Origin of the sequence: uncultured Rossellomorea sp. (assembly GCF_947488365.1) — a bacterium.
Lineage (GTDB): Bacteria > Bacillota > Bacilli > Bacillales > Bacillaceae_B > Rossellomorea.
The window spans coordinates 1-208,324 of record NZ_CANKZT010000005.1 but is presented as its reverse complement, the minus strand read 5'-3'; the positions used below and the strand labels follow the sequence as shown (position 1 = coordinate 208,324).

At 42.7% G+C, this 208,324-nt stretch carries 180 protein-coding genes, 2 tRNA genes, 1 pseudogene and 1 riboswitch; of the genes and pseudogenes, 37 read left to right on the top strand and 146 right to left on the bottom strand.

Annotated features, from left to right (window positions below):
• Window positions 1-76, bottom strand: a tRNA-Val gene (locus tag Q1B03_RS17825).
• A 4-nt stretch (window positions 77-80) separates the two neighbouring features.
• A tRNA-Glu gene (locus Q1B03_RS17820) sits at window positions 81-155 on the bottom strand.
• A 514-nt stretch (window positions 156-669) separates the two neighbouring features.
• Between Q1B03_RS17820 and Q1B03_RS17815 the strand changes: the two genes are divergently transcribed.
• Window positions 670-2,712 carry a hypothetical protein gene (locus tag Q1B03_RS17815; RefSeq protein ID WP_299744538.1) on the top strand — a complete coding sequence of 681 codons (2,043 nt, stop codon included), beginning with the start codon at window positions 670-672 and terminating at the stop codon, window positions 2,710-2,712.
• 153 nt (window positions 2,713-2,865) lie between these two features.
• Here Q1B03_RS17815 and Q1B03_RS17810 read toward each other — a convergent pair whose 3' ends face one another.
• From Q1B03_RS17810 to Q1B03_RS17765, 10 genes are all read right to left on the bottom strand, one after another.
• Window positions 2,866-3,168, bottom strand: coding sequence for a DUF5658 family protein (locus tag Q1B03_RS17810; RefSeq protein ID WP_299744536.1), 303 nt, complete (start codon window positions 3,166-3,168; stop codon window positions 2,866-2,868).
• A gap of 381 nt (window positions 3,169-3,549) precedes the next feature.
• Window positions 3,550-9,135, bottom strand: a complete 5,586-nt coding sequence (locus Q1B03_RS17805) for a pullulanase (RefSeq protein WP_299744533.1) — start codon at window positions 9,133-9,135, stop codon at window positions 3,550-3,552.
• 647 nt (window positions 9,136-9,782) lie between these two features.
• Entirely contained in the window at window positions 9,783-11,891 is a 2,109-nt protein-coding gene (locus tag Q1B03_RS17800; protein ID WP_299744530.1) for an SA1320 family protein, read from the bottom strand.
• Between the two features lie 14 nt (window positions 11,892-11,905).
• Complete coding sequence (locus Q1B03_RS17795; RefSeq protein ID WP_299744527.1) at window positions 11,906-12,832, bottom strand: DUF1672 family protein; 927 nt, start codon at window positions 12,830-12,832, stop codon at window positions 11,906-11,908.
• 338 nt (window positions 12,833-13,170) lie between these two features.
• Window positions 13,171-14,037 (bottom strand): DUF1672 family protein, encoded by an 867-nt coding sequence (locus tag Q1B03_RS17790; RefSeq protein ID WP_299744525.1) that lies wholly within the window; start codon window positions 14,035-14,037, stop codon window positions 13,171-13,173.
• Window positions 14,038-14,144: 107 nt separating this feature from the next.
• Entirely contained in the window at window positions 14,145-15,068 is a 924-nt protein-coding gene (locus Q1B03_RS17785) for a DUF1672 family protein (RefSeq protein ID WP_299744522.1), read from the bottom strand.
• Window positions 15,069-15,984: 916 nt separating this feature from the next.
• Window positions 15,985-16,557 carry a signal peptidase I SipW gene (gene sipW, locus Q1B03_RS17780; RefSeq protein WP_299744519.1) on the bottom strand — a complete coding sequence of 191 codons (573 nt, stop codon included), beginning with the start codon at window positions 16,555-16,557 and terminating at the stop codon, window positions 15,985-15,987.
• Window positions 16,558-16,580: 23 nt separating this feature from the next.
• Entirely contained in the window at window positions 16,581-17,456 is an 876-nt protein-coding gene (gene tapA, locus Q1B03_RS17775) for an amyloid fiber anchoring/assembly protein TapA (RefSeq protein ID WP_299744516.1), read from the bottom strand.
• A gap of 131 nt (window positions 17,457-17,587) precedes the next feature.
• Window positions 17,588-18,184 (bottom strand): CalY family protein, encoded by a 597-nt coding sequence (locus Q1B03_RS17770; RefSeq protein ID WP_299744513.1) that lies wholly within the window; start codon window positions 18,182-18,184, stop codon window positions 17,588-17,590.
• Between the two features lie 630 nt (window positions 18,185-18,814).
• Window positions 18,815-22,891 carry an Ig-like domain-containing protein gene (locus tag Q1B03_RS17765; protein WP_299744511.1) on the bottom strand — a complete coding sequence of 1,359 codons (4,077 nt, stop codon included), beginning with the start codon at window positions 22,889-22,891 and terminating at the stop codon, window positions 18,815-18,817.
• A gap of 433 nt (window positions 22,892-23,324) precedes the next feature.
• Between Q1B03_RS17765 and Q1B03_RS17760 the strand changes: the two genes are divergently transcribed.
• The 3 genes from Q1B03_RS17760 to Q1B03_RS17750 all read left to right on the top strand — a co-directional run bounded on the left by Q1B03_RS17760 (window position 23,325) and on the right by Q1B03_RS17750 (window position 26,314).
• Window positions 23,325-23,648: a DUF2628 domain-containing protein gene (locus Q1B03_RS17760; RefSeq protein WP_299744508.1), complete on the top strand. Its 324-nt coding sequence runs from the start codon at window positions 23,325-23,327 to the stop codon at window positions 23,646-23,648.
• A 114-nt stretch (window positions 23,649-23,762) separates the two neighbouring features.
• Window positions 23,763-24,029: a hypothetical protein gene (locus tag Q1B03_RS17755; RefSeq protein WP_299744505.1), complete on the top strand. Its 267-nt coding sequence runs from the start codon at window positions 23,763-23,765 to the stop codon at window positions 24,027-24,029.
• A 182-nt stretch (window positions 24,030-24,211) separates the two neighbouring features.
• Window positions 24,212-26,314 carry a GDYXXLXY domain-containing protein gene (locus tag Q1B03_RS17750; RefSeq protein ID WP_299744502.1) on the top strand — a complete coding sequence of 701 codons (2,103 nt, stop codon included), beginning with the start codon at window positions 24,212-24,214 and terminating at the stop codon, window positions 26,312-26,314.
• A 152-nt stretch (window positions 26,315-26,466) separates the two neighbouring features.
• On the opposite strand, the gene Q1B03_RS17745 is transcribed toward Q1B03_RS17750, so the two are convergent.
• The 4 genes from Q1B03_RS17745 to Q1B03_RS17730 form a co-directional block, all read right to left on the bottom strand.
• Window positions 26,467-26,694, bottom strand: a complete 228-nt coding sequence (locus Q1B03_RS17745; RefSeq protein WP_299744499.1) for a ferredoxin — start codon at window positions 26,692-26,694, stop codon at window positions 26,467-26,469.
• Between the two features lie 12 nt (window positions 26,695-26,706).
• Window positions 26,707-27,729, bottom strand: a complete 1,023-nt coding sequence (locus Q1B03_RS17740) for an NAD(P)/FAD-dependent oxidoreductase (protein ID WP_299744496.1) — start codon at window positions 27,727-27,729, stop codon at window positions 26,707-26,709.
• Window positions 27,730-27,763: 34 nt separating this feature from the next.
• On the bottom strand, window positions 27,764-28,243 hold the full coding sequence (locus Q1B03_RS17735) for a RidA family protein (protein ID WP_299744493.1): 480 nt from the start codon (window positions 28,241-28,243) through the stop codon (window positions 27,764-27,766).
• A gap of 263 nt (window positions 28,244-28,506) precedes the next feature.
• Entirely contained in the window at window positions 28,507-28,854 is a 348-nt protein-coding gene (locus Q1B03_RS17730) for a 2Fe-2S iron-sulfur cluster-binding protein (protein WP_044339899.1), read from the bottom strand.
• Window positions 28,855-29,028: 174 nt separating this feature from the next.
• Between Q1B03_RS17730 and Q1B03_RS17725 the strand changes: the two genes are divergently transcribed.
• Window positions 29,029-29,835 (top strand): aspartate dehydrogenase, encoded by an 807-nt coding sequence (locus Q1B03_RS17725; RefSeq protein ID WP_299744488.1) that lies wholly within the window; start codon window positions 29,029-29,031, stop codon window positions 29,833-29,835.
• A gap of 52 nt (window positions 29,836-29,887) precedes the next feature.
• Here the strand turns inward: Q1B03_RS17725 and Q1B03_RS17720 are convergent, their stop codons facing one another.
• The 9 genes from Q1B03_RS17720 to Q1B03_RS17680 form a co-directional block, all read right to left on the bottom strand.
• A complete protein-coding gene (locus Q1B03_RS17720; RefSeq protein WP_044339901.1) occupies window positions 29,888-30,565 on the bottom strand; it encodes a GntR family transcriptional regulator in 678 nt (225 codons plus the stop codon).
• A gap of 422 nt (window positions 30,566-30,987) precedes the next feature.
• Entirely contained in the window at window positions 30,988-31,521 is a 534-nt protein-coding gene (locus Q1B03_RS17715; RefSeq protein ID WP_044339902.1) for a chromate transporter, read from the bottom strand.
• The gene (locus Q1B03_RS17710) at window positions 31,518-32,114 is read right to left on the bottom strand and encodes a chromate transporter (protein ID WP_299744481.1); all 597 of its coding nucleotides are present in this window, start codon (window positions 32,112-32,114) and stop codon (window positions 31,518-31,520) included. Before Q1B03_RS17710 ends, Q1B03_RS17715 begins: the two co-directional genes overlap by 4 nt.
• Window positions 32,115-32,164: 50 nt before the next feature.
• Window positions 32,165-32,638, bottom strand: coding sequence for a heme-binding protein (locus Q1B03_RS17705; RefSeq protein WP_299744478.1), 474 nt, complete (start codon window positions 32,636-32,638; stop codon window positions 32,165-32,167).
• A 23-nt stretch (window positions 32,639-32,661) separates the two neighbouring features.
• Window positions 32,662-34,134 (bottom strand): aldehyde dehydrogenase family protein, encoded by a 1,473-nt coding sequence (locus Q1B03_RS17700; protein ID WP_299744475.1) that lies wholly within the window; start codon window positions 34,132-34,134, stop codon window positions 32,662-32,664.
• Window positions 34,135-34,228: 94 nt separating this feature from the next.
• Window positions 34,229-34,957 carry a TenA family transcriptional regulator gene (locus tag Q1B03_RS17695; RefSeq protein WP_299744472.1) on the bottom strand — a complete coding sequence of 243 codons (729 nt, stop codon included), beginning with the start codon at window positions 34,955-34,957 and terminating at the stop codon, window positions 34,229-34,231.
• A 253-nt stretch (window positions 34,958-35,210) separates the two neighbouring features.
• Window positions 35,211-36,677 carry a hypothetical protein gene (locus Q1B03_RS17690; RefSeq protein WP_299744469.1) on the bottom strand — a complete coding sequence of 489 codons (1,467 nt, stop codon included), beginning with the start codon at window positions 36,675-36,677 and terminating at the stop codon, window positions 35,211-35,213.
• Between the two features lie 32 nt (window positions 36,678-36,709).
• A complete protein-coding gene (locus Q1B03_RS17685) occupies window positions 36,710-37,489 on the bottom strand; it encodes a creatininase family protein (protein WP_366141306.1) in 780 nt (259 codons plus the stop codon).
• Between the two features lie 50 nt (window positions 37,490-37,539).
• Window positions 37,540-37,869 carry a 2Fe-2S iron-sulfur cluster-binding protein gene (locus Q1B03_RS17680; protein WP_299744463.1) on the bottom strand — a complete coding sequence of 110 codons (330 nt, stop codon included), beginning with the start codon at window positions 37,867-37,869 and terminating at the stop codon, window positions 37,540-37,542.
• Between the two features lie 294 nt (window positions 37,870-38,163).
• On the opposite strand from Q1B03_RS17680, the gene Q1B03_RS17675 reads away from it, so the two are divergent.
• Window positions 38,164-38,499 carry a hypothetical protein gene (locus Q1B03_RS17675; protein WP_299744461.1) on the top strand — a complete coding sequence of 112 codons (336 nt, stop codon included), beginning with the start codon at window positions 38,164-38,166 and terminating at the stop codon, window positions 38,497-38,499.
• 484 nt (window positions 38,500-38,983) lie between these two features.
• On the opposite strand, the gene Q1B03_RS17670 is transcribed toward Q1B03_RS17675, so the two are convergent.
• From Q1B03_RS17670 to Q1B03_RS17660, 3 genes are all read right to left on the bottom strand, one after another.
• Window positions 38,984-40,369 (bottom strand): hypothetical protein, encoded by a 1,386-nt coding sequence (locus tag Q1B03_RS17670; protein WP_299744458.1) that lies wholly within the window; start codon window positions 40,367-40,369, stop codon window positions 38,984-38,986.
• 575 nt (window positions 40,370-40,944) lie between these two features.
• The gene (locus Q1B03_RS17665; RefSeq protein ID WP_299744455.1) at window positions 40,945-41,886 is read right to left on the bottom strand and encodes an ABC transporter ATP-binding protein; all 942 of its coding nucleotides are present in this window, start codon (window positions 41,884-41,886) and stop codon (window positions 40,945-40,947) included.
• On the bottom strand, window positions 41,886-42,569 hold the full coding sequence (locus tag Q1B03_RS17660; protein ID WP_299744452.1) for an ABC transporter permease subunit: 684 nt from the start codon (window positions 42,567-42,569) through the stop codon (window positions 41,886-41,888). Before Q1B03_RS17660 ends, Q1B03_RS17665 begins: the two co-directional genes overlap by 1 nt.
• A 92-nt stretch (window positions 42,570-42,661) precedes the next feature.
• Here Q1B03_RS17660 and Q1B03_RS17655 point away from each other — a divergent pair, with 92 nt between their 5' ends.
• The 3 genes from Q1B03_RS17655 to Q1B03_RS17645 all read left to right on the top strand — a co-directional run bounded on the left by Q1B03_RS17655 (window position 42,662) and on the right by Q1B03_RS17645 (window position 46,208).
• Window positions 42,662-43,375 carry a response regulator transcription factor gene (locus Q1B03_RS17655; RefSeq protein ID WP_299744449.1) on the top strand — a complete coding sequence of 238 codons (714 nt, stop codon included), beginning with the start codon at window positions 42,662-42,664 and terminating at the stop codon, window positions 43,373-43,375.
• Entirely contained in the window at window positions 43,372-45,099 is a 1,728-nt protein-coding gene (locus Q1B03_RS17650) for a sensor histidine kinase KdpD (protein WP_299744447.1), read from the top strand. The genes Q1B03_RS17655 and Q1B03_RS17650 overlap by 4 nt, the downstream gene beginning before the upstream one ends.
• A gap of 566 nt (window positions 45,100-45,665) precedes the next feature.
• Entirely contained in the window at window positions 45,666-46,208 is a 543-nt protein-coding gene (locus Q1B03_RS17645) for a hypothetical protein (RefSeq protein ID WP_299744444.1), read from the top strand.
• 182 nt (window positions 46,209-46,390) lie between these two features.
• Here the strand turns inward: Q1B03_RS17645 and Q1B03_RS17640 are convergent, their stop codons facing one another.
• From Q1B03_RS17640 to Q1B03_RS17590, 11 genes are all read right to left on the bottom strand, one after another.
• Complete coding sequence (locus Q1B03_RS17640; RefSeq protein ID WP_299744441.1) at window positions 46,391-49,810, bottom strand: S8 family serine peptidase; 3,420 nt, start codon at window positions 49,808-49,810, stop codon at window positions 46,391-46,393.
• 334 nt (window positions 49,811-50,144) lie between these two features.
• On the bottom strand, window positions 50,145-51,314 hold the full coding sequence (nagA, locus tag Q1B03_RS17635) for an N-acetylglucosamine-6-phosphate deacetylase (RefSeq protein ID WP_299744438.1): 1,170 nt from the start codon (window positions 51,312-51,314) through the stop codon (window positions 50,145-50,147).
• A 61-nt stretch (window positions 51,315-51,375) separates the two neighbouring features.
• On the bottom strand, window positions 51,376-52,302 hold the full coding sequence (locus tag Q1B03_RS17630) for an ROK family protein (RefSeq protein WP_299744435.1): 927 nt from the start codon (window positions 52,300-52,302) through the stop codon (window positions 51,376-51,378).
• The gene (gene pfkB / locus Q1B03_RS17625) at window positions 52,280-53,251 is read right to left on the bottom strand and encodes a 1-phosphofructokinase (RefSeq protein ID WP_299744433.1); all 972 of its coding nucleotides are present in this window, start codon (window positions 53,249-53,251) and stop codon (window positions 52,280-52,282) included. The genes Q1B03_RS17630 and pfkB overlap by 23 nt, the downstream gene beginning before the upstream one ends.
• Window positions 53,244-54,095 carry a tagatose-bisphosphate aldolase subunit GatY gene (gene gatY / locus Q1B03_RS17620; protein ID WP_299744430.1) on the bottom strand — a complete coding sequence of 284 codons (852 nt, stop codon included), beginning with the start codon at window positions 54,093-54,095 and terminating at the stop codon, window positions 53,244-53,246. Before gatY ends, pfkB begins: the two co-directional genes overlap by 8 nt.
• Entirely contained in the window at window positions 54,092-55,291 is a 1,200-nt protein-coding gene (locus Q1B03_RS17615) for an SIS domain-containing protein (RefSeq protein WP_299744426.1), read from the bottom strand. The genes gatY and Q1B03_RS17615 overlap by 4 nt, the downstream gene beginning before the upstream one ends.
• Before the next feature lie 65 nt (window positions 55,292-55,356).
• Window positions 55,357-56,076 carry a GntR family transcriptional regulator gene (locus Q1B03_RS17610; RefSeq protein ID WP_299744423.1) on the bottom strand — a complete coding sequence of 240 codons (720 nt, stop codon included), beginning with the start codon at window positions 56,074-56,076 and terminating at the stop codon, window positions 55,357-55,359.
• Between the two features lie 100 nt (window positions 56,077-56,176).
• Complete coding sequence (locus tag Q1B03_RS17605; protein WP_299744420.1) at window positions 56,177-57,436, bottom strand: Gfo/Idh/MocA family protein; 1,260 nt, start codon at window positions 57,434-57,436, stop codon at window positions 56,177-56,179.
• A 29-nt stretch (window positions 57,437-57,465) separates the two neighbouring features.
• A complete protein-coding gene (locus Q1B03_RS17600; RefSeq protein WP_299744417.1) occupies window positions 57,466-58,299 on the bottom strand; it encodes a carbohydrate ABC transporter permease in 834 nt (277 codons plus the stop codon).
• A 14-nt stretch (window positions 58,300-58,313) separates the two neighbouring features.
• Complete coding sequence (locus tag Q1B03_RS17595) at window positions 58,314-59,255, bottom strand: carbohydrate ABC transporter permease (protein ID WP_299744414.1); 942 nt, start codon at window positions 59,253-59,255, stop codon at window positions 58,314-58,316.
• A 59-nt stretch (window positions 59,256-59,314) separates the two neighbouring features.
• Window positions 59,315-60,562 (bottom strand): sugar ABC transporter substrate-binding protein, encoded by a 1,248-nt coding sequence (locus Q1B03_RS17590; protein WP_299744561.1) that lies wholly within the window; start codon window positions 60,560-60,562, stop codon window positions 59,315-59,317.
• A 345-nt stretch (window positions 60,563-60,907) separates the two neighbouring features.
• Here Q1B03_RS17590 and Q1B03_RS22195 point away from each other — a divergent pair, with 345 nt between their 5' ends.
• Window positions 60,908-61,018, top strand: coding sequence for a helix-turn-helix transcriptional regulator (locus tag Q1B03_RS22195; RefSeq protein WP_366141309.1), 111 nt, complete (start codon window positions 60,908-60,910; stop codon window positions 61,016-61,018).
• The gene (locus Q1B03_RS17585; RefSeq protein ID WP_366141308.1) at window positions 60,993-61,613 is read left to right on the top strand and encodes a hypothetical protein; all 621 of its coding nucleotides are present in this window, start codon (window positions 60,993-60,995) and stop codon (window positions 61,611-61,613) included. The genes Q1B03_RS22195 and Q1B03_RS17585 overlap by 26 nt, the downstream gene beginning before the upstream one ends.
• A gap of 162 nt (window positions 61,614-61,775) precedes the next feature.
• On the opposite strand, the gene Q1B03_RS17580 is transcribed toward Q1B03_RS17585, so the two are convergent.
• From Q1B03_RS17580 to Q1B03_RS17565, 4 genes are all read right to left on the bottom strand, one after another.
• Window positions 61,776-63,431 carry a cell wall-binding repeat-containing protein gene (locus tag Q1B03_RS17580; RefSeq protein WP_299744410.1) on the bottom strand — a complete coding sequence of 552 codons (1,656 nt, stop codon included), beginning with the start codon at window positions 63,429-63,431 and terminating at the stop codon, window positions 61,776-61,778.
• 347 nt (window positions 63,432-63,778) lie between these two features.
• Entirely contained in the window at window positions 63,779-64,411 is a 633-nt protein-coding gene (locus Q1B03_RS17575; RefSeq protein WP_299744407.1) for a TasA family protein, read from the bottom strand.
• An 82-nt stretch (window positions 64,412-64,493) separates the two neighbouring features.
• A complete protein-coding gene (gene sipW / locus Q1B03_RS17570) occupies window positions 64,494-65,039 on the bottom strand; it encodes a signal peptidase I SipW (protein ID WP_299744404.1) in 546 nt (181 codons plus the stop codon).
• Window positions 65,008-65,787 (bottom strand): DUF4047 domain-containing protein, encoded by a 780-nt coding sequence (locus Q1B03_RS17565; protein WP_299744401.1) that lies wholly within the window; start codon window positions 65,785-65,787, stop codon window positions 65,008-65,010. Before Q1B03_RS17565 ends, sipW (Q1B03_RS17570) begins: the two co-directional genes overlap by 32 nt.
• 233 nt (window positions 65,788-66,020) lie before the next feature.
• Here Q1B03_RS17565 and Q1B03_RS17560 point away from each other — a divergent pair, with 233 nt between their 5' ends.
• A complete protein-coding gene (locus Q1B03_RS17560; protein ID WP_299744398.1) occupies window positions 66,021-67,769 on the top strand; it encodes a M4 family metallopeptidase in 1,749 nt (582 codons plus the stop codon).
• Between the two features lie 545 nt (window positions 67,770-68,314).
• Here the strand turns inward: Q1B03_RS17560 and Q1B03_RS17555 are convergent.
• The gene (locus tag Q1B03_RS17555; protein ID WP_299744558.1) at window positions 68,315-68,947 is read right to left on the bottom strand and encodes a plasmid pRiA4b ORF-3 family protein; all 633 of its coding nucleotides are present in this window, start codon (window positions 68,945-68,947) and stop codon (window positions 68,315-68,317) included.
• A 289-nt stretch (window positions 68,948-69,236) separates the two neighbouring features.
• On the opposite strand from Q1B03_RS17555, the gene Q1B03_RS17550 reads away from it, so the two are divergent.
• The gene (locus tag Q1B03_RS17550; RefSeq protein ID WP_299744395.1) at window positions 69,237-69,599 is read left to right on the top strand and encodes a DUF948 domain-containing protein; all 363 of its coding nucleotides are present in this window, start codon (window positions 69,237-69,239) and stop codon (window positions 69,597-69,599) included.
• Between the two features lie 125 nt (window positions 69,600-69,724).
• On the opposite strand, the gene Q1B03_RS17545 is transcribed toward Q1B03_RS17550, so the two are convergent.
• From Q1B03_RS17545 to Q1B03_RS17415, 27 genes are all read right to left on the bottom strand, one after another.
• Window positions 69,725-72,085 (bottom strand): glycoside hydrolase family 10 protein, encoded by a 2,361-nt coding sequence (locus Q1B03_RS17545; RefSeq protein WP_299744392.1) that lies wholly within the window; start codon window positions 72,083-72,085, stop codon window positions 69,725-69,727.
• Window positions 72,086-72,320: 235 nt separating this feature from the next.
• Entirely contained in the window at window positions 72,321-73,892 is a 1,572-nt protein-coding gene (locus tag Q1B03_RS17540) for an FAD-dependent oxidoreductase (protein WP_299744389.1), read from the bottom strand.
• A 62-nt stretch (window positions 73,893-73,954) separates the two neighbouring features.
• Window positions 73,955-74,839, bottom strand: coding sequence for an ROK family protein (locus Q1B03_RS17535; protein WP_299744386.1), 885 nt, complete (start codon window positions 74,837-74,839; stop codon window positions 73,955-73,957).
• Entirely contained in the window at window positions 74,836-76,356 is a 1,521-nt protein-coding gene (locus Q1B03_RS17530) for a DUF4127 family protein (RefSeq protein WP_299744383.1), read from the bottom strand. Before Q1B03_RS17530 ends, Q1B03_RS17535 begins: the two co-directional genes overlap by 4 nt.
• On the bottom strand, window positions 76,353-78,914 hold the full coding sequence (locus Q1B03_RS17525) for a glycoside hydrolase family 38 C-terminal domain-containing protein (protein ID WP_299744380.1): 2,562 nt from the start codon (window positions 78,912-78,914) through the stop codon (window positions 76,353-76,355). Before Q1B03_RS17525 ends, Q1B03_RS17530 begins: the two co-directional genes overlap by 4 nt.
• Complete coding sequence (locus tag Q1B03_RS17520; protein WP_299744377.1) at window positions 78,914-79,807, bottom strand: carbohydrate ABC transporter permease; 894 nt, start codon at window positions 79,805-79,807, stop codon at window positions 78,914-78,916. The genes Q1B03_RS17525 and Q1B03_RS17520 overlap by 1 nt, the downstream gene beginning before the upstream one ends.
• A 6-nt stretch (window positions 79,808-79,813) precedes the next feature.
• A complete protein-coding gene (locus tag Q1B03_RS17515) occupies window positions 79,814-80,689 on the bottom strand; it encodes a carbohydrate ABC transporter permease (RefSeq protein WP_299744374.1) in 876 nt (291 codons plus the stop codon).
• On the bottom strand, window positions 80,686-81,594 hold the full coding sequence (locus tag Q1B03_RS17510; protein WP_299744371.1) for an ROK family protein: 909 nt from the start codon (window positions 81,592-81,594) through the stop codon (window positions 80,686-80,688). Before Q1B03_RS17510 ends, Q1B03_RS17515 begins: the two co-directional genes overlap by 4 nt.
• A gap of 27 nt (window positions 81,595-81,621) precedes the next feature.
• Window positions 81,622-82,476 (bottom strand): MurR/RpiR family transcriptional regulator, encoded by an 855-nt coding sequence (locus Q1B03_RS17505; protein WP_299744368.1) that lies wholly within the window; start codon window positions 82,474-82,476, stop codon window positions 81,622-81,624.
• The gene (locus Q1B03_RS17500) at window positions 82,430-83,176 is read right to left on the bottom strand and encodes an N-acetylmannosamine-6-phosphate 2-epimerase (protein ID WP_299744365.1); all 747 of its coding nucleotides are present in this window, start codon (window positions 83,174-83,176) and stop codon (window positions 82,430-82,432) included. Before Q1B03_RS17500 ends, Q1B03_RS17505 begins: the two co-directional genes overlap by 47 nt.
• A gap of 64 nt (window positions 83,177-83,240) precedes the next feature.
• Entirely contained in the window at window positions 83,241-84,557 is a 1,317-nt protein-coding gene (locus Q1B03_RS17495; protein WP_299744362.1) for a sugar ABC transporter substrate-binding protein, read from the bottom strand.
• Between the two features lie 25 nt (window positions 84,558-84,582).
• Window positions 84,583-85,323, bottom strand: coding sequence for an esterase family protein (locus Q1B03_RS17490; RefSeq protein WP_299744360.1), 741 nt, complete (start codon window positions 85,321-85,323; stop codon window positions 84,583-84,585).
• Between the two features lie 164 nt (window positions 85,324-85,487).
• Window positions 85,488-86,435 carry a mannose-6-phosphate isomerase, class I gene (manA, locus tag Q1B03_RS17485; protein ID WP_299744357.1) on the bottom strand — a complete coding sequence of 316 codons (948 nt, stop codon included), beginning with the start codon at window positions 86,433-86,435 and terminating at the stop codon, window positions 85,488-85,490.
• A gap of 222 nt (window positions 86,436-86,657) precedes the next feature.
• Complete coding sequence (locus Q1B03_RS17480; protein ID WP_299744355.1) at window positions 86,658-87,539, bottom strand: ROK family protein; 882 nt, start codon at window positions 87,537-87,539, stop codon at window positions 86,658-86,660.
• Window positions 87,540-87,663: 124 nt separating this feature from the next.
• The gene (locus Q1B03_RS17475; protein WP_299744352.1) at window positions 87,664-89,124 is read right to left on the bottom strand and encodes an ABC transporter substrate-binding protein; all 1,461 of its coding nucleotides are present in this window, start codon (window positions 89,122-89,124) and stop codon (window positions 87,664-87,666) included.
• A 64-nt stretch (window positions 89,125-89,188) separates the two neighbouring features.
• On the bottom strand, window positions 89,189-90,043 hold the full coding sequence (locus Q1B03_RS17470) for a carbohydrate ABC transporter permease (RefSeq protein ID WP_299744555.1): 855 nt from the start codon (window positions 90,041-90,043) through the stop codon (window positions 89,189-89,191).
• 143 nt (window positions 90,044-90,186) lie between these two features.
• Window positions 90,187-91,125 (bottom strand): sugar ABC transporter permease, encoded by a 939-nt coding sequence (locus Q1B03_RS17465; RefSeq protein WP_299744349.1) that lies wholly within the window; start codon window positions 91,123-91,125, stop codon window positions 90,187-90,189.
• A 163-nt stretch (window positions 91,126-91,288) separates the two neighbouring features.
• Window positions 91,289-92,776 (bottom strand): response regulator transcription factor, encoded by a 1,488-nt coding sequence (locus Q1B03_RS17460; RefSeq protein WP_299744346.1) that lies wholly within the window; start codon window positions 92,774-92,776, stop codon window positions 91,289-91,291.
• 3 nt (window positions 92,777-92,779) lie between these two features.
• Entirely contained in the window at window positions 92,780-94,549 is a 1,770-nt protein-coding gene (locus tag Q1B03_RS17455; protein WP_299744343.1) for a sensor histidine kinase, read from the bottom strand.
• A gap of 152 nt (window positions 94,550-94,701) precedes the next feature.
• The gene (locus Q1B03_RS17450) at window positions 94,702-97,851 is read right to left on the bottom strand and encodes an alpha-mannosidase (RefSeq protein ID WP_299744340.1); all 3,150 of its coding nucleotides are present in this window, start codon (window positions 97,849-97,851) and stop codon (window positions 94,702-94,704) included.
• 13 nt (window positions 97,852-97,864) lie between these two features.
• Complete coding sequence (locus tag Q1B03_RS17445; protein ID WP_299744338.1) at window positions 97,865-99,184, bottom strand: glycoside hydrolase family 125 protein; 1,320 nt, start codon at window positions 99,182-99,184, stop codon at window positions 97,865-97,867.
• A 6-nt stretch (window positions 99,185-99,190) separates the two neighbouring features.
• Window positions 99,191-101,887 carry an alpha-mannosidase gene (locus tag Q1B03_RS17440; RefSeq protein WP_299744335.1) on the bottom strand — a complete coding sequence of 899 codons (2,697 nt, stop codon included), beginning with the start codon at window positions 101,885-101,887 and terminating at the stop codon, window positions 99,191-99,193.
• On the bottom strand, window positions 101,884-102,513 hold the full coding sequence (locus Q1B03_RS17435; protein WP_299744332.1) for a YesL family protein: 630 nt from the start codon (window positions 102,511-102,513) through the stop codon (window positions 101,884-101,886). The genes Q1B03_RS17440 and Q1B03_RS17435 overlap by 4 nt, the downstream gene beginning before the upstream one ends.
• Entirely contained in the window at window positions 102,506-103,414 is a 909-nt protein-coding gene (locus Q1B03_RS17430; RefSeq protein ID WP_299744329.1) for an ROK family protein, read from the bottom strand. The genes Q1B03_RS17435 and Q1B03_RS17430 overlap by 8 nt, the downstream gene beginning before the upstream one ends.
• Window positions 103,415-103,423: 9 nt before the next feature.
• Window positions 103,424-104,791, bottom strand: coding sequence for a glycoside hydrolase family 1 protein (locus tag Q1B03_RS17425; RefSeq protein ID WP_299744326.1), 1,368 nt, complete (start codon window positions 104,789-104,791; stop codon window positions 103,424-103,426).
• Window positions 104,792-105,061: 270 nt separating this feature from the next.
• Window positions 105,062-106,009 carry a mannose-6-phosphate isomerase, class I gene (gene manA, locus Q1B03_RS17420; RefSeq protein ID WP_299744323.1) on the bottom strand — a complete coding sequence of 316 codons (948 nt, stop codon included), beginning with the start codon at window positions 106,007-106,009 and terminating at the stop codon, window positions 105,062-105,064.
• Window positions 106,010-106,326: 317 nt separating this feature from the next.
• Window positions 106,327-108,945, bottom strand: a complete 2,619-nt coding sequence (locus Q1B03_RS17415) for an endo-beta-N-acetylglucosaminidase (RefSeq protein ID WP_299744320.1) — start codon at window positions 108,943-108,945, stop codon at window positions 106,327-106,329.
• Between the two features lie 795 nt (window positions 108,946-109,740).
• Here Q1B03_RS17415 and Q1B03_RS17410 point away from each other — a divergent pair.
• A complete protein-coding gene (locus Q1B03_RS17410; protein WP_299744317.1) occupies window positions 109,741-113,796 on the top strand; it encodes a S8 family serine peptidase in 4,056 nt (1,351 codons plus the stop codon).
• A 178-nt stretch (window positions 113,797-113,974) separates the two neighbouring features.
• On the opposite strand, the gene tatC is transcribed toward Q1B03_RS17410, so the two are convergent.
• The 3 genes from tatC to Q1B03_RS17395 all read right to left on the bottom strand — a co-directional run bounded on the left by tatC (window position 113,975) and on the right by Q1B03_RS17395 (window position 116,328).
• The gene (gene tatC / locus Q1B03_RS17405; RefSeq protein WP_299744314.1) at window positions 113,975-114,709 is read right to left on the bottom strand and encodes a twin-arginine translocase subunit TatC; all 735 of its coding nucleotides are present in this window, start codon (window positions 114,707-114,709) and stop codon (window positions 113,975-113,977) included.
• A 122-nt stretch (window positions 114,710-114,831) separates the two neighbouring features.
• Entirely contained in the window at window positions 114,832-115,026 is a 195-nt protein-coding gene (locus tag Q1B03_RS17400; protein ID WP_299744311.1) for a twin-arginine translocase TatA/TatE family subunit, read from the bottom strand.
• A 51-nt stretch (window positions 115,027-115,077) separates the two neighbouring features.
• Window positions 115,078-116,328 (bottom strand): amidohydrolase, encoded by a 1,251-nt coding sequence (locus tag Q1B03_RS17395; RefSeq protein ID WP_299744553.1) that lies wholly within the window; start codon window positions 116,326-116,328, stop codon window positions 115,078-115,080.
• A gap of 447 nt (window positions 116,329-116,775) precedes the next feature.
• Between Q1B03_RS17395 and Q1B03_RS17390 the strand changes: the two genes are divergently transcribed.
• Complete coding sequence (locus tag Q1B03_RS17390) at window positions 116,776-117,387, top strand: helix-turn-helix domain-containing protein (RefSeq protein ID WP_299744308.1); 612 nt, start codon at window positions 116,776-116,778, stop codon at window positions 117,385-117,387.
• 5 nt (window positions 117,388-117,392) lie between these two features.
• Complete coding sequence (locus tag Q1B03_RS17385; protein WP_299744306.1) at window positions 117,393-117,656, top strand: hypothetical protein; 264 nt, start codon at window positions 117,393-117,395, stop codon at window positions 117,654-117,656.
• Between the two features lie 176 nt (window positions 117,657-117,832).
• Here Q1B03_RS17385 and Q1B03_RS17380 read toward each other — a convergent pair whose 3' ends face one another.
• From Q1B03_RS17380 to Q1B03_RS17360, 5 genes are all read right to left on the bottom strand, one after another.
• Window positions 117,833-117,979: a hypothetical protein gene (locus Q1B03_RS17380; RefSeq protein ID WP_299744303.1), complete on the bottom strand. Its 147-nt coding sequence runs from the start codon at window positions 117,977-117,979 to the stop codon at window positions 117,833-117,835.
• 38 nt (window positions 117,980-118,017) lie between these two features.
• Entirely contained in the window at window positions 118,018-118,233 is a 216-nt protein-coding gene (locus tag Q1B03_RS17375) for a hypothetical protein (RefSeq protein WP_299744301.1), read from the bottom strand.
• Window positions 118,234-118,295: 62 nt separating this feature from the next.
• Window positions 118,296-118,718, bottom strand: a complete 423-nt coding sequence (locus tag Q1B03_RS17370; protein ID WP_299744298.1) for an alpha/beta hydrolase — start codon at window positions 118,716-118,718, stop codon at window positions 118,296-118,298.
• Window positions 118,719-118,787: 69 nt separating this feature from the next.
• Complete coding sequence (locus Q1B03_RS17365) at window positions 118,788-118,937, bottom strand: hypothetical protein (RefSeq protein ID WP_299744295.1); 150 nt, start codon at window positions 118,935-118,937, stop codon at window positions 118,788-118,790.
• A 229-nt stretch (window positions 118,938-119,166) separates the two neighbouring features.
• Entirely contained in the window at window positions 119,167-119,310 is a 144-nt protein-coding gene (locus tag Q1B03_RS17360) for a hypothetical protein (RefSeq protein WP_299744292.1), read from the bottom strand.
• A gap of 166 nt (window positions 119,311-119,476) precedes the next feature.
• Between Q1B03_RS17360 and Q1B03_RS17355 the strand changes: the two genes are divergently transcribed.
• The 3 genes from Q1B03_RS17355 (at window position 119,477) to Q1B03_RS17345 (ending at window position 122,393) form a co-directional block, all read left to right on the top strand.
• Complete coding sequence (locus tag Q1B03_RS17355; RefSeq protein WP_299744289.1) at window positions 119,477-120,358, top strand: helix-turn-helix domain-containing protein; 882 nt, start codon at window positions 119,477-119,479, stop codon at window positions 120,356-120,358.
• 526 nt (window positions 120,359-120,884) lie between these two features.
• Window positions 120,885-121,508: a hypothetical protein gene (locus tag Q1B03_RS17350; protein WP_299744286.1), complete on the top strand. Its 624-nt coding sequence runs from the start codon at window positions 120,885-120,887 to the stop codon at window positions 121,506-121,508.
• Between the two features lie 24 nt (window positions 121,509-121,532).
• Window positions 121,533-122,393, top strand: coding sequence for a hypothetical protein (locus Q1B03_RS17345; RefSeq protein WP_299744283.1), 861 nt, complete (start codon window positions 121,533-121,535; stop codon window positions 122,391-122,393).
• A gap of 399 nt (window positions 122,394-122,792) precedes the next feature.
• Here the strand turns inward: Q1B03_RS17345 and Q1B03_RS22190 are convergent.
• Both Q1B03_RS22190 and Q1B03_RS17340 read right to left on the bottom strand, forming a co-directional pair.
• A pseudogene (locus tag Q1B03_RS22190) lies at window positions 122,793-122,882 on the bottom strand (topoisomerase DNA-binding C4 zinc finger domain-containing protein); the annotation flags it as partial.
• A 278-nt stretch (window positions 122,883-123,160) separates the two neighbouring features.
• The gene (locus Q1B03_RS17340; protein WP_299744550.1) at window positions 123,161-127,177 is read right to left on the bottom strand and encodes a S8 family serine peptidase; all 4,017 of its coding nucleotides are present in this window, start codon (window positions 127,175-127,177) and stop codon (window positions 123,161-123,163) included.
• Window positions 127,178-127,582: 405 nt separating this feature from the next.
• Here Q1B03_RS17340 and Q1B03_RS17335 point away from each other — a divergent pair, with 405 nt between their 5' ends.
• Entirely contained in the window at window positions 127,583-128,413 is an 831-nt protein-coding gene (locus Q1B03_RS17335) for an alpha/beta fold hydrolase (protein WP_299744280.1), read from the top strand.
• Between the two features lie 188 nt (window positions 128,414-128,601).
• Here the strand turns inward: Q1B03_RS17335 and Q1B03_RS17330 are convergent, their stop codons facing one another.
• The 18 genes from Q1B03_RS17330 to Q1B03_RS17245 form a co-directional block, all read right to left on the bottom strand.
• Window positions 128,602-129,768 (bottom strand): nucleotide sugar dehydrogenase, encoded by a 1,167-nt coding sequence (locus Q1B03_RS17330; protein ID WP_299744275.1) that lies wholly within the window; start codon window positions 129,766-129,768, stop codon window positions 128,602-128,604.
• A 79-nt stretch (window positions 129,769-129,847) separates the two neighbouring features.
• Entirely contained in the window at window positions 129,848-131,266 is a 1,419-nt protein-coding gene (locus Q1B03_RS17325) for an oligosaccharide flippase family protein (RefSeq protein ID WP_299744272.1), read from the bottom strand.
• The gene (locus Q1B03_RS17320; protein ID WP_299744269.1) at window positions 131,256-132,647 is read right to left on the bottom strand and encodes a hypothetical protein; all 1,392 of its coding nucleotides are present in this window, start codon (window positions 132,645-132,647) and stop codon (window positions 131,256-131,258) included. Before Q1B03_RS17320 ends, Q1B03_RS17325 begins: the two co-directional genes overlap by 11 nt.
• Before the next feature lie 92 nt (window positions 132,648-132,739).
• Window positions 132,740-133,828 carry a capsular biosynthesis protein gene (locus Q1B03_RS17315; protein ID WP_299744267.1) on the bottom strand — a complete coding sequence of 363 codons (1,089 nt, stop codon included), beginning with the start codon at window positions 133,826-133,828 and terminating at the stop codon, window positions 132,740-132,742.
• Window positions 133,829-133,859: 31 nt separating this feature from the next.
• Window positions 133,860-135,122 carry a glycosyltransferase gene (locus Q1B03_RS17310; RefSeq protein WP_299744264.1) on the bottom strand — a complete coding sequence of 421 codons (1,263 nt, stop codon included), beginning with the start codon at window positions 135,120-135,122 and terminating at the stop codon, window positions 133,860-133,862.
• A gap of 229 nt (window positions 135,123-135,351) precedes the next feature.
• Complete coding sequence (gene wecB / locus Q1B03_RS17305; RefSeq protein ID WP_299744261.1) at window positions 135,352-136,476, bottom strand: non-hydrolyzing UDP-N-acetylglucosamine 2-epimerase; 1,125 nt, start codon at window positions 136,474-136,476, stop codon at window positions 135,352-135,354.
• Between the two features lie 3 nt (window positions 136,477-136,479).
• The gene (locus Q1B03_RS17300; protein WP_299744547.1) at window positions 136,480-137,589 is read right to left on the bottom strand and encodes a capsular polysaccharide biosynthesis protein CapF; all 1,110 of its coding nucleotides are present in this window, start codon (window positions 137,587-137,589) and stop codon (window positions 136,480-136,482) included.
• A gap of 16 nt (window positions 137,590-137,605) precedes the next feature.
• A complete protein-coding gene (locus tag Q1B03_RS17295; RefSeq protein ID WP_299744544.1) occupies window positions 137,606-138,643 on the bottom strand; it encodes a polysaccharide biosynthesis protein in 1,038 nt (345 codons plus the stop codon).
• A gap of 38 nt (window positions 138,644-138,681) precedes the next feature.
• Window positions 138,682-139,905 (bottom strand): glycosyltransferase family 4 protein, encoded by a 1,224-nt coding sequence (locus Q1B03_RS17290; RefSeq protein ID WP_299744258.1) that lies wholly within the window; start codon window positions 139,903-139,905, stop codon window positions 138,682-138,684.
• 15 nt (window positions 139,906-139,920) lie between these two features.
• Entirely contained in the window at window positions 139,921-140,610 is a 690-nt protein-coding gene (locus Q1B03_RS17285; protein WP_299744255.1) for a GNAT family N-acetyltransferase, read from the bottom strand.
• A 41-nt stretch (window positions 140,611-140,651) separates the two neighbouring features.
• A complete protein-coding gene (locus Q1B03_RS17280) occupies window positions 140,652-141,572 on the bottom strand; it encodes a branched-chain amino acid transaminase (protein ID WP_299744252.1) in 921 nt (306 codons plus the stop codon).
• Window positions 141,573-141,589: 17 nt separating this feature from the next.
• Entirely contained in the window at window positions 141,590-142,198 is a 609-nt protein-coding gene (locus tag Q1B03_RS17275) for a sugar transferase (protein WP_299744249.1), read from the bottom strand.
• Between the two features lie 18 nt (window positions 142,199-142,216).
• On the bottom strand, window positions 142,217-143,056 hold the full coding sequence (locus Q1B03_RS17270; RefSeq protein ID WP_299744246.1) for an aldolase/citrate lyase family protein: 840 nt from the start codon (window positions 143,054-143,056) through the stop codon (window positions 142,217-142,219).
• A gap of 927 nt (window positions 143,057-143,983) precedes the next feature.
• A complete protein-coding gene (galU, locus tag Q1B03_RS17265) occupies window positions 143,984-144,877 on the bottom strand; it encodes a UTP--glucose-1-phosphate uridylyltransferase GalU (protein ID WP_299744243.1) in 894 nt (297 codons plus the stop codon).
• A 12-nt stretch (window positions 144,878-144,889) separates the two neighbouring features.
• Window positions 144,890-146,710 (bottom strand): nucleoside-diphosphate sugar epimerase/dehydratase, encoded by a 1,821-nt coding sequence (locus Q1B03_RS17260; RefSeq protein WP_299744239.1) that lies wholly within the window; start codon window positions 146,708-146,710, stop codon window positions 144,890-144,892.
• A gap of 542 nt (window positions 146,711-147,252) precedes the next feature.
• Window positions 147,253-148,020 (bottom strand): tyrosine-protein phosphatase, encoded by a 768-nt coding sequence (locus Q1B03_RS17255; protein ID WP_299744236.1) that lies wholly within the window; start codon window positions 148,018-148,020, stop codon window positions 147,253-147,255.
• A gap of 104 nt (window positions 148,021-148,124) precedes the next feature.
• Window positions 148,125-148,796 carry a CpsD/CapB family tyrosine-protein kinase gene (locus Q1B03_RS17250; RefSeq protein ID WP_299744541.1) on the bottom strand — a complete coding sequence of 224 codons (672 nt, stop codon included), beginning with the start codon at window positions 148,794-148,796 and terminating at the stop codon, window positions 148,125-148,127.
• A 16-nt stretch (window positions 148,797-148,812) separates the two neighbouring features.
• Window positions 148,813-149,562, bottom strand: coding sequence for a YveK family protein (locus Q1B03_RS17245; RefSeq protein ID WP_299744233.1), 750 nt, complete (start codon window positions 149,560-149,562; stop codon window positions 148,813-148,815).
• A gap of 204 nt (window positions 149,563-149,766) precedes the next feature.
• Between Q1B03_RS17245 and Q1B03_RS17240 the strand changes: the two genes are divergently transcribed.
• Together Q1B03_RS17240 and Q1B03_RS17235 are read left to right on the top strand one after the other, a co-directional pair.
• Window positions 149,767-150,564 carry an SGNH/GDSL hydrolase family protein gene (locus tag Q1B03_RS17240; RefSeq protein ID WP_299744231.1) on the top strand — a complete coding sequence of 266 codons (798 nt, stop codon included), beginning with the start codon at window positions 149,767-149,769 and terminating at the stop codon, window positions 150,562-150,564.
• Window positions 150,565-150,663: 99 nt separating this feature from the next.
• A complete protein-coding gene (locus tag Q1B03_RS17235) occupies window positions 150,664-151,908 on the top strand; it encodes a LysM peptidoglycan-binding domain-containing protein (protein WP_299744228.1) in 1,245 nt (414 codons plus the stop codon).
• 44 nt (window positions 151,909-151,952) lie between these two features.
• Here Q1B03_RS17235 and Q1B03_RS17230 read toward each other — a convergent pair whose 3' ends face one another.
• The gene (locus Q1B03_RS17230; protein WP_299744225.1) at window positions 151,953-153,692 is read right to left on the bottom strand and encodes a cell wall-binding repeat-containing protein; all 1,740 of its coding nucleotides are present in this window, start codon (window positions 153,690-153,692) and stop codon (window positions 151,953-151,955) included.
• 200 nt (window positions 153,693-153,892) lie between these two features.
• Here Q1B03_RS17230 and Q1B03_RS17225 point away from each other — a divergent pair, with 200 nt between their 5' ends.
• Window positions 153,893-154,822 (top strand): LytR family transcriptional regulator, encoded by a 930-nt coding sequence (locus tag Q1B03_RS17225; RefSeq protein WP_299744222.1) that lies wholly within the window; start codon window positions 153,893-153,895, stop codon window positions 154,820-154,822.
• 69 nt (window positions 154,823-154,891) lie between these two features.
• Here the strand turns inward: Q1B03_RS17225 and Q1B03_RS17220 are convergent, their stop codons facing one another.
• Window positions 154,892-155,584, bottom strand: a complete 693-nt coding sequence (locus tag Q1B03_RS17220) for a hypothetical protein (protein WP_299744219.1) — start codon at window positions 155,582-155,584, stop codon at window positions 154,892-154,894.
• Between the two features lie 42 nt (window positions 155,585-155,626).
• Complete coding sequence (locus Q1B03_RS17215) at window positions 155,627-156,514, bottom strand: helix-turn-helix domain-containing protein (protein WP_299744216.1); 888 nt, start codon at window positions 156,512-156,514, stop codon at window positions 155,627-155,629.
• A gap of 201 nt (window positions 156,515-156,715) precedes the next feature.
• Between Q1B03_RS17215 and Q1B03_RS17210 the strand changes: the two genes are divergently transcribed.
• Window positions 156,716-156,943: a hypothetical protein gene (locus Q1B03_RS17210; protein ID WP_299744213.1), complete on the top strand. Its 228-nt coding sequence runs from the start codon at window positions 156,716-156,718 to the stop codon at window positions 156,941-156,943.
• A gap of 302 nt (window positions 156,944-157,245) precedes the next feature.
• Window positions 157,246-157,572 carry a hypothetical protein gene (locus Q1B03_RS17205; RefSeq protein WP_299744210.1) on the top strand — a complete coding sequence of 109 codons (327 nt, stop codon included), beginning with the start codon at window positions 157,246-157,248 and terminating at the stop codon, window positions 157,570-157,572.
• Between the two features lie 64 nt (window positions 157,573-157,636).
• On the opposite strand, the gene Q1B03_RS17200 is transcribed toward Q1B03_RS17205, so the two are convergent.
• From Q1B03_RS17200 to Q1B03_RS17150, 11 genes are all read right to left on the bottom strand, one after another.
• The gene (locus tag Q1B03_RS17200; RefSeq protein ID WP_299744207.1) at window positions 157,637-157,957 is read right to left on the bottom strand and encodes a hypothetical protein; all 321 of its coding nucleotides are present in this window, start codon (window positions 157,955-157,957) and stop codon (window positions 157,637-157,639) included.
• A 298-nt stretch (window positions 157,958-158,255) separates the two neighbouring features.
• Window positions 158,256-159,575, bottom strand: a complete 1,320-nt coding sequence (locus Q1B03_RS17195) for a hypothetical protein (RefSeq protein ID WP_299744204.1) — start codon at window positions 159,573-159,575, stop codon at window positions 158,256-158,258.
• Entirely contained in the window at window positions 159,568-160,134 is a 567-nt protein-coding gene (locus Q1B03_RS17190; RefSeq protein ID WP_299744201.1) for a sigma-70 family RNA polymerase sigma factor, read from the bottom strand. Before Q1B03_RS17190 ends, Q1B03_RS17195 begins: the two co-directional genes overlap by 8 nt.
• 297 nt (window positions 160,135-160,431) lie before the next feature.
• On the bottom strand, window positions 160,432-161,382 hold the full coding sequence (gene hutG / locus Q1B03_RS17185; protein WP_299744197.1) for a formimidoylglutamase: 951 nt from the start codon (window positions 161,380-161,382) through the stop codon (window positions 160,432-160,434).
• The gene (gene hutI / locus Q1B03_RS17180; RefSeq protein ID WP_299744194.1) at window positions 161,360-162,646 is read right to left on the bottom strand and encodes an imidazolonepropionase; all 1,287 of its coding nucleotides are present in this window, start codon (window positions 162,644-162,646) and stop codon (window positions 161,360-161,362) included. Before hutI ends, hutG begins: the two co-directional genes overlap by 23 nt.
• A gap of 1 nt (window position 162,647) precedes the next feature.
• Window positions 162,648-164,318: a urocanate hydratase gene (hutU, locus tag Q1B03_RS17175; RefSeq protein WP_299744191.1), complete on the bottom strand. Its 1,671-nt coding sequence runs from the start codon at window positions 164,316-164,318 to the stop codon at window positions 162,648-162,650.
• Window positions 164,311-165,843, bottom strand: coding sequence for a histidine ammonia-lyase (hutH, locus tag Q1B03_RS17170; protein ID WP_299744188.1), 1,533 nt, complete (start codon window positions 165,841-165,843; stop codon window positions 164,311-164,313). The genes hutU and hutH overlap by 8 nt, the downstream gene beginning before the upstream one ends.
• A 271-nt stretch (window positions 165,844-166,114) precedes the next feature.
• Window positions 166,115-166,561: a hut operon transcriptional regulator HutP gene (hutP, locus tag Q1B03_RS17165; protein WP_299744185.1), complete on the bottom strand. Its 447-nt coding sequence runs from the start codon at window positions 166,559-166,561 to the stop codon at window positions 166,115-166,117.
• Between the two features lie 256 nt (window positions 166,562-166,817).
• Window positions 166,818-167,300 (bottom strand): hypothetical protein, encoded by a 483-nt coding sequence (locus tag Q1B03_RS17160; protein ID WP_299744183.1) that lies wholly within the window; start codon window positions 167,298-167,300, stop codon window positions 166,818-166,820.
• Window positions 167,301-167,390: 90 nt separating this feature from the next.
• The gene (locus Q1B03_RS17155) at window positions 167,391-167,984 is read right to left on the bottom strand and encodes a transposase (RefSeq protein WP_299744181.1); all 594 of its coding nucleotides are present in this window, start codon (window positions 167,982-167,984) and stop codon (window positions 167,391-167,393) included.
• 156 nt (window positions 167,985-168,140) lie between these two features.
• Window positions 168,141-168,359, bottom strand: a complete 219-nt coding sequence (locus Q1B03_RS17150; protein WP_299744179.1) for a hypothetical protein — start codon at window positions 168,357-168,359, stop codon at window positions 168,141-168,143.
• Between the two features lie 196 nt (window positions 168,360-168,555).
• On the opposite strand from Q1B03_RS17150, the gene Q1B03_RS17145 reads away from it, so the two are divergent.
• Window positions 168,556-168,969, top strand: a complete 414-nt coding sequence (locus tag Q1B03_RS17145) for a helix-turn-helix transcriptional regulator (RefSeq protein ID WP_299744177.1) — start codon at window positions 168,556-168,558, stop codon at window positions 168,967-168,969.
• 144 nt (window positions 168,970-169,113) lie between these two features.
• On the opposite strand, the gene Q1B03_RS17140 is transcribed toward Q1B03_RS17145, so the two are convergent.
• The gene (locus Q1B03_RS17140; protein ID WP_299744175.1) at window positions 169,114-169,269 is read right to left on the bottom strand and encodes a hypothetical protein; all 156 of its coding nucleotides are present in this window, start codon (window positions 169,267-169,269) and stop codon (window positions 169,114-169,116) included.
• Between the two features lie 282 nt (window positions 169,270-169,551).
• Here Q1B03_RS17140 and Q1B03_RS17135 point away from each other — a divergent pair, with 282 nt between their 5' ends.
• The 6 genes from Q1B03_RS17135 (at window position 169,552) to Q1B03_RS17110 (ending at window position 178,518) form a co-directional block, all read left to right on the top strand.
• Complete coding sequence (locus Q1B03_RS17135) at window positions 169,552-169,680, top strand: hypothetical protein (RefSeq protein ID WP_299744173.1); 129 nt, start codon at window positions 169,552-169,554, stop codon at window positions 169,678-169,680.
• A gap of 129 nt (window positions 169,681-169,809) precedes the next feature.
• Window positions 169,810-170,475, top strand: coding sequence for a hypothetical protein (locus Q1B03_RS17130; RefSeq protein ID WP_299744171.1), 666 nt, complete (start codon window positions 169,810-169,812; stop codon window positions 170,473-170,475).
• 19 nt (window positions 170,476-170,494) lie between these two features.
• The gene (locus Q1B03_RS17125) at window positions 170,495-171,733 is read left to right on the top strand and encodes an efflux RND transporter periplasmic adaptor subunit (protein ID WP_299744169.1); all 1,239 of its coding nucleotides are present in this window, start codon (window positions 170,495-170,497) and stop codon (window positions 171,731-171,733) included.
• Between the two features lie 148 nt (window positions 171,734-171,881).
• On the top strand, window positions 171,882-173,501 hold the full coding sequence (locus Q1B03_RS17120; RefSeq protein ID WP_299744167.1) for an alkaline phosphatase: 1,620 nt from the start codon (window positions 171,882-171,884) through the stop codon (window positions 173,499-173,501).
• Between the two features lie 555 nt (window positions 173,502-174,056).
• Window positions 174,057-175,700: an SWIM zinc finger domain-containing protein gene (locus tag Q1B03_RS17115; RefSeq protein WP_299744165.1), complete on the top strand. Its 1,644-nt coding sequence runs from the start codon at window positions 174,057-174,059 to the stop codon at window positions 175,698-175,700.
• Complete coding sequence (locus tag Q1B03_RS17110; RefSeq protein WP_299744163.1) at window positions 175,693-178,518, top strand: DEAD/DEAH box helicase; 2,826 nt, start codon at window positions 175,693-175,695, stop codon at window positions 178,516-178,518. Before Q1B03_RS17115 ends, Q1B03_RS17110 begins: the two co-directional genes overlap by 8 nt.
• Before the next feature lie 102 nt (window positions 178,519-178,620).
• On the opposite strand, the gene Q1B03_RS17105 is transcribed toward Q1B03_RS17110, so the two are convergent.
• The 3 genes from Q1B03_RS17105 to ssb all read right to left on the bottom strand — a co-directional run bounded on the left by Q1B03_RS17105 (window position 178,621) and on the right by ssb (window position 179,645).
• A complete protein-coding gene (locus Q1B03_RS17105) occupies window positions 178,621-178,815 on the bottom strand; it encodes a hypothetical protein (protein WP_299744161.1) in 195 nt (64 codons plus the stop codon).
• A 253-nt stretch (window positions 178,816-179,068) separates the two neighbouring features.
• Window positions 179,069-179,242: a hypothetical protein gene (locus Q1B03_RS17100; RefSeq protein WP_299744159.1), complete on the bottom strand. Its 174-nt coding sequence runs from the start codon at window positions 179,240-179,242 to the stop codon at window positions 179,069-179,071.
• 25 nt (window positions 179,243-179,267) lie between these two features.
• Complete coding sequence (ssb, locus tag Q1B03_RS17095; RefSeq protein ID WP_299744157.1) at window positions 179,268-179,645, bottom strand: single-stranded DNA-binding protein; 378 nt, start codon at window positions 179,643-179,645, stop codon at window positions 179,268-179,270.
• A gap of 267 nt (window positions 179,646-179,912) precedes the next feature.
• Between ssb and Q1B03_RS17090 the strand changes: the two genes are divergently transcribed.
• Together Q1B03_RS17090 and Q1B03_RS17085 are read left to right on the top strand one after the other, a co-directional pair.
• Window positions 179,913-180,353 (top strand): YwpF-like family protein, encoded by a 441-nt coding sequence (locus tag Q1B03_RS17090; RefSeq protein ID WP_299744155.1) that lies wholly within the window; start codon window positions 179,913-179,915, stop codon window positions 180,351-180,353.
• A gap of 95 nt (window positions 180,354-180,448) precedes the next feature.
• Window positions 180,449-180,769 (top strand): helix-turn-helix domain-containing protein, encoded by a 321-nt coding sequence (locus Q1B03_RS17085; RefSeq protein WP_299744153.1) that lies wholly within the window; start codon window positions 180,449-180,451, stop codon window positions 180,767-180,769.
• A 34-nt stretch (window positions 180,770-180,803) separates the two neighbouring features.
• On the opposite strand, the gene Q1B03_RS17080 is transcribed toward Q1B03_RS17085, so the two are convergent.
• Both Q1B03_RS17080 and Q1B03_RS17075 read right to left on the bottom strand, forming a co-directional pair.
• Window positions 180,804-180,941, bottom strand: coding sequence for an anti-repressor SinI family protein (locus Q1B03_RS17080; RefSeq protein ID WP_299744151.1), 138 nt, complete (start codon window positions 180,939-180,941; stop codon window positions 180,804-180,806).
• A gap of 33 nt (window positions 180,942-180,974) precedes the next feature.
• Window positions 180,975-181,119: riboswitch (cyclic di-GMP riboswitch) on the bottom strand.
• Between the two features lie 386 nt (window positions 181,120-181,505).
• Window positions 181,506-182,195 (bottom strand): TasA family protein, encoded by a 690-nt coding sequence (locus Q1B03_RS17075; protein ID WP_299744149.1) that lies wholly within the window; start codon window positions 182,193-182,195, stop codon window positions 181,506-181,508.
• A 260-nt stretch (window positions 182,196-182,455) separates the two neighbouring features.
• Here Q1B03_RS17075 and Q1B03_RS17070 point away from each other — a divergent pair, with 260 nt between their 5' ends.
• Together Q1B03_RS17070 and Q1B03_RS17065 are read left to right on the top strand one after the other, a co-directional pair.
• Window positions 182,456-182,785 carry an XRE family transcriptional regulator gene (locus tag Q1B03_RS17070; protein ID WP_299744147.1) on the top strand — a complete coding sequence of 110 codons (330 nt, stop codon included), beginning with the start codon at window positions 182,456-182,458 and terminating at the stop codon, window positions 182,783-182,785.
• Window positions 182,778-183,371, top strand: a complete 594-nt coding sequence (locus Q1B03_RS17065; RefSeq protein ID WP_299744145.1) for a class D sortase — start codon at window positions 182,778-182,780, stop codon at window positions 183,369-183,371. The genes Q1B03_RS17070 and Q1B03_RS17065 overlap by 8 nt, the downstream gene beginning before the upstream one ends.
• 34 nt (window positions 183,372-183,405) lie before the next feature.
• Here the strand turns inward: Q1B03_RS17065 and Q1B03_RS17060 are convergent, their stop codons facing one another.
• From Q1B03_RS17060 to Q1B03_RS17000, 13 genes are all read right to left on the bottom strand, one after another.
• Window positions 183,406-183,699: a hypothetical protein gene (locus Q1B03_RS17060; RefSeq protein WP_299744140.1), complete on the bottom strand. Its 294-nt coding sequence runs from the start codon at window positions 183,697-183,699 to the stop codon at window positions 183,406-183,408.
• 203 nt (window positions 183,700-183,902) lie between these two features.
• Entirely contained in the window at window positions 183,903-184,337 is a 435-nt protein-coding gene (gene fabZ / locus Q1B03_RS17055; RefSeq protein ID WP_299744138.1) for a 3-hydroxyacyl-ACP dehydratase FabZ, read from the bottom strand.
• Between the two features lie 401 nt (window positions 184,338-184,738).
• A complete protein-coding gene (locus Q1B03_RS17050; protein WP_299744135.1) occupies window positions 184,739-185,017 on the bottom strand; it encodes a DNA-directed RNA polymerase subunit beta in 279 nt (92 codons plus the stop codon).
• A gap of 15 nt (window positions 185,018-185,032) precedes the next feature.
• Entirely contained in the window at window positions 185,033-185,875 is an 843-nt protein-coding gene (locus tag Q1B03_RS17045; RefSeq protein WP_299744132.1) for a flagellar hook-basal body protein, read from the bottom strand.
• Between the two features lie 61 nt (window positions 185,876-185,936).
• Window positions 185,937-186,776 (bottom strand): flagellar hook-basal body protein, encoded by an 840-nt coding sequence (locus tag Q1B03_RS17040; RefSeq protein WP_299744129.1) that lies wholly within the window; start codon window positions 186,774-186,776, stop codon window positions 185,937-185,939.
• A 69-nt stretch (window positions 186,777-186,845) separates the two neighbouring features.
• Window positions 186,846-187,856 carry a rod shape-determining protein gene (locus Q1B03_RS17035; protein ID WP_299744126.1) on the bottom strand — a complete coding sequence of 337 codons (1,011 nt, stop codon included), beginning with the start codon at window positions 187,854-187,856 and terminating at the stop codon, window positions 186,846-186,848.
• Between the two features lie 508 nt (window positions 187,857-188,364).
• The gene (gene spoIIID, locus Q1B03_RS17030) at window positions 188,365-188,625 is read right to left on the bottom strand and encodes a sporulation transcriptional regulator SpoIIID (protein ID WP_032086905.1); all 261 of its coding nucleotides are present in this window, start codon (window positions 188,623-188,625) and stop codon (window positions 188,365-188,367) included.
• 365 nt (window positions 188,626-188,990) lie between these two features.
• Window positions 188,991-189,650, bottom strand: coding sequence for a PolC-type DNA polymerase III (locus Q1B03_RS17025; protein ID WP_299744115.1), 660 nt, complete (start codon window positions 189,648-189,650; stop codon window positions 188,991-188,993).
• Window positions 189,651-189,657: 7 nt separating this feature from the next.
• A complete protein-coding gene (locus Q1B03_RS17020; RefSeq protein WP_299744112.1) occupies window positions 189,658-191,550 on the bottom strand; it encodes a DUF294 nucleotidyltransferase-like domain-containing protein in 1,893 nt (630 codons plus the stop codon).
• Entirely contained in the window at window positions 191,531-193,198 is a 1,668-nt protein-coding gene (locus Q1B03_RS17015) for a sodium:solute symporter family protein (protein ID WP_044339976.1), read from the bottom strand. The genes Q1B03_RS17020 and Q1B03_RS17015 overlap by 20 nt, the downstream gene beginning before the upstream one ends.
• Window positions 193,199-193,243: 45 nt before the next feature.
• A complete protein-coding gene (locus Q1B03_RS17010; protein ID WP_299744107.1) occupies window positions 193,244-193,546 on the bottom strand; it encodes a DUF4212 domain-containing protein in 303 nt (100 codons plus the stop codon).
• Window positions 193,547-193,570: 24 nt separating this feature from the next.
• Entirely contained in the window at window positions 193,571-193,753 is a 183-nt protein-coding gene (locus Q1B03_RS17005; protein WP_299744105.1) for a hypothetical protein, read from the bottom strand.
• Between the two features lie 378 nt (window positions 193,754-194,131).
• Window positions 194,132-195,046, bottom strand: a complete 915-nt coding sequence (locus tag Q1B03_RS17000) for a M23 family metallopeptidase (RefSeq protein ID WP_299744102.1) — start codon at window positions 195,044-195,046, stop codon at window positions 194,132-194,134.
• A 551-nt stretch (window positions 195,047-195,597) separates the two neighbouring features.
• On the opposite strand from Q1B03_RS17000, the gene Q1B03_RS16995 reads away from it, so the two are divergent.
• Complete coding sequence (locus Q1B03_RS16995; protein WP_299744100.1) at window positions 195,598-196,035, top strand: VanZ family protein; 438 nt, start codon at window positions 195,598-195,600, stop codon at window positions 196,033-196,035.
• Window positions 196,036-196,077: 42 nt separating this feature from the next.
• Here Q1B03_RS16995 and spoIID read toward each other — a convergent pair whose 3' ends face one another.
• The 14 genes from spoIID to Q1B03_RS16925 form a co-directional block, all read right to left on the bottom strand.
• Window positions 196,078-197,091, bottom strand: a complete 1,014-nt coding sequence (gene spoIID / locus Q1B03_RS16990) for a stage II sporulation protein D (RefSeq protein ID WP_299744097.1) — start codon at window positions 197,089-197,091, stop codon at window positions 196,078-196,080.
• A gap of 596 nt (window positions 197,092-197,687) precedes the next feature.
• Window positions 197,688-198,992: a UDP-N-acetylglucosamine 1-carboxyvinyltransferase gene (gene murA, locus Q1B03_RS16985; protein ID WP_299744094.1), complete on the bottom strand. Its 1,305-nt coding sequence runs from the start codon at window positions 198,990-198,992 to the stop codon at window positions 197,688-197,690.
• A 32-nt stretch (window positions 198,993-199,024) separates the two neighbouring features.
• Window positions 199,025-199,774: a YwmB family TATA-box binding protein gene (locus tag Q1B03_RS16980; protein WP_299744091.1), complete on the bottom strand. Its 750-nt coding sequence runs from the start codon at window positions 199,772-199,774 to the stop codon at window positions 199,025-199,027.
• A gap of 221 nt (window positions 199,775-199,995) precedes the next feature.
• Window positions 199,996-200,232, bottom strand: coding sequence for a DUF1146 family protein (locus Q1B03_RS16975; protein WP_044339983.1), 237 nt, complete (start codon window positions 200,230-200,232; stop codon window positions 199,996-199,998).
• Window positions 200,233-200,493: 261 nt separating this feature from the next.
• Window positions 200,494-200,898: a F0F1 ATP synthase subunit epsilon gene (locus tag Q1B03_RS16970; protein ID WP_044339984.1), complete on the bottom strand. Its 405-nt coding sequence runs from the start codon at window positions 200,896-200,898 to the stop codon at window positions 200,494-200,496.
• A 22-nt stretch (window positions 200,899-200,920) separates the two neighbouring features.
• On the bottom strand, window positions 200,921-202,324 hold the full coding sequence (gene atpD / locus Q1B03_RS16965) for a F0F1 ATP synthase subunit beta (RefSeq protein WP_113969230.1): 1,404 nt from the start codon (window positions 202,322-202,324) through the stop codon (window positions 200,921-200,923).
• 71 nt (window positions 202,325-202,395) lie between these two features.
• Window positions 202,396-203,256 carry a F0F1 ATP synthase subunit gamma gene (locus tag Q1B03_RS16960; RefSeq protein ID WP_148971185.1) on the bottom strand — a complete coding sequence of 287 codons (861 nt, stop codon included), beginning with the start codon at window positions 203,254-203,256 and terminating at the stop codon, window positions 202,396-202,398.
• Between the two features lie 105 nt (window positions 203,257-203,361).
• Window positions 203,362-204,870 carry a F0F1 ATP synthase subunit alpha gene (gene atpA, locus Q1B03_RS16955; protein WP_044339987.1) on the bottom strand — a complete coding sequence of 503 codons (1,509 nt, stop codon included), beginning with the start codon at window positions 204,868-204,870 and terminating at the stop codon, window positions 203,362-203,364.
• Between the two features lie 27 nt (window positions 204,871-204,897).
• Window positions 204,898-205,434 carry a F0F1 ATP synthase subunit delta gene (locus Q1B03_RS16950; protein ID WP_299744071.1) on the bottom strand — a complete coding sequence of 179 codons (537 nt, stop codon included), beginning with the start codon at window positions 205,432-205,434 and terminating at the stop codon, window positions 204,898-204,900.
• Window positions 205,431-205,949, bottom strand: coding sequence for a F0F1 ATP synthase subunit B (locus tag Q1B03_RS16945; protein ID WP_299744068.1), 519 nt, complete (start codon window positions 205,947-205,949; stop codon window positions 205,431-205,433). The genes Q1B03_RS16950 and Q1B03_RS16945 overlap by 4 nt, the downstream gene beginning before the upstream one ends.
• A 161-nt stretch (window positions 205,950-206,110) precedes the next feature.
• On the bottom strand, window positions 206,111-206,323 hold the full coding sequence (gene atpE, locus Q1B03_RS16940) for a F0F1 ATP synthase subunit C (RefSeq protein ID WP_044339990.1): 213 nt from the start codon (window positions 206,321-206,323) through the stop codon (window positions 206,111-206,113).
• A gap of 72 nt (window positions 206,324-206,395) precedes the next feature.
• On the bottom strand, window positions 206,396-207,109 hold the full coding sequence (gene atpB / locus Q1B03_RS16935; protein ID WP_299744062.1) for a F0F1 ATP synthase subunit A: 714 nt from the start codon (window positions 207,107-207,109) through the stop codon (window positions 206,396-206,398).
• Window positions 207,110-207,131: 22 nt separating this feature from the next.
• On the bottom strand, window positions 207,132-207,506 hold the full coding sequence (locus Q1B03_RS16930) for an ATP synthase subunit I (RefSeq protein WP_299744059.1): 375 nt from the start codon (window positions 207,504-207,506) through the stop codon (window positions 207,132-207,134).
• A 5-nt stretch (window positions 207,507-207,511) separates the two neighbouring features.
• Window positions 207,512-207,733, bottom strand: a complete 222-nt coding sequence (locus Q1B03_RS16925) for an AtpZ/AtpI family protein (protein ID WP_044339993.1) — start codon at window positions 207,731-207,733, stop codon at window positions 207,512-207,514.
• Between the last annotated feature and the right edge of the window lie 591 nt (window positions 207,734-208,324).

The following is a 208,324-nucleotide window of genomic DNA, read 5'->3' as shown; positions in this document are numbered from 1 at the left end:
TGGTGGAGGATGACGGGATCGAACCGCCGACCCTCTGCTTGTAAGGCAGATGCTCTCCCAGCTGAGCTAATCCTCCAAATTGGTGACCCATACGGGATTCGAACCCGTGTTACCGCCGTGAAAGGGCGGTGTCTTAACCGCTTGACCAATGGGCCATATTTTCTTAACGTCCCGCTTAAGGACATGTATAACTATATCAGCTAATTTCGTAGAAGTCAACTTCTAGTTAACAAAAAACGAGAACTTTTTTTGCCATACTAAGCTTACCATTTTTGTAAGCCGAAAAAGAATATACCACATTTTTAAATCTTATATCAATAGGAAATTCATTAATCCTTCCAAAATGGTGTTTTTTTAATTCTTTTAATAACTACAAGGCCCTCCTGCTCTCCCATATTGAAGAATTCAGTAAAGTATCACTACATCGTCATATTTAAACTATTAGCAACTAAGATTCCCCTTCAATTCTTCTTCCTCATTAAATTGTAGTATCAATTCCGGTTTTCAAATTTAATTTTGCACGCACCCAATAATTTCATAAAAGAGGTCCGTCCCTCATCGCTTTAAAGCGATGTGGGACGGACCTCTTTTTCAGGCTTAAGCTTGTTTACACACTATCTTTATGAGTTGAATACGATAGTAGTAGATTATGAATGAGGTGATGGATTCATGGAGCTTCCAACGATTTTGTGCGGTCCGATTGTTCGTCGGGTAGAACCTGAACAAGCTTTTATTTGGATTGCATTGAGCAAACCATATGGTATTAAAGCGGAGTTATTTAAGATAAAACAGGGTAACGAATCTCAATGTTTCGACTATACGAGCATAGCCTGTGAAACTGAGACGAAAACGGTACAAGCCGGAAAGAACTTATATATAAGTTTAATAAACGTTTTTCCACAAACCGGATCTTTTCCTACAAATAAGTTATTAGGATACAATTTATTGTTTGATAATAGTAATGGAACACTGGACCTGGGCAGCTTCGACTTACTCTCCCCTACTCATCCACACTCGATTGTCTACGAAAATCTCGCTTACCCTACCTTTTATATTAACGAAGGAACTCCATCGAATATTCTATACGGTTCATGTCGAAAGCTCCACGGGGAGGGTGCGGATGTGTTGTCAGCAGCAGATCATGTCATTGCATCGTCTTATATTCGTACTGACAGACCTTCCTCTCTATTTTTAATGGGAGATCAAATATATGCTGATGATGTGGCAGATCCCATTTTTAAAATCATAACAAGGTTCGGAAAAGAGCTGGTGGGACAAGAGGAAGACCTATGTGCCGTCGACCCTCGCTTAGAAGAAGAGCCTTTTAGACAGGGACTTCAACAAATCAATGGCAGGCAATATATGACGGAACACTTTTGCAAATTCACTTCCAGAAAAGCGGCAAATCATCTGTTAAGCTTGAGTGACTATGCAGCCATGTATATTTTGTCGTGGAGTCCCTCATTATGGGGGCTCGCACATAAGGAAGAGATGTTCGATACCTTTCAAGAAGCAGTTGATAAGAATGAAGTCTATTTCGCTTTTAAGGATTGTCAAAGCAAAGAGCATAAAACGGAATATCGGCGGCTTCAAGACCGCTACCAAAAGCAGATGAAAGAACTGGCTCATCTGGAGGAAGCCTTGTATTCTGTCAGAAGAGTACTGGCCAATACCCCGACCTATATGATGTTTGATGACCACGATATGACAGATGATTGGAACCTGACACAGGATTGGAAAACGAGCGTTTGGAACGCTCCTTTAGGAAGACATGTCATTAGTAACGGCTTGGCATCCTATTGGCTTTTTCAAGGCTGGGGAAATGAGCCCGATACGTTTACCCATTTCGGTCAAACCATGCAAACCTACTTTGACTCTTTTCATCCCGGTTCACTCCCCCACTCCAACTGGGTACAGGCTCTATGGAACTATGAATCTTGGCATTTCACCGCCCCCACTGCACCAAAGGCTGTATTTCTTGATACAAGGACCCAGCGCGGTTATGTGAATAAACCAAAGCCTGTGAAGGTAGGAAGACGAATAGATGAAGAAAGATATAGTCCAAACCTTATTAATCAGGAGGGATGGTACAGGATTTCCACTAAACTGACCGCGTCTGGTTGGAATGAAGGTGAGCCCTTAATCCTTGTATCCCCTGCTCCCCTTTACGGAATCGGATTAATTGAAAACTTTCTACATGACTATATGCTTCCACTGAGGACGTTTGGTTTACCTGTCCAAAGCGACTTTGATTTAGAAGCATGGAAATACAACGGGAAAGGCTTTAGCGACTTCCTTCATCAGGTATTAGCCTGGAACCCAAGTGACTGCATCATCTTATCAGGCGATGTGCATTCGGCTTCGTCCGTTACATCTGATATTACCTTTCGTGATGGCCGGACCCTTACGATTCATCAGTTCACAAGCAGCCCGATCAAGAATATGAGCTATACAGGGATTTGGGGTGCCATCATGAAATTCATCATTGCCTTAAATGCCAGAAAAAGGACCGACCGGACGATCTACCGGTACTGTGATCATCAGTTTGATCTATTTCAGGAGGAACAGGAAAGTAGCACTCCTTCTGACTATGTATGGAAGGAAAGCATTCGTTACAGGCATATAAACGATTCTTCGATTATTGAAACCAATAATAACATTGGGTTGTTAAGGGACGGAGGGACAGGTCCGGTGTCCCGGATCATTGTTTAGGGACAACAAGCCTCTCCTATTGTCCGGAAAACTAATTCGCTCTCTTCTTTTTGGCTATCAAGCGACTCCAAATAGAAGAGAAAGTACATAGTCATTCGCCCCTATGTGAATGAGACGTTATAGCTGTCCCGGGTCTCGTCTCCGCCCTTCAGTTCAGATAACCTCCATTAGCCAATAACCATGCATCATACAGGTAAAACTATAAGAGGCTGCCGCAATGACTGAGACACTGAGTAAGACATTAGAAAACTTTTTATCCGGATGGAGTTTGTAAAGAAGAATAAATAAGGAGAGAGAAAGCCCACCTTTCAATAGGAGAAATAACCAGGGACTGGCGGAGTAAAGATTATTCATTAAAGGATTGGCTTCTGTCATGTAATCGAAATGTAGCCCATACATGGTCAGAAATGCATCTAAGAGGTTTATAATTGCGATGTAAAGAAGAAGTTGCCTCATGGAATGGACCTCCCTGTTCATTATACAAGATATTTCTTGTTCTTTTTAAAGAACATATAAGTCTATTATATTACAGATGACCGATTTATACGAGATAATAAATCCGTTAAAAAGAACTTCAAAGGTTTGGTTTTTAAAATAACCATCGTGTCGATGTTTCCTTCCGTTGCTAAGATGTTTTCAATATTAAACAAACGTTTATTAAGTTGATTTTGTGCCATTACTTATAGAGATTCAGCAATCAATCATACGTTTGTTTAAAAATGACACTGGCTGGATTCTTCTTTCTGCAACACTTTTTTAAATAGTCTCAATCCTAAACAAAACCCCAACCCTTTCTCTCAGGGTTGAGGTTGTTTGTTTTTATCCATTTCTATCATACTATTGCTTCTTTTTCTTCCCCTTCTCATCCACCTTGATCACAACAGTGGTCAAAGGATCCAAAGTCAAAGTATCTTTGGTCAATGTAAAGCCAGACTTCTTAGAAACCGGCTTAGTTCCCGCTTCGTCGTTGTCTACTACAACCTTACCTTTAGAGAAGTCATAGTCACCCACCGATAGGGTACGCGCTTCGCTATCCGCATTGACGAATACGTAGTACTCACCCGTACCATCTGTAGATGCATTCTTGTAAGCTAGCAACAAGTCTGTATCCTGGATTTCAGGCAAGTCAAGCAGTGATACATTCTGATCAACCAGCTCTTTCTCACCCAATCGGAAAGCATTGGTCGATCTTCTTAGCTTGATCAAACCTTCTGTATACTCTCTGGTTGTTGTATTGATTTCGTATTTCTTTTTATTCGTTGCTTTTTCCCAGTCAAACTTATTGATGGCGTCCGATGAATCATATGAGTCGTGGATGAAGTAACCGAATGGGTTGCCCTCTTCGTCTTCCAACTCATGATATTTCTGTTCCGGTACGCCTTCCCCTAGCCATTGCTTGGTTCTTCCGTATTCCTGGCCAGCGTGGATAAAGGCCGTTCCTTGTGATGTTAAAATCATGGAGTTACCAAGGCGGATTCGCTTGTGGATCTCCAGATTGTTTTCCGCGATTGCCGGGTCCTTTTTGATCGATTGGGCAATGACATCGTATAGAGGCAAATTGTCATGTGCAGCAATGTATTGGACCATGTCGCCCGGGTCGTCGTCTGCCGTATTTCCAGGCTGTCCTTTGATGTTGTTAAAAATCGTGTTAATGTCGCGTGCCCCACCTGTCAGGAATCGCGGCTCCCCTTCTGAACCAAATCCGGATTTCAGTTCATTACGGATTTCGTCTGAGAAGACTCCTACGTCGTCGGTTTTGTCCATCCAATCTTGATCCGCTCCCATTCCTTCTAATGAAGGATCGGATAAGTGACCGGCGAATGTTCTCCAGCCTTCACCGATGAACAATGCATCCGGGTTGATTTCAGCCGCTGCGTCATAGGCTTTTTGAATGGATGGGTAGGTTGCGTCGCCCATCATATCGAATCGCATACCATCGATTTTGTATTCGTCAAACCAGTATTTCACTGAGTCGACCATCAGCTTTTCAGCCATGGTATGGTTGGTTGCCAGGTTGTTTCCGAAACCTCCAAGGAAGTTTCCTTTGTCGTCCTGGAACGCATAGTAGTTTGGAACGATATCGTTCAGTGTGCTTGTTTTAGCCATATGCGTGTAGACCACGTCGAGGACGACACCCATACCCTTGTCATGAATCGCGTCGATCAATCGCTTCGTTTCTTCGATTCGTAATTGTGGATCAGTGGCATCCTGTGAATACGCACCATCCGGGGAAAAATAACTGTGAGGGTCATAGCCCCAGTTGTATTCATTTCCTCCCGCTGAATACTCAAGCTCCCGTTCGCCCATATTCGTTTCATCGCCGTAGTACCAGGCCATGATGGGAAGCAGTTGAACGTGTGTCACACCCATTGACTTGATATAATCAAGCTTTTTGATGAAGGCGTCATAGGTGCCCCATCTTTCCTTCTTCAAATCTTTTTCAATTGAAGGGTCGGACGTAAAGTCACGGACGTGGACTTCGTAAATGACCGCATCTTCACGTTTTTCATAGCCATCAATGGAAGCATGACTGAATTTCTTAGGATCGGTTCCTGTTAAATCGACGATCGCTGCCTTCCCGACATTATCGCCGTCAGGCCCAGCTTTACCCTCTGTATTTACTGTAAAAGCAGCCATTGATTTCGCGTAAGGATCCAATACTTTTTTCGTTATGCCGTCATTGGTTACTTCATATTGATAGTAGTAACCTTTCAAATCTTTCACCTTTAAGTCATTCGCTTTTACGTCTGTTGACCAGACACCTTTTTCACCAAGGGTCAGTTCCACACTGCCGATTGGTTTTGCGGCATCTTTATTATCAAAGAAGTTCGCGACTACCTTGCTTGCTTTCGGTGCCCATAGTTTTAAGGTCGCGTTTCCTTTATTATATGTGGCACCGAAGTCGTCACCATCATAGGCATACTTGTTATCGATCAGTCTCCAGCCAGCTGCCGCTTTAACGGTTCTGCCTGAGTAGGTGATGGATAACGGCAGTTTTTCCAGGTCAAAATCAGCTTTTACTTCCACTGTTTTGTCTCCGGTGATTTCAGCACTTTCCACTGTCACATCGGATCCGGCACTGTCTTTCATGGCTAAACCGGACAATAACGCTTCCTCTGTCAAACCATCTGTCATCGTGAAGTTCAGACGGATCGTATCGTCAGAAATGACCTCGGAAGAAATCAGTCCCGTTGCTACGTCGCCATGTGGGGAAATGTAGACATTGTCTTCACCCTGCTTCACCCACAGATGATCATATTTATCCAGTAAGTTGAAGGACTTGTCTCCGCCATCTTTCTCTCCCGTAGCTTCATTCACTACCAGGAATCCAAGGCTTTTAGCACCTTCATTAAGTTCAACATCTACGTAAGCACCATAACGGTCCTTTTTCGTAAAATCAATGGCATCTGCCGGCCACGTGGCAGGGGCATTCTTCACGTCTCCCCACGTCCATAAACCGAAGTTTTCATAATTCCCGTCTTCACGCTCATAATGAATACGCACCGTGTTTTCCGGCAGATCAACCGGCTCATACGTATACACTTTATCCGATCCTTGTTGGATCCAAATCTCGTTTACCTCAGGTGAAGGGATCGTAAATCCTTTATCTCCACCATCTTTACCGGCATCGCCTTTTGTAATATCCATTACAAGGAAGCCGATGTTTTTCGCACCCTCAGCAAGTGGTACGTCAATGTACGCGCCGTAGCTGTCGGTCTTTTCAAACATGGTAGCACCTGTCGGCCAGTTTGCCGATGGTGATTCCACGTCATTCCATAGCCATGCACCGTAGTTTTCGTAATTTCCATCGGTACGGTTATAGTGGATGCGGATGTTGTTTTCCGGAACCGGCTCTACTTCAGGATCTTCTCCCCCTGAACCTGATCCAGCTTCAGCACCTGTAATCTTACCGCCTTCAACGGTCAGCAATGCGGTACCGCCGTCTGCTTTGGAAGGTAGAGTCATCGTAATCTCATTTCCTCCGTCAGCATTGAATGTCTCACCGGAATACGCATTCGTCACGACTGCATCCGGAGAATCCACTGTCAACGTGATCTCTTTCGCTTCGTCCGCCACGTTCAACCCAACGTAGACAGAGTCCTCTTTATAGTCACGGGAGAATACGAGGAATTTATCGCTATTCGAACCACCGACAGTCTTTCTCTCCCCTTTAGCAAACACATCGGAATGTGCCCCTCTAAAGTTTAAAATCTTCGTATAGTGCTCTAACACGTCATTATTTTCTACATCATCCCAGGCAAAATCATAACGGTTATCATACTGAGGATAATTGTTTGCACCGCTTTGCCCTAGTTCTTCACCATAATAAATGACCGGCTGCCCCTTCGACGTTGCCTGAAGTGAAGCGGCCACTTTCAGCTTGCCTTCATCTCCGCCTAACGAATACAAGAAGCCGTCTTCGTCATGACTTCCTAAAAATTGACCGAGTGTTGCCGTGTTATCAATCTTTCCGTTTCGTGCCGTCAGCTTATCATTGGCTGCTTTCAGGTCGCCGTTTACAAAATCTTTAGCTATACCTTTGAAACCGAAGTCCAGAAGGGAGTCCATCATTCCGGTATCAAGATATCCCAGCTGATTGTCTGAACTTGCTCCCCAAGCTTCACCAATCATCTTGTGCTGAGGCATTTTTTCCGTGATGGCGTTTTTAAAGGCCATCCACGTAGCATCTTCCACGTGTTTCACAGTGTCGACGCGGAAATAATCGATCGTATTCCCTTTTGCCGTTGTCGCTTTCTCGATCCAATCCGTTTGCCAATCGATGATTTGCTGGCGGACTTCTGGATTTTCCGTGATGACGTCTGGTAATCCTGCTAGTTCTCCGACAACTTCATCCGTGCCAACATTGCCTTGGCGTACGATGTCGCTGTACTTGTTGCGTTCTGCATCCGTCGGGTAACCTGGTGGACGCTGATCGGTGGCTAAGTCACCATCGATCTCTTTTAACCCATACCCCGTATGATTCAAGACCACATCGACCATGATTTTAATGCCGCGGTCATGTGCCTCATCGATTAAGGTATGGAACTCCTCCATTGATCCAAAGTGAGGATTCAGCTCACCGAAGTTACTCGCCCAGTAGCCGTGGTAACCAAAATAAGGCTGATCCGATTCCCCGTTTGTTTCAACGGAACGGACATCATACTTAATATTTTCAACGACCGGACTGATCCAGATCGTATTCACGCCAAGGTTATCAAGGTAATCAAGTTTCTCCGTGATTCCCTTGAAATCTCCACCCTGGTACGTACCGCGTTTGCTTTGATCATAATTCAAATTGTAAGGATCATCATTCGACGTATCCCCATTGAAGAATCGATCTGTCAGCATAAAATAAATAATAGATTCATCCCAATCAAGATCCGAATCGCCGACAGACTGTCTTGCATTTACTTCGATTTCAGTCGTTCCCTCATAATAGTTCCCGTATGAATCCACTACGGTCAGAGGAATCGTTTTCGTCCCTGCCGTAATGTCATCATCGACGGCTAATGTCACTTCTTTTAATGAAGGATCGATTTCAAGTTTCTCTGATCCGCCAAGTGAAGAAACATCTGCCGTGATCTTTTGGATTTTCACATCCTCTGTCAGTCCAGCTACATCAACCGTCAAGACAGCGTTCTCATTATAGTCCACAGCAGTTGGAGCCACTGAACCAGTAACCGTCAGATCAGCTTTTTGGAAATCAAGAAATGATTGCCCGTCCATTGAATTGTAAGGGTCACTTACTTCTGTCGTTTCACCGTCTTTTGTGACCAGGAATGAGTACGGGTTCTTTCCATTCGGAATGTTCTCGTATGATAGAACGAATCTCTCATTCTCTGGTTCATACGTCATTTCCTTTGTTTCCCCGTTGTACTTCAACTCTACCTTTTCGATTGAATCCATCGTATCGTTTGCGAACAATTCTTTATCACGATAATAGAACGTCGCATTCCCCTGATCGATGACCGGGGCCGATCCATCAGGCACAATGCGGATTTCCTCGACACCGCTTGTTATGTACGCCTTGGTGAGGGTGTCGTTTTTGTTCACTTTTATAAAACGATCGCCAAACTCCTTCTCCGCCGTATTCCAGTCCTCGGTACTGCGAAGAACGAAACCGAATTGCTCTGTTTCAGGTGCAACGGCAATGTTCGCTACCGCCACTCCGTTTTCATAGGAGTCAAAGTTGATTTGATCATTCTTTACTCCTGTGTTCCAGGCCCATATATTCCAGCCGTCATACGTTTGGTCTTCACGCTCATATGTGAAGCGTACTGTGCGTTCACCCGTATCAGCTGCGTCAGTCGTGGTATTTCCATCCGCGACAGCAGAAGCTGCCGGTGCAAACGGTGACCACAGACTGATGAGTATCATCAAAGTCATAAAAATCGAGAATCGACGCTTTGTCTTATTTCCCATTCATGTTTTCCCCCTCTTAAATTGGATTAATAGAATAATAGAAGTGCTCTTGATGATTGTGGAAACGTTTGCACAAAGAGTTAAAAAAATGTGAGATCAATATTAATGTAGTTATTTCGAACTAGTGCAAACGCTTGCAATTTTCTGTCTTTTTTATTTTACAATAAATTCAAAGGAGTGGCTATATGACAAAAGGGGGATTTTTTACCTATTATTAACGTAAACATAGCGACCGCTTTATCGTAGTAGATAATTTCACTGCAGGTTCACTCTCTTGGTTGAGACTTTGCTCAATTGAAGGTCCAACGGCTATATTTTATATGCTTATGGACGGAAAATGACTTAAGATTGTCTTTTTTTCAGCTGGAGGGGGAAGCTGAACGGATTGGCGGGGGCCGGTATGGCTTTTTGCCCCTGATACGGAACCCTCTCGCAGATAAATCGATCCGGATTGGGCAATTTTCAATCCTGTTTTGAGATTATTAATCCTGATTTTGATTTATTGATCCTCATTACGATTAATTGATCCTTCGTGTCAAATTTTCTTTGTCGGGGCGCCCGGAAGCAGCAATCATTCAAGTCGACGTTTCTCATCTACCGATTGCAAAAGAGCCAAAAAAAAATAGGAACAAGCGGATGCCTTGTTCCTACAATGTCACACGATCCACTTGTTGACGAAGTTGGATCATGTTATCTTTCACTCGTTGTGAAATTTCACATAATGCTTCAATCGAATTTCCTTTATGTTGACTGAGCTGGTGGACGATGTCGTCAAAGAGCATTTCCATTTCTTCATGGATGGCCATGGCCGATACATTGTAAATATGGATATTGGAGTAGCTCGTCAAATCAAAAATCGCCGAGTCGATATAAGGTCTGAAGCTGTCCAGTAACGCCGGGAATCCAATCGTCAATCGGGTCAATCCGTCTCGGAGTCCTTCAATGGTCGCAGCCAACTCATCGATCGGCTCCAGTGCGGAAGAAACGTACGAGCGGATTTTGTCATCGAAATCAGAGAAGATGCTGATGAGCTTTCCAGGAACCGTCCCACTTAGGGCAATATTCATGGCACCATTGATTTGAGCGGAGATGACCTCCAATGTGTTTTCGATGGCAAAAGCAAGCCCAGTCAAACCTCCCAATAGCGGCAATAGAAAACGGTGTGAAACTCCCTTGAAAGCTTCAAAGGATCCATCCAGGTAGATCTCTTTCACCTTCATACCGATAAGCATGTGATGAGACGTTTCCAGCACGTAGTCGTTCTTCTTCGGCATCACTACTTCATGTTGAACCGAGGCCCCCCCTGAAATGCTTGCACTTAAAGAAGAATCACGTTCTCCAAAGTTTTTTGCAAGGTCCCCAACCTGACTCTGAAATTCCGCTATGTGACTATTCATCTGCGCACTATTGAAGTTGATAATCTTATAGTGTGCCAGCATCTCGTTCACAAGAAGATCCTCCAAGGTTTCTTTCCCCCCGCTAAATAGCTCAGGAATTTCTTTATGAAGGATGTTCTGCAGGAATCCTGTCAAACTGGTAATCTCCTGTTTGAATTCAAGCAGCTGATTCCGGGCCTGACCGAAAATACTTTCGACACTGACGCTTCGGTTGAATAAGTGCTCCACGAGTTCGACAGGTGGGGAATTCAAAACACCATTGAGAGATTTACTGGCGTTTTCAGCCATATTCAAAAGAGAAATAAGATGGTCGATCTCCGAGGTCAAACGATGTCCCGTCGTCGTGATGCCTATGAATAAAGGGTTCCCGATCAAATTTTCGAAGGAATCCTCAAAGATCATCTGCAGGCGGCTCAACCGCTCGGAGTACCGGTCTCCCTCATGCTGGGCGATTTCCTGTGAATGGATCAAGTAATCCCTGGCATACCCCAACCTTGTGGTGACATCACCTGCCAGGGCCTCAGCCAACAGGTTAAGATTCTCACGATTGATTTCGATCCTTTCCGAATGACCGCCATAGAGGGGTTCCCCCGTCCAGATGCTAGTCATGATGTGGGCATCGGCTTCAACATGGATTTCACCGTAACCAGGTTCCCCATCTAGACCAATTACGTATTTCCCACCATCGGTATACCCCGTATGATTGTTTGTCAGGATACTGAACTTCTCGCCGATCACCGGTATCCCTGTCGAAATATCGTATCTCTTTCCTGGAATTCGCGAATCAAGATTCAGGGCAATGAGAGTTCCGGTTAAGACGTCATAGTTGGTGAAGTAATTGGTGATGTTGTCGTAGCTTTTGTTAGGATCGATCACCCCTTTTGGAAGAAGTGCCGGGTTTAGGGTAACTGCTTTAATATCTGGGCGATTTCTGACGGCGTAGGTTGCTAATGGACCACCAAGAGAGTTTCCCGTGGCGTATTTCACTCCGCCTTTATTTTTACTTTCCTTATCTACTTTTGCGAGATAACTTTCCGCTGCCTCCAGTTGGGGGAGTGTCAAATCGCTTAAAAGTTGGACATCTGTTAATAAATCTTGATTCCCGTTTACAGCACCTGCATCTGTACCAACATAAATTACTGAAATTTCTTTTGTCTTAAAGTTCTCGACTGTTAGAGCATCAAGTCCTGATGGGTGTTCATACATTGTGTCTATGACCTTATAGTCATGACCATTAACGGTTACTTTGTCAGTAACTTTTGGATGCTCATAAGCAACTAACCCAGCTAATTCAACTAAATCTTTATCCATATTAATTTTATTTACTTCTTGTATAAGTGGTTTTTGTAATTTAGTCATATCCCAAATCACCTTTATTTAGATTTAATTAATTCAGTTTTTATTGAATTATCCTTATATCCCTCAGATGATTCTTTGTGTACACCATTATCATTGATTATGATTTGATAAGTCCCATTAGGAATTGAATTCAGTTTTTCTAAATCATTTGATACTTTATCTAGAATACTTTTACTCGGAGATACTTTATCCTCTTTCATAAATAGAATAATATTAATGTTTATATATTGTTCATCAAATGATTTTTTATCGAATGCATTTTTCAGGTCTTCTATGTTGGTATTCGAATTTTCCATATATAAATCATACACTGGCTGTATTGCCTCATCACCATTAAATGAAGTAATCGAATAATAGGGAGTCATGAAACCTGATCCGCCAACATTCTGAAGTGATTCAACAGTTCTACCCACTACCTCTTTTTCGGATACAACTCCATCAAGATAATTATCCAGATTAATAAACTCATCTTCGAAAATCAGTCTATACAAACCTTCTCGAATTCCTTCTTCAACAACATCTTCCTGGGACCTTACTTCTTCGGAAATGATTTCTTTAGTTTTCTGGTTGATTGGAACAATGGCATAAGAATAAAAATGGACAGGTCCTGTCGACTCTACAAATACCGTCACTCCATCTACATTTCCTACTAGATTATGAACTTTTACCTCAGTCTTATATTTTTCTAAGAAAAATTCCTTGACCGCTTTTTCTACTTCTTCTCTTTTAGCTTCAGCAATTTTACCGTTTTCTTCACCATTATTTAATGTGTACCCTTCACCTTTATAATCTTGCACTCTTTCATACTGAGCTGCCACTTCATTTTGTGCACTTTCCTTTTCATCCACACCATTACCATTCGCATTATCCATATTCATACATCCTCCAAGTAATAATGAAAGTCCGATTCCATATATAATCCACTTATTTTTTCTGTTCATGAATGTCTGATCCTCCTAATTGGATGGGTTCATTAAAGAATTACCTTTATATTGTATAAAAGTCTGTAAAGTATTAACAGTTCAATCGGGTAATACTTAGAGCAATCCAGTAAAACAGGAAAAAAGTAGGGGAGCAGACTTCTTCGTTACGTTTCTTTCATCCTATTCATTTCACATATTCAACTTATGTCTTCAGACTCATATATTTGTATAATTACCCCAATTATTCAAATGATAACCTATAAGTTCTGAAAATAAATCTCCTGAAATTTAAGCTTATCACCAGGTCGGGAGTAGCTAGATAATCATAGTGGGTCACACAGCTCACCACTTTAACATTACTTCTTTACAATGGAATCCGGAAACGTTAATTGCAAAGAATTATCTTTAATCCCATCGTCTACTTTTTCGTTAATTAAATTATCATTAATGATTACACTGTAATTTCCTTTAGGTATCAAGCTCATAGACCTAATATCCTGCTGAACTTTATTAAATATTTCTTTATTAGGTTCTACATTTTCACTCTCCATATATAACTGAATGGTAATATTATAATCTTCTGCTACGAAATCAGCTTTCGAAAATAGCGATTTAAGTTCACTGATGGGTATGCCAGGATTTTTCAGATATGCCTCATACACAGGTTGGATGGCTTTATCGTCCGGTGGAGTGGATAGATAATAATAGGGGGTCATATAACCTGCCCCTCCGACATTTTCCAGTGATTCTTTCCTTTTCCCAACCACTTCATTTTCGGACACTATCTTACTTAGATACTGGTCCAGGTTATTAAATTCATCTTCAAATATAAGGTGATATAGACCTCCTTGAATGGCGCTCTCGCTTTCACCGTCCAAAGACGTAACGTCATCCTCTAATACCCTTTTGCGACTCAAATCGATTGGCACTATAGCGGTTGTAAAAAAGTGCACGGGTCCTTTCGACTCAACAAATACTGTCGCACCATCCACATTTCCGACTATGTTATGGACTTTGACATCTGTTTTATACTTTTCCATAAAGAAATCCTTAGCTGCTTTTTTTACTTCATCACTTTTTCCCTCTGCAATCTCATCTGCTTCTTCTCCATTTCTGAGGACATATCCATCACCTTTGTAATCTTGCACTCTCACAAAAGTATCTTTATATACTCCGTTAGCCTCTTTTGAATCAACATTGTTTTTTTCATTATCCTGATACATACATCCACCAAGGAATAATAAAAGTCCGATTCCGCATATAACCCATTTATGTTTAGCATTCATATTTGTCTTATCCCTCTCTCTTCATAACCTCTATGTATGAGTACCTACTCCTTAAAAATCTCATCCGGAGTCGTCTTTTCGAGGGAATTTTCTTTCACCCCTTCAAACGACTGTTTGAGGACTGTATTGTCATTGACGAAAATACTGTATGTTCCTTTTGGTATATCATCCATACTTTCAATATCGTTTACAACTCTATTAAATACCTTCTCATCAGGGTCAGTTTCTTTATCTTTCATAAATAAATTAATGACTACCTCAAAATAAGTAGGAATAAACGCTTGTTCATTGTAAGCAGCCCTTAATTTTTCTCTACTAACCCGGGGATCTTCCATATATAGCTCATAAACTGGTTTAATTGCTTCATCATTTGAAACGGAGGAAGATAAAAAGTAATAAGGTGTCATATATCCTGATCCACCAACATTCTGAAGGGATTCAATCGTTCTTCCAGTAACGGGTTCTTCCTTTACAATTTTCTCTAAATACTCCTCCAAACGATCAAACTCGTCTTTAAATATTTTTCTGTATAAACCTTCTGTTATGGCACCCTCCACCTGTCCTTCTTGAGAAAACACATCGTCTGACAGAATTTTTTTATTTGATTGATCGATTGGAACAACTGCATACGTGTAAAAATGAAGAGGATTAGTTGATTCCACAAATACTGTAGCTCCGTCTATATTGCCTACAATATTATGGACATGTACCTCTGTCTTATATTCTTTCAAGAAAAAATCTTTTACCGCTTTCTCTACTTCTTCACGTTTGCCTTCGGCAATCTTGTCTGTTTCTTCCCCATTTTTCAGGGTGTATCCTTCTCCAATATACTCCTGGACACTTACAAATTGATTCTTCACCTGTTTTTTAGGATATTCTTTTTCATTCACACCATTCCCATTCGCACATCCGCCTAGCAACAATGGAAAGGCGATTCCGCATATAAACCATTTATTTTTAGTGACCATGAACGTATACACCTCCACTATTGAACTTAAAACATTCTTAATCCATCAGAAAAACATCCTCTTCTATCGAATTATCTTTAAACCCCTCAAAGGATTCTTTATGGACTCCATTATCATTTACCGCTACCCTGTAGGTCCCCCGGGGAATCGATCCAGCTTATTAAATTCATTTTCAAAAATGAGACGATATGATCCCCCCTTGATCCTGTCCTCTACTTGTCCCTCTTCCGTAAACACGCGATCCGTCAGCACCTTTTCCTACTTCCCCACGATTGGATTCTGCAATTTTGTCGGTTTCTTTTCTATTTGGGAGGGTGTATCCTTGTCCATTATAGTCCTGGACGCTTACATATCCACCTTCCTCTACCCCTTCCTGAGAAGAAATGCCACCTCCGAGCAGCAAGAAAATAAAAGAAATACAAATGATCCATGCTCCGGTTTTGTTAATACCTATGTAACTCGCCCTGAATAACTTTTGTAGTACTTCTTTATTGTAAAAGATAGTGTAAAATATTAACAGTTTGAGGATTTTAAGTTATTGTTCCAAAGAGGTTTTAAATAGCAGAGAAATAAGGAATATCACTAACGTGGGAATGAGAGGAATAGTGAAGTGTTACCGAAAAGGGTCCCGTAATCTATTAAGGATTGATGAAACTCTATTGAATCAGAAGTTCTTTCAGATCATCTTCCTTCACCATGGTCAATATTTCAAGTGGCAAGAAAACAGGAAAAAGCTGATTACATTACATAATCAGCCTTTACACGAGCTTCTTAAGTACAGAGATAATTCCTTTGGACTGAGGTTCATTTTGAGTGGCTTTAACTGCGGAACGATAGCTTTTTTCAAGTGAATCTTGTTATAAACAAATGAAAAAAGAGAAGCAAAAGGTCCGTCCCTCGCTTCTCTTAAAACAAATTAAGATACATTCTTCTCTATCGCATCTTCCTTTTTTGCTGAAAGATCGATGGTCGAGATGGCTTTCCAGATCGTAAAACCTGAATATAAAAGGAGTAAAACTCCCGGGATGATGAACATCAATGCACCGTTTTTCGAATTCATGAAATTCATGAAGTATCCTATATAGGGAATCGTGAACCCATTGTATTCTGCCACTACATTTTCAGATAGCACAGGTTCAAGGTCCGGAGCGTCGTTATTGTCCCCTTTTGTTTTATACATTACATGTTCTCCGCTCTTTATCACTTCCAAAACCCGGTGAGTGATGAGAATGTTCTCTTTCTCTTTAAATGTAATAACATCGCCTTCTTTAAAACGGGTCATATCTCCCCCGGGCTTCACCGCAATGATTGATCCCGTTTGGATATCAGGTTCCATCGACCCTGATAATACTGTCTTTATTTGATAGCCCATGAATTGGGGTTCCCCACCGGCTGCCTTGGATGAAACGACAACAAATATCATTATGAACAATACAGCATACAGAACGACCGTAATACTCGTACTTAGTATTCTTTTTGCTAGCTTCATTTTTTATCAACCTTACCTTTCTTTTACTCTTGATTACTAGTTTTATCAGGTGAAGCTGGAGATGGTTCTACCTGTTCTTCTTCCTTGGATGGGGGCGCTTCTGAATTTTGGACACTTGCTCCTGTAACTTCGGGTTGTTCTTCCACTTCTGGTTCTGTTTCTGGCTCAGCAGGGGCTGAAGGTTGTTCAGGTTCTTGCTTTTCCTCTACCCGTGGTGGAGCTTCTTCCTTATTGTTCTCTTTCTTTTGATCATTAGCTGTGTCAGGTTCGGTTACTTCCTGCTCTTCTTTTTTATCTATTTTCTCTGGTGGCTCAGGTATACTTTCATCTCCGCCCTTATCAGGGGCATTTGGTTTTGCTTGTTCGCACTTTATAGTAATCGTTTCACTCCATAATTCATGTCTGGTACCTTCTTTATTTCCGTGCCCTGGGCGTTGGAGGGCTTTGAATTTATATGCTCCTGGCTGAGTTGTGTTAAAGATGATCTTGTCAGTTCCACCTTCAGGTATAGGTTGAATCATCCCACTCCTTATCTTTTCACCGGCTTTCATAGGATTTTTTCCACCACGTTCATAGAATACTTCATATTCCGTTGTACCTTGCATTTCACTTCCTGTATTTATTATTTGGGCAGAAATGTCTAACGGAGCACATGCTTCAACTGTTCTATCTTGGTTAGCAGGAAATTTCAATGAACTCTTATCCCAAATACTCCAAGACCCTGCAGTGATTACACCTGTTACTTGGTCTTGATCGTTAAAGTAGGCACCTGTACTGCCGTCCACAAAAGAAGTCGTAATGGTAGTGGCATACCAGATGGCCATTAGCTGACATAGAAGCCTCCACTTCTTTGTTTGGGTTTTGTGTTTTCTTGTTCTTGAGTATCTTATGGAGATCACATCCTTTGGATATGTGATAGTTTAATTTCTTGAAGAAGCCAGAAGCTAGATTTTCCTGGCTTCTTCAGAAAATTAAATTGATAATTAATAGAAGAAAGGTGGGTGGGGACCCACCTTTCCATTATTCTATCTTAACGTTCTACACCTGCGCCTTGCTTACCTTCGAATGTCCATTTAAGTTGTAACTTATCGCCTTGGAATTTGTTTTGATCTGCACCGCTTTCAACAAATTCATATTGTACATAAAGAGTATCTGTTGTTCCAGCTGCTAATTTACCCCCTCTTTCTTCTAACCAAGGAATAAAGATATTATTTTCGATTGCATCTGGAGTCATGTTTTTAAGTTGATCTAGAGTGGTATAGAAGATAACTCCATCCCCCTTATCAGCATTGAGCAAGAAGTTTACGCGGATATGTTTTCCAAAATCCTCTCCTGCATTGTTACCATTCGCATCAGTAACTGTATAATCCGTTTTCAATAAAACTTTAGCAATATCAAGGGATCCATCATTCTTTAATTGGAATGAGCGATTCATCCAATCTCCTGGCTTAATATTTTTTACATCAATAATTGTAGTTGGAGCTGCATTAATATCCAATGTCCCTGCTGCAAATGTAGAATTTGTTTCTACACTGTCACTAAAGTACGCATATGTACCTCCCCCAACCAATGCCAATCCTAGTGCCGCCGACGCTACGCCTAAACCTAATTTTTGCTTAATACTCATTTCTAAATTCCTCCTCGTTTTCATCCTATTATTTGGTTCGTTCAAAAGTTTGTTTTGTTCTTTTTAACGAACCCTACACTTGAAGTATAAGACAATTGTCATAGATTGAAAAACTTCAAATCCGTTCGTTTATTCGTTAAAAAGAACAAAAATCGTTGTTTTTCTCTATTTATCTCTACATATCTTATCTTTTTATTTATTATTGAGAACAATTTGTTCTTTATAGTGTACTTACGATTCACACGAGAGCCTAATGAGACTAGGAGACAGGTTCCTATACTCACTATAATCAACCTCTTTGAATCACCTTCCTGGATACTCACGTCACCCTTGATATTTGTTTTTCCGATACACCTTTTAACGTATTCAACTTTGCTAAGACTTCATTTCTCTGTTCCTTATTCATTATCTGAAACATTCTGTTGTTAGAAACCCCCAGCTTTCTCATATATAGTCGTACTTAAACTTAACTTGGTTAAGGGCAAGTTAAGTTTAAGTACGACTATAAAATAAATTTTTTACGAATCCTGCTTTTAGGACGGATATGATTAGGTGTCCTTAATAATCATTTATAAGGAAAAAAAAAGGAGCCACGGGACCTATCCCCTTTGGCTCCTTTACTATTCCACATCAATCCATATACTTCAATACCTCTCCAACCACTGCTTCATTAATCCCCCCACCAATCTGATGAACTTCTGAAGAAGTCTTACCTTCAATAGTATCAATCTGAGATCTTTCCAGTCCTTTTTGTGAAACGAGCAGAACCGGAACCCCAAGTTTAGACGCAAGCGGACCCGCTGATAAAGCGTCAACCAGTTTGGCTGTTTCGGATTTGGCGATTAAAATGGTTGGATAGTGATTTTCTGTGTAGAATTTTTCTATCACTTTCGCATTGGTATCATGTCGGGAAAGGCCGCTGATACGGTTGCCCTCCACATTCTTCGTTGTGATGCTATTCATTTCTTTCAAGATGGCTGAATCAAGTACCGCCACTCCCCCGATAAAGTGAGCGTTCGATAAACCCTCTGATTTCAACCAGTCATACGTGGCTTTCGGAACAGACTTTTTCTCTGAAAGAATGATCGGTTGTTTCACCTTTCCAGATTGGGCCGCAATCGACAGTGCATCCGGTTCCCCTCTTCCATAAGCAAGATACGCTTCCGTCACATCGACTGATTTATCGAGCTGTTTTGCAATGAGTAAAGAGGTTTCATAACGATCGCTACCTCCAATACGAGACACACTGTAACCCAGCTTCACAAGAGCTCCTTTTACCTCATCGGAGATAACCCCGCTACCACCGATTAATACAATTTCCTTCGTGCCAAGTCGTTTTAATTCTGCTTCTGTTTCTGCTGGTAACGTCCCCTTTGTTGTCAGTAGAATAGGTGCGTCGTGTGCAGAAGCTAATGGCGTAGCGGTTAAACCATCTGCAATCGCACCTCCGTTAACTAAAAATACTGTTGAGGATGTTTCCCACCCTTGCTTCGATACTTCACCAGCTGTTGAATACCTCGTTGTGCCGATCAGGGTTTTCAGTTGAGGTTTTCCTTTCTCAACTTGTACTTTAGCAATGGCACTCTTGTTACCTGCTTGGTCTTCTGCATGCACACTGAGTTCGGTGCCTGCTTTTTGTTTACTGATTGCAATCGTGAATTCACCATTATTATTCGCAGATGTTTTCCCGATTTCCGTTGAATCTATACTCGCATAGACTGTGGAATTCGCTTCTGCTTTTCCTGTAATCGACGTTGACTGGTCTCCTACAGGATTTACAGTCGGCTTTGATGGTGCCGTTTTATCTTTGACAGTAACTTTTACTGTTTCACTGTGATTTCCTGATGCATCCACTGAATATACACTTACTTCTGTACCCGCTTTTTGCTTACTGATTGTAATGGTAAAATCACCATTACTGTTCGCAGTGGCTCTGCCAAGCTCAGTTGAACCAACTTTAGCAAGCACATTAGTGTTCGCTTCTGCTTTTCCAGTGATAGAAAGCGAATTATCTCCTACTGGATTTACGGTTGGTTTTGCTGGAGCTGTCTTATCTTCAACCTTTACAGTTGTCGCTTCACCTTTGTTACCGCCAGCATCTACTGCATACACACTAATCTCCGTGCCTGCTTTTTGCTTGCTGATCGCCAAAGTAAAATCACCGGTGCTGTTTGCAGATGTCTTTCCAATCTCTGCTGATCCTACTTTCGCATACACAGTTGCATTTGCTTCCGCTTTTCCCTTAATCGAAGTGGACTGGTCCCCTACTGGGTTAACAGTCGGCTTCGCTGGTGACGTTTTGTCTTCGACTGTAACTTTCACAGTTTCACTCTGATTCCCAGCATAATCTACTGCATACACACTTATTTCGGTACCTGCTTTTTGTTTACTGATTGTAATACTGTAAACATCATTACTGTTTGTCGTGGCTTTTCCCAACTCTGTTGAACCAATTCTTGCAACCACAGTAGAGTTCGCTTCTGCTTTTCCAGTGATAGCAGTCAAGTTGTCTCCTATCGGGTTCACAATTGGTTTCGCCGGAGCTGTTTTGTCTTCAACGGTCACCTTTATTCCTTCACCTTGGTTACCAGCTGCATCTACTGCATACACACTGATCTCCGTGCCTGCTTTTTGCTTGCTGATCGCCAAAGTAAAATCACCTGTGCCGTTTGCAGATGTCTTTCCAATCTCTGTTGATCCGACTTTTGCATACACAGTTGCGTTTGCTTCCGTTTTTCCTGTAATCGAAGTGGACTGATCTCCTACTGGATTTACAGTCGGATTCGCTGGTGCTGTTTTGTCTTCGACAGTAACTTTTACTGTTTCACTCTGATTTCCTGCAGCATCTGCTGCATATACACTTATTTCGGTACCTACTTTTTGTTTACTGATTGTAATGGTATAAGCACCACTACTGTTAGTCGTTGCTCGACCCAGCTCTGTTGAACCCACTTTTGCATACACAGTTGAGTTCGCTTCTGCTTTTCCAGTGATGGTAGTCGAGTTGTTTCCTACTGGATTCACGGTTGGTTTCACTGGCGCTGTTTTGTCCTTTACCGTCACCACTGCTGATCCACTTTGGTTTCCAGCTCCGTCGATGGCATAAACGCTTAATTCCGTTCCCGCTTTTTGTTTAGCGATTCCGACTGTGAATGATCCATCACTCGTCGAAGATCCGATAATTTGCGATCCGGCTTTAACCTCTACCGTTGCCCCTGCTTCCGCTTTCCCAATCACGGAGGTGTGGCGGTCGGTTACTTCGTTCACGGTTGGAACATCAGGGCTTGTTCCGTCCATTACCGTAATGGCCGTTGCTTCACTTGTGGTATCACCGTCTGTCACGGTTACCCATAGAGTCGTCCCTGCCGGTTGTTTTGGAATATCGATATCAAAACTTCCCCAATAGGGATATCCGTTCCCAATGACTTCTTGTCCATTGCTCACTTCAATGTAACTGTCATCATCTGTTTCTACGGTTCCACTTACATATGTAGAGTAGTCATATACTTGTGAAACTTGAGCCGGAGCTACATACCTTGCCACTCCGACTGCTTTTCTCGCATTCACCCTGCCATGTCCGTAGAAATAATCCTTCCCGGATGCTCCAAGGTCATCAGCCGAAGTATACAATCGGTCTGCTACCTGATCATTTGTCAAATCAGGTTCATTGGCTAAAATAAGTGCGGCCACTCCTGCCACTACCGGAGAAGCCATGGAAGTTCCGTCCATCCATCCGTATTCAGAATCCGGCAATGTCGATAAGATGGAAGACCCTGGTGCCGCGATATCTATGTCATATCCATAGTTAGAAAAACCCGATTTAGTATCATACTCAGTAGTCGACGCGACTGAGATGACATTAGGATAAGAAGAAGGATAATGTGAAGCACTTGTATTGTCATTGCCTGCCGCTGCAATGACAACTACTCCATTATCATAAGCATATTGAATCGCATCATTATAGACATTGCTATAATAATAATTTCCTAAACTCATATTAATGATGTCAGCACCGTTATTCACGGCATAATAAATACCCTCGATGACATCGGAAGAATAGGCAGATTCTTCATTAAAAAAAGCATCGATAGGCATAATGCTCGTCTCTGGTGCAACACCAGCCAATCCCATCCAGTTATCCATGGAACTTCCTATTATGCCTGCTACATGGGTACCATGATCACCTTTAGTCATGGTTGTTGTGTTGTAAACGGTATCATATGGAGCGACAATCCGCCCCGCAAATTCCGGATGATCCACATCCACACCATTATCAATTACAGCTACCACTACATCAGAAGAACCCTTTGTTCGATCCCACGTTCTCTCTGATTCGATGTTTTGGTGATGCCATTGAAGACTGTAATAAGAGTCATTCGGTACGTGGTTCAATTTAATCAAGTGATCAGGTTCCGCATACTCTACATCACTATCATTCTCTAAATCCTTTATAAAAGATTCCACATCCTGCCCGTCAGGGACATCTACTGTCACAATCGGAGCGGCATCATTTTCTTGATTTGCCAACACCTCATACCCCTCAATAGCTGCTTTCTCCACTGGCTTTTTCAACTTCACAATCACTCGTTCTGCTAATTTATCACCTGAAGCAGCAGCAGTATCTCCATTTGCCTTTGCTACTTCAGTAGAATAAAAAGGCATACAAAATAAACCTAAAACCACCATCAAAATCAAAACTTTTTTCATACATAATCCCCTTTTAAAATAGTGTATAGTCAACCCAATGTCACAAAGAAAAAAGTACAGTACCGCAACTGTAACCTTTTATAAAAATAGGAATTTTTTGGTCGTGAATATATAATACTTTTATCCTATAAAATTAGCAATACGTGATTGTGATGATAACTTCATAATCATCCTCTAATACATAAAACGGGACCAATAATAGTTAAAGGTGTTAACACCTGACCACGAAAAGGCTGGTTCTGCTAGAAAGTCATTATGGTTTTAACCAATTTTTATTAGATGGAACTTTGACCAGTTTCTTGCTTTCTTTAAGCAATACCAATAGATTTTCCAAAATATAAATAAATTAATATTTTTTCTTGTAATATTTTGAAATACTTACAAAATTTTATTGTATAATCTAAAAGAACTATTACAAAAGGGGGATTTATTTATGAAAGCAAAATTACGAAACGAAGCAGGTGTCACAAAGGAGGTTAAAATTGGATTCAGCTGGACTACATTCTTTTTTGGATTTTTCCCAGCACTTATTAGAGGAGATTTAAAATGGGCAGCGATTATGTTTATCACTGCTGCAATAGTTGGAGCGTTTACTTTTGGGTTTGGAGCTTGGATTCCTGGAATAATATTTTCTTTTGTATATAATAAGATTTTCATTAAAGATCTACTTGAAAAAGGCTACCGCCCTGCAGATGAACAAACCCAAACAGAACTCCAATCCAGAGGAATTATTTCACCACTTTCTAAAGCCGTATAAAAGATTAAAAGCTGATTATTTTGTAATCAGCTTTTTTATTTTAAATATAATTGAATAAATTTACGCGGCTTTGTAAAAAGTTGAAAATGATTTAATAGGCTAAGGAATCTGCAATTGAAGCACTTACCCCTAGCAAGAAATCAGAAGGTCTTTTTTCAAAATCTTATTACTATAGGAGAAGATGTCGTACAACAAAGAATCATTTATCTCTCATTTCTTATATTAATTATATTGAGCGCTTGTTCTAATTACGAAGAAGTTTCTACAAATAAAGTACAAGAAAAACCACAACTAGAGGAACGCCCAAAACAAATAGTCAAAGAAGTAAAAATAATTAATTCAGAAGAGAAAGAAGAAGAAACAACTAAACTATGCAACTAACTATAACATAAAATGGTAATTCATTTTAAGAGCACTTATTCCCCCACACATATGCCAACTCCATTAAATATTGTAAATTGTCCAAGAAGCTGTTTTCTTATTATTCCCTCCCCGTCCCATATGCCTATATTATCTTTCTCTCTCATATAGTAGAGTAATCAACTGAAAAAGGGGTGAACCATATGAAAAAAGTGATTTCACTGACGTATTTATTCGGGGTTGTGTTTTTATTGGCAAGTGCACTTTATTTTTTCGCTTCTAACTGGCAGGTGTTTTCACGGCTTGAGAAAGTGGCTTTGGCAGGGTCTTTGATTGTATTGTTCTATGGGGCGGCTTTTCTGTTGGACCGTGTTTTGAAGGGTGCCTATTTCCTTTCAAACTGGCTGATGGTCAGCGGGGTAATTTCCTTTGGCTTGTCCGTTGCTTTACTCGGTCAGCTGTACAATTCCCATGCTGACAGTTACTTGCTGTTTCTTGTTTGGTCCATTCCAGCCATACTATTCAGCTTGCACACAAGGTACAGCGGTTTTTACGTATTAACCCATATCCTCATCCATTTTACTATTTACTTTTATCTTTTCCCTGCGTCTCCATTCGGGCACTGGACACTCGCCCATACATGGATCGCGTTTGGAGTCGGAATTCTGAACACTCTCTTATTTTTGATCATAAAAAGAGGCTACCTTGCATCAAAGCCGCTTCTATATCTGAGCCTGATCTCAGCAAACCTCCTTTTCATGGTCACTGCATTCGCTAACGAGTTCTCCGTTTTCTTTACCCTGTTTTATATTTTCATCCTGGCCGTTGGCGTGTACAGGTACTTTCATAAAGAAACATCCATCTTCATCATCCTTTCGATGTTTGGAACAGGCTTTATCATCATCAAAATGTTCGAGTTGATGGCAAGGTATGTATCCAGCCTTTTCTTTGTCGGTCTCTTATTTGCCGCCGTTCTGTTACTAACGGGAAGTGTTTTCCTTGTGAACTATTTACGGAAGCATTCCTCTTCCCGTCATTGGACAAAGACAATCTTCATTGCAAGTGTCACGACCATCGCCTCTGTTTTCATCGTGGCGTCTGTTTTCGGACTGCTTTCATTGCTCATGGTGGATGTCTCAATGGTTACTCTATTTGTATTCGCGACGGTATTTCTCGTCATCCCAAGCACGTTGACCAGCTGGCCGTCTCCTGTAAAGTATTCACTCATGATGACCGGTATCCTTATCGGGATGACAGCAAGTGTGTTTGATGAATTTACGTTTGTGATGTTTCTCGTTCTGGCCTATGTATTTTATGTTGAGAAACGGTCCGCTGCGAGGTTTGCATTCTATCTCCTCTTTCAATTGAACACAGCGATCTTCTTAGGACAAACGCTCGACCTGGGCACTCATCCCCTCCTTGTCGTGATGATGCTCTTGAATGTTGCCGTGTACCTTGCCACTTATAAAAAATATATCCTACAATATGGAGCGTTTCTCATTGGATTCTTTACCTTTTTCTCGTTAACTACAATCGATCTTTCATTGACGCTTCACATTATCTATACCGCTCTGTTTTTTCTGACCGCAACAGGCTGCGTCTATTTGTTCAAAAAACAGGATCGAACCTTCTATTGGGTTTCTTCCCTTGTATTCTGGTTCATGCTCATCGTCCAGCTATATTACGACCTGGCCTGGAAGCTCATTCATAAATCCCTGCTCTTAGCCGCATTGGGAATCCTCTTCTTACTGATGGCTGTTTACCTGGATAGGAAGGTTGGATCAGATCAGCAATCATACTCAATGCTTGTCGGTAAAAGACTCGGAATCATTCTGATCATATTCCTTCAAGCTGGATGGATCGGGTACCAAGTTTATTCCAACGAAACCCTTTTACAAAACGGAGAAACGATCATACTGGAGCTTCAACCTGTCGATCCGAGATCTCTCCTGCAGGGTGACTATATGGAATTGAACTACACGATTTCTCAGCTTGAAGACACCTCCATTCATGACAACGGACCCGTCACTATCGTGTTACGCAAAAATGCACAAGGCATCCATGAATATACAGGTGTTTATAGCTTTAACGAAAAATGGAATGCTCCTTACGAAAAGAAACCCGGCGATGTCCTACTCAACGGAAAGGTTACAAGCTCATGGGACAACAACGCCCAGATCACGTATGGAATCGAACACTTCTTCATCCCGGAAGGAACCGGGCTTGAGGTGGAAGGGAAAGTGAAGGCTGCAGTGGTGAAGGTAAGTGATAAGGGGAATGGGATTTTGGTGCGGTTAAGGGACTAGGCTGCGGTGGGACTAAGGGGCCTGTCCCTTGTCTCTTCCATGAATCAAAAAGGTGGACTAATAAGGAGAATGCTGCTTATTAGCCCACCTTTATTTCATTAAGCTCGGTTGCGGGGACCGAGGGACAAGGTGCCTGTCCCCCCGTCCCACCATCACCCAAACGGCGTATCCGATAGTTTAATAGATTCCGTCGGACAGTCTTCATATGCTTCTTCCACGTCTTCCATGAATTCTTCTGGAATGGGTGTTGTCCCTTTGTTATCATCCAACAAGACAAATGCCAGTCCTTCTTCGTCGTAGTCGTATACTTCAGGGGAGGATACTCCGCATGATCCGCAGGCAATACAGGTTTCCTGGTCTATGATCGTGTATTTACCCATATTCAATCTCCTTTACGCTTTGATGGTTTCTTTCTTATCCGTTTGCCCCATCACGCTTGTACTATGTAATGGCTGCACGCGTGCACTGGGATCGACATATTGTTTGGCATGGCTTACGGCTACAGGTGCCTCGCCGAACCCGGTGGCGATCAGTTTGATTTTCCCTTGATAGGTGGCGATATCGCCGACGGCAAAGATCCCTTTTATATCCGTCTCCATTTTATAATCGACGACAATTGAATTCTTCTCGATTTGAAGCTCCCAGTCTTTTATGGGACCAAGTGAAGAAATGAAACCGTAATTGACAAGAACATCATCCACATCAACAATTTCAGTCCGCTCCTCCTTCGCGTGGTGAAGGATGACGCTGCGAATCGTGGAGCTCTCTGTATTCATTTCAGCTACATTGTAGGGGGTCATGATTCTGACACTTGAATTCATTAGCTGCTGAACGCTGTGTTCATGGGCTCTGAACTTATCCCGTCTATGAACGAGTGTTACCTCGCTGGCAATCGGCTCAAGCATATTCGCCCAATCGACCGCTGAATCCCCGCCTCCGCAGACCATCACTTTCCTGTCTTTGAAGCGTTGTAGATCATTAACGAAATAATGAAGGTTCTGATATTCCTCGTCTAACCCTTCGATTCCCAGCGGGCGTGGCTTGAATGCCCCCGCACCTGCTGTGACGATGATGGTTTTGGTCTGGTGGACTTCCCCATTATTCGCCGTTAATAAAAAAGACCCATCAGGAAGCCTTTCCACTTTTTCCACAGTCTGACCCAGACTTACAGAAGGATTGAACTGAAAGGCTTGCTCCTTTAAGCCGTCAACTAAATCCTTCGCAAGCACTTTAGGGAACCCCGCTACATCATAAATATATTTTTCCGGGTACAGAGCCGACAGCTGGCCTCCTAATTGAGGCATACTTTCTATGATCTTCACGCTCATCTGACGCATCCCTGCGTAAAAAGCCGTAAATAATCCTGTCGGTCCTCCCCCGATGATTGTGACATCAAAAACTGGACCTTTTTCCATACACTCAAACCCCTTTTCTTCAATGTTGTTTGACCTATAACTTCTTTAACAAAAGAAGCAAGTCCGTCTCTACCGCTGCATTGCCTGGCAGGGAACTGACTCCCACTGCACATCTGGCATGCTTCCCATTTTCCCCGAACAATTCAACCAGCAGATCGGATGAACCATTGATCACCTTCGGAACATCTGGAAAACCTGCTTCACAACTGACATATCCTGTGACTTTCACGACACGTTCGATAAGGCTGAAGCATCCCAATACATCCTTCACGATTGCGAGCTGATTAAGTGTCGTCAACCGCGCGGCCTCATATCCTTCCTCTATCGATACATCCACTCCAACCCTTCCTTTGTAGGGGAGATCTCCATTCCACTTACAGGTCACCCCGCTGACGAATAAAAATGGATCCGCTCGTACCGACCCTAAGTAATGCCCCGACGGTTTAGGCTTTTCGGGCAGGATCAGTCCCATTTCTTCAAGCCTGTCTTCAACCTTTATCAATTGTTTCTCCACATCGATCTTCCTTCCTGGCGAGTGCCATTAAATCAAGAAGCAGCAGATTATGATGTTTGCAAAAGCGTTTCCCTTCTATTTTTGAATGTACTTGGTTGATGGGAATAGAACACATTGAGGTTTGCCTGTTTATCGCAAAAAGAACATTTCACACCCTCCGGAGCCTTGCGGATATGAGGGACATCCAATATTTCAATTGCCTTCGTCACATGTTTTTTACACGTCCACATTTGCTACACCTCTTTCATTTAATGTGTTTCGTCTTATTTATTGACTACTTGTTTTTGGATTTTATCCGGTTTTCTTTTCTTCACAACCTTTGTTGTTTCTTCATCCCAGGAAATCGTGACATCCCCATCCGTGACAAATGTTTGGCACCCTAAGCGATATCCTTTTTCAAGCCATTCTTCGCCGAGCTTTCTCCGTTCCTGAACCTTCACGTTGTCCAGGTTCTCAGCTCCCTCTTCGATCTTGCAAAGGCAGCTTCCGCAAATCCCCCCACCGCATTTGTTAGGAAGATCGCCATCGTATCGTAAGGACATTCGTAATATATTTGAGTTTTCAGGTACATCCAGAACTTTTCCACTTGTAGAATAATTGATTTTAGGCATCGAGTATTCCTCCCTTGATCCTTCTTGGTATACAATATACCACAAACGAAATATTCTGACAATATATTTTTAGTCATTTCTCACTTTTCTGAATTTTAATTTGAATAACGAATGCTCTACTGCTATACTTCTTGGTATACAAAATTCCATCAAAACGAAAGGAAGGATTCCATCATGTTAAAAGTAGGATTAATCGGGTACGGCGCGATCGGGAAAGATGTTGTCTCCTATATAAAGGAAGATAAGGTAGAGGGGACAGAGGTGCACGCGATTCTCGTAAGGAACTCAGAGCAATATGAAGAATTAAAGACTGAGAGTTTCATGGTGATGGACAGCGAGGAAACCTTCTTCTCTTCCGGACTGGACGTAATCATCGAATGTGCGGGCCATGATGCTGTCTATCAATATGCAGTGAAATCCCTATCAACGGGCAGTCACTTTATAACGGTATCTGTAGGAGCGTTCTCTGATGTGGAGCTATATGAGGAAGTCGTCGAAGCAGCAAGGAAGTATGGCCGTAAATTGATTCTTCCTTCCGCTGCCATAGGGGGGTTGGACCGCATCGCTGCGTCCTCCATCAACGAGCTGGAGGAAGTGAAACTCATTACCCGAAAGCCCCCTGCGGCATGGAGGGGGACCGTCGCTGAAGAAAAAGTAGATTTAGATACTATAGAAGAAGAGTTTACAATCTATGAAGGTACGGCCCGTGAATCTGCTAAACTCTTTCCGCAGAGTACGAATGTTTCTGCTGCCCTCAGCATTGCCGGGGTCGGGTTTGATCAAACGAAGGTACAGGTACTGGTAGACCCGGGAGTGAAGAATAATACCCATCAGATCGTAGCAAAGGGATACTTCGGCGAGGTGGAACTGACCATCCAGAATACCCCGTCGGCAGACAATCCTAAATCGGGCTACATTGTAGCCATGAGCATTTGCAAAGCCTTGAATAACCTTACTTCCCCTGTTGTCATTGGGATTTGAGTCCACTTCCACAAAAAAAGACTGTGTCTCATCATTCAGACACAGTCCCTCTTTATTTTTTCTTTACTTTTTCTTTTTGCTTTTCGATGAAATGGATATAAGCTTTTTTGGAATTTTCGATGTGGATCTTCGTTAAGAATTCGGCCATATCCGCTTCTTTATCCCTTACCGCTTTCATGATTTGGATATGCTCCTTTAAGGATTCCTTCCTGCGTCCCGGGGTTTCGTATCCCATACTGGCAGACATCTGAATATAATCGGTCAACCCGGAAAGGATTTGGAAAAGCTTCGGGCTTTTGGCGGCTTTATAGAGGAGGAGGTTCATCTCGATATGTTCCGTATCGATCCCTTCTCCCTCACCTTTTTCCAACGCTTCCAGCTTTTCGATCTTCTCATTGAACTCTTGTTGTATGTCATCATCCATTTTCTGCGCGGCAAGCTTTGCAGCCAAGACCTCGAGTGAAGAAAGAATCGTAAACACTTCGATGACTTCCTCTTCAGAGATATTGGAAACAATGACGCCTTTTCTAGGGACTGTCTTGACGAAGCCTTGAGATTCAAGCCGGAACAGTGCTTCACGAATCGGGGTCCGGCTGATATTCAGTTTACTTGCCACTTCCCTCTCGATCAGGCGGTCACCTGGCTTGTATTCTCCGCCCAGAATCAAATCTTTTAAATAAATATATGCACGCTCACGGATTGAAAGTAATTCCTCTTCTTCCCACTTCATTTCATTATCCCCTTCTCCGATATAAAATCACTTGTTTATCTATTTTATCAAAGACTCTGTCATTTTTATATTATTAAGATACTTTTTGGGTTACTTAAGACGGGGTGGACGTTTGTAACGTAAAACTAAGATCCATAGAGAAGAAAATTTTAGCTTTTATCCATCTCAAACTTCTTTTCTTGAATTTTCCCTGCCAAGTTTGCACATTTTCCTTAAAAACCTTCACTTCCTGCTGATTATCCTATGAAATGTAGACCATTTTAGTTGTTGTTGTGCCTCTTTCCACTAAACTCGTGCCAAAATGTGAACGACAATAATCATAATCGTTTACAAGCACCATCCCCAACCAGCCACATCAAAAAATGTAAAAATCACTTTCTACAAATGCAAAAACGATCAAGCTGAACTTGATCGCCCTTCCATTAATTCGATAAAAAGATTCCTCCATAAAATAGTGCACACACGATCACAAGTGCCGGATGGATCTTCAGCTTTTTCATGACTAGAAACCCTGCAGCAGTCAGGATCACGAGATGCAATACTCCGCTTTTTTCAAAGGCAGAGAGGAAGAATTGATAAGCCAGTACCCCGAGTAAAATGGCAATGACAGGCTGTACGGATAGTGTCATCAGCTTTACCTGCGGGGAATCCTTGAAAAGGTTCACGAATTTGAAAAGGATGATGACGGCGATCGCTGATGGAAGAATGGTTGCTGCAAGGGCAATCACCATCCCTAATACGCCTCCCATTTCATAGCCGATGAACCCTGCCATCTTGGTTGCGATCGGCCCGGGCAGGACGTTTGCAATCGCGAACAGATCCCCGAACTCGCCCAGGGTCATCCATTCATAGCGGTTGACCACTTCGTTCTGAATCAATGGAATCGTTGATGGCCCGCCGCCATACCCAAGGAGATTCGAGATGAAAAACGCCCAGAAAATATCCCAATAGATCATACGCTCTTTTCCTTTCTTGGCTCATACATGTCTTCAGACACTTCTTTCCTCCGGTTCTTATATGCGGCCACGATAAAGGCTCCAAGTAGGCAAGCCCCGATCATGATTCCCGGATGTAGATTCAGGAACTGGATCAGTACAAGGGAAACGCCACCCAGCCCAAATGCGATGGGCAGCCCGAGACCTTTACGTGCCTTGTCTGCGAACTTGTACGCCATCTCAAGCAGCATGATCCCGATGATCGGCGTCACTCCCTGCACCATTCCCCCTACAATCGGGGACGTCCGGTACTTGTAAAGGAGGCCGAGCATGAATAACATTCCAAACAAAGAAGGAAGGATATGGGCCAGGATCGCTACTGCCGCTCCCAGGTTACCATTCACTTTGTATCCGATATACGCAGCCATCTTCGTAGCGATCGGACCCGGCAGCGTGTTGGCAAGTGCCAGGGTCTGGCCGAACTCATCCTCTGTCATCCATTCGTATTTCTTCACTGCTTCATATTCGATCAATGGTATGGTGGAGGGTCCTCCCCCATATCCGGTCACTCCCGTTCTGGCAAAACCAACCGTAAGGTCCAAATAAGATTTCATGCCTACTCCTTCTTTCATTATTTTATCGTCAGGACCTCGGCTGCAATGACTTATTTCTTAATATCTGCATCTGTTACGACGTCATGATCCTTTAAGTGGGACTGCAATGCTTTCAGCGCAGCTGTTCCGACAGCCGTATCCTGTTCACCGTTACCGCCGCTGACCCCGATGCCGCCGATGACTTCACCATCCACTACGATCGGAAATCCTCCGACAAATACCGCAAACTTCCCTGGGAGCATCTGCTGGATACCAAATGCTTCATTCCCCGGCAATACAGGCCCGTTCGGTTCCTTGTTAAATAAATGAGTGGAACGCTTATGCCCCGCTGCCGTAAACGCTTTGGCAATCGCGATGTCGGGACCGGTGATCCGGGCGCCGTTCATACGTTCAAGGGCAATCACATGTCCTCCGTCATCGACAACTGCGATGGTTTCAAGTACATTGATTTCTTCTGATTTTCTTTTTGCCTCTTCTATGATTACTTTTGCTTCTTCGAGTTGGAGTCTTAGTACAGTTTTCATATCGTCGTTACCCCCAGAGAATTTTAGTATCCTATATATACGGTCTTGATTTGAGTGAAGAAATCGAGTCCTGCTCTTCCAGATTCACGGAAGGTGGACGTACTTGACCTCTTGATGCCGCCAAATGGAGCGTTCATCAGGTTACCGGTCGTTGGCCGATTCACTTTCACGGTGCCGGCTTTGATATCTTTCGTGAACTGTTGGGCCGTTTTTAAGTTATTGGTCACAATCGATGCGGACAGACCGTATTCAACGTCGTTGGCCACTTTGATCGCTTCAGCATAATCAGAAACCTCGATCACCGCGATGACAGGACCGAAGATTTCTTCTTTCGCAATCCTCATGGAAGGATCGACCTCCGTAAAGATCGCCGGACGAACGTAATAGCCCTTTGCATAATCGCCTTCCGTTACATGCTCTCCCCCGTACAGTAAGTCGGCTCCCTCTTCTTTACCGATTTCAATGTATTTCAACACATTCGTCAATTGCTTCTCACTCGCCAACGGACAAACCGTGATCCCTTCTTCAAATCCGTTACCGATCTTTAGGTTCTTTGTTTTTTCCACCAAAGCACTGAGGAATTTCTCTTTGACCTCTTTCATCACGATGACACGACTGGTTCCCGTACAGGCCTGACCACTTAGATTGTAGCCGCCATTCACTGTCAATTTAGCTGCAAGCTCGATATCGGCATCTTCCATCACAATCAATGGATTCTTCCCGCCAAGCTCCATCTGTGTTCTCGTATCGAAGGAAACATTACGATGAATGCGTTCCCCGGCGCCAGTAGATCCTGTAAACGTCACAGCCTTCACTGCTGGATGGTCGACCAGGCTGTCACCTATTTCACGGGAGTTCCCCGTTACAAAATTAAGTACCCCATCCGGAAGTCCGGCGTGTACCAAAGCTTCCACTAATCGATAAGCAACCAATGGCGTTTCAGAGGATGGCTTGAATACAACCGTATTTCCTGTGATCAATGCAGGCGCTATTTTACGGGCAGGTATCGATAATGGAAAGTTCCAAGGAGTGATGACGGTGATGACACCAAGCGGCTCAAGCTTCGATGATACATCCATGTTGGGATCATCCTGGGGAAAGGTCTCTCCGCTTTGGCTTTGACCTTCGACCGCATAATATTTCAGGGTTTCAGCAGATCTCAGCACTTCCCCACGGGCAGCCCCGATCGGCTTCCCTTCTTCCTGAGTCAATTCCTTTGCAAATTGATCTACATGGTCGATCAAATATTGAGCTGCCTTGTTAAGGATCGCTGCCCTCTTGGAAGGCGCCGTATCAGACCAGGAAGGAAAAGCGGCATCCGCAGATTCAATGGCCCTTTTCACGTCCTCTTGTGTCGACGCCTGGAAGACACCGACCACTTCTTCTTTATTGGCCGGGTTAAGGCTGACAAACGTTTTTTCACTGGAGGAATCCTCCCATTGACCATTAATGTAGTTTTTGTATAATTCGGCTTTTGCTACTAGCACTCGAAACATCCTTTCCTATTCATTTCTCGGATATGATGAACAAATGGCAGTTCCCATACCAGGAAACTGCCACTTATGCATTTTTTACAATGTTCTAAGTATCTTAAGCCTGTACAAGAGCACCTAAATCTTTTTCAAGATACTCTTTCCATAATCCGTCCATGTACATGCGGCGCATTTTCGCTCCTACGCGCACAATCTCCAGGCATTCCTGCTGAAGTTCCGGCGTATCAGCATGCTCCAACACGATTTTGTATCCACGCTCTCCATGGATTTCATCCGATACGATGTGCAGGTCGAAGAATTCGATTTCTTCATCTGTGAATCCGTATTTTTCACGAAGGACCGGCGTTTGTTTACGATAAATATCAGGTACTTGTGATTCCAAACCTACTACTAATGCTGCCGTTGCCACTACGAAGTTTTCACGTGCCGCCACTGAATAGCACCAGCTTTGCAGTCCAAGAGTCGTTGCAGCCATATTCTTCGGATCTCTTACTCGATCGCCTGTCGTTCCACACGCTTCAGCAAAACGGATCAACAAGTCGGTATGGCGATCTGCGGCGATTTCTTCTTCATACATATTTTGAAGGGTGAAATCTTTCGCGTCTTCGAATTTTGGATGATCAGGCGTATTGTGATAGATATAAGAAAGATAGTTCGCGAAAGGCCCAACATAGTGGTAATGGTTTTCAGCCCATTTTGCAAAGTGCTTTCTCTCGAGCTTTCCTTCTGCCCAAGCAGTTGTAAAAGGAGCCTTTTGACTATGATTTCCCTTGATTGCCTCTTCCAGCTCTTTACGGAATTCATCTTTAGATAATAGTTTTGTCATGATCATTCTCCTCCTAAAAGTATGCTGCAGTTGATCTGCACATTGTATTGTGTATTTTGTATACCAAATAGTGTTGAAAAAACAACCATATCTTCCTTTTCGACTGAAGTGACAGCATCTAAAGAGATACAGTTCGTGAAAACAACTACTTAGCTTGTTCATTTGGTATACCATTGACTTTATACTAACCTATGAATCGTACTTTGTAAATATACTTTTCTGATTTTTTTAAAAATTATAATTTTAATACTGGCTACATGAACAATATGGCCGCAAGGGTTGCCACCACAAGCCCTGTCATGACGGGAATGAAGTTCTTTCTGGCGAGCTCCAGTACGGATACCCCGCAAAAGCCTGCCACCGCCACTAGGGATGACCATGCGATCAGTGTCCCGCCGCCTGTCCAAACAGATCCCATCTGACCGATCGCCGCCAGTGTACCAGGGTCAATCCCGGCTGAACCTGACATGGCACCTGATAATGCTCCCACTAAAGGTAGTCCTGAGAAGCCTGAACCATCCAAACCAGTGATGATACCAACTAAAAGGATACCAAAGGCACTAAAGAAAGCGTTTTCAGGAATAGATGCTTGTGCAGACTGAACGAGATCGAATAGAAAGGCAGGCTTGGCCGCTTCTTCCCCAAGTGATAGAATCGACCCGGTAAAATCCGAGCTCCCCAGGAAGAAGAATCCGGCTATCGGGATAACAGGACCCATGGCACGAAACGCGAAAACAAAACCGTCTGTGATGTGATCCCCGATTTTATCCAGGGCATGGATTCTTCCAAATGCAATGGAAGCCAAAATCAGCAGTACGGCTGCGACTCCACCGATAAAGGCAGCACCGTCCCCACCTGCAAATCTCCCCGCCTCTGCATCACTAAACTTGGTAGAAAACATAAAAATCATGACGGCAAGCATGGACAATGGAACGAGAACAGCAAATACTTTCCCCCATATTTCTTTTCTGCCTCTGTAAACCTCAAGCTCAGACGCCGCGGATACTTCAGCTTCCACAACACTTTTGTCCGCAGTCATGGCATTCAATAGGTTGACCGCATTCTCTGCTTCTTCGCTATTCGGCTTGGCAATCGACTTATACATCATTGCATAAGCAACCCCGACAGCTGTCACTCCTGTTATAATCGATAAAATCATCGCTTTATCCGCAACCTGCACCGTTTCCATCCCCCCGGATGTTGCCGTCAGCATCGGCGCGATCTGCATGATATAGTCAGACGATAACGCCATCCCCTGTCCGGCAATCGCCACGATCATCGCGGCCCCCATCGCCGGCAGGCCGGCACGCATGGCAGCAGGAACGAGCAGAGCACAAATAAGTGGAACAGCCGGTGTCGGCCAGAAGAACAATGAAATGACATACGTCACTACCATTAATACGAAAAAAGCAATATGACCGTTGACCATGACTTTCTGTATGGGCACGATCATCCGTTGATCGGCTCCGATATCTTTCAGTGAGTTTAATAGAGCGACCATCAGGGTAATGATTAAAAAGATACTGAATAATTCTCTGGCTGCAACCAGATTGGCGTTGAAGACCGCCATAAAACCGCCGACGAGGGACCCTTTATATAACCAGGCTACCAAAAAGGTCCCGACGATCGTCGGCAGTACAACCCCTTTCCGAAACAACATCGTAACGATGACAAGTGCAGTAACCAATGCATACAACCAATGAGCAGCAGATAAATCCAAAGCATTCACCCTTCCCACTTTTTTGTAGCGATTTAATTAAGCATTTCGACTTCGACTTTCAATAATTCCCTTAATGCTTGTGCGATATTCTCTGTTGCTTCAGTAACAATCCGTTCCCCTATCTCTCTCGTTGCCTTCGTTGCGTCCCCAATACATCCATTTTTCGTCATTTCTTCATACTGATAAAATCCTTGAATCGCTTTTCCCGGTCTTAATTGTTTATATCTCCCCCCTTCACAGAAATCTCCCGACGTCAATTTGTCCGGTCTAATCAAGTAAGGTGCTAAATAAAGCGCTTCTGATACTTCGCGTTCACAGCTGTGCCCAAAAATGGGAGAGTCAATGAAATGCCCGATGGACTCTTTGGCTGATGCCGTTGTTTTGGCATAATAGATCTCTACCTTTTCCTCCTCTGACAACACAGTGCTTGCCACACTTAAGGTCGATTGATTCCCCCCATGGGCATTCAGAAACAAAAACTTGTTGATCCCGTGATGCTTTAAAGATCGAACCATATCCCTTAAGATCGCAATCAATGTATCCGGCTTCAAGGAGATGGTCCCTGGGAAGTTCATGTGATGGGGAGACACGCCCATATTGACCGTCGGCGTAACGATCAGGTGCGGGTGCATCCGCTCGGCGATTTTTTTCGCCATCTCGGTTGCAAGTACCGCATCACAGCTTTCGATCATGTGAGGACCGTGCTGTTCATGGGCCCCAATCGGTATGACCGCCATCTTGACGGTTTTTAATGCATCCTCTACCTCTTCCCAGGTCATATTTGTCAGTACATACGAATTCAATGCAACCACCCTTTACACTTTTACGGTATTTTGTATACCTAATTTAACTACAAAAAAAATTAACCCTTTGCCTCTGCTGCCGCCTTTCTCTTCTTGACGTCCACCCCTTCCTGAGTCAGTTCGATATCTGCTTTAATATATAACTGACACGTAAGACGGTAGTTTTCATTTACCAATTCCCCCAGCATTTTATCCTCTTTCCAATTTGGTGGATCAAGGTTTTCACCGCCGCTCAGCACTTTACATGTACACTTCGTACATTTCCCCATCCCGCATCCATATTTCAGTTTCGGAAACTGCTTAATTCCTGCCAGTACAACCAAATTAGCGCCATCTTTCACTTCCTGTTCAACGATTCCACCTTCAACATACAGCCTGACATTTGGCATACAAAACACTCCTTCACTGTGACATTTATCACAATTTTTAGAATTTTCTTAAGTATACATATGAATCTATAAAAATGTAAACCCTTTCGTAAGGTTTTCTTACAAAAACGAGATTGGAAATGACTGTAAGTTTTGAAAATGAAAAAGGATAAATTAGCGACGAATCAACAAATAAATAAAAATTCTGAAAACTATATTGATTTCATCCGGCTCTTCCTTTACACTGTAGACAAGAAGATTTGGTATACAAAATACAAAGTGTACTGAATCCATCATGAAGGAGTGGGTTTTATTATGGAAAAGTATATTGTACTGACCAACAAGGATACCTTTCAGACGATACTAGAAAATGACGGATTCCAGCCTGTAGAAACGTATCACTTTTATTTCTTCGATAAATTGAAATCTTCCTATACCATTGCCAGAGTCCTGGATGACGATGCGAAGATTCAATTGTATGAGAAGTATGAGGGGAAAGAGTATGTCAATCATATCCGGGTGAAGTTCTTCGAATCCTTCGAGACGATCGAAGGCGCACGCGAGGAGTTATATGAAATTGTGAAGGCGAATGGAAACAGCGAGGACTCGAAACATTCCAAGCTGGTTAAGTCTGATGAATTAGCTATCTAGTAAAGTAATAACCTCAATCTGTTATTATACAGGCTTACTCGATCCTTTGGAATGTGGAGGGTTAGGTAAGTCTGCTTTTTTGTGGGAGTGATGGTTGATTTCCGTTCCGAATGACCTTTTTCCGCGGGGCTTGCGGTGAGACTCCTCTAAGTTAAGTACCTATGTTGTCTTAGCCCCTGGCTTTATATAACTTCCAGAATTGATGAATGATAGTTTGAAAACAGGGACCGTCCCTTTCCGCTCCAGGCACTTGCCTTCCGCTGCAATCCACTCTTTTCTGCTACATTTTGACGGACAAATTACGTGTTAAAAAAATATAAAAAACAGACCTTATTTTAGATTGAGGATTCTCCAAGACAAACTATCTAAATCTCCGCACCAATCAGCTCTTTTTGTATTCTATTTATATTTAAAAGAGATCCCAACCAAAAACACCTTTGATTCTAGTATCTACAAACATACAAAAATCGAAGGTGTTTTTTTCCTATATAAGAATCTGCAAAATGATGAGGTACGTCACGGTCAATGCCAGAAAAGAAATCGTAAATGTAAAATTCCAATTCGATACTTTGAAGGAGCTTGTCTTTACAATGGTAGACATTAGACCGATCGTTGCGTTATAGGGTCCCATGAGAAACGCAGATACTGCCCCTGCGAGCATGGAAACCGTCAGGATATAGGGTGAAACATCCAAGCTGTGAGGGTCAAGTGTTCCTGCCAGTAAGGCAAGTGCCACCGCTGGATGAAGTCCGATAAACGCCAGGGTCAAAGGTATCAGAGGGATTAATAGGACAAAGATTTCAATCCCGATTGTATCCTTGAAAGCGGTAATCCATTCATTCACCAGATGATCCGTATGGGAGAATTCAATCGCCGATATAAAGAATCCTGCAGACAGAAAGATGAAGAACTGATCTTTCATTTTTAGTAAATGGTGCTGATAGTGATCCACCAGCCCATTTTTAAAACCACCTGCTCTTCCCAATAATAGACACCATATGAAAGCGAAGGGAATGACGAGCAGTGAGACGACGATTAAGAACGAAAGGGACAACCAATGCTCCAGGAATGAGATGACGATATTGAAGGCAAGTATCGCCAGCAAAATGTGTGACAGTTTTCCTGCCCCCGCCTTTCCGTCCATCCCCTCAATGGCTGCAGCCGTTTCATTAGCGGCAGGGCTTGTACGATATGAAGGACGCTTTCTCCTCTTTCTAAATCCACCTGTATACCAATCAAGCAGCAGCCCCATCACACTTAAAGGAAGGACATAAGGAAGCAGCCCGCCCCACTTTACCCCCGTCATATCAATCACAATCCCGACAATCGGGGTCACTGGAGCCCACATCAAAGGCATGGAGAATCCATGAGTGATGGCTCTGCTCATGAACCTTTCTTTATCTTGGAGCGGAAAAGCATCCGCCGCCGGCCTGACAGAGAAATACGTCATCGGCAGCGTGGCCAGATTCATGAAAATACTAAAGAAATATGAAATCCCTGATGTGAGACTATATAAGCTTGTTGAGGATTTCACCCTCCTGGATATGAAGCCTTGAATATTCTCAGAGTAGTTTCCGAGCTTGATAGGAAGCGCTAACAAAGGGACCAAAGCAAACAACGTCAGAAGATTGAGCATCGGGCCGAATGAAAACAGAATATCTTTCAAACCGGCGTCACCCTTCAACAACATGATGAATCCCAATACAAGAAACGTCCCCCCTATCACCCTTACAAACTTGTTTACTCTGAATAAAGTGATCATGACAATCAGGAAACAAATCACAGAAATGATGGGAGAAATATCGATACCACTGAAAAGTTCGTTGATCAAATAAAACAGGATGGAAACACCGGATAAGAGTTTTATCATCTAATCACCAATTCTTTTTTCTGATTATTCTATATATTAAACCTCTTGAGAATGAAAATCAATTGTATGGTATACATTATTTCAGAAAAAACAAGGTTTTTTGATTGTATTTACTCTTTCCTATTACAACATAAGTATCGGTTCCTTGCTGATAATTGGCTTATAACAGGGATTTAATGCGGTTTTAGGAAATCCTCCTCTTCATTATGGTATACCATAATGCTTTTTTAATCTACTTTTTACGTTAATTACATTTAAAATAAGGCATTTGGTATACAATAATTATTGACTTCGTTTCATATCCCTCTTATACTAAAGATATTAAGAAAAATATAAAAATCTTCGGGAGGGGTCCATATGTTCCAACTATTATTTGGATCTAGACACGCTTTAGAAAAAGCAAACCGCAAATTTGCCAGACTAAAACGAACGTTAAAGTTTTAATGATATAACATTTTATCCTATGTATTTCTCAATTGGAAGGCAGTTCAGTTCCAGATCCAAGAGGTGGTCCAAGCAATAGGACTACCTCTTTTTTGGGGACATGGGGACAGGTACCGCGTCCCTGCACTTCTTTATAGCGGGACAGGGTGCCTGTCCCCTTGTCCCAAAGATCCATTCTGCAAAAAAATATCCTCTAAAGACGGTTCATCAACATTAATCCTGTATAAATCAATATTATGTCCGGTGAATGCCCGGACGATTTGCGGGATTTTCTTTTCTGATTCGATTACAAGAGATGTGACATTTCCTCTTGTCTCGATCTCTTTTCCCACGGTTTCAAGGTACTGGTTGATGAGATGAGGGTTTCCGTTTTCCAGGGAAGAATGCTTGATCTCCACCTGGATGGAGGAAGAATAATGGGCCCTTAATTCCTCTAATGTTCCTTCATTGATAATTATGCCATCTTTCATGATAGCCATGCGGGTACAGATTTTTTCGACCTCATTTAAGTTGTGGGAGGTCATGAAAATGGTTTTTCCTTCTCTTTTCAAATCCAGGATCAGCTGCTGGATGCTAAGTCCTGATTCAGCATCGACACCTGAAGTAGGTTCATCCAAAAAGACCAGATCGGGATCATGGACGATCGCCTGGGCAATCCCTAATTTTTTCTTCATACCGAAAGAAAATTTTCCTGCCTTTACATTTGCATGTTCTAAAATCCCCACTCGATCCAGAACTTCTTTTCCTTGTGCCGTTGATATTTTTTTGCCGTTAATGCTGGCAAAATATTTTATATGACCAAGGGCGGTTAAGGAATCATAAAAGGTTGAATAATCGGGTAAAACCCCGATTCGGCTGTATACGTTCTCAAGCTTTGTTTCACCCAGCAGTTTGAATTCTCCTGAAGTGGGTTTTATCACCCCGGTAATCATATTGATGAAGGTGGATTTTCCGGCGCCATTCCTTCCCAGGAACCCGTATATCTCCCCTTTTTCCACATGTAAACTTACATCACTGACGACCTTTTTGGAACCAAATTGTTTCGTGAGTCCGTTTGCCTCTATCACATTCATTATAAATCTCTCCTCTTGAAGATCTCTCTTGCAACGATGAATAGTAATACCGCATAAATGAGATTGATTAAGATATAGTAACTTCCAAGCGTTGAATAATAATAGGGGGTTAAATACTTAAACCAGTTCGTATAAATGCTATCGGCATAGATCGCCCAAAAACTGAGCGCAGGGAACACAAGAGCGAATACGATGCCGAAAAACATCGAGACGGCAGGCTTCGGCATCACAATGGAAAAGATAAGATTCAATGCCAGGGCGACCGAAAGAAACAACATGCAATCCACAACACCAAGCCATAGGAATTCTTTCGAAACAAATGTTACCAACAGATAAGAAACCGTTATGCAAAAGAACCAGAAAAACCAAACCCCCAGATATTTTCCTAATAAAATCTTCGTTCGGGTGGTCTTCGTCACTAAAAATCTCATCGTGCGGCTGCTGATTTCCCGGTTCATTAAATCATGAGACAGGCCTGCTATAAATAAAAACCCTAATCCAAATACGATCATCAGGGTTCCAATCGCAAATCCATCCTTACTCCCACCTAAATCCAACTGATCTGCAACCGTAGTCATGAAATCTGCCAATACATAACTTATCCCAAAGATGATTGCGATGACGATGATCGATTTAACACTTTTAAAATGTCCTTTAAATTCATTCATGCATATTGCCCACATTCATTACCACTCCTTTCTAAAAATAGTATACTATTGGTAAATTAAGATAAATTTAACTCATCCTTAACATTACCTTAAAAAGGAGCCGAGAAATGGAAAAAGGAAAAATACTGATTGTAGACGATGAAGTGGAAATTCTAAAAATGATAAAGCTGGTGTTAAACAAAGAAGGATTCCAGTCGGTGGAAACATGCACAACCGGGGAGGAGGCAATCAAATTAATGGAAGGCAATCGATATGATTTGATCCTTCTGGATGTGATGCTCCCCGATATGCATGGATATGAGATTTGTTCAACGATCAGGAAGAAATCCAACGCTCCGATCTTCTTTATTTCGGCCCGGAATTCTGATCTGGATAAATTGACCGGGTTCACCCATGGCGGTGATGACTATATCACCAAACCGTTCAATCCTCTTGAAGTGGCCGCAAGAGTAAAGGTCCAAATGAAGCGGTATCTTGCCTCTCAAGGAGAGAAGGAAGAAGGAGAAATCCTGGACTTCGGTCATTTTAAGCTGAATACGAAATCGGCAGAGTTATGGGTTGAGGATCGCCTGGTCCCTTGTTCCGCTCAAGTATACAATCTCCTGCTTTTTTTCTGTAAAAATTCTGACAGGATCTTTTCAAAAGAACAACTCTATCATCAAGTATGGAAAGAGCATGTACTGATGGACGATAACACCGTCATGGTCCATATAAGAAAAATCCGCGAAAAAATCGAGAAAAACCCCAGTAAGCCAACTTTTTTACAAACTGTCAGGGGGCTGGGATATAAGCTGGTAAGCGGAAAGAGCCGGACACTATGAATCTACGAAAAAAACTGACTATGCACTTTTTATCGCACTTTATTTTCTTGTTAGTTGTCATCATTGGGCTGATCATCATAGCTCTTGTCTCACTGTCTTTCATTATCTCTCAATCTGAGATGAAATCAGACTTCTCAAGAACGTCCAAAGAGTATATTGAACACGCCATAGAGATTAAAGGACAAGAGGTGAACATCAATCAAGACGTGAAAGAATCTGTCAAAAAGAATGAAGGATGGCTGCAAGTCGTTAATCGGGATGGCCGCGTAATCGGTCAATACAATACTCCATCAGAATTGCCCGCTTCCTATACCTTCATGGATATACTCTCCTTAGAGAACCGAATGTACAGAATGAACTATTGGAAAATCCCAGACGGCCACACCGTCATCTATGGGGAAAAAGTAAGAAGCATTAAAATCAAAAATGAACTGACCACATTGGACGACTTTCCCGAAATCAGCAAGGAAGTTCAAGATTATTTAGTTCAAAACGATGCCTGGATACAGATCTATAACTCTGAGGGAGATATGATCAAGGATTACGGAGCACCTAAGACGTTACACTACTCGTTTAACGAACTATTGGGAGTCAAGGAAGAACCGTGGAATTCAAAGTATGACCTTTCGTTATACCGTCCTGACAACAGCACTCTTTTATATGTAATTGGTACGGAGAATACATACTACAGCCCCGATGCGATCACGGATGGCATGATCGACCGTTCGTTTATCAAAGGCTTCTTGATCGTTTCTACCATTCTTGGCCTAATGATCATATTACTGGGGCTATGGTACGGAAAGAAATTCGGGGTTCCTTTGTTGTATATGATGAAGTGGATCAACGATATGTCTGAAGGAAAATATGTCATCCCTCTAAATAAAAAAGGAGTAAGCCCTTTACTAAATAAAGCAGGAATGCTGCATAAACGATACGCTTTCTTTAAGGATGTCGTTCATTCTTTGGAAAAGCTCACATCCACCTTGAAGAAAAATGAACAAATCCAGAAAAAAATGGACAAAACAAGAGAAGAATGGATTACGGGTCTTTCCCATGATTTAAAGACTCCCATCAGCTCAATCTATGGATACTCCACCCTCCTCGTTTCTGATTCTTATACGTGGAGTCAAAACGAGATGAATGAATTCGGGCAAATCATACAAGACAAATCCCATTATATGAGTGAATTAATTGAAGATCTGAACCTGACGTATCGACTGAAGAATGATGCCCTCCCCCTCCATAAAGAGAGAATCGACGTCATTTCATTCTTGCAAAAATGGATGACCCAGCATCAATCCTCTGATAAACCGATTCTTCTCGAGACAGCCCATCAGGTGGTGTTCCTCGATGTGGATCCAAAATGGTTTACGAGAATTATGAATAATTTAGTGGTCAATGCCATCAAACACAACCCTATCGGGACCATCATTAACATTAGGGTACTGAAGTCAGAGGACTCCATCATCATAAGTGTGGAAGACAACGGGACAGGGATCGATTCTGAAAGCATACAAAACCTATTTAATCAATATTACCGCGGCGGAAATACCAAAGACAGTGATAACGGCTCAGGATTAGGGATGGCCATTGCTCATCAGCTGGTGTCAGCACATGACGGAAAAGTCGAAGTAACGAGTAAGCTGAACACCGGAACAACCATCCGATTGATCTTTCCTCATAAGGGACGGAGGGACAGGTCCCTTGTCCCGAAATCTAAGTAGAGACTGGGGTTATACTCCCCTCCTCTTTTTCACTCTTGGGACAGAGTGCCTGTCCCCCCAACATACATAGATAAGGGAATATCAGAGAAAATGATTCTTTCGTCTGGTATTCTCTTTCTTGTTGAAAGAGAATGTACAATGCTATGATTAACTTCAAATACTAATATATTACATTTTTACATATAAAAGGGTATCGTGAATGTAACAGCTATAATTATTATGAAGAATTCTAACAATCGTGATCATTATTCGAATGTTATACAAAAGCAATAAAACAACAATCAAACAAGAGGTGAACAAGTTATGGCAAGCGTAGAAAAGAAAGAAAACAAATCATTTTTCCAACGATTAAGTTTCGGATTCACCATTTTTTGCGTTATATTTCTCATCATGAGATTCACGGGGTTATTGGATCCTGTTATTGAGTTTTTTAAAGGATAAAGGGACGGGTCACTTGTTCCAGAGTCTAAATAAAGACGAGGGGATTAGTCCCTTCGTCTTTTTCAGTTGTGGGACGGGGTGCCTGTCCCCACGTCCCTGCCAAAGAATCTTTAGGAGGAATTCTGATGAGAACTTATAAGTTCCGACCACCAATGATGAACCGATCAACAAAGACTTTCGCTATTACTGATGATTCGGGCAAAAAGGTTGGAGAAATCGAGAGATATTTCAATTTTAAAGGACAAAATGTACTTAGTACATTTATCAATATGTCAAATGTGAAGGTCAGAAGCGTGTTGGGGGAAACTTCCCTGGACTTTAAAGAAAAAAGTCTTCTTAAAAATTTATTGTTTAATAAATGGGACGTGAACTATAAGAAGGATGGGAGACTTCATCACTTTGAAATTAGAGATAAAACTAAAATTAAGACACACCAATTATTTTTATATACTTTTCTGGGGAGAAATATGCAAGTGAAATCAAAGGTAATGGATCGTACAACTCGTTTTTACAAAGAGCAAAGCGGACACTTAAAAATTGTAGCTGAAGTATCTTATGATACCTTAATACCTCCCTATACTTACACCATCAATCTACACGACGATTCCATCCATTATTGTGAAATTGCCGGAGTCTATTACTTAATGCATATCAACAGTAGTGACTAGTTTAAGAAATGTTTGGACAAAAGTTTTTTGAGCTGATAAATAGCAGTTACTACGTCAGCGGGGGAATCGGGACGAAGGGACAGGTCCCTCGTCCCAAAACCAAAATAAAGACGAGGGAATAAATCCCCTCGTCTCTATTAATTTCGGCGGGACACGGTGCCTGTCCCCCCCCGTCCCACATTCTATCGCTTAACCGTGAATTTTCTCGGAACAGATGATAGCGTCAATCCACTCTCATCCTTCACCGTTACCTTCACATAGTAGTCCCCATCCGGATAATCACTGTCAGGAGCCCATGGCAGGTTATAGATGGAATGTTCGTCATGGATGTCTGCTTCTTCAAGTGTGTTCCCCTGTGCATCGGTAATTTCCAAATGCCAATCAAGGCGTTTGTATCCGAAGAGCGTCAGGCGCAGTGGCTTGGTTTCACTTACGCTTGAAGCGTTGTTGATGCCTAAATAGTTAATAAGGGGTTCGGCGTTTAAATGCGTTTCATTCCCCTGGTACGCAACTCCCACATTTCGGGCATTGTCGATGGCAGAGATGGTGACCAGTTCCGGTTTCACTTTTGAGATGTACTCTGATCCCCCGTTTTGAATCCGTTGGGACTTTCCGTTCACCCAAAGCAGGCTGCCAAGAGGACCGGTACCCGTGTCTGTTATATCCCAGCTGATATGATAGTTTCCATCCGGCATTTCTTCTACCTTGATGTCTTCCACTTTAGGAGCTTCGGAATCTACTTTTATCGGAATCTTGGTCTCTTGAGGTTCAGCACCCTCATAGTTTAACGTGCTCGTATAGACGTAATAATACTGTCCATCCTTTATCGTTTTCCCATCGTCGTCAGTAGAATTCCAGAATAATCCTTCCATGTTATATGAGTAATTTCTGTAGCTCATGATGTTCTTTCTGAATTTAAACGGACTTCCATCCTCTGTGAATTCACTAAAGTTGCTTATCTCTTTAATGGTATTCCCTTCCTCATCCTGAATGCTCAGGGACAGTTCTTTCAGGTTGCGCAGCGCGGTAAAAGAAGGATAAGCCCCCTCACTTATGGATCGTGGTGACACGCCTATCTTTTCTTTATTGAAGGTTCCAGTGGCCGGATCATATCCGATTGGCAACGAATCAATTTCATTGAATAGGACCGTATACCCCAAGAATGCATCCCCTGTCACCGGGCTTTCATCCACATTCGCCATGGAGTTCCAGTCTCCGTAGTACCCCATAAGCGGTACGGAAAGTGTCGTCAGTTCTTTTACGGAGCTTCCTTTTGGTACAAAACGGACAAACCCTTCAATGAAGCGCCCTTCACTCAGCTCTTCAGGCAATTCAACTGAAATCTTTACTTCGCCGCCATGGTGTGGTTTGTATTGGATAGGTTCTTCCGGATCGTACGTCTTGCCGTTGATCTTGATGTCTGCACCTTTAACCGGTACAGAATGAAGCGTTAAGTACTCTCTTTCCACTCCATCATGTGTTTGTTTGGTTGTTTCGTCTGTGATCAGATCGATCATAATCTCATATTGGTGCTGAGGCTTCACAAGATTTTTCTTTAAAGGCTCCACATTCAAAGTGAAGTCAAAGCTGCGTCCCACTTCTTTCAGGGCAACAGAAGCAGCCTGCTCTAATGGAACACCCGAACGTTCAAGGAGATATGGCGTCTCCATCGCACGGTCGATCTTCATGATCCCGGAACCTTGTCTTCTTGGTGAATAAACCGAGTGATCATTGGTTGGATTCTTCAGTGTTTCAGACGTATTCATCAATGCGTTTTTCGCTTTTAATACCGTTTCCTTATCTTTCGGAAGACCCAGCTCCTGATAATAGTGCTGTAAAAGCAGTGCGGCTCCGCCTGCTACCTGCGGGCTGGCCATGGACGTTCCGCTCATGGTTTCATACTCGTTATTGATCACCGTCGAGAAAATCTTCCCGCCTGGTGCCGTGATCTCCGGTTTGAAGCTTAAGTCCGTTGGAGATCCAAAGGATGAGAACGTGGACATCGGCTCGGTTGCCGTATTTTGAACCTTCAGTACTTCGTCAGTCAGTTGAACCGTTACTTGTTCACCCGACTTCAATCGCTCTGCGAGTTCATTTCCGTTCACTTGATCCGTTGTGACCGCCGGAATGAAGTACGGGCTGAAGTAAAGACTCGCATACGATGTCACCTGGGGAGGTGGGATCACCATCACGGCTACCGCACCTTTCCCCGCGGCGGCAGTCTGCATATACGTAGACGGGGCATAATATTGGGACGGTTGTGCGACCGCGATCTTCCCTTTTAAGTCAAGGTCCTTAACCGCTCCCGAATTCCCCTCACCAACATAAACCAGTTCGTATTCCTTGGATGGATCCAGCGTCCCGATCAATTTCTTGATCCCCGGCTGAATTTGATAGCCGAATAGAGTTCCATCTGACAAACGCAGCCCGTCCACTGTCATCATGTCGTTCTCTGAAGAAGCGACCTGTAGGGCATACGGTGTCACACCAGGGTCTCCCACGAGCCCGATGTCAGGGTTTTTCGCTAAAGGCAATTGAGACCTTTCCAGCAAATTGTTCTTGGTGCTATAAGCCGCATTCCCTGCCGCCGCAACAACCAGGACGCCTTGTTCTGTGGCATATTGAATCGAGCGCTGGACGGGATCGTTCGGATCGACGTTCCCTGCTTCCGAACCGAGGCTTAGGTTGATGACATCCGCCCCCATTTCAACGGCATGATAGATCCCTGCTGCGATATCATCGTCATAAGCGCCGCCACCCTTATCGGAGAAAACTTTTTCCGCTAATAGCTGTACATCGGGAGCGACACCCTCTGCTTTTTTCTTGGTTTCTTCATAAGCTCCTACGATCCCCGCTACGTGGGTCCCGTGAGAATTGGAGGATGGAATGACGTTGGTATCATTGTCTGCCCAGTCGTAGCCTGTAGGGACTTTATCTGTGTACCAGGTGTCGTCTACTTCGGTTTGTTGAAACTCATCTTGAAGGTTTTGTTCCGTTAACTTCGCCGCTTTCTTTCCTTCTTCCGAAAGCTGCATCGCTTCGTGACGGTGGTCCACACCTGAATCAACGACCGCTACGACCATACCTTCCCCGCGCGTGTTATACTTCGTCCATGTATCCATCGCCTCAACGAGCTCTTTGCTGTCTACAACGGTATGCTCATATTGTTTGGAAATGCGAACATCCTTTACGCCATCCAGCTTAGCGATTTTTTGAACCTCACCAAGTGTTGTATCCACGCTGAAGCCACTGAAACCTTTTGAAAATGTGTGTCTCACTTTTGACTTTGAGTTCTTTTTACCCGAAATGATATTCTTCACTTTTTCAACTTGAGCGTGCGGAGACGACTTCGCATGCTTATTCACCTCAACCTCAACGACAATCCTTACATTCTCGTTCGGATCGAAGGAAGACTGATCCACTCCGTACAATGGGTCACTGTTCTGTTCAAGTGCTTCCGCAAACGGATTCGATTTCTCCGCCAGAACAGAATGGGGGACCTTTTCCTGTTTGGAAAACTGAAACTCCGCACCTGCTGATGCCCCGAACGCACTTGCCGTCATCACACATGCCAATAAAGATGGTACGACCTTTTTCTTCATGCCTCTACTTCCCCTCTACTATCTAGTTTTCTAACTATTCTTATTTTTAATAGTAGATAGAGAGATCGCTTGCGTAAATGGGGGTTTTCAAGCACTTTTCTTTTTAATTTTAAAGGTATTTAATACCGGTATGGTGAAGAGAGAATTCCATTTAATAGTCTATTAGTCTGATTATTTAAACATAAAATCCCTTATTTGTATAAATATATATTTAAAAAAACCCCAAGTGGATAAAACATAGGGAAAGTACCCTAACCTACGCCTTGATTGGGACGGGGGGACAGGTCCCTTGTCCCAGAACCAAATAGAGACAAGGGGTTGAAACCCCTTGTCTCTATAATTCTTGGGACAGGGTGCCTGTCCCCATGTCCCACACCACTTCCCCATTGACGAATGTGGCTTGGACGTTCCAGTTTTGGTCTATGAATGCGATATTGGCTTTTTTGCCGATTTCCAGGGTCCCGATTTCGTGATCGATGTTTAGTAGCTTTGCCTGGTTCAGACCAACCATTGGCAAAATGTCCTCAAGGGGGAGTTCCAGCACCTCTGTCATATTCTTAAGGCAGTCCAATAGATTCGTTGTACTACCCGCCAAGGAGTTGGTTTCTACGGTCCTGGCAATCCGGTCCTTGACTTTCACGTTCATTGTTCCCAGAGTGTAATCACCGTCAGGTAAATCGGCGGCCGCCATGGAATCGCTAATCAATAGGATGTTGTCGCTTCCTTTTGCTTTATGTAAGAGTTTGACCGCCCCCGGATGGACATGATGGAGGTCTGAGATGCATTCACACAGGCAGTCATCATTGGTCAGGACCGCGCCGAGGCATCCCGGGTCACGGTGCTTGAAGCCCCGCATTCCGTTGAATGTATGGACTGCGATTTTTGCTCCATGGGAGACAGCAAGATTCGTGGTTTCATAGTCTGCATTGGTATGACCAATTGAAACATGGATCCCCTTACCCGCTAGGTGACGAATGACCTCCATGGCATGAGCTTTTTCCGGAGCAATTGTGAGGACTTTTATGGTATTATGCGAAACATCAATCAGTTCTTCTATCTCTTCAATGGAAAGCTCCCGCATGTACTCCACAGGGTGTGCCCCTTTATGTTCGGGTGTGATATATGGACCTTCCACATAGGAGCCGAGGATTTCAGCTCCGGTCGTTTGACCGATGGCACTGCTTACTGCTCCAACCGCCTTGCGGATACTTTCGGGATCGTGGGTGAGTGTGGTTGGCAGGAACCCTGTTACGCCGTATTTCGCAAGGGATTTAGACATCTCGTTTAGGGAAGAGACGCTTCCATCCATCGTATCGTGCCCCGCGATTCCATGAATATGGAGATCAATCATTCCCGGTATGGCAGAACAACCGGGTAAAGCGATGATGGGACATGGTGGAGGTTCCGTTGTTATCCCTGAAATCCGTCCATCTTCAATGAGGAGGTACCCGTATTCAACTATTCCTTCCGGTGTATATATGTGGTCCGCCTTCACGGCTTTCATATTCTTCATCCCCTTTAATATAAATAAACAGAACAAGCAACACCATCAGAGGTGCTGCTTTCTAGACTGATTCTTTCATGTTCAACCGGTTTAAGGCAAGGTAACATGCTCCGAATAATCCAGCATCATTTCCCAAGGCGGAAGCAATAACCTTGTCCTCACACGAGTATACATCCATCACTTCATTTCGTACTTGCTTATTGATATCTCGAAAAAAAGGGCTGGTACCCTCTGTGATCCCCCCGCCAATGATGATCTTCTCCGGGTTGAGAAGATGAATCACGTTGGATACTCCTATACTAATATAATGGATGAACCGTTGATAGACGCCAATGGCTACTGGATTCCCCGCCATGACAAGCTCCATGATCGTTTCACCTGAAACGTTTTCTACTCCCATGCCATTTCGTATGGCTTCATCCTTATAGTCCTGGACAAAAGCGGAGGTGGATGCATACCGTTCAAAGCAGCCTTTTCTACCGCAACTGCACGGTTTCCCCCCTGCAACAATGACGGTATGGCCAAGCTCCCCCGCAAGTCCCCCAGAGCCATGCATGACTTGACCATCCACCACGATGCTGCTGCCGATTCCAGTACCGAGGGTCAGAAACACAGCGTCACGCTCCCCTTTGACGGCACCTTGCCACATCTCTCCAAGACATGCACTTTTCACATCGTTTTCAACGGATACAGGCAAGTGGGTCAAATAAGACAACTTTTCTCCAAGCTGCGTCCCACTATAACCTTCTATATTATTTGAAAATAATATCATCCCCCTTTTATGATCAACCAATCCACAAGATGATATCCCGATGGCAGAAATGGGGTGTTCAAGCTGAAACGTTTTGACTTTTTCATGTAGAACATCAACGATTTCATTGCTTATGGGAGTCGTAGTTTTTCCTTTCGAAAGCAGGTGTCCATTCCCATCAAAAACACCATATTTAATAAAGGTTCCCCCGATGTCAAAACATGCGATATGACTCATCTTCCATCCCCCCAATCATTTCAATGACGTCAATCCGTTTCACAAATCGTCTGACATGGACCGGATTTATGGAACCTGTCTTTTCCAACATCGCATTTGACATCCCACATGCGCAAGCCCATTTTAGCACTTCCTCTATGGGGTAACCATGGGAATAAGCGTGGGTGAACCCCGCCAGCATGCTGTCGCCGGATCCGACAGGATTGACCACGTTCACGTTCGGTATCCTTGCAAATAGGACCCTGTTCTCACTCACCAGGAAGGCTCCCTCCGCCCCGAGGGAAAGCAGCACGTATGGAACTCCTTTCTGACATATGGATTGTGCCTGCTGAAGCATATCACTTTTGGAGTTTGTCTTTCTCCCTATCAAGGCATTGAATTCTTCCTTATTCGGTTTAATCAAGAAAGGTTTCCCGTCCATACTTTCAAAGAGGGCCGGTCCGCTTGTGTCCAATAGCATTCGGACTCCGCTTTGATTGGCTATATTTGAAAGCCCTTTGTAAAAGTCGTTCGGTATTCCTTCCGGCAAGCTTCCGGACACCACGACATAATCCACGGTACCCATGAGGTAAGCGAACACTCGATGAAAACGCTCGATTTCATCTGTGCCAATGACCGGTCCCGGTTCAAGGATCTCGGTCTGGCCCTCCTTTGAGAGAACAGCGAGGCAAGACCTTGTTTCCCCTTTTATTGAGATAAAATGCTCATGAAGATCCATATGCGATAACTGGTTCTGGATCCACGCCCCGCTATTGCCACCAAGGAACCCCGTACATGTGACCCGGTTTCCTAAACCTGATAGCACCCTGGTGACATTAAGACCTTTACCTCCTGGTGTTTTTTCAATAGAAGAAACTCGATTGACCCCTCCGATTTGAAACTGTGACAGAGTATAACGGACATCTATCGCGGGGTTTAACGTGACGGTTGCTATCACGGATCTACCCACGATTGAAACTGCCGCAAAGCTTTATTTTCTCCGCTACCACCTGTTTCATTTGAACAACCGCATCTTTAAAGTAATAGCGTGGATCATTGGCTTCAGGGTTCTCCTGAAGATAACTGCGAAGCCCTTTGACAAACGCCATCTTCAATTCCGTTGCCACATTCACTTTGCATATGCCCCGCTCAATGGTCTCGCGGACAAGCTCATCAGGAAGCCCCGATGCACCGTGAAGGACAAGAGGGACATCCACTTCCTGCTGGATGGCCGCCAGCCGGTCTATATCAAGCTTGGGCTCTCCCTTATATAAACCATGTGCTGTACCGATCGCAACGGCCAGCGAATCGATGCCGGTCCTCCTGACAAACTCCTCGGCTTGTTTTGGGTTGGTATAAATCTGATCCTTCTCGTCTACTTCTATGTCATCCTCCATGCCGCTTAATCGACCCAGCTCAGCCTCGACCGCCACGCCAAATGGCGCGGCATATTCCACGATCTCCCTGACGATCCGTATGTTCTCTTCAAAGGAATGGTGGGAGGCATCGATCATGACGGATGGAACGCCCATATGGACCAAATTTTTGATGTCATCCAGGTTTTCGTGGTGATCAAGGTGGAAGCAGACAGGAATATCATAGCTTTTCACCGCCGCTTCCATCATCTTGATCAGAAAGTTCTTCCCCATATATCGGACGGTACTGGGTGTCGCGGCGATCATGACAGGAGAACGAAGATCTTGGGCGGTTTCAAGGACTGCCTTGAGCGTTTCCAAATTATGAACATTAAAAGCAGGGACTGCATATCCTTTTGACTGAGCATCGGCCAGAATCAACCGCTTTGAACGAATCATACGTTGCCTCCCCCATTCTCATAAGGATAAATCTTGACACCTTTCACGACTCGATTCACGAGCCCCGATGGAGAGGGATTATCAGGGGAGAATCCCAGATGCATTGATTTATACATGGCAAACAATTGGGCATACATTACATAAGGGAACGCCAGCAAGATATCCTCTCTGAGATTGTTTAACCCTGAATGAAGAAAAACATCGCAATGACTCACGGCATCATCATCCTTAATGGAGGAGACCGCCACGACTTTCCCCCGACTCCGTTCTCCGTAAAGTTCTTTCAGGATATCCAGGTCATACTTCCTTGTGTGAGGGTCGCTCGACAGGTATACAAACACCATTGTCCCCTGGTCCAATATCGACTTGGGACCATGCCGGAAGCCCAGTGAAGAATCAAAGAAAGATGAAATGGTTCCCCCTGTCAGTTCCAGTAGTTTAAGAGAGGACTCCCTCGCCAGTCCCTGAAATACGCCGGATCCTAAATAAACGACTTTTGAAAAGGAGGTAGCAGCCAATTTTTCTACCTCTTGTGCCGCACCTTTGATAATCTCTTCACCAGACTGACTGATTTTCTCTATAAGATCCTTCATGGCAAGAATACGTTCATTTTCAAATAGAAGCAACGAGGAAAGTAGCATTGTCGTAAAGCTGCTGGTCATGGCAAATCCCTGATCATTCGCTTCCTCCGGCATATAGATGACGAGGTGATTGGATTTCTCCTTTGTTTTCTTCGCCAATAATCCATTTTTATTGCAAGTAAAAGCGACCCCGTAAAAATCATCGACAAGTTGTTCGCCTAATTGAACGGCAGCCAGGCTCTCTGGACTATTTCCCGATCGGGCAAACGAAATCATCATGGTCGGCACATCCCTATCTAAATATAGATGGGGGTTGGAAACCACATCCGTCGTGGCAATACACTCCAGGGCCATGTCTTGGCTTTTCGCAAGCTTTCTCATATGGGGGAGTAAAGTTTCCCCCACAAAAGCGGATGTGCCCGCACCTGTCAATATGACTCGGATGTGAGGATGCTTCTCTTTGATTCTCTTAAAAAATGGATTCAGTTCGTCTTGATTTTTCAGCATGATTTCGATGGTTTGTTTCCAAAGTCTTGGCTGTTGGGTGATTTCTCTTGATGTATGGACTGCACCGGAATGCTGATGTTCCCACTTGTTTGAATGTAAAAGTTCCATACGTTTTCCTCCTGTACTGATAATGTTGTCATTACCAGTTAGAATGAATAGATACCTTTAAGTACCTATTTTAGTTCCACCGTATACGTAAACTTATCCCCTCTTGCGATAGAGATGGTATATTCAATGACGTCATTTTCTTCAAAGGTTATACGCTCAAGCCTCAGGCAGGGGGAATACTCCTCAATCGTCAGCATGTCTGCCTCGACTGCCTGGGCACTGACGGCATTAAAGCTTTCCAGTGCTCGTGTGATATTCACATCATACTTCGACCGGAAAACTTCATACATTGGGGTGATCTCCAACTCTTCCTTGGTGAGGTGTTGAAAACGCCCCACTGGTACGAAGGATGTTTCATAAATCATTGGATCTCTGTCGGCGAGTCTTAATCGGGTGATCTTGTAGACCTCATCTTCCGCTGTCAGATTCATCTTTTTTCCTATGGTACTTTCACAAGGTACTTTTTCGAAGGAAACGACCTTCGTCGATGGCTGCTTTCCGATTTTTTTCATTTCTTCTGTAAAGCTGTAGAATTCCACAAGACTCTGCTTATACGTTTTCGGGGACACATAGGATCCCTTACCGTGAACCTTGTAGATGTATCCTCCCTTTTCGAGCTCCTGCATGGTCTGCCTAACGGTGGTCCGACTTACTTTATATGATTCACATAGCTCCCGTTCAGAGGGTAACTGCTCCTGCTCAGCAAGCTCCCCGCTTTCAATTTTACCCAACAGCTCATCCATAAGTTGGTAATACAAGGGTAGGCGATTATCTTTTTCTATCATGTTAAACTCCTTTTAGTGGTATCTTTGTCATAACCATTTGTATACCCATTATACATAAAATTGCGACAATTATCACTCGATGGCATGATAGATATTTCCATTAGGCATTTTCTTTTGCTTTCTCCAATTCATCCTGAAACTTTTTTAATTCGATGGTCGCACCTTTCAGTCTTGATTCTTCCGCTGCGAAAGCGATCAAGTGACTTTGGGAAGACGTTCTGGCTGAGGTCAGTGTCCCTTTATCCTTCGTGCGAACCCGGTTGATGAAATCCTGCATGATGCTCGTATCGGCACCCATATGTCCGCCATCTACCGTTGGAGGATGAATCACTTCCTTCTTCCCGGCAAAATGCTTGATGATTATTTCATTGTCAGCGTCATGGCCGCTGATTTCCCCATTTGTACCCATGATTTTGAAATGGCGGTACGTTTCCTTCGTAAAGGCCGTCATCGTGAACGAAACCGTGACATCCCCATCAAACAGTAAATTAACAACTTGATGGTCCACCACATTATTATCACAGCGGTACACACAACGTCCATAGGGGCCTTCCTGGATCGCCTTCAAACGGCTTTCGATGCTCGGATTCGGGGACACCACATTCGCAGGCCACACATCCCGGTCATGAAGATACCATTTCGCTGCGGAATACGGACATTCTTTCTCCACTTTACACCCATCGAGACATCGATGGGTGGATCCCTCGGGAGCATTCTCTTCTTTAAAATAGGAAAGACTCCCATAGGAAGAAACACTTCTGCAGTCCGTGCCTATCAGCCAGGCAAGCATATCCATGTCATGGCAGCTCTTCTGTAGAATCATCGGACTCGATTCCTTGGAATTGCGCCAGTTCCCACGGACGAAGCTGTGGGCTTGATGGAAATAGCCGACATTTTCATTCCATTGAATGGAAACGATATCCCCTATTACCTTCCGATCAATCACGTCTTTAAGAGACTGATAGAATGGGGCATACCTCATCACGTGGCATACGCTCAGCAGTGTATCATGCTTTTCAGCTGCTTCAGCAATCTCCAATGTTTCAAGGGGACTTGGTGACATCGGTTTCTCCAATAAAATACTATAACCCTTTTCAATGGCTCGCATGGCAGGTTTATAGTGGTCCCGGTCCGGACTGCAGATCAACAGTGCTTCACAAAGCCTATCTTGATCCAACAGATCGGGCCAGTCTTCGAATCTCATATTCTCAGGGATGCCATGTGCTTCCGCAAATTTCTCCCGCTTCTCTTGATCTGGTTCCGCCACAGCGATAAACTCGATTTCATGAGGATACTGGAGTGCATAGGATCCGTATGCGTAGAAACCTCTGCTCCCGGCCCCGATTAATGCTGCTTTCATTGTCATTCCTCCCTTAGTTGCCTATCAACTTATTTTCCACCCGTAATCGCAATTCCTTCTATAAATTGCTTCTGTAATATGATAAACAAAATCAACATCGGTAAAACAGCCAAGAATGAGCCTGCCATCAAGATTGGATAGTTGGTGCCATACTGCCCCTGTAAAGAGGATAATCCTACGGCCAATGTCATGGCATCCGGTGAACTATTCACGATCATCGGCCACATCAGTTCATTCCACGACCATAGAATCGTGAAGATACCAAGGGCGATCAAACCCGGCTTGGCGAGTGGCAGCATGATGCGCCAATAGATTTGAAAATGATTGCACCCGTCAAGTCTGGCCGCCTCCTCCAGCTCCTTCGGTAATCCCATGAAGAATTGTCTTAAGAGAAATGTTCCAAAGGCACTAAATAACCCAGGCACCACAACGGCTTGAAGCGTATTGAGCCAGCCAAGCTTCACCATGATCATATATTGGGGAAGCAGGAACACCTGACCCGGCACCATCAATACGGATAACGCCAGGACAAACAGGAGATTCCTTCCTGGAAACACAATCCGTGCAAAGGCATAGGCAGCAAGGGAGCATAGAAATAACTGCCCCGCCGTCCGAAGCACCGTAATGATAAAGGTATTTAACATAAACTTAAAGAATGGAAGCAGCGTGAAAACCTCTTCATAATTCTTCCACTGAAAGTCTTCCGGTATCATCACAGGGGGAACCTGAATGGACTCTGCATAGGTTTTCAATGACGTGAGAATCATCCACACAAAGGGAAACAACATCACAATCGAGCCCATGATAAGGATGAAATGGATGAGAAAAGACTTACTCCTAATAAACTGTATCGACTTCTGCATATGCCATCCCCTCCTCAATCATAATGAACCCACTTCTTCTGCAGTGCCATCTGGATAACGGTAATGATGAGAATCATCGCTAATAGCAGGACTGCAATCGCAGCTGCATATCCTTTGTCGTTCAATACAAAGGCATGCTGATAAAAGAGATAGACGATGGACTGCGTGTTCTCCAATGCCGTACTGCTTTTACTGATCATCATAAAGATCAGGTCGAAGAATTGAAAGGCTCCGATCAACGACATGATCGACACGAAGAAAATGACCGGAGACAGTAATGGCAAAGTGATTTTGAAAAACATCGTCACGGGCCCTGCCCCATCGATTTCAGCCGCTTCGTAATAGGTTTTCGGGATCCCCTGCAGTCCCGATAAGAAAATGACCATGTTGTAGCCGATCCCGCTCCAAATCGCCACCGCGATAATCGAATACAGGGCGATATCCGGATTCGTCAACCACTGAGGTCCATCTATTCCTATAAAGGACAACAAGTAATTCAACAATCCAAAATCGGAATTATAAAGCCACTTCCACACCATAGCGATCGCTGCAGGCATAGTAATGACAGGCAGAAAGTACAAAGTCCGATAAACCGTTGTCCCCTTAATCTTTTGATTGAGCAAAACAGCGACAAGAATCGAAAGAAATATCCCCAATGGTACGGTACAAAGGATATAGATCCCTGTATTCTTGAATGATTGCAGAAGATTCACATCCGAAAGCATCCGTGAGTAATTCTTTAACCCGATCCATTTGTATGTGCCAAATGCCCCCCACTCGGTAAAACTGAAGTAAAACGTTTGAAGCATCGGCCATAAATAGAAGACAAAGAGTCCGAGCATCGTTGGAGCGATCATGATATAAGCCCAAAGATAATCTGAGCGTTTCTTGGTACTGGCATACGAAAGCACGTGAAGCTTTCGCTTCGTTTCAACCTGGAGAGGAAGCGGTTCCATTTTATTCTCCTCCTTTGTTAGAAAATGAAGAGAAGATCCCTCTTCCCTTCATCGCATCCCTACTCTTCCAGTTCTTTATTTGCTTTCTCAGTCAGCTCTTTTACCACTTTCTCTACACTCTCTTCACCCGCCCAGGCCTTCTTGAGGATATCTGTTTCATACTGCCAGATTGCCCCTGTGTTCTTCACACTTGGAAGTGGATTCGAATACTCAGCTCCATCGATATACGCTTGAAGATTCAACTCCGGAACAGAATTCAACCAGGCATCCTGAGTACCGTTAAAGGCAGGTATGACCGTACCTGTTTCTGCAAACACTTCGGCTGCCTCTTTGGAACCCAGGAACTTCACAAACTCCCACGAAGCTTCTTTATGCTTGGTATTGGCTGCGATGACATTGGACAATCCATGAATCGAAACAGCCCTTTGCTTTCCTTTAGGCAGAACCGCTACGTCCAAATCAGGATTCTTCTTATATTCCGGTACCATCCAAGGACCATCGAACATCATGGCAATCTTCCCGGATGAAAACAGATCCGAAGCTGCCGTTTCATTCATCTGGGCCTGAGTCGGAGATAATCCCTCTTCTATGAAACTAATATTGTATTTTAATGCCTCGATCGCCTCTGGCTGATCAAATCCAACCGACTTTCCACTCTCTGAAATCACGTGGCCTCCGTTTTGCCAAATCAGATCATAATAACCACCTTGATTCCCCATCACAGCAGCGAAGCCCCATACCCCTTTATCCTTGTTCGTCAGTTTCTTTGCCGCTTCCTTTAACATATCCCAATCCCATGTATCATCAGGATAAGAGACACCGGCCTCGTCGAAAATTTTCTTGTTATACCATAACCCTGTCGTATCATAATCCTTAGGAATTCCATATACCTCATCATTTACGGTATACAGATCAATGAGCGACTCGGGATAATTATCCAGACTGTAATCATCTTTTTCGGCAAGATCGCTCAGTGGCAGAAGTACCTTCCCTTCCGCATATTGAACAATATGAGGACCGTTCATCCATAACACGTCCGGCAATGCGCCCCCGGTTGCGGCAGTCTCAAGCTTCTGAAAATACTGCCCGTAGGGAATCAGCTCCGTCTTCACTTTAATGTCCGGATGCTCTTCATTAAATTGCTTAATGATTTCTTCAATCGCTGGTACTTGCTTCTTATCCCAGAACCCATAACTGATCTCGACCTTTCCGTCCTTCGATTCCCCTGAAGAACTGTCACTGCATCCTGCCAGTAATCCAAACACTCCAAGCACTAACGATAGTAAAACCATAAGACCCTTTCTCACCATGTTTCCCCCTCTTTCTTCGAGTGATATTCACAAACAAGTACTACCCTACGTGTTGTCATGATGTTATTACCAGTTAAAGTATAAGGGTTGTATTACCTGGCATAAAACTCAGGATGCTCAGATTCGTAATGATGTCATTACCAGTTAAACAAAGTATAACACCTCCATTCCGGAAGATGAACACTTTAATTTAAATTTTCTAAAAATTATATCGACAGAATTCTACATCGGGACGGGGGGACAAGTTCCTTGTCCCAAATGCCCCTATATTTAGGAACCTGCCCGAATATAAAGGAAATGAGAAAGATCGTCGAGATCACACAAGGGGAACTTGCTGAGTAGATCTGCACCCAGCCACTCATCAGCCGGATCGAAAAAGGAGACATCTATACCAGTGCCACGGTTTTGTATCAGATCGCTGTCAAACTTGGCGTCGACGTTAACTTTCTTTGAAATCGGAACCACCCCGCGGCTGGATTATGTTGAGGAAGTAGAGAAACAGTTAAGATATCTGAGGGTCAACCGACACTACGAGGAAATGATGGATTTGGTCAAGACAGAGGAAAAGAATCCACTTTTCTATAGAGATAACGAAAACCTCCAGCTTCTTTACTGGCATAAAGGGATCTATCAATATGAAGTAGAAAAAGATCCAGTGACCTCCTTTGAACTATTAGATCACGCTTTTCAGATGAGCGCCAATGGCAAAAAAGCGATGTCCGAAAGAGAAATGCAGATCCTTTCCAGCGTCGGCACCATCCACTTTTCACTGTGCCTCTACGAAGAAGCACTCTATTATTTCAAGCAAGTTGAAACGGCCATACAAACAACTGATCTATTACAGGATAAATCCATTAAAAGCCGATTATTTTATAACATGGCCAGAGTACTGACCGGCATAGGACAACTCGAGGATTCGACGGCCTATTGTCTCGACGCCATCAAATGGTGTTTCGAAGAAGAGCTTCTATGGGGATTAGACCAATTGCATTATCAGGTAGGCTACAACTATGAGCTGTTGGGTGACTATGAAAAAGCCCTACCGTAATAAACAGGCATTGCATATGTTTGAAATACGGAAGGATAAGGTGTATATAAAGTTCCTTACACCTAAAATTGAGGAGACTTCAGATCGATTGCAGATGGGATGAAATAACCAAAGGCAGAGATATAAAAGAAGCACAGGATATCCCTATGCTTCCTTTATCACTTATTTGATTTGTATCAAATTAGCATCCAATTCCTTCACAACGTTATCGGTAACCGCACCCGGTCCACCCCATACCATGTAATAAGAATAACCCATCAAGAGGGATTTGGTCGGACTTGGTATAGAGTTATCGCTGACCAACAAAATAGGCGAGTTATTTTTTGCTGCCAATACAGATCCTGCAAGGGCATCAGGGAAGTTCTTTCCTGTCGCAACATATCCCGTGTTTTTCCCCAGTGCCAGGTTTTCAACAATCAACTTAGCTGTTTCATAGCGATTTATTCCACCGTAGCGAACCGGGCTTGGGAGTTGATTCTCTATTGACTCACTGACTGCACCTGCCGCACCTACAATAATGGTATTTGCCTTCCCTGCAAGTGCTTTTTTTGTCGCATCCGGTAACGAAGCTTTTTCAGTCAATAGAATCGGGATGCTATTCTTTGAAGCGTATGGTGCTACAGCCAGGGCATCAGGAAAGTTTTTACCGTTTGCGACCACAGCTTTTGTGGATGGAATTTCTTTCGCGACATACGCAGCTGTCTCGTAACGGTTATCCCCACCGATTCGTTTCACAGAAATATCAAGGTACTCCAATTCATCCACAACCTGATTGGAAACGGCTCCCTCACCACCGAGGATGATCACGTTCTTCGCTTTGAGTCGTTGAACCTCTCTCCAGGTAGCAATCGGAAGTTTTTCCTTATCCGTCAACAGAATCGGGGCATTGTGATAATAAGCCAGTGGTCCACCTGCAAGGGCATCTGGGAAGTCATTCCCTGAGACCAACACAACCGTGTCAGAGGTTTTGAAGCCCTGCTTTGAAATCTCCACTGCTGTGTCGTAGCGCTTCGCTCCCTGTATCCTGTCTGTTAACTCCTGTACTTTAAACGCATACGGCATATTCGGGGTACCCCAATTGTTTTCCAACCTCACATAGTACGTCCCAGCAGGCAGCTCCAGCCGTTCTACATCAGGACCATACTCGGCAAAATGGACGTCTGTGTCCAGATTGACATATTCCTTCCCATTTTCATCCACAAGGAGGGCATTCCATGATCCTTCATTATCTCTTTCTATACTGAAAGCAATCCTCTCGGTACGATCTAAGGTAAATGTAAAATAATCTTTGTCATCATATGTTTGTATGTGACCTTTGTAGGTTTTGTTCAATTGCATAGAAGATGCTGCTTCCATTTTGTCATTGAATTCTTTTTCATAATAATCGTTTTGGGTTTGTTGGACCATGAACGTATATGGGACCCCTGGGGATTTGTGATAGTCAGTGCTCACCTTGATAAAATATTCTCCCGCAGGCAAGCCGATATTCACCTCTTCAGCACCCGTGACCCCTGAATGATATCTAGTACTAAAATGCGTATAAGGGTCACCATTTTCATCGGTGATTTCCACATCCCATGTAGCGCCTTCCACTCGATTAAATTGAATAACCGTATTTCCGGTCTTATCGAGTGTAAAACGGTAAAAGTCTACATCTTCAGTCGATTCCAGTGTTCCTTCATACTCATGGTCAAGATTGATTGGTTCCGCATTCTCCAAAGTATCTCCCTGTACAGTAGAAGCTTTCACCGTTCCCCCTGTACATACAGATACTAACAACATCGTAATCATACCTAGAATGCTTAGAATTTTCCTCACATTTTGCCTCCTTAGAATTTGGGTTATTTTTACAACAAGTCTATTATACTATGTATTTGGGTTAATATTACTTTTTATCTATAAACATAACTTTTGACCCACTCTATTGGGTGCCAGGGGGCAGGACCCCACGAAAAATCTATTTTTAATAAGAAGCTTATGGATGGAATCTTTGCTATTTTTATTGTTAGGATCATGGTGAACCCTTTCCTTTAGCTTACTATTTGCCACTCCTTCATGATATAAGTGGTCTCGATCCAGCCCTTCTCGACCCAAAATAAAGACGAGGGGATGAATCCCCTCGTCTCTATCCATTTTTAGGACAGGGTGCCTGTCCCCATGTCCCATTAATTATTATCCGGGTCTGTGTCGTCGTGGTAGGTTGAACTTCCTGTCTTGGCGTCAAATGTCCAGTCAACTTTTAGTGTGTCACCTTGGAATTGGTTTTGATCTTCGCCATTATCTACAAACTCGAATAGTACAAAGATTTTTTCTTCTTCTCCTGCAGGAATTCCATCTGGTACTGGCAGGGCACCAGTCTCGTTGTTACTTCCAAGAAACGAACCGATTGCCGTTACATCCGGTGTTTCTCCTACTAATTCAGCTAATGTTGTTTCAACCGCAATGTTGGTCGCACTGCTTGTATTGTACATGATCGTTACTTTAATATGTTCTGCCATGTCCCCTGTATTATCACCTTTTACATCTTCCACTTGATACTTTGTGTCTAATAAAACTTGGTAAATATCAAGTGTTCCATTGTTTTTCAGAGTGAATTCCCTGTAAATTTCGTCACCCGGCTTGATGTTATCGATGTTAACAACGGTGCTTGGATTCATCGCTAAATCCAGTGTACCTGCAGCAAAGGTGTTCTGTGTTGCCTCTGCATCACTAAAGTATGAAAATGTTCCTCCCCCAATCAATGATAAACCTAACGCTGCACTCATGATTCCTTTACTTACATTCTTTGTAAAACTCATCAATAAATCCTCCTCTATGAATAGAAAAATATAGTAAACTCTTATGTATTTTTGTTGATACATAGGAGATGAAACCAAGACATCATGCTTTGCTTCCTTCAAGCTCGTTCTTCGCAACGATAATGGAACGGAATGCAGAAATCAGCAATAAGATCCCTGGAACAATTAACAATAGAGCTGAGCCGGCTTTTGAATTGGCATAATTAAGTGCATATCCTATATATGGAATCGTAAAGTTTGTGTACTTTCCGATGATATTTTGTGCGGGAACCGTCCATAGATCAGGCCCGTTGTTGTTATCCCCTTGGGTTTTATACACTGCTTGTCCATTCTCTTGTATGACATCGGTGATTCTGTGTGTAATGAGCTTATCTTCCATGCGAAAGGTAATGATATCGCCTGTTTTATAAGAAGTACGCTGATCCCCCAGCTTGATGGAAATAATGGACCCTGTTTTGAATGTCGGTTCCATGGATCCTGATAATACTGCTTTTACCTGGTATCCCATAAAGGTCGGTTCCCCTCCTGATAGTCTAGAAGAAAGAACAATAAATGCTGCCAAACATATCATCACAAGGAGGATTGTTCCTATTACACTACTGACTATACTCCACAGTTTCTTCTTCATGTGCTGTCACCTGCTTATCATTCGTTATTTCCGTAGATGTTTCTTCATTAATTTCCGTTTTTTCACCATCAGTTATTTCCGTTGGTGCTTCATCAGTTATCTCCGTTGGTGCTTCATCCTGAGATTCAGAGCTCTCTGGATCTGGATTCGTCTGAGGTTGTTCTATAGAAGGGGTTTCTGGGTCTGGATTAGTCTGGGTTGATTCTATAGAAGGTTTCTCTTGATCTTCCAGGTTCTGTATCTGCAATAGGATAGAAGTACGAATGGCCTCTATATGTGAAAAATCGACTGTTGCTTGTACCACTTCCAGCATTCCAGCAACATGCTGAAAACCCTCACGTACATAATCATATGTATGGACGTTCGTTACTCCCTGGTTTTGAATGTCCATATGATACGCGGACACTTCATCATACAGATTTTGCAGAGTGCCAAGTTGGCGAGTCAGCTCCTCTTTCATGGCTGTCACCTCATCCAGTTGCCTATGTAATTCTTCCATTGATGCCTCGGGTGAAGGAGCAACGACGGTATGAAAAGTGTGCTCCATGCTTTTTGACACCTTCTGTGCTCGTTCCTCAAGCTCGTGAATGGTTGCCGGAAAAACAAACGCCGCACTCATGGTGATCGGATCTGTTGAAACCCGGCTTGAAAATGCCGCTTCTGTTTCTCCTACCAGCTGAGTCCCGGCATAAAAGGCCATACAACATAAAGAAGACAGTAGAATGGTTTTATGGATTCGGCCCCTCAAATGATCACTCCCCTTTGCTGAACCACTCATTTGACTCTAAGTATACAGAATGTTTAAACAAATGAAATTGGGTTATTCTCATTGAAAAACAGGATGAGATTTTGTCGAATTCAGCCGTGAATCGAAAAAACCGCATGAAATCAGACAAGAAATAACCCAATTGATTTAACGGTTCATTTTCTCAATAATTTAAATTGTTAGTTATCTTAATCTCGACGAGAGGGTGAAAGTGTTTGAAAAAGAAAAAGCAGAAGAAAATGAGTAAAAAAGCAGCCATTCCTGCAGTACTGGCATTATCAGTAACATTAGGAGGACTAGTACCATCTGTACCTGGATTTGCAGGATCATCAAGCGTCGTTTCAGTACAAGCTGAGGGACTGAGTAAACAAGAGGTTGTGAAGGCGTTCCTTCAATCAAAAGTACTCGAGAAAACAAAATCCCTGACTGCAGGAGAGCAATTCAAAATTATCAGCGAGGAAGCGGATAGCGAAACAGGTACATACCATGTGCGTACTGTCGAGCAGTATAAAGGGATTCCGATTTACGGTTCCGGCCAAACCGTTGCGTTAGATAAAAATAACAATGTATACGCATCGTTTGGTAACGTTACACAAAAGCTTGCCCGTACCATCATCCCAACGGAAGCAGAACTTGATAAGGAAGAAGCAGAGAACATCGCTAAAGCAGCTGTAGCATCCGAAATAGGACTAAATGAACTAAAAACGTACGATGGCATCGACACAGAGTTAACGATTTATCCGTATGAAGGGAAATACTACTTAACCTATTTAGTGAAAGTATCTACTTCCACCCCGACTCCAGGCTATTTCCATTACTTCGTGGATGCAACAAACGGAGAGGTAGTAAACAACTTCAACGCTATGCATGAAGTGGACCCAACAAGTCTTTCTGTAGCGGTAGGAAGAGGATTAAACGTATTTGGAAAAATGCAGTCATTCCCTGTAGGAAAGGATATGGCAACTGGAACCAGCTATTTATATGGCGGTTCTATCGCGGGGGGATCATTTGGTCAGCCTAATATTGTCCCTATTGCGACGTTTGATGCCCGCCGTATGCCTGAAACACCATTCATCCTGCTTTCAGCACTTCTGGGATTCACTGGATTTGAAATCAATACAAAAAGTTCTACTAATTTCTTCTATGACCCGGCAGCTGTTTCAGCCCATACAAATGCTGATAAAATAAACAAATACTTTCAAGGCGCCCACAAGCGTAACGGTATAGACAATAAGGGTATGCCATACATCAGTACGGTTCATATCGGTTCTAAGTGGAATAACGCTGCCTGGAACGGAAAGCAAATGCTGTACGGAGATGGTGATGGGATCCGTCTAGGTTCATTAGCCGGTGGATTGGACGTGGCAGGTCACGAAATTACACACGGTGTCATTCAAAATACAGCAAACTTGACGTATGAAAATGAATCAGGTGCCATCAATGAATCGTTAGCGGATATCTTTGGAGAAATATCTGAAATGTACTCTTCCGGTTCTTATACAAATCCTTCAGAGTGGGAAATGGGTGAGGATATTTATACCCCAAATACAGCAGGAGATGGTGGTCTTCGTTCAATGAAAGATCCGCGTTCCAAAACACTCCCTGCAGCATACGAAATGAGGGATAACCGCTATCCGGATCACTATGAAGACCGCTATGTAGGAGAACTAGATAAAGGCGGCGTGCATATTAACAGCAGTATCAACAATAAAGCTGCCTACCTGATTTCCGAAGGTGGTACACACAACGGCGTAACCGTCACTGGACTTGGTGCCAGTCAAACAGGCGCTATCTACTACAGCGCATTAACAAAGTATCTGACACCTTCTTCTGGATTTAAAGAAATGCGCGAAGCTGCCATCCAGGCTACTCGCGATAAGTTTCCGGATAAGAATGGACAACCGTCAGCGCAGACACAAACAGTCATCGATGCTTATGATGCTGTTGGGGTGCCGGCAGAATAATTAGACTGAAGGCTGATGGTGGGACATAGGGACAGGTTCCTTGTCCCAGAAACCATATAGAAACGAGGGGGTTAAACCCCCTCGTTTTTTTCATTTTAGATTCTTTACTATAGATAGAAGTCTTTTTCCTTAGATGGTCGTTTTAGAGCACAGGCTCCTTATAGACTCTTCCATTATTCTAGACAGATAACATCTAAGTTTCAGAGGAATCACGTTTACCTAACCAACTAAAGAAAATTCGAGAAGTAGGATTAATTATTTAAAAAGAGGATTAATAAATCGAATACAGGATCAATAAATTCAAGAAAGGATCAATTATGCGAATACAGGATTGAATATAGTCCAATCAGGATCAATTATTCAGCAAAGAGGCCCTCCATCATCATTTCCGGCCCCAATATGTACCCCTTAGAACTCTCAAAATCCCATCTCAGCTAAAAAATCCGCAACTTACCGTCAGTTTTCGGACAAAAAAAGACAGAATAGAATCCTATGAGCATTAATTCAATCACAAAACCCCGTCCCGTCCCATCCCATCCAAAAACCTAGCTCTTCCGATATTTATCCTCAATGATTTTGTAGTTTTCATGGTTAATCTTTTCCCACTCAGTCTTCTTATAATTAAGCCCTTTGAGTATCTGATTGATCCACTCAAGATCAAACTCCCTGAAATATACTGATTTAGCCCATGCCTTCATGCCCTCATGCTCAGGATGCTTCTCATCACGGTAAGCTTTAAGAAATTCATAGAACCCAGGTATACCGCCAACATCTTCAGGTGGTGCTGTCTCTTCTCCATCCAGGAGGGTTGGATAGCCAAAATAGTAATCGTCAACCACTTGCTCAAGCTTTATAGTGAACTGCCAACCATCACCAAAATCATAGGCATACAGGATTTCTTTATGCTTTTCCAGATACTCATCGATCTTTAGACCAGTGGGTTTACGCACTTCAATCTTTAGTCTTTCCTGGTAATTCTTTTCGAACTCCCGCATTTCAGATGGTACCGATTTCAAACGTTCTTCATACGCGGCCTTGTTTTTCTTATAATGCTGATGCTCAAGATAAGCTTCCTCATGATCCGTGACAATCCTTTGATCCTTCATCAGGTCGAATTCATAAAGGTGATAACCTTCATGAGGATAACCACTCCGGAAATTGGTCACGGTCTGGATGATGGCATGAAGCCTTCTTTATGTCGCTCCTGCCGGCAGAACGACTCTTCTCCATATTAGCGGATAAGACTCTTCTAATTTGATGTTGACAATGTAGGATTTCAATTTGAATTCACCACTATTTACTAGTTGAAAAGAACGATAACAGATTCCTTGTCCCATGACAATCTAGAAACGAAACGCCCTCCCTTTTTCAGGGAAAGGTAAGAACGGTTCCCCGACCTGCGCAGGAAATGGAATAACTATCCCCCCATTTCCATAGATTTAGAGTAAACGAAGGGAGCTGGTCTCAATGCTTGAATGGAGTGCTGTCATTGCAGCCGTCGCCTTTACCATTCTCGTCATCTACTTAATTATGACATTAAGAAAAGTAATGACTACACTTGCTGAAACGGAGAAGACACTGTCTGACGCACGGAAAGCCGCGAACGGAGTGACAGAGGAAGCAGAAGAACTGATTCACACGGCCAATCAGATTTCGGATGATGTAAAAGGAAAAATGAAAGCCGTCGACCCTTTACTAGAGTCCGTTCACGATGTGGGTGACATGTTACAAAATGTGACCAGCTCGGTGAAAAGGACCGCTTTGCAAAAGAGGACTCCCAAAACCATTCAGGCGCAGGAGAGGAATTCGGTACAGATTAAATTGAAGTGAGAAGTGGGACACAGGGACAGGTCCCTTGTCCCAGAATCTAACCAAAATAAAGACGAGGGGATCAACTCCCCTCGTCTTTTTTACTTTCCGGGACGAGGTTCCTGCCCCCCCGTCCCACTACTTACCTATTGTTGCTTCTCAAAGTGATAGTTCAACCATTTATGCACTTTGTTCATCTTCTCTACTACTCGTTCTTTTACTACTTCATTCAACGTTTCCATTGAATTCACCAATTCTATCGACTTCTCAAACTCTTCTTCTACTTTTTCCATCTCCAATGATTGATCAGGACGCTCCATCATCTTTTCCCATTTACGAAGGTTGTTTTCTAGTTCCTTACCTTCTTCTTTGTTTACGGCTCCCTTTGGAATATAGATGGAGGCTGTCTGTTCCTTCAGTTGCTTGACCGTAGCAAGGACGGCTTCTTTCGGTGTCTCTCCAGGATTGACGGCCTGGTGTCTCCATGGTCCTTTACCCAAAGCGTCCACGGAAGGAGCGCTTGCCTGCCCGAAAGCAAACATATTCACTCCTGAAGTTCCGTATGCTGCTGCCAATACATCATTGACGGCTGCTTTTTCTCCCAGATGATGATAGAACGAATAGATTCCTGTGTAGTACATCATCGATGGCGGCGTCAGTTTCTTACTCGCGATCACCGTGGACTGGATACTATTGAAATCATGCCCATATGCCTGCGGGATGACGCCGTCGATATCGTCCACCCAGTCACTGATCAATACAGCTTCAGGACCCGGCTCCGGAGTCGCGGTCATCATGAAGGATGGGTCGATTCCTTTACTCTGATCATGAAGCTTCTCCACGAACACATTCTCCTGTTCGCGCAACCAAAGCTCCCACTCTTCCCATATCTCATCGGATTCTTGCAGATTCAAAGGATCTACCCCGAACTCTTCTTCAAAGCGCTCCCGGTTCGATGCACTGAACCCATAGCTCTTATCAAAAGAATGATGTGGATAGCGCATATAGTCAATGTTGACCCCGGTGATTTCGTAGTCCTCCTGCTGTTCTTTATAGATTTCCAGCATAAAGTCCTGAACCTCAGGATTGGCTATGTCCAACCAATAATAATTGCTGCTTGAGTCACTACCTGGTGTTCCCGGCTCATCATTTCGCTGAACGGCACTCCACTCAGGATACTTCTTGAACTGTGATGGAAGTCCAAGGCTGCTGTGGCCGATCATGAAGCCATCCGTCCATGATTGAACCGTGATGCCGCGCTCTTTTCCTTCTTCGATGAAGGCTTTCAGAATGTCAGATCCGTACTTTCCGTAATCCTGATCGGCGAAGTTAGGGTGCTGCTTCGGTAATCCGTACGCTTCCATGATGTCACTTGGGAAGATGGTATATCCCCAGAAGGTGGTTTCAAGGTAAAGGGAATTGAATCCCGCTTCCTCCATGCGGTCCAATGTCGTGATGACATCGTCAAGGTCCTTCTCTTCAGGACGGTACCAGATCGCTCTCTGTTCACCCACTTCTGATGGAAGGGAATAATAATAGGCGTCATAAGCGGCCTGAGTGGCTTGCTCTGTATATTCCAATGCCTTTTGCGGATTTTCGTTTTGGATGTCGTCCGCTTTTTTCAGGAGTTCTTCCGCAAGCTTCACAGAAGCGTTCGCCTCTTCAAAGGCTGCATCGATGAAGTTTTCTTCAGCACGGGCGATGCTTTGCTTCGCTTCTTGTAAATTTTGCTGACTCTTAAATATATAGGTAGACGCATCCCGGATCAATTCGATATTCCCTTCGGCATCATACTCGACCTTCATGCCGATTTCAGCTTTTTTCAAGTATTCCGCTTCCGTCCCGTGACCACTCACGACAAACCCGTCATCAGGAATCGCACTGTCCCCTCCGCCGACTTTCGTGACCACTCCACCGGTTACCGTGATTTCATACCCGTAAGGATTGGTGCCGGTGCTTGCCCCGAATGCCGGAGTGTAGACAAGAAGTTGATTCGCTCCACGGTTACCCGGGAACGGAGCACCATCCGGATTAGATTCATCTGTTGGATCCACGTCATCGAGGACTGCGGAATACGTTCTTTCAACCGGTTCATTGATCCAAACCGTTTCCCCCTCATCCAAGCTCTTTAAGAACGTCATGATCTCATCTGTCGTCTGGGGACCCGTGGATAGGACGACACCATCTTCAGGAATGGCGCTGTCTCCTTTACCTGACTTCACCACCTGATAACTCGAGCCTTCTTCATGCTCCAAGATCACCTCATACGATGATCCATTGGTTTCCGTAAAATAACTGAACGTAGGATCAAATACCACCAGCTTGTTTGTATTGTTGCGATTGTTTTCGGCATCGACTGTGATGCTGATGCCATCTTCATCCACTACCTTCGTCGCTTCACTTTCATCTGCTTCCACTTCCAGTGCCGGGGCTTGAAATGCAGGGACGACCAATGCCATTGCCATAGCTGGCACCACCATTTTCTTTCCTACCAACCACTTCTTCATACAATACCTCCATATAGTCGTTTTTGTATGTATGCGCTATCATGATGTGGCAATTCAATACTATCATAATTTTCAGAATAAAAGGAATAATTCTTCACAAAATTTAGATAAGTTGGATTAATTCACCCAAAATAGATAAATGGTCACGAATGAATCTAGAACTTAATCATTACCATTGATGCTGAATCGGACTCCCCATTAGATACACCCAATCCATTCTAATGGGGCCTTCCAATCAAATCGGCCCTACCTCAGGCCAGCGCAATTCAATCCCTTCCTGCATAAGCATCTCTTGAAATTGTTGCAACAACCCTTCATCCTCGCTTACTTTGCGGGGAAGAACTCCCTTTTCAATGGCGAAGGCGGCAAGATAGCCCGCTGATTCCCCGATATTCCATTCCACCGGATGAACGCGGAAGCAGCCATTCGTAATATGAGTGGAGCCAATATTCTTACATGCAGGTAATACATTGTTCACCCTTACAGGCAGCAGCGCACCTAATGGAATTTCAAACGGATAGCTTTCGGCATAGAAGAAGGTATTGGTTTCCGTCGTAGGGTGAAGATCGATCCGGTAGCACCCGATCCCGACGGAGTCTTCAAAGTGCTGGATGCCTTGATCCCCTCTGACGTTGGCGTTGATATGATCTTCCACAACAGTGGTGACGGCCTTGATCCTCCTGGATTCCCGGATATAGGGATACTTGGCCAGGCCATCCTCTGTCCCTAAAATATCCCCCCGCAGACGCAGTCCCGGATACCCTTTTCCACCATGGGGTCTCGGTGCTTCGGTTTGCAGCCAGTAAAGCAGGGATAGACTCAATTGTTTGGATTCATGGATATGTTTTTCATATTCTTCTTCACTGACGTCGATGATCGATCCTGACCAGTAATCATTTTGGGGCCAGTTGATCAGCGAAATATCCCCTTCATACATCCCCTCTTGAAAGAAGGACGGGTCTATGATGCGGCGGTAATCCCACAGTCCCCAGAGGTTTTCATGATGGAACATGGCGAATTCCTTCGAACCTCCCGTATGGGCGTCGGGTGCAAACCAGCTTAGCTGCTTGTGCTGGAGGAATGGTGCCTGGTAGTCTTTCCAGAACTCATACTGCTCCGGTTTGTCGATGACGAAATTCCCACCCTCTACATAATCCACCGCGAACACATAGGTGAATGACTGCATATCCTGCGGTCTTGCTTCTTCGGGTGCATGGAGCTCCCCGGTATCCCGCTTGGATTCGGCACCTGTGACATACTCCACTCCAGCTAAGGGGAGGAGATCGCCTACTTCCGTGGCATCGAGATAATAGTGTGCCTGAAGCTCTATTTCCTTTCTGCTTCCAGTATGCTGAACGGTCACAGATTGAACATCATCCCCTTCAACTGCGGCCTTCACTACCCGATAATGTGTGTAGATCTGTAACTTCCCACTGCTCACATAAGGAACCAGCATCTCCTGAAGAACACTAAGAGCCACTTTCGGCTCATGACAGAGCCTGCTGACCCAGCCATTCCCGGGATTCAGCCTTTCATTTTGACGGGCTTCTTGTTTTAACGGGTAGTGTGTCCGGTAATACTCCCTTACACGATTGCGGAATTGACGGTACGTTTTGGTACAGCCGAATTGTTCAATCCATTGATGTTCGTCGGGCGGGACAGCCTGGCTGGTCAACTGGCCGCCGATCCAATCAGTTTCCTCTGTCAGGATGACTCGATGACCGCGTTTTGACGCAGCCAATGCCGCCGTGCAGCCACCGATTCCCCCACCAATGATGACAATATCTGTTTTTATATTCTCTGACATCATTTCACCTCTTTAGAAAAGGGAGCGATTCCCCTTGTTACAAGCATTAAACAAACGTTTGATTAAATGATGAACCCTGCACCGATCACGCCTGCATTCGATCCAAGCTGTGACGGAACGATGGTGACGCTTTCTTTCAAGCCGGGATAGACATATCCCTTTACTTTTTCCCTTAGGGGAAGCAGGACCTGTTCTTCTGAATTCATGACTCCACCACCCACGACGAATACTTCAGGATTGATTGCATGAGTCAGGTTGGCGATGGCCATGGCCAGATATTCAATGGCCGCATCAATGATCGTCTGGGCAGCCTGATTTCCGGCTTTGGCTTCCAGGAATACTTCCTCAGCCCCACCGTAAATCCCCTTCCCTGCACCCGCTAATCCAATGGCGGTGCCGCTTGCGAGGGTTTCGAGGGCCCCGGCGTTCAAAGAAGGGTGGCTGATCCCGTTTGGAACGACAATCATATTCCCCACCTCTCCCGCGTATCCATCCGCCCCTTGAAAGACCTTTCCATTAATGACGAGCCCCCCGCCGACGCCTGTGCTCACGGTCAAGTAATACACGCTTTCACACCCGGCACCTGCTCCGAGCAATGCTTCGGCCACTGCAGCCACATTCGCATCATTATCCACCTTCACGGGTAATTGAAAATGCTCTTCCACAATCGATGCCAGTGAAATCCTGTCCCATCCCGGTAGATTGGGAGGTGAGAGGATGGTGCCCATTTTTGCGTCCAGGGGTCCCGGGCACCCGATCCCGATCCCCTTCACCTGCTCTTCCCCTTTGACACGTTCCACTAGTGAAATCAATTTCGCAATGATCCTCACCGGTCCCACATGGGCTTCTGTTTTCTCCCTTACATCCCTTAGAATCGTCCCCTTTTCATCGAGGAGGGCCGCACGGATATTGGTCCCGCCCAAATCGACACCGATCCTGAGCGTCATGACTCATCCCTCCGCCTCAAGCCGATTTCAAAGGTCCGGTTCCAGGGCAGATAAACGTCTTCAAGGGGAAAGGAAAGACCGTGTTTTGCCAGAAACGCCCCAGACTCTTTCAAGAACGCTTCCTTCACTGTAATCAAAAGCTTTTCATGACCCACTGCTGCCTCATCGATCCCGGCACGCACCCCTTGACGGACAACCGACTGATAGACGTAGTCATCCAGTAATCGCAATGTCATTTCTTCCAGTACTCTCGCTTTTACCTCTTCTTGGGGGAGAGTGGCCTTCTTTTTCTGCAAATGGACCATGGCTGCCTGTGCAACGACTGTTCCCAATGTGTTTCCCGCTGTATTCCAGCCTCCGAATCCCGCTAATCGGGAAACCTCTATCTCTGCAAGAAGTCTGGGAAGCATCCTTGAGTCCACCCCATTGGCATAGGCGGTATCGGCTACCGCTACCAGCTTATCCTGACGGAGATAATGAGCGATGCGCTTGATCCACTCACCGATGTTGCGATGCGGTGTGTCGACTTCTCCAAGGAATTTCTGCAGGGCAAGGTCTCCCTGGCGTTTTCCGGGAACATTGACGGCGAACACGATATCCGCTTCTGCCCCTTGATCGACCGTATAGCCGCCAAAGGCATAAATCTGACCCTTCACGGATTCACATATCGGACGGTCCTCATACATCGCAGTCGACAATGCCCCGATTTCCCCACTGTAGATAGGGTAGAAGGTCGGAAACTCCACTTGTTCCAGCTGATAGATCATCTTTGCCACAAGCGTATTGGCGACCTCATCGGCTCCGGGATAGATAAAGACGTTTTGGAATAATTCCCGTTCCGCCACTTGATCTGAGAGCTCTTCCTGCTCCCCTATATTCAGCCCATATTCAGAAGTATCATCTTGTGGGAAGACAAGGACATCGATGATTTTGCCTTCTACCATTTCCAACAGGGATTCATTCACCTGAAAGTTTTTCAGTCTGGTTGATAAATAGTCTTCCAGAATGTCTGAAGGTATCCGATCCTTTAAGTCCCGGACCTTTTGATTGGAGTCGACATCCCCGGTTTTATCAAAGCGGTGAACGTGATACGAATATTCCCAAAGCTCGACTCCATAATCACTCCAATATTCCTTCTCTTCCTCGTTTACATAGTTATTGGAAATGCGCATAGTCGAGCTGAACGCCATCAATGCTTTGTCAGGGTACTTCTCTTTCAATGAGCGGAGGACGCCGATTCGCTGTATGATGGCTTCTTTCCCATCCAGGCATACACGTGACGGAACGAGGCCGCCATAGCCCAGCATATCAATGGACAGGACAAATCCGTTTACTTCAGGCGCCACTTTCCATATCCACTTTTCCAGTGCAGCCATATCCCCGGGCTCTTTCAAAAAGCCGAGTAAGCTTTTATCGGGAATCAACACCTCCCAATTTCCGATCGATGCGATTTGCTTCGGGAGCTCCCTTGTCACCGGTCTACCATCGACAGGCAGGAGGGCAATCTTTCTGTTCATGCATTCCTTCCTCCTTTTAATAGGAAAGTAGTAATTTCTTTCGGGTTGAGCTGATCCGCCGCGTTTTCTACCGTGTTCAATCGTTCATGCAGAAAATCCACACGCTCGATCCCCTCGGCATGGGATTTGAACGTCACAGGCTGCACCCGATCTGTCGGGTTCCATAGACGGAGCTCCACTCCATCCACAACCCGTCTGAGTGAGCTCCACTGCACTTCTTCATTATCAAATTCTACTAACCCCGTTAACTCATTTTCTTGTGTCTCCCCGGGATAAATCCTAGGCGGTACACGGTAGACATGAGCATCCGTCGCTACTCGCCCCAGACCTTTATCCGGTGTAAATTCAAATGCGGCATGAAACGTATAGCGGCCGATACATTGGGCTTCAGGCGTTTCCATACTCGGACCGGCCCCTCCGCCGCGGGTTCTGAGATCATCCCGGGACAGCCAGCCGACACTCCTGATCAACGTGATGTCCAACGCATCTTGTTCCCCTAAGCTTGTCACCTGGTATTCCTGTAAACCACGATGGTAGAACGTGAACCCGCTCTCTGACCGAACAAAAGAAAGGGAAGGCTCGACTACCACCGGAACTTCATTTTGCTTCGGAGCATGAAATTGTTCCTCTTTCCTTGCTGTTCGCTTCACTACATCAAATGCTGTATCGCTATATGTGTAACGGGTGGAACCCCCTAAAGGATATTGCACACGAAGACGTTGATCCTTCGAGTGATTGTCGATGGTGTAGGCCACATACATCTTTCGATCACCAGCCCGTAAGGTAATCTTGATTTGGATGGTGGTCATGACAGATCCATCAGATGGACCGGTCCTTGTCTCATCCAATCCTGCCGGGGTTTCAAGCTTCAGCTCATATGTCATTTCCTGAACGCCGGATGACTTCCTCACGGTCGGGGAAGAAAAACGCTCCGCATACGTCTTTACATCGTTCACCGGTGGGGAGTAGTTGTACTCATCCCCTGCGTCAAGCGAACTATAGAATCGTTGTAATCCAGCGTGCCTCCTCCTTGTCTCTTTATCTACTAACACAAGGGTTCCATCCCCACTCAATTCAACGGAGTAAAACTCGTTTTCTACTGCCTCGCCCTTCGCCTCCAGCAATTCCTCGTATTCCCCCGCTTCTACCCTGAAGCTTGAAAGGGAGGTGCCCGGAAGATGCTCAACATAAAACTCAACGTCGTAAAACGTTCCTTCTTTAAAATCGGGAAACGCATCGAGGGGCGAAGCAAAATGCCTTCCACTCCTCTTGTTCTTGATGACAGGGGTATAGAACTTTCCAGTATGATCTTTCAAATGAAACGTCCGATCTTCTTTCAACCAGATTTCTCCCGAAACCCAGCCCTTGAACGACCTTGGATGAGGATTGAAGACAGTGAACACACTGTTATCTTCAAATGGCTTCCTCGCTCCGTTTCCTGAGAACATCGGATCCTGAACGCCGGCATGAGATAGGGAACCCATCTGAATGGACTCCAGCCTCTGCTTCAACATCATCGTCCTCGTCTCCATTTCCCGATGGACTTCATCGATGCTGCAGCCACATATGCTGTCGTGGGGTTGATTCTGCATCAGCAGTTTCCACGATTCCTCCAGGTATCTGTGGGGATACTTCCCTTTGCTGCAAAGAACGGCAAGGGGTTCTGCATACCCTGTCAGCTCGTCTTCCATTTCTTGATTCTGCTGCTTTAAATAGCTTCTCGTCGAAAGGACATTCGGAAGGACGTAAATATGTTCATTGCTTCTCATCTCCCCTACATACAGGGGAAGGTCGGCTGATATCTCGGCTTGGACGCTTGCCAAGAATTCTTCATACGTACTCGATATATACTCCACTTCTCCTTGAAGATCTTCTATTCGTCCCATCAAATCCCCATGCTTCGGCATCAAGTGATCGCCGCCGTTGGTCAACAAAATATGGGAAGTCGTCGCATACGGTGTGACTTTTTCCACATAGGTCTTCATTTGCTCTTCTACATTGTCTTCATTCAGTAACGGCTGGTAGTACCCTTCCGGCAAAAAGGCCGTAAAGACACGGGATCCATCCGGTGATTCCCAGTTGAATTCGGACGTCCGGGCTTGAATGCCACGCCACAAAATCGCGTTACCAATCCCGAAGCCTTTTAAAAGCTGAGGCATCTGGCTCACGTGCCCGAACGTATCCGGTAAGTACCCGACCTTCTGGGATTCCCCGTACTGGCCGGCGAGCTTCATTCCCACTTCAAGGTTCCGGATCAGGGATTCCCCGCTCACCAGGAACTCATCAGCGAGTACATACCATGGTCCGATGATGATTTTCTTTTCTTCTATTAAATGAAGGACTTTTTCTTTCATTGCGCCTTCACACACATCAAAGTAATCTTCTAAAGCGGCCATCTGACCATCCAGGACGAATTGCTTCAGTTCACCGGTTTCAAGACCGGAAACGATCCGGTCCATCACCTGCGCCAATCGATGCCTGAACACTTCAAAGGGCAGATACCATTCCCGGTCCCAGTGGGTTTGAAAGACGATATGACAGGTCAACTTGTCAGCCATTATCCTTTCACCGCCCCTTTCATGGCGCCTGCGATGAAGTGACGCTGCAGGATGGAGAAGATGATGATGATCGGAAGAATCGAAATGATCGATCCTGCTGCGATATAACGCCAGTTCGCCGAGAAGGAACCGGCCAATGTATTCACTCCGAGCGGTAAGGTGTACATGCTTGTGTCATTTAAAATGATCAACGGCCAGAGGAAATCGCCCCATGCCATCATAAAGGTGAAGATTGCAAGGGTGACGAGGGACGGTTTGACTAACGGCATCAGGACCCTCCACCAAATTTGAAACGCATTGGCCCCATCCATCCGTGCCGATTCATCCAGCTCATAGGGAATCGTAAGGAATGCCTGACGCATGAGGAAAATCCCAAATGCCGTTGTAGCATGAGGCAGGATCAAACCTGCATACGTGTTTTGAAGACCTAAGTCCAGAGCCAATAGATAAATCGGGATCATCAGAAGCTGGAACGGCACCATCATCGTACTGAGGATCAGGACGAAGACGATGTTTTTCCCGCGGAAGTTCATCCGTGCCAACGGATAGGCAGCCAATGAACAGAACACGATATTCAATAGGACGGTGACAACCGACACGATGACACTGTTGAATAGGTAACGCCAGAACGGGAAGAATTCCATCACTTCCACATAGTTTCCGAACGTGATTTTTTCAGGTATGAATTGTGGCGGGTACGAGAAGATGTTCTCGCTGCCTGATTTCAGGGACGTCGCCAGGAGCCATAGGAATGGTCCGACCATGATGAGTGTGACGAATAGGAGGGTCGCGTATTGAAGAACGCGTTTCGCCACCTTTTTGACATTGATTGGCTTTTTGACAGAAAGTACGGTTGGATTTTCTTTACTGGTTCCAAGAGAAGGAGAACTCATGGAGAATCACCCCTTTATCGCAGATTCTTTTTTGCTCATGAATTTGATATTGATCACTGAGAAGATCAGTGTGATGATGAATAAGATCACCCCGGCTGCACTTGCATAGCCCATCTGCAGCTTATCGAAGGCTTCTTCGTAAATGTAGAATACGAGTGTTTTCGAACTGTTCAGCGGTCCCCCGCCCGTCATGACGTAAATCTCTTCGAAGACCTTCATGGCGGAGATGGATGACATAATGGTGACAATCATGATGGAAGGCATCAATAGGGGAATTGTAATGTGCCAGATTTGTTTCCATTTGCTTGCCCCGTCGATATCCGCTGCTTCATATAGATCATCAGAGATCGATTGCAGTCCCGCTAAGTAAATGACCATATAATAGCCAAGCCCTTTCCAAATGGTCACAACCATGACGGCGAAAATGGACGTAGACGTCGAGGTCAGCCAATTCACCGGTTCTGATATGAGACCGACCGATTCCAGTATGTAATTCAGGATCCCTTTATCGGCATACACCCATTTCCATGCGATCCCCACCACGACCATCGATGTGACAACCGGTACATAATAAGCGGAACGGAAAAATCCGATTCCTTTCACCTGCTGGTTGACTAAGATGGCGAGAAAGATCGGGAGGATAACAAGGGCCGGGACGACAATGAGTAAGTATAATAAGGTCTGGCCGAGCACTTTCCAAAATAGAGCATCGGAAAATAATTCTTTATAATTCTCAAGCCCGATGAATTCGGCTTCTGTCACGATATTATAGTTGGTGAAGCTCAACCAGATGGCATTGAGCATGGGATAGAAGATAAACGCACCCAGGATGATGACGCCGGGTATTAAAAATAGAAATGGTGTTAACGGATGATTTCTCAAACGGACTCCCCTCTTTTCTCCATCACTTGAAATAGTAGCTTCGCGGCTCCAAGCATTCCAGCTTTGTTACCCAGGACAGCAGGATAAATGCTGGATTTGACAAAATATTCCTTCAATTTATGTTGGAAGCCGGCCCACCAATGGCTCTTGGAATCGATGACTCCTCCACCAATGAACACGACTTCCGGATCGATGGCCACCGAAATGTTGTATACCGCAATGGCCAGATGATCCAGATATCGGTCAACCACCTGTTTGACCTGTTGATTTCCATTTGAATATTCCTCAAATATCTCCGAGCCATGCCGGAAAGAAAGATCCGTTTCGGTGAGAACGGCCTGAACCAGTGCTGTACCCGACAGGTATTGCTCCAGACATCCCCTCTTCCCGCAATTGCATGGCTTTCCATTGGGAACGAGCACAACATGTCCCCATTCCCCACTCTGATGATGATGGCCATTTAGGATCTGACCGTTTATGGCATTCGCTCCCCCGACTCCAGTACCGAGTGTCAGCATGACCGCCGTTTCGGGATTTCCTTCCCGTTTCCAAAGCTCTCCTATAAGAGCCGCGTTGGCATCATTCTCCACGACGCAGGGCAGCCCATATCTTGTTTCGATCTCCACTTTCACATTGGTCCCTTGCCAGGAAGGGAGATTGGCCGTCGCAAAGACGATTTCCCCCTTCTCCCGATCGACACGCCCTGCGGTGCCGATTCCAATTCCAATGACTGTTTGATCTTTGTGCAGTAGTAAGTCAATCACCTTATAGATTGATTGGAGGATTCCTTCTCTACCTTGTGAAATATCGGTGGGGACCATTTCATGATAGAGGATCGTCCCATCTTCACGGATAATCGATCCTTTGACTCCGGTACCCCCTACATCGATTCCGATGGCATTCATTGTGTCACCTACTTTTCCCCTGGCTCATTAATAGATTTTGTCCACGACAGCTCTTGCGGTTTTTTCCTTCATCCCGAGGGAGAACTCTTTATTGTTGAGGGCAAGGCCCGTACATAATAGATCAATGACAAACAGCTGTGAAATCTTCGCAATCATCGACCCGCCTTCAAGGGGGGATTCTTTCCCTCCGCTTAATAGAACCGCGTCGGCAAGCTTCGTAATCGGTGAACGGGCATAGTAGGTGATGGCGATCACACTCGCCCCATTTTCCTTCGCCAGTGACAGGGAATCAATCGTATCCTTCGTACTCCCTGAAATACTCAACCCGACCACCACATCCCCTTCCTTCACGGTTGCAGCCGTCATCGATTGAATATGGGGGTCAATGACGGCGTCGGAACGGTATCCGATTCTCAAGAAGCGATTTTTCGCATCCAGAGCCGTCAGACCTGATGTTCCGACTCCGAAGAAGTGGATGGACCCTGCTCCGGCCAGTAGTTGTATCGCCTTCTCCAAAGAAGGATCATCCAATTTATTGACGGTTTCATCAATGGCATTCTTCGTATAGGAAGCAATCGAATGAATGAACCCCGTCGGTTTACTTGGGTCTGATTCTTCTTCCTGGGAAAGGGAGGATAAATCCTTGGCGATCGCCAACTTGAATTCCTGATAGCCCTTCATGCCGATCTTCCGGCAGAACCGTAACACCGTCGTTTCCCCCACTTCTGCCACATCTGCAAGGTCGGTGACGGAATAGTAAAGGGCCTTTTCCATCTGGTCCAGCACGACTGCCGCTACTTTCTGTTCCGATTTCGTCAAGGAAGGAAAGTAACTATTAATCAATCCGCCTAATTTGCTCTTTGACGCCGTTTGTGCGTGCATCTTGTGTCCCTCCTCTATTCTGTATGGATTCCACGAACTTCTTCGTAATCTCCTGTGGCCTCGTAATCGCAGATCCTACCACAACCGTATGAGCACCTAAATCAAGTGCACGATTGACATCTTCCGGAGTCGATATCCGGCCTTCAGCAAACACCGGTACTTGGAGTGTTTCAACCAATCTTTTCAATAGAATGAAATCGGGTCCGCATTGCTGGGGTGAATAGGGTGTGTACCCTGACATGGTGGTGCTGACACAATCTGCCCCAAGTCTTGCCGCATTCACAGCCTCGTCATATGTAGAAACGTCTGCCATGATGGTTTGACCTTTCGCCTTCAGATACGTCATCAGACTTTCCAAGGATTCACCGTTCGCCCTCGGTCTGGTTGTCGCATCCATCGCGATCATGTCCACCCCTGCCTGGATGAGTTCATCCGCTTCCTTTCGGGTAGCTGTTATGTAGACCTCGCTTCCCGGATAGTCCCGTTTCACCAAACCGATGATCGGTAAGTCCACATATTGCTTGATCGCTTGAATGTCAGCTGCACTGTTCGCCCGGATCCCCGATGCCCCACCGACGTACGCTGCCTTTGCCATCTTCCCCATGACATCCGCTCCGTGCAGCGGTTCATTCTCCAGAGCCTGACAGGAAACCACCAGCTTTCCTTTCAGTTGTTCAAAAACGATTTCCTTGCTGATCATCTTGTCATCACCGTGCTTTCATTGAAATGCAGAAAGGGAGATAGACTCCCTTTCCGTCATTCCCTTATTTAGATAGTGTTTCGTTCCATTTCATTTCGGCTTGTTCCAATGCTTCATCCACTGTCATATCCCCAAGCATCGCAGCATGAAGGGCTTCGTTCATGGCTGTGCGCAGCTCTTCGAAATTACTCATCGGCGGGATCAGCACTTCACTGTCCTTCAATTGACCGGCTGACACGATACGCGCCTTATCAATCGGAGTCGCATCTGCAGGCTCTTCACTGAAGTATGGATCGTCTAACGCTGTTTCGATGGATGGAAGGATTGCCGTCTGTTTATCAAATTCCACCTGGTTTTCAGCATTTGTCAGGAAGATCGAGAAGTCCACTGCTGCTTGCTGATGCTCGGATTGCTTCGGTACAACGACGTTCATCGCCGCTACGTTCTTCTTATTTGTTTCACCCGTGATGATCGGAGCCGTTTTCGTTGCTTTTAAAATATCAGGAGCATTTTCTTCTACAATCGTCAGGAATTGTGGACCTGATGCCAAAATCGCAATTTCACCCGCTTGATATAAATCAACCGCTTTTGAATGGCCTTCCGTCAACACTTCACGAGGGATCAGATCATTCTTGTAAAGGTCCACGAAGAAGTTGAACGCTTCTTTCCCTTCAGCCGTGTTAAACGTCGCTTTCGTCATATCTTCATTGGTTAAGTCCACGCCCATCATCACCATTGTCTCTAGAAGGTGACTTCCATCAAGGGCCGGGAAGAATGCGTATTTACCCGTTTTATCTTTGATCGTTTTAGACACTTCTTTTAGCTCATCGAACGTTGCCGGCGCTTTCTCAGGATCCAATCCTGCTTCCTTGAAGATCTCTGAGTTGTACATCGTCACTTGAGAAGAAAGATACCAAGGAATACCGAACGTCTTCCCATCAAACGTGTTGGAAGTCCAGATGTTCTCGAAGTATTCACTCTTTACATCTTCCGGTACCATTTCATCCATATTCACCAGTGCATCAAGTTCTGCTAATTTAGCCGCGAATTGAGGATTCAAGTTCGCTACATCAGGAGCCGTCTTTGAAGCGACCGCTGAAAGAATCTTCGTTTCCATATCGCCCCAAGGAATGTCGACCCATTTCACTTTCACATTCGGGTTTTCCTTTTCAAAATCGGCGATGACACCGTTTAAATAATCATCGAATGTCGGAGATAACTGCATGGTCCAGAATTCGATTTCCACCGGATCATCTTTCGATCCCTCTTTTTGTCCTTCAGAAGAGCTTGAACTGCTGCTGTTGCAGGCAGCTGTAAATAGCATAGCAAACATCAACATGAGCGTTAATAGAAACTTTCCATTTTTAAACATATTGTTCATCCCTTTCCCCTTTTAGTTGCTGTTGTTACCCCTTTGTTAAAAATGAGTGCAGTGCCCTTGGAAGATCCCTTCTCCAGAAATCCCATAAATGGTCTTCATCTTCTTCGACATATGTATGGTTTTCTGTGATGAGTTGAAGCCTTTCATGAAGAGCGCGATTGGCCGAGAGGATGGAGAAGGCTTCGCCTGTGATCGGATAGATGACGGATATTTCCTGGATTCCGACGGTCTGATACACATGCCAAGGTACTTTTGTTTCAATATTCCGAATTTTACAAGCGTGAAAATCTGTGTACGCTCCGGATTGAAGGAGCAAATGGGTCCATTTCTGTGGTTGATCACATGCGATCGTGAGACAGATCGCAGCCCCGAGGGAATCTCCCAGCAGTCCTGTCTTCCGGCTTTCTTTTCCTGTAGATTCAACCCGTTTTTCAATGTGCGGCACAAGCTCTTGGTTGAAGAATTGAATATACTGATCATGGTGTTTGCCTGATGGATGATAATAATGATAGCGTTCTTCTGAGGTGGATGGTGGAACGAGTACGAGAAGGAGATGAAGACCCCTGCCGGTTTCCCCCTGTAAGACTTGATGCAGGGCCTGATGAAGGTGACCCAGTTCGATGTAATCCCTACCATCCTGGACAAACAAGATATCCACCGCATCACTGTGTCCCTGCTTAACTTCCAGGGTATAGTAGAGTAGTTTTTTGCCTAAGGTATGACTCATCATCTGGTGTTCTCTTAAACTTGAAATCAACGAAACCATTTTCCCCCTTCCATGGTTGAGATTTCCTAGCTTGTTTCTATCCTAGCATATGAAAGCGCTTTTGTGAATATGTTCTCCATTTTTTATTTTTTTGGTGGAATAATGCTCCACAAAAATCCATAGTGGTGCCTCGAACACTCATAAATGAGGGCCCTGTTCACTTTTTATACGTGGGATACAATGATCTCCATGTCGCCTTCAAGCTCAAAATGATCCATTCCAGAAGGTAAAATAAAATGATCGCCTTTGTTCAACGAGAGCTTTTCTCCACTTACATGGAGCATTCCCCCGCCTTCTATCACACTGGCAAGCTGAAAAGGTTGATCCTGTTGAAAAGAGGCCCGGCCATTGATGCGCCATTTATAAACGGTAAAATAATCGGCTTCTACATAGGTCGTCACCTCTACCCCATCACGCTTTTCTACCCTGTGCGTCACTTCAGGCGTCTGATGAGGAATCCTGGTGACATCAATGGATTGACGAATATGCAGCTCACGGGTCTTCCCGTCTTGATCCCGCCGGTCATAATCATAGACGCGATACGTCGTATCCGAGTTCTGCTGGGTCTCAAGAACCAACGTACCTTTACAGAGGGCATGGATGGTTCCACTCGGGACATAGAAGAAATCCCCTGGCTTGATCGGTACCCTCCGTAGAAGATCGTCCCACTTTCCGTCTTCGATCATCCTCACAAACTCTTCCTTCGTCCTTGCCTTATGCCCGAAGATCAGCTCCGCCCCTTCATCGCAATCGATGATATACCAGCACTCCGTCTTCCCGAGCTCTCCCTCTTCATACTCTCTGGCATACTCGTCATCCGGATGAACTTGAACAGAAAGATCGTCATTGGCATCCAGGATCTTGGTGAGTAACGGAAAGACCGGCGAAGGATGATCACCGAACCATTCCCTCTTCTCCTCCCAAAGCTCCCCGACCGTCTTTCCCGCATGCGTACCATTTTTCACGGTACTCTGGCCGTTCGGATGTCCCGATATCGCCCAGCACTCTCCCGTCAGCTCCGAGGAAATTTCATAATCGAACTTCGACTTCAATGACGTTCCGCCCCATATCCTCTCGTGAAATACAGGTTTAAGAAATAATGGTTGTTTCATAGCAGCCTCCTCATGATAGATTCGCCCCTCCATTCCAGGTGAAAAGAAGGGACACTTTGGTTACTATGATTCATGTTCCCGATGTATGAATGAAAACCCTTTAATTATTTTTATTTTTTTGGGGGACCGGGTTGTGGCCCTTTGTCCCAGGGTGGTGGGACGGGGGGGACAGGTCCCTTGTCCCAGAACCTTAATAAAGACGAGGGAATCCCCTCGTCTCTTTCATTTTTGGGACAGGGTGCCTGTCCCCATGTCCCTTTTAGCCAACAACAGCGAGCCGATCACTCCCTGATTGTCATTCAATTGGGGAGGCACAATATACTGTTCGAAGTCGTCTATTTGGACATAGTGGTTAAGAAGTTTTGCTGCTTTTTCTCGAATGAGTGTGTAAAGGATGGTTTGCTTCATGACCCCCCCGCCCAATATGATTTTTTCTGGGGCGAGGATCAAGCTGTAGTTTACGATGGCTTGGGCCAGGTAGTAGGCCTCAAGCTCCCAAACTGCCTTCACCTCTTCCAACTCGTATCCTTTCTTTCCATATCGGGTAAGGATAGCCGAACCAGAAGCCATGCCTTCTAAGCAATTTCCATGATCCTGACAACCGCCTTCAAAAGGATCTTCCGGATGCACAGGTACATAAATATGGCCCATTTCGGTATTGAAGAGTCCCTTAGACACTTTTCCATTTTGGACAAATCCCGCTCCGATACCCGTTCCGACGGTTATATATAAACAACTGTCAGAATCCTGTGCAGCTCCTGTATGAAATTCTCCCAATGCAGCTGCATTCACATCTGTATCCACAAAGACAGGGACAGAAAAGTGACAGGAGAGGGCTTGATAGATATTGAAATTCTTCCACAAAAGTTTAGGAGTATTTAAAATTCGCCCAAAATTTTCCTTGTTTTTATTTAATTCGATTGGACCAAAGCAGCCTACTCCAATCGAAGTTAACGTGTAGTCTGAAAAATATGAGTAGACGTTCCCTAATGTTGTTTCAGGATCTTGAGTCGGAAAGACCGTCCTGCTGATGATTTCCCCCTTCTCATTCCCGACGGCACAAACGAATTTCGTTCCACCGGCTTCTATTGCACCATATAACATGGTTCTCCCTCCAATTGAAAGAAGGGTTCCCATTGTCTGAACCCTTCATTTCACATTATTTTCGTTGTAGCGAATCACGAAACGACATGCTCCATGAAGAAAGGAGCTCTATACTTTCCCGCTTCTACTGTTCCTTCTTCCACTCATCATATTGCTTTTGAATTTCATCCAATACTTTTTGCATTCCGGCTTCATCCAGCTTTTTATTGAAAGCCGGTAAGTATTCTTCCGGATCTACAGCCCCTTTCAACAAGGCAGGAGAGAATTCACTAGTCACATTCGAGATCGCTGCAATTTCCGTTCGAACAGGATTGGAGTCAAAGTAGAAACCAAGTGCCGGAGACGCTTTTGCGCTTTCATTGAATTCTTCAAATGCGTCCCATTTGTCTGCCGGATCATCTTCGTAAAGCTTCAGGATCAGCTGATTCCCGATGGCAAAGCTCGGCATGTTATAGTTTTCAACTCGAGCAGGCAAGTCTTTAATCGTTCCATCTTCGTTCTCTTCGTAGTGAACCCCTTCGATCCCTTTATCAAGCAAGTTCCTTAAATATTCGTCGGAGTTTAATAGATTCAAGAACATCATGGCTCTTTCCGGGTGTTTAGAAGTGGCTGAAATGGCTTGCATGGAACCCGTGACCGAATTATTGAAGATATACGGTTCATGAAGTTCTCTCGTCACGATTTCATATCCTGCTGATCTGGACCAGATGGCCTCTGCGTATGGCTGATAAATTTCTTTACGGACGAACCAGTTAGCCGTTTCCAGTGGCCATGAGTCTGTACTTGTTGCTGCATCTTTTTGGATATAGCCCTTTTTATAATATTCATGCATCGTTTTTAACGTTTCCATCGTAATATCTTCTTCGTATTTGTTCACAACCTCATCCGTGTTCCCGTCTAAACGGAAGGCAAATGGTAACTCCTCTTGAAGGATGGAGTCGAAAGGAAGATACGCATCAAATGTGGCAATAGGTGTGACATTCTTTTCTTTTTCTTTAATAACAGCGAGCAGCGGCTCCAGATCTTCAATGGAGTTCACGTTTGAAATATCCAGTCCATGTTTTTTCACCAGTTCATTATTAAAGGAAAGGACGGCTTGCTGACCTACTTCTTTATTCGTCGGTACTGCATAAAGTTCCCCGTCGATCTTCGCTCCCTCAAGGAATGCCGGATCAATTAGTTTCTTCATGTCTTTCCCGTATTCATCCATTAACTCATTCAATCCAACAAAGGCTCCCCTTCTTGCATTCAACGCGTAATTGTTGGCCCATGAGCTTGTGAAGGCAATATCATACTCTTCTCCAGAAGTTGTGATCACCTGCATCCGGTCATTATACTCTCCCCAATCCAGGAGTTTCAGGTCGATCGACGTGTTGATCTTTTCCTTTGTGTACTTGTTCACTTCTTTCATGACATCGTCAACATCTTTTTGAGGAGTTCCGATTAAATACCAGGTCAGAGTAACATGATCCTCGGTGGAGTCACCTGATGTCTCCCCGGTTGAACTTTTTCCGCTACACGCTGCCAGCATCCCCATAAGCAGCACCAATACAAGTGAAAGTACCCCTACTTTTTTCATTTCCATCCCCCAGTTCGTTTAATATAGTTGCTCTATCAAAAAAGGAATTGTTCTCCTTCTATGAATACGATCAATCTTTTACTCCTCCAATAGTCAGTCCTTTTATAAAGTACTTCTGAAAGAACGGATACGATAAAGCAATCGGAAGAGTGGCAATCACCACCATGGCCATCCTGGCTGAATCTTGTGGAATTGATTCCAGGATTGAGCTGTTTTGGTTTGAAAGCATGGCATTCTGTTTAATAAAGTCCATATTGTTCTCAATCCGCATTAGAAGAGATTGCAATGGTATCAAGTTCGGATCGTCAATGAAAAGGAGAGCGTTGAACCAATCGTTCCAATACGCTAGGGTATTGAATAGTGCAATGGTTGCGATCCCTGGAACAGATAACGGCAGCACAATGGTTAAGAAAATTCTCCACTCTCCTGCTCCGTCGATGCGGGCCGATTCAAGAATGGCTTCCGGTACGGATCTTAGGAAGAACGTTCTCATGATAATGATGTAGAAAGCATTGACCGCCATTGGGAGAATCAAGGCCCACATCGAATTCTTCAGATCAAGGAATTGGGTCATCACGATGTAGAATGGAACCATTCCTCCGCTGAATAGCATCGTAAAAAAGGCGATAAACGTAAATTGCTTTCTGAATACAAACTGTTTTCTTGATATCGCATAGGCGTATAACGCAATGACCGTCACGCTGATGAACGTACCTAATACCGTAACTAAGATCGTTACACCATAAGCTCTTATAACCTGGGCCTTCATTTCCCATAAATATTTATAGGCCTCTAAACTCCACTGTTCCGGAATAAGCTGATAACCATTTTCCGCTAACGATTGTTCATTACTAAGGGAAATGATGATCACGTATAAAAACGGAAAGATACATAGAAAGGCGAAGGTACCAAGCAATAGATGCATGAAGATGCTCGTCTTACCTGAAAATCCATAAGGGTTATACGTTTTTTTCTTCGTTTTTTTCTTATCTGTTTCCTTCTGGTAACTCGTCGTGACATTAGTAGATGTCTCCATCTAGTACTCTCCTTTCTCTCTAAGATATTTTCTTAGAACAAGGCGTTATCTTCATCAATCTTTCTCACAATATAGTTCGTTAGTAGAATCAAGATAAATCCAACGGTTGCTTGGTATAAACCAGCCGCTGTACTCATTCCAATATCACCCATTGTCATCAATCCCCGGTAAACATATGTATCGATCACGTTGGTTACAGAGTAAAGCGGGCCTGAATCACGTGGAATTTGATAGAACAACCCGAAATCGGCACTGAAGATGCTGCCAATATTCAGTATCGTCAATATGACAATGAGCGGCATGATCATCGGGATGGTGACGTGACGAATCTGCTGCCACTTATTGGCACCGTCGATCATCGCAGCTTCATAATGCGTACGATCGATACCGACAATAGCGGCAAGATACACAATACTGCTGAATCCTACGCCTTTCCACTGGCTGATGACGGTGATGAAATAAGGCCAATATTTTGGTTCGTTATACCACGAAACGGGCTCAATATGAAAGAAAGCCAAAACACTATTAAATAATCCTTTGTCTACACTTAGAAAGGCAAATACAAAGTAACTCACTACCACCCACGATAAGAAATGAGGAAATAACATTCCAGTCTGATAGATTTTGGCTAATTTCTGCTTCGTGATTTCACTTAATATGATGGCTACGGCTACAGATAAGATCAGTCCGACTACGATAAAGAGGATGTTATAGAGTAAGGTATTTCTCGTTATGACAAATGCATCATTTGTACTGAACAAGAATTGAAAATTTTCGAATCCCACCCATTCACTGTGAAATACGCTGGCAAAGAAGCCATCCGGGTGAAACCGAAAGTTCTTAAATGCAATGATCTGCCCAAACATGGGAATATATTTCATGACAATGAGCCATATGAACCCTGGTAAAATCATGAATAGCCATATGCGGTTATCGTACACATTTTTAACAAATCGATTGACTCTGCTCATGTTTTTCCTCCTTTCTTAACTCTATACGTCAATTATATGAAAACCCTTACATGATAAAAAGTTGAGATATCTTAGATTTACTGGTCAAAATAAATACAATCCTGAAAATAAACTATATTTTCAGGAAACTATGAAAAAAAGCCTCTTAAAAAGAGACTTTTTCTCATGCCTGTGAATGTTGTTTCCTCCACTCGGAAGGGGTTGCACGTTCGTATTTTTTAAACTGTTTATAGAAATAAGTAGCATCTGTATAACCTACTTTTTTACCGATATGACCCGCTTTTTCATGTGAAGTCATCAAGAGTTTCTTGGCCCTGTCAATTCTCAGATGGTTCAGATATTTGGTGAACGAATCTTTGACTTCCTTCTGAAATAATTGTCCTAAATAGATAGGGTTGATGTGAAAACGATGACCGAGTGTTTTCAAGGACATGTCTTCAGAGTAGTTCTGATGGATATACGTAAGAACCGTTTGAATAATTGGACTTTTCCTCTCTTCTCCACTATCCTCCTGTTCAATGTACCTGATGCACTGATCCATGATGGCAAGGGCGTCTTCCTTGCCATGAAGGTAAAGGATCTGATGGATTAATTGAACGTATTGAGTATACTCCAAGGAAATCAGAAACTTGTTTTTCATCTGAAAGAAATATTCCAGCATCATGCTTTTAATAATGAATACCTCTTTATCCTGTTCAAGCTGAGTGAAGGTCCCACTTAAATATTTCCGAACAGCATCATATTCCTGATTCGCTAAGTGCTCCAGAATATCCGGTTTCAAATAGTTGATCGTCTGCTTGTCCGATGTTGACGTTTTCAGGTGCATTTCCTCTGCTATACGATGATCTTGATCCGGCAGCAGCATCTTCAATTCACACGCCATTTCTAACTCCCTGAACACCTTCTGGGCATCATCGATGACATCTACTCTTCTACTCATGACAACAACGTGTTCTTTCCCGTTACACTCATGTTCAACAATCAAGGAGACCTCCGCTTTCTCTGCTTCAAAAGACTCTTCAGACCATATAAGCAGAATATCCCCTGAAGGTGTCGTGACCGCCAATGTACTCGTTTCTTCCTCGATCGTTTTCTGGAGGTGTATCGCTTCTTCCAATTCAGTTTTTACCAAACCCAGACGAAGAGGTGTTTGAATATTGACCCTTGGGTAGAACGAGATTCTTTCTTTAAAATCATTGTCCGTCATTTTTCCCATCAGCCACCTCCAAATGGAGTGATCCCTGAGGATAAGGATAGACTCTTCTTCTAGCGATATCCGGTCTATTTTTTCTTTCAAATGAAGGATGGTAGACAAGAGCTCCTCTTCATTAATGGGCTTTAACAGGTAATTCTCAATACCAAGTTCCAGGCCTTTTTTCACTAAGTCGAACTCTTGAAAGCCTGAAAGAATAATGGACTTAATCGATTCTTTTCCCTTGTTTATCTTCTCGATCAACTCCAGGCCGGTTAGTTCGGGCATTTTGATATCAGTGATTAATACATCAAATTCCACTTCCCTGGATAGCTTGAGCGCTTCCAGGCCATCCTTTGCTGTCGCTACAATGGTAAATCCGAGGTCTTCCCAATCGAGTATATACTTCAATCCTTCAAGAATAAGCGGTTCATCGTCAACCAGCATAACTCTAATCACTTTCTACACCTCACTTATTAGCGGTAATTTAACCGTGACGGAAGTTTTGACATGAGGCAGACTACGGATTTCCACCCCATAACCGGAACCATACTTTAATTGAATGCGCCTGTGAACATTTCCCAATCCGATGGAATCGGAGTTTCCTTCTTCCTGCTTCAGCCTTGCTTTGATATCCTCCAACTTTTTCTGCTCAATGCCACTTCCATTGTCTTCTATGTTTATGAAAAGGGTACCTCTCTCCGCATAAATGGAGACCGTTAGTTGGTTGGTTTCAATATCCCTCCTGAATCCATGCAATAAGTAATTTTCAATCAAGGGCTGTAAGACAAATGGAGGCATATAATAATCCTTCACTTTATCTTCTACGTGGAAATCGTTGATGAGCTGATTCTGAAATCGTATTTTAAATAATTCAATATATTGGTGTGCATGGTTGATTTCGTTCTCAACCTTGACAAGGTCTTCTGTTTTCAATGAATAGCGAAATAACTGAGCCAGTTGGACAATCATTTTGGCCGATGTCCGCCCACCCTCGGCCAATGATTTCATCCGTATGGCTTCCAGTGTGTTGTATAAGAAGTGGGGATTAATCTGCGCCTGAAGGTTGGCCAATTCCGCTTCTCTTTGTTTCAACTTGGATAAGTAGACTCGATCAATGTAGTCATTTAGATCATCCAATGTTTCGTTAATGGTGTGAGATATATCTGTTAGGTCATCATCTACATTCGCGGTGATAATTCTTGCCGATAAATTCCCTTCTTGTACTTCCTTCATCTTACTAAGAATCTCATCCACTCGTTTAGAGTAGCCACGCAATGCGATGTAAGGAAGGGAAATAGACAAAACGGTCAACAAAACCATAATAGAAAGAATGGTTGATTTATAGGTAAGGAGCTGGGCCATTTCCTTTTCTGAAATGACAGCGGTGATCATGAGCTGACTCGTCGGCTCGATGGAGGATTGAATATAGTAACGCTCATCCAAGTCTATTTTCTTTTGAACCGCACGATAGGATAAATCCTTTAGAAGCTTTTCAGGAGCATTTCCATAAGAATAATAGAGTTCTTTTTTCATATTTGTAATAAAGAAAGATCCTTTGGAAGGGGTCTCTTTCAGTGATAATAACCGATCTATATTCTCATAACTGAAAAAGACCCGTACTTTTCCCAACCGGTCCATGGAAACGGGATCGTTTATTTGTTCTTCCACAACATACATATCTTTGGGCACGACATACGTTTCCTTGGAAAGGGGTTGGTTTTCTACCATCACGCCCGTGTCTTCTTGAGGTTGATTATGTTGATTCCACCTACTATGATCAAACAGGTACATATATTCTGTTCCTAAATTTTCATTTCGAACTTGCAAGGCGACGGACTCTGGATCTCTGGAAAAATAGTTCTTCACATAAATATCGAAATTATAAGGAACAAAGGAATCACTGCTTGAGAATTTATCTAAACGATAGCCGATGTATTCTTGGTAGTCATGCTGTAACGCGAAAGCCAAATCTTCAATCAACCGTTCTTCTTGATAAAGCTGACGGATACCCTGACTGACGAATTGATGCTTGGCATGTATGTCCGATTTGATCTCATCGATCACCGCTTCTTGTCTATCAATTTCCCGCTGAACGATAAAGTCAGAGTAGTATTCTGATAGAAAGACAAACAAGGTAGACATGGTAAGGAAAATGATGAGGGAATAGGTTAAAAACACCCGATAGAACATTCTCTTGCTTATTCGTTTGAAAAATAGGAACGCTTTCATTTATGTAACCCCTAACATAAGGCAAAAGGGGAACAGCAGCCTGAAAGCGCCTGTTCCCTGTTCTTTACCTGCGATTTGATCAAATGGGCAAATCCGGTGGTCCTGTCCGGATGATGGTGACTTCCCTGATGGGTGCCGGAACAACGATCTGCTTATAACCGTGGTTCACTCCAATTGGGACGCCCAGAGTTCTGCCCCTTTATCGCGATTTCAATCGTCTTGACTTCATAAGGACTGAACGTCAAACATAATGGGATTTCATTGAAATCCGAGATGCTTTCATCTTCCATAAGATTGATTTCCCGCCATGCACTTAACGGCAATGAGCTGGTGACGGTGACGGACGAGCGTGCACCCTCCATTTCATGAAGACGGACAATCAGGGATTCACGATCTTCCGCTTTTTTCACCGTGTCGATGATGACGCCATGGCCGGAAATTGACAGAAAGGGTTCCTGAAACCCTGATCGGACTTCTCCCTGGACGATCCGAAACGGTGTGTTCAGGTAAGTGGATTCCCGCTCTATATCATGCTTGGACGTTTGTCCAGCGAAAGGATACAGTGAATAGGTGAAATGGTGATGCCCTATATCCGCCTTGGGGTCTGGATATACAGGACCTTTTAGTAAAGAAAGGCCAAGGACATTATCTTTAATCGAGTAGCCATACTTACTATCGTTCATTAAACAGATCCCATAATAAGGTTCGCTGAGTGCCGCCCATTTATGACCAACCGACTCGAATCTCGCCATATCCCAAGAAGTGTTCCAATGGGCTGGGCGTTTGACGTTTCCGAACTGGATATCGTAAATCGCTTCGGTGGACCGGATGCTAACTGGAAACTCCACTTTGAGAAGCTGCTGTCTGGCCGTCCAATCGATATCTGTCTCGAAGTCGATGCGTTTTGTATGAGTATAACAGTGGATTTTCTGGAAAATCTCCATCTGCGGAGTTTTCCATGTGAATGCCACAGTTGTTTTTAATGGTCCATTTTCAAGTATAGTACACTCCTTTAGGAAATCAATAGGTGTCGATTTCTCCACATAGTACAGGTCGATGTCCCAGGCATCGTGGGCGAGCGGCTTGTCTTCGTAGAGTTTCAGCACATTGCCCGCTGCTCCCTCCTGAATCATCTCCCTCCCCTCTTCTTTATCGAAGAGACTTGTAATGTGACCATTTGAATTCCAGCGGATGTGATAAAACGGTGTTTCCCATCTTCTTTCATTCAAGTCAATGTTACTTAACATCCCCTTTTCCTTCTCCCCCTTCCCTGCCAAACTGAGTGTATGATAGGAGAAAGGCTTCGTTTCAGGTACCAGGACGAGGGTATCACCATTAGACAGAGTCTGGGTCTCGACCTTTTTCCCATCCAGCACATAAACACCATTGGATTCAGGCACGGTGACGAGGACCGATGATGTATATTGATGTGGATGGAGGAATGACCAATGTTTATCCCCATCGAAGATCTGGTTCTCTTGAGAGACCATAATCGTATCTTTGATGGCAGAAGCTTTTTCATAATCTTGATGGGCATCCTCATATACTTCCGTAATCGAAGAACCCGGGATGATGTCGTGAAATTGATTGAGCAGAATCATCTTCCATCCTTTTTCAAGGAGCGCCTGTGGATAGTGATCCCATCCATTCACAGCACTGTTCCAGGAAGAGAGAAGTTCCGCTTCACGGTACCCGTATTCCAGCTTGCGATTCATTTCTTTCATCTTCGCATGACTGGTATACGTACCCCGGTGATACTCCAAATATAATTCCCCATCCCACGTATGAGTGTACTGATCGGATTTCCCGACTGTATCATGAAGTTTCTCGAAATAGTCATGGGCATTGACAGACTTTACGGACGGCATGCTTGGAACGGTATCGAGGTGGCGTTTCATTTCAATCATCTCACGGTTGACGCCGCCGCCTCCATCTCCGTATCCATATGCCAGGAGCAGTTCTTTATTCAAGTCTTTATCACGGTACTTTTCCCAAATGCCCTTTACGGTTTCAGCCGTAATCAGCCCGTTATACGTATAGAACCATGAGTCCGCGGGTCTTCCCGGTTCAGGCGTCGTAATGAAATGGGTCAGGATTTCCGATCCGTCGATCCCTCTCCACTGGAAGGTATCGTGGGGCATCCGGTTGTATTGGTTCCAACTGATTTTCGTCGTCATGAACGTATCAATGCCGGATTTTCTTAATAGTTGCGGCAGGGACCAGCTGTAGCCGAATACATCAGGAAGCCATAATGTCCGCGTCTTCTTATTGAACTCTTTCTCAAAAAACCTCTTCCCATATAAAAGCTGCCGGACGAAGGATTCACCGGACGGAATGTTACAGTCGGCTTCCACCCACATGGAGCCCTCCACCTCCCACTGACCGTCGGCGACCTTCTCTTTGATCGCTTCGAACAATTCCGGGTCTTCCTCCTTGACCCATTCGTAAAGCTGAGGTTGACTTTGCAGGAAAGTGTAGTCAGGATAAAGTTCCATCAACCTTAGGACTGTGTAGAATGTCCTCCTTGCCTTTTCCTTCGTGTGCTTTGTACGCCACAGCCAGGCAAGGTCGATATGGGAGTGGCCGATGGCATGAATGGATACATCCGAATGCTTGGGAAGGTTATCCACTTCCTGTAACAGGACAGAACGGGCAGCATAAAGGGTTTGATAAAAGGCCTCACTATCCCTGTCCGACCAGTCGATCTCACGGAATGCCCGGTTAAGGATGGCCAAAAGGTTGGAACGAGCAGGGTCGTTCTCATCTTGCTGCTTAATAGAATCCAGTATCGCCTTGGACTTGAAATAGAGGTCATCCACTTGCTCATCAAGGTATCCCCACCAGGCTTCCTTTAACCGGTAATACTGGTCAGCAGGCTGACCGCCACCTTCCAGTCCTGACCAAAGCTGTATGGAGATATCGAGGGAGTCATATGCAGGCAGGATGACTTCTTTATGGTTGGAATCGACCCCTTGGAACGGCTTCCCGTTCACATAGAGGAGGGACTCGAATCCTGAGTTGTTCCCTCCCCCTGTCCTTCCCAGATCAAGGAAGAGGACAGCCTTGTTTCCTTCCCATTCTTCCGGGATAGACAGGGACGTATTCAGCCACAGATATTTGTCCCTTCCTGACCAGGTATCGTTTACGGTCATCGTTTGATCTGAATAGCCTTCAGGGAAAATGTTCTCTTTTCCTTTTGGGGGCTCATGAAGACGGAAAGAGTCGATGCCCCTTATACCCCGGTATCGCAGGCGATCCAACTCGTTCAATCTGTTTTCTAGCTTTTGGATAGGATAAAACATATGGAACCTCCATTCAAGAATTTTTACTTTTACGGATACGTGCCAATGGACTTTCCGGTACGAAAATCCCGATTTCGCTTAGAATGAATTCACTAAACATGGAATTGGCCCATGCAAACCAAGAACGAGTGAACTCTTCCGGACGATCGGCATCGAAGCCCTCATGCATATAGAGGGTGGATGCGTGTGTATTCTTGAACATCTCGAGGATCCTTCCTTTTTCCTCTTTAGAAGTCGCCGTCATTCCCTGAATGGCCAGACTGATATGCCAGATATAATGATCAGGTGTGTGGGGGCTTCCGATTCCTTCCGCCTTCTTCCCTTCATAGAAGTATGGGTTCTGGCGACTTAGAATGAACTTACGGGTATTTCCATACGTTTCATCAGAAGCATCTGTATATCCAAGATACGGGATGGCCAACAGGCTTGGTACGTTGGCGTCATCCATCAAGTTGTATCGTCCGTCCCCATCGGTTTCGTACGCATAGATTTCCCCGAAGACTGGATGGTCCACTTTAGCGAATGTTTCGATACCGTTCTTGATTTCAACCGAAAGCTGCTCCATTTGACGAGCGAGCTGATCTTCTTTCATTTCCTCAAGCATTTCCTTCGCATATCCCAGTACAACCACAGCGAACATATTGGCAGGCACAAGATATCCATATAAACAAGCGTCATCACTAGGTCTGAATCCCGACCAAGTCATACCGGTCTTCACGGAGTACCCGCCTTTTCCCTCCCTCAGGAGAGTGTCCGATACGCGGCAGTTCTCCCGTTCAAAGAGATACGGAGATTCTGCCTCGTGACTCTGTTCCACTTTCCATACATCATGGATGACCGTCAGCACTTCCTTGAGCTGATCATTCAGCACGCTCCCGTCTCCTGTTGCCTTCCAGTAAAGGTACGTCAATTGAATGGGATAACAGAGGGAGTCCACTTCATATTTACGTTCCCAGATCCAAGGAGTCATCTCCGTACGGTCGGCCTGGTGACCTTGATTGTCTGCCGCCCGGTTGAAGGCATTCGCATAAGGGTCCAGAAGAATATACTTCCATTGGCGCTCGATGACCCCTTTCAGCATAGCGGCAATCTCCGCATCTTCTTTCGCAAGAACCAAATAGGGACGTACCTGGGCCGATGAATCCCGGAGCCACATGGCCGGGATGTCACCCGTTATCACAAAGGTTCCATCCTCATCCTTCTTCAATGTCGTTTGGTACGTATTCAGAAAGCAGTTTTCGAATAATTCATAGACTTCCGGATCATGGCTATAGGCCGACTTTACTTTATTCATAATTGTTTGAAAGGACGCTGGTATCACTTTTTCACTCATGTTCAATCACTCCTCGTCAGTTTGAATTAAAACAGTGATAATTTCTTTAGGGCGGATGATCTTCACTGCGTTTCCGAGTCCAAGAAGGTCTTTCTTCTCTTCCAGAATCGTAGAAAGATAGACTTCATCTCCCTCCACTCTCAGTTCCTGCGGTTCATCCGTCGGGTTGAACCACCTTGCAATGGTCCCCTTTCCTTCTTCTGCAGGCTTACATGCAGTCAAGGTTAAAGCATCACCTGACCATTTAAGTAGATTGCCAGTCTGTTCATTTCTCCCTCGGCTTTGCTCAACTTGAACAACAGTCGGAGTCAATGGATAGTGATAGGCATCCTTGAAAGCACGTGACTCTATAACATTTCCTCGATGGGGGATCACCATAAATTCCGCTTTATGAAGACCAAGGCACTGTGCTTCCGGTGTTTCAAACACCCCCCAGTCCCCGAGCTCCCCAACGGAACGGAGCAGTGTGACCGCAATGGATTTCCCGTCGACGATTTCATATTCATGAAGACCCTTCCCTGCAATCGTCAACCCCTTCTCGTGGTCATTCAAGCTGACAAACCTTTGCATATGGTGATCGAAAGCGGGATTGATCCACTGACTTTCCGGTCGATTTGGACGCTTTACCACTTCAAACACACTATCGGCAAAGTGATACTGATTCCCTGTTCCAACGGGAAACAGTGCACGCAAACGATGGTCTTTTGCTTGATTGTCGATGGTCACTTCGACCTTCAGCCCTTTAGAACCCTTTTCAAGAATGAGCAATGTTTTAAAGGTCAGGACCACTTCTTCCTCATGTCGTCCCGCTTGACGATCTGGGTGCCAGACCAGGTCCTGCCGCTCAATGTCTAATTGTTCATCGGCTTGCTTCGGGACAGATATCCTGGACTCGATCTCAACGGATGCACGATACGGGTTATTTTCTACAATGTTCAAGGTAGAGATTTGCTGTTTGGTCGTGAAGGCGATACCGTCACTGCTTGCTTTGAACATATACTCGTTCCCGATATCCCCCATGTCTTCATACATACCAAGGTTTTCATAATGGAAGCCCGTTTGTTTGTCCAAGAGTGAATAGGTTCCGTTCTCATGAACGGTCACGCACATATGCTCATTTTCAAGCTTATGTTCTGATGCATGCCACATAAGATTCTCCTCATGAGGCGCATCCTCAACAGGTACTAAATAACACGTTTCATACCCAATATGAATCGAGGTTTCTAATGCAAAGGTTATGTCTATTTCCTTCGCATAATAAGGTTTTCTGAATCCATCTCCAGGGAGGTCGTAACCGAATGAGATACCCTTTTCTTTCACATGGACAGGGATCGTTGAACCATCCCCTCTCTCCATGACAAACGAAGGGAGTGGAATGCTTTTCAACTTATTCGGGATCTGACGAAAATCCAGTTCATCGAAATAGATTTTCTGAACCATCACTTTTTCCCGAATGACCCGTGTAGAAGGTTTTCCATCCGTGAAAAACAGAATAAGGGGAATCGCGTCGGGGTGATGATGTGTTGTGTAGATACCCGATGCAATCTCACGCGCCTGCTCCGTTACATATCTCATAACCCCTTTCTCAACCTTCTCGAAACGGGTCTCCATTTCCCGATGGACGCTATCTACACTGCATCCGCAAATACTGTCATGAGGATGATTCTCCATCAGCATCTTCCAATAAAATTCCGCAAAATCACGGTGAAGTTTTTTGTCTTCTACCATGAGCCCCATCGGCTCCAATACTCGCTCCAATAGAGTCTGACAGCGGTCATTCGCCTGCTTTAAATAGATCCTCGCAGAGGCCGTGTTCACAAGGGTCGACCATCCATCCGTTTTTTGGTTCCTGAGTTCCCCGTGAATGGTTTGAAGCTCATCCGGCAGCTCCTTCTTCACCTCGTCTATATACTCCTTGAAACTTGAATGCTTGAATGTGACGCCCGTTATGAGCTCATTGGCCGTCGCAATGGCTTCCACAATATCCTTTTGCAGAGGTTGATGGTCACAGCCATTCATAAATAACAATTGGGAAGTCGAAGCAAATTTCTCCGCGTCTGAAAGCTTCTTTTTCCAAAATTCTTCAGCCTCCCCTTGATCGGCAGGTATTTCATTTCCATTGGAATACCAATTGGCAAATAAGATCCCCAATACATTCGAGCCATCGGGAGCCTGCCACTTCATTTCTGAATATGGGGAAGAGAATTCATCATTGTGATGAACCTGATTATTGAACCCTGTCGGTGTCACCCCTCTACCGAAAGCAGCCACATCAATGTTTGCCTGCTGTAATAATTGCGGGGCCTGACCGTAAATCCCAAAGGTATCAGGGAAATATCCCAGCGTCCCCTCTTGCCCGAATTTCTTCGTATCTTTCATTCCATAAAGCAAATTCCGTACATTCGCTTCAGAGCTCGTAAGAAATGCATCCTGCAAGATATACCAAGGACCGATGATCAAACGTCCTTCACGGATATATCGTTTGACTTCTTCTCCTTTATCAGGACGCACCTGCAGGTAGTCATCGACCATAATCGTTTGGCCATCCAGGTGAAAACTGTGGAAACCCGGATCTTGTGCCAATTGCTCTAATAGATCATCAAACAGCTTGACTAAGTAATAACGGTGTTCCTCGAGTGACATATACCATTCCCGGTCCCAATGGGAATGAGAAATAATATGAGCGGTTTTGTTCTTCATCATGACTCTCCTCCAATCATTTCGACGTGCAATTGTTTATAGCGGTTCATCGATACTTTCATCACCCAATAGGCAGGCATGACACCCAGGGCAAAAGGAATCAACCCGGGCATTTGATAAATCAGGTATCCTACCATCGTTAAGCCGATGGAGAGGATGAGGTTCTGCTTGAAGCTAATGATCGTCATAATGAACGGCTGGTACAGGTAATGCTTAAACGACTGATCAAAATGAACGTAATAGGGAAAGAAATACAGAAATGAGAATACATACAGGATACATATGAATAAAATGAGCACCGTGCTGAATAAAGCCATGATGCCTTTTAACTGAGTAACAAGATAGAGATCCACTGATAAGAACAGACCTACACTAAAATAGATCCAGCCCAGACTGTTAACCTTCCAGAAATTCCGTTTGTAATAATGATGGTATTCATTGAAGAAAGGTTCATCCCGTCCACCTTGCAACCACTTTCTCGTAATGGCAAATAACGAAACGGTGGCAGGAAAGATCCCCAATACCACACCACCCATTACTATGTGTAAGAACCAAGTAAGATTGAGTTGAATCGTCTTCCAAATCCACAGGCTCGCATCTGTAAACAAATCTCCCAGTCGACTAAACACGAAGATCATCCTTTCTGTATTCTTTCAGCCACCCATATGCAGCTCCAACTAATTGAGCTTCATCCAGATAGTGACACAAAGAGATGGAGGGCCGTACCTTGGCAATAGGCTTCGCTTCCAATAACCGGTCCATTCGCTGCTCCAGCTCTTCTAAAAAATCAGGCTGTCTCGTGATGCCTCCACCTACCAAAATCTTCTCGGGATCCACTATGTACTGGATGTTGAAAATCCCGATAGCGAGGGTAGAAAAAAAGGAATCCAATGATTTCCGAGCTTCTACATGGTGCTTGCCAGCTTGTTCAAATACCCGCGGTCCCGTCCACCCTTCGAAATAAGGGGGTTGATGCTTCAGCCTTCTTGAAAGGGCAGAGGATGAACCCATCTCACTCCATGTCTCATACACATTTTCATGAGTGTCACTTGCTAAAATCGAGTAGCCGAATTCGCCGCCATGAAGATTGGCTCCCTTGACGAGTTTCTTGTTCATAACAAGAGCCCCGCCAACTCCCGTGCCACATACGATACAGGCAAACGTTTCACATTCTCTTGCCGCCCCTTTCCAAAGCTCTGAAAGGGCGGCACAATTGGCGTCATTCTCCATGAAAACCGGCAACTCATACCTCTTACTGAGCAAATGTTTGACATTATGTTCATGTATAAATGGCACAGCACTGTAGCCTAAGACATGTCCAGTGTCCGTCACACTCCCAGGACTGCTAATGCTTAAGCCAATAAAAGAATACTTCTTCATGCGCTTATAATATTGGTCGATCACGTCACAAAACTCTTCGATTGATTGAGGGGTTGATACTTCTTCTTTCTCAACCGGCTGACCCGTAATGGAAATCAGCGCAAGTTTGATAAAGGTCCCCCCGATATCAATGGTTAATAGAAACTCCATTTCTTCACCTCATTCCGGAAGCTGATTTGATTCGGCCAGTACCTTGAACCAGTCTGCACTTTTTTTCTTTTTCCTTCTTCCGGTCTCCAAATCCAGTTCAACGAGGCCATACCTATTTTTGTACTCATTCAGCCATGACCAGTTATCAATGAAGGTCCATACATGATACCCATAACAATTTGAGCCTTCTTCTATTCCTTTGTGAAGCCACTTTAGATGATTGCACATGAATTCAATCCGGTAGGAATCCTGAATCATCCCTGAAGAATCTCTAAACCTTGCTTCACCTTCCACTCCCATCCCATTCTCTGCGATATACCAGGGGATGTTCCCATATTGGTCTCTTACTGTCAGGGCAATATCATACATGCCTTTTTCGTATATTTCCCATCCGCGATGTGGATTCATTTTCGCTCCGTCCCATTGATAAGGTTCGAAATAGTGATCAAGTGTGCCGGCCGAAGCAGGTGAGCCTGCCTTTACCCTCCTTGGCTGATAATAATTAACACCTAGAAAGTCCACGGTATACTCTTTCAATAGTTGGAGGTCTCCAGGAAAGGAACGAACGTGAATGTGTTCTTGTTCTATGAAGGACAACAACTCCTCCGGGAACTCTCCCTTCACTACCGGATCTAAAAAGCTCCGATTAAACAGTACATCTGCCCACATAGCCGCTTCCACATCTTTAGGGCTATCAGAACGGGGATAGCTTGGCGTTAAGTTCAAAATGATCCCTATTTTGCCCGAGTTGTTCCTCTCCTTAAATGCCCTCACTGCTTTCACATGGGCCATCAACGTATGAAAGCCTGCCTGAAAGGCTCGATTGAGATTGAATACTCCCGGCAGATGCTTATCATTTAAATAACCCATCTCTATAGGTACAATGGGCTCATTGAACGTGACCCACTCCTCTACAAGGTCCCCGAATCGTTCAAATGTCACCTTAGCGTAAAACTCAAATTCATCCACCACTTCCCGATTGTCCCAACCGCCTTTCTCGTACAACCGAAAGGGCATATCGAAATGAAACAAATTGACAATGGGCTTAATCCCACTTTCGTTCAGCCGCTTAAATACATCCCTGTAAAAGGCAACCGCCTCTTCGTTCACTTGAATGCCATCAGGCAATAACCGGGACCATGATATCGAGGTTCGAAAGGAATTAAAGCCTATTTGCTTCATCGTGACGATGTCTTCTTTATAGTGTGCATAAAAGCCTGAAGTGTCTTCCGGCCCCATCTGCTGAAAGAAACGTTCGGGCTCCTTCTGAAACCAGTAATCCCAAACATTCTGAGCCTTTCCTTCACTACTCCCCGCTCCCTCCATCTGTGGTCCCGAAGAAGCCGCCCCCCATAAAAAACCATCAGGAAATCCCATTTATACCACCCTCTCTAGAAATCGCTTACATTTACTCTTAAAGCCATCATATAAAGAATAAAAAGGAGTTGGAATATGTTCACTCCAACTCCTTTAATAAACGCATGAAAACTTTAATAATGACACCTTTGTGGATGGGTGGATGAGGGTCATGTTCTGGAACGGTGTCGTTCTCACGAAACAATCAACCTACCATTCTCTGTTCCCCTGAGGTATGCCAAAATATAAAAAACGCAAAGCCTATAAGCTCTGCGCCATTCTTACAACCTATCAAACATGAGATACAATCAACTCGACCCGTCCTTCGATCTCGCACGTCTCGACATCCGCGGGTAAAATGAAATGATCTCCTTTTGTCAGACAATATTCTTCTCCATGGACTTTCAGCATTCCGTTTCCGTTCAATACACTTGCCAGCTGAAATGGCTGGTCCTGCAGAAATGCGGCATGCCCGTCTACTTGCCATTTGTATACGGTAAAGTATTCCGTTTCCACAAACTTAGTGGACTCGACTCCTTCACGCGTTTCCACAACTGGCTTAACAGCTTCAAACCTGTGCGGGATCGTCGTCACTTCAATGGATTTATCGATATGCAGTTCCCGGTTGTTCCCTCCCCCATCCTTTCGGTCATAGTCATACACACGATAGGTCGTATCTGAGCTTTGCTGTGTTTCGAGGACCAACGTTCCTTTGCACAGGGCATGGATCGTGCCACTTGGAACATAGAAGAAGTCACCAGGCTTCACAGGAATGCGTCGGAGAAGTTCACTCCACTTACCGTTTTCAATCATGGAAACGAATTCTTCCTTCGTTTGAGCTGTATGCCCGAAGATCATTTCAGCACCCTCTTCACAATCAATGATATACCAACATTCGGTTTTACCCAGTTCACCGTTTTCGTGTTCATTCGCGTAAGCATCATTCGGGTGAACCTGCACAGAAAGATCCGCATTCGCGTCTAATATCTTCTTTAATAATGGAAATACGGGGGAAGGATGCTTGCCGAATAGCTCGCGATGTTCTTCCCAAAGCTCACCAATGGTCTTCCCTGCGAACTCTCCGTTGATTACGGTACTCTGCCCATTGGGATGGCCGGATATAGCCCAGCACTCTCCTGTTTCATCAGATGGAATATTGTAGTTAAATCGCTCTTTTAAAGCCGTACCTCCCCAAATTCTCTCTTGAAATACGGGTTGTAGAAATAGTGGCTGGTTCATGATATCCTCCTTATTCAATTGATCTTATTCACTTAATCCAGTTGAAGTTATATCTTGATGCCTAGCATATTCGTACTCGTTACACTCCATTCCGACTGATTGCCTTACGGAACATGTTCTACCCTCAAGTAGACTTTCTATCAGATTGACATTTGATCATCGGTAGCGGCGTATTCTGTATGACCGCTTCCCTTCCAGCTTCTTGTCACTCCTTATCTCTATCGCTTGACTATCCCAAACGAGGGTCGACACCTATAAAAAGGCCAAAATCGACAGGCGATTTTGGCAGCATTCCATTCTACATCCCTACTACACTACTAATATCCATAAACCTCCAGTTCATAAATACGTGCAGCTTGGTCTCCTGTTTGGGTAGGTTCGTTTATCGATAAACGAACAAAGCGAGCTTCCGTTACAGCTATCGTATGCTCGGTTACAGCGGCCTGATTATCCTCCACGCTTACGTTCTCTTTCCACGTTTCTCCATCCATGCTTGTCTCTATGACAAAGGATTTCGTGTTGAACGCCAGGGATTCTCCTCCTGCTTCAGCATGTTTCACGATGAATTTGGATAGATGATGTGTATCCCCCAAGTCAACGACCATCCACTGATCCGTACCAAGCGCACACCATTTACTGTTATTCTCCACTTCCCCATCAACAGCCTTGTCTGCCCCTTCACTTGGAGCACAGGCACCACTTGATTCAGTCGATTTATTCAAGGCGACATTTCTAGTCGCATCCGCGTCTTCAGAGACATAAATATAAGCTTGTTTCGTCATGACATCTTCGCCCGAAGTATTCCGAGCCGTCAGGGTTACGGAAAATAACCCCTCTTCGGGATAGTGAACGACAGGGTTCTCCTCTGAACTAACCTCCGGCTGACCACCCTCGAACTGCCATTCCCACTCTTCCGTTACTTCTGAAGCTTCGCTAAAGAACTGGACCTTATCCCCCGGTCGCACAACCGTTTGATCGACCCGAAAGTCTGCTTCCGGTTTCGGGTAGGCTGGCCAATCCATTGTGACCACACTGCTATCCCCTCTTACAAGCTCCTCACTGACTGGTACCAACTCATAAGATGTAGCTGTTTCTTTTCCATTCCTTTTCAAGTCATTCAAGGCAAGGACATGGTTTGGAGTTGCCCCTACCCACTCCTTGGAGCCATCAGTATGAATTCTGTACACCTCATACTGTTTCACTTCGTCCATCTTATTCCATGACAACCGGACATCCGCATATAACCCATCAATGAAATGGATGTGAGAGACCTCAAGCCCCGTTGGCTTTTTCGGCTTCTCTTTTTCATCTTTGTCATTGTAGATCTTGATTTCTCCAATATGGATTTCATAGTCCCCAGGTTCTTTCACTTTATCGAAGTGAAGGGAAACGGCGGAAAGATGATGTCCCTTGAATTTCGTCAGGTTAAACGTTTGGGTGACCCAACCTCCACGACTCTTCTTTTTCACTTCCATCAATGAAGTCTTATCATCATCAAAGTCCAGTTGCACGTCCATCTCCGGTTTCTTTTCATCCGTTTTGTACGTAATCGAAAATTTCGTATCTTTGGTAATCTCCACATCTGTTTCATAAAGGGACAGGGTGGTCTTACTGGTCTCATCACGGTTTCCATGAACTTTCAATGAGCTTCCACCATAGTAAGACGTACTCCAATCAAAGGCTGGATTCAATAATTCACCTTCTCCGTCCACTTTCCAACGCCAAGTCGGTAAAATGTCTTGGAGACTTCGGTTATTCCACTCCTGTTCGGATGACTTCTCCCCGTCAATGGCGAAGAATTCTCCACTTCCCGTATTGAAATTCGTCGTGAATGGAAGCGACTGGATCGTTGTCTTTTTAGTAAAATGACTTGCAATCCCTGGCCAGTTCACTTCAGGGTCCCCTGTCCAAAACGCTTCTTCTTTTTGATAAAACTCGTTCATAGCATTTGATGATTTAAATGCCCAATCTGGGCGATAAATACCAAGGGATGTCCAAAGAGAGCCGTCTTCTTTGACTAAATTGTCCCACTTTACAGAGGTCTTAGTCCCATTGGCTTCCACATCAATTCCCGCATACAAATCATAAGGAGATCGTCCGATTTCCAACGCCTTTTCGTACGAGCGTTCCTGACTTCCACCTCTCCACCAGAAATTCAGGAACATACTATCGGACACACGTCGGTCCTCATCTTGCAGGAAGTACGTATTCTCATCCGTCAAATAGTTCTGCCAATCGATATCGCCTGATTTCACCATGGAGTCATACCACATAATCTCAAAGTCCGTTGGCTTATTTTCCTGAAGATAGAGAAGGAACTCTTGCATCTTCTCCGCTTGTTCCCCGTCTCCACCCTCGGTCTCCTGGTTAATAAACCATCCGTCAAATCCATAATAATCCGCCACTTCAAGCAATTTGTCGGCAGCCGGGAACGAACCATCCTCCCGCTGTGTCAGCATTTGGTCGACCCACTCTTCTTTTCCGCCATACACTTTCGGCGGGAAGAAGACATTCCCTAAGATCGGTACACCGTTACGGTGAGAAGCATCAATCACATCAGCACTCGGGGGCACGATGATACCTTCCCCGGAAGAGCCTGCCCAGTACACCATTACGTCCACATATTGCCAAAAGGCAAATGTATTCGCATAAAACTCTTTACCTCCTTGAGAAGGTACACCGCTCGTATGAGGATTTAAAGCAGATAAAGCTACAACGCGTGGAGCATTATTCCTGTCACTTGACTCCACCCGTTTTGCAAGAGGAACCATGGACCTGTTGTAGGCTGCGTCCGGATCCTGCTCAGGAGACCACTCCAGAAGCTCTTCCGGATACCAATGAGAAGAAGTGGGACCTTCCGCCGATACTGCCAAGGGAAAAAGAAACAAGACAAAAAACATGAGACTTCCAATAATCCTTTTTTTACCGTTCTTCATTCCTTCACTCACCCTCCATTTATGATTGATTCACAGACTTACTGCCTCGTTCTAACCCACCCCCTCTTCCAATTCGAAACCACCAATCCCAAATTTGTTAACGCTTACAATAATTGAGAAAAGCAGACTGATTAGATTTAATTTAGTCGAGACGGATATAGGAATCAATCGCTCTGGAGGATGTTGTAAAGTATGAACAGCTAATCTTTAAATTTTACAGTGGGACAGGGGGACAGGTTCCTTGTCCCAGAATTCAAATAGGACAGGGGAACATGTTCCTTGTCCCCCTGTCCTTCTCTCTTCTTTGGGACAGGGTGCCTGTCCCCATGTCCCATCTCGCTAAAACCCCAAGTGAAACTCTTATTTTGATTCTATGGAAATGTACAACAGCCAAAACTGTAAGCACCAGAAGGCTTATGACATACTTTGTAGATATTAAGTCGGTAAAAAATACCCCAATTGTAATAGAATTCATGTGAGTATACAATTCAATCAATTATAGAAAATGATCTATAAAACTAGTACGTCCACCTCAGCGAGTCTCCCTGCTTACCTCAATACTTACTACAACCATTCATCCATACTTGTTTTCCAGCAAAATACTTGAAGGGTGGTGATGACATTTTTAATAGCACCAATACAGTTCAGTTGATACCTATTTCTGGACTACTAATCGTTTCCCTGCTTTGAAGAATTTTCATTGCTTCTTTAGATCGATCATCTTCCTAATAGAACCAAAGTAGCCGGAACATGAAGAAGACATGATTTTAATTTAGTTGATGTGGGGGAAATTTGATGAAACCAAGATTATTTCAGTCAAGAAAGAAATCAAAGCTTAAAAAGAGTACATACCTTTTAGTTACAGCGACTCTCCTTTTATCCATTTACACACCTTTTACTAGTGTAATAGAGAATACCCAGGCGGCTTCAAAGGATTCCACTGTAGACCTATTATCTTCCTTGTCAGAAGAGCAACGAAAGGCTTTAAAAAAATTAGAGGCGACTCAAAATGAAGGGTTACTGGGATTTGAACCCAGGGACTTATTGATGGGAGCGGACACAACGGTCATCATTGAATTCCAATCGAAGCCTGAAGAAATCGCCAGACTTACCTCTGCATTACAGGGGGTGGATTTATCAGTGAAGGAAGCCAGGGAGAAGGTACAAGGTGAGCATCAAGAATTTAAAGCCTATGCTAAAAAGAACAACATCAAAATAGAAAAAACCTATCAGACAGCATTTAATGGAATGGCGGTAACATTGGCAGCCGACAAGATTGAGACATTATTAGAGCTCGATGAGATTAAAGCCATTTATAAAAACAATACGTTTTCGATTGAACCAGAACAAGAACAAGAAAACAATCAAGAGCCCTTTACACCACATATGGCAGACAGCATCCCGTTTTTAGGAATCGATCGACTCCATGAGGAAGGCATCACAGGAAAGGGAGTAAAAGTGGGCGTAATCGATACGGGGATTGATTACCATCACCCGGATCTAAAGGATGCGTTTGCAGGTGGTTATGACATCGTGGATAACGACGATGATCCCATGGAGACGACCTATGAGGATTGGAAAGCATCGGGACGTCCCCTTGTAGACAATTTTAATTTTTACTATACCTCTCATGGAACTCATGTATCAGGTACCATCGCAGCTCAAGGTAAAAACACCGGTGGAGTGACTGTGAAGGGTGTTGCCCCTGATGTTCAATTGTACGGCTACCGGGTATTGGGTCCTTATGGATCTGGGCAGTCGGAAGACATTATCGCCGGGATTGACAGAGCCGTTTCAGATGGGATGGATATCATCAACCTCTCCTTAGGGATGACCGCGAATGAACCCTTTGATCCAACGAGCATTGCCATTAACAATGCCGTATTGAGTGGAGTTGTGGCCGTCGTTTCAGCAGGAAACACCGGTTCAAAGGCGTACTCACTGGGTACACCCGGGGCAGCTGCCTATGCACTGACTGTAGGTGCCAGTTCCACTTCCCTGCCGATTGTAAACTTTACAGCATCAGACGGAAAAAATGTATCTATTAAGCTGCAAGAATACGCGAATGATTTTGTCACGGACTTAGGCTCATTTGAGGACCAGTCATTAGACATTGTAGACCTTGGGAATGGAAGAAGAAGTGACTACGATGGGAAGAATGTTGAAGGGAAAGTGGTACTGGTCAATCATGGAGTCATTGGCACACAAGATAAAATTGTCTACGCAAAGGAACACGGTGCGAAAGCAGTATTGGTTTATCACAGTGACCCTGAAATAGGAGAATTTTCATATTTCGCTGGAGAAGATCACCGCTTTATTCCTAGCTTTTACATGAACAATCAAGACGGACTGGAGTTAAAGGATCTTCTTCATTCTGGTGAGGCGAAACTCACATTTTCAAACTACACAGTGAGTTATACAAAAGAGGATGAACTGGCCGAATTCAGCTCACGTGGCCCTTCCAGGGAAAATATCGATATCAAACCAGAAGTGACGGCACCAGGAGTAAGCGTTTTATCTACGGTACCGGCCTATTCCGTGTATAACGCTGACTCATCCGATTACCAATTTGCCTATGACCGTTATTCAGGTACATCCATGGCCGCCCCACACGTAGCGGGAATGGCGGCTCTGATGCTTCAGAATGATCCTGACCTTCAGCCGGCGGACATCAAAACACTCTTAATGAATACATCGGTTCCTTTAAATGGGGAATATAGTGTGTTTGATATCGGGGCAGGAAGAATAAGCCCTTACGATGCCGTTCATTCAGAAATAGAATTGAAAGTCATGGATAAGACGCCCATGATCGATCAAGGGGAGAAAGTAGAGCTAGACGAAATAACCGGCGGTCTTAGCTTTGGCTCTTATTTTCCAGATGAAGGACATGTTCGTACACAAAGATCGATTACCATTGAAAATAAGGGAAAGAAGAAAAAACAATTCGATGTTTCGGTAGAATTCACTGAAACTTCTTTGGATGCTGACAAAAATGGCGTACAAGTGGTCGTCGACGATAAGGTGAAAGTAAAGGCGAATGCCAAACAAAAGACAAATGTTTTCTTAACCGTTCCAGAGACTGCTGAAATCGGCATGTATGAAGGCTATATTACGTTTGTAAATAAATTAGACCTGGAAGAAAGCTATCGAATTCCATTTGCCTTCAGGACCATGGAAAGCGGATTCCATTTCACCGAGCTTTCTTCGCCTGCCATTTCCCCCCCTTATGTTCATGTAAAGCGGAACTACTTTGCTAAATCATGGGTGGACCTCTTATTCAGCTTCAAGTCACCTATGAAAAAGATAGATTTCGTCTTAACAGAAGGGAACACCGGTGAAGACCTGGGCTACCTGGGGTCACTCAACCTAGAATCTGCTTACGACGGCATACATTATCTTGTCAGAGACGTATTTAATGGGGAGTACTTCCGCTTTACGAATGAAGAAGAACAACCGATCGCCTCAAAGGCTACGCAAGCACAGCCAGGCTTCTATAAAATAAAGGCAATCGGAACCAGTAAGCGGGATCTAGTGTTTACACAGGAAATGACTATTTTCATAGATCCTAAGAATCCGAGTTTACTTAGTCCATTAGACGAAAACGAGTCCCCTGTCATTGAATATCCAGCTGATCAAGAAGAGTATACGTTGGACGTGAACGTACACGACCATGAGATTGATCAAATGATGAATGCGGGGATGAACGTAGATCAAAGCTTGAATACAATCAATTATTCCATCAATAACAATTACAATCCTGTACTGCCGGTGGCAGCTGATGGATCCATTTCTCTGAAGGTACCGTTGGACGCGAACAAACCTTTTATGAGCTATGCTATCTTTGCAAATGACGCAGCTAATAATAGGAGTGAAAAGAAGACCTATTATTTTATTAAAGAAGGAATGCCATACGGATACATGGATTCTAACGCATCGACGGTAAACATGGGAGACACGTTCACGACCACTCTAGTCGTAGACAACGTAAAAGATCTGGTATCAGGAAAATGGACTATCCCGAATTTCGCGAAGTATTTTGACGTCGTGGACGTTCGACCGAATGTGCAGTTGAGTGATGACGCTAACCCCGTCGTGAATTCAGAACTTCAAGGAAACAATCTCAACGTTACATTGGATGTTGATCATCCCATGAGCGGAGAGCTAAAGGCAGTCGACCTCGAAATCAAAGTAAAAGATTCCAGTTTCCAAGTCATCGGAGAAATGAAGCCAACCTTTACGTACACGAACCATCTTGATGAGGGAAAAACGATTCCTTTTGCTTCAGAATCCATCAACATTGTTCCAACTTATTCGGAGCTTATCGGAAGGGTTAGTTCGCGTGGCGTAAGCTTCGGTTTAGACTGGACAACCGTGGGAGCCACCATCAACCTCCAGTATCCAGACGGGACCGAATATGACGGAACAGGCAGTGTGAATCGATATGGCGATTTTGTCCTATCTAAGTTGCCTATCACATCAGAACCATTCCGATTAGACATTTCCTTACCGGGACATTTTACCGTACATCAATCAGCGGGAGTCGGTGTACAAATGGGTGATGAGGTCCTTGGTCAACAAATAAACCTATTTACGTTCTATCCAACACCAGGCGATGTGAACCAAGATGATACCATTGACATTCTCGATGCCTTGCTCATCAAAGAGAACTGGCATTCAACGAATCGCAATGCGGACATCAATTTCGATAGAACAGTAGACAACAAAGACCTTAATTGGGTAGTCCAGAACTACTTACTGCAGAATCCGGATGTCCAAGATCCTCCTGAGCCACAAACAGAAAGTGAAGGAGTCACACTTGAGGACATCTTGGAAGAATTGGGTGTGAATTAGGGACACGGGGACAGGTTCCCTGTCCCAGAATTCAAAAAAAGACGAGGGAAATCATCCCCTCGTCTTTTTACTTTTGGAGCAGTTCCTCTGTCCCTATCTTAATCAAACGGTCGTTTAGATCTAAATCGCACAAGCGGAGGGCTTTGGACTTTCTAATCAAACGTTTGTTTAAACAAATCTATTGGGACACGGTGCCTGTCCCCCCGTCCCCCTTCCTCCGCCGATAAACCACCTTCGATAACACCACACTGCATTCATACAACAACAATAAAGGAACAATCACGAGAACATCTGATAAAAAATCAGGAGGCGTAATCAAAACAGACGTCACAATCAGAAAGAAATAAGCATACTTCCTCGTCTTTTGTAAGCGATAAGGGTTCAATACCCCGATGCTTGTGAGAAACATGATGACGACCGGCAGTTCAAACAAGAAACCAAATGGCAGCGTCATACTGATCATGAAGCGAAAGTATTTCTCCACGGTAAAGAACTCCATGAACATATCCCCGGATAAAGACAATAGAAAGTCAAGAACGATGGGAAAGATCAGAAAGTATCCCATGCAGATGCCCAGAATGAAAAGGATGAATAATGCCGGGATGTAGGCAAGGGTCACTTTCCGCTCATGTTCATGTAAGGCTGGCCGGACAAAGAGCCAAATCTGATAAGCGGCCACTGGAATGGTTCCGGCAAGGGCTACGACACTCGACAGCAGTAAATACACCCATAGGATGTCACTCGGTCCCAGAACGGCTAGCTTGATCGGGAAATCCTGGATGAACCATTCATATAGATCCCGGATATAATAGAAAGCAATCAGAAAAAACACCACAAATGTAGCAAGTGTGATGATCAGTCGTTTGCGCAATTCTTCCAAATGTCCAATTAAGTTCAAATCCATCTTTTCCATACATACACCTCTGGTTGGGAAAAAATCTTTAGTAAAGCTTAATGGTATAAACCCTTACTCCCTAAAATAATAGAAGGTGCAAGTAACGAATACCTGCACCTTACCATCGATCGATCATTCATTTACTTTTCATTGTTGGTTTTGGATTCGCGGCTTTCAGACTCGCCATCTGAAACCAATTCCCTCGTAGACTTTTTAAATTCCCTTAAGGTCGATCCGAAGGCTCTTCCGATTTCAGGGAGCTTGGATGGGCCGAAGATGATAAGCGCAATGACTAAAACCAATATCAAGCCCGGTATTCCGATATTTTGAATCATTCATGTCCCCTCCTCACCATGATATTTTCGTAGCGTGTAAAATTCAATCCATTATCCGTTCATTTTTGGGTTCTTTCCATTCGGCTTCACACCATGAAGAGAACCGGATGCCACATTCCCTTTATAGAGTACGGCATCACATTTAGGCAGGCGGGCCACCGTTTCAGCGGAACAGCTTGCAGGAACAAGGACGGCTGTTGCTTCATCCCCCACCTTCGGCCATACTTGTTTACCCGACTCATTCAATGGCGTGATCCCTCCGGTTGCAAGTGAAAGTGCACGAGACAGTTTGTACTCACTGGACCAGCCATACAGTTCGGCAGCCCGGTGTGCCTTATGAAGGATGTCCCCGATCCCAAATGGTGACCAATGATCGGTGATACTGTCATTCCCTAGCATGACGTTTACATTCTGTTCCTGAAGCATCGGAATCGGCATGACGCCTTTCCCATTTGGAACATGAGAGGCAATGGAAATCCCTAGTGAAGCCAGGCGGTTCGCCATATCCACGTCCGCACCAGGGGCCAAGTCTGCAAGGGCGAACGCGTGGCTGATGGTTACTTTTCCTTGAAGGCCCGCTTCCTCAGTCAAATCGGCTAATCTGCGTATTGCCTTTAGACCGGTTTCCCCTCCCTCATGAAGGTGAATATCGATCCCGGCCTGATAGTCAGCCGCAATTTGCACCATGGTCTGCAATGACTTTTCCATATCTCCATCGACTTTGGTTGGATCGAGTCCACCAACATGAGTCACGCCAAGCTGCATAGCCTCACGTATGAGTCCCTCAGAATCAGAAAGGAGTAAACCGTGCTGCGGGAATGCCACAATCTCATGCCCTAACTTATCTGAATAATTAGCTAAGGCCAGCTGCAATTTCTCCAGATTCTTAAGGCCCACTACCGGATCGATGTTACAATGACTTCTCGCAAAGGTGGAACCATACCCAAGGATCAACTCAATCAGTTTCTCTGCACGCTCCTGGGCAGTCGGAAGTAATTCCAATAGCAGCGACTGTTCCAATTCAATCATGGAGAAAATGCCATTTTTCCTGGTGGCTGCCGCTTTCCAAGGACCACCATAATAGGTTTTATCCAGATGGATATGCATTTCCTTAAAAGAAGGAAGAAGCAGCCTTCCATCAGCGTCATAGCAATCAAGGTGCTTTTCATATGGTACACCCGTATCTGTAATCTTCGTGATCTTGCCTTGATCGATGCGGATGTTTTTCAACACCGTGCTTGTAGCGACGACCTCTCCACCTTCATACTGATATCCGCTTTCTAAACGTACGTTCAACAGCATATAAGAACTGTTTTTTCCCGGTTGCTTCGTGTGGTGTTTATTCGTTTGATGTTCTTTGGCACCTGTCGGTTGGGGTCCAAACAATCCCATGGAACCGGTCACTCCGAGCACAGCAGAAGCGCCGCCGATCCTCCCTGCGTCCTTTAAGAACTTTCTTCTGGATAAACCATACCTTTCCTGATCCATTTACTCATTCTCCTTACATCGTGTTTTTTATAAGCTAGAACTAGCGTATCAAAATCGTTTCGACTTTTTTTATAATTGCTTTGGGTATTTTTAAAATATTATTACTATTCAGCTAAATGGAATCATGGTGGTTGTTCCTTCTATGTAATCGTGGGACAGGGTGCCTGTCCCCACGTCCCATCCACGATCGATTGCTATCCATGAAAAGACATCTTTTCTGTTAAACTATAAAAATAGAAATCTGAGCTGGGAGGTGGCACGGTGAATTACTCCGTAATCGGAAAGAAGATCAAGGAAATGAGAAAATCTGTCGGGATCACCCAAGGGGAGCTTGCTGAAGGAATCTGTACCCAGGCGCTCATCAGCCGGATCGAAAAAGGAGATATTTACCCAAGTGCAACGGCCCTATACCAAATCTCAGTCAAACTGGGCGTCGATGTGAACTATTTCTTTGAAATCGGGACCACCACGCGACTGGATTATATGAAGGAAGTAGAGAAACAATTACGATACATGCGGGTCAACAGACGCTTCGAAGAGATGATGGAGTTGGTCAAGACAGAGGAAAAGAACCCGTTGTTCTATAAGGATCAAGATAAGCTACAGCTTCTATACTGGCATAAAGGGATTTATCAATATGAGGTCCAGAAGGATCATGACACCTCCTTCGATCTATTGCATCACGCCTATCAGCTGACGGCCAATGATAAAAAAGCGATGTCCGAAAGAGAAATGCAGATTCTTTCAAGCATCGGCACCATTCACTTTTCCATCCAACGATATGCCGGGTCGAGAAGGCCCTCCATACCACTGAGCTACTACAGGATAAGTCGATTAAAGCGCGCCTGTATTACAATATATCCAGAGTGCTGACACGCATGGGGGAACTCGAAGATTCGACGGCTTATTGCCTCGATGCCATCAAATGGTGTCTGGAAGAAGAGCTTCTGTGGGGATTAGGCGAATTGCATTACCAGATAGGCTACAACTATGAGCTGGTTGGTGACGATGAAAAAGCCCTGCCTTATTTCAAACACGCCTTGCATATGTTTGAAATAAGACGGGATCAGGTGTATATAGACTTTCTTACGCCTAAGATTGAGGGGATTTCGGATCGATTGGGAATGGTCCGCTACCGGTGAAAAGCTACATATGAGCTTACCATTCTAGTTCAGTAATTTTCCGGGAGAAAGTAGATGCGTAGGGTTACCTATAAATCGTTTTATAAGGTGTCTCGCTTCCTTCTCTTCTAGAAATCATTTGGGACACGGTGCCTGTCCCCCCGTCCCAACAAGTTGTTTCATTTGTTAAAAGGCACTCAAAACGATCCAACCTTAAACTGCCGTTCCATCCAATTCACAACCACTTCCGCCATCTCCTGTTCATTTCCTTCATAATTGTGATTGGTTCCTTCCAAAACCAGATATTCGAACTTTTGGCACGCTGTCGCTTTTTCCTTCATCAACGCCAAATCTTCATTCGGTGTGTGAATGTTTACTTCGTTTACGTCTCCATGAACGCAAAAATAGGGATGCGTAAGGTAGATAGCGCGGCAAAGGTATCTGGATTTTCCAAGATAGGGAGATTATCCGCCTCACATCCTTCTAAGCAACGATCCAGGTACGTTTGTGAGCTGGTTTCAAGCCATCCATCGTGAAGATGTGAGAGAAGCTTCGTTGGTTCGCCGTTATTCACATTCGTTTTTGCTTCGTGAATCATGTCGTTTCGATGAGGGTCATAGCGCTTGGAGAGCCCCACCAGATCAGGAGGGGATGCGAGTATTAAACCAGTAATAGCCGGGGCACCTCTTCAGATAGATAATGGATGGCTTTATTCACACCTAAACTATGGCCCATGAGGATAATCGGTGTATAACCCAGTTCACGTACTTTCCTCACCCATAAGTCAATGTCGTAGAGGCACTCGCTGAAGATTTCATACCTAGCACCAATCGTGCGATGGTTTCCATCTTTCGTCACAATGTCATTCATGTGGTTGTATCCACGGGTGTGTCCGTAAAAGAAACCATACCCACTCTCCACTAAGTGTTGTGCTAAAACGTGAGCAAAGTAATTTTCGATAACATTCCCACTTGTACCGTGAATAAACAATACACATGTGTTGTGTCGAAGTTCCTGCCAATGAACCCCTTGCAGACGTAATCCATCTTTTGTCCAGTCATACTCAAATGATACGTTTGACATGCCCACCTTCCTCTCTCGTATGTGAATGGTGGCCTGAGCCCAAAATTAGCACTTTAATGAATACTTTTTTTAGTGAGGGTCAGCCCCCAATATTTTCGTTTCCACTCCTTGGTGTTCGTGTTCCTCTTCCCTCTCGGAATGTCGCGCAAATGGAAGCAGCTGCTGTCCCGACAGGACATCGAGCACATCCTGGACCGTTTCGATGTACACCAATTCCAAGCCTGGGATCTCGGTGGACGGGATGGAGGAATCACCCTTCTGATCTATTCATGTATCAAATAGGTTGGAAGAGTGAAAAAAGACACCCTAAAAGAAATATTTTAATGGGAAACCGGGACCGGTCCCTTATCCTAGAAAAAAATAAAGAAGAGGCAATACCCCCCTCTTCTTTTTCACTTTCGGGACAAGGTGGTGCCCATCCCCATGTCCCATCCCTCGTATTAACTCATTAATTGGTCTGTTCAGTTTCAACTAAATTAGGTTTTGTTCCATAGGCAGGAGGTAAGTCTTTGTCACCAGTTGGATTCACAATATGGCCGGTAAGTAAGGTTATAAATACTATAGCAAATAGTACGTTTTTCATTTTCTTCACTTAAACTCTCTCCCCTCAATTTCATAAGTACATTGTACTATATCTTTTAAAATAGTTTTTTACCTATTTTTAGCCAAATTTAGGTTTTTCTTCATAAAATTCTATTTCTTTTAGTCTAATTCATTCTATAATATAAATATCTTTATTAAGTCAGGAGGAAATTTGGATGGAGAGCATGATTATAACTATTGGCCAAAGCTTAAGAGACCTTAGAACCTACCAAAAGGTTTCACAAAAAAAGTTAGCAAAAGGCATATGCACTCAAGCGTATATTAGTATGATTGAAAAGGGAGTAATTGTCCCGTCAGCTCATATCCTATACTCTCTTGCACTTAGGTTGGGCGTATCGATAAATTATTTTTTGGACACACCGGATAGTACCGTCCATGAATACCAGATAGAGTTTATTAATCAGGCTAGGGCAGCTGCTAAGAGCAATGACTACAAGGTTCTTAGAAAGCTAATATATGAACAGCGGTCTAGTCCTTTATTTAAGACCACTAAAATGAAAAAATTCATGGAATATCATTTAGGAATTTGTCAATATCATCTTGACTCTGATTTACATGGAGCGATGAAAACCCTTAAAGACACATTAAGCGATAATAATGAACATTTCTTCCAAGAAGATGTGGAAACTCTTATTGCTATGGCAAATATACTCACTGAAGAAAATTTACTGGACGAGGCAGAGAGATATTACCACAAGGCATTATATCTACTAGAGAGCAGACCATCTTGTGATGATTACTCTTTAAGGCTTAAATTTTATTACAATTATCAACGATTTCTTAAGAACCAGAAGAAATATGCTCTAGTGGTTGAAATTGCGAATAAAGGAATTAAGATCTGTGTCCAGAATGATACACTTTACTTACGTGGGGAATTCTATTATTACAAAGGTATTTCTTTTATCCAGTTAAACCGCGTTACTGAAGGCATAGAAGCGTTAAAGAAAGCTATACTAATCTTTTCATTATCAGGGAAAGAGCATTTTATAGAGGCTGCTCAAAGTACCATAGACGATGCCCTGCTTAATCAAACCTAACTATAGAAAAAGGATTAAGAGAACCACTCTTAATCCTTTTTCTATTCACTTCTACAAGTTTGTAACGATTTTATAGTTCTTTGCCAATTCTTTAGGCATAGTTGGACTGCACGTTTTTTCACATTACGATGATTGTAAATAGATCAAATATTTCAACAGATCCAAGAATAATACATTGATAATAGTGAGTTTTGCACTTTTTTAATTAGGTCCCAGTTTATTCGGCTGGCAGGAGATTCATAGAGTAGTTTTACAGTATGCCGAAGAAATGGCTAAGGAAAGTAAATCGACACCTAACGAATATCTCCAAAATAAATTAATTATCCGGTAAAAGGTTCTTACATAAGTATCTTTATATTATTTGCTCAAAACCCATGAATATAGAATCTTTCATCGACTATAACGAATGAAATAACTGGAAATGGAGAAATATCCAGAAAATTTTGTATTGTACAATATTTTCAACTAGAGGAAAGGAGGATAGTTTTAAGAAACATCAAATAATATATAGAAAGAGGAGAATTAGGTGAAAAAAATACTTAAGATGTTAGGTACGGTTTCTTTGATCGCAATGCTATTTACAGGTAATGCCGCTTTTGCAAGTTCTGGATCAAGTGTAGAAACTGATGTAATTGATGGGCAATCAGTTGAACTGGGTGAACAAATAAAGGTTACAGCGACAGAAGCGCAGGAAAAGGTTTCAATTGATAAGGCAACAGGTCCAGATGCAGCTGTAGAGCCAGATTGTATCGCATGTGTAAATTACACAAGACATGCAACGAAGATTTCAAGTTATGGTGAAGTTTATAAATTCGTAAAATATCTAACCAGTACTTGGCAAGGTGCAGATAACTACAGATGGAGTTCAACGACAACTACTACTCTAACGGTATCAGGTAGTGCTGATGCTACAATAAAGGATACAATCAAGGTACAACTTGGCCTTTCTGGTTCATACTCAAAAAGTTATTCTGTAACAATTTCTATTCCAGCTGATCCTTCTAGAGACAACAGATTAGCTTTATACGGAGATTTCAATAAGTACTATGTTAAGTATCAAGAGAAAATGGGTGGTGCAGTAGTTCATACTAGCTATCATTACGCTTATGAACCAACTAGGGACCAGTACCTGCGTGTAGTATACAGATAAACAATTATTGGAGGCAGATAACTCATGAAATCAAGAACGAGATGGGTATTAATAACTTTAACCTTTGTCCTTATTGCTTCTTATGCAGCATATACCTTATTATCTGGAGAAAATTCTAAAGCTTCTACTGAAGATGAGGTTCTGCCTCCAAAAGCATCTGAAGTCCATTTTGGAAAATGGAGAGGAAATGTGGTTTTTACTGATGAAACACAAGTTAAGGTTTTCAATTTAGTTTATGTTGAAAAAGGAAAGAATTCAAAGCTAGACGATTTAGTGAGTGTCTCGTTTAATGGTAAAGGCTTATTCAAAGTAAAGGACTTTGAAGTTGCTAAAGGTGATCAAATTGGGAATCAGAAGCGCATTGGTAACTTGATAGTAAACATTAGTCCAGGTGCTACCGAAGGAATTGAAACAATTTCGGAAATTTCCTTGTTCTTTAAAGAAGGAGAACCAGAAGTACATAAAATTGGAGAATTTACGGTAATGGTAAAACCAAATGGCGATAATCAAGACATTATAGCAGAGGGAAGTTATAATGCGTCTTATCCTAACACCACTTTTAATGGTACTTTTAAAAATAACACCAATAAACCTATAACGATTAAGAAGCTTTATAATCCTAATGAAGAAATTACGTATAAGAATATCATGGTAAATGAGAAACCGCTGGATTCTGAGATAGTTGTAGATGCAGGAGATACATTTACAATTGAAGCTGACTTCGATTTATCATCTCAATCTAATCGTCATTTCTTCCAACTTGTTCCTGTGTTTCAATATCTAAAAGAAGGAAAGGAAAATGAACAATTCTTTATGGAAACCACGTATGGGTTAATGGGCATTAACGATGAAGTGGTTGAAAATATCATCAATAGTAAAAATTAAGGACCAAAATTTATATATGCAGTAGCTTCGGGTAGATGGGACGCTTCCCACTCTACCCCTCAATCTTATACAAAAACGAACCGCAATCCCCAGAATCCTTGCAGCCTGCTGCTGTGACACTCCTTCAATCCTCTTCACTCTCTTCAACAGCCTATCCCTTTCCGCCTTTTCGACAGGCTCTTAAATTGGGGAATTACGAATTTGCCCAGACACTCTCTGATTTTCACCCTCACTACATCATCAGATAACCTCCCGGTGGAATCCCTATAGTCCTCCAATCAAATGTCTAGATTGGTTCGTTCGTTAAATTCATTGAACCTCGCTTGTGCAATGATTGATGGGAAGAAAGCAAATCCTATAAATAAGGGAAATCATAGGAATGTGGGTCTGACCCCAAAATCAAGACACTTGCTTGGTATAACGACATTTCGGAAAGCTATTACACCCATAAAAAGATCCGTATTTCCCTTTTTTCATAGATAATTCTCCACTACATTTGGGGTGCTCAGGATCGACTGCTCAATGAAAATAAAAAACTGCAACAGCAAATCCTTTATATGGAAAAATCTTACTTCGCAGAATAAGAAACTCTGGAGGGAAAATAGTGGATTGAGGGATGAAATTGACAAGATTAGACCTTATTAACATTGGGGATCAAGGGACAGGTCCTCATTGTTGCTCCCTCACCCCATAAAAAAACACGGGAATAATCCCGTGCTTCTCTTCTCTAAAATCATGTGGGACAAGGTGCCTGTCCCCACGTCCCGTTAACGTATTCCCAGTTCATCTAATATGTCTTCCAATGTCTGACCCTCATGTTTAAGTTTTGGCATTGGAGGATTGGGCGCCCATGTGTTTCGTGCTTCGTAGTTGACGAAGACCGACCACATGTCCCGGTCGTCTACTATGCCGTCAAAGTTTATGTCTGCGTTGCGGTTTGTGGATGTTTTCCAGCTGTCCTTGATTTCGACTGCGTCCAGGACGTCGATGACATCGTCTCCATTGACATCCCCGCCTGTATAATAGATATTGCTTAATTGCTGCTGTGAGCCATATATGTGCTTACCGACTATATCGTTCATGTTAGGGATGGTCTGGATGCTCCGGAAATGTCCAGGAATCTTGAGTTCCACCATGTAGGACTCTTCTTGGGCCGGAAGATCATCAATGAAATAGTGTCCTGTTTCCGTCATGGTACCAGCGTATTCTTTTCCTTCTTCATCCGTTGCTTTTACGACGACGTCAAGTTTCTCCATATCTGCTTCTTGTACCTGACTCCAGCTGAAGTTTGCGATCCCATATCCTTTTATTTCAGAAGTGGAAGGGATGATATTCACCATTCCATTAACGGTCAATAATTCCGGACCCCTTGACAAGTCTGCATCGTTCAACTGGATTTCCAGAGGACCTTTATGAAATGAGCCTGCTTTCTGGGTAAAGGAAAGTGTTAAAATCTCCATTTCCTTTTCAATCTTTAATGGTTTTTCTGATGTGGTGGAAACTTGTACGGTAACGGTAGTCGACGCCTCATTCAATTGGGTTTCAAGCGTTTCGACTGTTACATCCATTCCCTTTTCTTGAGCTACCTTTTCTAATTCAGGATGGAGCGAAACCTCTTCCATTTCCAAATGATGAGGGTAGGTGAACGTATACTGAGATGTAGTCAGCTCTTTGACGTTTTTCAACGTCAAATCTATTGAAAGATTTTCTTGCTCATCAACGATCTTCTCTGAACCTAAATAGGCATATGGTGTACCTTTCTCAATCAAGGTGTATTGATAATCAGGATGCCACATATAGGCATTCTTCGTAACATTCACAGGCAGTAGATTCACCGTCTTCATCTTCTCGCTTCCTTCAAGACCCAAGTCGAGATTGATTCTATCCTTACCCTTCGTTTTCACCTTTTCATAAGGGGTATCCTCTTTCAGTGACTTAAATCCAACGTTTTCATATTTCCATACTTCATTCCCTTTCACTTTCCCATTGATCTTCATACTCTTGCCGGGATCGACCTCATAGATGCCTCCCTTTCGATTCAAATCAATGGAAGCAACGCTGTTATCAATCGTGATGACTTCCTGTTCGATGTATCGTTTTCCATCAAAGGATGCTCCCTGGATTTCGAGAATGTATTTCCCTTCTTTCGCGTTCACCTTTCCTGGTGCTATTTGTTGCCCAAAACTTGCAATGGGGTTGTAGCTCCCATCGAATTTCATGACATAATCCTTTCCTTCTTCGATATCAGAAGGGAGGTACCATCCGACAACTCCAAGTTCTTCTCCCGTTTCATAATCCTTTAGAAGGACCATAACACTGTAGATCGTAGGAGCAAAAAATTCTGTGATAATATCGGTTTTATTCTGAATGTATGGATGTGACTGCGTATCCTGTGTGATGACGGAATGGGACAGCTTCGGTTTAGCAAGACCTTCTCCCAATACCCTGGCACCGAATGGGATTTGATAGACCTCATCCCCATCCTGCTCATTGACCCATTGAATATAGCCATCATATGGACCTTTCTCAGCAGATGCCGGGACTTCCAGCTGTACTTCAATGGTCTTTGATTCACCCGGCTTGATCGTCACCTCATTCTCTGTCGTCAGTTTGACTCCGTTTGCCACAGGGTCCTTTGATTTTCCGGTGAAATTCACATTACCCTTTAACGTCTTCACTTCTTTTCCATTATTCACAATGGTGATCGTTTGTTTCTCCAGTTTGTCTTCATTCTCCAGCACGATCCCGCCAAAGTTCAGGCTTCCAGTAGGGTTCGGAATGTCAATGATCTCTCCATTCCCATCTACCGACTTCGCTACATGATGGACCGTCATCGTTAGATCGGAATGAGCGGCTTCATACGCATCCATCCTTCCCGCTCCCACTTCATACACGCTGTAATCGCCATCAAGTGGATCCGCTGTGTTCATCAGGATGGATTTGATTTGTACAGGAGTCAAGTCAGGGTTCTGATCGAGCAGCAAGGCGACGACCCCTGTCACATGTGGAGTCGCCATGGACGTACCAGAGTATCGTTCATACGCATAGGTGTAGTCTTCCCTCTGTTCCGTGTCTGCCGTATCAGCCGGGACCGTCGAATAGACATGGACACCGGGGGCTGTAATTTCCGGCTTGATGTCGTATGTAAACAAAGACGGACCTCTACTGCTGAATGGGGCAAGCTTATCCCCTTTTGTGATATACTCCCCCATTTCATTAAAGGTAACGGTCGTTCTCTCCTGACTGCGAATAAACTCCAATGCTGATTTTTTCATCGAAAAGGCCGGAATGAAATCAGCTCCTTCCCCCATGAAAAAACCTGTATGATTCTCTGAGTTGCTCGCGAACAATACCGCTTTGACTCCCTTTTCTTTAAAGGTTTTCATGAGACCTTTCGGGTGCAAGTAGCCGAACTCGACCAACGCTACCTTCCCGGCCAAATCCTTCCCTGCCAGGTCAAAAGGAAGACCCCTCTTCACATCAACAATCTCAAATTCTTTATTTTCTAAAAGTGTCAAGTCGTCGGTAAAGGACTTTGCCATCATTTCCAGCTCTGCATCCACCTCTGATTCACCTTTGAATAAAACCTGTGATACCGGGATTGTCATGGGTGAACTGCTTGCCCCCACGGTGATTGGAAGCGGTGCCGCCCCCGGAGTCCCAAGGGTATACATCTTATTCCCGTTGTTCCCTGCAGAAATGACCGTCACCGTCCCGGCAAGCATCGCATTGTTCACTGTGACGGATAACGGGTCAAACGGATCATTGGTGGCCGCTCCAAGGGACAGATTGATCACGTCCATTCCGTCCTCAACCGCTTTATCCACCCCGGCCATAATCCCTGACATCGGACCTGTCCCATAAGGACCCAGTACACGGTATCCATACAATTCAACATCCGGTGCTACCCCTTGAACACTATACGCTTTCTCTGTATTGGCCTCTTGTCCGGCGATGGTTCCCGAAACATGGGTACCATGGGACGTATAATACGTTTGGCCTCCCCTTGTCTCCGGGGCTCCGGACTTCTTCCAGTCCTCATACGTCGCTTCCATCGGATCATCGTCATTATCGACAAAGTCATAGCCGCCTCGATACACATCCTTTAAATCAGGATGATTGTAATCGATTCCCGTATCTAATACACCCACCTTAATGCCTTCACCCGTTATTCCTTCTTCCTGAAGCTTGTCCACTCCGATTTGAGGAAGTATTTCCACCCGTGCAGGGGAAGACTTCTCTTCATCACTTGCCGCTTCAACTGGTGGAGGAGGATCAATCGATATCTCTTCATCCACATATACCTTTTTCACAATCTCTGAATCTAGCAGCTCTTTTATCTGGTTTTGCGGAATTTCAATGGCAACCCCATTAAAGGCATGCTTAAATTCTTTATTTACTTTTATTGAAAGACCTTTACCTCGCTTCATAAGGAATTTAGATTTAAATGCTTGATGATTTTTCTCGACTGCTTCTTTCGCTTGATGGATGGTGGTGGACCGTTTTGACTTGGAGCTCTTTGAGGCTTTCACTTGAGGTGGTTCATGGAGAAATTCTATGATGACGTTCTTCTTTTCACTGCTCTCTAAATCAATTTCACTTGAAACACGCAGATCCTGAAATGGATACCCCATTTCCTTATTCAGCCGCTGCAGCTCTTCAATCGACAAAGGTGTATCCGGCTTGACTCCTTCCTCCGCACTGCCGACAGATGATAATGGGCTAACGAGCAACCCCGTCGAGAGTGACAGCACCAGTGCTGAGTTCCCTATTTTCTTCTTCATCAATATGTATCCCCCTTCTCAACTTCATTCAGAGACACTACCATGAATGTTTGGGCTCTTCACTTCAGCCCTCCAATCATTTCCAAGTCTCTCTGTTTAAATTATAAAGGGTCTACATTCGGTACAGTATCGGGACATAAAACAGGATAAATGGTGGGTGATATCGATATTTAGAGGCATTTTCTCCTTATGAATATAATGGAATCAGGACTTCTTTCTTAATAATATAGGGTTATTTCAAGTAATAGAGGTGGTTGGGGCCAGAACTCGAAAGTTGGAGCAAAATGAATACGGGACCGAGGGACAGATTCCCTACTATCCTGATGATCAATAATTTCTGATATGAAATATCACCATAACGAATATAATGTAGAAACCAATTTAAAGAATCAGGGGGATGCAGCCATGAACCCAAATGGCACGTATATTGAAGTGGAACCGGGCATCGAATTATTTGTTCAGGATATCGGCAGCGGAGAACCCATTGTCTTTATTCCGGGTTTTACATTTACGACTGAAGTCTTTTCCGAGCAGGTGAAGCATTTTTCAAAAACTCACCGTACGATTGTAATCGATCCGAGAAGCCACGGCCGATCAACCATGACGGTTCACGGGAATGACTATGTCACGCATGGAACGGATCTACAAAAGGTATTGAAGCAATTGAAGGTTGAGCATGTAACGCTTGTCGGCTGGTCATTCGGATGCTTAACGGTTTGGGAATATATCCGCCAATTCGGTACGGATGACATCAAATCCCTTGTCCTCATTGATATGCCGCCCAAATCTTTATCGGTTCAACAAGACGAGGAGTGGGTGGAAGGCAAGCTTGATGACATGGCTGCGGCGTACACAAACTATCTTCGCAATCCAAAAGGACAACGGGATTTCATTGCTGCTTATGCCAAGGGCGTCATGGTCCAACGGGAGCTGAAGGAAGAAGAATTGACGTGGATTGTCGAGCAATCACTGAAAACCCCTTACTATATTGCTGCCAACTTGTTTTCTTCGGGGCTTTTCTCTGATTATCGTGTGGAGGCGGCTGAGAGCAGTGAAGCCGTGCCGACTTTGTTTGTTGTTGCCGAGCACTGGGCGGAAGCGGCGAGTTCCAGTTTGAGAAAGCTGGCTCCTAAAGCGGAGGTAGAGGTGTTGGGTGGGCATCTTATGTTTTGGGAGTATGGTGGGAAGTTTAATGGGGTGGTTGAGGGTTTTTTGGTAGGGAATAAAATAACTTAGCATTCTTTTCTTTACGGATGGTTAGCTGGCCGGTACGTTTCTCATAACTAAAATGTGTGTCCCTCGCAATCTTATTTGTGTTCATCAAAGGAAGCATCGGGACGGTTCAACTTTTAGAGGTTAAGGTTCAAAATGGATAAAGAACGTCAAATAACCCGCCAAACCAATAGCTCGGCGGGTTAAATTTATTAATCCCTACTAAATAAATCCCTTGTATATACCTTATCTTTTACTTCGCGTAAATCATCCGATAATCGATTCGCTACGATTACATCTGATATTCTCTTAAATTCTTCAAAATCATTAACCACCCTGGAGTTATAGAATGTCTCTTCATGAAGTGCTGGCTCATACACAACAATTTCAATTCCCTTTGCTTTAATTCGTTTCATAACTCCTTGGATAGCAGATTGTCTAAAGTTATCTGAATCCATTTTCATTGTAAGTCTATAAATTCCAACAATCCTAGGATTTCTGTTAATTATCATATCTGCAATATGATCTTTTCTTGTTCGGTTAGCATCTACTATTGCTGTCATGATATTATTCGGTACGTCTTCATAATTAGCCAGTAGTTGCTTTGTATCTTTAGGAAGACAATAACCACCGTATCCAAATGAAGGATTATTGTAGTGTGTACCTATTCGAGGATCTAGTCCAACACCATCGATAATCTGTTTAGCATCTAATCCTCTTACTTCTGCATAGGAGTCAAGCTCATTAAAGAAAGCAACTCTCATTGCTAAGTAAGTATTTGCAAATAGTTTAATAGCTTCAGCTTCTGTTGAATTGGTAAATAAGACGTCAATATTTTCTTTAACTGCACCTTCCACTAACAAATCAGCAAAAACCTTTGCTCTTTCAGACTGTTCACCAACAACAATTCTAGAGGGATACAAATTATCATATAATGCTTTACCTTCTCTTAAAAACTCTGGTGAAAAAATAATATTTTCTGTCTCAAACTTTTCTCGTACTGCTTCTGTATAACCTACCGGAACTGTAGATTTAATAACCATCACTGCATCTGGATTAATAGATAAAACGTTAGCAATAATAGCTTCTACAGTTCGGGTATTAAAGTAATTCTTTTCCGGATCATAATTGGTAGGTGTAGATATGATCACATATTCAGAGTCCTTAAATGCCTTATAATTGTCCGTGGTTGCGGTTAAATTCAATTCTTTTGTTGCTAGGAATTCTTCAATCTCATAATCTATTATCGGAGACCTTTTATTATTGATCATTTCTACTTTTTCTTCAATAATATCTAATGCAATTACTTCATTGTGTTGAGCTAATAATATTGCATTAGATAAACCCACATAGCCTGTTCCAGCGATTGTAATCTTCATATAAACTCACCTCAGTGTATCTTTCACCTAATTAATTAAAAACAAGGAAAACCCAAAATAAATTGAAGATAGGTATAATTCAATTTTGTAAGTTCTTCCTGCCTAGTAAATGTAAAATGTCAGACAACCATGATTTTAAAGTTCTCCTAAGTAGAAAACCAATTATAAATAAATACAACCCATACCAAAGAAGCCCCCATGCCGGAGTAAAAATCCTAGATATTAATAAAAAACCAATAACTATAACTAAATCACCAAATCTATTTTTGTTTGCCCAATTACACTTTTTAATTAATTGCCACTCCGTATAATGGTTCCACAATGCATAACATACAACAGAAGTAACTACTATAGACTTTATATTATTAAAAATCATAAAACTAGAAAATGTAATAGTTATACCAAATACTAAACCTATAATGTTATTTAGAAGTAACCTCTTCTCCAATCTAAGAGCTTTATAAAAGGTTGAAACTACTATATTATTTTTGCATATATATATCATTAGAGGAAATAAACAAAATAAATACTCAAGTAAAGGGATGTATTTGGATAGATAGGAGTTTATAATAATATATATTGGAAAATAAGTACCTAGCATAACTGCACATAAGATTATTACTGACTTCTCCAACAATACATTTAATGTCTCATATTTAGTTATATCAATTCTTCTTAGCAAAGGATACAAAACAGTTGATATTGCAATAACAATCTGTATGGTCATTGACAAAATTGAGTTTGCAAATGAATATATTGCAAAGTCTTCTATACTTAAAAAAGCATCAATAAAAAACCTTGGATAACCGACCAAAAGCATATTTATCCCCAAGGCAGTTGTTAAAAAAATTCCCACCTTAAAATTAGCGGAAATTTCTGACAAGGACCGCCTTATTGGAAGTGATTTCCCAAAAACTATTTCTTTTGAATTCACTATATTATATAAAATCACTACACAACGTGAGAGTATATTAATAATAATAAATATTTTAAAGTCTTTAACTGGTAAAAAAAGTATTGGAGCTATAGAAAGAACAAATATTAACCTGTCCAATATAATTGCCCATGAATAATATTTAAACCTCAGAGAAATTTGGTTAACATGAAGAAAGAATCCATTTATATTAAAAAGAACTATATTTAAACTAATGAATATAAAGGCGAACAATCTTTCATTTTCTAAAAGTGAAAATGCCATAGTTAAGCTTAATAAAAACATTGTCACAGAAAGAAATAACACAAATCTAAAATAAGTTCTAAAAAGTTCCTTATTTAAATCCTTATATTTTATACCGGCATACCTTAGATTAACACCGTCTGAAAATCCAAACATTAATAAACCAACTAAACTACTGTAAAAATAATAAAGTTGCCAATAACCATAACCTTCAACTGATAATTTGATTGGTAATATTATGGTTATGGCTAAACTTAAAAACAACCCCATACCGTTAGAGAATATAACTCTAATAAAATCGTATAAACGCTTATTTTTCATTATTATCTACCACTTTGTCCATGATCCTTAACTTTCGTTTAGAATAAATCCAATAAATTATCAATCCCCAAAAAGCCGTAAAGGTCGTAGGATAACTCAAAACCTGGTTATTTGCACTTATGTATGCAAACATTATAGTAAATAATGCCATTAAAGTTATTGCCACAGGGTTCTCATTTATCACAACATCTTTCCAAACAGAAGCATATATATACCCTATTATAAACATAATAAAAATTACCCCGATAAAAGATACATCATTAGCAATCCAAGTGTAAAATGTATGCCATTTATTAAGTGCAGCCCATCCAAACGTTGCTTCTACTTTTGATTGATAAGTATTCTGAAAAACTTCCATTCCGGAAATTTGCTTAAAATTACTCATTAAAAACACTGAGTTACCTACTCCGAACATTGGGGTATATGGCATGGAAAGCGCCATTGACATTGCATAATAACCTTGAGTAACATATGATGTTAAAAAAATTAATCCCGTTTCAAAAGATTCAGGCATAATTTGCATAAAAAAACTTTCCTCATTTATACCAACATTGGGGTTAATGGTTGAGAAGTTTATCTTGTCTCCACCTAATCGCCCACTTATTGCGTCAACGAAGTAAATTAAAGGCCAAATTAAAATTATAGCAACTTTCCATGTCGCATATTTTTTTCTAACTATTGTTTTTTTAGGTTTTCTAAATATATTCTTGATAAGCAACATTGTAATAATAACGAACGCCATGTCAAATATTCCCTTATTTGTTCCTGTTGCGACCCACCTCGATGACTCTAACAATATTGCAAGAATAACTAACACTTTTTTATTAAATTTTAGTTCTTTGAAATAATATATTGACAATGGAATTACTGGCCATAGCAATGGTGAAAGTAGTACATTCGCATATGAAAGAAATGAACCCCCATATAAGCTACCTTGATCAAATTTTTCAAAGTATTGACCAGCTGGATTGTTAAGACCATTTATTACTTCATTATAATAAGACACAGGTGAAAAACCACTTAATCCTACTACTCTAATCGCATTTACAACTGCAAGAATCAGATAGACTATTATGGCAATATTTAAATACCTGATGATCATTTGAATTATTCTGTTTCTCTTTTCCTCATTTACAAAAAAATTATTATTTAATCTTATAAATGAAACATTTTGCATACTCATAAAGTAGCCCGATATAAATGCAATATGGTATAGAAATATTAATAAGTAGAATTTTAAAACATTATGAGTTGGCCAGTCCCATGGGCCAAAAATATATAGAATAATAGTAAAAACCAAGTAAGCTTCTACTATTAAAAGTGGCTTATACAGAGCTTTCCTTTTGTCTCTTATACTATTTTTTTTGATTTCAGAACTCATTAATTGCCAACCTTTGATATCAGACATCATTTTTCACCTTATTAAAAAAGTTTTCTTTTATTTTTTGAGAGACAAAACCATGTAATGATCTTTTATTTAATTAACTTATGAATACTTTCATCAAATAATTCATTTTCTCTTTTAATTTGTTTCAAGAAGCTATTACATTTCGTTTCAAAATCTTCTCTATCTAGATTATTATATTGATTATATATTTCATCTGCTAAATTTTGATCAGACCAGTCTATACTTATACCTAAGTTGTTTTCTTGTACGATTTTCTCCATATATGTACTTTTATTTACCAATATGGTTTTTTTATAGAAGACTCCATAATATAACCTTATAGACGTCAATGTTTTAACTGCCTCTGAATCATTTCCAAATAAATTATTAATAATATCAAATTCCATAAGAATTTTAGAGGTATCTTCTGGATTAAACCTCCCCATGAACTTACAATTTTTTATGTTATTTTCCTCAGCATACTTTTCCAAAACATCTGAATTTGTTCCACAAAACCACATTTCAAATCTTTTGTCATTTTTTAATGCATCCATGAGATTTTTCCCTTGATCAAAAAAGCGATTATTCCCCAAAAATCCTATTACAATTTTATCACCTTTACTCGTCGGAAGGGATTTTTCATTTTCTTCATTAAGTAGATTTGGGTTAAAACTATGAGTATATAAATATTCGCTTTTAGGCAAAAAATTCAAAAATCCCTTCGAGGAAATTGTAGTGGTATAAGAATTTTTTATTAGTTTTTCATGTATTTTATATACAAATAAGTTTTTTTCCAAAAAATAGTCACGAATGTTTAATATATATTTCTTTGGTTTTTTCAATAAATAATTTGAAAATAAAAAAGCAGTCATTGTATTCCATACAATAATTAAGTCATAGTCATTATTTTTTAATATTCGTAGTGCGTAATTTCTATACTTTATATATTCTTTAAGTTTCTTAAGTTTACTTCCGCTTCTATTATAAGCGCTTGTATAAACGTATAGATTTTTTGCAGACGAGTCCTCTTTGATACCGTACCTATCAAAATAGATGATATCATAATCAACCTTCTCATCTTCAAAAATCTTAGTATATAAACTTATTAATGTCATATGCTGTAAATTGGTAGTACTTAGAATACAAACTTTTTGTTTACCACCTATTTTAATCACATCCCCTACTACAATTTACTTGTTTAAACTATTAGTATTTAAATTTATAAAGTTTTAATATTTGTTCTGGTCTGTGAATATTAATCATTTTTTCAATATCTTCGTCATTTAAATGAATCTCTTCACGGTCGTTAATAACCTGATAGAGGAGTTCAATATTTTTTTGCATATTGATACTTGTTTCAATATTTAAGACCTTTTTATATTTCTTTAAAAAAGTCCTTGAAGTATCATTCTCATTTGAAACAATATTTAAGATTGTTTTACCTGTACTTATATATTCAATTAACTTACTAGGCAATTGATATTTACTATCATTCCCTATGTTCACTAAAACATCTGCTCTTCCTAGATACTTTTTGACTTCTTCCTTGGGTATCGGTGGTATTATTTCCATTTTATTTCCAAAAATTGTCTTATATTTACTTACAATGTCCGTACAATCACTTAAATTTCCTATAAAGGTAATCTTAAATTCTGTTTCCTTGTAATTATTTTCAACTAGATCAAATAGTTTTAATAGATATTCAGGGTTTCGTATTCTTTTATTTAAAGTTCCAATATAAAGAAATTCCTTCGTTTCATTTTCTTTACTCTTTCCTAACTTAGCACGACTATCGAAGAGCATAATGGGGATGTTAGTGCTTTTTTCCTTTATAAATGGAAATATTTCTTCGTAATCTCCTCTTACTTCTGGATAAAAGTATAAATTATCTGCTTTTTCAAATATGATTTTATCCAAATTGAAATTAAGTTTCCCATATATTTTTTGATTATTAAATGGATTTTTGTCCGCTAGATAGAATGGATCCCCTATTTCCACATGCCATTTAAAAGAATAATTTTTCTTTAACATCAACCCAATTAAATGTGGGGTAAAAGGAAACGATACAGTTATCACGTTGCTGTATCTTTTTTCTTCCATTAAATACTCAGCTTTTTTCTTCGCTGAAAGATACCAGAATATTGAAAAATCCGGGAAGTAAACCTTTTTCCAAGTCAAGTCATGTATCTTTTTTAAAGAACTAATTAAGAACTTCTTATTACTTTTACGCGAATTTTTTTCAGGTCCGCTTTCTATTTTCGATAGTTCCCTTGTCTGATTAATCGGATTTTTCACTCTATATATATTAATACCTTCAAATTTCTCAAATTCTGGAAGGTTTTGTCTTGCGGAACAAATAACATCTATTTGATATTTTTTTGCTAATAGCTTTAGTAAAACAGTCCATTTTTGAGAATGCGGGGTATTAATTGGATGAAAGTTGTATGATATTAATAATATTTTCGACAATTCTATACTCCTTTATAAAAGGTACGTTATTTATCAACAAGCTTTTATAATAAATTATCACTTATCAATACCAGTTTTATATTAAATAATGAACATAAATACCAAATTGTTTACATTTAAACCGAATTGATAGTATTCTTCTCTTAAAATCACTTTTATATCTAAAAACTTATATCTTATTTCCCACAATCTGGGGACATAATACCATACATTTACTAACTTTTAATTATTATTTCTCCCAAACAACTCTATTTACATAATCTGTATAAGATAAGATTATTCGGAGGACCTTTTCAGACACATTAGGCTTACTATAATCCTCAACAAGCTTTAATGTACCCCTTTCTTGCGATTCTAGTACCTCCAGCCCTTGTAATATTCTTTCTTTTCCTAAGCCAACCATCATTACTGCTGCTTCTTCCATAGCTTCTGGTCTTTCATGTGCTTGTCGTATATTAAGAGCCCTAAATCCAAGAATCGAGGATTCCTCACTAATTGTTCCACTATCACTTAGTACCGCCTTTGCCCTAATTTGCAACTTCACATAATCATTGAACCCTAAAGGTTTTATCGTTTTAACTAAAGGGTTGAATTCTATTCTTTTAGACTCAATCATTTTTCTAGTTCTAGGATGTGTACTCACAATCACGGGCATATTATATTTTTCAGCAATTCCATTTAAACTATCTACTAAATCTAAGAAATTGATTTCTGAGTTAATGTTTTCTTCTCTATGAGCCGATACTACAAAGTAGTTTTCTTCTTCTAGACCTAATTTTTCTAATACACTTGAACTCTCTATGTCATCTTTTCTAGAATTGAGAACTTCAAACATAGGACTTCCAGTTTTAATTATTCTATCAGAAGGGAATCCTTCTCTAAGAAGATATTCTCTTGCAATATCACTATAGGTCAAATTTATATCTGCTGTATGATCTACTATTTTTCTATTTGTTTCTTCTGGTACTCTTTGATCAAAACATCTATTTCCTGCTTCCATATGGAATATGGGAATATGACGTCTTTTTGCTGCAATAGCACATAAACAGCTATTTGTATCTCCTAGCACTAAAAATGCCTCTGGGCTCACTTCTTCCATAATTGGATCAATTTTAACAAGAATATTCCCTATTGTTTCAACTGCCGTACCGGTAGCTGCATTAAGGAAATAATCTGGTTTTTTTAAATTAAAGTCCTTAAAAAATACTTCGTTCAATTCATAATCATAATTTTGTCCCGTATGCACAAGTGTATGTTCAATTGCATCAGACTCTTCTAGTCTATTAATAACTGCTGCTAATCTTATAATTTCTGGTCTAGTACCAACGACTGTCATGACTTTTAATTTCTTCATTAGTTATACCTCCACAAAATAAGTGTCTGGTCTTTCTGGATCAAAGCATTCATTTGCCCACATTACTGTTACGAGATCACTTTCCCCTACATTTACAATTGAATGTGTATATCCAGTTGGAATATCAACGACCCGTAATCTTTCCCCACTTACTCTATATTCAATAATTTCTTCAGAGTCTATTTTTCTGAAGCGGATTAAGCCTTCTCCACTTACAACTAAAAATTTCTCGTTTTTAGTATGGTGCCAATGGTTGCCTTTAGTAATCCCAGGTGTTGATACATTTACGGAAACTTGTCCTCTTTCAGGTGTTCTCATAAACTCTGTAAAAGAGCCTCTATTATCAGAATTCATTCTAAGATCATAAGAAAACTGATCTTCTGGTAAAAAGCTTAAGTAAGTACTATAAAGCTTTTTAGTTAGAGCGTCCTCCATATTAGGGATACTTAAATTTGTTCTGCTTTCTTTAAAACTCCTTATAAGGTCCGCTAAATCTCCAAGTTTAATATTATGTGCTACAGGTACAACACATAAATCATCCTGAACAGTTGGCCTTCCCTCCAGAGCCTTAATAAACTCTTCTAATACATCATCTATATAACAAAGATTAATCTCTGCATCCGGGTTGTTTATCTTTATATCTAAGCCACTAGCTATATTATGACAAAATGTAGCTACAACTGTATTATAGTTTGGTTTACTCCACTTACCAAATAAATTTGGAAGTCGATATACATATACTTTAGCATCAGTCTCATAATAATAATTTAATAATAAATCCTCTCCAGCTTTCTTACTTCTCCCATACGGGTTATCCTTTTCTGCTTGAATAGAAGAAGTTAGAAGCACAGGGGCTTTATTATTATGTTTTCTTAATAATTCTAGTAATTGAGAAGTTAAATCAAAATTACCTTCCATAAATTCCCTTTCATTTTTTGGCCTATTAACTCCAGCCAAATGAAAGACAAAATCGCAATCTTTTGTATACTTCTCAAGTAGTGATGTATTACTTTCCCTAGTAAACTCAAATATATTATTATACCCGTTGTTCTTAAGCTCCGCGATAAGGTTTTTCCCTACAAAGCCTTTTGCTCCCGTAACAAGAATATTCATCACTCAAAACCACCCTTTAATTCATAACGTGAACTTCTTTATTCCACTCTTTTAATTCATTTTGTACATATTCTAACTCAAGTAGTTTTCCTTTAATTTGTTCAACAGTAAGGATTTGTGTATTATCAGAATTATACTCTTCTACACTAGTAAGTTTCTGATCTCCCTCTGCAAAATACTTATCATAGTTAAGGTCTCTTCGATCAGCTGGAACTTTATAAAAACCAGGTAAATTTTCTGCCTTTACATATTCCTCTTTGGTAAGAAGTGTTTCATAACGTTTTTCTCCATGGCGGGTACCAATAATTCTTATTTCATTATCCGCATTAAATAATTCTTTTACAGCTTGAGCAAGGTCTCCAATAGTGCTAGCTGGGGATTTTTGAACCATAATATCTCCTGCCTCAGCATTATGAAATGCAAATACTACTAATTCTACTGCTTCTTCTAAACTCATAAGAAATCTAGTCATACTAGGATCAGTTACTGTTAAAGACTGGCCACTCTTTATTTGTTCAATAAATAATGGTATAACCGATCCTCGTGAGGCCATAACATTGCCGTATCTAGTTCCACAAATTAGTGTCCTTTCAGGATCAACAGTTTTTGATTTAGCTACAAATACTTTTTCCATCATTGCTTTTGAGATTCCCATAGCATTAATTGGATAGGCTGCTTTATCAGTTGAAAGACAAATTACCTTTTTAACTCCATAATCAATAGCTGCTGTTAATACATTGTCTGTACCTACCACATTAGTTTTAACGGCTTCGAGAGGAAAGAACTCGCATGATGGAACCTGCTTTAAAGCTGCTGCATGAAAGATATAATCTACTCCATGCATAGCATTTTTCACACTGGCCAAATCTCTAACATCACCGATATAAAACTTCAACTTTTCATTTTTGTAATGTTTTCTCATATCATCTTGTTTTTTCTCATCTCTTGAAAAAATTCGAATTTCTTTTATATCAGTATCTAGGAACCTTTCCATCACCGCATTCCCAAAAGAACCTGTCCCACCTGTTATTAACAAAGTTTTATTTTTAAACATCATATTTCCTCCTAAAAAATTATCATCTAAAAAACCTATTATGACTTGTAAGAGGTTTCCCTTAACAAATTATTATATTTAGATGTTTGTAATTTCCTTTCCAGTTGTTGCTCAGCATATTTTCTTGCATTATCTGATATTAATTCTAATTCATGCTTATTGTGGTAGTAATGTTTAATGATTTTTACCAATGATTCTTTTTGAAAACTATCAACGACTGCTCCAAGTCCCTTATTTGTTATTTCATTAGAAATATAACTGTTTGAATCAAACATACCAAGTAGCGGGCTCCCTGCAGCAAGAATCTGTCCAATTTTTGATGGTAATGCAAGTTTTGTCATATCTTTTTCAAGTGAAACTAATTCTAAATCACCCAAACTGTACGCACTTGAAATTAATTCTATTGGTTGTAAAGGGAACAATAATGTGTTACTAAGCTTTCTTCTTTTAATACTTTTTTCCATGTTATCTTTATAAGACCCATTACCAATTATTACAAATTTTATATCATTGTACTCTTTCTCAAGTTCTTGAGCTGCGTCTAATATTATTTCCCAGTTCTGAAACAATCCAATGTCTCCTGCATAAGACACATAAAATGACTGTTTATCTAATTTAAACTTATTAAACAGATCATTATCTTTACGTTCAACTTTTTTTATTTTGTGTATATCAACCCAATTCTGTATAACTTCCACTTTTTCTTTTTTGGATCCCTGTTCAATAATCGTGTTTCTCATATCTTCTGAGATTGTTACAATTTTAGTGTTATGCTGATATACTTTTTTTTCAAGGTTTCTTAAAAATTTCACAAAAATATTCTTATCACTCAATTTCTTCATTTTTATGAGTGTATCTGGAAACAAATCTTGTGCATTATATAATGTTGGTGCAATTTTACTTAATTTGGATCCCAGTAAACCTAAAAACGGAGGTGTACTATAAATATAGAATGTATCAGTTTTATGTTTTTTGGCCTCTTTATAAATACTAAAAGTTAAAAATATATATTTGATCATGCGAATTAATAATCCTTGACCTTCACCGCTTTTTGAACCAACTCTAATTACTTTAACATTGTCGGAAACTTGCTCAACTGGATGGTCCAAATAAAATTGTCTAACTTCTTCAGTTATTCTTCTAGAAGGAAATCCAGTAATGACAGTAACATTATTATTATGTTCGCCTAAATCTAAAGCTAGTTCATACAACAAAGAATGTCTTTCCTTAGCTAAATGTCCAACAAGAAATGTAATATTCATACTTCTATCTCCCACTTAATTATTTTCAGGGATGAGTTTGTAGAAATAAACCTTACCCAAATTTGCGTCATCATTAACAAAATTCTTCCATCCAAACTTCTCATAGAACTTTATAGCCCTTATATTTGTTCTAGGCGTCTCTAATATAATACTTCTATAATTTTTTTCTTTTGCAGCTTTTTCATAACCTATAAGTAATTGTTCACCTATACCTAAGTGTGAGTATTCCTCTAATACAGCTATACCAGTTAGTCTTAAGGTTGGCTCTGGAGGTATATACACTGGATCGGCATTTTCCGAAGAAAATTCAGCATCTGTTTTCCTAGGTCTGAATTTTAATATTAATCTATTAATAGCAGATTTATACTTGTACATAAATTCACCGCTAAATAAAAGATATGGCTTCCCCAAAATTTTTAATGCAATTTTTTTTATAATGTTTTTGTTCATTTTGCTCTTGTAACCTTCTGGTCCACCGTAAACTAAACCTAACATTTCACCATGAATATCCTTGGCAGAAACCGTAACAGCTTTTTCATATTCAAGTAAATATTTAAACCTTTCAACAAGATACATCTTGGAAAATTCGCTATCAGAGAACAGATGTTCAAGGTGGATTTGAATAAAGGAATTAAGATCATCGGTATTAAAATTTGAAATAATAATATCCTCTTTTATACCTGACATTACTTGTTTATCATTCATTAAGTTAAATCTCCTTTTCAGAATGAAAATATTAGATCAATTTAAACATATATTGGCGTCAGCCATTTTCTATAATTCCCCAATTTACCTGTAACAGTTTTCATATAGGTTTCGTGAATTTTTTTTGTTATACTACCTATTTCACCATTTGAAACTACGATACCATCCACATTAGAAACTGCACCTATTTCCATTGCCGACCCACATAAAAATACTTCATCACATATATACAGCTCTGTTCTATCAATCTCTCTTTCTATAACTTCAATCTCCATCTCATTTTTTGCTAATTCAATGATAGTATCTCTAGTGATGCTTTCTAATATTGATGCTGTTACAGGTGGAGTTATCAGTTTGCCATCTCTCACTATAAAGAGGCATGACCCAGGTCCTTCAGAAATTTTACCTTGATTATTTAATAATATTGCTGAATCATACCCATTCTCTAGTGCTTCCATTTGAGCCATCCGACTATTTATATAATTAGCACCAACTTTAACTTTCGGAGATAGATTGCGATCACTGATTCTTTCCCATGAACTAATACAACATTTCATTCCAGTCTTCTTTTCTATATCACTTCTTGACTTAGCTATAGGAGCAATAAACATACTTATAGGTCCCTTAGACATCCACGATCCAAAACCATCAATGAAGACGGTTTGACGTACAGCAATATCCTCCCTGTAGTTATTGGCCAGCACAATATCTATTAGACCCTTTTTTAATTCATCAATAGTATACTTATCTTCCATACGGAACATTTTCATTGAGTTTTTTAAACGCTTATAATGTTCTTCTAATTTAAATGAATAAAGTTGTTGTTCTTCTTCGTCCCAATAACAACGAATGCCCTCGAATACATTAGCACCAAACTGGGATGTAGGTGATAGTACATTAATGGTAGCTTCATTCACTGGAACAATATTTCCGTTTAACCAAATAAGACGATTATCACTCATTTAAAATTCTCCCCTAATCAATGTTTTGCTTTCTCATTCTTATCAACATCATAACTACCTTCCATTTTTAGGACCTTGAAGATAGTTAATATAAATATTTTCAAATCAAACATGAAGCTTTTATTTTCAGTGTAGTATAAATCATATTTAAACTTTTGATCCCAAGATAATTCGTTTCTACCATTAATTTGTGCATAACCCGTTACACCAGGTTTCACTTCAAATCTTCTTTTAGCAGATGGCGGGTAATCATTATATTTGTAAGGGTGGTAAGTTACTGGAGGTCTAGGGCCTACAAAACTCATGTCTCCTCTTAAAATATTGAATAGTTGTGGCAACTCATCCAAACTTGAATTTCTAAGAACTTTTCCTACTTTGGTAACCCTAGTGTCGTTTGCATATGAGTCTAATCCAGTTCCTATTTTTTCAGCATTAACTACCATAGTTCGAAACTTAAAAATTGTAAAATCTTCACCATCTTTTCCAACACGCTTTTGCTTAAAAAGGATTGGGCCTGGCGAATCTAGTTTTACAATTATTGCTGTTATACCCATAATCGGTGATATGATAATCAACAAAATTAAACTCAATATTATATCAAAAATTCGTTTAGATATCTTGTACATATGTTCAATCTCCAATTCCTATTTTTTAACCAAATATTTTGATTGACTATTTTGTATTTCAGTCACTTTTCTAATCACAGCGATTTTATTTTCCATCAAATATTCCTTGTTCTTCAAAATATTGTCTTTTTCAAACTCTCTGATAGCTTTAACACCCTTATGGAATATATTATCGATAAACTCCAAATTATCGTGTAAATCTATATTACAGAAACTCCTTGAAAGAATTACCATACTTGAACCTAACCTATAGTGTTCAGTGATTATCTTTTCTGCAGGTAATTCTCCTTTTCCCAACTGAGCTATACCACCAAATCCATATGGAATTCCAACACTCTTAAACTTATTACATAATCTCTCCACCGTGCCATCAGCCAAAAGCTCAAACATAAATTTCATCCCATATCCAAGATGAAGATCATTCAACCCGATATGGATATAGTCAATCCCGTTAACATTTAAAATGTCGTCAATATTTTCTACTGCTTCAGGAGTTTCCAAAAGAAGCATAGTTTTTGCGCGCTTATCAACATATTTAACAAATGTATCTACTTCATCTTTGCACTTAAAATATGGAAGCATAATAATGTCTGCTCCATCATCAATAACTCTTTTAATTTCAGTTTGTGATCCCTCAAAAATTGGATTGACTCTTACAACCAGTTTTGATTTTGTCAGGGCCCCTTTAATTTTGTTGACATCGGATATTTTATGTCGTGATATGACAGTATCCAAATGCCCTTGCCTTTCTTCTTTACCATTAATCTCCAGGTCCAAAAATATCCAATCAACACCACTTTTTTCTGCAATTTTTGCGATAACCGGGTTGTTTGTGATGTACATCAAATTTAAGTTCATTTAAGAGTCTCCTTTTATTCGTATAATTCCTACATAATTCCAATGTGTAATCATTTATTTATAAATAATTCAAATTTACAGCTGATTAATTACCACTTGCTAATTTAAATGTCGTAACAAATATTTAGTTTGTTAGCACTTAATTGGAATATATACTTCCAACCAACTACTAACCAGCCAAATCTAATCTACTTCTGATACTCACCTCGTAATATCTAGTCAATCTACTTAACAAATACGAATTAGACATTTACTTTATAATCACCCTAAACCAAGTTTCTTCCTATTATATATACCAGTCAATCAATCTATAACTCTCACTAAAAACACCTCAAACCCTTACCCCACAAGGTTTCGAGCGTTTAAACTAACAACGATAGTCTGTTCCTCACCACCATCTAAATAAAAAGCAAGGTCCCTCACAAAAGAGGAACCCCACTAACATCCCGAGAACCCTCTTCCTCATCAACATCCGCACCATGAACACTACAATCAATAGCTCCTTCAGAGTAAGTAACCACACTACCAACCGAATAAACCTAAGAATCAAACTCATTCAAGAATGAAGTAAATCCCACATCGCTATGCTTAATATTCTCCAAAGCTATATGAGCCCTGTACTGATTCTCCAACTCCACTGTACCTGGTTAGCAACACAAACATCTGCCTCCGCCCTCTCCTTAGTACCACCCAAAGAAATCACGGCAATCGAGAAAACGATCTCCAAGATCACAACCACAGCTAATAACTCCACAAGAGTAAAACCTCTCAGGTCTCTGAAAAACCTTACATTCTGCATTACTCTCTACTCCAAACATTGATCTTACCACCAATGCTGCCTGAACAAAGAAGTAACTTAACTCAATAAGGGGCAACACACACAACATAAACCTGCACGCAAGGTGCAAAAGTAAAAGGTAGTCTCGTCTACTTCTTAACCTTCTCCCCAACAACCAACCTTTCTAAATAATCCAACACCTGAGATTTCAAATCAGATCGCTCAAGCGCAAAATCCAAAGTAGCTTTTATAAACCCAAACTTATCCCCAACATCATGTCGTACTCCTTGAAATTCGTATCCAACCACCATCTGCAATTCATTCAACTTCTTAATCGCATCCGTTAACTGAATCTCATTCCCTGCTCCAGGTGTAAGATTCTCCAAAATATCAAATATCTCAGGACGCAACACATAACGGCCCATGATAGCATAATTGGATGGCGCATCTTCTACCTTTGGCTTCTCAACTAAGTCATTGATATGGAAGACACCGTTATCCATCCCATCATTATTAATAGAGATGACACCATATTTTGACACTTCCTGCTTCGGCACTTCTTGAACACCAATAACAGAAGAATTATAGCGCTCATACACCTCAATCAACTGCTTCAGACAAGGTCTATCCGGAGAATGCACAATATCATCCCCAAGCAACACCGCAAACGGCTCATCCCCGATAAACCGGCTCGCACAAGAAATCGCATGTCCTAATCCAAGAGGTTCCTTTTGACGGATATAATGTATATTCGCAAGCTTCGAAATCCCCTGCACTTCCTCCAGCTGCTCATACTTTCCTTTCTTAGCAAGCGTCTCCTCAAGCTCATACGACTTATCAAAATGATCCTCAATCGCTCTCTTTCCGCGGCCCGTCACAATGATAATATCCTCAATACCTGAAGCAACCGCTTCTTCGATAATATATTGAATTGTAGGCTTGTCTACGATCGGTAACATCTCTTTCGGCTGAGCTTTCGTCGCTGGCAGGAACCTTGTACCTAGCCCGGCGGCCGGAATAATCGCTTTTCTCACTTTTTGCATTTCCTCCACCCCTTAGTTGGCATTTTTTACTAATAATCGATCTTTCTTATTTGCTAACTCTAATACGTAGTTAGATAAGTACTGGGGATCAAAATCAGAATGATTCACTATCAAGTTGGAAACTCTCTCATACTCAAAATCAACTGTTTTCCCAATAAATATCTTCGGAAACACAGCCTTCCCGTGTACTTCATTCTCCCCAAGCAGTTCCTCATACATTTTCTCACCAGGACGAATTCCAGCATATTTAATACCGATTTCTTCAACTGTATAACCAGATAACTTAATAACATTTTTTGCCAAGTCAACGATTTTGACGGGTTCACCCATATCCAGCACGAAGATTTCTCCACCACGTGCTAAAGCTCCAGCCTGCATGACTAAACGGGACGCTTCTGGAATTGTCATGAAGTATCTCGTCATATCAGGATGAGTTACCGTAACCGGTCCGCCAGCTTGAATTTGCTTCTTAAATAAAGGAATTACGCTACCTCTGCTGCCTAAAACGTTCCCGAAGCGAACCGCAACAAAGTTTGTTTGACTTTCTTTATTCAAGTTTTGAATGACCATCTCTGCAATGCGCTTCGTAGATCCCATTACATTTGTAGGGTTTACTGCTTTATCAGAAGAAACTAAAACGAACGTATTTACCCCGAATATATCTGCGGCCTCTGCCACATTCTTTGTACCAATTACATTGTTCTTAACAGCTTCTTTTGGGTTATATTCCATTAATGGTACATGTTTATGGGCTGCCGCATGATACACAACCTCAGGAGCATGTTCTTCAAATACTTCAAAAATACGATTTCGATCTTGTATATCCGCAATAATAGGGACGACTTTCAATTCCGTTCCATATCTATTTCTAAGTTCCATATCGATTGTGTAGATAGAATTTTCACCATGACCTAATAATAAAAGCTTTTTGGGTTTAAATTTACTTACTTGACGACAAATCTCAGAACCGATTGAACCCCCAGCACCAGTAACCAGTACTGTTTTCCCCGATATTTTCTTTGAAATACTTTCAGTATCAAGTTCTACGGGTTCACGACCAAGTAAGTCTTCTACCTGCACTTCCCGAAATTGATTGACGGATACTTTACCAGATACGATATCTTCAATCATCGGCATAATCTGTGTCTTGGCTGAAGTTTTACTGCATTGTTGATAGACTTCTTGTAGTTCACCCTTGCGAAGAGAAGGAATGGCAATGATGATATTATCCACTTTGTACTTTTCAACTAATGTCGGTATATCTTTGGTGCGGCCTAGTATCGTTACACCATATATTTGAAGCTTCATCTTTTTAGGGTCATCGTCAATAAATCCTACTGGAAGTAAATCAGTATCCTGACTCTTGATCAACTGACGGACAAGCATGGACCCAGCTGACCCTGCTCCGATGATTAACGCCCGTTTCTTTTCTTGTTTAGGCTTTATGTAATAGTGTCTGTACATTCTCCATGAGAATCGCGATCCACCTATAAGTATGATATGAAGCATCCAAGTGACCGCTAGTACCCGAACATATATATCCCCATTCACAAAAAACTGAAGAATACCGGTGGTCATGATTGAAAATGTAATCGCTCGAATGATTGCAACCAATTCCCCGACACTGGCGTATTCCCATGCTTTCTGATAAAGGCGATCAATAAATGCGAATACATGATGACTTGCCAGTAGTGCACATGAGCTAAAGACGAGTGTAGGTAACGTGTACAGGCTGAACGTTGGATGAAGGAGATAATACCCGAAATAAATGGCTGTTAACACAATTAATGAATCCAGCAGCATCAGCAATGATACCCGTTTTGTATAACTCACATAAATCCCTTCTTTTCTAAGTTATTTTGACAAATTAAATACCTAAGGAAAAGATACAACCGTATACCTTTTCCTTAGGTATCTAGATTTACTTTTGATCATTTAATCTTTTTTCAATGGCTTGGTTGATTAGCGCTCTTATTTCTTCCAGTCGCTCTATTGGTGCATCCTGGTAGATGTATCTTATGGTTTTTTTCATGCATTTAGACAAAGTATTAAAATCTTTCAATTCTATTTTATCCTTGATTTTACAATTATCCTTTTTCATTCCACTATTAGAATAAATTACATAAAGCGTTTTCATTTAAAAACTTTACTATCTTTTATTATAATGGTACTTGTGGGCATCTAACCCTTCCTCACATCCCACCAATGACGACGAGCGTCTAAGGCAAAGTTTCCTCTCCGCCCACGGTGTGATCGAGTGCCTCCAATGATAATGGTAAGGAGACATTCCCAAAATTCTACTGTTGTCTTTTTCGACTTTTTGTTTCTTATTTACCAACGACAATAGACCTTAGGGTTACCTGTATCTTGATCTGTTAGAAGATTCCGAGGAACTTCTTTTTCTTGATCAATTCAGGTATTTCTTTATAAATATTTTTTCCATCGATCAGTAATTCTGCATTTTCTGTAAAGTAATAGACCATGTCTATTCCGTACTTTTTTTCTATATAGTCCATCGCTTCTTCCATTTTGAAGGTGCGATTGCGTATGTTATGAGCGTCTGATGCGATGAAGTGTGTCAGGTTGGCTTGTATCATTTGCTGTGAGAACTTCTGGATGTTCTTGCCGAAGTAGCCTGTAAGGCTGGAAGCTGTTAGTTGAGTTGCTGCTCCTCCTTGTACAAGCTTGTATAGCTTTTCTGGTCGTTCAATCAACTCGGCATTTCGCTCGGGATGAACGATGACCGGGGTCAGACCTTCTACCTGAATATCGTAGAGAAGCTTTTCCGCATACCGCGGAACTGAACTCGATGGGAACTCAATGAAAAGATATTGGGATACTTGGTTTAAAGGCAAGATGTCACCCTTTTGGTAATCTTCTAAAATTTCACCATAAATGCGGCATTCCTGTCCGGGAAGCACTTGAAGGTTAATGTGTTCTTCCCTTAACCGATCATTCACTTCTTTCACAAGGGGAAGGATGTCCGACTTCACATTGTCGTATTTTCCATTACGGTGATGAGGAGTCGCAATGATTGTATGAATTCCTTCTGAGACAGCCTGCTTCGCCATATCGATACTGTCGTAAATCGTATTGGCACCATCATCTATCCCCGGAAGGATATGGCTATGTATGTCAATCATTACTAACTCCTCCTCTTTCTAGTTCTTTCGACTTAATTCTACACCGACTACCATTTTACACCACTAGGTATATTTGTAAAGGGGGGAATTTTGTCGAATGAACCTTAATTTCCATAATAGTAATAATAGTCTGTTTCTGAAGCTTTCTTATTATTAAGTACGCATCCAAGCAACTTTCCTTTTGTCGATTGCAATAGCTCTTTTGCTTTCTTCGCGGGTTCCATTTCTGTCTTTCCGCTTGAAACGACAAGGATGCTTCCATGACACTGGTTCGCCATAATCTGTGCATCTGTTACTACCAGTACGGGTGGCGTATCAAATATGATTAGATCATACTCGTTATAAGCATCGACAAAGAATTGCTCCATCGCCCTTGAGCTTAATAGCTCTGCTGGATTAGGTGGTATTGGACCGCTTGAAAGTATATGAAGCTTGTCCACTCCGCTGTCTTTAACAGCTTCCTTCAATGTTACTTGTCTCGATAGAATATTTGTCAATCCCGTCGTGTTAGGGAAGTTAAAGGTATAGTGGACGGTTGGCTTTCGCATATCTGCATCCACCAGCAGGACCGTCTTACCCTGCTGAGCAAATACCACAGCTAAGTTCGCAGCCGTTGTAGACTTCCCTTCCCCTGGACCTGCAGATGATACCATGATCGAACGGTATTCCTGATCGACGGATGAGAATTGAATATTCGTACGGATCGTACGGAATTGCTCCGATACGGGAGACTTTGGATTCGCTTTCGCGATTAGCTTACGTATATTTGCGTTCATTGATTTCTTCTGTTTTTTAAACACCGACACTTTCACCTCTGCGTCTTGACGTTCTTTCCTGGCGATGGGCTACCTTTTGAAATTCACTGTCGGTAATCGTTGGGATTACTCCTAGTACAGGCAGCTCAAGACCTTTCTCGATATCTTGCTCTGTTTTGACTGTGTTGTCTAAGAACTCTAATAAGAATGCAAGTCCGACTCCGGCCATAAATCCTACGACTAGCGCAGTGGCAATATTTAATAATGGTTGCGGTTTAATCGGTGATGGATTTTCTCCAAGTTCTGCCTTTGCAAGAATACTCACATTATCGACATTCATGATTTTCACGATTTCGGTTTGAAAGACTTCGGCAATCTTATTTGCGATAGCTGCTGCTTGTTTAGGATCTTCATCCTGCACGGAGATGTTTACGACTTGTGAATCCTTTTCACTTTGTACCGTAATTTTTTCGTTTAATTCTCTAGTCGTCATATCTAACTTAAGATCATCAATAACAATATCCAGAATAGCCGGGCTCTTCATGATGACATTATATGTATTGATCAATTGTAGGTTGGTTTGCACTTCCCCCACATTAAATGAATTCTGTTGATCTTGATTTGATTTATTCACAAGCAATTGAGTGGACGATTGATAGATTGGTGTGAGGACAAAATAGCTGATCGCCGCACTTACCAATACCGCCATTAGGGTCAGTATGATGATGAGACTCATGCGTTTCTTCAACGTCTGAATGAGCTCCTTTAAACTGATGGTTTCTTCCATGATAGCCTCCTATAATTCTTAAAAAATAAAAATCTCGTCATATTATATCATAAGTTCTTGTTATTTTTAGGGAATCTTGTCATAATTTTAATATAATTGAAATCTTTTGTTACTTATCTATTAAACAATAGATTGTTTATTATTGGAAGAGGCTATTCGAATTTGGTTCCATTTTCCAAGTTATTTACTCATAGGAGGTTCGTAATGAAAAAGATATTTATTTTTTTCCTACTTATATTATGTGGTGGGGTTATCGTGTATGGAAATCTTCACTGGAAGTCGATGACATCGGGTTCCACGTCTGCGGATTCGTCTTCAAGTCCGGAGAAGCAAGGTCAATCTGATAAGAGTGAGCCCACATCCCTTGAAACAGAGGAAGGGGATTATCTGCCTACTACGGTCAATTGGCCGGAAGATGCCCGTTCCCTTTATAAAGAGAAGCTAGAAGCTGGAGAACCCTTCAATATTGTTCTGATGGGATCAACCGAAATGGATTCCATTGAAGAAGGATGGAACGACAAAGTAGCGAACGCTTTAGAAGACGAGTACGGGGACACTGTTTCAATTCATAGTCTATCCTTTGAAACCAATACACTTGAGTTCGTGCGTGAGGAAAGATATGAAGAAGTAGGGGATTTACAGCCTGGGCTCGTCATTTTTGAGCCGTTCGTCTTTAAAGATAATGGAAACGTTACGATCGAGGACACTCTTCAAAGCATCAGCACGATCATAGATGAAGTAAAAGAGTTATCACCTGGGGCAGCCTTTGTCCTTACACCCCCACAGCCTATTTATCAGCCTAAAAATTACGCTGTACAGGTTTCTCAAATTCAGGAATACGCGAAAGAGAATGATATTCCGTTTATTGATCACTGGTCCAACTGGCCAGATGTAGAGGATGAAGAGATTAAAACGTACTTGGATGATGCCAGCAGCCCGAATGAGCAGGGACACACAGCCTGGGCCAAAGGAATCATAGACTTCCTGGTAGAAAAGGAATAATTTTTTACTATTTTAGGAATAATTTAGTTTTTTCCACCAAATTATGTGATAAAATGACGGTATTATCTATCAAACTATGACAATAAAGGAGAAGTGTACGTGAAAAAGACATTGGTTTCTGTAGCAGCTACGGCTGTACTCTCGTCTTCGTTTGTTAGCTATGCCTCGGCAAGCACTCACAAGGTGGAATCAGGCGACTCCCTTTGGCTGATCGCAAACAAATATGACACAAGCGTTGCCAACTTGAAGAATTGGAACAAGCTGCAGTCAGAAATGATTTTTCCTAATCAGGTATTGAAGGTTGCCGCGAGCGGCGCCCAATCGCCGCAAGCACCTGCGCCTCCAAAGCAAAACACAGGGCAAACGTCCGCTAAAACGTATACGATTAAGTCCGGGGATACATTAGGACAGATTGCCGGTAAGCATTCGATTTCCCTTTCTGATTTAATGAGCTGGAATGGTTTGAATAATCATCTGATCTATCCCGGTCAAGTGTTGAAAGTATCGAAAACAGGTTCCCAGCCTGCTCCAAGCAGTCCGGCACCCGCTCCGGCTCCACCTAAGCAAGACGGTTCGATGACAAGTTATTCAGTGAAATCTGGGGATACGTTGTCTCATATCGGGATGAAGTTTGGTGTGACGGTAGCCCAACTTAAAAGTTGGAATGGACTTTCGAGTGATTTCTTATCGATTGGACAAGTCCTGAAAGTGTCGAAATCAGCTGCTCCTGCCACTCCGGCACCGTCACAACCTGCTCCGCCTAAACCAGATAGCTCCATGACAAGCTATACTGTTAAGTCGGGAGATACCCTGTCTCATATTGGTGCAACATTTGGTGTGAGTGTAAGTGAGTTAAGAAGCTGGAATAATCTTTCGAGTGATTTCCTGCGCATCGGACAGGTCCTGAAGGTGAAGGGAACGGCTGAGGCAGTCAAGCCCCCAGCAGCTCCGGCACCAAGCCAATCTTCGTCCTTTTCCGTTGATAGATTATTAAGTGAGGCAACGTCTCATATGGGGACCCCTTATGTATGGGGAGGCTCATCGGCCGGCGGCTTTGATTGCAGCGGCTTCATCTATTATGTCTTTAAAGAAGCCGGTGCCAATGGTGTTAAGCGTCTATCCAGTGAAGGATACTACAGTCGCTCCTACTACGTGAATACACCTCAGCCGGGTGACCTTGTATTCTTCGAAAATACATATAAAAAAGGCATTTCTCACTTAGGCATTTATATCGGAAACAATGAATTCATTCATGCCGGGGACAACGGCGTCCAGGTTTCCAGCTTAAGTAACTCTTATTGGAAATCGAAGTTTGATGGATTTAAGAGATTTTATGATTTGTAGAAAGATAGACCCCGATGACATTTACGTCATTGGGGCCTATTTTTTTATGGAGTGAAGAAATCCTGAGTATAGTACACGCCATACTCCCCGCCGAAGTATACTCCTGTCCCCAGCTTTTTGAAGAGAGGACTCAGGATGTTTTTGCGATGGCCGGATGAGTTGACCCAGGCATCATGAACAGCGATGGCATTGAACTGTCCCCCCGCGATGTTTTCCCCTGCCGATGAATATGAGATTCCAGCCTGATCCATCCTTTGAAAGGATGATAGACCATCCGGGTTATCGTGACTGAAGAAGTTTCTTATGGCCATGTCTTTACTGTGGGCTCTCGCTGCCTCTTGAGCTTTAGCATCCGCCTGAAGGGGCGCCACAAGATGTCGTGCCCGTAATGCATTTGCCTGGTCGAGGATCTGCTTCTCCATGCTGTTTCTTAGTTCCGTTATATTCACGTCCGGATTTGTGATCGTGAAATCTTCTCTCATGAGTAAGAGCCCGGAAAGTGTATTCCCATCATTTTTATCATAATAAGTACGAATAAGCATTTCATCGTAATAATAGTCGTTGGTCTGATTGTGACTGGCTCCTATTTGATTTAATTTGGTTTCAACTTCTGTTTTGCCGAGACCAAGCTTAAGTCCGGATTGTGACACCCAGCTATTCGAGTTTGAATAGACCGCCACCACTATCCCTTTAAATACACCGTATTGGATGTACTTCTTGGGATCCAGATTATAGACATACCAGTTAAAGCTGAATCTACTTTCATCGATTCGCTGTGGATCACCTAAGGAAGATCGAAGGAATTCTTCAGTGGCATTGAGATGAACTCCTTGGAAACGAAACTCTTCCAAGCTTCCTGTTAATTTTTCCCCGACACCTGACGAGACGGCGTTGTTCCCTCCAAGAATGGAGAATGAGTCATAAGAGTTTACCAGGCTTTTTATTGGTGTAGGTATAGCTTCTTTCTTCACTAATAATATAGATGCGTTTTCTTTTGCTGCCAGTACAGACCCCGATAAGGCATCTGCGAAGTTTGTCCCCGTTGCTACATAAGCTCTTTTCTTTTCCATCGGAAGACCTTCTATTATGTTCCTTACGGTTTCATAGCGATTGATTCCACCATACCTGGTTGTATCAGGGAGCTCGGACTCGACTCCTGAAGAGATCACTCCGTTACCTCCAACTATGATGGTCTCTACTTTCTGGTCTGTTATCTTCTTGGTGGATGACGGTAGAGTGCTGGCTTCCGTCAGTACGATCGGAACCCCATTCTTTGCTGCATATGGAGCCACTGCCAGTGCATCCGGGAAGTTCCGTCCGTTGGCTACGATTGCTTTCTTGGAAGGTAAGTAACTGGCGATTTTGGCGGCTGTTTGGAAACGGTCGTCTCCTCCAATTCTTGTAATCTTCATTTTTTTCTTTTTCAATATACTTTCAATGGTTGCATCGATTGCGCCGGTTCCACCCAATATGTATATATGCTTCGCCTGTAAACGCTCGATTTCCTGCAACGTTTCAGAGGGTAGACGATTTTTGTAGGTTAATAGAATCGGTGCACTCATTTTATAAGCCAGCGGTCCCCCTGCAAGGGCATCGGGAAACGTTTGTCCGTTTGCAAGCACCACCGTGTCGGATTGATTCCATCCCCATAACGAAATCTGCACAGCTGTATCGAAGCGATTTTCTCCACTTATCCGGTTTACATTTGCCTTTGCTGTGTCCAGTCTTACCAGGCTGAATGCAAGGATGATTAATAAGATTGTTATGCCGGTTTTTTTGATCAAATGATCCCCTCCTAATTTTATTCTCCTCTTCTATAATACCAAATAAATCCAAATTTTTGAGTGTCAGTCGACAATTCATTTCGGTATTCTGATACTTCTGACAGAAAGAGACAAAATTTTACTAATGTATTCCCTTTTGCCGTCATTTCTAGTATATTTTTCTTATGTGTAAAATTTATTATTTATAGGTGGGAAACATTTTGAGAGCAGATAAACATAACAAAAAGCGTAAGTGGCCTAAAGTCGTCGGAATCGTCTTGATCCTTTTACTGGTAACTGGTGGAGGATATGCCTATTCCATTTACCATTCGCTGAATAAAACGGCTGAAACGATGAATGAGCAGATTGACCGTCCGAAGTCGGAGAAGCGGACAGAGGAAGTAAAGTTCGAGAAGCAACATCCGTTCTCCGTTTTACTGTTAGGGGTGGATGAAAGAGATGGCGATAAAGGCCGTTCAGATACGATGATTGTCGTGACGGTCAACCCACACGAGAAAACAACTAAAATGATTAGTATACCTCGTGATACACTCGTCGATATCGTAGGCAGAGGAACGGAAGATAAAATCAACCATGCTTACGCGTTCGGTGGCGTCGAGATGGCCATGGATACAGTCGAAGGATTCCTGGATATTCCGATTGATTATTATGCAAAGATCAATATGGAAGGATTCAAGGACATCGTAAATGCTGTCGGTGGAGTGACTGTTAACAATGATTTCAGTTTCTCTTCTGGTGGTTATACCTTTAATAAAGGCCAGCTTTCGTTAAGTGGCGACAAAGCTCTTGCTTATGCACGTATGCGCTATGAAGATCCTCGTGGAGATTTCGGCCGGCAGGCAAGACAACGCCAAGTCATCCAGGCGGTCATTAAAGAAGGAGCGAGCGTATCGTCCCTTTGGAACTACGGTGATATCTTCGGAGCAATCGGCGAAAATGTGAAAACAAACCTGACTCTTGATGAAATGGTCGACATACAGAAGAACTACAAATCGGCGACAAAAGATATTTCTCAAAGTCAAATTGCCGGTGAAGGTGCCAAACTTGGCGGAATCTACTACTACATCGTTCCTGAAGAAGAGAAACAAAAAGTACAGAGTGATTTGAAGGATCATTTGGATTTGAATTAATATGGATGGAACCGGCCTTTTTGGGGTCGGTTTTTTATTTTGGACGGGAAAGGTAAAAGGACAGATGCATTATGCAGCTGCCCCTTTTTCTTTGATTAATAGTGATTTTCCCAACCAGACACCGCCTGCAATAGAGAGCAGACCCAAAAGTGAGAGAAAGAGCAGCGAAGCTTTTGCCCCGTCTTGATAAGGTAAGTCCGTATAATACCCATGGGTTTCATCCGAGATTCCTTTTATCCACTGGGTCTCAAGCTTTGATTTCGTATCTTCGGTAAAGTCACTCTTCTTTACGATTCCATTTTCATTGATTGTATAGGTTCTGAAGCTGGTCGTTGAGTCGTCCTCTTTAGAAGGAGTTGTGTCCAGGCTGGCGATAAAAGCTTCTTTTCCTGTTTGGTTATCCTTCATTAGCTTGTAATGAATAAAGCCGGAGTAAGGTTTCATCCCTTCTTCTTCAGGATGTACCTTATGCCCTTTCAGCTTCGCCTCCACTTCATCGTTTATTTCAAAGATGATGGTGGCAGGATTGCTTTCACTTTCCACATACGTATTCAATTTCACACCATGAAAGACTTGGACTGCATCGACCATGCCGTCTTCTTGTAAGGAGACGAAATCATATCTTTTATCAAAGGCGTTCTGGTAGAAGGTTTCTCTAACGGATTGGATTAGGAAGTAAGCTACTAAGAGAATGATGATGATGCCTGTAATCACTAAGAAAGCACTTATGAATAAGAATTTTTTCCTTTTTTTATGATCCATTGTCTCTTCACTCAAATCTTAAATTAGATTTTTTGTATGCGGTTACTCTCTAATGGGTGTGAAGTTTTCAATTTTACTGCGGATAAATTGAATGAATTTGTCGTCACCTTGAAGTTCGAATACGATGAGTGCCTTCTGCATGTATTTCTGTGCGTCTTTAAGGATTCCTTGAAGCTCGTAGTTGTAGCCGATATGATAGTGAAGTTCTCCCAAAAGGTACATATTGTCTTTCAGTACACACCAATCGATCGCTTCATTACAATACTGGATGGACTCATCAAAATTCTTCAATCGTGTAAGGACTCTGGCGATATTGTAGTAAAGTCTTGTTCTAAGCGTGAAGTCATGCAGATTGGGAAGGGCAAGGATATGCGTTTTCACTTCCTGATAGATTTCGAGAGCCTTCTTCCAATCTCCTTCTTCAGAATACATGACCCCAATGGTAAGAAGGATCTCAATTTCACGTTCTGTCCAGATTTTATCCGTTGTATGGGACAAAGAGATGGCTTCTCTCAGGATCTCCTCTGCTTTCTCCACATTTTTATTAAGTTCGTATTGATAAATTCCTTTATGCCATTGAAGTAACTGAAGATTCCGATTATTATTAAAGAACAGAGGATTCTCTTCTTCTGCGGTTACGATTTCTTTCATTTCCTTATAGTTCATGCTTCTTCTTGCGATCTGAAGCTGCTTGCTGACTTCTTGTACATAGTCTAAACGGGGTGTCATTCCTATATCAAAGAAGTAGTTCACGTCTACACCCAACTTCCTTGAGATTAAGAATAGTGTTGAGGCGTAAGGGAACACATCACCTTTTTCAATCTTACTGATCTGAGCCTGGGTACATATTCCTTCCGCCAGCTCTTCTTGGGAAAGACCGATGTTCTTACGTAATTCTTTTATCTTTTGACCTACAACACTAAAGTCCATTTACATCTCTCCTAAAAAAATATTCCTATAATTATATTTTTCTTTCAAAAAAAGCGAATGAGCTATCTTTCGGTGCTAAAAATGATCCATAAGCCCCTAGAATGCCTCTCATCACATTTTTAATATATGGTTTAATATTATTATAACTCTATAATCAATGATACCTAAAATTACTCTATTTGAAAAAGGGAGGAAATACCCATGAAAAAACGTTTGTTAACATTCGCTACCGCTTCTGCCTTACTTTTAGGAGCTTTTGGAGCCGTTCAGGCCACTTCCATTCAATCAGCTGAGCTTCCACCTGTATATTCTCCATCAAGTACAGATGTGGCAGCAGAACTTCCACCTGTTTATTCTAAATCGAGCGTGGAAACAGCTGCAGAATTACCGCCTGTATACGCGAAGAAAGAACTACCACCTGTATATTAATACTATTCGTCTCCAGAGCCTGGAGGCTTTTTTATTTCTTTGAAGCCCGCGAAGTAAGGGTTTTCATTTCTTTCGGATCAACATTGCCGCTAAATGGAGAAACTCCCCTACACTAAGAGTAACACACAGGTCCGTCCCTCAAAATATTCTTTTAAGAATATGCCTCGAGTTATATTAATGGTGAAAACGAGACCTATCGCCGTGAATTCAAAACAAATATCCCCTGTATTGCTTTCTGGTGCCAAATACCTTATTCAATAAAATTTGATAGGATAAAAGTACAATAAAAGAAAGGGGGCTTCATGATGAATAACATAAGCATGAAAGTAAATCCTCTATACTCGGATTTGGATATGTCGATCCAATTCCAATTTGAATTTTCCAAAGGTGATTGTAAGGTCGGGCAAGCCATGGTATCCACCTATGCCATCAACAACAATGTGGAATACCGCAAATCTCAAAGCGTGACGATCGCTAAAGTTGAAAAGTGTGCCGTCATTGATCAGTTCGAGATTGCAGGTGACCTTGGAGAACCCTGTATGAACAAGCTCCGACACTTCCTGAAAGTGATCGGGATGAAAGAAATTCATTCGGGTTATGATATGGCGCGGGAGAGAGTTAATTCTTAAAGTTTTGTTTAGATTGAAGAGGCTGTCCTTGTGATAAGGTCAGTCTCTTTTTGCTCTTTCGACTTTAAAACTTTCTCACCATTCTTTTTAAAACGATATACTTTCTTCTATTCGTTTGTTTTAAACTGACTAAGACCGGCAGTGCCACTATTTTCATTCCACTGATAAGAAGGGCTGCATAGGCAAATGAGTTCAGTAAAAAGTAATTCAAGTTGAGTATTAATACTACTATCGAGCATAAGCTCCATAACGCGGCCTCCATTCCTACCCTACCCTCGAATGTCATTTTCTTTTTGCAGAGTAATGCAGGGAGCACTGCAACGATGACGGAGGCAAGTAGCAGGAACAGTATGGCATAGATCATTCCTATAATCGCTGTTATCATATGGGTTCCTCTTATTTCAATAAAGTGTTACTTCTGTTTCATTTCACCTTTTCCACAGTAAAATCCTTCTAATTTAAATATTTATATAGTACCTTCCCAAAAGTACGATAAAAGAGCTTTGGCATTGGCCAAAGCTCTTTATATAAGTGTTTCAATGGCGAGATGAGCCACTACCCTGCTTATCAAGCTCTGATCGCGAGTGTCGAATCGATTTCCACCTTTTCCGTGGAGATTATTTCGGTATGCAGCAGGGTTTGAACCGTTCCGTTTATATGTCCGGGTGTATGAGGGACGGACCTTACTCAATGGATTGTAAATCGCCCATCCAATTGATATCCGGATACCCCCCTTCATGAGTACTTTTCGAGTTGCTCAATCCCGTATCGTAATAACCGTCTATACTATTCTCAATATGAATCACATAAGTGTAATCATTCCATATTGTTCCTTCTTCGATCGCTTTGTTCGAAACATCCGTCAATCTCTTCAGGAATTGGTTTGCTATGGCTCTCATTTCGTCCTCCGGTGTTTCCTGTGGGACGACGATGTTGAATTCCAAAGGGCTCTGTTGAGAATGGAGGATGACTGCGTGGGATACTGTATTTTCCACGATATAGTCTCTCGCTTCATTGAACCATTCAGTACGGAATTCCGTCGGTTCTTCTCCGAGATACTTTATATCCTTACTCAGAGACTTTGAACCTCCGTCATTCTTAAAAAGAGCTACCGAAGTAATAACGGATTCACGATCAATGAATTGGATCTCTTCCATTGAATTTGGCTTAATTTTGTTATTACCTTGTATCTCCATTTCCACTATATAATCACCATATAGATAATTGGCTGATATTACACCTTCCAATGCATTAAGGAAATAATACGGTTCACCCAGGGTCGCAATGACCCGGTCCAATGTATAAGACGGGCTGATATTGGAACGGACCTCCAATAGTGTCTTTTCATCTTGGAAGTAAAGGAGATAATCCTCAACCCGATCATATCCTTTGTGACCCTTCTTGGTGTCGAGATTCTTGTACTTGTCCTTATATATCTCCTGTATACCTTCCATGGAATCTCCAATCGTAAAGGAAGTTCCGACGAACGTTCCATTGGCTGCTTTTTCCTTGAAAGTATTTGGATCGTTCAGGATCATAGAAAAATCAAAGGCAGGGAGTGGAGGTGGTGTATCCGCCGGCTTCGTCTTGTCTTCCTCTTCTTTTTTCTCTTGAGGTGCTTCTGATTCTTGCTTTGGTTCCTCCGATACTTCATCGACAGGTGTCGCCGATTTTCTGATGGCGACTTTTTCATCTATTATCTTTTCATCCCACTCGTCAGTCGGTACGTATGTGAGTTCTGCAGGTTCTTCTTGCTCTTGTTCATTTTCATTTTCTTTCACCAGATCTTCATTAAACAAGTAACTGCTGCCCAGGATAGAAAGGATCAGGATGATGCATAAAGGGACGCCAAGATTGATGAAGATGGACTTGACCGATGATTTCTTTTGTTTTTCATTCCTTATTTTTGTCAAGATGGCCCTTTTTTGACTGACAGGCTCGGTGTTCTTGAATACTTTACGCTCTATTTCATCCTTTATATTGTGCAAAGGGTCCTTATTCATTGGGAATCCTCCCTCCCATTGTTTTCTTCAGCTTCTCTCTTCCCCGGTCCAGCCTCGTTCGAACCGTCGAAGGATTGATCCCGAGCATGTCTCCGATTTCCCCAGTCGTTAATTCTTCATAATAATATAATAAGATCACTTCTCTATATTTCAGGGGGAGTGAGTATACATGAGAGGCAACTGAGTCATTGTCTTCGTTCATTATGAGTTCTTGTTCCGGTGTAACGGACGTCTCTTTTTTAAGAATGGTATGAAATGTATGTACGATCGTATTTTTCCTGAAATAAGCCGAGCGCTTATAATCTTTACATAAGTTAATGGCAATTCTATAAATCCACGTTTTGTAAGAGGATTTATGATTGAACTGATGGAGGGCATGAAAGGCTTTAATGAAAACCTCCTGAGTAATATCCTGGGCAGCCGGCCAGTCTTTCACATAGAGATACACCAATTTCGTCACCTGTACTTCATACTCATCAATTAAACTCTCAATCAACCTTTCCTCACTTACCTCCATCTGCATCACTCCCCCCTTCTCATGTTGTATCACTTCATCCATTTGTTATCCTCCCCCGAGTGGACCGGATACCCGATTCTCTGTTTCCATACTGTAACCAGGTCCGTCCCTTCTCTTTGTAAGTTTAATGTATTTTTTTACATTTTTGTCAGTTATTCATTCATTAGACGCGACCGTCAGGAAGTGTGTCTCAATTTTAGATGATTTTTTTATATTTAGTTTAATAGAAAAAACGCATCCTTTATATTGGGATACGTTTTTACGTGTATTATTCTTAATCAGCACTGAAAATGAAGGTCCGTCCCTCAATGCGTTAAAGCGGTGAGGGACGGACCTTGGTTAGATTAATGAATTTATGATCAAGAGGCTTGCTATTCTGCTTGTCATGTCCCTGATGTCGAGTGTCGGATCGATTTCCACGATGTCCATGGTGGTTACTTTAGGATGCTGCAGGGCGGTTTGAACCGCTTCCGTTAACGTGTCCGGGTGCATGCCGCCTGGACCGATTGCCGGGCAGCCCGGTGCGTATGCCTGGTCGAGGACGTCCATGTCTACTGAGAGGTAGATGGTATCGACCTGGGATTCTAATTGGGCTATGGCGTCTTGGATGAGTTCTGCGATCGACGAGTTGTTTTGTCTGACGTCCTTCATGGTATAAACTGTAACACCCTGCTCAACGGCATAGTCATGATAGGCTTTAGCATTGGCGTAATTGCGGATACCTATCTGAATCAGGTGCTCACCCTTGATGTGCCCCTCTTCTAATAATCTTCTAAAAGGTGTCCCATTGGTAGGGCCTCCATCTTCCGTGTTCCGCAGGTCATGGTGGGCATCGAATTGGATGATACCTACTGTACCTTTGGTTTCCTTGATGGCTTTGACCGTTGATGTTGTGATGGAGTGGTCGCCTCCAAGGATGATGGTGAAGGGTGCTGCGTTTGTGTTCGTTGCGTCTTTGACTGACTCATAGATTCGTTGATGGCAGTCTTCTATCGAGGTTGGGTGCATGGTGATGTCCCCGAAGTCGACGATAGCTTTCTTGGCTTCGGCTAGGTCCGTCCCTCTTTCGATGTTGTACGTCGTAAACGAGTTCAGGCAGCGTCTGATTGCATCGGGTGCGAAGCTTGCCCCTGAGTGGGAGATGGAGGGTTTGGAGAGGGGGGCGCCAATGATGGCGATGTCCCCTTTCATTCCTTCTTCCCATGGTGTCAGAAGTTCAGCTGCCTTCGTTGTGTAGCGGTCTTTAAATTGTGCTCTACCCGACTGCTTAATGTGTTGAAATGTGCTCATGAAGCTTCTCCTTGCGGTAGATGATCCGGCCGTTTTTCATGACGGTGTGGGTGTGGTTGACCCCGTAATGGTATGGAACGTAATGATAGTTTGGTACATCCCACAGGACGATGTCGGCTTTACGTCCTTCGATCAGCTTTCCTGCCGAGTCTCCTCTGTTGATGGCATGTGCTGCGTTGACGGTGACGGCGTTCCAAATTTCTTCCGGCGTCATTTTCAGTTGCAAGGATGCAAGATTCATAATGAATTGCAGGTTCTCTGTTGGTGAACTCCCCGGGTTGAAGTCGGTTGACAGAGCCACCGCGGCCCCCGCTTCCATCATGCCTCTTGCGTTAGCAAACTTGCCTTTGTTCAGATAGAAGGATGTGCCTGGCAGTAGGACCGCGATCGTGTCGGTTTCACCCAGTGCCTGGATGCCTTTTTCAGATGTGCCAACTAAGTGGTCACCGCTAATGGCTCCGATCTCCGTTGCCATTTCCGTTCCGCCAAGTGGATCGATTTCGTCGGCGTGAATTTTTACTGAGAAGCCTTTTTCTTTTGCTTTTTTTAGGAACTCGCGGGATTGTTCTACTGTGAATACCCCTGTTTCACAGAAGATATCGACGAATTCAGCCAGCTGACCTTTTTCGATATCGTTCAGCAGGTCGAGCATTTCCGTTAAAAATTCATCGGAGCGACCTTTGAATTCCGGTGGGATCGCGTGTGCTCCAAGGAATGTGGAGACGATGTCTGCCGGGTGCGATTCGTTCAGCTGTTTGGCTACTCTCAGCTGTTTGAGTTCGGTTGGACGGTCAAGGCCGTAGCCGCTTTTCGCTTCGACAGTCGTGACTCCGTATGAAATCATCCTGTTTAAATGGAAGCGAGCTTTCGTGAGCAGCTCTTCTTCTGATGCTTCGCGGGTGGCACCTACTGTAGATAGGATGCCTCCCCCGCGTTTCAGGATCTCTAAGTATGGCACTCCCTGCTGCTTGAGGGCCATTTCGTGTTCACGTGAGCCGCCGAAGACCAGGTGAGTATGTGGGTCAACAAGACCTGGTGTGACGAGCTTTCCTTCTGCATCGATACGTTCCGTCGCTTTGAGGGATTGTGCTTCTTCATGCGTTCCGATCCATGCGACAAGTCCGTCCCTGATAGCCAGTGCCGCGTGCTCTGAAACCTTGAGTTTACTCATTTCCTCGCCTTTTAGAGGTCCGTCCCCATGATCCATCGTAAGGAGCTGTCCGATGTTGTCGATGATGGTATCGAAGTGTTTTTCAGTTGTCATGTTATTCTCCTCCTTTGTTCATCGGGATGTGGATGTTGTGTTTTTCGGCTGTTTTTTCTGCAATGTCGTAGCCTGCGTCAACGTGGCGGATGACGCCCATTCCCGGGTCTGTTGTCAGGACTCGCTCCAGACGTTCTTGAGCAAGGTCCGTCCCATCTGCAACGACGACCATACCAGCATGTAGAGAGTACCCCATTCCTACTCCGCCGCCGTGGTGGAAGGAAATCCATGAGCCGCCTGCCGCTGTGTTGATGAGGGCGTTCAGGATTGCCCAGTCTCCTACTGCGTCACTTCCGTCCTTCATGCTTTCGGTTTCACGGTTCGGTGAAGCAACAGATCCGCAATCCAGATGGTCACGGCCAATGACGATCGGCGCTTTCAGTTCTCCGTTTCGGACAAGTTCGTTGATGGCAAGACCCATTTTCACACGCTCGCCATACCCCAGCCAGCAAATACGGGAAGGCAGCCCTTGGAATGCCACTTGCTCCTGTGCCATATCGATCCAGCGATTCAGTGCTTCGTTTTCAGGGAAAAGCTCTTTGATCAAACGATCCGTTCTGTAGATATCCTCAGGGTCTCCTGACAGAGCTGCCCAGCGGAAAGGTCCTTTTCCTTCACAGAATAAAGGACGGATATAGGCTGGAACGAAGCCAGGGAAATCAAAGGCATTGTCGACTCCCTCATCCTTCGCTACCTGACGGATGTTGTTGCCGTAGTCGAATACGATCGATCCTCTATGTTGGAATTCAAGCATCGCTTCCACGTGTTTAGCCATGCTTTTTTGTGAAAGTGCAGTGTAGGTTTTCGGATCCTGTTTGCGAAGCTCTGTTGCTTCCGCCAGTGAATAGCCTTCAGGTACATATCCGTTCAATGGATCATGAGCTGATGTTTGATCGGTCACGATATCGATTTTGACATCACGTTTTAAAAGTTCATGATGAACTTCAGCCGCATTTCCTAGTAAGGCGATGGAAAGAGGCTTGCCCTGGTCACGTGCTTCATAAGCCATCATTAGTGCTTCATCGATGGAATCTGTTTTCACGTCACAGTATTTCGTGTCAAGACGCTTTTGGATGCGCTCTGCGTCAACGTCTACTGCAATCACGACTCCACCGTTCATCGTAACGGCCAGTGGCTGCGCACCACCCATTCCACCCAGTCCGGCTGTAAGTGTGATGGTTCCTTTAAGTGAGTTATTGAAATGTTTCTTCGCAAGTGCTGCGAACGTTTCATACGTCCCTTGCAGGATCCCTTGTGTCCCGATATAGATCCAGCTTCCCGCCGTCATTTGTCCATACATCATGAGGCCTTTTTGATCCAGCTCATGGAAGTGCTCCCAGTTTGCCCATTTCGGTACAAGGACCGAGTTAGAAAGAAGGACTCTTGGAGCCGCTTTATGGGTTTTGAACACACCCACCGGTTTACCGGATTGAACAAGCATGGTTTCGTCGTTTTCCAGGTTTCTGAGCGTGTGAACGATTGCGTCGAAGGACTCCCAGTTACGGGCCGCTTTTCCGATACCACCGTATACGACCAAATCTTCCGGAATTTCCGCTACCTCGGGATCCAGGTTATTGTAGAGCATGCGGAGTACCGCTTCCTGCTCCCATCCTTTACATTCAAGGTCCGTCCCTCTTTTTACGTGTACGATGCGTTTGTTTGCTTTAACCATTTGTCGTTTCCTCCTTTGTTTTGGTTGGTTTGATGAGCGTGCTCAATGTTGTTTGCTGCAGCCACTGGTTGGCTTTTTCTATATCTTTCGAGAAGATCCGGTCCTTTGTAATGGAAGGAATGACCTTTCTCGCTGCTTCATAAAATTGTCGTGTTTTGCTGGCCAGGAGGTCCGTCCCTCTATGTTCTGCTGCCTGCAGGTTGCAGATGAGTTCGACGGCCAGGACTCTTCTTGTGTTCTGTAGGATTTGGTAGGCATGTCGTGATCCGATTGTTCCCATGCTGACGTGGTCTTCCTGATTGGCGGATGACGGGATGGAATCGACACTGGCCGGATGGGCGAGTGTTTTGTTTTCGGATACGAGTGATGCGGCACAGTATTGCATGATCATGGCACCGGATTGGAGACCAGGTTGTGGACTCAGGAACGGCGGCAGATCATTCAGCTGCGGGTTCACTAATCGTTCGATACGTCTTTCTGAAATGTTTGCGAGCTCTGCTATGGCAATCTTCATAAAATCCATGGCGAAGGCGATCGGCTGTCCATGGAAATTCCCGCCTGAGATGATTTTTTCCCCATCATCAAAGATCAGCGGATTATCTGTCGCCGCGTTCATTTCGATTTCAAGCTTTTCTTTTACATAGTCAAGTGCCTGCCAGGATGCCCCGTGAACTTGCGGGATGCACCGTAACGAATAGGCGTCCTGGACTCTGAGTTCTCCTTGTTTCGTTGTCAGTTTACTGTCTTCCAGGTAATCCCGGATTCTTTCGGCCGTGGCGACCTGCTGAGGATAGCCTCTTACTAAATGAATATCTTCGTCGAAGGCATCCATGATTCCTCTAAGTCCCTCTAAGGTCAGACTTGCGATCATCTCGCTTTTGAAGGCAAGCTCCTCTGCTTCCAGGTATCCGATGACCCCCATTGCCGTCATCGCTTGCGTTCCGTTGATGAGTGCCAATCCTTCTTTTGCCTGAAGCTGGATAGGGAAGATATTTTCTTTTGAAAGGACAGGAAGGGTTTGATGGACCTCTCCTTTATAATGGACTTCTCCTTCTCCCATCAGAGCGAGTGCTAAATGGGAAAGTGGTGCTAAGTCGCCGCTTGCTCCCAGTGAACCCTGCTGTGGCACGACTGGATGGATCCCTTTATTGAGGAATTCTGCCAGGCGTTCGACGATGACCGGTCTCACACCTGAGTACCCTTTTAAAAGGGCGTTGCATCTCAGTAGAAGCATGGCACGGGAAACATTCTCCGGGAACGGATCACCCACACCGCATGCATGGGAATGGATCAGATTCAGCTGAAGCTCCTCCACATCATCCGCATCAATCAACACATCACTGAACTTCCCAAAGCCCGTGTTGATCCCGTACACCACACGCTTCTCCTTCACAATCCGCTCAACCGCCTCGCGACTCTTCCGCACCCGCTCCATACTAACCGGCGAAAGCTCCACCTGCTCCTTCCCATAAATAACCCTCTTCGCCTCATCCAAACTCAAACTACAACCCGTCAACTCCACCATTACAATCACCTCTCCATATTTTTAGGGACGGACCTTCGAAAGCTGTCTCTTCACAACCTCAGTGTCGCTATACCCCTCTAAATCGCTATCTTTGCTTTTTCGTTCTTTAACGCTTTAAACCACTCTGGGACGGACCTCCAACTCTTCCATGTCCACCCCCTAACGCATCATCTTGATCACAAAATCCCACACAAAAAGAGGCTCGACCAAAGACAGACTTCTGCCGTTGGTCGAGCCTCCTTTCAACTAATATCTCTAGGCTCTAGATTATTTAAATATGATTAATTCCAAGTCCGATTGTCTCGTGCTCCAATCCCTTAATGGGCGCACCAATCGTCCCGTATAAAGCAACCGCTATCCATTCGCCTTCCTCTTCACTCTCATATGGAGTGCCCCGTACAACCGAAAAGCGCAATCCCACGGTGCGCAGGATCTCACCCAATTGCGTATGGCCGCGGGTCACACCCGTTAATGCCTCCATGATGGCGTGATATAAGGCATGCATTTCCCGGTACAAATCTTCCCGGACGAGATCACTTCGTTTTGCTGCTGTTTCAATCGCAGCCACGATTTTTTGACTGTCCATGGATCCGATTTTCCCGGTGCAGTAACTCCAATTCAGTTCATTGAAATGACGATTCCACTCTTCTTCATCCCTTTCTACGAGAAGAAGTAGCATGGCATTCTTTCCGATACGAGTATGATCTGTCTTATCCAAGTGGCATTCGCACCTTACATGAAAATTCTAAAAATACTAATAACTACTTATATTGTATGGTCTGACCGGTAAGAGGTCAACGAAAAAAGTGCTGATTTTAGAAACTTAGAGAGGTAGTTTGGTAGCGTGGTAAAGGGTTTTGGAGGGCATATCAGGTAGGAACAGATGAAGTGTTCCCTAGTTTTAACATTGGAGGTCCGTCCCTCAAAATTAAAAAAGACGTACCTATTCAGTTTAGGTTCGCCTCATTCCTCCTTTACTCTTCTTGTTTTTTACCTTTCCCTTTGAACACTTGGGGATTGTTCATGAGATACGTGACCGTGCCTTCATCACTTTTCATGCTGAGATAGGATAATATGTCATGTTTATCCTCCTGTGAAATCGGATCATCCATCGTATACAAAGGCTTGATATTTAACTTCTCCACTCCATTCCGCTTCTCCAGCACAATCTTACAATCCCTTGGTTCCCTGTCATCTATGCGAACAAACTTAAACGGGATTGAATGATCCTTGTCAATCGGAACGGCAAACAAAGTCGAAAATCCATAGGTTTCAAGTATCTTATCAGAGTACATGATGCTTTCTAATGCATGGGAAAACCCTGGGGGACGATTCACGACAACGAGCTTGTTGTAATAAAGCTGACCTTGAAACACAACTAAGTGCTTTTTGGATTTCCTGATACTCCTCTGTGAAACGTGAAAATCCTCAAATACCAATATAAAGTCTTTTTTCATATTTTCTCCTCCTCAGTGTAGGAATTTGGTCCTATAAACATGAATTTCGACATAAACATCTAATTTCCTTTATATTTTTACAAAAATATTTTATTTTTTTACAATTTTAATTGTATTTTCGTCAAATTCCTTATTTAGGCCTTCCTTCTCTTCTTCTTTGTCTACATATTCTTTATAAAGCTTCACTTCTGAATCTGGAAAATAGGCCAGTGTCCTCTCCTTTGAAAGAAGCGGATTGTCGATGGAATGAACGTATGAGGGGTAGCTGCTCCAGGGGTAATACTCGGGGACGACAGTGAGTTTTGCTTTGACAGGATTTTGGTGAATATACCTGCTGACCTTAATGAAATAGGCAGGGGTATCAATCTTGGTTGACCCATATCTTCCTTGAAAAACATGTCCGACATAGTCATACTTTTTATTGAAATAAATGGCATAACGGGTATGAAGGATTCTGAAGATCTGTTCGAGTGGAACATCGTGGGTTTCGATCAGAAGATGAATGTGGTTGGACATTAAACAATAAGCGTGGATGGTAAAAGGAAACTTTTCTTTCGTATCCTGCAAATAGGATAAATACTTCTTTCGGTCTTCAATGTCATGAAACAAGTCTTGCTTCCGGTTCCCTCTTGCTGTCACATGATAAGTGGCTCCCGGACACCAATCCCGAGGCATTCGTACCATAACATCACTCCTTCTCTCAATTTCGTACACTAACCTATTCGACACAACTCCGCAAAATCCTCTTTTTTTTGAGGGACGGACCTCTGAAAATTCACAGTAGACGTTAAATCAGGCCGCTTGTCTTCAATTTCAGAATTAGAGGTACGTCCCTCATCTTTATTCTTCTATTAGTAGATAATCTCTTCTGCTCGTTTCCCCGCTGGTAAAGCTATTTTGAGAATAGTAGATCACACGCTGTTTACCGTTGTGTTTGGTACTGAAGACCAGGTTTGACTCTGCCTTCAAACGGATCCATTTGACCTTTCCTGTTAAACTGGGTGTCTTTCCTTCTATATATGTGGCGTGAATCTTTCTCCCTTTGTTCGAATCTCCCATTCTATCTTCCACCTTTACCCCAATTCGACAAAATTACAATTATATTTACATTTTAATACGTTTTAATGTAAATTTGTATACTTTTTCCAAATTTTTTATATTCGTAATCAATACTAGTATTTCAAATTGTGTAATTTACCATTGATGGCTTTTAAAACCTTTATCTTGAAGAAAAAAGGGATAGTCGGTGAAGAGAATGGACTTACAATTAGAGTTAAAGCATTATCGGAATGACGTATTGGAGCTTACTCAGAGAGAAGCAGCCATTCGTTTAAATATCAATCAGAGTACGTTATCGAACTATGAAAATGGCACAAGGGACACCCCGTATAAAATGATCCTTACCTTTAAAGAAGTCTATATGATTCCTACCCATGAAATGAACCGGATTATGTATGGCGAGGAAAGTGGCGGTCTTGGTAATAGTCACAATCCCATGATTCTAAGAGAAAACTTCGAAGATGAAGAAAACAGGGAAATCCTGAAGATTCTTCAGGATTTCCCCAAATTCAAACGTACCCTATCCTCCCTCACCTACTTCACAGAGAAACGCAAAGAAAAATTCATCACCCAGGTCAATCACCTGTATCAGACGATGAAGGATTGGTAAAGCATTTCTAGAGGGACGGACCTCGAGAAACCCCGACTAGAATAATAAATATGAAGAGAACGGCATTTTATCTAAATTGTTCTATTAATGAAGGTCCGTCCCCAATAAAGACAACAAAAAGCGCTGAGATTCCCATCAAGGATTCTACAGCGCTTTTTGGTTTAAAGTATATCCAGTTTGTAATTCCTGTTTCAGCCAATCGATCATTTTGTCTGTATCCATATCGCCTTGCTGACCTTTGTCATAAGCTTTCTGGATAACAGAGAGAACGTATTGTTCCTTGCTCACGTTTCCTTTCAAAAAAGACAACCTCCTACTATATAAAACAGTTTCTATCACTTTATTACACTATTAGACGGAAGTTCAAACATCAATTACTAGTTATATTACCATATATATACAAGATTCTACAAAATATTTTTCGACACAGTTCAAAATAAATAGGTTATAAGACCTATTAAAACTTAGCATATATTTCCGATAAAATGTTGGTATGGGGAAAAATTAGCGTTCGTCAAAAAAAATATACATACGTTCGTTATTGTTTAGCAGCTTCAAGTCGGGAAAAGGGGGAAATTTAGAATGGCATTTTTAACGCCGGAAGAGGCAATGAGAAAGAAGAAAACACAGAAAGTAGTTACATACGTAAGTTTCGTTATTATTACGATTCTACTAATTGCAGGGACTACCTACTTAACTTATCAAGCATAAGCATACCAAAAGCGTCCATTCGACGCTTTTTTATTTTATTTCTCAATTCGTTCTACAATTTATGGAAAAGTTCGATGATTTTCGATAGAATAAGAGGTGGAATCTATTCAAGCTGGAGGACAACATTTTATGCATAGAGAAGTCAGACTATTCAGGGGTTTGAAACAGCCATCAATCTTCTTTTATCAACTTAATGAGATGGAGGAATTAAAAGGGTATAAGAAACGCGTCTCATTTCTCTTCTTATTATCCATTGTTATATTCGGTTTGATCTCGTCTTTCGGAATAGGAATGGACCCTTTGTCTAAAGAATTGACAAAGCTATCCCCAACTGTATTCGAGTTGGAGAAATTTTTATTTTTCTTAGGCAGGCTTATAGCCGGAATGCTTTATGCAGCCATCATCCTCTTTTTTTCATCATTAATTTTCTGGACCATTTCCAATGAGGGAGAATACCGTAAACTGGTTATCACTCAAGGTCTGGTCTTAATCATTTTATTATTAGAAAAACTCACCTATATACCATTATCCCTATTCTTTTCACTTGAATGGTACTCTTCACCACTCTCCTTAGGGGTAATTACTCAATATTTAACGTCAAAATCGTATGTGATCTATTTAATGGGAAGTTTCTCCCTTTTTAAAGTTTGGGTTTTCTACATTCAATACAAAGGAATTAAACAGTTGACCAATCAAAAAAACTGGATCATCTGGTTAGTGATTCTCTTAACCAATTTACTCTTGTGGTCTCTTAACGCACTACTCGCTTTCTTAAACATATCAACCTTAATTTAACTATCTAAAGGCTGTGAACATGATGAATAGAAAAACCATTTTTTATAGCACTTTAACACTCTCCCTCTTATTTGTTGGTGCGAATACATATCTCATTGAAAAAGCGAACAGCAAGGTCGACCGCGAAGTCCGGGTAGCCAATTGGGAAATCAGCGGAAAAGACGATCTGGTTAAAGAGCTTCCGAAACCGGGTGTCGTGACAGCTGAAGAAGAAAATTACATCTATTTTAACGACGAATTTGGCTCCTTCAAGAAATTCCTGGTTAAAGAGGGTGACCAGGTGAAATCCGGAACGCCACTTTATGAATACGAAGTAACGGATCAAACTCAGCAAAAAAGCGTTCTCGAGTCAGAAGTGGAACAATTGGAAGATGAGATTGATAGTATTGAAGACAACATCGATGATTTGGAAAGTCTGGAATCGTCCCTCCCTTCCACTTCAACAGACGATAAAGAAATTCCGATTGATGCAAGTGCGCTTCAGTCGGAGTACGATATAAAAAAAGAAATTACGGCTAAAGAATTAGAAATTGACCGTTTAGAAAATCAAATCGATAATCTTGAGCGCCAAATTTCTGATATTGAATCGTATGAAACAACGTTAACGGTTCAAAGCAGTGTGGACGGTACGATCAAGGAACTTTCACATGCGATAGATAACCCATTGATTACGATTGCCTCACAGTCCACCATCGTAACGACTGATCTTACGGAAAAAGAAATCGTAACCGTGGAAGAAAATATGAGCGCGATTGTTCAATCCGACATTGAGAAAAAGACTCAAAAAGGAATCGTGACCAAAGTGGCCACCCTCCCAAAAAATAATCCACACTTGCAAACGGACAGCATGTATCCTGTAGAAGTGAAACTTCAAGACGCTGAAAATAAGCTTCTTCCAGGTCATCATGTTTTCCTGTCGATCATCACGGAGGAAGTAAAAGGTGCATTTGTCGTGCCTGTTACTGCGATTGAAAAAGAAGGCTCTTCTACATTCATCTGGATTCTTACTAAAAAAGGAACCGTTGAACAGCGAAAAGTTGAAACAGGGCTCCAAGTAAATGGACAGCAACAAATCAAGTCAGGCGTAAAGGCCGGGGAATACTACATTGTTTATCCCGGTGACATTCCTGCTTTAGAAAATGGTACTCCTTTCATAACGGGGATTGACTGGAATCGGATCAGGTTGCGTGATTTGAAGAAAGTAGACCGACCGACGGTTTTAGAAAATCTGCTGGTTGGAATATTGGAGAGAAAATAAAGGGATTAGTCGCATTTGAAGCCGGAATGGTTTCGATGCGACTTTTTTGATGAATTCATGTCCATGAGGAAGATTCATTTTTCTATACATACTCCTTCTCAACCAACAAATACTATTGGTTAATCACTAATGAAAAGGAGCGCTCACCATGAAAACACTCAAACGCCTCATCATCCTCACACTCCTTCTTTCCCTCCTGGCATTTTCCTTCCCATCCACCTGCCTATTCGCAGCCCCACACCCACCCAAGAAAAACGTCATCCTCATGATCATGGACGGCACCAACTCCGACATCGTCACGTTGTCGCGTTGGTACCGAGGGACGGACCTTCAATTAGATCGCATTTTAACGGGTGGTGTCCGGACCTATTCTGCTCAGTCGGCGATTACAGATTCCGCAGCTGCCGGATCGGCTATGGCCACAGGAGTGAAAACAAAGGCTGATTATATCGGTATGAACCCTGATGGGCGTCCTGTTCTGACAGTGCTTGAAGCGGCCAAGCTCTCCGGCTACGCGACTGGCATCGTCTCCACCTCCCCTGTTCAGCATGCCACTCCGGCTGCCTTCACCTCCCATACCCATAATCGGGATGAATTTGGAGATATCGGAGAACAGCAGGTGTACCAGGATCTCGACGTTATCTTAGGTGGGGGTGCCGCCTGGCTGAAGCCAAAATCCAAAGACCACGTCAAGAACGATGACGGCATGCTTAAAACGAAAGAAGTCAGTCGTGAAGACGGAGAAAACTTAGTAAAGATCATCGGCTCAGCCGGTTACGATTTGGTTCTGAAGAGGGACGGACTTCTAAACAGGGCAGGATCGTCCAAACTGTGGGGGGCGTTTGCCGAAGAAGATATCGCCTATGAACTGGACCGAAAGACGTTGAAGCCTGATGAACCTTCCCTTGCGGAGATGACGGGGGCGGCAATCGACAGACTTTCTCATAGTGAGAAAGGTTTCTTCTTGATGGTCGAAGGCAGCAAGGTGGATTGGGCCGCTCATAAAAATGATCCTGTAGGGATGATCAGCGAGGTCTTGAGCTTTGACGACGCCGCCAGAGAAGCTTTGTCATTCGCCCGCGAGGACGGTAATACGATGGTGGTAGCCGTGACCGATCACGGCAATAGCGGACTGACCCTTGGCAATCAGGGGACGAATAAGAATTATAAAAGCCAGCCTGTCGAGAAGTTTGTGGAGCCATTGAAGAAAGCTGATCTTACCGTTAAAGGCGCTGTTTCTCAACTTAAGGAGGATCGTTCAAATTTAAAAGAGGTCCTTTCAAACTATGGGTTGGGGAAATTGAGTAAAAAAGAATTCTGTGCGATGGAGGATGCCTCTAAAAAAGTGGAAAATTTAGAGGATGAAATGGTGAAGCTGCTGGCGAAGCGGGCTAATCTTGGTTTTACCACACATGGCCATACTGGTGAAGATGTCTTTTTATATTCTTATGGGCCAGGGAAGCCTGTCGGTCTTATTGAAAATACGGATATTCCCAGAGCAATTTCTACGTATCTGGGATTTTCATTAACTTCCGGCGAATTTGCCTCCTGGTACGTGGATGCTGCGGAATATTATCGTGAAAGAGGTTTTGACGTGACGATCGAGGGACGGACCTCGAAAAATCCCGAGATGGTGGTGAAGCATGGGGATGAAGAGCTTCGTTTTCCTGAAAATAAGGATTTTTATTGGAGAAATGGTGAAAAAGTGAGGCTGAAAAGCGTAAATGTGTATGATGGGGAGACTTTTTTTGTGCATGTGGAGGAGTAAGGAGGGGATTTGGAAGGTTTTGAGTTGAATCTGGGGTTTTATTTTCAAATTGTGCCGGTTTGTTTTCAATTTTGGCGTTTTATTTTCAAATTCGGGGGTTTTATTTTCAAATTTCCGGAGTTATTTTCAAAAACACACTTTTTATTTTCAAATCGGCCTCCAACGACTGGTGTCAGGCAACTTTTTGTAGTTTTTTACTCAGTTTCAAATTTTATTATCGAGTTGGGACCACTATATTATCGACTTCTAAATTAGATTATCGAGTTCGGACCATATATTATCGACTTATAAATTATATTATCGACTTTGGATTATTTATTATCGACTTTCACGATTTATTATCGACTCGCCCTCCCAAGTCCCAAGCGTCCCACCCCCACTCCTGTCATCAAACCACACATACCAGTCACCACCCCCGACTCACTACACAATTCGACAAACTCCTACTCCCTCACCTCACCCTCTTCCACTACTTCCCCCGCCCCATGTTCCTTTTCCCCCTCCTTTTGCGTTATAATAAAAGAATGCGATTTTATAGATTGGAGAGGTTGGTTGATGTCGATTCGTATTCAGGAGTTGAAGGATAAGTTACTTCCCATGAGTCAGTCGATACAGGGTCAGCTGGACCCGAATCAGGATGAGAGCAAGAATGTCGTTTCGAAGGGGCTTCTTTTGTTTCGTCAGAATCTGGTTTCGAACGTAAAGGTCCGGGATGAAGAAGTGTCGGCCGAGGTGCAGGATGTGACGCCTGTGACCCTCGAGCTGAATTTTTCGTTTCCCCTTTTAAGCAAGTGCTCGTGTCCTCAAGGTAGTTGGTGCCGGCATCAAATGGCGACCTTTTTTATGCTATATAACAAGGTTGGACGTGTCAGTGAGTGGATTCAGAATTGGCGGAGTCAGTCCCAGCCTGCCAGTCAGGAAACCCGGTCTTTGGATGACTTATTGAAGAAACACAGCAGTACGGGTGCTCTCCGGAAAGCAAGCGATCTATTAAACGAACGGAAAACGCGGGGAAACACGCCTGAGGAATGGTGGCAATTCTTTGACTCTCTTCTGAAGCAGGAAGACTTGGAGTTACTTGAAAGACAGCCCTATTTGATGGATGTCCTCGTTCAAAATATTACGAAGCGATTCATGAAGGAAGCACCATTCGAACGGGAGTGGAAGCCGCTATATCAGCTTTTCGCTACCTTTTATTTGTCCATACATATCGATCTGTATTTACAAAAAAGGAATGTCGAGCTGAGCCGCGAGCAATACAGTATGTATGATTTTCTACTAGGCGAAATGGAAGACGCGGTTGAAAAACTTTCGATTCATGCAATGCCATTCAGCTTTGACCCGTACATTGCCTTTTTGAAAAAGCAGGCGATCGAGATGAGTGACTCTACAGAAAATAGTACGATGATGAAAGCCGAAGTGTACCGCTTCTTATGGTACTACTTATTCAAACAGAAGTCGTGGCGCCGTGAAGAGGTTGCTCGTTTAGAAGAAAGCAGCTGGCAGGACTCCACTTTTTACACCATCGCCATCCTCCATCAATATTTACTCCTCGAAGATTTGAACAAGGCGAGTGAAGTGGTGGATGAACTCGGTACCGAACTGGTCGCGTTCAGTGAATTCTGGCTGCGTAAATTTTTTGTCGGGAAGCGTTACGAAGTCGGTTTCTTCCTGGTACGCAATATTTTATCCAGGATGCCAGATCACTTGGAAACCCTCGATTATTATGAAGCGACCCGATTCGTTCGCTGGTTTGTGCGGATCCTGCCGATGGATTGGCTGATGGAAAAGGACAGTTCCCTTGTGAATGAACTCCTTCTATCCATGCTTCCGTACAGCTTCTTCTCGTACAATGAGTACCTCATTAGCGCGAAGGCTTATCGTGAATGGGTCGAACTGCAAAAATACATGAGCTACAGCATTCAGGAAATGGAAGGCATGGGACTCCGCGATGTGACGAAGGAAGCACCTGAACTCGCACTGCCCATCTATTATTCAGGGGTCATGGATGCAATTGATCAGAAGAATCGAGACAGCTATAAGCAGGCGGTCCGCTATATGAAGAAGATCCGGACGATTTATAAAAAAACGAAGAAAACCGAAAAATGGGATGTGTATCTCACCTATGTTTTAGATAAATACAAGCGATTACGTGCGTTCCAAGAAGAGTGCAGAAAGGGTAAGTTAATCGATGCTTAAACTGTCTTCCGTAAAGATTAACGTCAACACAACTGAATATGAAGACCGTTTCTTCATCACAGCCGTAAACGAAGAAGGAGAGCTTCTGGCTCCAAAGGAATGGAAGAGTCAGCTGTTTCTTTGGCATGAAGAGAGTTTCTACGGGACTCTTCTCGAGGATTCCACAAATGGGGTTGCCGTGACTCAGTGGCAGCTTCTTACGTTGCTTGCCGGTGAGCATTTCAGCAGCATGATCCAATGGGACTGGGACGAAACCGGGCAGGCGTGTATTGCGATTGCTCCTGTGATTTACGAGGCAGTGGAAGCCGGTCGCTGGCTGCCCCGCTTCGAGGAATGGCAGGAAAAAGGACTGCAGTTTCATATCCCCGATGAGGTCTGGTCGAATTTTAATGATGAGTTCTGGAAGGAAGAGCTTCCTGATGGAGGTCCGTCCCTCAAAAATCTCACCGAAACTTGGTTTCAAGGTGCGTTGAACGAGGCGATGGCTTCTGGCGGGTCGAGTGCGATGAAGCGGATTCAGAAGCTGAAGGAAAGCACGCTTACGTCTGAAGAGCTGGATGCGTATTTTGATGAGAAACGTTGGAGTGAATGGATTGCCGGTGAGGATGAAGAACTTCCGTTTTCGATCGGTCTGAGGATCTCTGAGCCTCTTGATGAGGATGAGTCCTGGCAGCTTGAGACGATTTTAAGAGACCGCAAGAAAACGAATCGCGTCATTTCACTGGCTGAAGACACAGTCCCTCCTTCCTGGAAAAAGCATCTGCCTGATGTATCCGAAGAACAGGAACGGTGGATGAAGATGATGCCGATTCTCCGCGATACGGACGGTTCATTACGAACAGCTCTTGGTGAGCACGATGCTTGGGATTTCCTATCCGTGCTAAGTGAGAAGCTCATCGACCTGGACATTGAAATCCTCCTTCCGTCCTGGTGGGAAGCGATGAAGGATGCTCAGGTGCTGGTAAAAGCAAAGCTGAAGAACACAGACACAAGCTATCGTAAATCCTTCGTTGGCCTCAATGCCATGCTTGATTTCGACTGGCGATTATCCATGAACGGAGTCAATCTGTCAGAGGATGACTTTAATCAGCTTGTCGATAATCAGCGCCGCTTGGTGAAGATTCGCGGTCAGTGGATGAAGCTTGATCCCGCTATGATTAGAAGGATTCAGCAAATGATGACGAAAGCGAAGCAAGAAGGGATTTCGATCCAGGATATGCTGGAGCAGGAACTTGTTCCCCGCGATTCGGATGAATCGGACCTGGAGCCAGATGATGACGAGCATGATCCCTTTAAATACGCCAGAATTCAGCTTGAACTCAATCGGTCAATGAAAAAGATGGTTCACCAACTGACGAATGTGTCATCGATTCCTTTAACGGAAACACCTGACGCGTTTATCGGCGAGCTCCGTCCTTACCAGCAGCTTGGAATGAGCTGGATGCTCTTTTTACGAAAATTCGGCTTTGGCGCTTGTCTTGCTGATGACATGGGACTCGGAAAAACCGTACAGCTGATCACGTATTTGCAGCATGTAAAAGAAACCGAGAATCCGGATACCCCTTCCCTGATCGTTGCCCCTACCTCCGTTCTCGGAAACTGGCAGCGGGAGTTGGAGAAATTTGCTCCTGATTTGAAGGTCCACCTTCATTATGGACCGAACCGGGCGAAAGGCGAACAATTTGCAGCGGAGATTAAAGGAGTAGATGTGGTTCTTACTTCTTACGGCTTGTCCCACATCGACTTTGAAGAACTATCGGAAGTCGTCTGGACATCGATTTCTCTCGACGAAGCACAAAATATCAAGAATGCCAATACGAAACAATCCAGGGCGATCCGTAAACTCAGCGGTAAGCATCATATCGCGCTCACCGGGACCCCCATGGAAAACCGATTATCGGAGCTGTGGTCCATCTTTGATTTCCTTAACCACGGGTACCTCGGTGGTTTCACGCAGTATCAGAAAAACTATATTGCTCCCATTGAAAAGGATGAATCCGAAGAAAAAGTCAAAGAGCTTCAGGCAAAAATCAAGCCGTTCTTATTGCGTCGTACGAAGAAAGATCCTGAGGTGGAATTAAACCTGCCTGAAAAACTGGAACAGAAAGAATATTGTCACCTGACCGCTGAGCAGGCAGCACTCTATGAGCAGCTGGTAAAAGACACTCTTGCTAAAATTGAAACATTGAGTGGATTTGAGCGCAAAGGATTAATCCTGCAAATGCTTAACCAGCTGAAGCAGTTATGTAACCACCCTGCGCTCTACTTAAAGGAACCGGATCCTAAATCGATTCTCTCCCGCTCTGAAAAAATGCAGAAGCTGAAGGATATCGTGGAAACTGCACTGGAATCCGGTGAAGCATGCCTGATCTTCACGCAATATATTTCAATGGGCGAAATGATCCAGGAAGTGGTGAAAGAAGAATTCAACGTTGATGTCCCATTCCTGAACGGCAGCATGGCAAAAGGAAAACGGGATGAACTCGTGGAGAAATTCCAAAATGGTGAATTCCCAGTATTCCTGCTTTCATTGAAAGCCGGCGGAACCGGATTGAACCTGACCGCAGCCAACCACGTCGTCCACTACGACCGCTGGTGGAATCCGGCGGTAGAAAACCAGGCAACCGACCGTGCCTATCGAATCGGACAGCAACGATTCGTTCATGTTCATAAACTTGTCTCTTCAGGGACACTTGAAGAAAAAATCGATGCCATGCTAATGAAAAAACAGGCATTGAATGATGAAATTATCCGCAGTGATCAGTGGGTTACGGAATTGTCTAATCAGGATCTGGAGTCATTGTTGGTGTTGGAATAGTTGTAGGTGACCTCTTTCCTTTTGTGGGAAAGGGGTTTTTTGGTAGGTGTGGCATGTGAAATTGAGTGAGCTGGCGTTTTAATAGTAGCTAATGGAGTTATTTTAAAAGGGTTTTGACAAATTAGGGTTTGGTGTGATGTTTTTTTGGTCTTTTTTACAAATATAATTGTAAAAAATGCGTTTTTTGTATACAGATTCGTTTTGTTGTGCCGCTTCCGAGCAAACTTGTGCCGCTTTTGGACTTTGCTGTGCCACTTTCCACAAAACACGTGCCAAAATGTGAACAACTAGAATCATTATCGTCCACCACAAGCGAAGGTCTAATACAATCGCTCTTTACTAAAGAAAAAAACGCCGGCTCCCAATAGGAAACCGACTCAATATGAAGACATTAAGGGGAACGACTACTTTCTTACTCACTGCTACACATGTATATTTCTAATGAGGTAGGTTTGAGGTATGTTGCGATGACCATTGGCATTTGAGACAGCTGCTTATTAGGTTGGTTGGATTATTCGTATGGAAAGAATTCTCGATGAGGGTGTTTTACTTATGATGAGGTTTTCAAAACTGGATTCGGGTACTCGTATCCTTGTTCAAGGGCAGTCACCCGTTGAGATAGATAGAAATTTTCGACGTTCGCTCTTGCTACTTTTTTGATAAGGTCTTCTGTTAACTTTTCCATTCTATCGATTCTTTGTTCAAGATCTTGCGGTGTGGCCACAACTCCATCTCCCTTAAAAAAAATATTAGAACGGTAATTCGATTGGCTCTTTCTTGCTTGGCTCTGAAGCATTTACAGGCTCTCGCTTACTGTCCATAAATCTGACATTTTCAGCGACGACTTCCGTTACATACGTACGCTTTCCCTGATCATTCTCATAATGACGGGTCTGTATGCGACCGGTCACTCCAACGACAGATCCCTTTCGGCAGTATTTCTCCATATTGTCTGCAGCCCGGTTCCAAACGGTACAAAGCACAAAGTCTGTATCAATTTGACCTTTTTGATTCTTGTAGTTACGATTCACAGCTATTGTAGCGTTAAGTATCGATTTTCCTTCCAATGTCTTTCTTGCTTCAGGATCTTTGGTCAGCCTTCCAACGATGGTCACTTGGTTGATCAATAGGATTCTTTCCTCCTTTCTCTTAAGGTGTTTTCATCTTACAACCATCCCTCTAATCTTGTAAAATCGTGAATTTCCGAAATTCGAGGCGAAAATGGTTTGAATTTCCGAAATTCCCCTAGGGAGATTTTCTGTTTTTTACTCAAAAGCGGGGTCAAAATCACAAAATTGCATCTTTCGTTCTTTTTTTCATTGAGGAATTTATTAGGGAAACAATTCCTACTATGATATAATTTTATAAAACCTTTAAATGGGAGATGTTCGTTCATGAAAACCTTTAAAGTTATTTCACTTCAAGTAGTGGAAAACGATGAACTGCGTGACTTTGAAATTGTGGACGGTCTGATTATAAATAAAGAAGATGGACAGAGTACGTGGCTCGTCGAAACATATTTGTCGAATGAATATATTGAATTCTTTCAAGAGGCTCAACAAAGGAAGGAAGATTTGGAAATCCAAGTCGTCATTTCTCATAAAGCCAATGACCCGGCTGCTTTCATGACATCCATCCGTTGTATTAAAGAGATGGATGACCATATTAGCATTATGTTTGAGGGGAAATTGAAGAAACAGCGCAACGAATATGCTGAATTACTGTTAGACGACTTAGTTCAAAAAGGATACTCAGGAGAAGAACTTATTCGCGAATTCCGTGAGAAAATGGTATCGAAACCGCGTATTCCGGCCACTGCTAAACCTAGTGTTTAATTATACGAAATTATGTAATATCCATGTGAATTTATATGATATAATGAAATTAATTTTGTGACTTCAGTTATGAAGTTCTTAGGTAGGTGTCCCTTGTGATCGGAGAAAGAGTAAAGAAATACCGACAAGAAAAAAGAATGTCCATGACAGAGCTTGCTGAAAAAGCCGGTGTCGCTAAGTCATATTTAAGCTCAATAGAACGCAACCTTCAACAAAATCCATCTATCCAATTTCTTGAAAAAGTGTCAGCTGCTTTAGGAATTCCGATGGATGCTCTATTACATGATCAATCAGAAAATCAGAATATCGACCATGAGTGGCTCAAAATTGCGGAAGAAGCTATGGATTCCGGTATTACAAAAGAGCAGTTCCGTGAGTTCATTGAATTTAACAAATGGAAATTAGGTAATAAATAAAGTCTTGCGATCGGCTCGCAAGACTTTATTTATATTAAATCACTTTGTACTCGGCTTTCATTTCCTGGGATTGATTATGAAGAAATTCTCTGATTTCTTTTTTAGAAATTCCGGCGTCCAGTGCTTGTTTGATAAGTTCCATCCATTCAAGATCAAGTTCACGATTTGTCAATATAAATACCCTCCCAAAATACATGTATGTATTCCAGGCAATCCAGCCATCATAGTTCTCAAATAACCACACCTTCTACATTCATATATTCAACATGTTTGTGAAGATATGCCTACTCTATAACCTTAGATCTGTGACTTTGCGTCCTCATCTTTCAATAAGTTTGCCTTTATCTGACTCTTCCCTTCGAACTACTTCGATTATACTAATAAAAGTTCCTTTCATTTGTTGTTTTTTGTCAATTCCGTCAATTTAATTTACACTTTTTTCCTACACTTTAACCCATATTCTGACAATATCAAAATATTAAGCATCTTTTTATTAGAATATCTTGTTAGTATTTGTCGTAAAACTACGAATACATGCTATTTTTATAGCTTTCCAGCTTTTTTCTTAAAGGGAGGACTTTTTCATTAATACTTTGGTAATTACTAGGATTATAGAACGCATGGTTAGATAAGTCAAATCCGCATGTGGGGCAGATCCATTCGCCCGATTCAGTACTACTGTAGGATGGTCTGGTGCAGCGGTTGCAGGTTTTTTTGTACATAACATCACCTCTTATTAATATGTCTCTTTCTTTTTTCGTATAAATCTATTTAGAAATATTAAAAGTAACCCTGCAGTAATAAAGGAAATCCCTAAAAATAGTAATTTATACATATCGGTCGCAGTATTTGGTAAATTCAATCCCTGTGATGGTAGTGGTTTTGAAGGAAATGTGCTTTTATCTGATTCTGACCTATCAATAATTGGTGTGGTAGAATCAGTATCTTCTGAAGGCTGTGGGGCTAAATTGGATTCTGCCGATATAATGATCTCAAATAGTGCTGAAGTATTTTGATACTCGTTCCCCAGTTCATAGGGAATCATAATTGAAAACATTAAATCTTTCCTTTCACCTTTTTTCAATAATTTCGGTGAAAATCCGTTGAAATTTTTTAGTTTATCATCAAATAGTAAATTTGATGAACTATCCGTATAAACCATTAAATCTAATTCATTAAAAAGCTTCTTATCAGGTTGCTTACTGTTTACTTGAAAAGTATAGCTTATGTCTTCAGTTCCTCCATTTTTAATCGTTAACGTTTTTTCCGTCCAATCCCCAGGTTTCATATTATCTATTTTAAAAAGAAATACTTCATCAGGGATAACTATCAGATCTATTTGGTTCGCTGTAGCCTTTTGTATATTCACTAATCCTGAATAAATGAAAACTACAGTAAATAAAATGATTAGTTTTTTTGAATTCATATTTTCATCCCCTATAATATATGAATATATACTTAATTAATGTTGATTGTTACTGTTTTGTTCTTTTTAAAGAACTTATTAATTCATTATAAGATTCTAATTCTTAATTTGAAATCCTCAAATACATCCAATACACAACTCTAATGAGCAATTATCGGTCATTCTCTCAAAATTGCTTTGTTTTATTAACTTTTTTGTATTTTATAAAATACATTTTGTTCTATATAATGAATTAAACTGTTATAAAGGGAGTAATATTCATGGTAGGTGAGCGGATTAAGAATCTGCGTGAGCAGAAAGGTTTAACAATTAATGAATTAGCATTACATTCTAATGTTTCTAAGTCTTACATTAGCTCCATAGAAAGGGGGCTGCAGAAAAACCCCTCTATTAAGGTATTAAAAAAAATTGCACTTACTTTGGATACTTCTTTAGAAAATATAACCTCTGCGCATAATAAAGTAATTATTCTTGGTGAAGAGTGGATTGAACCTCTTGAACATGCTATTGAGCACGGTTTAACCAAGGAAGAATTTCATGACTTCCTTTCTTTTGTACAATATAAAAGGAGTAAGCATAACAATGAATAGACTACTATTAGTTACTGGATCCATTCTTCTATTAATAGGAATAGGTTGTTCCGTTCTCGCTATTTCGGAAATGAATAAGCAGGAAGAGGCTCAGATGGATTCTTTAAAAGAGGCGAAGAGTTTGGTTCTAAAAGATTCTGAGGAGAATTCCGGAAGTCTAGAATCAGTCAAAATGGAATATCACTTTGAAACCGGTGATGTGATAGGGCTTTTAAATATCCCAAAATTAGGGCGTGAAGTTCCAATCATCTCAGGTACCCATGAAGAGGACTTAGAAAGAGGAGTTGGTCACGTCTCAACAACTAAACTTCCTGGGCAACAAGACCGAATTTTTCTTGCTGGTCACCGGGATACCGTGTTCAAACAAATGGGGGAGCTAAGAAAAGGGGATACCTTATCTATTCAGTTGAAGACTGGTGTATATGAATATGAGATATATGAAACGTTCATTGTGGATGAGACTGATCTTTCCGTCCTTGAGCCAACCTCTCCAGAAGAAATCCTCACCCTTTCCACATGCTATCCATTCGAATACCTTTCAAGTACAGAAGAGCGTTACATCATCAATGCCCGAAAAGTAAATTAAAGCGCAGAAAGCTAATAGCCTCTGCGCCCCACTACTACTCGTCCTTATTATCCTGATCTTGCATATCTAGATCATCTTCTACAGCGTCTTCTTCAGGCGAGTTTTCATCCTTCGCTGCATCTTTGTCCCCTGGCTCGTTCTTATCTTGGGACTCATCCATTTCGTTATTGCCCATATCGTCATTCTCATTCATGCCGTCATCTTCCGGCATTTCTTCTTCCGTTGGTGCCTCATCTTCCGGAGGAGGCTCCTGGTCTGCGTTACATCCTACAAGAAGCATGGCAGCAAGTGCTGATCCACCAAGAATTGAAAGTAATTTTTTGCTCATGATGTATTACTCCTTTCTAACGTGTACGTTAGTTAATGTAAGACCGTTACTTTGGTCTTTCGTTAGCATTCCCTGAAAATGAATTAACTTGCATTTTGAGAGCAATTTTTTGGAGAAATTATATTTGAGAAGCGTGAAAGTGATTTAACAGAAAACTGGGCCTGAAGTGAACGAAATCACTCCAAACCCAGTTTACATATTGACTATTCTTGTTTATCTCCCAGAGCAAACATCATTTCCAATTCGCAGGCAACCTCACCATCAACAGTCGCCACGCCTTTTCCTTTACCGATCGGTCCTTTAAAACGGATCATTTCCACTTCAAGTCTCAGCTGGTCTCCCGGCTTTACTTGACGCTTGAAACGACATTTATCAATGCCTGTAAAGAAGGCTAAACGTCCACGGTTATCTTCCACTTTCAGCATGGCCACAGCACCAACCTGAGCCAGCGCCTCTACAATCAGCACGCCAGGCATAACAGGATAGTCAGGGAAATGTCCATTGAAGAACTCCTCATTCGCCGTCACATTTTTAATCCCAATCGCTTTCTTACCTTCTTCCACTTCAAGGATCCTATCCACCAACAAAAACGGATAACGATGGGGAATGATTTCTTTAATCTGATTAATATCAAGCATTCAAAATTCCTCCTACCAATATGTATGTACACCTTATTGTATCTAAATTGATTGTATAAAGGCAACTTGGAGAGGGACGGACCTCCCAAAACTGCACATCTGCTTTAAAAGCCTATGGAGTCGGGGTTCTTTCATGAAGGTTTCCCAATTCGAGGTCCGTCCCCAGATCCACTAAATCTAAACCCCGTAGAAAAGGATCGCATCCATATACAAAGAGTGCAATCCTTCGATAGTTTTAGTTATTTCGATGACACTGGCGATGATCTATTGGCGGTTTTCTGCTTTTTGAAAGGGACGGACCTCGAATACCAAGCTTCATCACAATGAAACCCCGAGATTTCAGGAATCTTTGCCATAAGCTAAATATTTCGAGGTCCGTCCCTCAAAAGGTTCTCAATGAGTTAATTTTTTTTGACGATGTCGATGATGTGCTGCCAGGTTTCTGCTTTGAATACGTCGGCTGCTTTGCCGTCTCCGATGCCTGCGAAGCCAATGACGGCACCCAGTACGAGACTTCCTGCAAGAAGAAGGATAAACAGAAGGATTCTGAGCCAAATCGGCAGCATGCGTACACGCACCCAGCGCGTCGGTTTGGTTTCGTCCTTTTGCTTCGCTTTTTTTTCTGTTTTTACTGATTCTCTTGTCGTTTTCTCTTCTTGTAGTAGCTCTTTTTCACTCATAGCATTTAACTCCTTTTAGCGTATCCCATTTACAAGACCCATCATTTGATCTGCAAGGGAGATCGAGCGGGCCTGAAATTGATATGATCGTTGGACATTCAGCATGTCCGTCATTTCTTTACTGATATCAACGTTCGATGCCTCTAATGAATTCTGGATCATTGAAATATCAGTTCGTGCTCCTCCAACGACGTTCGTTACCACTTCATCCTCCGTAACACCAAGCTCGGCCAGGTTCTCTGCGAAACCTAACAGATTACCTCCAAACTGCTGAAGGAATTGAGGCTTTTCAACCGTGACAATTCCCAGATTGAATTGCTGTTGACCGCCGCCAGAATCCGTAACCGTCAGGATGCCGTTATCCCCTAACTGAAAAGAAGACGCCTCTTCAGAAAATGTAATAAAGTCATCATTCTCATCCAGGATTGGCAAGCCGCTCCCGTTTACAAGCATCGCTTCGCCATTCCCGGTTGAACTGACAAAGAATGCCCCGTCTCTCGTAAAGCGCACTGCACCACCGTTGTCACCTTGAGCTAGGACTTTAAAAAACTGTCCCTCACTTGTTAAAGCAAAATCCAGTTGGCGACCCGTTGATTTCAACGATCCCTGGTTTAAGATCAGTTGAGATTGTGAAAGCATTGCACCACTGCCTTCCCTTACTCCTAGAGGGGTAAGCCTGCCCGTTTCAAACTTATCTACACGCTGATTCTTAACCTGCTGCACAAGAAGCTCAGAGAATGTCGCTTCACGTCGCTTGTATCCATTTGTATCTGCATTCGACAGATTATGACCAATCATGTCCATTTGTTTCTGCAATTGACCTAATGTGTTGGTTGCTGTAATCATCGTTCGATTCATGACATGTTTCCCCCCTATTATAAGGTATTCAGTGGCGAAATTCATTTACAATCTTTAACTATCAGTTGACACGTCCGATTTCATTGGCTGCTTTTTCCATACTCCGATCATACGCTTGAAGGACTTTTTGATTTGCTTCAAAGGCTCTGTACGCTGATAACATATCCGTCATCGTGCGGGAAGCATCCACATTAGAGCGCTCAAGGAAACCCTGCTTGGTGGTAAAAGATACATCGTTTTCTTCATAAGCATTTGGAAGAGGCACATTGCCTTCTGTCGCAAATAATCCATCTCCCTGTTTCACAAGTCGATTGGGATTGTCTGAATAGCCGACGCCTAAAGAAGCCACGATGTTTTCACCGGCTACAATCTGCCCTTTTTCCCCAATAGTGAACCGTTCACTGTCCAATCGAATACGCTCACCATTTTCATCCAGAATATAAAAACCACTGTTCGTCGTTAAAAAGCCGTTCCCATTCACAGTCAGATTGCCGTTTCGTGTATAGCGAGGATTCCCATCCGCACCTTCCACCGTGAGAAAAACGGATCCAACCGATCCTGTTTTCTCATTTGTCGGCATGGACACGTCCAGAAGAGCAATGTCCAGGTTTCTTCCTGTTTCCTGAAGGTCTCCCTGAAGAAAAGAAGGAATCGCCTCTTGCATATACACACCCGTATTGAGAGCTCCGACTTTTTGATTAAAAGGAAGGGAGAGTGCTTTCTCTGTCGGGATGGATGTGGAATCCATGCGTTCGAGGAGCATTTTGGGAAATGCCCGCATCGATGCCTGATCCGCTTTGTAGCCAGGGGTATTCGCATTCGACATATTGTTCGTTAACATTTCAGTCTTGCGTTGTTGAGAAAGCATTCCTGATGCTACTGTATAAAATCCGCGAAACATGTTTTTCACCTCATAACTGTTTACCGTTTTTATATCGGATGAATGGTGACATATTTTTATAAGAGAAAGTTATCCAATTCGTCTTCTTGAAATTTTATCGATATTTTCAAGCATTAATCCAGTTCCAACCGCTACACAATCCATAGGGTTTTCAGCTATCAGTACTGGTACTTTCAGTTCTTCTGCAAGAAGGGTATCCATTCCGTGAAGAAGTGCGCCCCCGCCTGTTAAAATGACTCCTCGGTCAATAATGTCCGCTGATAATTCTGGCGGAGTCTTCTCAAGAACATTTTTAGCAGCCTGTACAATGACTGCCACTGATTCACGAAGAGCCCCTTCAATTTCCGTGGATGTCACGGTAATGGTGCGTGGAAGACCTGATACCATATCACGACCGCGAATACTCATTTCCTTACGCTCTTCATCAAATGTTTCTGAGAATACCGTACCAATATTCACCTTGATATCTTCAGCAGTACGTTCTCCGATGAGAAGCTTGTACTCTTTTTTAATATAGTTCAGGATTTCGTGATCAAACTTATCTCCGGCCATTTTAATGGACTGACTCGTCACGATGTCCCCCATGGAAAGAACCGCTACGTCCGTTGTTCCTCCACCGATGTCAACGACCATGTTTCCGGTAGGATTGAAGATATCCATCCCTGCTCCAATGGCTGCCACTTTCGGTTCTTCTTCTAAGTAAATCTTCTTTCCACCGCTCTTTTCAGCCGCTTCCCTGATTGCCTTTTGCTCGACGCTCGTGATGTTCGTTGGGCAGCAAATCAAGATTCTTGGCTTAGAAAGAAACCCTTTTACATTCAATTTATTGATAAAATGCTTCAGCATCGCTTCTGTTACATCAAAGTCAGCAATAACCCCGTCTTTTAACGGACGAGTCGCCACAATGTTTCCAGGAGTACGCCCAACCATACGACGCGCTTCCTCTCCTACTGCTAATACTTTACCTGTATTCTTGTCCAAAGCCACAACCGATGGCTCATTCAAAACAATCCCTTTTCCTTTAACATGAATTAAAACATTAGCCGTACCAAGATCAATCCCAATATCTTTCGCGAACATCTTGTGTTTCTCCCTTCTTCTTCTACAAATTCATCATCATTTTCATCTATAGTTTCATCTTTATGTCATTACGTAAAAACGTTAAGGCAAAACTTTCACCTAATTAATTATTTTACCATAAATATGTCGAATGTAGGTATTGTATGTCAAAAAAATGTATTGATATTGTTATTTATTTGGAAAAGTATAGGGATTTAGGAGGGGGAATGTTACAGGGATGTTAAGGTTTGGTGAAGTTGGGATGGGATTGGGGTGGTTGCACCTGATACAATTGAGGAGTTTTGTGCCTGGTACAATCAGTTCTTTGTTTAACAGTTAAAATAATCCATAAATTTGTCTGTTAATTTTCACGGATTTTTAACAGGCATAATACAATAGAAATTCAACTGTTAAAAAAACTCGAAAATTCATCAGGCAAAGTCGCTAGAAATAACCGTGCCATTCCCTCCCTCAAAAAACAAAAACACACCAAGCGTGACCCATTTTTCTGGGGCTTGGCGTATTTTGGTTAGCTGTGGAGCTCTTCTTTTTTGTATTTTTGCTTCGTCGCTTCTCCACCTCGTAGATGCCGGATAGATTTATGATAATCAAGTATTGTTTTGACTTCATTTGCGAGTTCTGGATTAATTTCTGGCAGTCGTTCTGTTAGATCTTTATGGACAGTACTTTTGGACACGCCAAACTCCTTCGCAATTACACGAACAGTTTTTTTCGTCTCCACGATATACTTACCAATCTTGATTGTTCTCTCTTTGATGTAATCGTGCACACCACTCGACCTCCCTAAATTGGATGTGAGAAGTGTGAAATGAGACTCGCTTTCGCATCAATGAAATAGTATAGACCCCTTGCACATAGGCAAACGGCAGAAAGCCTTATTTATGACGGCAGCTTCCTGATGTTACAACGTATAATCAAATATTCAGCTGATGATCAATGGTATAATGACGATTCCTCACCTCAAACACTCTCTATTTTGATAGGTTTGTATCATTTTATTAGCTTGTGCCCACATATATGCACAAAAAACACAATAAGGACAAGGTTTGAGGTTAATTTTCTGAAAAATCACTCTTAGGGACGGACCTTCATATGGTTTTCGGAGGAAAACCGACCTCGTAAATGTGCCATCCTTCACCCATTACCCCGGCTGACCCGGACCAACTCCCCCCAGGTTTCCACCCTTCGATCTTTTAACAGCTCCAATAATTCCACAAATAAGTAAGCCGTCATAAGGGCATCGTTTAACGCCCGATGTCTTGGGTACAACCGAGTCCCGAACATCTGGGCATATCGCTCAAGATCTCTCATATCGTAAGAGGGCGAAAGATATCCGATTAGATTAAGTGTGTCCAGGCTCGGTGCCATCTGAAGATGAAGTCCGGCTCGCTTCAGTTCACTCTTCAGCACGAGTTCATCAAAGCTTACGTAGTGTCCAACCAGACTATTCACACTATTTCCTCCTATAAAGGTGAAGAAGTCACGGATGGCATCCGATGCTTCCGGCGCTTGTTCGACATCTTTAGACTGAATTCCCGTAAGCTGGATTATTTCCTGAGAAATGGGTCGATGAGGATTGGAAAATGTCTGAAATGTGATATTTTCCTTTACCTCATACCCTTTTACTTTAACCGCTCCGATTTCCAGCATCCGGTCCTCCGCTCCGACGCGGAATCCTGTCGTTTCCGTATCAAAGACAACAAACGTAAGATCTGCTATTTCACTGTTGAGCGGGATGGAATCATAGTGGAGCGGACACTCGATCTTTTTCTTTGAAAAAATGAAAATCTTCACTTCCCTTCTACGTTAAGGAGTAATGAGATAGCATCATTTGTTGAAATTCCCGTATCGTTTTCACACTTTTGTACAGGTTTTCTTTTTTACGGGTGGAGAGTGTGGAGAGGTGTACCGTATCTCCCTGATCATTCCTCTTTAACTCTATATAGAGCTTCATCAATTCCTGGAAAGCTTCTGATAATTCTTCTGCAAAATCCTCAGAAATAGATCGCTTTTTTGTTAAAAAATCGATTTTCTCCCTAGTCGATCCGGAGGTATTACCATGAGCAGCATTCAATATCTGCAGAGCATGATGAAAAGGGAACAGAATATTTTTCTTAATAGATACCGTTTTTCGATCCATGCCTAATATTGAGCGAATGGATGAGTGAAGAGCAGGCACTGGCTTGGATTTTTCGACTTGGGCCAGTCGTACCAATAATATTTTCGAACTGCGGAGCTGATCTTTTATAGCGTCTTCAAATGTCGAATGAAGCGTTTCATCCCCATCTAAAAATCGATATGAAAAGAAGTTTTGTACCTTCAATAAGGTATCCTCTGACGAATGGACAGACCATTCTCTCAACCTTTCCTGCCAGGAACCCACACTCCCTGTCCACGCTTTCTGATTCGCCATCATTCTCCCGTCACAAAGACGCAGTCCTGCCTTTTCCAATTCAACGACGACTTTTTCAGCAAAATCCCAGAAATAGTCCACCGCTTCTTTACTATGTTTTTCATAAACGAGGAAATGATCTTGGTCGGTCAACATAAACTGCTCTTTCCTACCTGCTGAACCCATGGCATAAAATGCATACGAGCAAGGTCTATCCCGTCCTTCCTGAAGCAATTCTTCCTCAACCTGCTTTAGGATCCGCTGATAAATACGATCGAATAGCCCTGACATGAAATCGAGAATGTGGAATACCGGAGCATGCGCATTCCAAAGACTCGATAACATGGACTCTGCCATCGGTTTAATCTTCTCCAGTGGAAAATCCTTGTTCTCCAGTTTCCTTGCACTCGTCAGGGCACCTATATGGTTCGCCTTCATTACATCGTGGAGGGTGATGATGCCGATAGGTCCGTCCCTCTCCTTATCCCCGACAACGGGCAGGTGTTTGATGGAGTGATCGATCATGGTGGCGAGGGCTTCGTACAGATAGGCGTCACGGGTGATGACGATTGGATTGGGGGTCATGGTCCCGTTTACTGGTTTGGTGAGAGGGACGGACCTTGCAAGGCATCTGGAGACGAGGTCTCTTTCTGTCAGTATTCCTGCAATGCGATTGTTTTCCAGTATGATGACAGAGCTGACCCGGTTTTCTCCCATGGCTCGAGCTGCATCCCCCAGGGAATCATCACTCCTGACAGTTACAACTGAATTTGTCATGACATCACTCACACGTTTCAGAATCGTTGTCCGCTCTTCAATCCCGTGCGCCACTCCCACTTGCTGAGACAAGGAATAATAAACATCCTGAAGTCGTTTTGATGTTTCTTCTAATAAAAAATTCTTCAAATAAGGTTCATTCCAATAGTTTTTTAAACTAGTATATGGAACGAGGCAGAGCTGACAGTCCTCTTTCGCCTTGACCTCAACCGAAGAATAAACACTCTCCTCTACCGTTGTATTCAGAACAGAGTACAGACTTGATAAGCCGACTATTCCGTCCTTAGAAATCATCTCAAGAATCTCTTCTTTTTCCTTAGGGACAACCACCTCTACCTCTCCATTAATCACAAGGTAGAGTCCTAATCGGTGTTCAAAGCTTTTCAGAATAGTAGAGTGCTTTCCCACCTCAAGCCACTTACACTCGGAAAAAAGGGAAAGAGCCGTACCCCGCTCCATCCCCTTGAAGAAGGGATGAAGGAGTACAGCTTCTTGAAATGATCCGTCAGGCTTTGAAGTCGACATCGTCGTTCACCCAAACTTCTCCGTCTTTAAAGGTCATTTGTTCCGGGTAACGGAGATCCATTACCTCTTCTTGAATCTTTTGAGACGGTGCTTTCGTCATCAGTGACACGACGATATTGGCAATCGTTGCGGCCGTTGCGCCAAACACTCCTGCCCCTGTATCAATGATGCCGAATAGGGTAACTCCTGATCTTGCCAGGAAGATATACGTAAGGGTTACCCCTAACCCCACAAGCATCCCTGCAATAACCCCTTGGGCATTGGAGCGTTTCCACCATACCCCGAGTAAAAGTGCCGGGAAGAACGTTCCGGACGCCAGTGCGAAGGCCCAGGCGACGATCTGGGTGATAACCCCTGGAGGATTGAGAGCCACAATCCCGGCGAGCACCGTTGCAATGACGATCGACCAACGGGCAACTGCCAGACGATTTTTCTCTGTCGCGTTTGGCTTGAATACACGATAGTAGATATCATGAGCAAAGGAAGAGGATATCGCGATCATCAATCCGCCTGCCGTCGATAACGCCGCTGCCATGGCACCAGCCGCTACGAGACCGATGACGAATACGCCTAAATTCGCAATTTCCGGTGTGGCCATGACCACGATATCATTCGAGATGATGATTTCCTTCCACTGTAGGATTCCATCTCCATTTGCGTCTGCGACCTGTAATTTCCCCGTATCCACCCAGGATTTCGTCCAGGAAGGCAAGTCACTGATTTGACTGCCCGCAACCTTTGTCATTAGAATGAAGCGTGAGAATGCTGCATATGCAGGTGCTGATAAATAGAGAAGTCCGATGAAAAGGAGTGCCCATGCTCCTGACCAGCGAGCCGCCTTCATCGTAGAAACCGTATAGAATCGAACGATTACGTGTGGAAGTCCCGCGGTCCCTGCCATCAACGTAAACATCAGAGCCATGAACTGCCACTTCGTACCGTTAGTAAAAGGAGCGAAGTATTCCGAGACCCCAAGCTCGCGATCGAGCTCCCCGATTTTCCCTACCAGTTCCCCATAGGAAATCCAGGGTGCAGGGTTTCCGGTAATTTGTAACGACATGAAAATAACAGGAATTAAATAAGCGATAATAAGAACAACATACTGAGCAACCTGCGTCCACGTGATCCCCTTCATCCCACCAAAAGCTGCGTAGAAGGCGATGAGCACCACTCCGATCATCGTACCGACTTTGGCATCGATTTCGAACAAACGACCGATTACGACCCCGGAACCTGACAGCTGACCAATGGAATACGTAAAACTGATAATGATTGTGCAGATGGCGGCAATGACGCGGGCCGTGTGGCTGTTATACCGGTCCCCGATAAATTCCGGTACCGTATAGCGACCATATTTCCTAAGCTGTGGGGCAAGTAAGAAGGTTAACAGTAAATATCCTCCCGTCCAGCCCATTATGTAGGCAAGTCCATCATAGCCGAGGATCATGACGGTACCAGCCAGTCCAATGAATGATGCTGCACTCATCCAGTCTGCCCCGATGGCCATCCCATTAAAGATCGGCGGCACTCCCCGACCGGCTACATAGAAGTCCGATGTCGCTTTCGCTTTGTTATAAACAGCAATTCCGATATATAACGCAAACGTCAACAGAATAATCGACGTTGATACTAAAAACTGAGTATCCATTTATCGTTTCCCCCTGCTCTATTCTATATATTTGGTTGAAGCCGTTTAATGGTCCAATGTCTTTCCGTAGCTGATCTGCTCATTTTTACTTTCATCAATTCCATACTTCTTATCGATTCCATCGCTTACCTTCGCATTTACGTAGAGTAATATGATGAAAATGACAATCGACCCTTGAGCACCCATAAAGTAGTGAAAAGGAAAACCATTGAGGGTGACCGTTGACAGGCTTTCGGCAAACAGGACGACTCCAAAGGAAGATACGAGCCAAATCACTAAATACAGCGCCATATAACGGTTCTTTTCTTTAAAATACTGATCCGCTTTTGCTCTATCAATCTTCTTCATTTATGTAACCCCTTTTCAAGCTCATTATTTTAAACTGAAAATAAATTTCACGGTCTCAAAAAACGGAACCGGGACCATGGCAATCTGAACAATAAAGTAAATGAATAAAGACAAGAATGGAATGGTTAAGAAGAAAGCCCGTTTCTTTCTCAGTGCAAGAAAAATACTTCCCCCTGTTATGAGTAAAATAGCGATGAAGTAAAGCAACGTTTCACCTCCTGTTTTTGTAAGCGCTCTCTAAACGTTCCTTGATCATACAACCTCCCATTAATAAAGATTAAATTTTCTGAAATTTTATTCATGCCCTCATTATCTTTTTTGGAAAAAGGCAGGTCAATAAAGAAAAAACGACAATTGTCCATTTAATTTTTTTATTTAAATAAAATCATTTTACTAAAATAAAGATATAGGGAACTGTGATTGCATTAGTAGATTGAAGTGGCATGGAAATGTTTTTCCAGTAAAGTATTTCCTTTGTCGAATTTCCGAGGAAATTTTTTATATTGATAAAGAGATAATTGGAATAGATCTGAAAACAAAAAAACTGACCGGAAATCACCAGTCAGTCTTTCTTCATCTATATGATTATTCTTCGTCTTTTACGTCAGAGCCATTATCGGCTGCGTCGTCTTTTTGATCAGCATTTTCTTGTTTCGGCTTTTGCTCAGCTTCCGGCTTTTCTTCTGCTGCATCGTCAGCACCGTTTTCTTCTGTTGCTTTATCTTCAGCAGCTTTATCTTCGCTAGCTTGATCTTCTACGGCATTTTCTTCCGATGCTTCAGCATCCGGCTGTTCACCTGAAACCTTCTTGTCTTCTAATTGTGCTTCTTGAAGAGTTGCAAGAGACTTATTGAAGTATTCAAGCGGATTCACTGCTACATTTGCTTTACGAATTTCAAAGTGTACGTGAACACCAGCTTCTTCATTGAATAAGCTCTTACCTGCTTTAGCGATAGCTTGTCCTTGATCTACTACATCTCCAACCGCGACTTCAAAGTCTTTGACTGATTGATAACGAGTAACGATTCCTTTGCTGTGCTCGATTTCAATCGTGTTTCCGAGTAGGGAATCTTCTTGAACCTTTGTGACTGTACCGCTCATGGCAGCCAGAACATCGAATTCTTTTCCATCTTTAGAGATGTCGACTCCTTGGTTCGGATAGTACATGTTACCATAAACAACTAAGGCTGCTTCCTGTTCTTCCGCTGAAGCTTCAGTATCGTAGAATTGTTTTTCGATCACTGTATCTTCCGGACTTGCAACAGGCATTACAAAGTTTTCCAATGAACGGTTGACTTCTTCTGCAGGTTGGTTAAACTCATTGTCAGTAGGAACTCCATCATAGCTGTAATCCTTGGCTTTCTCGTTTACATCATTTCCTGCTTGGTACCACAGAATCCCCGTGATAATGATTGCTGCACTTGCTAAATAGATTGCTGGGTATGCCCAACGTCTTTTCAAAAAGTTTTGAGAAGGTTGTTTCTTTTCTTCCTCTCTCATTTTCATCACCTCAGCAATCATTCTGAACAGAATTCAGAAAATATATACACATTCGGAAAAAAATTTTAAAATTCTTATCTTTCGACAAAGGGTTGGAAAATATGTATGATTTTAAAAATAAGATGAAATTTTTCTTTTATTATGCGTTTTTCGTATTTTAACAGAGACTGTAGTAGTTGATATCCGCTACAGGACGCTCGCTTTCCGCGGGGAGGGCAGTGAGCCTCCTCCTCAGGTTCGCCTGCAGGGTCTCACCTGTCTAGCTCCGGCGTCTAGCCCCTCGAGGTCATTAGCTAAATGGTCCAAGAAGGCAAAGAACGCCTTCTAATGGCCCATTCATCTTATGCTTGTCGGGGGTGAGCGAGCCGCCTACGCTTTTCGTACTTTCCCGCTATTCCCGCTGAGTCGGGCGCCTGCAGGGAGAATCAACTTACTGTTTTGCATAACTATTTAAAACAAACAAGAATAGTGCAGGTCCTGCAATTCTTGTTTGTTAACGAAATTACTATCCTGCATGATACAATATAAAAAACAGAAAGGACGAGCTGCATATGAAGAAGTTACTGAAATATGTGCTGACAGCTGCGCCTTTTCTCTATATGATTCTAATATGGATTTTGTCGAGTAATCCTGATGATGCCGTCATTCGATTTCCTGATAATCAGTTGGATCGTTTTATTAAGGAATCTCTCCATTTAATCGAATTCGGTATTTTGTATGGGTTATTTGTTATCGCTCTGTTGGCACATGGAAAGCTTCGGTTCACATTGAATTTCACCGTTGCGTTGATTAGCATCTTTTATGGATTCGTGGATGAGATACATCAGTCCTTTGTTCCGTATCGGTCTGCAACACTGATTGACGCTGCCAAGGATTTGATCGGAGTCACTGTCCTTTTTTGGATTGTGAACCGGACTTATTTTAAAAAGGCTGATCATCCATTGACGAAGAAGATGAAAAAGTTCGAAGCATATTTAAAAAAGGATTGAGTCTCTACTGGTCTACTTGACCTGAAGACTCAATCCTTTTTTTTATCTTTGTGCGGTTACTTTCTGCAGGAGTTTATCTGATTCCGTTATTTTGACATCTTTATAGTAATGACTGACGATGTCTTGATAATTCTTGCCTTCCTTCGCCATCCCGTTTGCTCCGTATTGGCTCATTCCGACCCCGTGTCCGAACCCTTTTGTGGCAATGACAATATGATCATCTTTCAGATACCAGGTAAAGTCTGAAGATCTGAGTTCTAATTTCTCTCGAATTTCCCGGCCGGAGAATCCTTTGCCGTTAATTTCAACACTCGCTACCCTTTTGCCTTCCGTTCTTGACGTGATCGTTCCGACCGATCCATCCTTTGGCAGTGTTACGCCCAATTTCTGTTCAAATTCTTTAATCGGTATAATCTTTTGATCCTCGAACCTTGGTGACGCCGAGTCCCAAGGGCTTTCTACACTTCGTAAATATGGATATTCATTCGGCCAATAAGCCTCAGAGTTTTCTGTGTAACCATTGCTCGTTGAGAAGAAGGCTGCCGTAATCGGCTTACCATCATAGGTCAGCACCTGTCCCATCGTTTCAAGGACCGCTTCGGAAATTTTTTTGACCTTCCAATCATAGTCAGCTCCCCAAAGACCTGCAAGCTCCTTCTGGTTCTTATACACCTGATGAGAGACCGTATCCGTCACATCGGCACCCTTCGGAACAGAGGAGTCCTCAAGTAGAAGCTGATTCACAATATACGTTCGTGCTGCAAGGGCTTGTGCTTTTAAGGCTTCCTTTTCAAAATCTGCAGGCATTTCACCAGCCACTACCCCTACTACATACTGCTCCAAAGGAAGTTTCTCGATCAGGTCCTGGTTGGAACGGTAGACAGCTACCTCGACTGAGTTCCCCAGCTCTTCAACGGATGGCGGATTTTTCAGCTTTTCGTCTAAGTTTGCCGTTTCCTTTTCTGATGAAAATGGGAGCACGAGAAGAGTAGGGACAATAAAGATGATACTGATAAAGATTGAGAAGATGATCATTACTGGTTTCAAATGCTTCATGTTCGCGGCCTCCAATGAAAGATTAAATAGGAGAATGTCTTAGCACACTTCTCCACTCTCTTTCATATGTATGGTAGTGGACAAGCAATTATGAATCTTTTAAGAGTGATTTTGATGAAGGAAGATGTTCGGCATTGATGAACTTGGAATAAGTAATGAAGTGTGTTGTGGAGCGAATGCATTTTTAAAAATAAAATCTCAAATTTGAAAATAAATGTGCCAGAATTGAAAATAAAAGTGAAATTTTGAAAATAAATACTGCATTATTGAAAATAAATGACTTTTTCATCTCATTTTCAACATCAGCATACTATTTTTCTACCTATTTTGACGATATTTCAAAATTGCCCGTCGCAAGTCCAGCGGTATTTGATGATAATCCAGCCGTTTTCAGCAAGAATCCAGCCGTTTTCGATTAAAATCCGGCCACTTTTACGAAGAATCCAGCCATTCCTGACAAGAATCCAGCCGAAATCAACCATAATTCAGCTAATTTACTTATTTTATCAAAACACAACTCGAGTTTCAGCTCCGACTCTCAGCCCAAACAAAAAAAGCAAGCTCTTCTATAAAAGAAAAGCTCGCCTCCCTATTACTTACGCATCTTTAATCATGTCTTGATTAGAAACAGGTGTTTCTTCCACTTCTTTCACACGCTCGATATCGGCACCCAGGCCTGCAAGCTTCTGATGGAAGTTTACATATCCACGATCTAAATGCTTCAGTTCTGTTACTCGAGTGTAACCATCTGCTACCAGACCAGCGATTGAAAGTGCTGCTGCTGCACGTAAGTCGGTTGCAGCCACTTCTGCCCCTTGAAGAGGTGTTGGTCCGTTCATGATCACAGAACGGCCTTCAATCTTAATGTCTGCTCCCATACGACGGAATTCTTCAGCATGCATGAAACGGTTTTCGAAAACTGTCTCAGTGATGACGCTAGTGCCGTCAGCTGCTAATAGTAATGCCATCATTTGAGATTGCATATCTGTTGGGAAACCAGGATGAGGCATTGTTTTGATATCGACAGATTTCAGTTTCTCCGGCCCGATGACACGAAGTCCTTCCTCTTCATCGATGATCGTTACGCCCATTTCTTCCATCTTCGCAACTAAAGAAGATAAGTGTTCTGGAATAGCGCCTTTTACAAGGACATCACCTTGAGTGATGGCTGCAGCCACCATGAAAGTTCCTGCTTCGATACGGTCTGGAATGATGCTGTGTTCGACACCGTATAAACGGTCTACACCTTCAATACGGATCGTTCCAGTACCTGCACCTACTACGTTTCCTCCCATTTTGTTCAGGAAGTTAGCCAAGTCGACGATTTCAGGCTCTTTTGCGACGTTTTCCAGGATTGTTGTTCCTTCTGCAAGAGCAGCAGCCATCATGATGTTTTCTGTTGCCCCCACGCTTGGGAAGTCCAGATAAACCTTGGCACCCTTCAATCTTCCGTTTACTTCAGCTTCGATAAAACCATTTCCTACCTTCACTTTTGCTCCCATTGCTTCGAAGCCTTTTAAGTGTTGGTCAATCGGTCTTGATCCAATGGCACATCCACCAGGAAGCGCAACACGTGCTTTACCTGTACGTCCGAGTAGTGATCCCATTACAAGGACGGATGCACGCATTTTTCGAACATATTCAAACGGTGCTTCTACAAACAACTCTCTTGATGCATTCACGATGACTTCACCATTGTTAAACTCTACATCTGTATTTAAATGACGTAATACTTCATTAATCGTATATACATCGGAGAGTGGTGGTACATTTTTAATTACACTTTTTCCTTCACTTGCTAATAATGTAGCAGCGATGACTGGTAAAACGGCATTCTTTGCTCCTTCAACTTGCACTGTACCGCTTAAACGCTGACCGCCGCGGACGATAATTTTTTCCAAGAGTATTCCCCTCCGCGTCCAATTTCTCTATATTAATATTCAATCGTTAGGATGGGTGTGCCAATCACAAAGGTTGTCTTAGCGCCCATTCCGCTTTTCCGTAGACCTAGTTGTATATTCATATCATCATTTTTTGTTGGTATTTTCCGTGACATTTGTTCCGAGTAAGCTGAAATGGAATAAAAGTCTTCTTCTCTAAGTGATTCCAGTTCTTTTGCGTCTAATTTCGACATTAATTCGACAGCCTGATTCGACAAAACTTTCTCAAGCTTATCATTGAATTCGCCTTTTATACAAGAGAAAATCATGGGTTTATTAGTAAAAATGATTTCCATATTTGGGATAAATTCAGTCTTGATGTAATGCCTCGTCTTTTCTCCCAACGCTTTCTGAGCACCGCGCATCTCATACATAACATACGAAACAGATTGCTTGTTTGTGAGGGTGTGCTGGAACTTAATGGTTTCTTCCCCGTGAGACGTCTGACGTTGTCCCACAACCATTACCTCTTCAGCTGACTTTTTCGTCACCCACTCAAAATCAGAAAATCTTTCTTGCATAGTAGTACTATATTTGGCAAATCCTTTATTCGTGAAGCTTTTTTTGTTTTCTCTTGCATATAGAGACCATTCAGTTATCTGACCTTGAGAATGAACAATGGCTTGATCAAGCTTTTCAATGTCTAATAATTGATTGGCTTCGATAGTGTTGTTCCCATTAATAACAGGAAGAAAACCTAATCCAACAAAAAAGATTAAAATAATGTAAAAATACCGACCCATTTTCCATTCCTCCCCTTACCTAAAAGTCTGTCCGAATAGGAGAAGAACATACTTGAAAATTGTCGTCATCTTTTTACAATTATTGAGTCTTTCATGCTGTTAATGAAAAGGGTTTCACTTTGAAACTTTTTCACAAAGAGGCACGAACACAAAATTAATCTTACTCAAAACAGGCTCTAATGAAAACATGCAGGAAGACCTATTTTTTGTCAAAGCTCTAATCATTCAAAGAAAACAGGCAATTGTTGAGACCACAGATAGTAATCCAGTAAAAATTGGCTGACGGCTGAGCCGATCGCGATCGTTAGTAGGATATACAGTAGTCTCCCTTGAGCGACTCGATTCTTCTTTAGGAGCTTGTCTAACTGGATGGATTGCAAAGACCAAAATGTGATCCCGAATACGAATAGATGCACGAGCATGCTGATCAGGGCCTGCTGGCCAAAGCTTTCTACCACTTTTCTCACTCCTAATAATCATTTCGACGCACATAGACTATTTTACCACACTAAGCTGTCACAACATATGCTATTTATATAAAAATATGTCCAATATGTTAATAAAAATTTTCCTTTTTACGTACTTGAAAGCTAGGTAACATATATAGGTCCGTCCGGCAAAATTGGTTGAAATTCCTGACTTGAGTTCCAGCAGCTCTCAAAGGTCCGTCCCTACAAAAAACCACCCTTCCTCAAGGAAAGGGTGGTTTTGCTGTTTTATTAGAAGTTACGTTCGGAAACGTTAATTCTGTTCATGGCACGTTTTAGAGCGAGTTCAGCACGACGGAAGTCTACATCATCACGTTGTGCCTGCATGCGGTCTTCCGCGCGGCCTTTTGCTTCTTTAGCGCGTTGTACATCGATAGCTTCTGCTGTTTCAGCAGACTGTGCTAGAATTGTCACTTGTTCAGGACGTACTTCTAAGAATCCGCCACTGACAGCTACAAGCTCAGTGTTGCCACCTTTTTTCAGGCGAACCGCACCGATTTGTAGTGGAGCAACCATCGGAATGTGTCCAGGTAAGATTCCAAGCTCACCGCTTTGAGCTTTCGTGCTCACCATTTCCACTTCTGAATCGTACACTGGGCCATCGGGAGTGACAATATTGACTTTTAATGTCTTCATTTTCTTCCCTCCTGGTCCCTAATTATACCTCTACGCCCATTTCTTTAGCTGCTGCTAATACATCCTCAATCGGACCTACTAGACGGAACGCATCTTCAGGAATGTGATCGTATTTACCGTCAAGGATATCTTTGAAACCTTTAACAGTGTCTTTCACTTCAACGTAAGAACCTTTTTGTCCAGTGAACTGTTCTGCAACGTGGAAGTTTTGAGATAAGAAGAATTGTACACGACGAGCGCGGTGTACCGTCAGCTTATCATCATCAGAAAGCTCATCCATACCAAGGATCGCGATGATATCTTGAAGTTCTTTATAACGCTGTAATGTTTGTTGAACATTACGAGCGATGCTGTAGTGTTCTTCTCCTACGATTTCTGGAGAAAGAGCACGTGAAGTCGATGCTAATGGATCTACCGCAGGATAGATACCCATCTCAGAAAGTTTACGCTCAAGGTTCGTTGTTGCATCCAAGTGAGCGAAAGTTGTAGCAGGAGCCGGATCCGTGTAGTCATCGGCAGGTACATAGATCGCTTGGATCGATGTTACAGAACCTACGTTCGTTGACGTGATACGCTCTTGCAATTGACCCATTTCAGTAGCAAGTGTCGGCTGGTAACCAACGGCAGATGGCATACGGCCTAGTAAGGCAGAAACCTCTGAACCTGCTTGCGTGAAACGGAAGATGTTATCGATGAACAGAAGTACGTCTTGACCTTGCTCATCACGGAAGTATTCAGCCATTGTAAGACCTGTCAGTGCTACACGCATACGCGCACCAGGCGGCTCGTTCATTTGTCCGAATACCATCGCTGTTTTCTTGATAACGCCAGAGTCGCTCATCTCGTGGTAAAGGTCATTTCCTTCACGAGTACGCTCTCCAACACCGGCAAATACAGAGATACCGCCGTGCTCTTGAGCGATGTTGTTGATAAGCTCCTGGATTAATACGGTTTTACCAACACCGGCACCACCGAATAGACCGATCTTACCACCCTTGATGTAAGGTGCAAGTAAGTCTACTACTTTAATACCTGTTTCCAGAATCTCAACTTCTGTAGAAAGCTGATCAAATGTAGGTGCTTGTCTATGAATTGGATCACGACGGATACCTGCTGCAAGAGGCTCGTCTAAATCGATTGATTCACCTAGAACGTTGAATACACGACCTAATGTGATATCCCCTACTGGTACAGAGATTGGTGCTCCTGTATCAAGCACGTCAGCTCCACGTTGTAAACCATCTGTGGAAGCCATCGCGATTGTACGTACAGAATCATCACCTAGGTGAAGGGCAACCTCTAATGTAAGTTCAGCTCTATCTGCAATTTGGACCTTTAATGAGTTGTAGATATCAGGAAGTTGGCCGTTAGCGAACTTGACATCGACAACTGGACCCATTACTTGAAGAACGTGTCCTTTGTTCATCTCTTTCCCTCCTAACTAGCTTTTGACGACAAAACTATGTTGTAATCCGGCACTCAACCGGAATGTCATTTCTATTCGAGTGCTGCTGCCCCGCCTACGATTTCCGTGATTTCTTGGGTAATCGCTGCTTGACGCGCACGGTTATAAGAAAGTGTAAGGCTGTTAATGATTTCTTTCGCATTGTCTGTTGCGCTTCTCATTGCTGTCATACGGGCCGCGTGCTCACTGGCTTTACCATCAAGTAACGCTCCGTAAATCAGGCTTTCAGCATATTGCGGAAGCAACACTTCCAAAATTTCTTCAGCATTAGGCTCAAACTCATAAGAAGTTAAGTTCGATGAAGAAGAATCAAGCTCCGTTAAAGGAAGAACCTTCTTCTCGGTAACATCTTGTTGAATGGCACTGACATAGTGGTTGTAGTACATGTAAAGTTCATCATAAGCACCATCAGAGAACATACTGACTGCCTTGTTGGCAATGTCTTTAATGTCTGCAAAGTTTGGTTGATCTGGTAGCCCTACAATACCTTCCACTACATTATCGCCTCGTTTTTGGAAGAAATCTCTTCCAATACGACCTAACGCAATAATGGCGTATTCATCTTGTGAGCTGTGACGCTCTTTAATCGCATTACTTACAGCACGAATGACGCTCGAGTTATAAGCCCCCGCCAAACCGCGGTCAGATGTAATGACCAAGTAGCCGGTTTTTTTTACGGGGCGGGAGACTAGCATCGGATGCGTTACATCTGTGCTACCAAGGGAAATGGAAGCAACGACTTCCTGAATTTTCTCCATGTATGGGACGAAGGCTTTCGCATTCGATTCAGCACGGTTCAATTTAGAGGCAGAGACCATTTCCATTGCTTTCGTAATTTGACTGGTTTTCTTCGTAGATGTAATACGAGTTTTTATGTCGCGTAACGATGCCACTGGTTCTCACCACCCTTTTAAAATGTTAGTCATATTCACTAGAACCAACTAAATAATGGAATAATCAGCCGGTGTCATCAGAATGAACACCGACATCTTATAAAATTACTCAGACTTTACAAATGTCTTCTTGAATTCGTTGATCGCTGCAACCATTGCATCGTCTTCAGGAAGACCTTTTGTTGTGCGGATATGGTCTAACAGTTCTGTATGGTTGTGATCTAACCAGCTTAGGAATTCACCTTCGAAACGACGAATATCTGTTACTGGAATATCATCTAAATGACCTTTTGTTAATGAATAGAAGATCATAACTTGTTTTTCAACATTAAGTGGTTTGTTAAGATCCTGCTTCAGTACTTCAACAGTACGGGCTCCACGGTTCAGTTTCGCTTGTGTCGCTTTATCAAGATCTGACCCGAACTGAGCAAATGCTTCAAGCTCACGGTATGCCGCTAAGTCAAGACGCAGTGTACCTGAAACCTTTTTCATCGCTTTGATTTGTGCGGATCCACCAACACGTGATACGGAAAGACCTGCATTGATCGCCGGACGAACACCGGAGAAGAATAGGTCAGATTGTAAGAAAATCTGTCCGTCAGTGATGGAGATAACGTTTGTTGGAATGTAAGCGGAGATATCTCCTGCCTGTGTTTCAACGAAAGGTAATGCTGTGATGGAACCTCCACCTTTTGCATCACTTAATTTCGCAGCACGCTCAAGTAAACGAGAGTGTAAGTAGAATACGTCACCAGGGAAAGCTTCACGGCCTGGAGGACGACGTAATAATAATGAAAGCTCACGGTAAGCAGATGCTTGCTTAGAAAGATCATCATATACAACAAGAACGTGCTTGCCGCTATGCATGAATTCTTCACCCATTGTGATACCAGCGTATGGTGCTAAGAATAGCATTGGAGCTGGTGAAGCAGCTGATGCCGTTACAACGATTGTGTAATCAAGGGCACCGTGCTTACGAAGCGTTTCAACCGCATTACGTACAGTTGATTCTTTTTGTCCGATCGCAACATAGATACAGATCATGTCTTGACCTTTTTGATTTAGGATTGAATCGATCGCAACAGATGTTTTACCTGTTTGACGGTCTCCGATGATTAACTCACGTTGACCACGACCGATTGGAACTAGAGCGTCGATCGCTTTGATACCAGTTTGAAGTGGCTCGTGTACGGATTTACGATCCATTACACCAGGTGCCCCGCCTTCAATTGGACGTGTTTTCGTTGTCGCAATTGGACCTAATCCATCAACTGGTTGTCCAAGTGAGTTTACAACACGACCTACTAATTCCTGTCCTACTGGAACTTCCATGATACGTCCAGTACGACGAACCTCATCGCCTTCACGAATGTCTGTAAATGGTCCGAGAATGATAATACCTACGTTGTTTTCCTCTAAGTTCTGCGCCATACCCATGACACCGTTAGAAAATTCAACAAGCTCTCCAGCCATGACATTGTCGAGGCCATGAGCACGAGCGATACCGTCACCGATTTGGATAACTGTACCTACATCGCTTACTTTCATCTCAGACTGATAGTTTTCAATTTGCTTTTTTATCAGCGCGCTGATTTCTTCCGCCTTGATGCTCATGAATTTCACCCCTCATTTATACGAAAGTTAACGAACAAGTTCACGCTCAAGACGATCCAACTTGCCAGCAAGAGTTCCGTCATAAATACGGTTGCCGATACGGACCTTAAGTCCGCCAAGTATGTTCTCGTCTATCACATTCTCAATTCTTAATGATTGTTTACCAATTCTCTTAGCAAAAGAAGCTGAGATTGCTGTCTTCTCATCTTCTGTTAAAGCACGTACGGAATACACCTTTGCTTCTGCGATTCCTCTAGCTTCATTAGAAAGCTCGATGAATGCATCGACAACACCCACTACCTGATCTTCACGATGACGATCAGTCATAAGAAGCAGTGTATTCAATACCGGTACAGAAACAGAAGAGAACGCTTCTTTCAACATGTCTTTCTTCTTATCCGTCGAAAACTTCGGATTTTCCAAAAGAATGCTTAATTCTTTATTTTGGATAAAAACGGATTTCACTGCACGAAGCTCTTGTTCAATCGCTTCTAATTGATTCTGTTCTTTGGCAATATCGAAAAGAGCTAACGCATAGCGTTTTGCGACTGTAGAGTAGCTCATCGCTCTTCTCCTGCCTCTTTAATATAATCGTTGATCAGCTTCTGTTGATCTTGAACAGAAAGTTCTTTTTCAATCACTTTCGATGCAATCAGAACAGATAGTGAAGCAACCTGCTCGCGTAATGCTGCCATCGCTTGTTCTTTCTGCGTCTCGATTTCACGTTTCGCAGATTCTTTCAAGCGCTCAGATTCCTGACGAGCCGCGATGATGATTTGTTCACGTTGCTCATCGCCCTGCTTTTTAGAGTTCTCGATCATCGCTTGCGCTTCTTGACGAGCCTCTTTTAAAAGTTGACGCTGTTCTTCCAAGCTCTTATTTGCTTCTAGACGGCTTTGTTCAGCCGCTTCTATTTCGCCTGCAATATGATTCTCACGCTCTTGCATGATGCCCATCAAAGGACCCCAAGCAAACTTCTTCAATAACGCAAGAAGGATAAGGAACATAGCAAGCTGGAATACGATATCTCCACCTGTAAAGCCGCCACCAGCTCCAAGGACAAATGCGTTTGTAAGCACGCGGTTTCACTCCCTTCAAGAGTCAATGCCTTCATAAGAAAGCTGTACAATAACGGCAAATGCCGTACCATTCATAATCAAATGTTCTTAAGTACCAAACATAAAGGAATGGCGAAGGTTCTTATCGAATGATCTTCGCCATCTTGAACTTTAAACTGCTATTATTGACCCATTACGATGAATGCGATAACTACTGCGATGATAGGAATCGCCTCTACTAACGCAACCCCGATGAACATTGTAGTTTGAAGCATTCCACGAGCTTCCGGTTGACGAGCCATACCTTCTACCGTACGTGAAACAATAAGACCGTTACCAATACCTGCACCTAGTGCTGCTAAACCGATTGCAATTGCTGCTGCTAAAAGACCCATTCTGAATTTCCTCCTTTAAATGTATGAAAAAATGTTTTGAGTAGTTTTGTTCAATTTTGAACAGGGTATATATTAATGGTCCAGGCTGACTTTGTGAGCCATATAAACCATCGTTAACATAACAAAAATAAATGATTGGATTGCGCCGACAAAGATTGAGAAACCTTGCCATACAATCGTTGGAATAATGGCACCCAGTAATCCGGCTGCTCCCATGTGTGCCAGGCTTCCTACCAGTAAAGTAAGCAGGATTTCCCCAGCGTAAATGTTACCGTAAAGACGAAGACCAAGCGTTAGTGTGTTGGCAAACTCTTCAATAATCTTCAGCGGGAATAAGAACGACATAGGTCTGAAGAAGTCTTTACCGTATTCACCGAAGCCCTTCATCTTGATTGCATAATAGTGTGTTAACACAACGACCATAACCGCCAGGGTCATAGTAATAACTGGATCCGCTGTTGGTGACTTCCACCATAATTCGTGGTCAATGACAACCGAGAACGGAAGCCCTAACATGTTTGATACGAAAATGTACATGAGTAAAGTAAGTCCAAGGAGATGGAAACGACCACCTGTTTTCCAATCCATATTACTTTTCACAATATTTTTGACAAAGTCCATGACCCATTCCATAAAGTTTTGCACTCCGGTCGGTTTCATGGCCAGTCTACGAGTTGACAGAACGGCGATGAGGAATACAACGGCACTTGCCACTGTGATCATCAGTACGTTCGCCAGGTTAAAAGTTAACCCTAGAAACTCGGCTGTAGGATTTTCATGATGCAATGAAATTCACCTCTCTTCCCCGCTATTTATGAGATTTAAGCTGCTGAATAAAATAATCTATCATAATGACAACATAAATTGTCATTAATCCAATAATGACGCTCAGGAGATGAAAGTGCTCAGGGTATTCCGTTGCAATGATCACTGCAAAGGCCGCACCTGCCATCCTTGAGAAGGTCCCTAAAGATCGAACCTTTTGACCAGCTTCTACTGCATCACCGAATCGCACGGTTCTCCTCATGATCAGCCAGTGACTAAACAGACTGATGCCTGTCCCCAAAATAAGCCCAAGGAAAATAGACTGATAGGAAGTGAAACCCCAACCGAGGACGTAAAGGGAAAGGAGGAAAAATATGTACTTACGATGCCTGTTAAACACTTGCTGAAGTTCTGGCATTTACATTAATCTCCCGAATTGAAATGTTGGACTGTACGGAGCATGGTGTAGATTCCTGTTGCGAGCCCAAGGAGTAGTCCAATAATTAAGAAAAGTGGTGTGGTGTTCCATATTCCATCTAACCATCTCCCGCCGAAGATCCCTATTAAAATAGAACCAACAAGCTGGGAAAGAATAGCAGAATACAAGACCATCGATTGATACGGGCGTCGATCATTTTGACGCATTTTTTTCATCTCCACACATGTGATTTAGTGGAAAATCATTAACACTGTACAAATGATGAAAAACCGTTTTCATACGGGTTCAACCCTTGTGAAAACCTTATCATTTTATACCCTTTGTAAGCATACAATAGGGCTTTATCTATGTCAATGCGTTCAAGTTAAAAAGTTCACAACCTATCCACGCGTTCCCAAATTGTTCACATTTTCAACACATTTACAGAAAAGCGGAGGCGGGTTGGTCAGAGGCGACAAGCATAAGGCGAACTTACCGGAAAGGCGCTTTTTGCCTTTTTGGTAAGTTTGGCTTATGACCTCGAGCCTCTACCCGCTGGAGCTGGACACGTCGAAAAGCGGAGGGGGCTCGCCCTGGGGCGACAAGCATAAGGCGAGTCGACCGGAAAGGCGTTCTCTGCCTTTTTGGTCGGCTTGACTTATGACCTCGAGCCCCAAGCCCCCGCAGCTGGACATCTCGAAAAGCGGAGGGGGCTTGCCCTGGGGCGACAAGCATAAGGCTAGTCGACCGGAAAGGCGTTCTTTGCCTTTTTGGTCGGCTTGACTTATGACCTCGAGCCCCAAGCCCCCGCAGCTGGA

What these genes read in the sequence shown, in the direction of transcription:
- Q1B03_RS17815 (WP_299744538.1), top strand. Translation starts at nt 670, where the DNA reads ATGGAGCTTCCAACGATTTTGTGCGGTCCGATTGTTCGTCGGGTAGAA.
- Q1B03_RS17810 (WP_299744536.1), bottom strand. Translation starts at nt 3,168, where the DNA reads ATGAGGCAACTTCTTCTTTACATCGCAATTATAAACCTCTTAGATGCA.
- Q1B03_RS17805 (WP_299744533.1), bottom strand. Translation starts at nt 9,135, where the DNA reads ATGGGAAATAAGACAAAGCGTCGATTCTCGATTTTTATGACTTTGATG.
- Q1B03_RS17800 (WP_299744530.1), bottom strand. Translation starts at nt 11,891, where the DNA reads ATGACTAAATTACAAAAACCACTTATACAAGAAGTAAATAAAATTAAT.
- Q1B03_RS17795 (WP_299744527.1), bottom strand. Translation starts at nt 12,832, where the DNA reads ATGAACAGAAAAAATAAGTGGATTATATATGGAATCGGACTTTCATTA.
- Q1B03_RS17790 (WP_299744525.1), bottom strand. Translation starts at nt 14,037, where the DNA reads ATGTATCAGGATAATGAAAAAAACAATGTTGATTCAAAAGAGGCTAAC.
- Q1B03_RS17785 (WP_299744522.1), bottom strand. Translation starts at nt 15,068, where the DNA reads ATGGTCACTAAAAATAAATGGTTTATATGCGGAATCGCCTTTCCATTG.
- sipW (WP_299744519.1), bottom strand. Translation starts at nt 16,557, where the DNA reads ATGAAGCTAGCAAAAAGAATACTAAGTACGAGTATTACGGTCGTTCTG.
- Q1B03_RS17770 (WP_299744513.1), bottom strand. Translation starts at nt 18,184, where the DNA reads ATGAGTATTAAGCAAAAATTAGGTTTAGGCGTAGCGTCGGCGGCACTA.
- Q1B03_RS17765 (WP_299744511.1), bottom strand. Translation starts at nt 22,891, where the DNA reads ATGAAAAAAGTTTTGATTTTGATGGTGGTTTTAGGTTTATTTTGTATG.
- Q1B03_RS17760 (WP_299744508.1), top strand. Translation starts at nt 23,325, where the DNA reads ATGAAAGCAAAATTACGAAACGAAGCAGGTGTCACAAAGGAGGTTAAA.
- Q1B03_RS17750 (WP_299744502.1), top strand. Translation starts at nt 24,212, where the DNA reads ATGAAAAAAGTGATTTCACTGACGTATTTATTCGGGGTTGTGTTTTTA.
- Q1B03_RS17745 (WP_299744499.1), bottom strand. Translation starts at nt 26,694, where the DNA reads ATGGGTAAATACACGATCATAGACCAGGAAACCTGTATTGCCTGCGGA.
- Q1B03_RS17740 (WP_299744496.1), bottom strand. Translation starts at nt 27,729, where the DNA reads ATGGAAAAAGGTCCAGTTTTTGATGTCACAATCATCGGGGGAGGACCG.
- Q1B03_RS17730 (WP_044339899.1), bottom strand. Translation starts at nt 28,854, where the DNA reads ATGCCTAAAATCAATTATTCTACAAGTGGAAAAGTTCTGGATGTACCT.
- Q1B03_RS17725 (WP_299744488.1), top strand. Translation starts at nt 29,029, where the DNA reads ATGTTAAAAGTAGGATTAATCGGGTACGGCGCGATCGGGAAAGATGTT.
- Q1B03_RS17720 (WP_044339901.1), bottom strand. Translation starts at nt 30,565, where the DNA reads ATGAAGTGGGAAGAAGAGGAATTACTTTCAATCCGTGAGCGTGCATAT.
- Q1B03_RS17715 (WP_044339902.1), bottom strand. Translation starts at nt 31,521, where the DNA reads ATGATCTATTGGGATATTTTCTGGGCGTTTTTCATCTCGAATCTCCTT.
- Q1B03_RS17710 (WP_299744481.1), bottom strand. Translation starts at nt 32,114, where the DNA reads ATGAAATCTTATTTGGACCTTACGGTTGGTTTTGCCAGAACGGGAGTG.
- Q1B03_RS17705 (WP_299744478.1), bottom strand. Translation starts at nt 32,638, where the DNA reads ATGAAAACTGTACTAAGACTCCAACTCGAAGAAGCAAAAGTAATCATA.
- Q1B03_RS17700 (WP_299744475.1), bottom strand. Translation starts at nt 34,134, where the DNA reads ATGTTTCGAGTGCTAGTAGCAAAAGCCGAATTATACAAAAACTACATT.
- Q1B03_RS17695 (WP_299744472.1), bottom strand. Translation starts at nt 34,957, where the DNA reads ATGACAAAACTATTATCTAAAGATGAATTCCGTAAAGAGCTGGAAGAG.
- Q1B03_RS17680 (WP_299744463.1), bottom strand. Translation starts at nt 37,869, where the DNA reads ATGCCAAATGTCAGGCTGTATGTTGAAGGTGGAATCGTTGAACAGGAA.
- Q1B03_RS17675 (WP_299744461.1), top strand. Translation starts at nt 38,164, where the DNA reads ATGGAAAAGTATATTGTACTGACCAACAAGGATACCTTTCAGACGATA.
- Q1B03_RS17670 (WP_299744458.1), bottom strand. Translation starts at nt 40,369, where the DNA reads ATGATAAAACTCTTATCCGGTGTTTCCATCCTGTTTTATTTGATCAAC.
- Q1B03_RS17665 (WP_299744455.1), bottom strand. Translation starts at nt 41,886, where the DNA reads ATGAATGTGATAGAGGCAAACGGACTCACGAAACAATTTGGTTCCAAA.
- Q1B03_RS17660 (WP_299744452.1), bottom strand. Translation starts at nt 42,569, where the DNA reads ATGTGGGCAATATGCATGAATGAATTTAAAGGACATTTTAAAAGTGTT.
- Q1B03_RS17655 (WP_299744449.1), top strand. Translation starts at nt 42,662, where the DNA reads ATGGAAAAAGGAAAAATACTGATTGTAGACGATGAAGTGGAAATTCTA.
- Q1B03_RS17650 (WP_299744447.1), top strand. Translation starts at nt 43,372, where the DNA reads ATGAATCTACGAAAAAAACTGACTATGCACTTTTTATCGCACTTTATT.
- Q1B03_RS17645 (WP_299744444.1), top strand. Translation starts at nt 45,666, where the DNA reads ATGAGAACTTATAAGTTCCGACCACCAATGATGAACCGATCAACAAAG.
- Q1B03_RS17640 (WP_299744441.1), bottom strand. Translation starts at nt 49,810, where the DNA reads ATGAAGAAAAAGGTCGTACCATCTTTATTGGCATGTGTGATGACGGCA.
- nagA (WP_299744438.1), bottom strand. Translation starts at nt 51,314, where the DNA reads ATGAAAGCCGTGAAGGCGGACCACATATATACACCGGAAGGAATAGTT.
- Q1B03_RS17630 (WP_299744435.1), bottom strand. Translation starts at nt 52,302, where the DNA reads ATGAGTCATATCGCATGTTTTGACATCGGGGGAACCTTTATTAAATAT.
- gatY (WP_299744430.1), bottom strand. Translation starts at nt 54,095, where the DNA reads ATGATTCGTTCAAAGCGGTTGATTCTGGCCGATGCTCAGTCAAAAGGA.
- Q1B03_RS17615 (WP_299744426.1), bottom strand. Translation starts at nt 55,291, where the DNA reads ATGGAACTTTTACATTCAAACAAGTGGGAACATCAGCATTCCGGTGCA.
- Q1B03_RS17610 (WP_299744423.1), bottom strand. Translation starts at nt 56,076, where the DNA reads ATGATAGAAAAAGATAATCGCCTACCCTTGTATTACCAACTTATGGAT.
- Q1B03_RS17605 (WP_299744420.1), bottom strand. Translation starts at nt 57,436, where the DNA reads ATGAAAGCAGCATTAATCGGGGCCGGGAGCAGAGGTTTCTACGCATAC.
- Q1B03_RS17600 (WP_299744417.1), bottom strand. Translation starts at nt 58,299, where the DNA reads ATGCAGAAGTCGATACAGTTTATTAGGAGTAAGTCTTTTCTCATCCAT.
- Q1B03_RS17595 (WP_299744414.1), bottom strand. Translation starts at nt 59,255, where the DNA reads ATGGAACCGCTTCCTCTCCAGGTTGAAACGAAGCGAAAGCTTCACGTG.
- Q1B03_RS17575 (WP_299744407.1), bottom strand. Translation starts at nt 64,411, where the DNA reads ATGAGTTTTACAAAGAATGTAAGTAAAGGAATCATGAGTGCAGCGTTA.
- sipW (WP_299744404.1), bottom strand. Translation starts at nt 65,039, where the DNA reads ATGAAGAAGAAACTGTGGAGTATAGTCAGTAGTGTAATAGGAACAATC.
- Q1B03_RS17550 (WP_299744395.1), top strand. Translation starts at nt 69,237, where the DNA reads ATGCTTGAATGGAGTGCTGTCATTGCAGCCGTCGCCTTTACCATTCTC.
- Q1B03_RS17545 (WP_299744392.1), bottom strand. Translation starts at nt 72,085, where the DNA reads ATGAAGAAGTGGTTGGTAGGAAAGAAAATGGTGGTGCCAGCTATGGCA.
- Q1B03_RS17540 (WP_299744389.1), bottom strand. Translation starts at nt 73,892, where the DNA reads ATGTCAGAGAATATAAAAACAGATATTGTCATCATTGGTGGGGGAATC.
- Q1B03_RS17535 (WP_299744386.1), bottom strand. Translation starts at nt 74,839, where the DNA reads ATGACGCTCAGGATCGGTGTCGATTTGGGCGGGACCAATATCCGTGCG.
- Q1B03_RS17530 (WP_299744383.1), bottom strand. Translation starts at nt 76,356, where the DNA reads ATGAACAGAAAGATTGCCCTCCTGCCTGTCGATGGTAGACCGGTGACA.
- Q1B03_RS17525 (WP_299744380.1), bottom strand. Translation starts at nt 78,914, where the DNA reads ATGGCTGACAAGTTGACCTGTCATATCGTCTTTCAAACCCACTGGGAC.
- Q1B03_RS17520 (WP_299744377.1), bottom strand. Translation starts at nt 79,807, where the DNA reads ATGAGTTCTCCTTCTCTTGGAACCAGTAAAGAAAATCCAACCGTACTT.
- Q1B03_RS17510 (WP_299744371.1), bottom strand. Translation starts at nt 81,594, where the DNA reads ATGAATGCCATCGGAATCGATGTAGGGGGTACCGGAGTCAAAGGATCG.
- Q1B03_RS17505 (WP_299744368.1), bottom strand. Translation starts at nt 82,476, where the DNA reads ATGCACGCACAAACGGCGTCAAAGAGCAAATTAGGCGGATTGATTAAT.
- Q1B03_RS17500 (WP_299744365.1), bottom strand. Translation starts at nt 83,176, where the DNA reads ATGATCAGCAAGGAAATCGTTTTTGAACAACTGAAAGGAAAGCTGGTG.
- Q1B03_RS17495 (WP_299744362.1), bottom strand. Translation starts at nt 84,557, where the DNA reads ATGAACAATATGTTTAAAAATGGAAAGTTTCTATTAACGCTCATGTTG.
- Q1B03_RS17490 (WP_299744360.1), bottom strand. Translation starts at nt 85,323, where the DNA reads ATGGTTTCGTTGATTTCAAGTTTAAGAGAACACCAGATGATGAGTCAT.
- manA (WP_299744357.1), bottom strand. Translation starts at nt 86,435, where the DNA reads ATGAAACAACCATTATTTCTTAAACCTGTATTTCACGAGAGGATATGG.
- Q1B03_RS17480 (WP_299744355.1), bottom strand. Translation starts at nt 87,539, where the DNA reads ATGTTATATGGTGCAATAGAAGCCGGTGGAACGAAATTCGTTTGTGCC.
- Q1B03_RS17475 (WP_299744352.1), bottom strand. Translation starts at nt 89,124, where the DNA reads ATGGAAATGAAAAAAGTAGGGGTACTTTCACTTGTATTGGTGCTGCTT.
- Q1B03_RS17470 (WP_299744555.1), bottom strand. Translation starts at nt 90,043, where the DNA reads ATGCATCTATTGCTTGGTACCTTCGCCTTTCTATGTATCTTTCCGTTT.
- Q1B03_RS17465 (WP_299744349.1), bottom strand. Translation starts at nt 91,125, where the DNA reads ATGAGCAGAGTCAATCGATTTGTTAAAAATGTGTACGATAACCGCATA.
- Q1B03_RS17455 (WP_299744343.1), bottom strand. Translation starts at nt 94,549, where the DNA reads ATGAAAGCGTTCCTATTTTTCAAACGAATAAGCAAGAGAATGTTCTAT.
- Q1B03_RS17450 (WP_299744340.1), bottom strand. Translation starts at nt 97,851, where the DNA reads ATGTTTTATCCTATCCAAAAGCTAGAAAACAGATTGAACGAGTTGGAT.
- Q1B03_RS17445 (WP_299744338.1), bottom strand. Translation starts at nt 99,184, where the DNA reads ATGAGTGAAAAAGTGATACCAGCGTCCTTTCAAACAATTATGAATAAA.
- Q1B03_RS17440 (WP_299744335.1), bottom strand. Translation starts at nt 101,887, where the DNA reads ATGATGAAGAACAAAACCGCTCATATTATTTCTCATTCCCATTGGGAC.
- Q1B03_RS17430 (WP_299744329.1), bottom strand. Translation starts at nt 103,414, where the DNA reads ATGGAGTTTCTATTAACCATTGATATCGGGGGGACCTTTATCAAACTT.
- Q1B03_RS17425 (WP_299744326.1), bottom strand. Translation starts at nt 104,791, where the DNA reads ATGGGATTTCCTGATGGTTTTTTATGGGGGGCGGCTTCTTCGGGACCA.
- manA (WP_299744323.1), bottom strand. Translation starts at nt 106,009, where the DNA reads ATGAACCAGCCACTATTTCTACAACCCGTATTTCAAGAGAGAATTTGG.
- Q1B03_RS17415 (WP_299744320.1), bottom strand. Translation starts at nt 108,945, where the DNA reads ATGAAGAACGGTAAAAAAAGGATTATTGGAAGTCTCATGTTTTTTGTC.
- Q1B03_RS17410 (WP_299744317.1), top strand. Translation starts at nt 109,741, where the DNA reads ATGAAACCAAGATTATTTCAGTCAAGAAAGAAATCAAAGCTTAAAAAG.
- tatC (WP_299744314.1), bottom strand. Translation starts at nt 114,709, where the DNA reads ATGGAAAAGATGGATTTGAACTTAATTGGACATTTGGAAGAATTGCGC.
- Q1B03_RS17400 (WP_299744311.1), bottom strand. Translation starts at nt 115,026, where the DNA reads ATGATTCAAAATATCGGAATACCGGGCTTGATATTGGTTTTAGTCATT.
- Q1B03_RS17395 (WP_299744553.1), bottom strand. Translation starts at nt 116,328, where the DNA reads ATGCTGTTGAACGTACGTTTAGAAAGCGGATATCAGTATGAAGGTGGA.
- Q1B03_RS17385 (WP_299744306.1), top strand. Translation starts at nt 117,393, where the DNA reads ATGGGGGAACTCGAAGATTCGACGGCTTATTGCCTCGATGCCATCAAA.
- Q1B03_RS17375 (WP_299744301.1), bottom strand. Translation starts at nt 118,233, where the DNA reads ATGATTCACGAAGCAAAAACGAATGTGAATAACGGCGAACCAACGAAG.
- Q1B03_RS17370 (WP_299744298.1), bottom strand. Translation starts at nt 118,718, where the DNA reads ATGTCAAACGTATCATTTGAGTATGACTGGACAAAAGATGGATTACGT.
- Q1B03_RS17355 (WP_299744289.1), top strand. Translation starts at nt 119,477, where the DNA reads ATGGAGAGCATGATTATAACTATTGGCCAAAGCTTAAGAGACCTTAGA.
- Q1B03_RS17345 (WP_299744283.1), top strand. Translation starts at nt 121,533, where the DNA reads ATGAAATCAAGAACGAGATGGGTATTAATAACTTTAACCTTTGTCCTT.
- Q1B03_RS17340 (WP_299744550.1), bottom strand. Translation starts at nt 127,177, where the DNA reads ATGAAGAAGAAAATAGGGAACTCAGCACTGGTGCTGTCACTCTCGACG.
- Q1B03_RS17335 (WP_299744280.1), top strand. Translation starts at nt 127,583, where the DNA reads ATGAACCCAAATGGCACGTATATTGAAGTGGAACCGGGCATCGAATTA.
- Q1B03_RS17330 (WP_299744275.1), bottom strand. Translation starts at nt 129,768, where the DNA reads ATGAAGATTACAATCGCTGGAACAGGCTATGTGGGTTTATCTAATGCA.
- Q1B03_RS17325 (WP_299744272.1), bottom strand. Translation starts at nt 131,266, where the DNA reads ATGAAAAATAAGCGTTTATACGATTTTATTAGAGTTATATTCTCTAAC.
- Q1B03_RS17320 (WP_299744269.1), bottom strand. Translation starts at nt 132,647, where the DNA reads ATGAGTTCTGAAATCAAAAAAAATAGTATAAGAGACAAAAGGAAAGCT.
- wecB (WP_299744261.1), bottom strand. Translation starts at nt 136,476, where the DNA reads ATGAAGAAATTAAAAGTCATGACAGTCGTTGGTACTAGACCAGAAATT.
- Q1B03_RS17300 (WP_299744547.1), bottom strand. Translation starts at nt 137,589, where the DNA reads ATGAATATTCTTGTTACGGGAGCAAAAGGCTTTGTAGGGAAAAACCTT.
- Q1B03_RS17295 (WP_299744544.1), bottom strand. Translation starts at nt 138,643, where the DNA reads ATGTTTAAAAATAAAACTTTGTTAATAACAGGTGGGACAGGTTCTTTT.
- Q1B03_RS17290 (WP_299744258.1), bottom strand. Translation starts at nt 139,905, where the DNA reads ATGAATATTACATTTCTTGTTGGACATTTAGCTAAGGAAAGACATTCT.
- Q1B03_RS17285 (WP_299744255.1), bottom strand. Translation starts at nt 140,610, where the DNA reads ATGAATGATAAACAAGTAATGTCAGGTATAAAAGAGGATATTATTATT.
- Q1B03_RS17280 (WP_299744252.1), bottom strand. Translation starts at nt 141,572, where the DNA reads ATGAGTGATAATCGTCTTATTTGGTTAAACGGAAATATTGTTCCAGTG.
- Q1B03_RS17275 (WP_299744249.1), bottom strand. Translation starts at nt 142,198, where the DNA reads ATGTACAAGATATCTAAACGAATTTTTGATATAATATTGAGTTTAATT.
- Q1B03_RS17270 (WP_299744246.1), bottom strand. Translation starts at nt 143,056, where the DNA reads ATGAACTTAAATTTGATGTACATCACAAACAACCCGGTTATCGCAAAA.
- galU (WP_299744243.1), bottom strand. Translation starts at nt 144,877, where the DNA reads ATGCAAAAAGTGAGAAAAGCGATTATTCCGGCCGCCGGGCTAGGTACA.
- Q1B03_RS17255 (WP_299744236.1), bottom strand. Translation starts at nt 148,020, where the DNA reads ATGATTGACATACATAGCCATATCCTTCCGGGGATAGATGATGGTGCC.
- Q1B03_RS17250 (WP_299744541.1), bottom strand. Translation starts at nt 148,796, where the DNA reads ATGAACGCAAATATACGTAAGCTAATCGCGAAAGCGAATCCAAAGTCT.
- Q1B03_RS17245 (WP_299744233.1), bottom strand. Translation starts at nt 149,562, where the DNA reads ATGGAAGAAACCATCAGTTTAAAGGAGCTCATTCAGACGTTGAAGAAA.
- Q1B03_RS17240 (WP_299744231.1), top strand. Translation starts at nt 149,767, where the DNA reads ATGAAAAAGATATTTATTTTTTTCCTACTTATATTATGTGGTGGGGTT.
- Q1B03_RS17220 (WP_299744219.1), bottom strand. Translation starts at nt 155,584, where the DNA reads ATGGATCATAAAAAAAGGAAAAAATTCTTATTCATAAGTGCTTTCTTA.
- Q1B03_RS17215 (WP_299744216.1), bottom strand. Translation starts at nt 156,514, where the DNA reads ATGGACTTTAGTGTTGTAGGTCAAAAGATAAAAGAATTACGTAAGAAC.
- Q1B03_RS17210 (WP_299744213.1), top strand. Translation starts at nt 156,716, where the DNA reads ATGAAAAAACGTTTGTTAACATTCGCTACCGCTTCTGCCTTACTTTTA.
- Q1B03_RS17205 (WP_299744210.1), top strand. Translation starts at nt 157,246, where the DNA reads ATGATGAATAACATAAGCATGAAAGTAAATCCTCTATACTCGGATTTG.
- Q1B03_RS17200 (WP_299744207.1), bottom strand. Translation starts at nt 157,957, where the DNA reads ATGATAACAGCGATTATAGGAATGATCTATGCCATACTGTTCCTGCTA.
- Q1B03_RS17195 (WP_299744204.1), bottom strand. Translation starts at nt 159,575, where the DNA reads ATGAATAAGGACCCTTTGCACAATATAAAGGATGAAATAGAGCGTAAA.
- Q1B03_RS17190 (WP_299744201.1), bottom strand. Translation starts at nt 160,134, where the DNA reads ATGGATGAAGTGATACAACATGAGAAGGGGGGAGTGATGCAGATGGAG.
- hutG (WP_299744197.1), bottom strand. Translation starts at nt 161,382, where the DNA reads ATGAGCACATTTCAACACATTAAGCAGTCGGGTAGAGCACAATTTAAA.
- hutI (WP_299744194.1), bottom strand. Translation starts at nt 162,646, where the DNA reads ATGACAACTGAAAAACACTTCGATACCATCATCGACAACATCGGACAG.
- hutU (WP_299744191.1), bottom strand. Translation starts at nt 164,318, where the DNA reads ATGGTTAAAGCAAACAAACGCATCGTACACGTAAAAAGAGGGACGGAC.
- hutH (WP_299744188.1), bottom strand. Translation starts at nt 165,843, where the DNA reads ATGGTGGAGTTGACGGGTTGTAGTTTGAGTTTGGATGAGGCGAAGAGG.
- Q1B03_RS17160 (WP_299744183.1), bottom strand. Translation starts at nt 167,300, where the DNA reads ATGAAAAAAGACTTTATATTGGTATTTGAGGATTTTCACGTTTCACAG.
- Q1B03_RS17155 (WP_299744181.1), bottom strand. Translation starts at nt 167,984, where the DNA reads ATGGTACGAATGCCTCGGGATTGGTGTCCGGGAGCCACTTATCATGTG.
- Q1B03_RS17150 (WP_299744179.1), bottom strand. Translation starts at nt 168,359, where the DNA reads ATGGGAGATTCGAACAAAGGGAGAAAGATTCACGCCACATATATAGAA.
- Q1B03_RS17145 (WP_299744177.1), top strand. Translation starts at nt 168,556, where the DNA reads ATGGACTTACAATTAGAGTTAAAGCATTATCGGAATGACGTATTGGAG.
- Q1B03_RS17135 (WP_299744173.1), top strand. Translation starts at nt 169,552, where the DNA reads ATGGCATTTTTAACGCCGGAAGAGGCAATGAGAAAGAAGAAAACACAG.
- Q1B03_RS17130 (WP_299744171.1), top strand. Translation starts at nt 169,810, where the DNA reads ATGCATAGAGAAGTCAGACTATTCAGGGGTTTGAAACAGCCATCAATC.
- Q1B03_RS17125 (WP_299744169.1), top strand. Translation starts at nt 170,495, where the DNA reads ATGATGAATAGAAAAACCATTTTTTATAGCACTTTAACACTCTCCCTC.
- Q1B03_RS17120 (WP_299744167.1), top strand. Translation starts at nt 171,882, where the DNA reads ATGAAAACACTCAAACGCCTCATCATCCTCACACTCCTTCTTTCCCTC.
- Q1B03_RS17115 (WP_299744165.1), top strand. Translation starts at nt 174,057, where the DNA reads ATGTCGATTCGTATTCAGGAGTTGAAGGATAAGTTACTTCCCATGAGT.
- Q1B03_RS17110 (WP_299744163.1), top strand. Translation starts at nt 175,693, where the DNA reads ATGCTTAAACTGTCTTCCGTAAAGATTAACGTCAACACAACTGAATAT.
- Q1B03_RS17105 (WP_299744161.1), bottom strand. Translation starts at nt 178,815, where the DNA reads ATGATTCTAGTTGTTCACATTTTGGCACGTGTTTTGTGGAAAGTGGCA.
- Q1B03_RS17090 (WP_299744155.1), top strand. Translation starts at nt 179,913, where the DNA reads ATGAAAACCTTTAAAGTTATTTCACTTCAAGTAGTGGAAAACGATGAA.
- Q1B03_RS17075 (WP_299744149.1), bottom strand. Translation starts at nt 182,195, where the DNA reads ATGAATTCAAAAAAACTAATCATTTTATTTACTGTAGTTTTCATTTAT.
- Q1B03_RS17070 (WP_299744147.1), top strand. Translation starts at nt 182,456, where the DNA reads ATGGTAGGTGAGCGGATTAAGAATCTGCGTGAGCAGAAAGGTTTAACA.
- Q1B03_RS17065 (WP_299744145.1), top strand. Translation starts at nt 182,778, where the DNA reads ATGAATAGACTACTATTAGTTACTGGATCCATTCTTCTATTAATAGGA.
- Q1B03_RS17060 (WP_299744140.1), bottom strand. Translation starts at nt 183,699, where the DNA reads ATGAGCAAAAAATTACTTTCAATTCTTGGTGGATCAGCACTTGCTGCC.
- fabZ (WP_299744138.1), bottom strand. Translation starts at nt 184,337, where the DNA reads ATGCTTGATATTAATCAGATTAAAGAAATCATTCCCCATCGTTATCCG.
- Q1B03_RS17050 (WP_299744135.1), bottom strand. Translation starts at nt 185,017, where the DNA reads ATGAGTGAAAAAGAGCTACTACAAGAAGAGAAAACGACAAGAGAATCA.
- Q1B03_RS17045 (WP_299744132.1), bottom strand. Translation starts at nt 185,875, where the DNA reads ATGAATCGAACGATGATTACAGCAACCAACACATTAGGTCAATTGCAG.
- Q1B03_RS17040 (WP_299744129.1), bottom strand. Translation starts at nt 186,776, where the DNA reads ATGTTTCGCGGATTTTATACAGTAGCATCAGGAATGCTTTCTCAACAA.
- Q1B03_RS17035 (WP_299744126.1), bottom strand. Translation starts at nt 187,856, where the DNA reads ATGTTCGCGAAAGATATTGGGATTGATCTTGGTACGGCTAATGTTTTA.
- Q1B03_RS17020 (WP_299744112.1), bottom strand. Translation starts at nt 191,550, where the DNA reads ATGTCGACTTCAAAGCCTGACGGATCATTTCAAGAAGCTGTACTCCTT.
- Q1B03_RS17015 (WP_044339976.1), bottom strand. Translation starts at nt 193,198, where the DNA reads ATGGATACTCAGTTTTTAGTATCAACGTCGATTATTCTGTTGACGTTT.
- Q1B03_RS17010 (WP_299744107.1), bottom strand. Translation starts at nt 193,546, where the DNA reads ATGAAGAAGATTGATAGAGCAAAAGCGGATCAGTATTTTAAAGAAAAG.
- Q1B03_RS17000 (WP_299744102.1), bottom strand. Translation starts at nt 195,046, where the DNA reads ATGAGAGAGGAAGAAAAGAAACAACCTTCTCAAAACTTTTTGAAAAGA.
- Q1B03_RS16995 (WP_299744100.1), top strand. Translation starts at nt 195,598, where the DNA reads ATGAAGAAGTTACTGAAATATGTGCTGACAGCTGCGCCTTTTCTCTAT.
- spoIID (WP_299744097.1), bottom strand. Translation starts at nt 197,091, where the DNA reads ATGAAGCATTTGAAACCAGTAATGATCATCTTCTCAATCTTTATCAGT.
- Q1B03_RS16980 (WP_299744091.1), bottom strand. Translation starts at nt 199,774, where the DNA reads ATGGGTCGGTATTTTTACATTATTTTAATCTTTTTTGTTGGATTAGGT.
- Q1B03_RS16970 (WP_044339984.1), bottom strand. Translation starts at nt 200,898, where the DNA reads ATGAAGACATTAAAAGTCAATATTGTCACTCCCGATGGCCCAGTGTAC.
- atpD (WP_113969230.1), bottom strand. Translation starts at nt 202,324, where the DNA reads ATGAACAAAGGACACGTTCTTCAAGTAATGGGTCCAGTTGTCGATGTC.
- atpA (WP_044339987.1), bottom strand. Translation starts at nt 204,870, where the DNA reads ATGAGCATCAAGGCGGAAGAAATCAGCGCGCTGATAAAAAAGCAAATT.
- Q1B03_RS16950 (WP_299744071.1), bottom strand. Translation starts at nt 205,434, where the DNA reads ATGAGCTACTCTACAGTCGCAAAACGCTATGCGTTAGCTCTTTTCGAT.
- atpE (WP_044339990.1), bottom strand. Translation starts at nt 206,323, where the DNA reads ATGGGTCTTTTAGCAGCAGCAATTGCAATCGGTTTAGCAGCACTAGGT.
- Q1B03_RS16930 (WP_299744059.1), bottom strand. Translation starts at nt 207,506, where the DNA reads ATGCCAGAACTTCAGCAAGTGTTTAACAGGCATCGTAAGTACATATTT.
- Q1B03_RS16925 (WP_044339993.1), bottom strand. Translation starts at nt 207,733, where the DNA reads ATGCGTCAAAATGATCGACGCCCGTATCAATCGATGGTCTTGTATTCT.